Source organism: Erwinia rhapontici, assembly GCF_020683125.1.
Taxonomy (GTDB): Bacteria; Pseudomonadota; Gammaproteobacteria; order Enterobacterales; family Enterobacteriaceae; genus Erwinia; species Erwinia rhapontici.
The window spans coordinates 2,870,414-3,101,099 of record NZ_CP085627.1; the positions used below are offsets into that span (position 1 = coordinate 2,870,414).

A 230,686-nucleotide genomic window follows, 5' to 3' on the forward strand; every position below is an offset into this window, starting at 1 on the left:
AAAAGCCGCACCACCGACTACATCTTCGACTGGGACAACATGCTGGCGTTTGAAGGTAACACCGCACCGTATATGCAGTATGCCTACACGCGTGTGCTGTCCGTCTTCCGCAAAGCAGGCATCGATGAGCACGGCATCAGCGGCGCGACCGCGATCGCTGAAGATCGTGAAGCCGCGCTGGCAGTACGCCTGTTGCAGTTTGAAGAAACCATTACTCAGGTTGCGCGCGACGGGATGCCACACGTGATGTGTGCGTATCTTTACGATCTGGCGGGTCTGTTCTCAGGCTTCTACGAACACTGCCCTATCCTGACCGCCGACGATGACGCAACAAAACAGAGCCGTCTGCGTCTGGCGCTGTTAACGGCGAAAACTCTGAAGCAGGGGCTGGATACGCTGGGGATTGAAACCGTAGAGCGGATGTAAGTCTTTTCGGGCGAGGCGTGCCTCGCCCCTACGTAAATCCTCGTAGGGGTCGGGCATGCCCGACCCTGCATAGACAGGTGAACCTTTCGGGCGAGGCGTGCCACGCCCCTACGGGGATCGGTGGAGCCTGGCCCCGACATAAATCCTCGTAGGGGTCGGGCATGCCCGACCCTTCTCCTCTGATGATTACTGGTAATTCACCATCACTTCATTACTCAGCACATGCAGCACCGGAAACACCCGCCCTTTACCTTCTACCTGATAAATAAAGCGTAATGTCTCTCCGGCTGCCACATTGGTCAGGCCCTGAGTACTGCCGCTGCCCCCTTCCACAGGCACGCAACGACTTTCTGAACACAGACGAACCTGCAGCCCGGCGGGTGCGGGAGCCGTCAGCGTATAGCGCCATATTACCGTACTCATGACGCCGGTCACCGGTTCTGGTGGCGTGAGCGGGCGTGATGACGCCTGCACTCCACGATTAGAGAGTGACGGACCTGTGGCGCTGGCATGCCAGCCGCCCTCAGCCGCCATCGACAGGCCGGGCAACGTCAGCAGCAACCACAGCATCACTTTCATCAATGGCCACCAATCGTTGACGTCATACGAATATTGCGGTTGTCCGTCAGTTCCATATTGGAAATCACCATCAGCTGCGGCAGCGAACGACGCAGGAAGCGCGCCAGCAGTGCACGCAGCGGATGGTTCACCAGCAGCACCGGCGGTGCACCCAACCCTTCCTGATGCTGCAATGCCGTCTGCGCCTGCGCCAGCAGACGGTCAGCCAGACCCGGCTCCAGACCGCCACCGCCCTGCAAGGCCTGCAACAGCAGACGTTCCAGCGTGGTATCCAGCCCGATAACCTGCACTTCGCCATTGCCCGGGAACCATTGCTGCGTAATGGCACGGCCTAACGCCACACGGACCACTGAGGTCAGCTCCTGCGGATCGGTCTGCACCGCCGCATGCTCCGCCAGCGTCTCAATAATCGTCCGCATATCGCGGATAGAGACACGTTCAGCCAGCAGGTTCTGCAACACTTTATGCAGGGTGGTCAAGGTAATCACGCCAGGGATCAGATCTTCAGTGAGCTTCGGCATCTCCTGGGTCACGCGATCCAGCAACTGCTGCGCTTCCTGGCGACCGAACAACTCACTGGCGTACTGACCAATCAGATGGTTAAGGTGGGTGGCCACCACGGTACTGGCTTCCACCACGGTGAAGCCCTGAATCTGCGCCTGCTCTTTCAGCGCACTGTCAATCCAGATCGCTTCCAGCCCGAAGGCCGGGTCAACGGTCACTTCACCCGGCAGCGAACCCGCTGCCGTCCCCGGGTTGATCGCCATCCAGCGGCCCGGATAAGCATCACCACTGCCGATCTCTACCCCTTTCATCAGAATACGGTAGCGTGCCGGGGTCAGATCCATGTTGTCACGAATATGAACCACCGGTGGCAGGAAGCCCATTTCCTGGGCGAATTTCTTACGGATACTGCGGATGCGGCCGAGCAACTCGCCATCCTGTGCACTGTCCACCATTGGGATCAGGCGATAGCCCACTTCCATCCCCAGCGAATCTTCCAGCTGCACATCACCCCAGGTGGCTTCGACGCTGGCCGCACTTTCCGGCTGTTTGGTCATGGACATCTGCGGCGCCGCAGCGCTTTTCGGCTTCATCTCTTTACCGCGTATCCACCAGGCCAGGCCCAGCAGCGCAGCAGTAAACAGCAGGAACACCAGATTGGGCATGCCCGGTACCAGTCCCAGCAGGCCGAGAACACCGGCACTCAGCATCATCACGCGCGGGTTATTAAACAGCTGGCTGACCATCTGCTCGCCGACGTCCTGATCGGTGCCGACGCGGGTGACGATAACACCCGCCGCGGTGGAGATCACCAACGCGGGGATCTGAGCAACCAGACCGTCACCGATGGTCAGCAGCGTATAGGTTTCGGCTGCATGACCGGCGTCCATACCATGCTGGAGCATCCCCACCAACAGGCCGCCGATCACGTTGATAATCATGATCATGATACCGGCGACGGCATCACCACGAACAAACTTACTGGCACCGTCCATCGACCCGTAGAAGTCGGCTTCCTGGGTCACATCAGAACGGCGTTTTTTCGCTTCCTCTTCACCAATCAGCCCGGCATTCAGGTCAGCATCGATCGCCATCTGTTTACCCGGCATCCCGTCGAGGACAAAGCGCGCCCCCACTTCCGCAATACGCCCGGCACCCTTGGTGATAACCATAAAGTTGATAATCACGAGGATGACAAACACCACGATACCGATGGCGAAGTTACCGCCGACGAGGAAGTGGCCAAAGGCTTCAACAACCTGACCCGCAGCAGCCGCACCGGTATGGCCGTCCATCAAAATAACACGCGTCGAGGCCACGTTCAGGGCCAGGCGTAGTAACGTGGAGAACAGCAGAATAGTCGGGAAGGCGGCGAAATCCAGCGTGCGCTGGGTAAACATCGCCACCAACAGCACCATAATCGACAGGGCAATGTTAAAGGTAAACAACAGATCGAGGATAAACGGTGGTAACGGCAGCACCATCATCGACAGGATCAGCAAGATCAGTATCGGTCCGGCAAGGACTTTCCACTGTGTATCTTTCATGTTGCCCGGTAAGCGCAGTTTAGCGGCCAGATTAGCCATCAGATTTTTGTTCTCCAGCAAAGTCCAGCGCGTCCGGCACTGGCAATTTAACAGGTCTCTTCGGGATCAGCCCCCCTTCCACTTTCCAGCGGCGGAGTTGCCAGACCCAGGCCAGCACTTCAGCAACCGCTGCGTACAATGTCCCGGGAATATGCTGACCAATTTCACTGTGGCGATAGAGCGCACGTGCCAGCGGTGGCGCTTCTAAAATCGGGATACGGTGCTCTTTCCCCATTTCACGAATACGCAGGGCAATCTCTCCTGCGCCTTTTGCCAGCACTTTCGGTGCACTCATTTTTTTCTCGTCGTACTGCAACGCGACCGCATAGTGGGTCGGGTTGGTCACAATCACGTCAGCCTTCGGAACATCAGACATCATGCGGCGGCGTGCGGCGGCGCGCATTTGCTGGCGGATGCGCCCTTTAACATGCGGGTCACCCTCCTGCTGCTTATGTTCGTCGGTAATATCCTGACGCGACATGCGTAAATTTTTAAAATAGCTGAAGAGCTGGAAGAAGACGTCAAAGCCCACCATCGGCGACAACCCCAACACAATGAGGATGCTGCACATGGCAATCATATTCAGCGAGCCCGCCAGGGCTGTCACGGGTGATTCGCTGATCAAATGCAGCATCTCAGCCCAGTGGTTATGGATATATATCCAGGCGACCACGCCAACCAGCACCGCTTTCAGCACGGCTTTCAACAGTTCAGCGGCTGACTGGGCAGAAATCATCTTTCCCAACCCTTTAATCGGGTTCATTTTGCCGACGTCAAACTTGATGGCTTTCCCGCTGATGACCAGGCCACCCAGCAACATCGGTGCCGCAATCGCCATCACCACCAGACCAAACATCATCGGCAGAATAGCCATCACCGCCTGCATCAGCAGATCGCTGATCTGACGCAGCATCTGACTGGTATCACTGACCACGGAATGATTGAAGACCAGCCCATCCGCGACCAGTGCACCCAGCTTGCGTCCCATCCATTCACCACCCGCCCATAAAATACTCAGGCCAGTCACCAGCATCAAAATAGACGTCAGTTCGCGCGAACGCGGGATTTGCCCTTCTTCTCGTGCTTTTTCAAGTCGATGGGCCGTGGGGGACTCTGTTTTTTCCTCATCGCTATCCTGAGACACGGTAGCAAACCTTCAATACGGAATGACTGAGGGTAGAATGCCAAATTCGCGCAGGGGTAATGCCACGAGTAAACGTGTAAATAGGGGGTTATTTACGGAATGGAGAAAAGACAGTGCCCGCACAGGATGGCGGGACACCGTTTTAAAGCAGGGGCAGAAAGGCTCTGCCCCTGTTATCAGAAGCCGAGGCTGTCCAACAGATCGTCAACCTGATCCTGGCTTGCCACCACATTGGGGGCCGCCGTATTAATCTGCGGGCCGTTCAACAGGCTGTCAGCATCTTTCTTCACACGCATGCTCTGGTCTGGAATGTTTTCCATGAGGACCGACAACAGCTGTCGCTCAATTTCCTGGATCACATCCATCATACGTTTAATCACCTGCCCGGTCAGATCCTGGAAATCCTGAGCCATCATGATTTCCATCAGCTGAGCATTGGTGAAGCCTGTATGTTCCGGTACCGCGTCGAGATAACCACGCGTATCCGAAACCAGAGAGCGGGCATCTGACAGTTCGATAGGATTCTCGAACCATTCGTCCCAGCGAACTTTCAACGCCTTCGCCCCATTCTCCATCACTGTCTGACGAGGCTGTGCAGCCTCGACGCAGTTTAAGGCACGTTCTGCCGCCTGGCCGGTCATTTGAATCACATAATCAAGGCGATCGCGGGCATCTGGGATCGCCTCTGCCGCTTCTGCGATGGCCTGATCAAGACCTAACTCACGCAGACTGTCGCGCAGCATGCGCGTCAGTGAACCAATTTTAGAGATAATGTCCTGCGCTGAAGCTGCATCAACATTTGGTTTCGGAATAGCGTTCATCTCAGCTCCTTACATACCCAGTTTTTCGAAGATCTTACCTAACTTCTCTTCCAGGGTAGCCGCTGTGAATGGTTTAACCACATAGCCGCTGGCACCCGCCTGCGCAGCCGCAATAATGTTCTCTTTCTTGGCTTCTGCCGTCACCATCAGTACGGGTAACTTACTCAGCGCACCGTCTGCACGGATGGTTTGCAACAGTTGCAAACCATCCATATTCGGCATGTTCCAGTCAGACACCACGAAGTCGAAACCGCCTGCACGCAGCTTGTTCAGCGCGTCCACACCATCCTCTGCTTCTTCAACGTTGTTGAAACCCAACTCTTTCAGCAGGTTACGGACGATACGACGCATTGTGTTGAAGTCGTCGACCACCAGAAACCGCATATTTTTATCTACCATACCTACTCCCGTAATGTGTAGCCCGCGAGGACCGCGTTAGATACGCAACGCCTGTCCGGCGCTAATTTTTGCCAGCATGTGCTGGCTGATTTGGTGAAGATCCACCACCTCACTGGCTCCCCCGAGGGCAATAGCCTCTCGTGGCATGCCAAATACGACACAGCTCGCTTCGTTCTGGGCAATGGTCCAGGCACCGGCTTTATTCATCGCCAGTAGTCCGGCAGCACCATCGTTACCCATGCCGGTCAGGATAACGCCGACGGCGTTACGACCGGCAAACTGCGCCACTGAGTTAAACAACACATCGACCGACGGTTTGTGACGATTAACCGGCGGTCCATCATTCAGTTTGACCTGATAGTTCGCGCCGCTGCGCGTCAGTTCCATATGCATCGCTCCCGGTGCGATGTAAGCATGTCCGGGCAGGATGCGCTCACCGTCTTCCGCTTCTTTCACCGTAATCTGGCACAGCTTGTTCAGACGTTCGGCAAACGATTTGGTGAATCCCGGTGGCATATGCTGCGTAATCAACAGCGCCGGGCTGGTCGCCGGCAACGGTTGCAGCACATGTCGAATCGCTTCGGTTCCGCCGGTAGAGGCACCAATGGCAATCAGTTTTTCACTGCTCAGCAACGGTCCGGCTTTCAGCATCACCGGGGCCGGCTGTGGCCCACGCGTATGCAGACGAGCACGGGAAGCGGCGCGTACCTTGTCAGCAATCATCTGACTGTAGGCCAGCATCCCTTCGCGAATACCCAACGAGGGTTTAGTCACAAAGTCGACAGCCCCCAGTTCCAGCGCCCGTAGCGTAATTTCAGAGCCTTTCCCGGTCAGTGAGGAAACCATCACCACCGGCATCGGGCGCAGACGCATCAGCTTTTCCAGAAAATCGAGGCCATCCATGCGCGGCATCTCGACATCCAGCGTCAACACATCCGGGTTAAACTGTTTAATTAAATCCCGCGCGACCAATGGGTCCGGCGCCGAGGCCACCATCTCCATATCGGAATGACTGTTGATAATTTCGGTCATCAACTGGCGCATTAACGCTGAATCATCAACGCATAAAACTCTGATTTTACTCATTATCTTTCCTTAGTCAGTCCATAGACCGTCTGGCCACGCAGATAAAATTCTTTGCTAATCTGGCTGAAGTTTTCTGAGTGACCGGCAAACAGTAAGCCGCCAGGTTTCAGTAACGGAACAAAGCGTCGTAAAATCTTCTCCTGCGTTTCTTTATCGAAGTAGATCATCACGTTACGGCAAAAAATCACATCAAACTGTCCCGGTAACGCCCAGTCGTTGGCCAGCAGATTAAGCTGGGCAAAGGTGACCATATTGGCCAGCTCCGGGCGCGCACGCACCATGCCCTCATGAGGACCGGTGCCACGCAGGAAATAGCGTTGCAGCTGCTGAGGCGAAAGCGTACGCAGCTCTTCCTGGCGGTACACACCCGCCAGCGCTTTTTCCAGCACCTGCGTATCAATGTCGCTGGCGTGGATCTGGAATTTACCCGGACCGGTACCCAGCGTTTCGGCCAGCGTCATGGCGATTGAGTAAGGCTCTTCCCCTGTCGAGGCGGCCGCACACCATACGCTGTAATTGCCAGTACGGCGTTTCGCATGCTCTGCCAGGATCGGAAAGTGATGCGCCTCGCGGAAAAAGGCGGTCAGGTTAGTGGTCAGGGCATTCACAAACGCCTGCCATTCAGCGCTGTTAGGATCATTTTCCAGCAACGCCATATAACGACCAAAATCATCGATATTCAGCGTGCGCAGCCTGCGGACCAGGCGGTTATAAACCATTTCCCGCTTATGATCGGCGAGCACTATGCCAGCTCGCTGATAAATCAGCTGACTGATACGCTTAAAATGCGTATCGGATAACGGCAAGCGCTGTACCATCTGCGACAGCAGCGTTGCGTTTTCCGGTGGAGCTAACAACGTCGATTTCTTCATGTAGCCATCCTGCAAAGCGCGGATAAAGATATTAATAGGGTGTCTCGTTCCCGCCAGCCTGAAGGCCTGAGGATCGCTCTTTACTCTGTACGCTCATCCAGCGCGAAACGGCTGACTGCCGCCGTCAGATATTCTGCCTGTGATTCCAGTGCGCCTGTTGCCGCTGCGCCCTCTTCGACCAGCGCGGCGTTCTGCTAGGTCACCTGGTCCATCTGGCTGACAGCCAGTGCAACCTGTTCAATACCGCGTCGCTGCTCATCGCTGGCGGCGGCGATTTCGCCCATAATCCCGTTGACCCGGTTCACCGACTGGACAATCTCATCCATCGTTTCCCCGGCGGAGGCCACCTGCTTCGCCCCCTGATCGACCCGGCTTACCGACTCTTCAATCAAGGACTTAATCTCTTTTGCAGCCTGTGCACTGCGTTGAGCCAGGTTACGCACTTCCCCCGCTACCACGGCAAAACCACGTCCCTGTTCCCCGGCTCGGGCGGCTTCTACCGCGGCGTTCAGGGCCAGGATGTTGGTCTGGAAAGCGATGCCATCAATCACGCTGGTGATATCAGCGATTTTCTTCGAACTGCCCGCAATCGCGTTCATCGTCGTGACTACATTGCCCGTCAGCGAACCGCCTTTATGGGCGGTGCCTGAGGCTTCACGGGCAAGATCTGACGCCTGACGCGCGTTATCGGCGTTAGCCGAGACCGTCGCCGTCAGCTGTTCCATACTGGCCGCCGTCTGCGCCAGCGATGCCGCCTGCTGTTCAGTGCGGGCTGACAGGTCATCGTTTCCGGCCGAAATTTCTTGAATGCCGGCCTGCATGGCACGACTACCATCGCGTACATCACGCACGGTGGACGCCAGCGCCTGCTGCATATGCTGGAGGCTGGTAAAGAGCTGGCCCAGCTCATTGCTACCGCCGGTCTCCACTTTTCCGTTCAGATCGCCTGAAGCGATACGTTCAAAATGGCTACGCATGCGGGCCAGGGGGGCAATCAGCCCCTGCTTCGCCCACCACAGTCCGGCCAGCGTCACCAGCAGTGACAGCGCGACCGCGACCACGAAAATCACCTTCGACTGTGAGTAGAAGCCTTTACTGGCGTCCCCTGCATGGTCACGCAACGCATCAATATGTTTCATCCAGAGGCTGTACTGCACCTGGAATTTATCCTGTTTACCCTGAGTGGGTGAATCGAGAAACGCCTGCAATTGATTGTTTTGCAGGTAAGCGATCAACTGCGCCAGCTCGCTGTAATAAACGTCATAGGTGGCAACGATCTCTTTTTCTAACGCCTGCCCTTCCGGTGTCACGGCGGGGATGGCTTTGAATGTTTTAAACGCTTTGTCGGCCAGATCGAGGTCGCTTTGCGCTTTGGTCATCAGGCTGACGACCTGTTCGCGGGGCAGATTAAGTGCTGCACGCGTTCCTGCACGGCTTAATGTCACCCGGGCACTGAGCAGTGCCGCCCAGCTTTCACCCAGCGCATCACGCTGGTCACCGCTAATCTCGACCTGATGAATGTTGTTTGCATCCAGACGAAACGAGTTGAAGGACAACCCACTGGCAATAATTTGCATCAGGCAAAAAAGTCCGAGCAGAGCGATAATCGTGCCAGAAATACGTAAACGACTTAACATTGCACACTCCCCGGGAAGGTCACCTGATACAGGCAACAAAAAAATCTTTTTATCGGGCCGCCCGTTTAACGGGCTGGCCCTTTATCACATCACTTCATGTAAACGGCTTAAAAGGTTTCCCAGTTATCGTCTGAGTTGCCCGGCGGCAGCGCTTTACGCGCGGCTGGCGGCGGTGTCAGCAGAGGAGAAACCTTGCCCCTGTTGTTATTAACGGCCGCGATGACATTTTCTTTACGGATTCGGAACACAGCAACGGCCTGAGTCAGACGACTTGCCTGATCTTCGAGCGATGCAGCGGCAGAAGCAGACTGTTCTACCAGTGCAGCATTCTGCTGGGTGACACGGTCCATTTCGTTCACGGCGGTGCCCACCTGGTCAATACCACGGCTCTGCTCGTCGCTCGCGGAGGCGATCTCCCCCATGATATCGGTCACGCGGGTCACCGCGCTGACGATATCATTCATGGTTTCCCCGGCGCTTTCTACCAGCACAGAGCCGGTATCCACACGGGCGACAGAGTCCTCAATCAACCCTTTAATTTCTTTCGCTGCCTGCGCACTGCGCTGGGCCAGGTTACGCACTTCACCCGCTACCACGGCAAAACCACGCCCCTGTTCACCGGCGCGTGCGGCTTCCACTGCGGCGTTCAGTGCCAGGATATTGGTCTGGAAGGCAATACCGTCAATCACGCTGATAATGTCGGCAATCTTCTTCGAACTGCCGGCGATGTCGTTCATGGTTTTCACCACACCATCCACCACCTTGCCGCCCTTCTGCGCGGTTTCTGACGCGCTGAGCGCCAGTTGCGATGCCTGACGGGCATTCTCGGCGTTCTGTTTCACCGTTGACGTTAACTGCTCCATACTGGCCGCGGTTTCCTGCAACGCGGAGGCCTGCTCTTCGGTACGCGAGGAGAGGTCATTATTCCCCGCCGCGATTTCGCTGGCCCCGGTGTAGATAGCATCTGAGCCATCACGCACAACGCTCACGGTCTTGATCAGTTCCTGCTGCATATGCTGGAGGCTGATCGCCAGTTGTGCCATTTCATTACGCCCTTCCACATCGATTTGCTGCGTCAGATCGCCGCTGGCAATATGACGAATATGGTCGATGCTGGATTTCAGCGGACGTAACAGGATCTGATGAATACCTGTCCAGACGGTCGCGATGATCACCACAGAGATGAGCAAAATCGCCAGCAACACCCAGATAGCGCGCTGATAGGCACTCTCATTCTGTGCCGAACCCGCTGCGAGCATTGAGTCGGTATGGGCTAACCAGACGTCATAGGCTTTTTCGAAACCGTTCTGGAAACCGGTGGTGGGCTGGTCAACGAAACCTTTAAAGTCTCCGCTGGTCAGCATCTGGATCAGCTCGACTAACGCGCCGTGCAGGATCTTGTAGTTCTCGTTCACACCTTGCACATGCGGCAGGTTGAGCACATCCGGTGGCAGCTCTTTGTTATATTCACTGAACTGCTGTTCTGCGGTTGCCAGCTGCGTTTTTGCCAGCGCGACGAGGTCAGTGACGGTGGAACCGCTGCCCTGCCCTTTATCGTCCAGCAAATAGCGCGTTGCTGCGCGATTGAGTGTATTACGTGTTTGTACCAGCGCTATCCATGCAGAGGTGAGATTGGCCTGTTCCCGGCGAATCTGTTGTGTCAGGCTGAAGTTTTCTTTATCCCCTTTCAGAGACTGGAAAAATAAGCCACCAGAAATCAACTGCAATGAACCAAAAATGACCAGGACCAACACCAGGCTGGTCACGACTTTCATACGCTTAAACATACCTTTCCCCAATTGGATAGCTACTGCTGAGAGATTTATCGGCAATTACACGGGGATCTTTATCAGCGAATGCAGATAAACGGGGAAAGAAGCGGGCGGGTCATGACCCGCCCCTACAAAATGTACGGGTCGGGCATGCCCGACCCGTATTAACAACGGTCATCAATCGGGTATGCCCGACCTGCTGTTCAGGTTGATCAGATTATCAGAAGGTTTCCCAGTGACTGTCGCCGGAAGAAGGCGCGGTCAGCTTAGGCTGTTTTGCTGTAGCGGTCAGCGCTGGCCGTTTCAGCACCACGGAGGGTGCACTGCTCTGACGGCTGATGCGGAACACCGCCACCGCCTGCGTCAGACGGCTTGCCTGATCCTCCAGTGACGCAGCCGCCGATGCAGACTGCTCCACCAGCGCCGCGTTCTGCTGGGTAACGCGGTCCATTTCGTTCACGGCGGTGCCGACCTGGTCAATGCCCCGGCTCTGCTCGTCGCTCGCGGAGGCGATTTCACCCATGATATCGGTCACGCGGGTCACCGCGCTGACGATGTCATTCATGGTTTCCCCGGCGCTTTCTACCAGCACAGAGCCGGTATCCACACGGGACACCGAATCCTCAATCAGCCCTTTAATTTCTTTCGCTGCCTGCGCACTGCGCTGCGCCAGGTTACGCACTTCCCCGGCCACCACGGCAAAACCACGCCCCTGTTCACCAGCACGCGCCGCTTCCACTGCCGCATTCAGTGCCAGAATATTGGTCTGGAAGGCAATACCGTCAATCACGCTGATAATGTCGGCAATCTTCTTCGAACTGCCGGCGATGTCATTCATGGTTTTCACCACGCCATCCACCACTTTGCCACCCTTCTGCGCGGTTTCTGACGCGCTGAGTGCCAGCTGAGAGGCCTGACGGGCGTTTTCGGCGTTCTGTTTCACCGTTGACGTTAACTGCTCCATACTGGCCGCGGTTTCCTGCAATGCCGAAGCCTGCTGCTCAGTACGGGATGAGAGGTCGTTGTTACCGGCAGCGATTTCGCTGGCCCCGGTGTAGATGGCATCCGATCCGTCGCGCACCACGCTGACGGTTTTGACCAGCTCGTCCTGCATATGTTGCAGGCTGGAAGCCAGCTGCGCCATTTCGTTACGCCCTTCCACCGCGATCGGACGTGTCAAATCACCACTGGCGATACGACGAATATGGTCAATGCTGGTCTGTAGCGGACGCAACAAAATATGGCGGATACCGGTCCAGACGCTGAAAATGATCAGCAGGGAGAGGATCAGCACACTGCCGAGGACCCACACCGCCTGACCGTATGCGCGCAGATTTTCATCTGCCCCGGCTGCCGCCTGTGCATCATTTTTCGTCAGCCACGTGTTATAGGCATGAGCGAATCCGTCCTGATAACCCTGGGTTGGCTGGTCGAAGAATTCGTTAATTTTTCCGGCATTCATCAACTGGATGAGTTCGCTCAGTGCGTCATGCAAAATCTGATAATTCTGCTGAATGGCCTGCACGTTCTCGGCGGTTTTCCCTTCTTCTGACAGGCGGGAGTTCCACAGCGCATAGTTCTGTTCAGCAAGGGTTAACTGCCCCTGCGCATCGGCCAGCAGCTGTTTAACGCCATCGCTGATGCCTTCACGGTTAGCATCCAGCGTGTAACGGATACCCGAACGATTGAGGGTGTTACGCGCCTGAATCAGCGCGATCCAGGACTGGTTGAGGGCAGACTGTTGCAGACGAAGCTGTTGGGAGACGGCGAAGTTATCCTTATCGCCTTTGAGAGCCTGGAAGAACAAACCGCCAGTGATTAACTGCAATGAACCAAAAAACACCAGAACCAGAATCAGGCTGGTGACGACCTTCATACGCTTAAACATAATGTTCCTTATTAGCCAGTTGACGCTGCTGTTATCGGCAGGGGCATTCAGATCTTTATGTTGCAAAGACATCAGAAAACCAGTCAGTCATATGGCTGTCGAGTTAATCATCACGATGAAACGTTTTATTATCGTTGCGGAGATAAACTATTAACATGTTTGGCGATTTGCATGACGGGCGCTGCAAAAAGAGGATCGCCCCCTGGGGAGGCTGAAATGGGTAAGGTCAGGAGGTATTGTCATGAGGGGGAGTGGCCGACCCTCTGTTTCGGTCGGCCAGCACGGGGCAATCGAAAAATCACCCCGGTAAAATCAGAACGTTTCCCAGTTTGAATCAGACACAGGTGCGGCTACGGCAGGTGCCTTGCGCGCTGGAGTGCCCTTCAATGCCGGTCGCTTCAACGGTGCCGGTGCCACACTGCCCTGACGGGCAATACGGAACACGGCAACAGCCTGCGTCAGACGGCTGGCCTGATCTTCCAGTGAGGCCGCCGCCGAAGCAGACTCTTCCACCAGTGCGGCGTTCTGCTGCGTCACACGATCCATCTCTGTCACTGCCGTGCCGACCTGATCAATACCGCGACTCTGTTCATCACTGGCTGAGGCAATCTCACCCATAATGTCAGTCACACGGCTCACTGCATTGACGATATCCGTCATGGTTTCCCCGGCGGTACCCACCAGCGCAGAGCCGCTGTCCACCCGAGAAACAGAATCTTCAATCAGCCCTTTAATTTCTTTCGCTGCCTGCGCACTGCGCTGGGCCAGATTACGCACTTCTCCTGCCACCACGGCAAAACCACGGCCCTGTTCACCGGCACGTGCCGCTTCCACTGCCGCGTTCAGTGCAAGGATATTGGTCTGGAAGGCAATACCGTCAATCACGCTGATAATGTCGGCAATCTTCTTCGAACTGCCGGCGATGTCATTCATGGTTTTCACCACGCCGTCCACCACTTTACCGCCCTTCTGCGCGGTTTCTGATGCGCTGAGCGCCAGCTGAGAGGCCTGACGGGCGTTCTCGGCATTCTGTTTCACGGTCGCCGTCAACTGCTCCATGCTGGCCGCCGTTTCCTGCAACGCGGAGGCCTGCTGCTCAGTGCGCGATGACAGGTCATTGTTTCCGGCAGCGATTTCGCTGGCACCGGTGTAAATAGCATCAGAACCGTCACGCACCACGCTGACCGTTTTCACCAGCGACTGCTGCATATCATGCAGACTGGACGCCAGCTGGGCCATCTCATTGCGCCCTTCTGACACAATTTTCTGCGTCAGATCGCCCGATGCGATACTGCGGATGTGGGCAATCGTCGCCTGCAACGGACGAATCAAAATATTACGCAGACCAAACCAGCACAGCACAATCAGTGCGATCACCAGCGCCATCACGGCGGCGATGGTCCACAGCATATGCTCATAGGCTTCCTGGTTCTGCACGGCACCCTGTGCGCTCAGCTGGTTCTGCACCTTACGCCATTCGGTATATACCGCCTGCATGGCAATCTGCTTCTTTTCAATGTTCTGTTTGAACATCGCATCCAGCTGTTTGTTTTCCATCTGCTGCGTCATCGCGACAAGCGCAGTGACGTAATCGCTGTAGCGCTGCTTAAGACGTTCGGTCAGATCAACATCCACACCTGGTGTTGCGGGCGTCGCCAGGAAGGCATCATAAGATTGTTGTGCGGTAACCAGCTGCTGTTTTGCCTGCGCACTGAGCGTAGACAGAGAGGCGCTGCTGCCGCTGTTCGCCGCTTCACTCTGAATGCGCAACATCCCGCGGTTCAGGGTGATACGTGTCTGGTTTAGCGTGACCCACGCATCGGTAAATAATGAGACGTTATCATTCGCCGTTTGAGAAACCGCAAAACTATTTTTGTCGTGTGTGAGCGCGTTGATAAACAAGCCGCCCGCCGCCAGTTGTAAAAAACCGAAGATAAATAGCACCAGAATCAGGCTGGTGACGACTTTAATACGCGTGAACATAAGTGAACCCTTGGTGAAATAAATGGAATAACAGTGGATGTATCGGTTACCAGGCGGGGATCTTTATGTTGCTGGGAGTTTAGTAACTAAAAGAGGCGAATCACCGATTCGCCTCTTTTTATAACACGCGGAAAAACACGCTATTACGCGCTACGCAGCGTATCCATCAGCGCCATCTCTTCACTGCTTAACAGCTTCTCGATGTCGACCAGAATCAGCATACGCTCACCCAGTGCACCCAGACCTGTCAGATACTCTGTCGACATGGTGACCGCGAATTCCGGGGAAGGACGAATTTGGTCCTGCGTCAGAGACAGCACGTCAGACACGCCGTCAACGACGATACCCACCACGCGCTGTTCCAGATTCAGAACGATCACCACGGTATTGTCGTTGTACTCGACATCGGGCTGCGCGAACTTGATGCGCAGATCGATAATCGGAACAATAACGCCACGCAGGTTAGTCACACCTTTAATAAACGCCGGGGTGTTGGCGATACGCGTCACCTGGTCGTACCCACGGATTTCCTGAACTTTCAGGATATCAATTCCGTACTCTTCGTCACCCAGCGTAAACACCAGGAACTCCTGACCCACGGTTTCGCCGGCGAGTTTAGTGACAGTGGCCATTCCAGTCATAATTCTACCCTTAATCAGTTATTGTCAGGCTGCGGCTCCCGCCACACGCTTTTCACGGTTCAGAGACTGCAGTGCTGAGACATCGACGATCAGCGCTACACTGCCATCGCCAAGGATGGTGGCAGCAGAGATGCCCGGCACTTTGCGATAGTTGCTTTCCAGGTTTTTCACTACCACCTGGTGCTGACCAATCAGTTGATCAACCAGCAGCGCGTAACGTTTTCCGGCGCTTTGCAGGATGACAACAATCCCCTGCGTGGCTTCGGTTTTGGCCCCCTGGACCTCAAAGACGTTCCACAGCTCAACCAGTGGCAGATACTCGCCACGCACTTCCAGCACGCGTTCGCCGCCTGCCAGTGCTTTCAGGTCGTCTGCCAGCGGTTGCAGTGATTCCATGACCGCATTCAGCGGCAGGATAAACACTTCGTTCGCCACGCGCACTGACATCCCATCGAGGATAGCCAGCGTCAGTGGCAGCAGGATACGGATTGTGGTGCCCTTGCCCTGTTTAGACGAAATTTCAACGTGTCCACCCATTTCCTGGATATTACGTTTCACCACGTCCATACCAACGCCACGGCCGGAAACATCCGTCACCTGCTCAGCGGTTGAGAAGCCTGGGGCGAAGATCAGCATGCCGACTTCTTCGTCGCTCATGGATTCGCTGACCGGCAGGCCAGAAGACAAGGCTTTCGCCAGAATACGTTCACGGTTGAGACCGGCACCATCATCGGTGACTTCGATGCAGATGTTGCCGCCCTGATGTTCCGCAGACAGCGTCAGGTTACCGATCGCATGTTTGCCTACCGCCTGGCGTTTGTCAGGGGTTTCGATACCGTGGTCAAGGCTGTTACGCACCAGGTGCGTTAACGGGTCAATGATACGTTCGATCAGGCTCTTATCCAGTTCGGTCGAGCTGCCCATCAGGGTCAGTTCAACTTCTTTACCCAGCTTACTGGCCAGGTCACGCACCAGGCGTGGGAAGCGGCTGAAGACGTATTCCATCGGCATCATACGAATCGACATCACCGACTCTTGCAAGTCACGGGCGTTACGTTCCAACTGCCCCATGCTGTTGAGCAGGTCGCCGTGGTTAACCGGGTCAAGTTCACCGGAGCGCTGGGCCAGCATTGACTGGGTAATCACCAGTTCGCCAACCAGGTTGATCAACTGATCGACCTTCTCTACCGCTACACGGATACTGGTGGATTCGTTAACTTTTGGATTAGCGACTTTTTTCGCCGGCTCACGCTTCAACTGCACAATGTCGCTGACACTGGCCAGTTCAGGCTCTGCAGCGACGTCAGCTTCAGCATCCGCCACGGCCTCAACCACAGGCGCTTCCGTCATGGCGCTGGCAATATCCACCACATCAGCCTGTGGGAAGTGGATCTGCGACTCGTCGATAACGAAGCACAACACGGCAACGATATCGTCTTTACCAACAGAGGAGTCGAGTGTGGCTTCCAGTGAATCATCACCTTTTACCGCATCGGAAACCGTGCCCAGGTTACCCAGCTCTTCCAGCATCAGATCGGCTTCGTTGGTTTTCAACCCGGTCAGTTTAATGCGCAGACCGCTGGCCACTACGGAAGGCGTACCGCCCGCTGCAACAGGTGCGATGTCGGTGACCGGTGCTTCGCCTTTGGCTTCCAGCGCGAGCTGACGTAAGGCCTGACAAATGTATGCAAACGTCGCGGCGTCGGGTTCCGAGGCGGTTTTATACGCATCTAGCTGTTCCTGCATAATATCTTTGGTTTCCAAAAACAGGTTGATGATATCGGTACTGAGCTGCATTTCGCCGCGGCGCGCACCGTCGAGAATATTTTCCAGAATATGCGTGGTTTCCTGTAAAACAGTGAAACCAAAAGTACCCGCCCCGCCTTTAATCGAATGGGCAGCCCGGAAGATAGCATTAAGCTGTTCCGAATCTGGTTCCTGCGGGTCAAGACCCAACAGGTGTTGTTCCATGTCCGCCAACAATTCGTCGGCTTCATCAAAGAACGTCTGGTAAAAGTCGCTGATATCCATGCTCACGGTATCACCTCGGCTGTGAGTCGCGATCGGTCTGGGTCGTCGGTGCCGGAGCAGCAGGTAACGAAGTTACCGGCGCCTGGGTACTGACAGACTCAGCCTGTGGGTGTTGAGGGTCTTGGTTTTTGGTGGCTGTGGAAGGAACTTCCGGCGCCGCTATCTCTTTAAGGCTACTTGCATCGTTAATCTGCACCGCATCACTTTCGGCGTTTTCACGCTCGATCTGCGTTTCGGTGTCATGATTTAACACCAGCAGACTGATACGTCGATTCACCGAATCGTTTCCGCCGCGATTCTTTAGTTTCATGGTGTCAGACATGCCCACCACGCGCAGCATCTTGCCACCGTCCAGTCCTCCCAGTACCAGCTCACGCCGTGATGCATTGGCGCGGTCGGCAGAGAGTTCCCAGTTACTGTAGCCACGGTCGCCCCCGGCATACTGGAAATCATCGGTATGGCCCGCCAGGCTGATCCGGTTCGGAATATCATTCAGAATCGGGGCAATAGCGCGCAAAATATCGCGCATATAAGGTTCAACCTCAGCGCTACCGGTTTTAAACATGGGTCGATTCTGGCTGTCGATGATCTGAATACGCAGCCCCTCTTCCACCATGTTAATAATCAGGTGCGGACGCAGAGCACGCAGTCGCGGGTCAGCTTCAATCAGCTGGTCCAGCTTCTCCCGCAGGCGGTTCAGACGAATCTCTTCCAGCTTGCGTTTCTGCGCATCCATATCCACCACTTTATGGACTTCACCGATTTTTTCCGTCGGGTCCTGGCCACCGCCAGGAATCGGGCTTGAGCTATCGCTGCTGCGCTGCCCGCCGGTTAACGCCACTTTCAGCGGCGTTTTAAAGTAATCGGCAATCTGAATCAATTGTTGAGGACTCGAGATTGAAATCAGCCACATCACCATAAAAAAGGCCATCATTGCCGTCATAAAGTCGGCGTAGGCGATTTTCCATGAACCGTGCGAGCCGGCATGCTTATTCGACTTTTTCCGCTTTACCAGCACAATGGGGTGATTGTTATGCTTCATGCGTCTTGGTCCGAAGTCTGCTTATTGGATTTAGCATTACGCACATGCTCTTCCAGCTCGGTAAACGACGGTCGGTCGGTTGAGTACAACGTCTTACGACCAAACTCCACCGCAATCTGCGGGGCATAACCGTTGAGGCTGGAAAGCAGCGTGACTTTAATGCACTGCATCATCTTGGTGTTCTCTGCACACTTCTGGCGTAATACACCCGCCAGTGGAGAGATAAAACCGTACGCTAACAAAATACCGAGGAAGGTTCCCACCATCGCGTTGGCGATCAGCGCACCCAGTTCCGCCGCAGGTCGGTCTGCAGAAGCCAGGGTATGAATAACCCCCATTACCGCTGCAACGATACCGAATGCCGGAAGTGAGTCACCCATCGTCGCCAGTGCCGTTGCCGGGACATCACACTCGTGTTCGTAGGTTTCAATCTCTTCGTCCATCAACGCTTCGATCTCAAAGGCATTCATATTGCCGCTGACCATCAGGCGTAAATAGTCGGTAATAAAATCCACTAATCTTTTATCGGCAAGAATGCGCGGGTAATTAGCAAAAATCTCACTTTCCTGCGGATTTTCGATATCGCGCTCCAGCGACAGCATCCCCTGCTGGCGCGATTTAGCCATCAGGCGATACAGCAGCGCCATCAAATCCATATAAACGGCTTTATTGTATTTCGCGCCACGCATCAGCAACGGTAGCGATTTCAATGTCGCTTTAATCGCCTTACCGTTGTTACCAACGATAAACGCACCGACACCGGAACCGACAATAATCAGCACTTCTGAGGGTTGGTATAATGCGCCAAGATGGCCGCCAACCATTGCGAAGCCGCCTAACACCGACCCGAGGACAAGGATGTAACCCAATATAATCAGCACAAATAATCCTTACGCTGCAAACGTGTGGGTGGAAGGGAGCCAGAATAAACAGGGGGAACACCAGACGTGGGGCAAAAAAAAAGCAGCGGTCAAAGACCGCTGCTGGATTCACTCCACGTGGCGAACACTATTAAACGGCTTGTTTAACCTGTTCATCCAGCAGTTGTGAATTGTTATCGGCAACTTCTGCGATAAGTTTACGTCTTTTTACCGCTCGAGATGGCGGTTGGCACAGGCTGCAAGTGAAGCTACCCACGGGCTGATGCGCATGGTTAATAAAGCTTCCGCCGCAGCATTTGCAACCGGTTAATTCCAGCATGCCACTTTCAACAAACCGGACCAGGGTCCAGGCGCGTGTCAGCGCCAACAGCGGGCCCTCGTCCTGTTGCGGGCACTGTTCGAGATAGAGACGGTAAGCTTTGATCACCGCTTCCACACCCGTACACAACCCGCTTTTCACCATAAACTGCCAGGCATTACAAAACATGGAAGCATGGATATTCTGCTCCCAGGTCATGAACCAATCGGTAGAAAACGGCAGCATGCCTTTTGGCGGTGGGCTACCGCGCAACTCTTTATACAACTTAATTAAGCGACCGCGACTCAGCTGCGTTTCGCTTTCTAACATTTGTAAGCGTGCACCCAGAGTGATGAGTTCCATCGCCAGCTGAATATCGCGCGCTTCCTGAACAATACTTTTCTCAGCCATTAGCTCGCCACTCTCTTTTTCGGTGTCTCATCATCTTTCGAGACATCACGTAATAAACGACTAGATAACAAGATGCCTGTATGGATCTGTTGTAAGTCGTCCACGCGAGATTCCTGAGTGAGACGGCTGATTGACTTGTGATCGTTGAAACGGAACTGACACACCAATTGATTGGTTTCGGCCAGCTTAACCATTTCGGGCAATGTTAATCCTGCAAGCGCATCGGCCATTGGCTCATCGATGCCCAGACGGAACATTGCTGAAGCTTTTTCCTGGTTAATTAAACGTTGTGCGAGCAATAAATATGACAAGTTGATGTCGTAAATATGTTTGAGTAATTCTGATGTACCCATTTTTTTTCCATCCTGACTGACACTACTTTTAACGTGTGCGGCTGAGGCCGCTACCATGGTTGCTGGTTGGTAAATCTAAAGATGGCAAAAAATTTAGTGGCAAACGCCAAACGTATAAATAAGCTGTCTTGTTTTTCGGCAAACCAAGCCAGGAAATAATCATGAATTCATTTTGCCAGTGGCCTTTCCTGAGCCCTCTCTTCCCTGACCCCGTCCGTGACTTCTTGTTACATTCTTTTAAGACTATTCCGAAAACAAGGCAACTCTATCCCCTCTATTCGTGGGATACAACGAGAAGCCAGCCGAATTTTAGATAAAGTGTGACGTAGATCACATTTTTAAGGCAAATACTTCCCAAAAACCCATCAGCAATACTGTTGATTAGCTCACTAACTAACCATTTCGGTCATTTTTTGTAAATTTCACACCGTGAGTAACCATCACCAGTCCAAAAGCGGACTAATTGGTATATTAAAGCGAACCGGCTGAGACGAAGCGGCAAACACCGAGCGTTAATCTCGCAATAAATAAAATAAACAGGATTTAATGCCAGAAAAGACAGTGAGACAGCCGAGTATGGTTAGTTACTCACGGTGAATATCTGACCGCTACATGAAGTCAAAAATGTGACATAGCGCAGGTTTTTTACAGGAAGTGATAATGCTTTGTAAGCAGTCAACCCCTTACGTTCAGCCTGTGACAGCAGATGTAAACAAGCGTTACATAAGTGATATGAATGTTTTGGCGGGAGTTTTAGGAATTACCTTATGAGTATCGACAAAACAGCAACTTTCTTTAGTGAAAAGTGGATTTTTTTTAGTTTCTATGGGCCGGATGGGTGTTTTTTCCACAATTAACCGCATAAATAGCGATGTGGTGATCGGGAATGGTTAAGCGGGAGGCCATAAAATAAGGGGGCATCGCCCCCTGTTACGAACCGTTCTTATTTAGGCTGGACCGTCTTATCAGGCGAGTTTGGGAAAGGCGGCCACATTATTCTCCTTTTCCTGCACCCGCCCTTCCTGCGGCAACGCCCGCAGATCTTTCAGGTAACCCTCACGCCAGTGGGTGATGTCGTTTTGGCGCAGTACGGTCATCATATCGTTGTAGCGCGATATTCGCTCCGTCCGCGACATGGTCATCGCCTGGTTCAGTGCGGCAGCAACCTCGTCCCGATCGTAAGGATTGACGATCAGGGCTGAGGTGAGTTCATTGGCCGCCCCGGCGAAGCGTGACAGCACCAGCACACCGGGATCATCCGGGTCCTGTGCTGCCACATACTCTTTCGCCACCAGATTCATGCCGTCACGCAACGGCGTCACCAGGCCGATATCCGTCAGACGGAATATCTTCATCAGCAGGCGGCGGTCAAAATGCTGGTTCAGGTAGTAGAGTGGCGTCCAGCCCAGCGTGCCGTATTTCCCATTGATACGCCCTGCTTCCGTTTCCAGCTGATGCCGAATGTCCTGATAGGCCTGCACGTCACCACGCGAAGTCGGCGCAATCTGTGAGTAGCGGATTTTCCCATGATGCTCTGGGTAGTTTTCCAGCAGCGCCTCATAGGCCAGAAAACGCTCCGGCAATCCTTTCGAGTAGTCGAGCCGCTCACAGGCAATGATGTTCTGCGCATCGCCTAAATCTTTTTTCATTGCCACCATTTTCGGTGGCAGCGGGCCTTCAGCCATCTCTTTGATACTGTCTGGCTCAATCCCTATCGGATAGACCTCGGTGGAGAACCGGTTACCAAATGCACGATGCGATTTCCCCTGGGTGGACAGCGGAGTCAGCAGTGACACACACTCGAGAAACGCGATGCGATCGCTTTCTGTCTGGAAGCCCAGCAGATCGTAATCGCACATCATCTCCAGCAAATCGGCATGAGGGGGCAGCGCGTTGAAGATTTCCGGCGTTGGGAACGGGATATGCAGGAAGAAACCAATGCGGTTATTAATGCCCAGCTTACGCAGCTCAGCGGCAAACGGCAGCAGATGGTAATCATGGATCCACAGCACATCGTCTTCTTTTAATAGTGGCTTTAAACGTTCAGCCAGTTGGGTATTCACGCGACGATAACCCTCCCACGCTTCGCGCTGGAAATTCACCAGGTCGAGGCGGTAATGAAAGGCAGGCCACAGTACAGCATTCGAGAACTGGAGGTAATAAAGGTCATAATCGTTCTGGTTCAGGCCAAAGGAGGCATAAGTGATGCCATCCTGCTCAAGCATATTGAGCTCGTCATCATCCTCACCGATTTCATTAATCTCTCCATTCCAGCCGTACCAGACGCCTCCTGTGGTTTTCAGCGCATCGACAATCCCGACGGTGAGCCCCCCTGCACTGGCCTTACTACCATCGGGGATGGCAATTCGGTTAGATACAACAACTAAGCGACTCATAACCTTAACTCCTTTCTGACGTTAAAACGTCTTCATCTAATTTTAATCGTGCCTGTTCCAGCCAGACATAAACGGCAGCAACATCACTGAGATGTCCCCGCGCGTTGCTGGGGCCGGCACCGACTTTAATGGAAATGCCGTCCAGGGCATTGACCGTGGTAAACCCTGCCTCATCGGTCAAATCATCTCCGATAAACACCGGGACACGCCCGGCAAACGGAGGCTGCTGCATAAAATCATCAATGGCGGCGCCTTTATTGACGCCCCGGGGTTTCAGCTCCACCACACACTTGCCGGGTTGCTGCACCAGTTCCGGGAAACGCGCAACACAGGCTTGCGCCAGCTGTTCCACCGCCTGCTGATGCTCTGGTGCCTGACGATAGTGCAGGGCAAACGCCATGCCTTTACTTTCCAGTGTAGTGCCTGGCAGGGCGGCGAGCGCCGAGGTCAGTTCACGATTGAGCGTTCTGACGGTGTCGGGGTCAAGAGCGATGCGCGTAATATGCCCTTCGCCGTCACGTCGTTCCGCACCATGTACGCCAGCCATCGGCAACACGAGCGGAGACGCCAGCGCATCCAGTTGATCAATTGGCCGACCGGAGATCAGTGCCACGGCCCCCTCGCAGCGATGTGCCAGCCGTTTGAGGTCATCCAGCGCCTGCGCCGGAATAGAGACCTCATCGGGCCGCGGCTTAATCGCTGCCAGGGTGCCGTCCACATCAAAGAAAAAGGCGTAGCGGGTATCTGCCTGTAGTGGGGGAACGAAATCTGTTTGCGTTGTCACACATTCCTCCTGAGTTAGGGTTTCAGAAGATGCTGCTGACAATGAGGGGGACAGCGTAGCCTGACGAACGGGGTAAAAGGAACCTGTCGTCAGACGTGGTCGAGGGCAGGAAATCTCATGCGTCGGCCCTCAATGCAGACAACATCAAACTAAAGTATAGCGGGGTTTCCAGATCCCGCCAGAAATCAGGCGCTAACAGGCTGCTGCCACAGAGAATTCACATCTAACTCCGGCCAGCGGTTCACCTCTTCGGGCCCCACGATGTTATCTTCACAGTGCAGACTGGCCAGATCAATGACGTGCGGCGTCAGCCGCTTTCCGCTGTTCAGTGAGAAGAAAACGCAGACTTTGGGTTGCAGCAGCGAATGCTCTCCGGGTTCAATCACCACCCCCAGACGCCCGGACGACAGGCGCACCAGTGAGCCAACGGGATAGATGCCCACCGCTTTGACAAAGGCGTACAGCAGTTTGCGGTCGAAGTGCCCAGGCCAGTTCGCCATCTGGTGCATCGCACTGGCCGGGTTCCAGCCTGCTTTATAAGGACGTTCGGAAGTGACGGCATCGTAGACATCGCAGATGGCCGCCATACGCGATAACAACGAGATGCCATTGGCGCGCAGCCCGTGCGGATAACCGCTGCCATTCACTTTCTCATGATGATGTAATGCCACATCCTGCAAATCGTCATCGGCTCCGCTCAGACGCAGGATCTCCGCACCCGCCACCGGATGGTATTTCATGATATCGAACTCTTCATCCGTCAGCTTGCCAGGCTTATTGAGGATCGCCAGCGGTATTGCCGCTTTGCCCACATCATGCAGCAGCCCTGCCATCCCGGCGCGTTTTGCCTGCGCCTCGTTCAGTTCCAGCTGTGAGGACAGCGACAGCATCAGTGCACAGACGGCCACGGAGTGAAGATACGTGTAATCATCATGGGATTTCAGACGTACCACGCTGAGCAATGCCGCCGGATGGCGATTGAGCGATCCGGCGATATCATTCACCAGCGGTACGGTACTGTCAGCATCAATGGTTTTACCCAGCCGTGCATCGCTGAACATCGCCATCACCGGGCCTTTTGCCGCCAGACAGATTTTATTTGCCTGTGCCATTTCACTCTGCATGGTCACGACGGCATCTTCAGCAACCGGCTGCGGTTCGTAAACAGCGGGAACCTCTGCGATCGGTTGCGGCAACGGTGCCTCGTCGGCGTTTTTCACCTCAGGGCCACGACCACGGGACAGATCGATCCACACCTCACGAACATCGCTTTGCTGGATGGCATGGATGTGCACGGCGTCAGACAGCAGCATCTCATTGTGTACCAACGGGTGCTTAAGCCAGAACACATCCAGCTTGTATAAATACATCCCCGTTTGCAGTTCATTCACCGCAATACTTATGATCATCCGGCCTCCCCCTGACAATGTGAATTCCATTCCTCCATTAGTATCGGCACATGAACAAAAAAACTGCAGGGCTGGCGGACAAATCAGCGGGAAATTTACCGGATTTTTATTGACAGAAATTGAACTAAATAAAGGTAACCACAGAATCAGCATCGGACCTGTCTGGAATATCAGGCAGTGAGTTCATCCTGCCAACACATTCGACGCCAATGCGCTACATTGCGTAAAACATTTCGGTAAACATAAGGCCATCAGTCCGACTGAAGCGCCAGCAGGCAACATAAGGGGCGATAATGTTAAACATGATGATCAAAAGAAAGCGTGAACGCCGGCATACGGAAGACCGCTATCTGGCCCTGGTGCTGGCCACCAGCGCCGGGCTACTGAATGCCATGGCACTTGGCGCGTTCGGTGTTTTCCCTTCACATATGTCCGGTAACACCTCCCAGCTCTCCACAGAAATCTCCCGCGTTGATATCCGCGACCTGACCTTTCTCCTCGCCATCATTACTGCTTTTGTGACCGGCTGCGTCATCGCTCGTATGATGGTAATCGTCGGTATCAGAAACAATATCCGTACCGTCTTCAGCCTTATCCTGCTGACTGAAGGGGTATTGTTGATGATGATGTCGGCGTTTGAACTGTTGTTCTACTCTTCCGGCAATAACCGTGAAGTGCTGGTGTTTCTCGGCTTTTTAATGGGGATCCATAACGCCACCTCCACGCAGCTTTCAAACGGCCGCGTGCGCTCAACGCATATTACCGGCACGCTGACGGATGCCGGCATTGCGCTGGGGTCTTTGCTGGCAACCCTGTTTCGCCGCGACCCGTCAAAAGAGGTGAACGTTCAGCGTAAACAGTTTATTACCCATCTCATCACCATTCTCTCATTCCTGACGGGCGGTATCGCCGGGCTGCTGCTATTTAATCAGTTTGGCTTCAGTTCAATGATTGCGGTGGGGGGATTTCTGGTGGCGATCGCCCTCAGTTCGATTGCCATCACCGTGCAGATGGCCCGACGCTAACGCCTTTTCTTTTCCCGGCATCCCCCTTTTCCCCCCTGCCCGACGCCGCTCTTTTCAGAGCTGCGTCATAAAATAACAATTTGATCTGACCCGGTGTGACATTTTCGTTGCGGAAATAAACACACTACATAACTATAGGTAGAACGTTCTACTAAAACGTTCTACTGATTTTAATTACGCACACTCATACTTAAAACTCTGTCCCAGCAGGAGACACCATGCGTTTTTTTACCGGGTTCGTTAAATCGCTTTCAAAACTGTCGATGATAGGCCGCGCGCTGATGCTGCCCATTTCACTGCTGCCCGCAGCAGGGTTGTTACTGGCCTTCGGGGATAAATTCCATCTGCCGCTGATGATGAATGCCGGTGGGGTCATCTTCGATAACTTACCGCTACTGTTTGCGGTCGGTTCGGCTGTCGGTCTGGCTTCTGAATCCGGTATCGCGGCGCTGGCCGCCACCGTTTCCGTGCTGATTACCAATATGACGATTGGTACCGTGATGCACATTACACCGGAAATGGCCGCCAGTGGCGGTAAGTACGCGATGGTGATCGGCATCCCGACATTACAGATGGGGGTGTTCGGCGGCCTGATATGCGGCGTCCTCGCAGCATGGTGCTTCAACCGTTTTCACACCTTACAACTGCCTGAATTTCTCGGTTTCTTCTCCGGCAAGCGTTTTGTCGCTATCGCCACCGCGTTCCTCTCTTTCCTGCTCGGGCTGGTCTTGCCGTATATCTGGCAACATATCCAGGCGGGCATTGATGCCCTGTCGATTGTGGTCAATGGGGATAATCAGGCGCTGTCGACCTTTATCTTTGGTCTGGTTGAGCGTGCGCTGATCCCACTGGGACTGCATCATATCTGGTATCCGTCTTTCTGGTACTCCTTTGGGGACTACACCACCCAGGCCGGGCAGCTTATCCACGGCGATCAGACCATCTGGTTCAAGATGCTGGAAGAAGGCACCAAGTCCTTTAGCAGCGACAGCTATCAGAACGCCGGTAAGTTTATGCAGGGGGAATTCCCGCTGATGCTGTTCGCTCTGCCCGCCGCCTGTCTGGCGATGTACCATGAAGCGAATACCAAAAACAAAAAAATTGCCGCCGGTATTCTGTTCTCTGCCGCCCTGACCTGCTTCCTGACCGGCATTACCGAACCGGTAGAATTTACCTTTATCTTCGTCGCCCCGATCCTCTATGTGTTTAACGCCGTTATGGCGGGCCTTTCTTATATGTGTATGTACCTGCTGCACGCACATATCGCCAAATCGTTCTCGGCCGGGCTGATTGACTATATCTCATTCGGTATTCTGCCTTCCTTTAATGGCTTCCAGACCAACTTCCTCAGCGCCGTGATCGTCGGTGTGCCGATGGCAGTGATCTACTACGTGGTGTTCCGTTTTGTTATCCGCCGTCTGGACGTTAAAACACCGGGCCGCGCCGATATCACCGCTAACGCCGGAGATAAAAGCGATATCGAGCTGGCGACAGAGATCGTCGGTCTGCTGGGAGGCAACAAAAATATTGGCAGCGTGGGTGCCTGTATCACACGACTGCGACTGGAAGTTGAAGACAGCGAACTGGTTGATAAAGACGGGCTGTATCATCTGGGCGCACGCGGCGTGGTGTTCGTCGGGGATAACGGCATTCAGGTTATCTTTGGTGCCCGGGCGCAGTTTATCGCTCAGCAAATGACGCAGCTGACCGGGCGGTAACTGGCACAAATCGTCGTCTCCTGTATGCTACGGGAGACGCGTTTTTTACAAGGATTGCAATGAAGAAGGTCAGCATCATTGATGTGGCAAAACTGGCGGGCGTCTCCGTCTCCACGGTGTCGCTGGTACTCCGTCAAAAAGGGAAGATTTCAGCGCAAACCATTGAAAAGGTAAAAGAGGCCATCACTGAACTGGGCTACGTACATAACGTTGCCGCCGCTAACCTGCGCTCTAATACCTCAAATCTGATTGGTCTGATCGTGCGTGACTTTAGTGATACCTTTAACCTTAAGGTGATCACCAGCATTGTACAGGCGCTGGAGCAGCAGGGTTATATGGTGTTTCTTGCTCATCCTCAGGATGATGAAGATCGCCTGGTCCAGTGTCTGTTGTCCTTCAGCCGCCAGGGGGTGGCAGGTGTTATTTATCTCACGAATGATGCCACGCGGCTCACCTTACCGGGTCCCATTCGCCACTGCTCACTGCCGCTGGTCACCGTTTCTCAGGCAATGATCGAAGGTCAGTACGATCTGGTGATGCGGGACAACCGCCAGGCCGCGGCCCAGGCCACACGCTATCTGATTGAGCGTGGGCATCGTAATATTGCGTATATTGGCGGGGAAGAGCGCTGTCAGATCCGCGCTCAGCGTCTGGCCGGTTACCGCATGGCGTTGCAGCATTACGGCTTACCTTATAAAGAAGAATTGACGCCTTCCTGCCTGGAAGAGACGAATGCGGCCCGCCTGGCCACCCGGCGCTTGCTGGAAAGCAATAATAAGATCACCGCCCTGCTGTGCCACTCATCACATGCCATTATTGGCTGCCTGAACGGCATCCATCAGGTGGGTCGTACCGTCGGGAAAGATGTATTTCTGACTCAGCAGGTGTCGCTGCTAGGCTTTGAAGATATGTTGCAGATTAACCTCAGCTCCCCCTCCTTTACCTACGTCTCTTCTGCCAGTGATGAAACAGGCCGACAGGCCGCTGCGCTGATCCTGCGTAAAATCCAGCAAAGCGACCTGCCGCCTCAGCGTATTGTCGTTTCGGGCGAACTGGTGCTCAGAGAATCCGGCTGATCGCGCCTACCCCTGTCCTGTATTCACCCGCTTGCCGATATTTTTCCATGGTCATTGAGAGCACACTAACCGCCCTCGGGATCCATACCGGCTTAGATCAAAAATTAGAATGTAAATTCCATGCAGTACGAAAAAAACCCTTATTTGAAAAATTCAATCCGTTAAATGGGCCGTTTTGATCGTATTTCCACTGAAAAAAAACGGTTTACTCCCTCCCCAACGCGCCGATTTTGTCATAATACCCATCCAACGCCATTTTTCATATCACTGATTAAATTCAGTTTTTACTTTTCACCCGCCACCATTTCATAACCAGGGGTAATGAAACCTGTTTATCTCACACCAAAATCACCGCTCAGTGCAACAATCGCTTAAATAGTTTTAACCCGCTCACAGATTTCGAAATATTCAATTCAATACGTACCGAATAGAACATACATTCCACTGAGTTAACAAATAAAACGAGATGGGAATCGCAGTCCCATCGTGACAGGCCGCTCTGTGGCCAGCTTTGAAAAGGGTTAAAAAATGGATACCAGGCAAACGCGTTATAATATGAAGTACGTAATGCTCTGTTGCACGGTGGCGGCATTTGGTGGGCTGCTTTTGGGGTATGACTCCTCGGTGATCTCCGGTGCTATCGAACCACTGAGTGACTATTTCCAACTCTCCCCCAGCGAAACCGGCTGGGCGGTGTCAAACATTCTGCTCGGCAGCCTGATCGGTTGTTTCATCGCCCCTAAACTCAGCGATAAGCTGGGCCGCAAAAACTCACTGGCGATCACCGCCTTAATCTTCACCGTGTCGGTGGCAGGCACCGTGGTGGCGCACAACTTCACTACCTTCGTGATTATGCGCATGCTGGGCGGGCTGGCGATTGGGCTGGCATCGGTGATCTCCCCTATCTATCTGGCCGAGCTGTCACCGTCAAAGTTTCGCGGACGCACCTCAGCGCTCTACGCTGTCTGCTGTGTTGGCGGCCAGTCCGTCGTGCTGTTAACCAACTTCTTTATTAATAAATCCATGGCGCCGGAAGCGATGATCGATATGGGCTGGCGCTACATCCTCGCCACGGCGCTGATCCCCTGCGCGCTGTTCCTGTTCTGCATTCTGTTTATTCCTGAGTCACCGCGCTGGAACGTGCTGAAAGGACGCGATAAAGCCGCCCTGGACACACTGACTAAAATCTCGAATAAAGAACATGCTGAAACCGTGTTTAGTGAGATCAAACGCTCCTTCAGCCACCAGGCGGCGAATCAGCATAAAACCAAATTCCGTCTTGATAAAACCACGGTGCCTTTACTGGTGATCGGTATCGGCCTGGCCATTGGTAATCAGATTAGCGGTATTAACGTGATCCAGTACTTTGGCCCGTCCCTGCTGAAAAACGTCTCGTCCAGCACCGACAGTGCGCTGCTGGTGACCTTCTGGCTGTCCGTTTGTCAACTGGTCGGGGTGTTGATCGGGATGTCATTGATTGACCGGGTGGGACGCCGCAAGCTGCTGCTGATGGGTGCCATCGCCTCCAGCGTGTTTCTGACCTACTCGTTTGTCGCCTTCTATTATCAGTTGCCTGGCCTGCTGGCCGTGGTCGGTCTGTTCGCTTACATGGTGTTCTTCGGTATTTCATGGGGCCAGATCGTCTGGACCGTGCTGGGTGAGATTTTCCCGACGGAAATCCGTTCGGTGTGCGTCGGTATCTCCATCTGCATGATGTCGATGGCTAACTTTATCATCAGCACCACCTTCCCGATTTTAAACAGCAACGCCTTCTTGCTGGACGTGTTCCACGGTGGCTTCCCGCTGCTGCTGTTCGCGATTTTCTCGCTGGGTATGTACTTCTTTACCTTCCGCTATCTGCCAGAGACGGCTGGCGTGTCGCTGGAGAAAATTCACGGTCTGGTCCTGAAACAGTTCAATGTCAACGTAGATGAATCAGAACTGCTGGGCACTAAGGCAGGTGATAAAAACACCGAGTCGTTTAATGTCCCGATGGGGCACTGATTACCCTGGCGGTCCGCATTCTGCGGACCGCCAGCCTCACTCAGAACCAGATTTCACTCTGCACGCCAAAACTCCAGTTCCCTCCTGCACTAAATCCGGCGCTGCCAAAATCATCATTCACTGCATACCGATCCAGATCCTTCGACCAGTTCATATACGTCACGAAGAAACGGATTTCCGGCCGCGCCTTAATATCAAACACCTCCCCCACCTTAAAGGTCGGGGCAAACGTCAGCTTGTAAAAGTCCCCTTTCACAGCCTGGTATTGATTCAGCGCGCCATCACTGCGATAGCTTCTGCCATTAGGGTCGAGATCCATATACTGCCAGGACGCTTCATACAGCAGCGCAACGTTGCGGCTGATAGCCTGTGAAGCACGCAGATTGAACGTTGCCCAGTCATAGCGATCCCCCTCGCGATAACGGTCTTCACTGTGCTGGGCAATCACTGACGGTGCCAGTTCCCAGCGTTCACTCAGCGGCACAATACCGTAAGAGGCGAAGCGCAGAGATTGTGCATTACGCGTCAAATCTCCATCACTTCCCGGTTGCCGTGCTTCAGCCCCCAGGCCGCGACCATATTGCAACGCACTCTCTGATGTGCCGGGCAGCAGACCATAAAAACGCTGTTTATCATGCCAGGCCAGCATGGTATAGGCACCATTTTTGGCCGTGTTATCGCTGCGGGTGGCATAGCTGCCGGTGGTCGAGGTGTTGTCTTGCAGGTCATCGTTGCCTTGCGCACTCATTCCCGTCAGCATCCATTGCAGATTGCCCCAGTAGTTGTTGGCCGTCAGCATCACGTTCTGCACATCGTTGTCGTTGTAACGGTCGCTGCCGAGATCGCCAAAATTACGCGCATACAGTGAGAAATTACTGTGGAAGCCCGGCGTCCACTGCACGTCATTTATCCCACCGCCCGTGCCCCCCAGAAAGACAATATCGCTGTCGGTAAAGTGGATATCGAAATTATCGCGATCGAAGCGTTTACCGGCCCACAGCGTGGCATTTTTTAGCGGGCCACCGAAATCGGCAAGGCTACCCATTTCCACATACAGCTGACGAATATTCAGATGGTGGCTGTCATTATCCTGTACCCACGGATCGGGATTATTCGCGCCGTCGGCCAGCATGGTTTTAAATCTGGCCCAGGAGCCATCGTTAAACGTCAGGTTCTTAATGAAACTCAGCTCAACATAGTTGTCTTTCTCGTTGCCCAGACGGCCAATATGCGCGTCGCCGCCGATAGAACTGGCGGGAGAAACTCCCGGCCCACCGTGAGCACCGCGTCCGCTGCCGCTCAGCAATGCGCCGGAACGGGCATAGCCGGAAAACTCAAACCCATTGTCTTTCTCAGTGGCCGCTACCGCTGGGGCAGCAGGCGATGCTGCCAGCTGACGCTCTGCACGCACGGCGCGCGCCTCAGCCTGGGCCATTTTTTCACTCGCCTGCTGCGCGCTGAGGCGTGCACTGCTGGCCTCTGCTTCCGTTTTTTCCAGCCGCTGCTCCAGCAGTGCCAGGCGTTGTTCTATGGTCAATCCTGTGGCGCCTTGGGCCATCGGGCAGCTCAATAGCGCGCAGCAGAGCGCCACGTAAAGAGGACTTTTACGCATTATCCGTTCCTGTTTGAAGGTGATCAGTGCTGCGGGGTTGGCAGCGAATCCGGGTCTGAAGGTGAGGTCTCAGTGGCAGACGAGGCTTTACGGCGCGCTAATTCCGCGCGGATATTCTCGTAGTCGTTGTCCAGTCGGTAATATTTCCCCATCCAGATCATCGACAGAATAATCAGCACCAGCGGGATATACAGATAGCAGGTTTTAATCGCCAGCAGCGCCTCTGTGCTCTGCGCATGGTTGGCATGGTAGCCGCCCAGTGACAACAGGATACCCGTTATCGCTCCGGCGCCCGCCATCGCCACTTTGCCGAGGAAGCCGTTCACGGAGGTGAGTATCCCGGCGGTATTAATCCCGGTTTTCCATTCACCGTAATCCACCGGATCGGCCTGCATAGAGAAGTAGATAGCGGTTCGCTGCCCGGCGCCAATGGAGAGGATGGTGGCCCCCACCAGCAGACCCGTGACATGCGTATCTGCCACGATCATCACCAGCATTCCCAGTACATTGATGGCACTGGACAGCAGATAGACGTGACATTTTTTCATCCGCGCAGCGAGTAACGGCACGGTCAACGTCCCCAGCAACGGTACAAACGTGGAGATCCCGGCAGCCACTGCTGTGATATTGACGTCCCCCACGTAGTAGTTAAAGAAATAGACCAGCGCCCCGGTCTGGAAGAAGAAAGCCCCCCACATCAGGAAGATATTCACGGCAAATACCGCCCACGGTCGGTTACTTTTCAGCCCCTGCCAGGCACGCGGTAGCGTCATACGCTCCTGTTGAACCTGAATTCGCTCCTCCACGCTGCGAAAACTGAGAAGCAGGAAAAAGGCCGCAATGCCGCCAAAAATCATCGCCGTATACAGAAAACCCTGCGCCTGATCCCCCTGCCCGAGGCTTTTCACCAGCGGCAACGTCAGCACCGCGACCAGCGTGGATCCCAGCGATCCCATCACAATGCGCACCGCCGACAGCGTGGTGCGCTCCCGGGAATCACTGGTGATAAACGGCAGCATTGCGCTGTAGGGAATATTCACGAACGTATAAAGGAATGACAGACACAGATAGGTGACGAAGGCATAGAATAAACGCCCGGTCGTGGAGAGCTCCGGCGAATAAAAGGCCAGCATACACAGCAGCCCGAACGGGATCGCCCCCAGTAATAAATAGGGGCGACAACGTCCCCAGCGGGTTGTCGTGTTATCAATCACCAGCCCCATCAGCACATCGGCGACGCCATCCACCAGCCGCGTCACCAGGAACATCAGCCCGGCATAATAAGCAGGCAACCCCATAATATCGGTATAGAAAAACATCAGGTACAACGAAATTAACTGCCAGACCAGGTTACAGGATAGATCGGCTACCCCGTAGCCCAGCCGCTGACGCCATAGAGCAAAAAGTGAAGTTGGCATAATCATCTCTCAGAATTTATAGGTTATTTGTTGTTCAGAGTTCAAAGTGACGAATCAGCCATGCCGGGGTACAACTCCAGGCATGGCAGTAGCTGTTAATTAATTTGCTGCCGTAGGGTGAATAGTCGGGATTATCCGGGTCATATAACTCCCAGAAGGTCTCCGCCCCGGCCTGCACCATGCCGCCCCAATAGCGTTTAATTTCAACAACAGCCTGCTCACGTTCACCGTGAGTGAGCAGCGCTTCAATAAAGTGGTGCATCATATAAGGCGTGTGCATTTTTATCACCGGGGGATGGCGCTGTAAGCGGGCTAACAGCTGCCGACGAAATGCCACGTCACCCACTTCGCCGAGGATCAACCAGACTTGCGCAGCCCAGGAAACCTGCCGCGCTTCCCCGCTGACAAAAAAGCCCTGCTCGTCATCCCACAGATGGGTCAGTGCCGCCTGGCTGACGCGTTCAAGCGCGCTTTCCAGCCAGGCGATGTTGGCGTTATCACAGCGCCGGGCCAGCTGTATCCCTTTACGCAGGGCATAGATCAGCACGCCCTGCGCGGCGGCCTGTTTGTTGAGCTGTTCATGCCAGTCGATAAACGCCCACCAGTCTTCGCTGTCACGCAGAATATGGCGATCGTCCAGACGTTGCAGCGACAGCTCAATCTGGCGCCGCGCCGTCGGCCACAGATCGTCCAGCGTTGCCCGGTCACCCGTTGCAGCCACGTAGTCTTCCAGCGTGGCGACAAACAGCAGCGCATAATCGAACAGGAAAGTATCGTCGGCGATCACCTGCGGCTGCATAAACAGATTGGAGGAGACCATACCGTCTTCGCGCGTTACCCCGGCGAACAGGTAGAGGCAGCGTTTAACCAGGTCGTTGTGCGCATAGGTGGGATAGTTGACCAGCGCCTGTAAGCGCAGGTCGCCCAGCCACAGCCGTCGATCGCGCTTCGGGCCATCTTCGAAGACATCCTGCATACAGTTTTTGAGCGTACGCACGCTGATCTCATCGATCTCCCGCAATAAGGGATCGGCAATCTGTACCTGTTGCAGGGTACTGTCACTGGCGGAGCTGACGGTGTCGAGATGGAAAGTGGGGAAACGCAGACCGTATTTCGGTGACGTCGAAACCACCCGCACTTTGACATAGCGACAGCAGTAGCGGCGCGGCAGGGTCATCTCCACGGGCAGAACATCCAGATAACTGTCCTCCTGTTGCAGCCAGCTGCGACTGAGCCAGCCATCGTATTGGGAGAACGGCTCTGCGACCTCCGCACTGATTTCGCCGAAGATAAATTGCAGGTGCGCGGGGGCATCCGGCGGACTGCCTGCCGACTCACAGCGCAGCGAGAGATACCCCACGCAATGCTGACCAAAATCCACAATAAATTCATCACCGCTGGCAAACGTTTGTTGGCTCAGTTGCTCTGGTGTAAAGCGCGCTTCACTGCGCCAGCCGTGAATAGTCAGCGCATCGGGTATCATGGTGACGACAGAAATCGGCATGACCCGCTGACGATAAAGCGCCGGCCGCATGGCATCGGCCTGGGTAAGAAACGCCGCATGAGTGCGGGTGCGTAATTCGCTATGTTTTTGCATGGCAGCGACCACAAAAGACTCCTTTAACCGGTTCAAGAGTCAGCGAGTGTAGAGCCACGGTTGGCGGGCGATCTATTCTGAAACCGCCAGGTAAAACGCGGGACTGGCGCTGCGGGAAAGGTGTCCCCGATAGCGATCACAAAATGATAAACCCGACTCGCCCACCGTTGAGAAATCCCTTAAGTTGAACGGATATCAGTGAGTGAGATGTGTGAAAGATGAATAACCTGCGGCTTGACCAGTATTTCAGCTCGGCGCGTGACCAGTTTTCCCTCTATACCAGTGACCCGGAAGATAACAATTGTGAGCACCGCCATGAGTTTAATGAGCTGGTGATCGTTGAGAGCGGGCATGGTCTGCATGTGATTAACGGCAAACCTCATTTTATCCAGGAGGGCGACGTTTTCTTTGTTAAGGATGGTGACTGCCATTTCTATGATGAGCTGGGCACACTGCGCCTGATCAATGTGCTGATCAACCGCCAGCAGCCGTTTCAGTGGCTGAACAATGTCGGGGCGTTACTGGCGCGTTTTGATGCAACCCAGCCGGGCAGTTATCACTGGCTGCTGCCGCAAACCAAAGCGCAGTGTAAACAGATGATCGGACAGCTTTTTAGCGGTCAACAAACCCGCCACGAGGAGACGAACAGCGGCTGGCGGGAAGCCTGCTTCTTTCAGTTGCTGATGAATATGGCCTGCCAGCAGGATGAACACACCAAAAGCCAGACCAAATACAAGTTGCACAAACTGCTGGGTTTCCTGCAACAACACTGTTTTGAAGAGATTGACTGGGAGGCATTAAGCGATCGGTTCTATCTGAGTAAGCGCACACTGCAACGCCAGATTAAAGAGACCACCGGGCTCACGCCTGACAATTACATTAAACGTTTGCGGCTGGTTTCGGCGCGTGAAAAGATCATCAATACGGAGGAGAGCATTACCTATATTGCCTATCTGTGTGGCTTTGCCAACAGCAATCACTTCTCCACCTGCTATAAGCAGGTGTTTGGGCAAACACCCAGCCAGCAGCGCTCAATGCGCTAACCCGCTTCGCCCATCACTGGTTATAATCTTTTTCTTAGCATCCTATGTGGCTGCTTAACCAGAGGAGAAACCTGTGATCAAATTCAGCGTACTTTATCCACGTCAGGCCGATGCCCATTTCGACCATGATTATTACCGCGATGTGCACCTGCCGCTGATCAAATCACGGATGGGTGAACGTTGTCTGAGCTATGAAATTGATACGCCGCTGGATAACAACGCGCCGTTTATTGCGGCCTGCCATATTTACTGTGCGGATATCGAGACGTTTGAACAGGTGATTGCTGAACATGGCGAGGAGTTTGTCGCTGATGTGGCGAATTTTTCTAACATTGAGTCAGTGAAGCTGGTTTCCGACGTTTTGCGCGTCGAATAAGCGATAATAAGGGGGCCAGCAGATCGCTGGCCCCCGTTAAATCAGGAGAGGATTTTCTTCTCGGCCAGATCCAGCGCGAAGTAGCTGAAGATAATATCGGCACCGGCGCGTTTGATGGCACCCAGGCTTTCGAGCGTCACGTCAAGCTCATTGATCGCCCCCGCCTGCGCACCAAATTTAATCATCGCGTACTCACCGCTGACCTGATAAGCCGCCAGCGGCAATTGCGTACGCTCACGCACGTCGCGCAGGATATCCAGATAGGCGCCTGCCGGTTTCACCATCAGCGCATCAGCACCTTCACTTTCGTCAAGCAGTGACTCACGAATCGCTTCACGGCGATTCATCGGGTTCATCTGGTAGGTTTTACGATCGCCTTTCAGCGATGTACCTGCCGCTTCACGGAACGGGCCGTAGAAAGAAGAAGCAAACTTGGTGGAGTAAGACATGATGGCAGTGTCAGTAAAGCCTGCAGCATCCAGCGCGTGGCGAATCGCTGCCACCTGCCCGTCCATTGCCGCCGAAGGCGCGATAAAATCCGCACCCGCCGCCGCGGCAACCACGGCCTGCTTGCCGAGGTTAATCAGCGTGGCATCATTATCCACGCCGTGGTCGTGCAGCACGCCGCAGTGGCCGTGGCTGGTATATTCACAGAAGCAGGTATCGGACATCACGATCATTTCCGGCACGGTCTGCTTGCAGATACGTGACATACGCGCCACCAGTCCGTTCTCATTCCAGGTATCACTGCCGTCCGCATCCGTATGATGCGAAATCCCAAAGGTCATGATCGACCGCACTCCCGCTTTCGCAATGCGTTCAATTTCATACGCCAGACGTTTTTCAGGAATACGCATCACGCCTGGCATGGCGGCAATGGGTTTGTAGTCATCAAGACCTTCCTCAACGAAGATCGGCAGAGCCAGATCATTCAGACTGAGGGTATTTTCCTGGAACAAAGTGCGAAGAGAAGCAGACTGACGCAAGCGTCTTGGGCGCTGGACTGGAGAATAGCTGGACAAAACAACCTCGGTTTAGCGGGTCACGCAACGGTAATATTCACCGATGGTGATAAACATGAATAGTGTGCTAACACTATACCTCCGGGCGCGTGATGACAATCCTTGCGCCGTTACCCGGCACAGAATGATTCATTTTATTGACCCCGCATCGCCGTAAACCCGAAAAGATCGGGCACGATGGCGCTGTGTGATTCACGGTTCTTACACTGACTAAAGGAAAATATGATGTCTGAAGACGCCAAACTGACGTTTGTCACCCTGCTGGGCAGCCTGCGTAAAGCCTCACTGAATGCCGTTGTGGCACGCAACCTGCCTGCGCTGGCTCCGGTTGGGGTTGAGATTCACGCACTCGGTTCGATTGCCGACTTACCGCACTATGACGCCGATATTCAGGATGAAGGCATCCCGGCAGCAGTACTGGAAATGGGTAAAGCGATTGCCGCCGCCGATGGCGTGGTGATCGTGACGCCGGAATATAACTATTCGGTGCCGGGCGCGCTAAAAAACGCCATCGACTGGCTGTCCCGCCTTCCGGAGAATCCGTTTGCCAACAAACCGGTGGCGATCCAGAGTGCCTCGCCGGGGATGATTGGCGGCGCACGTGCGCAGTATCATCTGCGTCAGAGCATGGTCTTTCTTAACGCCCAGGTGCTGAATAAACCGGAAATTATGATCGGCCAGGCCACCAGCCGTATTGATGCCGCGAGCGATACCATCACCGATGAAAGCACCCGCCAGCATCTGACCGCACAGCTGGCAGCGCTGGCGCAGGCAGCACGTCGCTAATCGCTGTCCCCTCTTTCCGTTACGCACACGCTTTTCCTAGCAAAACCAGGAAAAGCTCTATCCTGTATAGAGCACATTGGCACAATGAAGTATCGCAAGCGGAGAAAAGATGGGATTTATTGGATGGACCGCGGCCACAGGCGGGTTGTTATTATTGATGTCGCTCGCCTCTGGCTGGATAAGCCGGGGCCCGGTGACGGCTTTTGCTCTCTATTTAATCGCCGGGGTCCTGTGTGGCCCCTGGGTACTGAATCTGCTACAGATTGATATTGCTGCCCACGCCCACCTCGCAAAAAATCTGACTGAAATCGCGATGGCCGCCTCACTGTTTATCACCGGACTGAAACTGCGTCTGCCGCTGAACAGTCCCGGATGGCGGATGGGGCTGCGACTGGCTTTCCCCGGGATGTTACTCACGGTGGCAGGCGTCACGCTGGCAGCACACTGGCTGGCCGGATTCTCATGGCCGCTGGCGCTGGCGTTTGGTGCTATCGTGGCCCCCACCGATCCGGTGCTCGCCAGCCTGATCTCCGTGAATGATGCGCGCGATGACGATAATCTGCGCGTCTCGCTCTCCAGTGAAGCCGGGCTGAATGATGGCACAGCCCTGCCATTGCTGATGCTGGCAGTATTGCTGCTCACCGGCAGCGGCGAGCTATCCTGGACGTTATTCAGCCACTGGGCGCTGGTGGATGTTCTCTGGGCGGTGGTGGGGGGAAGCCTGATCGGCTTTGTGCTCGGTCGGCTGATTGGGCAGTATGCCTCGCACCTGCGCCATACCCATCAGGATGTCGCCCCCAATGATTTTCTCGCGCTGGCGCTGATTGCGCTCAGCTATGCGATTGCACAGTCGCTGGATGCCTCCGGCTTTCTGTCAGCCTTTGCTGCCGGGGTCGGTTTACGCCGCGCCGAGATGCGCGTGGTGCGGCACTTTCCAACGGAAGCGTTTCAGGAGAGTGATTACCATCCGCCTGCGGAGGAGCTGGTCAATCCTAATGCTCGCCACCAGGGGGAACAGACCAACCCGGTCGGTTCAGCCGGACTGGTGGTCAGCGATGCGCTGTCGTTTGGCGATACGATTGAACGCCTGTTTGCCGCAGCCATTATTATTGTTCTGGGTGTCACACTGGCGCAGCACTGGAACGTCACCGGCATCCTGCTGGCCGCCCTGCTGTTTTTCGCCATCCGCCCGCTCTCGGTCTGGATTGCCACGCTGGGTGTTGATACTCCGCCGTTACAACGCGCCACCATCGGCTGGCTGGGCATACGCGGCATTGGCAGTATCAACTATATTGCCTGGGCCTATACGCATGGGCTTGATGGCCCGGAGGCCGCACGCATGGCGGATATGGCATTCACGCTTATCGTTGCCAGCGTGGTGGTGCATGGCATTTCCGTCACACCGTTACTGAACTGGCGTCAGTCACGCCTTCGCCGCGACTAACGCCTGATTCAGGCCTGTTCATTGCCTGGCTGCTTAAATGCCGCTGGCCGGGCAAGATAGACCTTCAGAATATCGTGCTTGACCATAATGCGCAGGATACCAACAAACACCAGGAACTCTGAGAGCACCAGTGAACTGGCCGCGCCGATGGCACCATATTGCCATGCCAGCAGGCAGCAGATCGGGATGTTAATCAGCCCGACAATAAACATCACATGCATACGCTGTTTCGCCAGGCCGTACGGGATAAGGATTTGCAGTCCGGCCGGGTAACTGATATTGCCAAAAATAAAGCCGCACACCACCACGCGCAGCACATTGGCTGAGTCATGAAACGCCGCCCCCAACAGGATCCGCACCACATAATCCGCAAAAAAGAAGGTGAACACCACGATAAACAGACTGATCAGAAACGACAGAGTGATGCTTTTCCGCGTTGCGGCAATCGCGGCAGCACGATCTTTATGAAACAGGTGACTGACGCGCGGAAAAAACGCATTGCCTATCTGTTCCGGCACTGAGTTAGCGGCTTTCTTCAGGCGGTCGGCACCGTTATACAGCCCCACCATATAGGTGCTGGTCATACTGGCGAGGATCAGCACGTTAATGTTATTGAATAAATTGGCACCAAAGATCGCCAAAAACACATGCAGGCTGTCTTTGATGCGTTGCATTATTTCGCGTGGTTCAAAGCGGTAGAAACCAATAACCCGCATCTGCACTACCAGACTCAGGGTGATGATGGCAGTAATAAAGGCCACTACACCCGGGATCAACGCCGCCAGCCAGGTGTCTTCTGGCGTCTTCACCAGCAGAAACGTCAGGGGGATGGAACAGAACTGCCCGACGGTGGAAATAATCGAGGTTTTACCCAGTTTTTCAAACCCCTGCATCAGCCAGCCAAAAGAGAGCAACTGGCCAAACAACACCGTAGAGTTCGCCAGCACGATATAGAACAGCGCGTGCCACGCCGGGTTAAACCAGGTCAGCAGCAGCAGGATCGCCAGCGTTGAGCAGCCCAGGATCAACTTAGCATTAAACGTCGACCAGAATAGCTGCGTCACTCGCTGCTTATCGTCGCGATGTTGAGCAATGTCCTTGGTGGTGTAGACATTGAACCCCCAGTCGGAAATCGTGCTGCAGTACATCACGCACGCCAGACCCAGCGCCAGCAGCCCCATATGCTCAACGCCAAGAATGCGCGCCAGATACGGCAGGGTAACCAGCGGGAAGATAAAGGACGTCCCGCGATAGGCCAGCAATGACAGCACGTTAATTAACAGACTTTTATCGATTACTTTAGCCATCAGTCTCTGACCTTATGTGAGATTCCATTCATGCTTTACGCAGACTCCGCTTTATCCTGATCAGATGAGAATATAATTCGGGTTGTCTTAACAGCAGCCAGTTGACCGCACCTTCCGGCTTTAGTGTTTTCCCGAAATAATAAATCGCATTCATGACATAATCGGGCACCCGCTGTCCACTGGCCAGGGAGAGATGGATCATTAATCTGAAGGAGTGAATAAGATAAAGACGACGAAGCTCGGCCTTTTCACTGACACCATCGGTCAGTTTAACTAATTTTTCATACGAGCCGAGAAAGGCGTCATAACGTTGGCGAAAAAAACTGTCACTTTTATGACTGTTGGTCAGTGAGCCACTGCGAATACGTTGCCGATAGTAAAGGTGCCGACTCACCCAGGCAATACGACAGCGCATAAATGCCTCTACGGTAAAACTATGATCTTCATGCAGCCGGGTAATGTATTTCAAATGAAACCGGTCTATGATCTCTTTTTTAAGAACGTAATTCCAGGTAGCCGATGTATACGCGCCACTATTAAGCAGACCCTGGAAAATATCCTGCGCACGCAACAAGCCAAATTGGTGGTGCTGTACTTTGGGGTAGATACGTTCCGGATCATTGTCTTCAAACATGAGTGAATTAAAACAGAAGAGTTCCAGCTCTGGATAAAGCGTAGTAATCTGGCTTAATTCCTCATAAAACCCCTCACAAACGACATCATCAGGATCACAGCAGAAGATGTATTTACCCTGTGCCAGCGCAATGCCGTAGTCGCGCGCCTGACCCAATCCGCCATTAGGGATGGTGAAGATACGGACCTGCTCTTCGCGGGCATAGTGTTGTTCTATTCGTTCCAGGGTGTCATCCGTCGAACCGTCATTAATGATAATTAATTCATTCGGCGCAGGGATTTGCGCCAGTAAAGAATCAATGCACTCGACAATATAATTCGCCACGTTATACGCAGGGATAATCACCGACAGATTTTTTTGTGTCATCACATTTGTCTCACCGTTTTGGGAACCTGTTTAATTAACACCAGAAAACGATAAAGATCAACGCACCTTCAGGGCGGGACAAGGGTTTAGGAAAATACCTGGAACATTATTAGAATCACATAAGAAAAACCCAAACAAAACGTAAACAAGATACGGGCAATCATTAATTAATCTATTTATAAACGATTCATAAACAGCTAATCAATTAAGTCACATATTAAAAGATTCATTAATAAATAATTAATGAATTACTCATGGGTCCATTCCGTAAAAAAATGCCATTGCAACAGTATCAACCTCCTGTAAACCTTGATGCTCTTCAGGATAAATCTCAGGCACTCACTGTTTCATGGAGTAACGCTGAAATGAGGATTATCTTAGCAACGAATCAATACACCGTGTTTTTCTTACCCTGTTTCCTATTAAAATCGTCATGTTAGCCCTATAAAGGCCATGACGTCGTCGGGCACCAGACCAAACTGATGAAAGGGTTGTTTACACTTTCTACCGTCAGGGGACGTCAAAAACGCTCAGGCAGAAAGATAACAAAACCGATCGCAACACTACGCAAAGCAGACAAATCTGATTGAAACACCCTTAAACCCCATTAACTAAACCCTCCATAGCGAGGAGGCGGATTTGTGTTAAGGCTCATACTGACATTATTATCGGTAAAGAGACGCTTCCGGATAAGCTTTTCGCCACACCTCTCATCCTTCAAATGCCCTGTCAGTGAGGCATCAGCCTCGCGCCAACGCCCGCATTAACGCAAAACTGATAAATTTGTTTTATTACTTAACACAAACTGAACAAATAATCGTTTGAAAAATCAATCTCGCGTCAAATCCCCGAGGCACTGAAGCCGCGCACGTTGTCATTTATGCTAGCCTCAATTAAGCGCTTTCGGCCACACCCAAGAGCAACCTGGATGGTTAAAATCATGAAGATCTCTGACAATTTTCGTCAGCATTTCATTAAAGATGTGCTGATCCCTTTGATTGTCGTTTTACTTATCACCTTTAGTGCTGGCATTTTTACCTTGAACTGGGCGAGCACACGCACCAATAACGACGCAGCCATTCAGCAGCAGCAAATTATTCAGACCACGATGTCGCAAAGCCTGAGCGATATGCTCAAACAACAACGCAGTCTGACGCAGTGGCAGCCGTTGGCCGATCGCCTGGCGCAGGGTACGCACAACCTGCAATGGCTCAATGAGAATGTCGGTGCCTGGCTCTCCACCATGTTTGATCATCAAGTCATCTCCCTGCTGGATGCTTCGGGCAATCCGGTTTATCTGTGGGAGAATGGACGTAATGCGCCGGTGGAGCAGTTCGGCCATATTGCCTGGCCCGTGCGTCCGTTTCAGCAAAGTCTGCTGCATGCGAACAGCCCAAACAGCGGACGCCGTGATCGGGTGGGCTTCGCGCTGATCGATAATGCCCCGGCGATTGTCGCTATCGGGCAGATCAGCGGAGATGCCGCCGACAGCGGTCAATATTCCATGCTGAGTATTCGCCGTCTCGACAGCGCCTGGCTGGAGACACTGGCCCAGCGGAGCCTGTTGCACGGCCTGCATTTTACCGACGGTCTTACGCCCGTCACCGAGAGCGGCCATTATGCGCTGACCTCTCTCGACGGGGTCCCGATTGGCAACCTGCAATGGCAGGCTGACCGCCCCGGATCACGTATGCTGAAGGTGATTACACCGCTGGTGCTGCTGGTGTCGCTGGTGATCACCCTGATTTGTATTCTGATGATACGTCGGCTGTGGGTGTCATCGATGCGCCTCTCAGATTCCCTCCTCCAGCTGGGTGCCAGCGAAGCGCAGGCACAGCATCTGGCATTTCATGATGTGCTGACCGGTCTGCCTAATCGGGCACTGGTGGAAGAACGCATGACCCAGGCTCTGGTGCGCGTCTCCCGGCAGAAGGATAAGGTGGCGGTGCTGCTGCTCGATCTCGATCGTTTTAAAATCATCAATGACACCTATGGGCATCAGGCCGGTGATGAACTGATTATTGAGGTCGCCCATCGTCTGAACGGACTGGTGCGTCATATCGACACCGTGGGTCGCCTGGGGGGTGATGAATTTGTCATTATTCAAAAAGACATCATCTCAACGCAGGAGGCCACTGCGCTATGCCAGCGAATTCTCGACGTGATGAGACATCCCATTACTCTACTGGGAAATGAAACCTGGGTGGGTATCAGCATTGGCGTGGTACTGGCGCCTGACGATGCTACGGAACGGATGGAGATAATGCGCAAAGCGGATATCGCGCTGTATGAAGCGAAAAATCAGGGACGCGGACAGTACCGCCTGTTTGAAAGGTCGATGGATGAGTCCCTCAAAACTCGCCAACAGATCGGCGCTGACCTGCGGCATGCGTTGAAGACCAGGCAGGATCTTAACGTCTATTACCAGCCTTTGATGGATATCAGCGGGCAAAAAGTCGTGGGACTGGAAGCGCTGATGCGCTGGCAACATCCGGTTCACGGCATGATCTCGCCGACGGAGTTTATCCCGATAGCGGAAGATATTGGGCTGATCACCCAGCTCGGAGAGTGGGTGCTGCGTGAAGCCTGCCGCGTTGCCCGCCTGTGGCCGGATTTAACCCTTGCTGTCAATGTGTCCCCGTTGCAGTTTCGATCGCTGGGCTTTGTCGACCGCATCAAGGCTATCGTCAGGAAAGAGCAGATTTCCCCGTCAAACATCGAGCTGGAGATCACCGAAGGCGTGCTGATTGACGATGAAAAAATGGCGAAGGCGATTATCGATGAGCTGCGCGAAGCCGGGTTCCGCATTGCCCTTGATGACTTCGGCACGGGTTATTCCAGCCTCAACTACCTCAGTCATTTTGCCGTGGATAAAATCAAAATTGACCGCTCGTTCACCCAGTCGCTCGGCGTGACCAGTAATTCCAGCGCCATCATCGAATCCGTGGTGAAGTTGGGCCATGCAATGGGATTGATCGTAACCGCTGAAGGCGTGGAAACATCCGGGCAGATGAATGCGCTGGCCCGCGCGGGCTGTAACCAGCTGCAGGGTTTTCTGTTCTCTGAAGCAGTGCCTAAAGAGCAGATCCCACAGTTAATTAATCAGCGTCACGCCAGCTAGTGGTTGATGAAGGAAGGAAGCAAACGGAGATGGCCGGGGGGGCCCCGGCCAGGACACTCAGAAGAAACCCAGCGGTTGAATGCTGTAACTGATCAGCAGGTTTTTGGTCTGCTGGTAGTGATCGAGCATCATTTTATGCGTCTCGCGGCCAATACCCGATTTCTTATACCCACCAAACGCAGCATGTGCCGGATAGAGGTGGTAACAGTTGGTCCACACGCGCCCGGCCTTAATCGCCCGCCCTACGCGGTAAGCACGGTTGATATCACGCGTCCAGACCCCCGCGCCAAGGCCGTAAATAGAATCATTGGCAATCGCAATCGCCTCAGCCTCATCTTTAAAGGTGGTAATCCCGACCACCGGTCCGAAGATCTCCTCCTGGAAGACACGCATGCTGTTGTCCCCCTTGAGTAAGGTTGGCTGAATGTAGTAACCGGTGGCAAGATCGCCCTCCAGTTTTTCCACCCCGCCGCCCGCCAAAATTTCAGCGCCCTCTTTCTGAGCAATCTCCAGGTAAGAGAGGATTTTATCGAACTGCTGCTGTGAAGCCTGCGCACCAACCATGGTATCGGTATCCATCGGGTCACCGCGTTTGATGGTTTTCACCCGTTTCATCACCGCGGCCATAAAGGGTTCGTAAATCGACTCCTGTACCAGAGCACGTGACGGACAGGTACAGACCTCGCCCTGGTTGAGGAAGCCCAGCACCACCCCTTCTGCGGCTTTCTCAATAAAGGACGGTTCGGCCTGCATAATGTCTTCAAAGAAGATGTTCGGCGATTTACCGCCCAACTCCACGGTGGACGGGATCAGGTTTTTCGCCGCCAGTTCAAGAATATGTCCGCCTGTGGCGGTTGAGCCGGTAAAAGCGACTTTGGCGATACGCGGGTTGGACGCCAGCGCTTCACCCGCTTCGCGGCCAAATCCGTGGATCACATTCAGCACGCCTTTGGGCAGCAGGTCGCCTATCAGTTCAACAAACAAGGTGATCGACAATGGCGTCTGCTCAGCCGGTTTCAGCACCACGCAGTTGCCCGCCGCCAGCGCGGGTGCCAGTTTCCACGCCGCCATCAGCAAGGGGAAATTCCACGGGATGATTTGCGCCACCACGCCCAGCGGTTCATGGAAATGGTAGGCCGCAGTAAATTCATCAATCTCTGCCGCTGTGCCCTCCTGAGCGCGCAGGCATCCGGCGAAATAGCGGAAATGATCCACCGCCAGCGGCAGGTCAGCGGCCAGCGTCTCACGGACTGGTTTGCCGTTATCCCAGGTTTCATTAACCGCCAGGGTTTCCAGATGCTGTTCCAGACGATCGGCAATTTTCAACAACGTCAGAGAGCGCGACTGCACCGATGTTTTTCCCCAGGCATCGGCAGCGGCGTGCGCCGCATCCAGAGCTTTTTCAACGTCGTCTTTGTCAGACCGGGGAAATTCGCCAATCACCGATCCATTGACCGGGGAGGTATTCGTGAAGTAAGCACCGTTCACGGGCGCGGAGAATTCCCCGTTGATGTAATTGCCATACTGCGGCTTCAGGGTAATCAGTGACTCTTTACTGCCCGGATATGCATAGCGCATCATCGCTCTCCTGTAGAAAGATATCGCCGTAGCGACCTCGCCGTTAACAATAAAATAACTCATTATTAACATTATCGACAAAAGTGAGCTTGTCAGATTGCCCGGCAATAAACTGTGACGGCATCGAAAGGAAATCAGGATTTTAGCAAGGCGGTGTGAGGTAGCGCACAGGGTGTTCATCATGGCCGAAAGCGCACGAACTTCCGCCGGGTAGAGGCTATCCCGGCGGCTTTAGCGGGTCAGGCGCGTTTTGCCACCGGCAGACCCTGCTGCCAAAAATCGCGCAGTAACTGACGCGGCCACTCCGGCTCCGCTCGCGCAGGCACCAGGTGGTCGATCTCGGCATCTTTCAGGCTGTTTTTCAGGCAGGCCGTCATGATCTCGGCGGTGAATTCCGGGTGAAACTGCACCGATAATGCCTGCGCCGAGTAACGAATAATCTGGCAACCGTCCTGCGCGGATGCCGCCAGCACCTGGGCACCCGGCGGCGGCGTCAGCACCGACTGACGGTGCGACAGCCAGGCCGAGAACTGCGTTGGCAACGATGCCAGAAGCGGATCGTGATGGCTCTCGGCGCGCGCTTCCAGTGCCGTCAGGCCGCGTTCCCAACCATTAGGGTTATCGCCGACTTCACCGCCCAGCGCATAAGACATCAGCTGATGTCCGTAACAGACACCCAGCAGCGGTAACTGTTCTGCCACTGCATGACGAACCCAGGCGGCGGTACGCTCACTCCACTCAGCATGATCGGTGACCATCGCCCAGGAGCCACTGAGAATGGCCGCAGAAATCGTCTCCAGCGCCGGTAACGGTTCCCCAAGATCAGGGCGCACCACGATATAGTCCTCCACGGACAGATCCAGCGCGTCAATGAACCATTGCTTCTGCTCCCCGACAAGGGTGCTGACCGCTTGCGGCGGTGTTTCAAGCTGGATAATGGCTAACGGAAGTCTCACTGTCATCTTGCTCAATCCTCGAATCCTGGCGGAGTCGCTCACCCCGGTGATTATCATGGCAGCTTGTCACGAACCTGTCTCATAACATTTTCTGGCATTCTTTAAACAAAGCATCGGGTTAAGCCCTTCGATTTTCGCCTGGTTTGCGCCACAGGCTGCTAAAAAAACTACGGAGTTCAGCGCCTCATTTGGTGCATTTCATGCCATGATTATCGGGACTACTTCGTTTGCTAAGGACTGTGCAGTGGCTCTGCGTCATTTTTTGCTGATTTTGCTGGTGGTGTCCATTTGGGCATTTAATAACATCGCCATTAAATGGGGGCTGCTCGACCTGCCGCCTCTGTTGATGATTACCATGCGCTTTGTGGTGGTGGCATTAATCCTGGTACCTTTTACCCGCGTGACCCGCCAGCAGCTCCTCTATCTTGTGCCGCTCGGCTTTACGTTCGGCTTTATGCATTTCGCCCTGCTGTTTGTCAGCCTGAGCTATACCGATGCCGGAACGGCGGCGGTGATCGTGCAATTGGGTACGCCGATCGCCATGTTGCTGGCGATGGTGTTGCTGAAAGAAAAACTGCGGCTGGTGCAGCTGCTGGGCATTGCTCTGTCACTCAGCGGCGTTGTGGTGCTGGCCGGCAGCCCGACCATCCCCAACGGGTGGGTGCTGCTGCTGCTGTTACTTAGCGCCTTCGGCTGGGCCATCAGCAATATGATCGTGAAAAAATCCCCGGCCATCAGCCCGCTGACGCTGACCGGCTGGCTCTCCTTTTTTGCCATCCCGCTGGTGGGATGTGCCTCCTGGGTGGTCGAATCTGACCAACTCAATCTGCTGCTACACTCTTCATGGCGGGGTTGGTTTGGCATTCTTTTCAGTGCGATTGGCTCCTCCATTGTGGCCTACTCGCTGTGGTACAGCCTGCTGAAGCATTACAACGTCAACCTGATTATGCCGTACTCACTGCTGACGCCGGTGCTGGCGGTGATTATGGGCGTGGTGGTACTGGGCGACAGCATGAACAGTTTTAAGGCGATGGGTGGCGTGCTGGTGATTGTCGGCACGGCGATTGCGGTGATTAACCTGCGTAACCTGAAAATGCATGCACGCTTGCCGCGCTTTCGTTATGACCGCCACAGGAAAAACCGTACCCGGCCCTGAAACCCTGTAAGGAGAGTCAGATGGATAACCGCCTGAGCGATGCGCTATGGCAACAGCTGTGGCACGGACTGCGTAACAACAGTTCACCGCTGCCCTCACTCACGATCCGCGGCGATCGGGCACTGGTATCGGCTTATCCGGTCAGCGAGCTCGCCGCCACCAGTATCGGGCTGGCCGCTCAGGCCGCAGCAAGCCTGACGGGAAACCCGTCTTCGCTGGAGGTGGACGGGATGCTGGCTTCACGCTGGTTCCAGCATGCCCTTCGCCCGGTCAATCGTCAGATGCCGCCACTGTGGGATCCCTTCGCCGGGGATTACGCCACAGAGAACGGCTGGATCCGCCTGCACACCAACGCCCCGCATCACCGGGCCGCGATGGAAAAGGTGCTGGGGAAACACGCCGAACGTCAGACGCTGGCGGCAGCCGTCGCGCAATGGACAGGCAGCGATCTTGAGCAGGCCGTGGTGGATGCCGGAGGCTGCGCCGCTGCCCTGCGCAGTTTCAGCGAATGGCAGCAGCATGCTCAGGGCCAGAGCGTCAGCCGGGAAGCGCTTATCGAACAAACCCTTCAGGCCTGTGGCCCGGCACCAACCTGGCGTCTGCTTCCCGCCCGTCCGCTGCTCGGCGTACGCGTACTCGACCTGACGCGCATCATTGCCGGGCCGGTGGCCACTCGCTTTCTCGCCGGGCTGGGCGCAGAGGTCCTGCGCATTGACCCACCCGGCTGGCAGGAGCCGTCGCTGGAAGAAGAGATCAGCCTGGGAAAACGCTGCGCACGGCTTGACCTGAAATCCAGCGAAGAGCGACAGCAGTTTGAAAAATTGCTCAGCCAGAGCGATGTACTGGTGCACGGTTACCGCGCCGATGCGCTCAGCAATCTGGGCTATGACACGGAAACGCTGCAACGTATCAGGCCGGGGCTGGTCGATGTCAGCCTGAATGCCTGGGGCTGGACCGGGCCGTGGCGCAATCGCCGTGGATTTGACAGTCTGGTACAGATGGCCTGCGGCATCGCCGAGCGCGGCCGCCTGTGGCAGGGCAGCGATGCGCCGGTGCCGTTACCCGTGCAGGCACTGGACCACGCCACCGGCTATATGATGGCAGCCGCCGTACTGGAAGGATTACGCCAGCGCCTGCTGCATAACACCGGGTTTACTGCCCGTCTGTCACTGGCGCGCACCGCCTGCCTGCTGACGGATGCGCCCTATCCACAGGATGCGCAGCCCGCAGGGCTTGGACCGCGACAGGTTCAGGACGACGATGCCGAAGCCGTTATTTCTCAATGGGGGGTAGCTTACCGTCTGCGTTCACCCTTCTGGCTGCCGGGGATGCCGCTGAACTGGTCAAAAGCCCCTTCACCGTTCGGTTCGGCAGCGGCGGAGTGGACGCGCACGGGTCAGGCATGCCTGACCCCTACAGGATTATCACCCTCGCCGTAGGGTCGGGGCATGCCTGACCCCTACATGATTATTACCCTCGCCGTAGGGTCGGGGCATGCCTGACCCCTACATGGTTATCACCCTCACCGTAGGGTCGGGGCATGAATGCCTGACCCCTGCATGGTTATTACCCTCGCCGTAGGGTCGGGGCATGAATGCCTGACCCCTGCATGGTTATTACCCTCGCCGTAGGGTCGGGGCATGAATGCCTGACCCCTGCATGGTTATCACCCTCTCCGTAGGGTCGAGGCACGCCTCGACCGGGATCACGATGCCCGACGCTTACGCCTGCTCGTCTTCCAGTTCATCACGCATCGCCTGCAACGCTTCGCGGCTGATGGCCGCCAGCGTGCGGTAAAATGCGCTGCCCGCATGTGCCTCCACTTTTCCGAGGAAAGCACCGACCCACGGCATCAGGAACTCATCAAACAGCTGGATCTGCGCCTGGTACTCATCGACCTCAGACTGATCTTCCAGCCAGGACGATGCCAGCAGCAAGGCACCAATATGATCGACAGGCGCATCAGTTAGCGGCATCCCACGCTGGCTGAGAAACGCCCGCACTTCGGCTTCCTGCGGGCCATTTTCCCACTGAGAACCGTACGGTGACACCTTGCATTCCGGGCCTACAAACAGCGCATTATAGTCAGATGCCAGCAGCGCGGGATCGCAGTTCTGCTGTAAGCGGGTTAACAGTTCGTCCTGCTCCAGCGGCCAGTGCTGTTGCAGTTTGCCTTCGCGCAGCAGGGTAAACAGAGGGACCAGCAGCGGGTCCTGAGGCTGACGATTATACAGCGAGCCCAGGATGCGGCAGATGATGGAAAACTCATTCATGTGTTTCAGTTCCGTTAAAGGTAATATGTGACACCGTCACAAATCAGCGAATTCAGCAATTTCCCTGCCGGTGCGCTGTTGTAAAAAGTCCAGCAGGCGGCGTGGCGTGACATTTAACACGCGATCCTCTGGAAAATCCACCTCGCGCATAATGCGCAGGCAGTGGTCGAAGTGACCAAGGGTAAACGCGGTATGCGAATCCGACCCCAGCGCCAGACGGCCACCGGCATCACGCACAGCGGCGGCTACGGCACGACAGTTAGGTTCACTGCCCACGCGGGAGGTGGTAAACGAGGAGTTATTCAGCTCCAGTGCAACATCATACTTCGCTGCCGCTTCGGCAACGGCCCGAATATCGATGGGATATTTCGGGTTGCCCGGATGACTGATGATATGCACCAGTCCGTTCGCCATCGTGGCGATCATCGCGTCGGTATTGCTCGCTTTATCCTGCGGGGCCAGCACCGGTTCGTGAAAACCGGCTACGATAATATCAATCGAGTCGAGCATCGGCCCGCTGCAATCAATCTCACCCTGATTATTTTTGATGTTCGCTTCTATCCCGCGCAGTATGCCCACGCCATCAATCACCCGTGGCCAGACCTTCATATTTACGAAGTGCCAGTAGTGCGGCGCATCGGCCATATCCGGACCGTGGTCGGTGATCGCCAGCAGTTTGACGCCACAGGTTTGTGCCTGTAACACGTAGTCACGCAGCGTACTGTAGGCATGAGTGCTGGCCACAGTGTGCATATGCAGGTCAACTGGATACATCGGTTTTCTCCTTTATATTAATAGCCGCGGCTGATATCAACGCGCCCTTCTGGCATCTCGCCATTCTCACGTCGCAGTATAGCCTGTGCAATGTAGTCCATAGCTTCGTCTGGTAAGGTTACAGCCGCATTATGGGGCGTAATCGCAATATCAGGATGCGACCAGAAAGCATGTTCGGCCGGCAGCGGTTCGTGATTAAACACGTCCAGTGCGGCAGCGCTCACCTCGCCCGCTTCCATTGCGGCGAGCAGATCGGCTTCCACCAGATGCGCACCGCGTGCAAGGTTCAGCAAAAACGCGCCGGGTTTGAGCTGGCTGAGCAACTGGCGATTGAGGATCCCTTCGGTCTGTGGCGTATTGGGCAGCAGATTGATCAGTACCTGCGTAGAAGAGAGGAAGTCGCCTAACTGCTGCTCGCCATGGAAACTGCTAACCCCGTCGATCTGTTTCGGTGAGCGGCTCCAGCAACTGACCGGAAAATCCCATGCCAGCAGGCTTTTCGCGACGCTGCGGCCCAATACGCCAGCACCGAGGATGCCGACAGAGAACTCATCGCGCTTACGGTTATGCAGGTGATGCCAGAGCGTTTCGGTTTTCTGTTTCTGATATTCAGGAAAGCGGCGGAACCAGCCGAGCACGTGATACACCGCGTACTCCTGCATCTGACGCCCCATTCCGGTATCTTCCAGGCGGAACAGCGGCACGCCCGGGGCCAGCATCTCAGGGTGCTCACGCAGCTGCCCCAGGATATCGTCAACGCCCGCGCCCAGCGCAAACGCCCCCTTCAGCTCGCGCCCCTGAAGCATTTCAACGGGTGGCTGGCGCACCAGCGCATAGTCGGCCGGGCCGTTGTCTCCCACCTGCCATTGACGAATGCGGGCATGAGGCAGACGTTGCTGCAAACCGTTGATCCAGGTCTCTGCCTTGAAAAAGGGGTGATAAAAAATGATATCCACGTTTTTTCTCCTGTTTTTTGCTTAAGCTCGTGGAAAATGCGACGGCTGGCAAGTGAAACTTTAGCCGGGCGTCCGTCCGGTGGCCTGCACAGTGTGAAATTATCAGGCCATGATCCGCGCGTAACCCGCTTAACAGCGGATGAAGTCTTCCCACTGCCGTTTTAAGCAGCAAAGTGATTTAAAACTGACTAAACGCACGCATATTTCGGGAATCAGTGTTGACCGCAACCGCAGTTTTCCCTACATTAGCGCCCGTCAGCAACCCGGTTGTGACAACAATATGGTGAGGTGTCCGAGTGGCTGAAGGAGCACGCCTGGAAAGTGTGTATACGGCAACGTATCGAGGGTTCGAACCCCTCTCTCACCACCATATTCTAAGAGAATGCCTGAGCGAAAGTTCAGGCATTTTTTTTGCCTGTCATTCCGTGGAGAGAGGGAGTGAAGAACCCTCGCCAGGGTTCGACAAAACGGCAGGATAGCCGTTTTGCACAGCCGCAGGCTGCCCGCAGGGCGAGCGCCAGGGATGGCGCGAGTGATCCCCCTCTCTCACCACCATATTCTAAGAGAATGCCTGAGCGAAAGTTCAGGCATTTTTTTGCCTGTCCGACCCGGGCGAGGCATGCCTCGCCCCTACATCAGGGAGGATACGAGTCTCACCCTATTCAAGAATAATGCCTGTACGTAGGGGTCGGGCATGCCCGACCCGCAACAAGGCATCAGGAATGATCCCGTCAAAACAATAAATGTGCTCTTCCATGCAAACGAGCGACATGATTTGCAGACCACGCCCATGCCACTAACCCGACCGTCGTGAAACGCTCTCCCATCCGGCGACCACGATCATAATCACCGTGGTGAGACCATTCACCATCAACCTGTCGGTGATAAACACCACAGGAATTAATCCGGCCAGCGCCACCAGCCCGACAATATGCGACAGCGGAAACCGGCCGTAGACCATCAGTTTATAAATCGCATTGGCCAGCAGATAGACCGCCGGGCCGAGCAGCAAAACGGCGGCGGCGGCCATGTCGATATGTCCATCAGGATGGGCGATCACCAGCTCATTGGCTACGGCGCAGACAATAATCGCGCCGACCAGCACCACATGAACATAATGGAAGCAGGCACCCATCTGTCCCGGATTATCCGCATGTTGTATAGCATGACTGCCTGCCTTGCTGCTGGTATCGAAATAGACCCACCACATTGCCAGGCTGCCGATAAAAGCCACCAGCGAGGCAATAATAATCGGCGCATCCCACACGTCGGTTTCACTCAGCGTTGCACCGGTAATCAGAATGGTTTCACCCAGTGCGACAATAACAAACAGCTGGCAACGCTCCGCCAGATGGTGCCCTTCTATGGTCCATTCACTGCTGCTGTCTGAACGGCCCAGGCCCGGCAGCGGGAAACCGAACATCGGTGAGAAGTAGGTGCAGGCCACCGCTATCCCCCACAGGATCAGGCGCTCCGGCCCTTCGGCGATGCCACCCCACAGCCAGAACACCCCAGAAATACACATCCAGCCGAGGATGCGCTGGAAATTACGCCGCAGCAAATGCCCCGCGGGCAGTAACCATAATGTGACAGCGCTGCGCCCAACCTGCATCGCAACGTAAAACAGTGCAAATATCCAGCCGCGTTCACCGAATGCCTGCGGCAGTGCTGAAGAGGCAAACAGGCCCAACAGCATCACACCAAACAGCAGCAGGCGAATTTGTCGGGTTTCAGGATCGAACCAGTTGGTGACCCACGCGGTATACTGCCAGGCGAGCCAGACGGCAAACCACAGCAGCAGGGTTTCCAGTGCGCCAGTGAGCGTCAAATGATGCAGAAGATAATGGGAAAGTTGAGTGACCGCGAAAACGTAAATCAGGTCGAAAAGAAGTTCAGAAAATGACACCGTTGCGCCGTGGCCATCACGTACGCGAAGCAGAGTTAGCGCCATGGAAATGTTCCTGAAAAGGGGGCATTACATTGATAATAGCGAGACGCCCGAAACAGGAACATGTTTTATTGATGTCGGGCAGCGCCTTATTGGCATGATAAAGAGGGAATACGATGTTTTTAACATCTTCAGATTATCAACAGGCGGTTACATCGCTGGCAGCAGACGAAGAAGAACTGCTTGCGGCAGTGGCATTTTGGGGAAAAGGGGCAGACACGATGATCTGCCCACGCGTCGGTCAGCGCGCCAGGCTGATTTGTAATGTAGACAGCGGCGCCACCAATCCCCAGGTGATCAAAGCGCTGCGTGATAAGCCGGGCGTGACAATACGCCAGTCGGACAAACTGCATGCCAAAGTCATCGCCGGGGCGAAACAGGCGCTGGTCGGTTCGGCCAATTTTTCCGCTAACGGATTAAATCTTGAAGGCAGCGAGCAGTCCTGGTGGGATGAAGCCGGACTGTTAACCGAGGACCCCGGGCAGATCGCAGCTATCCATCAATGGTTTGCCGCGCAGTGGGAAGCATCACGCGACATTAGCGATAAAGACCTGCAACTGGCCCAGCTGCGATGGTCACAGCGGCGAGCCAGCCGAACCGCATCGGCACCGATTCACGCATTTGAACGCCTGCGCCCCACCGATGCTGAAGACAGGGAAATCTACCTGGTGATTTATAATGAGGCGATGTCGCAGGACGGTGAAAAGGCCTTCCAGGAAGAGCAGAAAAAACGGACCTGTCAGCCACAAACGGATATCACTGTGTTACCGCCCCTGTATGAAGGCTGGCCAGATTTGCCAACGAACGCCTTGCTGATAGACCTGTATTACGAGGAAGGGAGGAAGATGGAGTGCGCGGGCATTTTTACGCGTACCCTGCAGGATATCAATTTCACCTATTCCGATGGCAGTGCGGGCCATCTGGCGTTGTGCGTTCAGGAAGACAAGGTCATGGGTTATCTGTTTGATGATAAAGAGGCCAGATTGTTCGTGAAGCAAATCCGGCCTTTTATAAAGAAAATCCTGCAACACGCTACAGGTTCAGAGAAGAGTCGCTCTGTGTGCATCCCTTTTTCAGAGGTACTCCACATCTGCCAGCAGTCACGTTAACCAGCATCAGGATGGGGACGACGCACAGTTCGTCGCCCCACCTTATCGTTACTTGATCGCCAGAGCAGCCTTGATGGTATAGAACAGATCGGTTTGATCGGTCAGACCGACCACATTCGCCGCATGAGGACCATATGCCGCAATGCGCAGTTGCGTGCCGGTGTGGCCCTGAGAATCTTCTTCCGAATTGCCGTAGCTGATGGTCATCGGGCTGCCATCTTTAGTGATCAGCGTCTGCGTCAGGCCCGGTGCCTTGCTGTCATTGGCAATGATCTGGCTGGAGTGCGCATGGTCAGCGGTGACAATCACCAGTGTGTTGCCGTCCTTACGCGCAAATTCCAGCGCCTTTTGTACCGCTTCATCCAGATCGACCGTTTCACCAATCTGGCCGCACGGATTAGCGGCATGATCCTGCTTATCAATAGATGCCCCTTCCACCTGAAGGAAGAAGCCCTGCGGCTTGCTGCTTAGCAGTGAGATGGCTTTATCGGTCATCTGGGCCAGGGTTGGCGTTGATGCCGGACGTTCCGCATTCACTTCGCAGGTGATCGGTTTCCCGTCGAGATTGCCGTGATAAGTGGCTTTCGGCCCTTTCCAGCGCACCGGCATATTGCCGTCAGCAAACAGCCCCAGTACCGGCTTATCGTCGCCCGCTTCGCTCAGGCCGTTCATCCCCGCGAGATCGCTCACCAGCTGATAGCCGCGCAGCTTCGCCTGCTCTTGCAGAGTTTTGCCCTGCCATTCGCCCGCTTTCGCCGTCTCACTGAAGGTTTTCCCACCGCCGCCGAAAGTGACGTCCGCGCGGGCATTCAGCAATTGCTCAGCGATGGAACCTTTACCGCCCTTTTCCAGCGCGTTGGTGGCACAGAGTTCGCTGGTTTTCACCGGGCCATAGCATTTACGTGAGGTAACATGGGCAATCTGCGCGGCCGGGGTGGCATCTTCCAGTTCGGCGGTAGATACGTTACCCGTGGCTTTACCGGCGGCTTTAGCCAGTTCCAGCAGTGAAGGATAATCTTTACCGTTCACATCCACGCCGATGGCGCCATTATAGGATTTTACCCCGGTGGCCCAGGCGGTGGCAGAAGCCGCAGAATCGGTGACGTAGTCGGGTTTATGGCTTTTTTTATCCAGCGAGTAATGGGTGTACTGACCGGTCAGCGGCAGTGCATCAATACCTTTAAAGAAACCGCCCGCACCTTCTGCATAGTTACGCGCTGCCGTGATTTCAGAGTCACCCATGCCATCGCCGATCAGCAAAATGACATTTTTCGCCGTGGTATTACTTAACGAGGCTTTAATTGCCTCGGTCTGATCACCGGTCAGGCGGCGTGCACCACCGGGCTGGGTGATATCCCCCTGTGCGGCACGATTCCAGGTGGCAATATCCGCCACGGCAGAGGAGCAAATCAGCGAGGTCAGCAGGGAAAGAGCAAAGGCTTTGTGTTTCATTGTTGGCGATCTCCATGAATAAATTTAACTTAATGTTTCTGCGCCACAGTCTGCGATACAACTATTTCATTTTCGTGTCAGCCACGTGACAGGGAGATTTCATCGCCGGGTATGCTGATGATGGAATTTTGCGACTGCTCATGAGTTAAGCGAATAGAACCATAGGGAAAAATACTACTTGACCCATTAACGGCGACTGCCTATAGTACCGCCCCGTTACCCCCTGTGGGTGACGGCAGTAAAATATGGTGAGGTGTCCGAGTGGCTGAAGGAGCACGCCTGGAAAGTGTGTATACGGCAACGTATCGAGGGTTCGAACCCCTCTCTCACCACCATATTCTAAGAAAATGCCTGAGCGAAAGTTCAGGCATTTTTTTTGCCTGTCATTTCGTGGAGAGAGGGAGTGATGAACCCTCGCCAGGGTTCGACAAAACGGCAGGATAGCCGTTTTGCACAGCCGCAGGCTGCCCGTAGGGCGAGCGCCAGGGATGGCGCGAGTGATCCCCCTCTCTCACCACCATATTCTAAGAGAATGCCTGAACGAAAGTTCAGGCATTTTTTTTGCCTGTACGTAGGGGTCGGGCATGCCCGACCTGGACGAGGCATGCCTCGCCCCTACATCAGGGAAGGTACGAGTCTCGCCCTATTCAAGAATAATGCCTGTACGTAGGGGTCGGGCATGCCCGACCCGGGACGAGGTATCAGGGATGACCCCGTCAAAACAATAAATGTGATCTGCCGCACAAACGGACTACTCGAATATCCTCCACATTTATTATCTTGACCCCCTTTATTCTCACCTCTTATAACAGCCAGGTATCCCATGAATGATATTACCCAACTGCTGAAAAGCCATCGCAGCGATCGTAGCTACCTTGATAAACCTGTCGCCGACAGCATTATTGATGACATTGTTGAAGCAGCGTGGCTTGCACCGACCTCCGTCAACTCGCAGCAGGTATCACTGGTTGTTGTACGCGATGCCGCTACCCGCGCCCGCATTGCCGAAATCGCCGGTGGCCAACCGTGGATCGCAAAAGCACCGGTATTTATCACCTTCGTGCTGGATATGTACAAAAGCCAGCAGGGTATTGCCGCAGAAGGTAAAACGCAGATTGCGCATGAAAGCCTGGAAAGCCTGATCTCTGGATCGACTGATATTGGTATCGCGCTGGGTGCGGTGATGACGGCGGCCCGTTCACACGGGCTGGGCGTCGTGCCGATTGGCGGGATCCGCCGTGAACCAGAAGCCATGATTGAGCTGCTGAATCTGCCTGAACTGACCTTCCCGGTGGCGGGCGTGGTACTGGGCTATGTCGATGAACCCGCCGTGCAGAAGCCCCGCATGTCGCTGGCAGGCTTCCGTCACGAAGAACGTTATGACAGCACCTCATTGCCAGACGTGATTAAAGCTTACAACGAAGTTCTGGTGGCACACTGGAACAGTACCGGGCGTACCGATGGTGATAACTGGGGCAACAACACCGCCAGCTATTATCAGAATATCTATTTCCCGAACGTTCAGCCGGCTATCCTGAAACAGGGTTTCGGCATCAATAAATAAACAAAAAAAGCCCGGCACTGCCGGGCTTTGATTCGTACAGGGCGATCGCAGACCGCCCCGCTTTCATCTCTGATTAACTGTAAGCAAGCAGTGCTCGTTGGCAAAGCTCTGAACGCACACAGTCCTCTTTATCAAAACGTACCACGCCAATCATCTCGTCTTCCTCGAAGCGCGCCATCGCGTCGCTGAGGCCAGACTTCACATGAGCCGGCAAGTCACACTGGGTGATATCACCGTTAACGATGACCGTGACGTTTTCTCCAAGGCGAGTTAAGAACATTTTCATTTGGGCTGCGGTGACATTCTGCGCCTCATCCAAAATAACCACCGCGTTCTCGAAGGTACGACCGCGCATATAGGCAAAAGGCGCAATTTCCACTTTGCCTATTTCGGGGCGCAGGCAGTACTGCATAAAGGACGATCCCAGACGTTTAACCAGAACGTCATATACTGGCCGGAAGTACGGGGCAAATTTCTCGGAGATATCTCCGGGCAGGAATCCCAAATCCTCATCTGCCTGAAGGACCGGACGAGTCACTATGATCCTGTCGACATCCTTATGTATCAGGGCCTCGGCTGCTTTCGCAGCGCTGATCCAGGTTTTACCGCATCCGGCTTCACCGGTGGCAAAGATCAGCTTTTTGTTTTCTATGGCGTGGAGATAGTGCGCCTGAGCTTCATTTCTGGCTTCAATCGGTGAATGGTCGCGGGTATCGCGAGCCATACCAATGGAATCCAGCCCACCCATCTGCACCAGCGAGGTGACCGATTCTTCTTCACGCTGACGATGACTGCGTGAATCGCTACGAAGCACACGTTTTGCTTCACGACGCGCTTTGATCACTGCTTTCTGTCTTCCCATAGTGGCACCTTACAGTTGGTTTCATTTCCCGCATCGGTATATCGATGCGATTACGTGAACGCTTTAGAGGTCGTGGCTTCCTTTTAAGCCTTGTCTGGCCGTTGAAACAAATGCACAGCAGAAATCATGCCCGCCATGCACCGGTAAGGGTTAAAGGAATTGAGTAGCCGTTGAGTTGTGAAAGAAGAGAAAGCTGAAGTGGAAATGTTTTCCTCGCAAATATTCGCGATATGAGACTTTTTGACGACTGGCCCGGTAAAGGACTTCTGCATTCGCTATCTCCAGAGTGGAAAACTATATGCGAAAATCAACAGCAATTTCATATTCTTCATATTAGCGAAGAAATGCAACACTTTTTTTAACGTTATTATGACATTCAGATGAATGCATTTAAAATCATGAAGTTATAATTATATTTTTATTAACAATGGCGAGGTGGCGAAGATGGGTTGTGTGATTTTTAATCAGTTTGATTTTATTGATGCTAAGAATCATCCCAGCATAACGAGCTTAGAATTAGCGGATTAAGATTAATCCGCTAATTAAGATTAAGCCTCCAGCAATCCCTGTGCCAGATAGTGTTGGGCATCAGCAACGCCGGGGAGAACGAAGAAATACCCCCCGCCGATCGGTTTTATATATTCTTCCAGCGCTTCGCCATTAAGTCGTTTTTGCACGGCCAGAAAACCTTTTTCTAAATCGTGCTGATAACAAACAAATAACAGCCCCATTTCCAACTGTCCGGCGTTAGAGACACCCAGAGAATAGCTGTAACCACGGCGCAGCATCAGGCTGCTTTGCGTTTCCGGCGTACGCGGGTTCGCCAGACGGATATGGGCATCCATTGGGATAACATCTCCGTTAGGATCGCTGACGTAGTCCGGCACATCGTGCTCTTTGTGCATCCCCAGTGGCGCACCGCTGTGCTTCTCGCGACCAAAGATGGTTTGCTGTTCACGTAACGGCGTACGGTCCCAGAACTCCACATGGAACTGAATAATACGTGCCGCCTGATAGCTGCCGCCCAGCGTCCACGCCGGTTCGCCCTGCGCTTTGCTGACCCACAGAATATTATCCATCAGGCTGTTATCGGTGCTGTCCGGATTCGCCGTACCGTCTTTGAAGCCCAGCAGATTAATCGGCGTCTCTTTGCCTTTGCTGCGCGCTGCGTGGTCGGAGATAAACCCTTCACGTCGCCAGCGTACGCTCAGCAGATCCGGCGAATGCTTGATGATATCGCGCAGCGCATGGATGACCGTATCATTGGTATTGGCGCAAATCTGCAACAGCACATCGCCGTGGCACAGGCTGGCATCAAGCGAATCGTTAGGGAAGCGCGTCATCCGCTGTAATTTCAGCGGCTTCAACGCTTGCAGGCCAAAGCGCTCGTCGAACAAAGAGGTACCAACAGAAACGGTAATGGTGAGGTTATCCGGGTAGATGTCCTCCCCCAGAATGCCAGAGTCCATCGGTGGCAGCTGCGGGTTGGTCACCAGCGGTGCTTTACCTCCGGTGGTCAGAAACGCAATGCGGTCGGTTAACAGCCTGAACAGACGCACCAGATCGGCTTTGTCCGTGGCCAGCACATCAAACGCCACCAGCATCATGGCCGCCTGCTGCGGCGTGGTGATCCCCGCCTGATGCGCACCATAGAACGGTTGACGTTCCTGGCGGGCGCCAGGTGACAGCGTTCCGGGTGATGAGGTTTTCTCGTCAGTGGCCGCATGAACCGGGCAACCGCCCGCCACTACCAGGGCACCACTGAGGATGCCCATTCCTTTCAGTAAACGACGACGTGACGCTAACGCCACACCGTCAACAGGTTTTGCCATTTCTGATTAATCCAGACCGAGCGTACCACGCAGCAGGGAAAGGTCTTCGGCCAGCGCCGTAATAGGACCTTTCAGTGCCGTGCGATCGGCATCAGTCAATTTCTCGTAAGATTCATAGCCGTCTTTGGTACGGTACTTCGCCAGAATGGCATCGACTTTTTTGAAGTTACCGTCCACTTTCGCCAGCAGTTCAGGGTTAGATTTTTGCACCAGCGGACGCAGCAGGTTCACGATCTTCTGTGCGCCATCAACGTTGGCCTGGAAATCCCACAGGTCAGTGCGGCTGTAGCGGTCTTCTTCACCCGAAATTTTGCTGGAAGCGACTTCCTCAATCAGACCAGCAGCACCGCCAACCACTTTGCCCGGAGGGAAAGCCAGTTCACTGATACGGGTCTGCAGATCCAGCACATCTTTGTACAGCTGGTCGGCGAATTTATCCATACCTTTGGTGGTGTTATCGGCAAATAACACTTTTTCCAGACGGTGGAAGCCGGTGAAGTTAGGATCCTCTGCTTTCTTCTCGAAATCATCTTCACGGGCATCAATCTGACCATCGAGATCGGAGAACAGCTCAGCAATCGGCTCAATACGCTCGTAGTGCTGACGGGTTGGCGCAAACAGGGCTTTCGCTTTCGCCAGATCGCCCGCTTTCACGGCATCTGTGAAGGCTTTGGTGCCGGTGACCAACTGGGCCACTTCCTGAGTGACATACAGCTTATAATCAGCAATCGGCCCAACCAGTTGCAGTACATCCGGCTTGCCGTCGTTCACTTTACTGCCATTCGCTTTCACGATCAGCTTGCCTTTCGGGTTGCTCAGCAGGCCGCAGGTAATATCGTACTCACCCGCTTCCAGATTCGCGGTCAGCTTCTGGGTGAAGGATGGCGCGATATTTTCACGCTCTTCCACCACCATTACGCCTTTCAGAATCTCCCACTCCAGCGCTTTCTGGCTGTTGTTCTTAATGATGAACTGCGTTTTGCCTGCATCCACGGTCAGTGTCATCGGTTCACACTGTTTATCGGTCACGCTGACGTTAACCTGTGGGATATCGGCAGCCAGCGCTGCGCCGGATGAAGTCAGGGCGGCCAGCAGGGCAGCATTCAGTGCGTGGCGGCGAAAGTGTGTGGTCATTGAGTCATCCCAGTCAAAGTGTTGTTAACGGCAGACCATCAGCCTGCCAGACAGATTCAGCGCGTGGTACGCGCAGAGGTCGATACAGAGCGCGCAGGCAGTGCAAACAGCAGCAACGCAGGAATCAGATAGATAAACCACACCGCGACTTCACTGACGCTTGGCGCTTCCTGATAGCCCAGCAGGCCCTCCAGTAAGGTGCCAACAACGCTGTGGGTGGTCAGGGTGTTACTCAAATCAAACGCCACGTCCTGGAAGTGATTCCATAACCCGGCTTCATGAAAGGCGCGGATCGCCCCTGCGGCCAGTCCGGCAGCGACGAAAATAATGAACAGGCTGGTCCATTTAAAGAAGCTGGCCAGGTTAAGGCGCACCCCACCCCAGTAAATCAGCATACCCAGCACCACCGCAGTGCCAAGGCCGAGCATCGCACCCAGCGGTGGCGCATAACCCACATCCTGCTGGAACGCGGCCAGCAGGAAAAAGACGGATTCCAGCCCTTCACGCGCCACGGCAAGGAACACCATCATGATCAGCGCCCAGCCGCTGCTGTTGCCCTTCTGTAACGCGCTATCAACAGCCTCTTCCAGCTGTGCCTTTACGTTACGTGAGACTTTACGCATCCAGAACACCATCCAGGTGAGGATCACCACGGCAACGGCGGCAACCAGGCCTTCAAACAGCTCCTGCTCTTTCTGCGGGAACTCGCCCGTGGTTTCATTGATAAACCAGCCGAGTGCAAGGCACAGCGCGGCAGCAACAAACACCCCAATCCACATGGCACCAAACCACTGACTGCGCTGGGTGCGTTTCAGGTAACTGGCGATCAGGCTGACAATCAGCGCCGCTTCCAATCCTTCGCGTAACATAATAAGAAACGGGACAAACATGCCATACACCTCAAAGCGTGAAATTAGGTCAAAACCAGTAAAGATAAGTAAAATAAAAACGATATTGATTATCATTATCGGGCGACTAATTACAAGATGGCGGAACGATATTTTCGTGTTTTGCGAGATGGGAAAAATTAAGCAAATGTAACGATGACGACAGGGCTTTCTCCCGCTCGTTCCCGACGGACAGGCAGGAGCGAGGGCATAAAACGGGAAAGCGGGCTGAATTGCAGAGGGGGAAGATTCGCTGGTACCGGGCGGCACCAGCGAAGAGGAGAGCTTAGTCGGCCTGATATTCGGCTTCAGCGGCATCAAAACGCTGCTCAGCAGCGGCAGATGGCCCTTTGCCCAGCAGGCTGAAGACCACAATGGCGATACTGCCGAACAGGAAGCCTGGAATAATCTCGTAGAGGTCAAACCATTCGTATTGTTTCCATACCAGCACGGTCGCCGCACCGACGATCATCCCGGCCAGTGCACCGTTACGCGTCATACGTCTCCAGACAAGAGAGAGCAGAACCACCGGACCAAATGCCGCACCGAAGCCAGCCCAGGCATAGCTCACCAGACCCAGTACACGGTTGTCCGGATTCGCGGCCAGCGCAATAGCAATGGCCGCCACCAGCAGCACCATCAAGCGCCCCACCCACACCAGCTCACGCTGGCTGGCCCCTTTACGCAGGAAGTTCTTATACAGATCTTCCGTCAGTGCGCTGGAGCACACCAGCAGCTGGCAACTGAGCGTTGACATCACCGCCGCCAGAATCGCGGACAGCAGGATCCCGGCAATCCATGGGTTAAACAAAATGCGCGCCAGTTCAATAAAGATACGCTCACTATTCTGCGAAACCTCGCCCGCCAGTGCAGGGTTGTTCTGGAAGTAGGCGATACCAAAGAAGCCCACGGCGACAGCACCCGCCAGGCACAGAATCATCCAGATCATCCCGATACGACGTGCGGTACGAATAGAACGGTGAGAATCCGCCGCCATAAAACGCGCCAGAATATGCGGCTGGCCGAAGTAGCCCAGCCCCCAGCCCAGCAGGGAGATAATCGCCACAAAGTTGAGATTTTTCAGCATATCGACATTGGCAAGGCTCTTGGCTTTGATCACGACCATCGCATCGTCCAGACCACCGACCGCAAGAATGACCATCACCGGCGTCAGGATCAGGGCAAAAATCATCAGGCTGGCCTGCACCGTGTCGGTCCAGCTGACCGCGAGGAAACCGCCAACGAAGGTGTAAGCAATAGTGGCAGCGGCACCGGCCCACAGGGCTGTCTGGTAACTCATGCCGAAGGTGCTTTCGAACAGTCGCGCACCCGCCACCACGCCAGAAGCGCAGTAGATGGTGAAGAAGATCAGGATGACCACGGCGGAGATCACGCGCAACAGCTTGCTGGTGTCTTCAAAACGGCTGGAGAAGTAGTCCGGCAGCGTCAGGGCATTGCCATGATGCTCAGTCTGCACGCGCAAACGGCCCGCGACAATTTTCCAGTTCAGATACGCCCCCAGGGTCAGGCCAATGGCGATCCAGCTTTTTGAAATCCCGGCAAGGAAGATAGCGCCCGGCAGGCCCATCAGCAGCCAGCCGCTCATATCGGACGCACCGGCAGAGAGTGCCGTCACAACAGCACCTAAACTACGACCACCGAGAATATAGTCATCAAAGTTTTTCGTTGAACGGTATGCGATGAAACCAATCAGCACCATGCCAAGAATATAAACACAAAATGTCACCATCATGGGTGTACTTACAGTCATTTAAGTTCTCCACTTATTATTCGTTTCCACAGCGGGAGGCTGCATATGCGTCATCTGCCGGAACGAAGCAGACCGGCGCACGGGGGGGCATCCAGCCGGGGGGCGGTATCCTGCCGTAAACGGCTGTGTGGCACAAACGATTTAACACAGCTCGTACATCCATTTCACCAGGTTGTTACTATTAAATGCCAGCAGGTTGCACTCCATCACACTTCACCGGGTTGCACCCGCACAGCAACCCCATAAAAACCAGGCTTAACGGCGCTTTCACGAATCTGGCGAGTTTCTTGCAGCAATATCCATGCCGCTTTTTGTACGTTAACAAAAAGCCCATTTTTAAGTTTGAGGAGAGGGTCACATTTAACGAGGTTGCACAAAGTTGCAACATCAGTGATATTGCACCCTATCATTTGTTATCTACTGATTCAGGAGCTGTAAGGCATGGGCACAACTACCATGGGTGTGAAACTGGACGATGCAACACGCGACCGGATTAAACAGGCCGCGCTGCAGATTGACCGTACGCCGCACTGGCTGATCAAGCAGGCCATTTTCAACTATCTGCAACAGATCGAACAAGGCACCACGCTGGCCGAGCTCCCCACCAGCACCCTCGCTGTAGAGAGTGATGTACGCCCGTCGGAAGAAACGCACCAGCCCTTCCTGGATTTTGCCGAGCAGATCCTGCCGCAGTCGGTCGCCCGTGCCGCCATCACATCCGCCTGGCGCCGCCCGGAAACCGAAGCGGTGCCCATGCTGCTGGAGCAGGCGCGTTTACCGCAGCCTCTGGCAGAGTCTACCCATCGCCTGGCTTATCAGCTGGCGGACAAGCTCCGGCACCAAAAAGGGGCGGGCGGGCGCGCCGGAATGGTGCAAAGTCTGCTCCAGGAGTTCTCACTCTCCTCCCAGGAAGGCGTGGCGTTGATGTGCCTGGCCGAAGCCTTACTGCGTATTCCTGACAAACCGACCCGTGATGCCCTCATCCGCGATAAAATCAGCAACGGTAACTGGCATTCTCACCTGGGGCGCAGCCCGTCGATGTTCGTCAATGCCGCCACCTGGGGGCTACTGTTTACGGGCCGCCTGGTCTCGACCCATAACGAAGCCAATCTGTCACGCTCGCTCAACCGGATTATCGGCAAAAGCGGTGAGCCCTTGATCCGTAAAGGGGTCGATATGGCGATGCGCCTGATGGGCGAGCAGTTCGTCACCGGGGAAACCATCGCCGAAGCACTGGCCAATGCCCGCAAGCTGGAAGAGACCGGTTTCCGCTACTCCTACGATATGCTGGGTGAAGCGGCGCTGACGGCGCAGGATGCCAGGGCTTATCTGCTCTCCTATCAGCAGGCGATCCATGCCATCGGCAAAGCGTCTAACGGTCGTGGCATTTATGAAGGCCCGGGGATCTCCATCAAGCTTTCTGCCCTGCACCCGCGCTACAGCCGTGCGCAATATGAACGCGTAATGGAAGAGCTATACCCGATCCTGAAATCACTGACGCTGCTGGCACGCAGCTACGATATCGGTATCAATATCGATGCTGAAGAAGCCGATCGCCTTGAGCTGTCGCTCGACCTGTTGGAAAAACTCTGCTTTGAACCGGAGCTGGAAGGCTGGAACGGCATTGGTTTTGTGATCCAGGCCTATATGAAACGCTGCCCGATGGTGATCGACTATCTGACCGACCTGGCACAACGCAGCCGTCGCCGTCTGATGATCCGTCTGGTAAAAGGGGCCTACTGGGACAGCGAAATCAAACGCGCCCAGACGGACGGACTGGAAGGCTACCCGGTCTACACGCGCAAGGTGTATACCGATATCTCCTACCTTGCCTGTGCCCGCAAACTGCTGGCGGTGCCAAACCTGATTTACCCGCAGTTCGCCACCCACAACGCCCATACGCTGGCGGCAATCTATCAGCTGGCAGGCAACAACTACTATCCCGGCCAGTATGAATTCCAGTGTCTGCATGGCATGGGGGAACCGCTGTACGAGCAGGTCGTGGGGAAAGTTGCCGATGGCAAACTCAACCGCCCTTGCCGCATTTATGCCCCGGTCGGGACACACGAAACGCTGCTCGCCTACCTGGTGCGCCGCCTGCTGGAAAACGGCGCGAATACCTCCTTCGTTAACCGCATTGCCGATGCCACCCTGCCGCTGGACGAACTGGTGGCCGACCCGGTGTCTGCCGTGGAAGCCCTGGCACGCAGCGAAGGTGCGGTCGGTCTGCCGCACCCGAAAATCCCGTTACCGCGCGAGCTGTATGGCGAACACCGTCAAAACTCATCCGGGCTGGATCTCGCTAACGAACATCGCCTGGCGTCACTGTCGAGTGCACTGCTGAACAGCGCCAGCCAGACCTGGCAGGTGCAACCGCTGATTGATGGCCCGCTGGCCGCTGGCGACAGTATTCCGGTGATCAACCCGGCAGAACCGCTGGATGTGGTGGGCTATGTGCGCAGTGCGACCCCGGAAGACGTTTCCGCCGCGCTGGATGCCGCCACCCGCGTTGGGCCTATCTGGTTCGCCACCCCGCCGCAGGAACGCGCCGCCATTCTGGAGCGCGCCGCCGTCATGATGGAGGGCCAGATACAGCGCCTGATCGGCATTCTGGTGCGTGAAGCGGGTAAAACCTTCAATAATGCCATTGCCGAAGTGCGTGAAGCCGTGGACTTCCTGCACTATTACGCAGGTCAGGTGCGCGACGATTTCGATAATGAAACCCACCGCCCGCTTGGCCCGGTGGTCTGCATCAGCCCGTGGAACTTCCCGCTGGCGATCTTCAGCGGCCAGATTGCCGCCGCACTGGCCGCCGGTAACAGCGTGCTGGCCAAACCGGCAGAGCAGACGCCCCTGATTGCGGCTCAGGCCGTTGCCATTCTGCATGAAGCGGGCGTACCGCCAGGGGCACTGCAACTGCTGCCCGGCAGTGGTGAGACAGTGGGGGCCCAGCTGGTGCAGGACGACCGCGTACGCGGCGTGATGTTTACCGGCTCAACCGCCGTTGCCACCCTGCTTCAGCGTCATCTGGCCGGTCGTCTGGATCCGCAGGGCCGCCCGACGCCGCTGGTGGCGGAAACCGGTGGGATGAATGCGATGATCGTCGACTCCTCAGCCCTGACCGAGCAAGTGGTGACCGATATTGTCGCTTCTGCCTTCGACAGCGCAGGACAACGTTGCTCCGCCCTGCGCCTGCTGTGCGTGCAGGACGATGTAGCAGAACATACGTTAACCATGCTACGGGGCGCGATGGCTGAATGCCGTATGGGCAACCCGGAACGTTTCTCCACCGACATTGGTCCGGTGATTGATGCCGATGCCAAAGCGGGCATTGAGCAACATATTGAGGCGATGCGCAGCAAAGGCTTTACCGTGTTCCAGGCGGCACAACCGCAGGCACCGGGCCGCCGCGAGTGGCAGACCGGCACCTTCGTGATGCCTACGCTGATTGAATTAAACAAGGTAGAAGACCTGGCCCGCGAGATCTTCGGTCCGGTACTGCACGTGGTGCGTTATGCGCGCAGCACCCTGCCGCAGGTGATTGAGCAGATCAATGCCTCGGGTTACGGGCTGACGCTGGGTGTGCATACGCGCATCGATGAGACGATCCATCAGGTGGTGCAGAAGGCGCATGTGGGCAACCTCTATGTCAACCGTAATATGGTCGGTGCGGTGGTGGGTGTGCAACCCTTTGGTGGCGAGGGCCTGTCCGGCACCGGGCCGAAAGCCGGTGGTCCGCTCTACCTTTATCGTCTGCTCTCCTCGCGCCCGGATGATGCGCTGTCCGTCACCCTCAATCGCCAGGACAAAGAGCGCCCGGTGGATGCCGCACTGCGTCCGGCACTGCTGGCGGCACATGACGCACTGAGTGAATGGGCAGCCGACCGCCCCCCTCTGGCGGCCTGCTGCGCACGCTTTGCCGAGCTGGGCCAGGGCGGAACGATCCGCCTGCTGCCAGGACCTACGGGTGAACGCAATACCTTTGCGTTACTGCCGCGTGAACAGGTGCTGTGTCTGGCAGACAACGAGCAAGATGCGCTGGTGCAACTGGCGGCCGTGACAGCCGTGGGCAGCCGTGCGCTGTGGACGGAAGATGACCTCCATCGTAGCCTGTGGCAGCAGCTGCCACCCACGGTACAGCAACGCATTGATTTTGCGGCACAGCCACTGGAGAGCAAAACCATTGATGCGGTGATTTACCACGGTGATGCCGACCAGTTACGTGACCTGTGCCAGGCCGTGGCAGCCCGCGACGGTGCGATTATTACCGTACAGGGCTTTGCCCGTGGGGAAACCAATCTGCTGCTGGAGCGCCTGCTGCTGGAGCGTTCGCTGAGTGTGAATACGGCAGCGGCCGGGGGGAATGCCAGCCTGATGACCATCGGTTAACGCCTCATCTCATGACACGGGGCGACCGGAAAAAATGGCCGCCCCTCTCTTCTCACCCCTCAAACTTCATCCGCAGTAGCTTCGGGTAGATAAACAGCGACTGGCCCCAGCCGCGATTCAGCAGCGTCCACACGCCGACCGAACACCCTACGCACAGCAACACCATCAGCGGCGGGAAACCCACGGCCCACAGCAGCGAAAATGCCTGGCTGGCAAACAGCTGGTGACCCACGGCATACAGGATCGCAGACAGACCGAAGAACTCAATAAAGATGCGGTGCAGCACGTAGATCTGCAATGTGTTCTTCCCCACCCAGTTGAGCCAGTACATCGAAAACATTCGGTTCAGTGCGCGGCAGAACGCAATACTGCCGAGGATGGCCATCACGCACAGGAACAGGCTCTGTTCCTGGCCAAGCAGGCTGTGCGCGATTGTCAGCAGCAACAGCAGCGTCCAGGGCAGCAGGTTATCGCGTCGCCATTCGCTCCAGCGGATCAGTATCTCGCTGTAAAATGCACCAAACAGGAAGAAGACAAAGTATTGCGACAGGCTTTCCGGCCCCCAGCCGGGGATGATGCCGGTCACCGCCGCATAGTTCAGCCCCACCGCCAGCAGCATGATCAGCGGTTTCTGTTGACGAAACAGCCGGGCAAACACGAAGAACAGCGCCAGTGCGTAGAGATACCAGGAGGAACTCATCGCCAGCAACATCAGCTTGAGAAACTGCCACGGCGAGTCGGCCCAGGCGGCATTAATATTACCGGAGAGATGCTCACCCATCATGCCGACCGACACGCCATTAATCATCAGCCACTGTATCAACCCCCAGAGAAAATAGAGGTAGAACAGGTTCGTTACGCGACTGGTGAATACCTGTTTCCAGGGACGATTCAGAATAGCATTGGCCGCCAGCAGGCCTGAAACAAAGAAAAATGCCGGCATACGTAATGGGGAAAGCTGGTTATTAAACGCCAGCCAGAGTTTGGCCGGTAACTGCCCGGCGGTCAGTAAAGGGGCAATATCGGCATAACCAGGAAGAACCACGTGATAAAGCACCACAAGTAAAATACAGCCGCCTTTCAGGGTATTAACCCAGGCGATATCTTTTTTGGTCGTCATATTCATGACAATACTCCTGCTGTGAGCATCTGATGTTGATAAAAGGGAAAGTTATCCTCCGTCACGGTCTTTTTATATTTTTTATGGGTATCGATAAAAATATACCCGTCATACTGATCTGTATGGCGGGTATAAAAATGGCCGAGTTTATCGGCCAGGTATGAAAAAATTAGCCGTTGTTAGCGACATTCTCCACAGGCCGCGGTTTACGCAGCAGCCTTGGGTACATAAAGAGTGCTTTGCCCGGCCCGCGATTCAGCAGATTCCAGGCGATCAACGAGATACAGGTGGTGATGCTTACCGCGAAAATCGGCAGCAGCAGCGCCCAGGCCAGCGAGAATCCCTGATTGTCGAACAGGCTGTATTTCACCGCCAGCGTCAGCATGGTCAGGCCCAGCAGTTCGATAAAGATGCGGTGCAGCACGTAGATTTGCAGCGTGTTGCGGCCAATCCAGTTCAGCCATCCCATATTGAAGCGGTTATTCAGCGCCCGGCACAGCACAATACCCGCGACAATCGCGACGATGCAGTAAAACGGGTTTTTCATCATCCCCGCGGCATGATGCGCCACGCCAACCAGCACCATCGCCCCTAACAGAGCCAGATGACGGCGCGACAGCTGGCTGATCTCCACCAGCGTGTGGCTGAAGAAGGCCCCCAGGACAAAGTAGACAAAGTTCTGCACCACGCCATTCGGGCCCCAGCCAGGCACCAGATGAAACTGCGTGGCATAGTTCAGCAGCACCGCGCCCACCAGCAGCGCAACTTTTTGACGATGGAACAATTTCGCCGCGATAAAATAGCCCGCCAGCGCATACAAATACCACAGGCTGGTCATCGACAGCGTTAGCAGCTTAACGAACTCCAGCGGCGAACTGGCATAAGCGGCATTGACGGCGGTGGAGAGTTTCTGTCCAATCAAATTGGCGGAAATATTGTAGATACTTGCCCACTGAATCACACCCCAGAGAATATAGAGGTAGAGAATATTGCTGAATTTCTTAGTAAATACCTCGCTCCAGCTCTTTTTACTGATGGCACTGGCTGCCAGCAGACCTGAGACGAAAAAGAAGGCCGGCATACGCAGCGGCGAGAGGTATTTATTAAACACAACCCACATGTCAGCCGGTATCATTCCGGCCGTGAGATACTGCAAAGAGGGAATGAAGGTGGTAATAATGGTGTGATGCAGAACCACCAGTAATATGCACCCGCCCTTGAGGGTATTAATCCACAGGACTTCTTGCTTGCCAGCGACAGACATAATAATAAAACCCAATCTCATCATAATATCCCGAAAGTATCCCTTGATACTCTACGGATCACTATGAGGATCGTCTGAAAGCGTTCCGAATGCTTTCAAATCATTAATGTTTTTCCTGCCCTCATCCGCAATATGCTCTGATTTCAGGCAGGTAACATTTTACTTTAAGAATAACCTTATTAAAGTTTAGGGGTGATAGGCAAACAGCGCGGGTGAACCCCCGGTGTGAATAAACACAATCGGCCCTTCACGACGAAAACGCTGCCGGGTAATCCCGTCGATCAGCCCCGCCATCGCCTTGCCGGTATACACCGGATCGAGGAAGATCCCTTCCAGTCGTGCCAGCAGTTTAACCGCTTCCATGCCCTCTTCATTCGGCTCGCCGTAGCGCGGCGCAAAGTAGTCATCCCATAACGTGATGGGGGCTGTACTCACCATCTCCAGCGACCGGGCCAGTTCCTGACGGATTTTCTCGACCTTGGGTAATTGATCGGCCACCTTACGTGAAACGGTGACCCCCACCAGCTCCGTCTCCGGCAGCAGATGTTCCAGGCCCACTGCCAGCCCGGCATGTGTACCCGCACTGCCCGAAGCCACCACCACCGCAGCAAAGTCGACCACGCCTTCACTCTGGTGGGCAATTTCCTGCGCGCAGTCAACGTAGCCCAGCGCACCCAGCGCATTGGAGCCGCCCACCGGGACGATATAAGGGCGAAAACCCTGCGCCTCCAGCAGCGTGGCCTGCTCTTCAAGCTGTGCATCCGGGGCGTGCAGCGCATCGACCATCACAATCTCGGTGCTCATCAACTCCAGCAGCAGGCGGTTACCGTTGCTCAGGTAGTTTTCAGCGGTGGTGCCAATTGGATTTTCCAGCAGTGCCACACACTTCAGGCCCAGCTTCGCGGCGACTGCCGCCGTCTGGCGTACATGATTGGACTGAATCGCCCCCGCTGTCAGCAGAACGTCAGCCCCGGCACGCAGCGCATCAGCGGCGAGAAACTCCAGCTTTCTGAGTTTGTTACCCCCCAGGGCCACCGGCGTGACATCGTCACGTTTGATAAAAATATCGCGGCCGAGATAATCAGACAGACGGGGAAGATGCTCTAAAGGCGTGGGCGAACCCAGCAGTTCAAGACGGGGAAAATTAGCAATATTGTGTAAGGACAACGCGGCCTCCATAGCAGGCGTTCAGGTTATCCTTACAGTGTTGCAGAAGATGACCTGATGGTCATCTTCTTATCATCGGTGCGATTAGTTACGTTGCCAGCCGAGGAACTGATCATACTTACGCAACGCAATGCGGTAATTGTTATTTCCCGCATCCGGTAAATCATTTTCGAGGCATTCATGCCAGCTTGGGCCACTCAGGCGCTCTGCCGGGAAGCCTCGTGCTGAGAGCATATCGTCAAGACGACGCAGGCGAACAACATATTCGCGAATGGTACTGTGGCTCATTTCAGTCTGCTCGAACAGGTACTGTTTGAACGCCATGATGTCAAAGTAAGTCGGATGTGTGTTGCAATAAATGTCGCTACAAAAACGGCACAACGCCGTAAGCTCATTCTGTAATTTTAACCAGACCTGATCGTCGATCAGCTGATCCATCCGGGCGATGGCCTCTTTGTTAATGATCTGACCACGAAAAACCAGTGCCATGCGGTCTAATACTTTTCCGCAATGTGAGCAGTTGCTCTGGCTGTGTTTGTAGTCTTTCAAATAACGGCTCAACGGCCTCATTTTAGTTTTGGATCCCATTCGAGATTCCCCGGTTGGTGTTGAGAGTGCAAAACTGACTTCGTCAGCGCGCCCCCGTTAACCGGGCGCGCAGGCGTTTTATCGCCTGACTGTGCAGTTGGCTGACACGGGACTCGCCCACCTCAAGCACTGCGCCAATCTCTTTCAAATTCAGCTCTTCCTGGTAATACAATGTCAGCACCATTTTTTCGCGATCGGGCAAAGCCTCAATTGCTTCAATGACACGCTCGCGCAGACTGCCTTCCATTAACTGGTGCAGCGGATTGGCTTCTTCATGGCCGTCCGTCACCAACTCTGCGCTGTCACCGTGTTCTTCACGATATTCGTCGTAGGAGAACAACTGGCTGTTATTGGTATCCAGCAGGATCTGCCGGTACTCCTCCAGCGAGACATCCAACTGCGAAGCCACTTCCTGCTCGGTGGCTGAGCGCCCCAACGCCTGCTCCACCTGATGCATGGCCCCCGCTACTTCGCGCGCATTGCGGCGCACGCTGCGTGGTGCCCAGTCGCGGCTGCGAAGTTCATCGAGCATCGCCCCACGGATACGCTGTACGGCGTATGTCGTGAACGCAGTGCCTTGTAGCGCGTCGTAACGCTCTACGGCATTCAGTAGCCCGATGCCTCCCGCCTGTAACAGGTCATCCAGTTCAACGCTGGCGGGCAGACGTACCTGCAAGCGCAACGCTTCATGGCGAACCAGCGGTATGTATCGCTGCCACAGAGAATGTTTGTCCATCACGCCATCGGCGGTATATAGATCGTTCACTCTGACCTACCCTGCTGTAATTAAGTTATCGGCACGATTATCTGTTTCTGTAGGGCAGATTGATTGGGGGAATAGCGGTTAAAAAGGCGGGTTATTTCATTTTTGTGGACCTGAACGATCCCGGCGACGCGATTTTTCGACGCGGGGATCCCTCAGCATAGAACGGGTCAAACTTTGCGCAGCAAACGCTGCCGCGTGTTCTCCGGCACCTGCTGCCACAGCGCACACACTTTTCCCTCCAGCTCCTGATAAAACGGCAACAGGGTCTGATCTTCCTGTAACGTGCGGCGAAAATGCACCGTGCCGTTTAACGGGTCGATAGTCATTCTGCGGCTGGTAAACAGACGTTGCAGATCGCTACGCAGGAACAGGCCGTTATCCGCGCTGTTATCCAGCAGGAAGCCCTGTTCGTTCTCACGTATATCGATGTGGCAGGCCTCCACCCACGGCCAGGCATGTTCGTCGGTAAGCAGCGTACCGGTGATGACACAGGCACCATAGCGCTCGCGTACCGCATGGCTGAACTCATGATGGCTGGCCCGATGCCACAGCCGGGCTTTAACGCGTCGCCCGACCTGCGTACCCTGGATGACACCGGCCGGCGGCGGCAACAGCGGTGAGGTCAGCACCACGATAAACTGCAGCTGACGCGAATACTCAAAGCATGGCTGCGACTGGCGGTCATACAGCTGCCAGTATTCGTCATCTTCGTCGCTGCGTAACAGCGTCAGGGTGTAACCCCGCTGCTGTAACAGGCTTTGCGCCATGATTGATGCCGGATCCAGCATCGCCAGCACTTTGCTCTCCCCCATCACCTTCCAGGTATTCCACGGTGTGGGTTCCAGCGGGCGACGGAAATAGAGAAAACTCTCCTGGCGCTGCAGATAATGCTCGAAGCGCTGCAGGTAGTTTTTACGTTCGTTGTCGTTGGTAATAAACAGCAGATCTTCCAGCGGAATATGGCTGTCTTTGCTGGCAAAGATGGCGCGAATAGTCCAGTTTTTGCTGGAGGTTGACGGGCTCAGCAACCCTCTGGTCGTCAACGATTTATCGTCGGGGTACTTTCTGCTGTAGCGGTCGTTTATCTCCTCAAACGGCAGCAGTTCCCCAGGTAACAAGTCATAATTGAAGCGCATAGCACACTCCAGAGAAAAAACCCCGCAGGGGCGGGATTTAATACAAGTAAAAGGATTTAAGTATAAAAACGTTATTTTAAAAGATAAATTAATGACAGATCGTCGTTGACTTTGACCTTGTCAATTTCGGCACAGAATGCCGCCGAACTGCTGGATGTGTGGGTCGTGAGAGAATGGAAACTGTAGATAATATTAATTACATCATTTTCTTCTACGTAACCAACAAGTTCCACGCATGCAGCAATAAGTGACTTAATAAAGAACCACTCAGCACTTAAAAGATATAAACAAGCAAGTGGATTACTCCCCCCTCTACCTGGGAAGTTATCGTGATAAATACGATACTGCAGGTAGTTGCTCATCAAGTGTGGGCGTTCAGCTAACCAGGGTATGACTTTCTCGTTCCAGGCGTTGTTCAGTCGCGCCATAGATGAAGCGACATCCCCCTCTTTCGCACCTTCAGTCTGAATATAAACTAATTTGTTAATGTAATATCTCAGCGTCTTAACAGATCGCGCTGAAACCTTAGTTGAAAAATAAGTTTGCAAACGCAGTAACAGCGCCCACTGTAGCTCATAATTATTTTTCAACCCAGAAATACTTCTTGCAACACTACCACTTGCAATACTATCAACGATGCTTAAATAATAGCTCTCAAGGCGTTCAATGCTGCCACCACCTTCATGATTTATCTTTTCCATATGCATGAAAAGCATTGCAATACTATAAAGACCCACAGCGCCACTGCCCTGACTGAATTTTATTAAGTTAGCACTCATCAGATTAATTAATTTGTGTTCCTGATTAACCTTGGGTTTGTTTTCCTTTGTGGCATGCAAAACCGAGGTTTGCTGAAACAGCATCGAATCTGGCCTGGTTAATAACTGCTTTGCAGCCTCCGGGCATGAAATCATTACGCTATGGTCAGCTGAATGACTGAATTTTCTAACTTTCCGCGGATAGGTGGAGCAGGTGCTGCTTAAGCCTTTTTCCCCAAGAGTTTTATGAACTTTGCATAATTTATCATCATCCATAAATGCGCAATTTCCATTCGCAGCGAATTTCATTGCTCCCCATTCATTAGGGCTTTTCTTCGTTATGGTGATATTTTCAGAGGCAATATTTCTGATTTCAATCTTTGCGCTGTTCAGATAACGACTCACCGTTTTTTTATCCAGTGAAATGTTCCATTCTTTACAGCAATGGTCAGGACACTCGCTGCCAACACATTTGAAATCAGCGACAAATACTGGTTTTACAACTGTGATCTCTTCCATAACAACTCTCGCTTTAAATCGAAATATGTCCTCAATAAAAAGGCGACCAGAGGTCGCCTTCATAAGGATTACCGGAGAACCGATTAGCCCTGCAGCAGAGACAGAACCTGCTGTGGAACCTGGTTAGCTTTCGCCAACACTGAGTTACCCGCCTGCTGTACGATCTGTGCTTTAGACAGGTTAGACACTTCCACCGCGTAGTCAGCATCCTGGATACGGGACTGAGCTGAAGACAGGTTAGTAGTGGTGTTGTTCAGGTTAGTAACGGCTGAGTTCAGACGGTTTTGAATCGCACCCAAACTTGAACGGAACTGGTCAACCTGAGCGATAGCTGCATCCAGTTTTTCCAGTGGATTAGTCGTTGCCAGAGATTTCAGGCTTGATGCTGCCAGTTCAGTGGTACCGATGGTTGCAGTAGCTGTAGCTGTACCTGCACCTGTAACAGTAGCATCGTAGACTTTATCACCAACACGCGCGATAGTTTTTGCGTTGCCGGTGTTGTCAACCGCGTACTCAACGTTTTTACCGTTAGTATCGGTGATTACTGAGGTGTTGCCAGTCGCAGTATCAACGTTGACAGCGAGGTAAGTACCATCTGCATTTTTCGCTGCATACTGACCAGCCACTGCGTTGCCATCTTTGTCCAGAACCTGTTTCACTTCCAGGTTTTTGCCATCGCTGTAAACAGACATTGGGGCATCGTTGTAAGCCAGGTTTTTACCAACAGTACCCGTTTTCAGGTCTACTGCCTGAGCATTAGCACCGTTAGCAACGAAGGCGGTAACACGTCCAGCAAAGTTAGCCAGTTGAACATCTTTACCATCAACCTGCACTTTTTCATAACCGGTTGCAGTTTGTTTCAGCAGGCTGAATGCTGCACCTGCAGTATCGTTATCCTGAGCAACGAAATAGGTTTCACCTTCAACTTTAACTTCATAAACAGAAGAATCTGCAGTACCAGTCGCATCGGTTTTATCATTGGTGTTAGTTGCACCACTGAAGTAAGCGGACAGAGCATCTGTGTCGTAAGTTGCACCGAATGCTTTTTCACCAGCCGCGGTTTCACCGGTGGCGATATTAACCTGAGTCAGTGTAGGAGCCACTTCGCTTTTCAGAGCTACAGATGCTGAGGTTGGAACTGTTGCTGGAGCTACGCTGAAAGTATTCAGTTTCAGCGTGCTTGAGTCGATTTTTTTCAGGTCAATAGAGATGGTTTCACCATCGTTTGCACCAACCTGAATTTTCATGGTGCCGTCTTTTGCCAGCACGTTCACGCCGTTGAACTGAGTCTGTGCAGATACACGGTCAATTTCGTCCAGACGGGATTTGATTTCGTCCTGGATTGAAGACAGGTCAGAATCAGAGTTGGTACCGGTAGAAGCCTGAACGGTCAGCTCACGAACACGCTGTAAGTTGTTGTTGATTTCTGACAGTGCGCCTTCAGTCGTCTGTGCAACAGAGATACCGTCGTTGGCGTTACGGGCAGCCTGAGTCAGGCCCTTGATGTTAGAGGTGAAGCGGTTGGCAATTGCCTGACCAGCAGCATCGTCTTTCGCGCTGTTGATACGCAGACCGGAAGACAGACGCTCCATTGAGTTAGACAGGGCAGACTGGTTCTTGTTGATGTTGTTCTGGGTGATCAGCGAGAGGCTGTTGGTATTGATTACTTGTGCCATGATAAAGTTTCCTGTTAAATCATTTCGGGTTAAGTGGTTGGGCTTGTTTGCCCCCCGGCTTCATCGCCGTCAAAGTTGTTATCGTCTGTCCCCCAATAACCTTTAGTTTTTTTTACCCTCCCCCGCATTTTTTTTCATTCTGCCCTACTGGCCGAAATACCCCTCTTTATTACCGCTATTCGTTTTATTGCCGTTGCGCAAATAATCGTAAACTTTATGCATCAGTCGCCGATAACCTCGGTATTCATACTCCGTCCTGATTAAATAAAGGAAACATCATGGCAAGTGTATCTACTTTAGGTATCGGCTCCGGCCTCAAGTTAGCGGACATTCTTGACAGTATGCAGACCGCAGAGAAAGCTGCACTGACCCCGATTACCAAGCAGCAAACGGCATTTACAGCCAAGCTGAGTGCCTACAGCACCATGAAAAGTGCGTTGGAAACGTTCCAAACGGCTAACAACAAACTGAATAAAGCCGATCTGTTTAGCGCTTACAAAAGTGTCAGCAGCAGCACAGCGTTAACGGCTACAGCAGCTTCTGGTGCAACTGCCGGTAAATACAGCATTAGCGTTACCGCCCTGGCAAAAGCGCAGACGCTGACATCGCCAGTACAACCCAGCAATTCCACTGCGTTGGCTACTTCAGACAGTACAATTTCGATTAAACTCTCTGGCAGCGATAAAACTGTCAATGTTGCAGTTACCGCCGCTAACTCATCACTAACCGGTATTAGGGATGCTATCAATAAAGCCAATACCGGCATGACCGCTAGCGTGATTAAAACGGGTGACGGCAGCTATCGTCTGTCGTTAACGTCAAACAGCACCGGTACGGACAATTCGGCTACGATTAGCGTAACGGGTGATAGTGCAATCCAGAGTATGTTGAGCTACAGCTCGGACACCCCGGGCAATGTGACACAAAGCGTCGCCGCAAAAAATGCTGAACTAACGGTCAATAATGTCCCCATCGTTAACAGCAGTAATACCATTACTGATGCGCTGGAAGGGATCACACTTAACCTGAGCGACGTTACAGCAGGTGAACAAACGCTGACGATCACCAAAGATACCAGCAGCGCCTCTACTGCCATTACTGAATGGGTAACGGCATACAACTCGCTGCAAGATTCTTTTGATAGTTTGACCAAATACACTGCAGTTGATACAGGTACAGACGCTCAGGACACCAGCAACGGTGCGCTGGTCGGTGACAGTACCTTGCGGTCCATTCAGCAGCAGATAAAAGGTATGCTGACCAATACCGCCAGCACTTCAACCTTTAAAACGCTGTCACAAATTGGCATCACAACCGATCCAACCACCGGACAACTCAACACAGACCAGACAAAACTGGATGCTTCGTTGGCGAAAGATCCCGATGGAATCAAAGCTATGATTATCGGTGACGGTAAAACTACCGGGATTACAACTAAGATGGCAAGCAATCTGACCCGTTGGTTATCCAGCACTGGCACTATCCAGGCGGCAAAAGATGGGGTCAGTAAAACCCTGAATGGCCTGACACAACAATATAACAAGGCAAATGATCGTATTAACGACACCATTGCGCGCTTAAAAACGCAGTTCACCGCACTGGACTTAATGGTCAGCAAACTGAACAGCACCAGTGATTACCTCACTGCGCAGTTCGAGACGACCAAAACCACTAATTCATAATTCAGGAGCCAGAATGTATAGCGCAAACGGTACCCAAGCCTATGCAAAAGTCGGCGTGGAGAGTGCAGTGATGAGTGCCAGCAATGACCAGCTGATCACGCTGCTGTTCGACGGGGCGATCAGCTCCCTCGTCCGCGCACGCCTCTTTTTGCTGGAGGGCAATATCGTCAAAAAAGGCGAATCGCTCTCCAAGGCCATTAACATTATCGAAAACGGGCTGAAGCTCGGTCTGGATGAGACCAGTGAAGATGAGTTAACGCGCAATCTGGCGTCTCTGTATCGTTATATGGTGCACCGTCTGTTGCGCGCCAATATCGATAACGATGCCGACGGCATTGAAGAAGTTGAGAAGTTACTGCGCAATATCGCCGACGCCTGGAAAGAGGTTTCAGGCACAACCGCTCTGGTTTAGGACTCTGTAGACATGAACATTGCCCCACATCTGCTCGCGATTTATCAGGAAATTTTGACTCACAGTCAGTCTATGCTGCGTCTGGCTGGCGAAGGACAGTGGGATGCACTGATTGATATGGAAGTTAACTATCTTAGCGCCGTGGAAAAACTGGCGAAAGCAACCCAGAACGAGCCGGTTCCAAGCCATACCCAGGAACAGCTGCGTCCGGTACTGCGTCATATCCTCGATAATGAATCGGAACTTAAAGTCCTGTTGAAGAACCGTCAGGATGAGATCTCCGGTCTGATACAGCAGGCCGGGCGTCAGAAATCGGTCAATAATGCCTACACGAAAATGTCCGGTGTGGTGTTGTTTCCCACTGGAGCCAATGGATAAACCAGACCTTTAAATTTTTATGCTTTTACTCAGCACCTTCTGTGGGCCAGAGTGGAATAAATAATTCCCTTCTGGCCCGCACTTTTTCTCCCCGCCTCGCTCATACTTCATTTTCCCGTCTGGCGAAAATGGACCCACTACATGCGCAATCCCACACTGTTGCAGTTTTTTCACTGGTATTACCCCACAGGCGGCAAACTCTGGCCGGAAGCGGCAGAACGCGCGCAGTGGCTGGCAGAGGCGGGCATCACTGACGTCTGGCTGCCCCCGGTTTATAAAGGGGAATCCGGCGGCTATTCGGTTGGCTACGACAGCTACGATCTGTTTGACCTCGGTGAATTTGACCAGAAAGGCTCACGTGCCACTAAATACGGTGACAAAGAGCAGCTGCTGGCCGCCGTTGAAGCCTTAAAATCGCACGGCGTGGGGGTGATCCTCGACGTGGTGCTCAACCATAAAATGGGCGCCGACGAAAAAGAACAGGTGCAGGTCAACCGCGTTAATCCGGACAACCGCGATGAGATCGACCCGGAAGTGCTCACCGCAGAAGCCTGGACGCGCTTTACCTTCCCGGTGCGTGCCGGGCAGTACTCGCAGTTCGTCTGGGACTACAAATGCTTCAGCGGCGTCGACCATATCGAAAATCCCGATGAAAACGGCGTATTCAAAATCGTTAACGACTACACCGGGGAGGGCTGGAACGACCAGGTGGATGACGAGCTGGGCAATTTTGACTATCTGATGGGTGCCAATATCGATTTCCGTAACCACGCGGTGACCGAAGAGCTGAAATACTGGGCGCGCTGGGTCATGGATGAAGTGCATTGCCGCGGTTTTCGTCTGGATGCGGTGAAGCATATTCCCGCCTGGTTCTATAAAGAGTGGATTGAACACGTACAGGAAGTGGCACCCGAACCCCTGTTTATTGTGGCGGAATACTGGTCGCACGAAGTGGATAAGCTGCAACAGTACATCCACCAGGTCGATGGCAAAAGCCTGCTGTTTGACGCCCCGCTGCAAATGAACTTCCACAATGCGTCCAAACAGGGTGCGGGGTACGACCTCAGCCAGATCTTCACCGGTACCCTGGTGGCTGCCGATCCCTGGCATGCGGTCACCCTTGTGGCTAACCATGACACACAGCCGCTACAAGCGCTGGAAGCCCCGGTGGAACCCTGGTTCAAACCGCTGGCCTACGCGCTGATCCTGCTGCGTGAAAACGGCGTGCCGGTGCTGTTCTACCCGGACCTGTTCGGCGCGCGCTATCAAGATGAAGGCGGTGACGGCGAACAGTATGACATTGAGATCCCGGTCATCGCCGAGCTGGAAACCCTGGTACGTGCCCGCCAGCAATACGCCCACGGAGAACAACGTGAGTGGTTTGATCACCCTAACTGCATTGCCTTTGCGCGCAGTGGGACGGAAGAGATGCCAGGCTGCGTGGTGATCATGTCAAACGGTGAAGCCGGTGAGAAAACGCTGGATTTAGGGGAGAACTACGCCGGGAAGCGCTGGCACGATCTGCTGGGGCACATCAGTGAAGAGGTCGGGAGCGACGAACAGGGCAACGCGGTGTTTCGTTGTCCGGCGGGCAGCGTCAGCGTCTGGGTGCTGAACTAAGGAGGATCGTGGCCACGATGGCCACGACAACCTGATTACTTCTCGGTGTAGATCATCTTATTGTGTTTTTTGGGCTGCTCTGTGGCGGCGCTGGCAGGCTGTTCACCCTTCGTTTCCTGGGGTTTCGCCCGATCGGCCAGCGCCTTCTGGCACTCCACGGTGGGTTGCGACACTTTCTGCAGCGTCAGTTTATCGTAGTGCAGCTCGGTGCCTTCCAGCTCCAGCGGCATCACGCGCACCTCGTTGTTTACATTCACCCACTCGCCGTCAAAATGCGTCACTTTACCCGGCTTGGCAATCACGCGCTGCCACTGACGGCAGTCCAGCGTATCGCCTTCGGCGGTGATTATCAGGCTGGCTTTAGCCTCCTTACTAATCAGGCCTTTCTGCGGGCCGAAGGTTTGCCAGTTTCCTACCAGCGCGGCCGGTGGCGGCGTTTTCACCGCACTGGCGTAATCGGTTAACTGCGCACAACCACTTAAGGTCACCACCGCTGCGGCGGCAACAATCCACTTTTTCATTTTTCTCATCCTGATGTTCTCAATTAGGCGATACGTTATAATTTTTCCCTGCCCCGCCGCAAGCCCGGCGCGCCCTGCCGCTGTGCTTTCTGATTTTTCATGTCTTTTCTGATAGTTACTTTGCAGCATAATTAAGCAAATCGTTAAAGTTTGCCTTATGTGCTGCCGATAGCAGTTTAATGAGGGAACCCGCCGCACAGAGAACAACCACCCTCCCGGACTATTGAATTGTCAATTCAGGGGAAACAACTGCTATGCGATTAACCATTCGCGCCCGCTTAATCGGGATCGTGGGCCTGCTGTGCATACTGCTGATTATCGCCGCAGTATGGGGAATTATCGGGCTTCGTGCTGCTGACCAGCGCGCCGCCGCCACCTACCAAACCGAATTGCTCCCGTTACAAAGTTCTTCCCGCCTTTATCGCCTGGCCCAGCTGCAATCCGCCACGCTGTTTGAAGCGCTGCGTTACTGGACCGACGCCGGAGAAGTGGATAAACGTCTTGCCATTATCCAACAGTATGCCAGCCAGATTGAACAGGTTCGCGGACAGTACCAGAGCCTGGCACAGATCCCCGGAACCGAAAACCTCAGTAAACAATTTGTCGCAGACCTCACTCAGTGGCAGCAAGCGTTGAAAGACGCGGGTGCGCTGCTGAAAACCGGCAATCCTTCTGCGGCGTTGGTGATCATCGAAACCCGCCTGCGCACCGGCAGCCTCGCACTGCAACAGGGCATTGACCAGCTTGATCGCCTGATGCGCGAACATGCAGAACGTAACTACCAGCAGAGTGCGCAATCTTACCAGCTGGCACGTAACAGCCTGATCGGCATTCTGACGGTTGGCCTGCTGCTGGCACTGGTGGCGGGGATAATGCTGGTGCGCTCCATCAGCCATTCGGTGGGTAAAGCCCGTCGGCTGGCTGAAGCGATCGCCAACGGCAAGCTCGATCACCATATCGAACGTTTCGCCCCTGATGAACTGGGCGAACTGATGCGTGCGCTGGCCAGTATGGACCATCGCCTCTCCGGCATCGTGCGTGAAGTGGGCGACAGCGCCGTGGCATTGAATGATGCCGCCCACCAGATGGCAGAAGGCAATCAGGATCTCTCCGGTCGCACCCATGCCCAGGCCAGCTCGCTGGAGCAAACGGCCGCCAGCATGGAACAGATGACCGCCACCGTAAAACACAACGCGGATAACGCCGCACAGGCGAACGAACTGGCGATGACGGTGCGTGAACAGGCGCTGCGCGGCAGCAAGGTGCTGGAGGATGCCGTCGGTGCGATGCGGGAAATCGAAAGTTCCAGCAAGCAGATTGGCGATATTAACCGGGTGATCGATGAGATTGCTTTCCAGACCAACCTGCTGGCCCTGAATGCGGCAGTGGAAGCCGCGCGTGCGGGCGAAATGGGCCGTGGCTTTGCGGTGGTGGCGTCAGAAGTTCGTCAGTTGGCCCAGCGTTCGGCGCAGGCAGCCCAGCAGATTAAAACCCTGATCCAGGCCAGCGTCAGTAAAGTCGATACCGGCAGCTCGCTGGTGATGCGCTCTGGCGAGATGCTGCAGGAGATCAACGGTGGCGTGGCGCGAGTGGTGGCTATCGTCGGTGAAATCGCCGTGGCCAGCCGTCAGCAATCCAGCGGCATTGAGCAGGTCAACCTGGCGGTGATCCAGATGGACAGCGCCACCCAACAAAATGCCGCACTGGTCCAGCAGGCGAGTAGCGCCAGCCAGACGGTGAATCAGCATGCCGGGTTGCTGGTTGAAAAAATGGCCTTCTTCCGTTTTCGCGGTGACCGCCCCCGTTCCCCTTCGCTGTAATATCAGGAGCGACTATGCGTAGCAAACTGACCGCCGCCCTGCTGCTGATGCTGGCTGCGGGCGCTGCCCGGGCTGACACCACACTCACCATTGCCACCATCGCCAACGGTGACATGACCATTATGCAGCAGCTTTCCGGCACCTTTGAGCAGGCGCACCCTGGCATTCACCTGCGCTGGCAGGTGATGGATGATGCAGAACTGCGTAAACAGGTGCTGGCGGCGATGAACAGCGGCCAGCCGACCTTTGATGTGATTACCGTCGGCACCTATGAAGCACCGCTGTGGGGCAAGCGCGGCTGGTTAACCCCGCTGGATACCCTGCCCGCTGACTATCAGGTAGACGACCTGCTGAAGCCCGTACGTAAAGCCCTCTCCTGGCAGGATAAGCTCTATGCCCTACCGTTTTACGGCGAAAGCAGTATGACCTATTACCGTAAGGATCTGTTTGCTGCCCGTGGCCTGACGATGCCTGAAGAGGTCAACTGGAGTGATATTAAACGCCTGGCGGCGAAGCTAACGGACAAAGCGAACGGCGTTTATGGCCTGTGCCTGCGCGGCCGACCAGGCTGGGGCGATAATGTAGCCTTTGTCACCACCATGGCCAACGGCTACGGCGCACAGTGGTTCGATCTCGACTGGAAACCCACGCTGGACAGCCCGGAGTGGCGGGAAGTGCTCAGCGACTATGTGCAGATGGTGCACGACTACGGCCCGCCGGACAGCGCTGAGAACAGTTTTGGTCAAATCCTTAAGCTGTTTGCCGAAGGCAAGTGCGCTATGTGGGTCGACAGCACCGTGGCTGCCGGTCTGCTGATTAACCCGCAGATCTCCCGTGTGGCCGACAAAATTGATTTTGCCCCGGCCCCCGGTGAACTGACGCGCAATGGCTCTAACTGGCTGTGGTCCTGGGCACTGGCCGTCCCCACCAGTGCGGCGAACAAAGCGGCCGCACAGGAATTTATCAGCTGGGCAACCTCACCCGCCTACATTCAGCAGGTGGCGCAAACGGTCGGCTGGGGGGCCGTGCCGCCAGGCAGCCGCTACTCAACCTACCAGCAGGCGAGCTATCAGCGCCTGGCACCCTATGCAAAACGGGTACAGGCCGCCATGGAAAGCGCCACGGTGGAACAGCCGACCCTCGGCCCGGTGCCGTATCAGGGCGTGCAGTACGTCAGCATTCCCGGCTTCGACCAGATGGGCAATGCCGTGGGTGAGAATATCGCCGCGCTGTTACAGGGCAAACTGACGCTGGACGAAACCCTGACGCGAAACCAGCAGGTCGTGACCGAGATTTACACAAAGACCCATCCATAAACGGGTGGCGGGCAGCGCTGCTGCCCGGCTGCCCGGCTTTCCCCGACCAATCCAGCCGTGTACACTAGCGCCAGTCAATTTTCCTGCATGAATCCGGGCATTATCGTTATGAAAACCGTTGAAGAATATTACGCCATCGCCAAAGATCTGTTTCTTGAGGCCCACCCGACGCTGAAAGCCGGTATTGAAAATCTGACGGCAGACCAGGCCGCCACGCTCGGAATGACGGTGGAGCAGCTGCAATCCATGCAGAAAGATCGCGCCTATGCCGCGTATGTACGTGAAAAGAAACTGGACGGCATGCTGTTTGCCATTCAACTGGCTGAGCCGGATAAAGCGGTGATGGTGAATGCGATTGAAGCGTATCTGCACACCCATGCCGAAGCGCTGGGGATGAGCTGGGAAGAGTTTTGTATTAAAAACGAGTTGTAATCGTATTCACGGGCCGATCGGGAAAAATGATCGGCCCATGGGCACAGGGCAAACCTCTTTATCGGCCCACCCCGTCACATAAAACAGTGGAACTACCCCGCTAATCGCGCTGCGGACGATAATGATGACAGCTCTTCTTCGCGGAACGCCTCGCGCTTCACACTGAAACCATCGTACCAACGACACTCGACCATACCGCTGGCCACTCCCGTCACAATCATTGCGGGGCCACCATCCTTATGTTGCACTTCATCACTGACAATAAAGCTCATACAAAGTACCTCCCTATCTGGTTATCACTGGTTATGAAACGTCAAATAGTTATAGCATCTGAATATAAACCGTGCTGTTAACGCCAGGTAAAGTATTTGTTAAATTCAAATAAGCAGTTAAAAACACTAAATATAAAAAAAGCGTGTAGTTTTACTACACGCTTTTTATGTGAAACTCGTCGCATTTTGCGATTAGATTTTGCAGCCTTCGCAGTCGGCTTCATCGCCTAAGTCAGCCGGTACTTCGGCTGCTTTCTTCTGGGCATTGGCTTCTGCCTGCTCAAGTTGAGCATCAATATCAAATTCAAACATATCGTCGTTCATCATTAACCCCTGGATATTTACTGATTTCAGCCCGTCTTTATACTGATGACGGGCGCATTTTGGCAATCAAATTTACCGCGCACAGCACAATCGACCCCACAATAAAGCCGATGATGAGGTTAGCAACATTGCTCAACAGCATCGCCAGCAGACCATGCAGGCCTGCGCTAACGCCTTCAATAAGATGGTGCAGTAATGGCACGCCGTGCACGATAATCCCACCGCCGACCAGGAACATCGCCAGGGTGCCCACCACCGTCAGGATTTTCATCAGCCACGGTGCGGCCACCAGCAGCACGCCGCCCACCGCTTTCGCTGCCGCCGAAGATTTCTGCTGCAGCCACAGGCCGAGATCGTCAATCTTCACGATACCCGCAACAATCCCGTACACACCAACGGTGACCGCAATCGCCACGCCAGCCAGAACGATCACCTGATTCAGCAGCGGTGCTTCAGACACGATACCCAGGGTAATCGCCACAATCTCCGCCGAGAGAATAAAGTCCGTGCGTACCGCCCCTTTTACTTTTTTCTGCTCAAACTCCGCCGGGTTCTGCTCGGCCGCTTTCAGCAAACGCGCTTCACGAGCCTGCGGCGTTTCCTGGCTTTTATCTTTATGCAGACTGTGCAGTACTTTCTCCACGCCCTCAAAGCACAGGTATGCGCCACCCACCATCAGCAGCGGGGTGATCGCCCAGGGGGCAAACGCGCTGATCAGCAGCGCCAGCGGCACCAGAATCAGTTTGTTAAGGAACGACCCTTTCGCCACGCTCCACACCACCGGCAGTTCACGGTTGGCTTTTACCCCGCTGACCTGCTGCGCATTCAGCGACAAATCGTCGCCCAATACACCGGCGGTTTTCTTTGCCGCCACTTTGCCCATCACGGCGACGTCATCCAGCAGTGTGGCAATATCGTCCAGTAAGGTCAGTAAACTACTTCCGGCCAAAATCAGATTCCTTATTCATGTCCATCATGTTGACAACAGGGGCACAGCTCCATTTCGGTCACCGCCATATCGGCAATGCCATCACAGTCCCACTCAACGCGCACTGGCTGCCCCTGCGTTTCCGCATGGTGCAGATACTTACTCACCGGGCTTTCAGTCATCCCGCTGATCTCTTCCGTGGCAATCAGGCGATCGCCCACGAAAATACGCGCCGTCGCCTGAGTATTGACCATGCGCTCGCCGCTGAGTTTATACAGACGTCTTACCGTCAGTTTGACACTGGCCATGGCTCACCCCTGGCTGGCTGTATTAAAGAGGGAACAGATCTAAGCAATTATGGGCATGGAGTGCAAATTTTGTAAAAAAATAACGCCCGCCGGGGATAATTAGTGGCAGAATCGGGTCCTTATAACATTTTCACAACCTGATATCACTTTAGGAAGAGTCTCTGACATGACGTTACGCCGTGCCCCCGCCCTGCTGCCCCTGCTGGCCGCGCTCTTTTCTCTCTACTTTATCTGGGGTTCCACCTACCTGGTGATCCGTATTGGTGTGGAAAGCTGGCCGCCGATGATGCTGGCCGGGTTGCGCTTCTTACTCGCGGGCGTGGTGCTGCTGGCATTCCTCCTGATGCGAGGGGAAAAATTGCCTTCCTGGCGTGAAGCCGGTAACGCGGCGATCATCGGTGTCCTGCTGCTGGCAATGGGTAATGGTGCAGTCACCGTTGCAGAACATCAGCATGTGCCTTCCGGGCTGGCTGCCGTGATGGTAGCGACCGTCCCCCTGTTTGCCATGTGCTTTAGCCGTATGTTCGGCATTACCACGCGCTGGATTGAGTGGCTGGGCATTGGCGTCGGCCTGGTGGGGATTATTTTACTTAACAGCGGCGGCCATCTGGCAGGGAATCCGTGGGGTGCCCTGATGATTTTGGGCGGATCGCTGACCTGGGCCTTTGGCTCGGTATGGGGGTCACGTATTGCGCTACCGCACGGCATGATGGCCGGAGCTGTCGAGATGCTGGCCGCCGGGGTGGTATTACTGACCGCCAGCCAGTTGACGGGTGAACATCTGGTTCAGAAACCCTCACTGGCGGGCTTCTTCTCGCTGGGTTATCTCAGCCTGTTTGGTTCGGTGATTGCCATCAATGCCTATATGTTCCTGATCCGCAACGTCACACCCGCTATCGCCACCAGCTACGCCTATGTCAATCCGGTGGTTGCCGTGCTGCTGGGCATCGCTTTTGCCGGTGAAAGCCTGTCAGGACGTGAATGGCTGGCGCTGGGCATTATTGTGCTGGCGGTGGTGCTGGTCACGCTGGGTAAATACCTCTTCCCGGCAAAACCGGTGGTGAAACCCTGCTCGCCGACGGATTAAATCCTCAGCGTGTGCAGCATGACCTCTAAGGTATACCCACAAAAATGAATGGCTTCCCGTCTGGCGTCAGGTCCGGGGCCAGTTTGAGCACGCCGGAGCGGCAAAAGACGCATCCCTGCGGGCCTCGGCACGCGCAGCGGGAAAGCGAAACGCCCTTGACGTTGACCTGGCCAGCGTCACTGACAGAGGGTTTACGGTAGTACGCGAATCCCTTGTTCATCGATCTCACCGTTGTTTTCCGCGGCGCAAATCCACTCCTCCAGCCGCGTGCGCAATGCCTCTTCCTCCAGTCGCGTTTTCCCGCGTAGCGCACATTCCCACACCAGCAACACGCGCCAGCCGCTGGCCGTCAGCTCCTCGACATAACGTTTATCACGCGCCACATTACTGTCTATTTTGCCCTGCCAGAACGCCGTGCGTGTTGCCGGCATCTTGAACAGATGACAGTGATGACGATGCCAGAAACAGCCGTGAACAAAGATAATGGCCTGATAGTCTGCCAGAACAAAGTCGGGACGACCGGGCAACGATTTATCCTGCACCCGGTAACTCAGGCCCAGTTCAACCAGCAGTTCTGCCAGCCGCTTTTCAATTGCCGTATCGCGGGTACGAATAGCGCGCATATTCTTACTGCGCACGTCGGAAGAGTGAACGTCGGCCATCTTGATATTCCTTTAACGAAGACCTTAAGTGTAGCTAAAAGCGGCCCTGCCGTGGGGGCACCGGGCCACATTTCACTGGCGCTGTTGTACCGCCTGTAGGATCCAGGGGCGCAGGAGTTTGGCAACCGCCGCGAAGGCAGGCACCACCACCGAGTTACCAAACTGGCGATAGGCCTGGGTATCCGATACCGGAATATGGAACGCCTCCTCGCCGGGCTGTTCAAAGCCCATCAGTCGGGCGCACTCGCGCGGTGTCAGACGACGCGGTCGGTTCTGCTGATTGTCCGCGTTATCGAAGTCTTCCTCACCCAGCGCTTTGTCCCAGCCGCGATCGATCAGGATCTCCGAGCCATCTTTGTAATAGCGTGCCGATAACGTCCGAACCACGCCCTGCTCAAGCGCCGGATCAACCAGTCCGTAGCCAAAGCCGTTGCCGCGTGCCTGGTGCTTCTTCGCATAGAGGTAGAGATACTTCCATAGCGTTGGCGTCAAAATATATTTTGCGTCTACGACCGGGTCGAGTAAGGCTTTGAGCGGCGTGCGCTGCGGCGGGTAGAGCGCAGATAACGCACTCAGGCTGAAAGCGGGCAGCGCCAGATCGCGACGGAACCCCACCAGCACAATGCGTTCACGGTGCTGCGGCAGAAAATGCTTGCCGTCGATAATTTTCGGGTCCGGCGAACCGGTGACCGCCGCATCCGCCACGTCATAGCCCAGCTCGTCCAGCGTCGACATAATAATGCGGAAAGTATTGCCCTTATCGTGGCTTTTCAGGTTTTTGACGTTTTCGAGGACAAAGATCGCCGGTTTTTTGGCCGTGATGATGCGTGCCACATCAAAGAACAACGTCCCCTGCGCTTCATCTTCAAAACCATGTTTACGGCCCAGGGCATTTTTCTTCGACACGCCCGCCAGCGAGAATGGCTGGCAAGGGAATCCCGCCAGCAGCACATCATGGTCCGGCACCTGCTGGCGAATATGCTGATACGCCTGCTCTTCGTCCACCAGGGGATCGCCACTCAGCGTGACATCGCGGATATCCTGATTAAAGCGGTGCTGCTGCTCATCACAGTACCAGTTGGCTTTATAGGTGCGCACCGCATGTTTGTTCCACTCACTGGTAAACACGCACTGTCCACCAATCGCTTCGAAGCCGCTGCGGATGCCGCCAATACCCGCAAAGAGGTCAATAAAACGGAAAGCATAATCGGGATGATGTGCCGGAGGCGCAGGCAGCATACTGTGCAGCAAACTGACTTCGGCTTCATTCAGCGTTTTGCGGCTGTTGCCCTTCACCCAGCGATTAACAGACTCCCGCGTCCACTCCTGCTGACTGACCTTTCGCAGGGTCGCCGCGACCGTTTTCTGGTCATAAATCTCCAGCACCCGCAGCAGCAGCTCACGATCCTGCTGTTCTTTATGCCGGGCATCTTCTCGTGCCTGTTCAGCCAGTTCTGCGGCCACGCGGTCAAAATCGCTCATATTTACTCAGTTAACAGGGGATAAACGGGTGTCAGTCTATCACTTAGTTGACCCAGCGCCAGGCGGAAATTGGCCGCAGCGAGGGCAATTAATGACAGCGCGTCATGCTGCCTCTACACTGATGCGGTTTTACTGTTAACAATGGAGCTATTACCGATGAACGCCACCCAACGCGAGCTGCTTAGCCTTCCAGATGGCGCTAAAAAACTGCTGCTGCACTCCTGTTGCGCCCCCTGCTCCGGCGAAGTGATGGAAGCCTTGCAGGCATCAGGCATTGATTACACCATTTTCTTCTACAATCCAAATATTCACCCGCAGAAAGAGTATCTGCTGCGTAAAGAAGAGAATATCCGCTTTGCGGAACAGCACGGCATCCCGTTTGTCGATGCTGACTACGATACCGATAACTGGTTTGCCCGCGCGAAGGGCATGGAGTGGGAGCCAGAGCGTGGCGTGCGCTGCACCATGTGCTTTGATATGCGCTTTGAACGCACCGCACTGTATGCCTATGAAAATGACTTTCCGGTGATTTCCAGCTCTTTGGGTATTTCGCGCTGGAAGAATATGCAGCAGATTAACGACTGTGGCGATCGGGCGGCCGCGCCCTACCCCGGCATCCAGTACTGGGATTATAACTGGCGCAAAAAAGGCGGGTCGGCGCGCATGATTGAGATCAGCAAACGTGAGCGTTTCTATCAGCAGGAATATTGCGGCTGCGTGTATTCGTTGCGCGACAGCAATTTGCATCGCAAAAGTCAGGGCCGGCCATTAATCAAGCTCGGCGTCCTCTATTACGGTGATGAAGAACAATAACGCTGAAAATAGCGGGGTAATTTGCCTTATCAGCGGATAATCCCCTGTTTCCTTTTTCTATTTTATCGCGGTAACACAAGTGACATAAAAGCGGCGAATACTCCCTTTTATTTTAAGGGAAGCTTATGTCACTGCTCACGATTTTACCCTTACGCACTATGCTGCGCCGTCCACGTTTTGCCTCGTTGATGACCGGTTGGGGCTGGCTACGCAGCCTGCGGGGTGGCTTCATCCTGTTTCTGCTGGTCTTCTCGCTGCTGCAGTGTGCCAGCGTGTTGCTACTGACCCGCCTCGTTTCCAGCACGGGTGACAATATTTCCGAGATCCATACCCTGTCTGGCCGCCAGGCGCTGTTGGATAAAGCCCGTATGGAACTGCTCACCGCCAGCGACAACAGCCACCGCGCCGGGATCTACCTGATGCAGGATAACCAGACCGGTTCCGTCGACAGCTGGAAAAGCCTGGCCGAAACGGCTCAGACCTCACTGGATAATGCACGAAAGCTGTTTGATCAATATCCGGTGGCGCAGGACAGTCCGCTGAAACAGAACTTCGATATGCTGGCCGACGGATTGCAGGAGCAGCTAAAAGGGCTGAATGCGAAAGATATTGATGCGTTTTTTATGGTGCCGATGCAGGCTTTTCAGCAGCAGTTTAATGACACCTACTATCAGGTGCTGACGCAGGCCAATCACCAGGCCGACGATCTCAACCTCTCTACGCTCTCATCGCTGACCACCAGCCGCAATCTTTCCCTGGGTATCTCTGCCCTGCTGGGCGGACTGCTGTTACTGAGCGGCGGGTTACTGCTGATGGGGGTGATCCAGCCGATGGAACGCGTGTCGCGCTGGCTGGCACAGATCGCAACGGGCGATATCTCGCAGCAGGCGTATCAGAGCCGTTACCAGTCAACGGAGATCAGCCAGCTGATACAGAATGTGGACGGGATGCAGCAAGGTTTACGGCATATCGTGGGCGAGATTAACGCCATCTCCGGTGCGGTGCGTGGCAGCGCAGACCGCATGGCACAACAAAATGATGAGTTTAGTGCCCACAATCAGCAGCAAAGCAGCGCGTTTGAGCACATCAGCCAGCGTCTGAACCGGGTGGCAGAGGAAGTGGGCCACAGCGTGACGTTTACCCATCATGCGACGCAGCAGGTACAGGCCGCCGATGAACTGACCCGCCGCTGCGGCACCGTGGTGACCGCTGTTGATGCGCAGATGCGCCAGATTGTTGACGCTTCCGGTGAGATTGCCGGGATTGTTACCCTGCTGGAGGGCATTTCGCTGCAAACACGGCTGGTGGCACTGAATGCCGCTATCGAATCAGCCCATGCCGGCGTTTATGGCCGCAGCTTCTCCATTGTGGCAAAAGAGATCGGCCTGCTGTCGGAGAAGAGCAGTGCCTCGACGCGGTTGATTGACGGGCTGATCGGCTCAACTCATCAACATATTGATAGCGGCTTTAGTCAGGTACAGACGCTGGAGGGATTGTATCGGGAAATTACGCATGCCGTATCCGGCGTGGTGACGCTACTGAGCGAGTTGCAACACAATGCGGATGCGCAGAGTAAAAGGGTCAATGCGATAGCGCTGGAGATTACTCGCCTGAATCAGCAGGTCAAAGAGAGCGAGCAACTGACACGTCGCAGCGCAGGGACATCGGAAGCGTTGGTGGATCATGCGCAACGGCTGTCGCACAGCGTGAGTCAGTTTGTTATGTAAGGAGGTTGAAAGCGTCTCTCAGAACGAGAGACGCTGGATAAGACGGGGCTTACTTTTTCTTCTTCGACTTTTTCAGCAGTGCGCGGACTTGTTTCAGTTCTGCCTGGCTCAATTGTTCGGCCGTCTCTTCTTCTGTATGGGTACTATCTACCGCATCAGGTGCCTGAGCAGAAAAACTCTTTACCAGATGCTGGGTAACCAATTCGCTAAGGGAAATCTCACTATCCAGAGCGAGTGTTTTAATCGTTTCTTTTAAGGCGGGATCGATCTTTATTGTTAAGCTAACTTTGTCGGTCATTGCCTGATTCTCCTGAGAATTGTCCCAACAACGTAACCTGTAACGTGCGATTTAACCATACTGTCATAAAAATTTAATATTTGACGCCCCCGGGCTGAATTCTTCCAGTACGGTTTGATCCAACGCGCAAAAATCCCCCTTCAATTCAGCGCACAGTTTTGCCATATAGGTCACGAGGAAACGGGCATTAAATTCAGCCAGGCGTCGCCCTTCTGCCGTTTGCATCGTTTCAGGCAATTTCAGTAACTTTTTCTGGAAATGGTCCAGCGCCCATTCAGCATCATCCAGAGGGCGTTCGCGCCCCAGTGGATCGCGACTGTCAAACAGAGAACGTCCTAATGCGCCAGAGACATAAAACACCCGCGCCAGACCAATAGCGCCCAGTGATTCCAGACGGTCGGCGTCCTGCACGATCTTAGCTTCAAGGGTTTCTGCCGTTACGCCAGCACTGAAGCTGTGCGCGTGAACCGCGTGGGCCACTGCTTCAATTTTATCGCTGGGGAAATCCGTAAAGACCTGTTGTAACGCGCGCCGGGTCTCGTCAGCTGCCTGCGCGGAAGCCAGATGGCGCTCAGGGTGATTTTTAGGCAGGTTGACAATGTCATGGAAGTAGCACCCGGCCAGCACCACCAACTCATCGGCCCCGGTGCCCACCATAATGCGCTGTGCAGACTGCCAGACGCGCGTCAGGTGCGCCACATCATGGGCTTTATCATCATGTTGCCAGGTGTCGTGCAGCCACTTTTCAAAACGTAATTGCCAGTCAGTCAGAGTCATAGACTTCTCCTTAATTGTTTGAACTTTTTGAGATGTCAGTGGTGGTCACCCACTGCAACGGGTTAACCATTTCTGCTTAAAAATGAGATCCACATCAAACTTATAGCGGCTGTTACGCGCTGGTGACAGCATTTTTCCCATTTTCAGTTTTTTCCGGCTCACTTTTAACTGGCTGTTTTTTGATCTAAATGATAAACAATAGTTATGATCAGATGCGGGTAATGGCCCCTCAAACAACAACACAGGTGCTGTACATGGCCGGTCTGTCAGTGATCATGAGGAACAGGCGATCGCCACGGTTAGAGGGCATCGTCGGTAAGCATTCGTCACACTAACACATTGTAATATGGTAAAATGTCAATTTGGTTACGGCATGACGACCCCGTGATGACGACGCGGGACGCACCAGACGATTGCGTCCGGCAGATGTGCAAATTTGCCCCAAGTCATTTTTTTATTGGTTTTTCTGAAGTTTAGTAAAATAAACGTGCTGAAACGTTTTTTTGAGCTAAGGTTAGGAATTATCTGTATTGTGTTTCTACTTTGCTTATGAACCAGGAACTGGTCAAGAAAGTCATACTAGAGGTTAAACCATGAAAGAACGCCCGATTCTATTTAGCGATCAACGGGTGCGCGCCCTGCTCTCAGGCCAACAAAAACAGACACGGCGCATCATGAAATCCCAACTGTTTGGGCCAGGCCAGGACAATCATGAAGGTTGTTACGGCATTGATGTCCTGAGCAACAATTTGCAAGGTAACCGTGTTCTGGGCATGGAAAACCTGAGTTATCACTGCCCTTACGGCCAGCCGGGCGATCGCTTGTGGGTGCGCGAAACCTGGCGCGGCCCTGTGGTGCCCGCAGAAGAGATGACGAAATATCAGACCTCTCCTGCACAGTTTAAAAATATTGACTACTGTCAGTACCGTGCCGACTCCAGCATCTATACCTCTGACGAAGAAGAGACCAACTTTGGCTGGCAGGCCGGTATTCATATGCCGCGCTGGGCCAGCCGTATCGACCTGACCATCACGGCTATCCGGGTCGAGCGCATCCAGGATATCAGTGACGATGACGTGCTGGCTGAAGGCGTGCAGGTAGACTCTCATTTTCTCAATAACTTTTTCACCCTGCATAGCGAAGCCGTTTCCGCTAAAGATGCTTATCGCAAGCAGTGGGCCATTCAATACGGTGGCACCAGCTGGGAAGTGAACCCCTGGGTCTGGGTGATTGAATTCGCGCGTATCTGACCCTCGCAAATCGACGCGGCGCTGACTTTTTTCAGCGCCGTTTGCGTTTCGTCACAGACAATCTGCATTATAACTGATTGAATCTTCCCCTTATTCAGCGGCATTAACGCCATCATCAGGCAGGAGTGACAACAGCATGATCAAATGGCCGTGGAAAGGCGGTGATGACGCAGTGGAAAGTGGGCTGCCATGGCAACAGGCGCTGGAGATCCCGCTGCTGGCAAGCTTAACGGCTGCTGAACAACAGACGATCTGTCAGCTTGCGACCCGTTTTCTGCGCCAGAAACGTCTGGTGCCTTTACAAGGCTTCGAACTGGACGATGTGAAAAGCTGCCGACTGGCTCTGCTGTTTTGCCTGCCGGTTCTCAGCCTCGGCTACGACTGGCTGGACGGTTTTCATGAAGTGCTGATCTACCCTTCCCCGTTTATGGTCGATGATGAATGGCAGGATGAGTTCGGCCTGGTGCATCGTGAACAAATGGTGCACGCCGGGCAAAGCTGGCAGCAGGGTCCGATTGTCCTGAACTGGCTGGATGTGCAGGACTCATTCGATCTCTCCGGTTATAACCTGGTGATCCATGAGGTCGCGCACAAACTTGATGCGCGCGGCAGCGGTGAAGCTAACGGTGTACCGGCCATTCCCCTGCGCGAAGTGGTGGGCTGGGAGCGCGATATGCGTGCGGCAATGAGTGCAATACAGGATGAAATTGACCAGGTGGGTGAAAACGCCACCAGCATTGATGCCTACGCCGCCAGCGAACCCGCGGAATGCTTCGCGGTATTGTCAGAGTATTTTTTCAGTGCGCCTGAGCTGCTGATCGCCCGTTTTCCGGCGCTTTATCAACGGTTCCGCCAGTTTTATCGCCAGGATCCCCATCAGCGCCTGGAGCAGCAGCAGTTACACCATAATGCGGGTGGAATTGTTCACTAATCGGGCGGGTTGATTCAAACGCAGCCAGTTGAAAGCTAAAATGTTTTTTGCTGTTGACAGTCTGAGGGCGTATCGCTACTATTCGCCTCGTTCCACAATTCCTCTGTAGTTCAGTCGGTAGAACGGCGGACTGTTAATCCGTATGTCACTGGTTCGAGTCCAGTCAGAGGAGCCATATTGAGAAAAGCCCGCTTAAGGAAACTTAAGCGGGCTTTTTGCTGTTTGTATGATTTGTGAATCTCTGACAGGCTCAGATTTTATCCATCAAATAACGATGCGCTTTGGATTCCGCGATAGCGGCCTTGAAAATATAGCGTTTGTCGTTGTGCAGTGCTTTTGTAAGCATACCCGTCTTAGTTCCACGCACTTTTTGAGATATCCGGTTTTTCAGCCATCAGCCAGTACTCTTCCGGCTGCTCTTGGGTACGGACTGAAGAGGACCGCATCACAGCGTATTAGCCCTAGGCGTCGCAGACTCCAGAGTTGCTGAAGCAGCATCTTTCTGTTTTTCTTCAGCATAATTTTGCAGAAGAGAAGCATATTCTTTCAGGTCTTTCTCGTGGGCATGTTGCCTCCAGGTCGTGGCAATGATGTTGAACCAGTTATAGAGCATGAACCCTGCGAGTGCCGAGAATACGAACGAAAAAGCTTGCAACCATGTTTCTTTCGCTACGCCGTACTCGATGGCGAATAATGCCAGTCCCGCGAAACAGAGCGCGAAAACGAAATTTGAAATGCTGCCCGTATTGCTAAGGAATCCAGAGATGAAAGACTGGAACCATGTCATATCTTTTATATTTATCTGACCGGTGATGTTTATCTCAAGACGGCCTTCCAGTCTGCCAAAATAACCAATGGGTTTATTTCCCCATGCCATTATATCTAACAAAACATGATGAAATTCATGGTCCTTGATGCCAGTGATGTAGGCATTAATGTCATTGCGGATGATGGTGTAGTACGCGGATGACTGGAAGTCCTCCGGGGAGGATTTTGCAAAATCAATGGCGTCCTTAACTCGGGAGTCTTTGCCCTTGAACAGAGCTGCTGAAAGTGCTGCTGATGCACCAATCAGCGCGATGGTAGATATAGACATGCTTTGGGACCTTTAATTAAGTATTCGGAATCAATGGTATTTAACGGTTTAAGCATTCATTCACTGAGCGCAATGAGTTCAGATGAGAACTGGCTAAGCATGCTGGCAACAAGCAGTTTCTTTTTTTCCTATGATGTTCCTTGAATATGCCAACTGCCCTCAGGACCAGCGCGCCAGTATTGATGTTTTTCATAATCTGAAGCACGGGTGCACCACTCATGCCCAACAGATAGGGCAGGGATTGCCCGACGCTGCGGGGTTCTAACATCGACGAGTGCACCATTTTTTTGGCTGTCGAAATGAAAGTAAAGATCGTCCGTGTCCTTATGGTATTCAAAGTGATTGAAGAGCAGGCAGTATACATGCTGAACAGCGTCAGGTTTATCCGCATGAAAACCGTTTTTGCTGGAAGGGTAGCCAGAGATAATCATTGACGATGTGGGTTCAAGATCATCGCGCCGTTGGTCAGTGAAATAAATGAATGTTTCTTTATGCATAATGGTTTCAAGGGTCGCATAATTTCAGCGCAATCGCGTTTGGAATTCCTTTTTGCCAGGCTTTGGGTGAGTGGAAATCGCACTTTATTAAGGGTGAAATAGCAGTTATTTAACTGCAAATGGTCTAATACATGGTCTGCTGTCAGCATTTTATGGACTCCATCAGTTTTAACCAGAAAACCACTTCCGACTGCATCATGCTCCTTTACGCTGTTTGCTCTGGGGGCGTAAAAGGTGATCAGTGCGCGTTGCCATTTTTCAACCAGTGTCGTAACTAGATTCAATGCCTTCGCATCCGCATATTCATTGATGATGCTGTTAAATGGATACTCTGAATAAGATTTAAACATTCTGTTTTTCCTGATAAATTTCCTTGCTCGCTGCCAGTTTCCGACCGGGCATTGCTAAAGGTGAGAGAAACCAGATTACCTCCCGGTCTCGCCCTTTTGAACCCAAAGTATAGGCTCAAGTAATACGTATTTAGATCATTGGGATAAAATACATCTGCTATGCGGCCCTTACGAGGCACGGGTCATGTCCTTTAACAATGTGTGGCTCCCTTCGGCTCTGCGGCAGGCCGGGTCGTTAGCCCGACGGCGCTAACCGGCAAAGCCTGCAAGCTTCGCCGAACCGTCAGAAGCGGCGTTTCGAACTTGTTGGCTGGGTTATGACGGCAACGACAGGTATAAGCCCCGGTAACAGCCATGCCAGTAAGTCTTATTGCCTCAAGTGAGGGAAAGAAAGGTAAATCAGCTGAAGGCAATGGAAGAAAATACTGTAATCGTAAATCCGGGAAGGACCCGCTTTGAGCGAGGAGCGGAAGTTGCCGTTGCTCTCACATCAGCTCACTGTATGACTCAAATTTTGGTGTATAGATCAACTGGGAGCAGGTTCAGTTCAACTGAGAACCGAAGTTGCATCTATCAGTTGCACCCACTCTAAACAACGAGCCTTTGAGTAAGTTTCTACAGCAAATGTCGGTAAACATTATTTGTACTTCTTGTTTACCTTTATCGGTGACTCATGCGCATCGTATTTTCCGACAATGCCTTCCAGGTTCAGTCGTTCGAGCAATTCCAGATCTGCTGGCGTATTTGGAATACGAGGTTTATCGTAACCGATCACCGTCAGATTCGGATAATCCCCATCCAGTGACCGCAGTACAGAAAAAAGTTGTTGGCGGCTAATAGATCCCAGATGCGGTTTTAAGAGCAGGATAATCAGTTGCGCTACAACACCCTCCTCCACCATCTTCTGCACTACTGCCAGTTCGCAGGCATAGCCGTGTATCGTTGCAAATTTTGCCAGTTCGTTAATACCAGCAGAATTTGCTGATTCTATGTATAAAGCCGCTTGCTCGACTATTTTTGTTTTTACAGAAGTGTGGATAACGTCACTGATTAAGATCTCAGCCAAGTCTGGGCATACCAGATCAGGCGTCATATATTCTGCAAACTCCGTCGACTCACAAATAAATGCCTCTCGGGTTGGCCAGTCAGTCTCAGCAAGATGTTGGTATGATTGTGAATCATCCTCAATAAGCTTGAGCCTGAGCAGTAATGCGAAAAGACATCCAACTTCCGCAGCAACATCACTTATATCAAGATAATCGCCAAGGTTTAAGCTATTCACTAAATCTACACGCAGAGGCACTGATGGAAGATATTCTTTGGCTGCGAGGATAGCTTTCGCGAGGGAAGTCTTCTGTTCATCCTCTGCTGTTTCTGTCTCGATAATCATGCCGGATGAAGAAAGTACTTTTGCCAGCTGTACATCGACTACACCAAAGACTGCAACGTAGCTACTAACATTAGTAAATGTTGCAGGAAACCGGCAATGCTCGGCGAGTGGCTGCCAGGCAGCTTCTGACACCTGCGTAAGATCCTCAACACGACAATCTTTATGAGCATGCTCAATCACTTCATTAAGATTAGATACATCATGTTCAAGCACATCTTCAATTACAGTGATGAAAGATTCGGAAGCCTCGATTGTAGAAGATTTATTGCAGATAGCCTTCAGATACGTGCTCAGATTCGTCAGGACATAGTCATAGACTGTGTTACTCTCAGTTTTGATGGTGTCCAGCGCGACACTGTTTGTGCTATTGATTGCAGTTAACAGGTTCTTATGCGTGATTTCGTAAAGATTACGTGTCAGGAAAGACTGTAGAACCTGTTCCCCTAAAGGCTGCAGACGAGACACAGTAATATGTGCGTCTTTGAATAGCGTTCCAATGAGCTCAGCCTGCGACGGAGTAGTGTCATTAGAGGTGAGTGCCGTAAACTCTGCATAATGAGTTAGGAGGTACACTGACGATACTTTGTCAGCCCGCTGTTTAAGGTGAGGAAGATTAGTCAGGGCAATATTCACAAACTGCAGGCGGGAGATATCATCTAGGGCCGTCTGGTTCACCAGGAAGGGAATGATTTTGGAATAGACTATCGTTAATCGCTCAATGAAACGCGGACATTGTTCCCCTGCAGAAAGGTACGCTTGTATGAACTTTTCTGCATTTTCCCTGAAATCCAATAAAGAATGGATCATGATATCAGCGGCACAGTTATCTGCTACCAGCAAATGATCGAGAATATCCACATTGTATAAGGCAGACTCTTTCAGCGCATCTTTACCTCTCTCACGAACGACAGCATCGACATCTTCTGACGTTAGCTTGAAATAAAAATCCATCAGGTCACGTTCAACATGATGAATAATAAAGTTAGTTGCAGCCGGGCTCACACGCGTGCCATGAAACGTTGACGTGTAAAGAGTGAAGTTACGGTTAATGTATCCGGCACGGACCAGTTGGTAAGCCAGACCAGATTTCAGCATTGCCCGCGCAATTGTCTCAAGGGACTGACAGATATCTCCATACGTCACCAAGAATTCTGGATGATTTATAAGTTCATTGAGGTCTGCGCTTCGCAGGAATTGAATACCAGAATTTTTAGCTTCAGCTTCATCCGTTAGGGACGCACGTTCTGCATCCCCCCACAACTCCGCATCTAAGGGATCCCCAAGGGCATCTGCAAGACTTTCTCGGGTAAAATCCAGAGTATAGTTTTGGCGGCAACGAGTCTGGAGTACAGCATCACCCTCAGCTAGTGCTAACTCTGTCCAAAACGGCTCTCCTTTGAGATCTTCCTGAGAAAGGGATCTTCCTTTGAAGGTGTAAGTCGCGTTTTGAAATTGATAATTAGCGGCCTGTGCCGTTCTCTTGATATGGGCAATCAGTCGGTCACCAAATTGTTCACACTGTAGGGCTACCCCATCAATATGTTCCAGCTTCTGACGAATCCTTGTGCGTTCATCCTCAAGCTTCTTGATGTTACTGGCCACCAACTCACGGCTGATTTTGTATAAAGTATCCAGCTTGCTCTTGCCGAGCCTGATCGTCTCAAAGTCTGTAAGATGGGTGTTTTTATAGAGAACCATCGCGAACAGATCGGTGGTATTAAGATTGAGCTGTTTACCATCACCAGAAAAAATCCTGTCACGGAAAATGATAAACTCGTTACGAATATTCTTAAGCAATCTCATATCCGGGACATACTGAGATGCCAAGTCTATGAGTTCCAGTGCTACCTGTTGCTTCATTTGTCCAAGCTGCTTCAGTGCGAGATTACGCGCACTTCTGTGCGTAATGAAAGGAACGACCGGGATGATCAGGTCAAAGAACTTAGTACGGTTCGCGCGTACTACCTCAGCGAGCGCAGGGTCAGCGGTTTCGATTATGGTTTGCTCAAGCTTACGCCCTTCCTCATTCATGGCAATATAATCGAAAATACTGTCTTTTACGGCATAGATGAAACAGACCGGCCTTTTGATCTGAGGCGACGCATTGAGTAATGTATTCAGCGCGCGTAGTGTCTCGAATATATGCGAATCGTTGAAACGGTCAATATCCTCAAAAATAACGACATTGCGGTCCGACACTTCAAAGAAATAGACTATCTCATCAAGATACTGATCGAAATATGATACCGAATTGTCGTCCAGCGTAACTGTCGCGGCACCAGCCGAAAATTGCTTAATATGAAGCTTGCCGTAGAAACGCCAGCGAATCAGAAATGCAATACCTGTCGCTACGCTAAACATACCTGCATGCACCCAAGCACCAAAGGCATTCAGAAAGGTAATCGCAGATACAATTTGAGCTGTCCATCCTGACAACAGAAAAATGACTGCAACGGCAAACCCCAGTAAGGCTGCCGACACCATTTCCCGTTGCCACTGAAATCGCTCAATTCGTTTGAAGCGTGAGCCAGGCGTTTTACTCGGTTCCTCGCGATAAAGCAGTTGCTTGACAATCTCTTGCTGAATGCGATTCGTTGGTGTCGTCGCCTGTTTTGGCACTGAATCATCCAGCTTTGATACTTCAATTGGTGACAGGGTTGATAAAGAAATTTCAACCACACGATCATCCTGTCGCCGAGCAACCTCCTGCAAAATGCTACTCTTACCCACTCCATAGTTACCCGATAATGCGATGTTGCGGATCTGTTCATCGGCAAGAGCGGCTTCAATTGCCAGAACGTATCCAACATGTTCCTCCTCAATATACTCCGGCGTAAGTGATACAAGTCTCCAGGGTTCATCAACGGCGTTAGGCTGACTTTCGATCATGTGGGTGCATTTGCTCCATGTGAAATTAGTGCTGTATCACTCTCTTGATTTTTTGCTATACCATATCGCATCGTCTGCGAAGAAGCACTGCAGATCAATTCGTTCTGGTGTGAAAAAACCACCTATAATAATACTGATTTTTTATCATTGATTTACTTTGATTTCACGTTAGTTACTTATAATGTGATTCAAAAAACGTTTAAATGCTAACGCTACTTTTGTGGGTAATGCTTACACAATGACTCCACATCTGGCTGCAAAATCGCTTTAACGTGTTTGAACATCTCCGAGCCATTCACACGTTGACGTCGCACTCAGCAAAGTTAGCGAAATTTTGGTTTCGGCTGCCGCCGATCCAGATGGTTTGTGGATAAACCGGCATGTCACAGTTGCTCTGACTGACGTGAAGCAAAAAGGATGCGCGAAGACTACAGATCAGGAACCTACAACTCACGCCGCACTCACTGGATTGATCCAACAGAAAAACCTGAGAGGGAAATGACGGACCAGTTTCGAAGAAAAGCTGAACACGCAGAAAAAGAGGTTTTTTCAGCAATTCACTGTAACCTCAAGAGTTTGAGCGGGTAGCTATGACCGCGAAGTAGAATGGGCAATAAGTGATCAAAAAGTTTGAGATGACCATTGATCCGAACATCTAAATATAAATAAACTGGCTGGCAATTCATGCTCCTTTCACAGACAGCTAAGTTTGAAATTATTTATTGACCCACACTTCGTTGATGAGTACATACTGATTTTATCAATGTCCGCTCCTGGCTATGAGTTCAACGGGTCGATGCAACGCTATCCTTAATCAATGGGGACGTTGCCATGAAACGAAGAACTCGCATTTACTACACACCAGAACAAAAGGCGATTATCTGAGGCAGATGTAAGCAAAGTGATTCCCTGCATGATATCGCCAGATATGTTCGACAGATACCATTCTTCTATCATGCACACTATCCACTAGTCTTGGTGGATACCGTCCACCTGTCCGAAAGCGGCACCGGTTAGCTAATTCGCTTGATGAAAGAGAGGAGATATCCAGAGGAGTGGTAGCAAAACGTAGCATCAGGGACATCGCTGACAAATTATAAAGAGCCCCTTATTAGCCAGTTACTGGCAAAGGCGATCCCAGTCAGAGGAGCCAAATTGAGAAAAGCCCGCTTAAGGAAACTTAAGCGGGCTTTTTGCTTTTCGTGTTTTTTGAGGGACAGGATACCCGGCAGAAAACATGCCCGGGCATCAAAAACCTATCAGAGGGTGTTACTCATTGCCCCATTGATTCAGAAACGTCGCGATATCATCAATACGCAACGCGTGGATACCAGCTTCAGTGGCCATCTCTTTCTGCTGTTCTTCGCTGATTTCTTCGTTGTTGGTTAAATGCGTCATCAGCAACTCGAAATAACGCGCCAGAGGGCTGCGCTCTGATTCGGTTACCGGCTGTGCGGCTTCCGTCGCATACTCATCTACGAAGTCATAATACTTAAGGGGGATGTCATTGCTCATCAGTCGTTTCCTGAAGGTAGTGCCAGTTTTTTCAGCGGGTGCAGGTTAATCAGGCTTAGCGTCTGATATCGGCCTGATATATCCCGCTTGTCAACCAGTGGATAATGCGGGGGATTATACCTGTAATTTGGCAGGCTGTACCCTGTTTAACCGAACAGTTTCCCCAGCCGTTCTTTTGCCTCAGCGGTAGGCAGTAACTGAATATGCAGCCCCTGAGCATCCAGCGTAAAAAAGCCTTTGCACAGATCCGGCATCGCATCATATTGCGCATTGAGCTGTTCTGATGCCTGTATAAAACAGGCATAGCCATAGTGCGCCACTAAATAAGGCAGCCCAAATTGAGATCGTAACATCTCATATTCCTGGTAAGGATAGCGTGTATGCGCGGGGAGCTTTTTGATGATATCGGAAAGTTTAGTCATCAGCGGAATCACCTCTTCTTCAGAGGCATAGTGCGTATAACCGCGCAGGGCGACTAATCGCATATCGACATGACGTTCTTTTTTGAAGGCCGCCAGGAAAAAATCTTTCAGGTCCCTGTCCGGACAAGTTAAGACGAATGCATACAATATCTGATTACGGCTGAAAACATCTTTTGATGTGAGGTAGTGCGCCTCAAAAAAAGCCACATCGTCATCCGTGAAGGTCTCAAAACGCATCTGTATCATGGCCTCACGATACACAGGGTTATCCTTGTACCCTCTTTTGCCCACTACACCCCTGACTGTGTCGATATTCGTCATACTTTATCCAAATATACCCCTTGAGCGATAATTCTAGCACGATGTGAAATTTGACAGGGCAGATCTGCCGTTCTGCCCTCTCCTCTCTGCCAGGCGCCGATAACATGATCCTGTATTATCGCCGGCTATCCCTGCGCGAAAACATACTCGCCATGCCCCACCGACCAGCGCTTGCCGTGTAACGCAGGCTCACCGGCCGTCAACACCAGTTCCACCAGTCGGTTGTCCGCACCGGGGCGGAAAATAAACTGCTGATCACCCAGGTCCAGCCCTTCCTGCGTGGCATCCGCTAATGGGGCAAAGCCAAACAGCGCCTGCCAGTGAGCGCGCACCGCCTGCGGGTCCTGCACGTCAAACACCGCACGCGTCAGCGCCACCTCTCCGGCAGGATGCGGGCTGTCCAGCCCCTGTGCCCGTAACCGCGCCAGGCGGGCATCATCATCTTCCCCCCATTGCAGAACAAAGGGATAAGGCAAACCGTTAACGTCGCCATCAATGGTAAAAATACGCCAGCTGATCACGTTGCCCTGCGGATCGTTGCGCTGGCCGTCCGCAATCGCCGACACCTGTAAGCCTTTGCGGTGCAGGTCCTCGTGCGTCTGCACAATATCGTCGCTGCGCAGGGCCACCCGATACAGTGCCTGGTTTTCCGGCAGTAACTGCGCCGCATCGCGCGACAGCAGGAACCTCTGTGCGGCAGTCTCCAGCTCTGCCTGGTCAGCAATCGCGAGAAACTCGATATAGGTCAGGCCGAAGTAACTCAGCGCATTCCGGGTGCCCCACCCCGGATGGCGCCCGCCCGGTATGGCGTTCAGCAGTTGTGCTGCGAAAATCTGAATCGCCTCTTCGGGATGGTTGACAAACTGAACCGCATGATCCCACTTTAGTGTTGCCATCCTGCCTCCTGAATCTGTTGGTAAAGATGGATGGCATCATTATCTTTTGGCCGAATAATGCCTCTTTTGCCCCTATCGCAGCGCGATAGAGGGTTCTCGTGGCAACTATATTGCTGCGACACGTGCAAAAACAAACAATAAAATCATCTATCCAAAGTCGTAAAAATCGCTTCCCTCATGAATGTTAAAACCAATAATTACTTGTTGTTACTGACGTTATTTTTCGCTGCAAAGCCAGCAGGCATAAAAAAAGCCCGCTCTGGTTTTCCTGAGCGAGCTTTTTTGTTCTTGAGTCGTCGTCAGCGATTAATGCGACGCAACGGGGTCCACTTTGAACACATCCACCATCACCATCAGATCGCGCGCCTGTTCCTGCATCGATGCGGCGGCAGCGGCAGACTGCTCCACTAAGGCGGCATTTTGCTGGGTTGCATCATCAATGTGATTCATGGTGCTGTTAATCTGCGCCAGACCATCGCTCTGCTCATGGCTTGATCCTGCAATATCACTCATCAGGCTCGCCATACTGGTAATGTTCTGCACCATATCCTGCATCGCTACATCGGCTTTCCCCACCAGCTCACGACCTTCATCAATCTGGCCAACAGAACGATCAATCAGCTCACGGATCTCCTTCGCGGCGGTGGCACTGCGCCCTGCCAGCGTGCGCACTTCGCCCGCCACCACCGCAAAACCGCGCCCGGATTCTCCGGCACGGGCTGCTTCGACGGCGGCATTCAGCGCCAGAATGTTGGTCTGAAAAGCGATGCTGTCGATCACCTGAATAATATCGGCCATCCGGGAAGACGAATCATGGATGCCCTGCATACGGTGAGTGACGGAGCGCATCAGCTCCCCGTTATGCCTGACAATCCCGCCCGCTTTGGTCGCCAGCTGATGTGCCTGCCCGGTGTGCCCGGCCGTCTGGCTGAGCGTGCTGGTCAACTGGCTGAGCGTGGCTGCCGTTTGCTCAACGCTGGCCGACTGCTCTTCGGTTCGCGCCGACAGGTTGCTGTTGCCGGAGGAGATTTCATCCGCAGCATTGACGATTTCACTGGTGCGCACCTGGATGCGGTGAACAATCTGGTTAAGCTGCGCTTTCATGCCCGCCATGCTCTGCAATAACTGGCCGATCTCATCCTGACGATCGCTATTCAGCGTGCCTGTGAGGTCACCATGAGTAATACGGTTGGCCTCCTGTAGGGCTTCATTCAGCGGTGGAACGATCTGCCGGTGAATACTGACGGCAACGATCACGCCCACCAGCATCGCGACAATACCGAGAACACCCAGCAGCCAGCGATTCCAGGCCAGCAACTCAGCGGAGTGCGACTCTTCAGCCCCGTAGATTTTATTGATGTCTTCCAGCAGGCCCGAGATCCGCACCTGGGTGGACTTATCATTGCGGGCAGCGGTGCTTTGCAGATCGGTACGGAGGGCGTCGATATCTTGCTGTATGGTGTCGGCTAAGGGCGCGTACTGGGCTGGCCAGTCGCCTTCGCGGATCAGTGAGTGGATTTTGTCGAGTTCGGTGCTGACCGCAGCCAGCTTCGTCATCGCGACGGCAGGGTTCTCCTGCAGCCCATCCTTGACGGCACCGGCATTATCATACAGTGCGCCGACCACCGATAAACGTGCCGATGAATCTTCCGCCGTGCTGAAACCACTAAAGCCGCAGTAACAAATGGCGGCGACAAAAAAAAGTAATACACCGAAACCTGCCGTCAGTTTTCGGCCAACCTTCATGTTCCTGAGCAGTTGCAGCATCAACATCCTCCGTGAGACAGCATGAGTGGGATTTTTATTTAAGATGACCTGATCAGTTACGGCATGTTGGCGCCGATCTTTATAGTGTTTCTATTTTTCAGGCAGTTAAATATAAAAGAAGAGAGGCATTCACCCGGAGTGGCTGACCATCTGTTCCGGTCAGCCAGCAAAGCTGACCTGATCCATAGAGCACACCATCAGCACGGGTCGTTCGGAAAAGATGATCGCCCCCTGAGGGATCCCCACAAAAACTAATGGCTTCCCGTCTGGCGTCAGGTCCGGGGCCAGTTTGAGCACGCCGGAGCGGCAAAATCCGCATCCCTGCGGGCCTCGGCACGCGGCTTCCCTGCCGCGTGACGTCCGGCTTACCTCAATCTGGCCCCATCCCCGCAAGAGAATGCTCGCTGTGGGTTTTAAAACCGCGACGACATGATGATTTATGTGGATTGATTTGAATTTGGGTTTGACCTGGGTTTTGACGTTGAGGCGGCATTCAGCAGCGCTGAGGAAGCACAGTGAACCAGGACGAACCGCCAGGACGGCGGTGAGAGGGAGAGCCGGCACAGGGATGTGCCGTCACGACCACTCCGTCGGTGAACGACGCTTGCGAAGGCATCCACGCAGTGGACGCAGCGCCAGCCGCAAGCCCGGGTCCCCAGGGTGGGGGCGACTGCCCACCCTGGGGCGCTCAGCCCGCGCAGCGGGAAAGCGAAACGCCCTTGACGTTGACCTGGCCCTGGCCCTGGCCCTGAACCATCGTGCAAACCATCCCCAAAGGGTCGACCGGAAAAAGGGTCGCCCCCTTCGGCTCGCCGCCAGTCTCCCCCCTTTAATTGTCAAAGAGTGTAATCCCACACAAAAAACATTCACACGGAGATATAGCCTGTGCTATACCTTATAGCAACTGCTAATTACGTCGTATTTTTAAGCGCTTTCTGGGAGATTTCTATGCGTTTTCAGTTCCGGTTAAAAAGGTGGATCTGCGCCACTCTGCTCGCCACATTGCCGCTGGCACCCGCGCTGGCACAGGAAAAATTCAAGGTCATCACCACCTTCACAGTGATTGCCGATATGGCCAAAAACGTGGCGGGTGACGCCGCGGACGTAGCCTCCATCACCAAAGCCGGGGCAGAAATCCACGAATATCAACCCACGCCGGGGGATATCAAACGCGCCCAGGGCGCACAGCTGATCCTCGCCAATGGTCTGAACCTGGAGCTGTGGTTCCAGCGTTTTTATCAACACCTTTCCGGCGTGCCGGAAGTGGTGGTGTCTGACGGCATTGTGCCTATGGGCATCAGCGAGGGGCCTTACAGCGGTAAACCCAATCCTCATGCCTGGATGTCACCCAAAAATGCCCTGATCTACGTTGATAACATCCGCGATGCGCTGGTGAAACACGATCCGGCCAATGCCGATATCTATCGTAAAAATGCCGCCGCTTATAAAGAAAAAATCAGCGCCACGGTGGCCCCGGTGCAGCAGGCACTGGCGAGTATCCCGGCCGATAAGCGCTGGCTGGTGACCAGTGAAGGCGCCTTCTCCTATCTGACGCGTGATTTCGGGCTGAAAGAGCTGTACCTGTGGCCGATCAACGCCGACCAGCAGGGCACCCCGCAGCAGGTGCGTAAAGTGATCGATAAAGTGAAGCAGGAGAAGATCCCGGCGGTGTTCAGCGAAAGCACGGTTTCCGATAAAGCCGCCCGCCAGGTGGCGCGTGAAACCGGCAGTCATTACGGCGGCGTGCTGTACGTTGACTCCCTCAGCGCCGCCGATGGGCCGGTGCCGACCTATCTCGATTTACTGCGCGTCACCAGCGACACCATCGTTAAAGGCATTCAGCAGGGGCTGGCAAAATGAACACTATCCAGGCGGCACCCGATGGCATTCGGGTTAACGATTTGACGGTCACCTATCGTAACGGGCATACCGCCCTGCGCGATGCCACCTTACAGGTACCCGGCAGCAGCATCGCCGCCCTGGTGGGGATTAACGGTTCGGGTAAGTCCACGCTGTTTAAAGCCATTATGGGCTTTGTGCCGCTCTCGCGTGGATCGATTACCCTGCTGGGCCAGCCCGCACACAAGGCACTGAAGCAGAATATGGTGTCTTATGTGCCGCAGTCTGAAGAGGTTGACTGGTCCTTCCCGGTACTGGTGGAAGATGTGGTGATGATGGGCCGCTACGGCCATATGGGCATGCTGCGCATTGCGCGTGCGGAAGATAAACGCCTGGTGACAGAAGCACTGGAGCGCGTCGGCATGGCGGAATTTCGTCAGCGTCAGATTGGCGAGCTTTCCGGCGGGCAGAAGAAACGCGTATTCCTGGCGCGTGCCATCGCCCAGCGCGGCCAGGTGATCCTGCTGGATGAACCCTTTACCGGCGTCGACGTCAACACCGAACGCCAGATCATCAGCCTGCTGCATGAGCTGCGCGAGGAAGGCCGCACCCTGCTGGTCTCCACCCATAATCTGGCCTCGGTCAGTGAATACTGCGACCACACGGTGATTGTGAAAGGCACCGTGCTGGCCTGCGGCCCGACGGCCACCACCTTTACCCGCGCCAATCTTGAAAACGCCTTTAGCGGTGCACTGCGCGACGTGGTGTTCGGCGACGGCGATGCGCGTCCTGCGCTTTCCATGGTGCAGGGGGATCGCTAATGGCGTGGCTGGCGGAACCGTTCCACTATCAATATATGCTGAATGCCATGTGGGTATCGGCGCTGGTGGGCGGCGTGTGTGCGTTTCTCTCCTGCTATCTGATGCTCAAGGGCTGGTCCCTGATTGGTGATGCGCTGTCACACTCTATCGTGCCGGGCGTGGCCGGGGCGTATATGCTCGGGCTGCCTTTCGCCCTGGGCGCGTTTCTCTCCGGCGGGCTGGCGGCGGGCAGTATGCTGTTTTTAAATCAGCGTACCCGGCTGAAAGAGGACGCGATTATCGGGCTGATCTTCTCCTCCTTCTTTGGCCTTGGGCTGTTTATGGTGTCGCTCAACCCCACGTCGGTAAACATTCAGACCATCGTGCTGGGCAACATCCTGGCGATTGCCCCGGAAGATATCATTCAGCTGGCGCTGATTGGCTTTATCTCGCTGCTGATCCTGCTGATCAAATGGAAGGATCTGATGGTGACCTTCTTTGACGAGAACCATGCGCGCTCCGTCGGGCTCAACCCCACGCGGCTGAAACTGCTGTTTTTCACCCTGCTGGCCGCCTGCACCATTGCCGCGTTGCAGACAGTGGGAGCATTTCTGGTGATCTGCCTGGTGGTCACGCCGGGTGCTACCGCCTATCTGCTCACCGACCGTTTCCCGCGCCTGCTGATGATTGCCGTCGCTATCGGCAGCTCCACCAGCTTCTTCGGTGCGTGGATCAGCTACTACCTGGATGGCGCCACGGGCGGCATTATTGTCGTGGCACAGACGCTGGTGTTTCTCACCGCCTTTGTGTTTGCCCCTAAACACGGACTGCTGGCCCGCCGCCGTCGCGCAGCCGCTCCGCAGCAGGAGGCATCATGAACCTGACAGAACTGCTGTTAAGCCCGTTTGAATTTGATTTTATGAACACGGCGCTGACCATCTCGGTGATTGTCGCCATCCCCTGCGCCCTGCTCTCCAGCTTTATGGTGATCAAGGGCTGGTCGCTGATGGGCGATGCCATGAGCCATGCGGTGTTCCCCGGCGTGGTGATCGCCTGGATTGTCGGCATTCCGCTCGCCATCGGCGCATTTTGCGCCGGACTGTTCTGCGCGCTGGCCACTGGCTACCTGAAAGAGAACAGCCGTATCAAGCAGGATACGGTGATGGGGATTGTCTTCTCCGGGATGTTTGCCACGGGGTTGATCCTCTATATCTCGATTCAGTCCGAGGTGCATCTCGACCATATTCTGTTTGGCGATATGCTGGGGATCTCTACCAGCGATCTGCTGCAAAGCGGCGGCATTGCCTGCGTGATTGCGGTGATTATCGGGGTGAAATGGCGCGACCTGGTGCTGCATGCGTTTGACCCGCATCAGGCGAAAGCCAGCGGGCTTAACACCACCCTGCTGCACTACGGCCTGCTGAGTATGATTGCCCTGACGATTGTGGCGACGTTAAAAGCGGTGGGGATTGTGCTGTCGATTGCCCTGCTGATTGCACCGGGTGCGATTGCCATTCTGCTGATGCGTCGCTTCTCCAGCGTGATGATCTGCGCGGTGCTGTTGTCGGTGGTGGTGTGCTTTAGTGGAACCTATCTTTCTTTCTTCCTCGACAGCGCCCCCGGCCCGACCATTGTTGTGCTGTTCGTCCTGCTGTTTATCGCGGCCTTTATCTGGTCGGTGCGCCGCGAGCGCCGGGTGGTGCTCTCCTGACCGATAAGAAAACGGCGTCTGCACAGGACGCCGTTTCTGTCGGTTTAGCTGATATCCTGGCCGTTGGTGGCGATCACTTTCTGATACCAGTGGAAGGATTTCTTCTTGTAGCGGTTGCCGGTGCCGCTGATCTTGTCGTCCAGATCAACATAGATAAAGCCGTAACGCTTGCTCATCTCCCCCGTCGACATGCTCACCAGATCGATGCACCCCCACGGGGTGTAGCCCATCAGCTCAACGCCATCGTCAATCGCTTCCGCCATCGCATCAATGTGCTTACGCAGGTAGTTAATGCGGTAGTCATCGGCGATGTTGAAGCTTTCATCGGGCTCATCCACCGCGCCCAGACCGTTTTCAACAATAAACAGCGGCTTCTCATAGCGGTCATACAGCTGGTTCAGCGCAATGCGCAGGCCAACCGGATCAATCTCCCAGCCCCAGGCACTGGCTTCGAGGAACGGGTTCCGCGCCCCGCCGAGCAGGTTGCCGCTGGCTGCTGCCGCATCCGGGTCGGTGGCATAAGTGGTTGAGGACATGTAGTAGCTGAAACCGATGTAGTCGACGGTGTGCTGCTTAATCAGTTCCAGATCGCCCGGCTGGATATCCAGCGTCACGCCCAGCGACTGCCACAGTTTTTTGGCGTAGTACGGATATTTCCCGCCCGCCTGCACATCAGCACAGTAGAAGTTAAACGCCTGAGTCTCTTTCAACGAGGCCAGCTGGTTGAGCGGATTACAGTCGTACGCGTAGTTGGTAGCAAACAGGATCATGCAGCCCATCTGGATCTGCGCGTTGGTTTCGTGGGCAATTTTCACCGCCAGACTGCTGGCGACAAACTGGTTATGCCAGCCCTGGAATTTCGCCTGCGCTTCCAGCGCGCCGGTTTTCACCGTCAGCCCCTGGCTCATCATCGGGAAATGCGCGGCGCTGTTGATCTCGTTAAAGGTCATCCAGTATTTTACTTTGTCGCCGAATCGCTCCAGCACCGTGCGGGCAAAGCGCTCAAAGTGGCCGATCACCTCACGGTTTTTCCAGCCACCGAACACGGTCGCCAGATGCAGCGGCATTTCGTAGTGGGAAATGGTGATCACGGGTTCAATGCCGTGCGCAATACAGGCATCAATCACCTGGTCGTAATGGCTGAGGCCCGCCTCATTGGGCTGCTGTTCAATGCCGTTCGGGTAGATGCGCGTCCAGGCAATCGAGAAGCGATAGCATTTGAAACCCATCTCAGCAAACAGCGCGATATCTTCGCGGAAGCGATGATAGTGGTCGATGCCTTTGTGGTTGGGATAGGTGTAGCGGGTTTCATCCAGCGTAAAGTCGAACTCTGGTGCGGCCACAATGCTCAGGCGCTGTTTGCCGCCCGGGATGGCATCGACAATCGACAGACCTTTGCCGTCGACGTCGTATGCTCCTTCAACCTGATTAGCAGCCGTTGCGCCGCCCCACATAAAGCCCTGCGGAAACCTGTCTTTCATGCCACTTTTCCTTAAATGATACGGAGAGTTAGCGGCGCCGCAGCGCGAACGCACTGCCCTGACCCGACGTCAGCACCGCCTGAACGGCAGAAATAGTAGAGCAAAATCGGTGGAGAGAACAGCACCATGAAACCGATTGCAGAAATGAACCATACGATAAAACTTACCCTCTCCCGCCCACTGCGCTTTGGCACGAATAACTTTCGCAGCATGCCCTGTGGCTGAGGTGACTGACGATAAAACACGATAAATGTTGAGTAAATCATCAGGTTGCTGCAAACATCAGCAGTTGGTTGCCCATCGTAACTTTTGCCGTTGACACCCAGGGTCGGGATCATTAATATGCTCCTCGTTCACACGATTCCTCTGTAGTTCAGTCGGTAGAACGGCGGACTGTTAATCCGTATGTCACTGGTTCGAGTCCAGTCAGAGGAGCCAAATTCTTGTTTTCATGCCTCTTTGCGAATCTTTATGTGATTTAGATTCAATAAGTTAGCGTGAAAAATCTTCCCGATGCATTTTTAGTTTTCTCTCCGCATCGGGAGAATTTGGTGGTCAGATTTGGGGTCATGTTGGTTCGATGACGGAGTGACCCCCAAATGTCTCTTAACGACACAAAAATTCGCAGCTTAAAACCATCCGCTAAACCCTTCAAAATTTCCGATTCCTATGGTCTGTACCTGTTGGTTAATCCAGGCGGTTCACGTCTCTGGTATCTCAAATATCGTTTCAATAGAAAAGAATCCCGCCTTGGCTTAGGCGCCTACCCCGACGTATCTTTGGCTGATGCTCGTCAACAGCGTGATGGTATCCGTAAATTGCTGGCGCATAATATCAATCCAGCACAACAGCGCTCTGCTGAAAGAGCCACTTCCTCGCCAGAAAAAACTTTCAAGTATGTGGCACTAGAGTGGCATAAAAGCAACCGTACATGGTCAGAGAACCATGCAACCCGTCTGCTTGCCAGCATGAACAATCATATATTTCCTGTGATTGGACACTTGCCGGTAACTGAACTGAAACCTCGCCATTTTATCGACCTGCTGAAAGGCATTGAGCAAAAAGGTCTCCTGGAAGTCGCAGCACGTACCCGGCAGCATATGTGCAACATCATGCGTCATGCCGTACATCAGGAGTTGATAGAGAACAATCCGGCGGCAAATCTGGAGGGTATCATCGCTCCTCCCGTTAAACGCCACTACCCCGCCCTTCCGCTGGAGCGACTGCCGGAACTGTTGATTCGCATTAAGGACTACCAGCAAGGACGAGAGTTAACCCGCCTGGCCGTATCACTCACCCTGCACCTGTTCATCCGCTCCAGCGAGCTGCGCTTCGCCCGTTGGTCTGAGATCGATTTCAAAAATAGAATCTGGACCATTCCTGCCACTCGCGAGTCCATCCCCGGTGTCCGCTACTCCAGGCGTGGTGCAAAAATGCGCACTCCACATATCGTTCCACTCTCACGTCAGTCCATCGCTATTCTGAAACAGATACGGGAAATATCCGGTCATCAGGTGTTGGTATTCCCCGGCGATCACAATCCGTATAAGCCGATGTGTGAAAACACGGTCAACAAGGCGCTACGCCTGATGGGCTATGACACAAAAGATGAAATCTGCGGCCACGGGTTTCGGGCAATGGCCTGTAGTGCCCTGATGGAATCTGGCCTATGGGCACAGGATGCGGTTGAACGGCAGATGAGTCACCAGGAACGCAATAGCGTTCGAGCAGCCTACATCCATAAAGCAGAATATCTCGATGCCCGTAAAGCGATGATGCAATGGTGGTCGGATTATCTGGATATTTGCCGGAAAGTGTATGTGCCACCTTATATTTGTGGAAAGGAAATCAGTTGCACAATGGGATAACTGGCCTGGCAAAATAAAACCCAAAAAATAGCCGTATCAGTCTGTACTGATACGGCTATTTTTCTAGTTTCAGTGCGGATAAATTGTTAAGCCGTTTATGAGCATCGTCAGCCAGACTGTCCTGCGTGAATCGAAAGTGTGAAGTCCGCTTCTCATACAGAACTATCCACGGAAACGTATTAGGCCTGTTATGAGCGAGCAACGGACGTTCAAAACTTATGGGTACGCCTGTTCTGACGCACCCAGTCAAATTCAGGGCTTCCAGCGGCGCAGAGATGTGTGATCTTCATATGGCATTCTTGAGGGCAGAGAGATCAGCTCAATGACGCTGCCCCAGGGCGTGCGGCCGTAACAGAAGAAGTTATTGTCTCCGACCTCAGTTGGAAACATCAGCGGCTGAGGAGAGGTAAACATTTTCCCCCCGGCACGTTCAAACAGGCTGATGGCCTCATTAATATCATCAACGTATACGGCGAAATGCTGTAACCCGTAGTCGCTTGGACGCACAGGTTGATTCTGCTCTGGCCCCTTCATCTCAAAAAGCTCAAGCCCCGGCCCGTGCTTCAGCGTCATCATCCTGACCGTGGTGATACGTGTTCCCGGAAACAGATTAAGGATGTTTTCCGTCTCTTCCCCTTTCACGTCGTCATCCGATCGTGAAACGGAGTCATAGATAACTTCTGCACCAAAGGCTTCTTCAAAGAAGCGGGTCGCCTCATCAATATCAGAAACGGTGATGCCAACGTGGTCCATACCGCGAATAGTTTCAGTAGACATAATTTTCTCCCAGTGGGTTTACGGATAAGAGTGATGGGATGTTCAGCCCAGACTGACCGTCATTTTTGCCAGTGCAGCGAGCTGAGCTGATATCAGGCTGCGGGTGTCAGCATCCGTGATGCTGTCATTTTCCGGATCCAGTCTGGATGATGTATGCCCGATCATGACTTCAGGCTTGTTAAGAACCCGCCCGTCCAGAAAGACCAGAATCTGACGCAGGTGATACTGGGCACGTGCACCGCCGATCGCCCCGGGTGAGGCCGTCAGTATGGCAACAGGCTTGCCGGCAACTGGCGTGTCCGGCAGGCGGGAAAGCCAGTCCAGCGCATTTTTCAGGGCACCCGGGACGGAATAGTTATATTCAGGCGTGACGATAATCAGCGCATCCGCTGCCGATATTGCTTTTCCCATTGCCACCACCGCCTCGGGGAAGCCCTGCGCCTGAAGGTCTGCATCATAGTGCGGTACCTCTCCTGCAGAGCCCAGTGCACTAATCTCCACATGCTCGGGTGCCAGTGAGGCAAGATTGCGCGACACAATGGCGTTTAAAGACCCTTCGCGAAGGCTTCCCAGAAGAGTCACAAATTTGAGTGGTTTTTCATATGACATGGCTGTCCCCTGTAATTAAAAAATGGATTATCCGGCGGTTGCCGGTGCTTTGTTTACTGATAGCGATAAGCCTGGTATAGAATTACACATCGATAAACGCACCATGAGTCGTCACAGAGTCAACTTTATGTCTACCGGACTGTCAGCAGAATCCCTGCGGGGGATTACTAACTTTGTCATTACCGCGAAATCGAGCAGCTTCACTGAGGCCGCGGAGCAATTGGGCATTACCAAATCGGCCGTAGGTAAAAGTGTGGCACGGCTTGAGGAGAGACTGGGAACGCGTCTTTTTCACCGATCAACGCGTAAACTGAGCCTGACGAGTGATGGAGAGGCTTACCTGACCAGCTGTCTCTCGGCGCTTGAAATTCTCGACTCTGCCGAGAATACGCTCAGCAGACGCCAGGAAAATCCCGCCGGGACGGTCCGTATTGATATGCCTGCGTCTTTCGGAAGGAATCTGATGATGCCGGTATTAATCGAGATGATGACCCGCTACCCGGCCCTGCGGCTGGCGCTCACGTTCAATGACCGTCTTATTGACCCGGTGGAGGAAGGCGTTGACCTGGTACTGCGGCTGGGCGAGCTGCAGAGCACCGATGAGCTGATCGCCCGCCGCCTGAGCCGCCAGCGGCTGATTCTGTGCGCCTGTCCCGCCTATCTTGAACGGCACGGCTTGCCTGCCGATATGGAGGATTTGAAAAGCCACTACTGCATTATGGGCTACCGTCGGGGCGCCCCCCTTGCCTGGCGGCTGCGAAAGGTCGGGGAGCGTGAAGTGAAATTTATATCCCCCACAGCACATCAGATAAGCGACGGAGATGCCATGATTCAGGCCTGTCTGGCTGGCGTGGGGATAGCGCAGTTTCCTGAGTCTATGGTTAACAGCCATATCGCCGCAGGCAACCTGATCTCCGTGATGGCAGACCATGCCCCCATCCCGGTTGAGTTGAACGTCATCTGGCCCCGAACAAGGCACCTCATACCGAGAGTTCGCCTCATCGTTGACGAACTGCTGAAAAAGGCCGGAGAAGGCTATTTCGGCACACTGAGGTAGAAATTTTGTCGTCAGTGAGGCGATATCAGGGCTGTTTATCGCCTTTTAGCAAACTTATATCCTTATCGTCCCGCTGCTTTTGTTGCCTTACGGGCTGAAACCTTTCCCGTATGCCGGAGCAGTTCAAACGTAAAACATAATGTTACTTACAGGATATTTGTTATGCCATTAGCTCTCTGGGCGCTGGCGATAGGTGCATTCGGTATCGGAACCACTGAATTCATCATTGCCGGGCTGCTCCCCGTCATTGCCATTGATTTTAACGTCACCATTCCCGTTGCCGGCTATCTGGCAACCTCTTATGCGCTGGGCGTCTTCGTCGGCGCACCGGCCCTGATTATTCTGGGTTCAAAAGTCCCGCGTAAAGCCATGCTGGTTTTCCTGATGCTGCTCTTCGTGGCCGGGAACCTGGTGACGGCGTTTGCCCCAACACTTGGCATAGCCATACTGGGCAGAATTATTACCTCGATGACGCACGGTGCTTTCTTTGGCCTTGGTTCGATTATTGCAGCAGATATGGTTGCACCGTCTAAGCGCGTGAGGGCCATTGCGTTCATGTTTATGGGGCTGACCGTCGCAAACCTTATAGGCGTACCCGCAGGTACCTGGATTGGTCAACACCTCTCCTGGCGTGATGCCTTTATGGCCATAGCGGTGATTGGGGTCATTACGGTTATCAGCATCGGTATGCTCATCCCGCACCAGCCAAAGCCCCGGAACCAGAGATTTGCGCATGAGTTTAACGCCTTCAAAAACGTCAACGTGCTGCTGGCAATGGGCATTACTGTTTTCGGGCCGGGGGCATTCTTTACGTCAATTACCTACATCGCGCCAATGATGACGGAGCTGGCAGGATACAGTGAAAGCAGCCTCGCGTGGCTGATGCTGCTGTTCGGACTGGGATTGTTTACGGGAAACCAGCTTGGTGGCCGGTATGCCGACCGCGCCCTGATGCCGATGCTCTATATCACCCTGGCTGCTCAGGCCGTCGTGTTACTGGTATTCAACTTTAGCGCGCACAGCCAGGTTATGTCAGCTCTCTGCATTTTCCTGATGGCTGCGTTTGGATTTGCGACCGTTTCCCCTATTCAGAAACTGGTGATGGATAAAGCACGGGCAGCAGGTGCCCCCACGCTGGCCGCTGCGGTTAATATCGGTCTTTTCAACCTCGGTAATGCCGTGGGAGCCTGGCTGGGTGGCGCGGTGATTGCTGCGGGATTCGGTCTGCAAGCGCCCAATTGGGCAGGCGCTATATTGTCTGTCATTGCACTGATACTTGCGGTGTTGTCCGGTCTTACGGATAAAACCGGGCATGCTGCAGAGTTGAATTAGAAGGTATCACGACTGGCCAGTGAGAACGTCATCTGAATCATTCACTGGCCATAACAGATATAGCAAAATTTATTCGCGTTTCACTTAACCGGTTAACTAACTTCCGCTTCTGGCACCGAGCTGCCTGTAAGATGTAATGGTCTAATCAAGCCGTATACTTTGTTAGAGATATGATGGGCAACGCTAACGAGTAAAGAATGCGAAGAAAAACGTTCACCCATGAGTTCAAGCAGGAATGTGTCAATTTGGTTCTGCAGCACAACTGCCCGGAGATCCAGGCAACTGAAACCTATTTTCAATAATTTCAGAAACTTAATTTTTTTTCATTTTTACCAGATCTATTAATCCATTCTTTAGTTAATACTTGGTTTTGTTTGACGCCACACCCTTCGGCATACATAACACCGAGGACTCTGCCTGGGAGAACGCATAATCTTGCTGTCCAGCCAACGCAGTCCAATTATAGGCTTGAGTTAAATCCATCTTCGCACCGAGACCAATCCCATACATCTGGCCTTGACGGGCTTGTTTTCAAGGAGGAGAGCACTCCGTTATTTCCCGTGCTTCATTCAGTGTTCTGAACAGAAAAAAATCCAGTAATTCATTGCGGTAGGTTTGAGAGATAAGCTCTGGCCCATTATCCAGGCGGATCATGGCTGGGTAGCCACGACTTATTCCTACCCTCTCCAAGACTCTGACTATGCGTTGCGCTGACAGATTAAAATCGATCTCTATGTCCAATATTTCCCAATTAAAGTCATCGACCACATTGAAGTTAGATTTATGAGGAATTTTACAAATCTTATAGCTCGTCGCTGGCTAATGATGCTGTTCTCTGAAACTAAAAGTGAGAGCTGCGTAACGTTCTCTTAACACGACAATTGACGAATGTTTTGCCGTGGGTATTGTCTATATCTTACAAACGAGCAAACAAAACTGATCATATGAGCAAAAAGCTGAGTATCTAAAACCATAACCCAGTTTGCTTGTCATTCAGTTATCGCTTTCAGCTCTGTCATTTCTTAACGATAGTTCAGAGGTAGTTCAATGAAACAGGACCTTGTAGCGGGTATAGATTCCTCCACCCAGTCTTGTACCGTCATGCTGCGTAGTCTTGAAAATGGCAAGGTGATCGCACAGGCTCGTAAGTTGCATCCACCGACCACGCCGCCGTGTAGCGAGCAGGATCCGCAAGCCTGGTGGGATGCTTTAGTCTCCGCGCTCACTGAATTAAAACAGTGGTGGCCACGTATTGCAGGTCTGGCTGTCGGTGGCCAAGGGCACGGCCTCGTCATGCTTGATAATCACGATCGCCCGCTGCGTCCTGCGAAGCTGTGGAATGACACGGAGTCTGCGCCGCAGGCGCGTGAATTGTGCGAGAAGATTGCTCCGGAAGAATGGGCACGCCTGACGGGCTCTGTTCCGGGGCCGGCAATGACCATTTCTAAACTGGCCTGGACAGAACAAAATTATCCGGGGCTGCTGGAAAAAGCCCACCGCATCATGCTGCCGTTTGATTATCTGGTTTACCGTCTGAGCGGTAGCTTTGTGTGCGAGCGCGGCGGGGCATCCGGTACGGGTTACTTCAACCCCTTCACCAATAGCTGGGAACCACAACTGGCAGCGGTGGTTAACAGTCAAATTGACTGGATTTCCCGCTGGCCCACTATCATCCCGTCGCATCAACCGGCTGGCGTTGTGAAGTTAATGCCCGAACTGGCGGGACTGGCGGGGGCAATCGTGGGTGTCGGGACCGGCGATAACATGTCCGCCGCGTTAGGGATGAACCTGAAAACCGGTGATACCGGTATCTCTATCGGGACCAGCGGTACGTTATATGGCATCACCAACAAGGGTATTACCGACAGCACCGGCACCATCAACGGTTATGCCGATGCGGCCGATCGCTTTATCCCCATGATTACTACACTGAACTCCGCCAAAGTCACCGATACGTTTCGCAAAATACTGCGCGTTACCCCTGACGAATTCGACGAGCTCGCGCTGAGTTCGCCACCCGGCGCCAACGGTCTTCAGCTTGTTCCGTGGCTGGACGGCGAGCGCACCCCCAACCTTCCTGACGCCACGGGACACATGCGCGGATTACGTACCACCACAACGATGCAGGATATGGCTCGCGCCACCGTGGAAGGCGTACTGTGCGGCCTGCTGGCGGGCGGTCTGGTACTGAAACAACATGGCTTCACTGACGACGGTCGCATTATTGTCACCGGCGGCGGCGCAAAGTCGCGCGCCTATCGTCAGATTCTGGCTGACCTGACGGGCAAGCCCGTTTGGATTTCTCCAGTGGGTGAAACGGCAGCCGCGGGTGCAGCCATTCAGGCTGCCGCTGCCGTGCTGGGATGCACAAATATTGAAATGGCCGATCGCTGGAGTGTGCCGCTTGAGAAAGTGGCCGGGCCACAACAAGATGCGCGCCATGTCCTGGACGCTTACGTTACCTATGCCAATGCATTATCAGGAGAGCTGCAATGAGTTCAATAACTACCCCTACAAAAATCAAACCGCCTAAGCAGCCGCTCAAAGTCCCTGCAGAAGCGGGTATCGCCGTTGTTTTCTTACTGGTCATGCTGGGCGGGTTTATCGCCACGCCTAACTTCCTGACTGTTTCGAACATGATGGTGTTGCTTCTGAACGGCGCGGTCATCGGCTTCCTTTGCCTGGGACAATCCTTTGTACTGCTGACCGGGGGTATCGACCTCTCCTGCGGCTCCATCGTGGCGATGACCTGCGTGGTTGCGGCTTTGCTGATGGAGAAATTTGGCATTCCGTGGCAGCTTGCCGTACCCATCGTGTTGGCGGTGGGTGCGCTGAGTGGGCTGGTAAATGGTCTGATAATCGAACGCACCGGCGTGCCGCCATTCATTGTCACCTTTGCGATGATGGGGGTTGCGGCATCCATACCACAAATTATCACCGGCGCCGAATCGATACGCGTGACGCAAATTGGTTACAGCCTCATCGGTCAGTCAAAACCGCTGGGTATTCCGTTCCCTGTCATAGCGCTGCTGCTGGCCATTGTTATTGGTGTCATCTTCCTGCGCCGCACCATCACCGGGACTCACATCTATGCGGTAGGCGGTAACGCAGATGCTGCACGCTTATCGGGGATCAGCATTCCACGCATCACCCTGTTGGTGTATGCAATTTCCGGGCTTTGTGCGGCATGTGGCGGCCTGATTTATGGATCGCGTCTGATGACAGGCTATCCGACGGCGGGCCGTGGTGACGAACTGTTCTTCTCAATCGCGGGTGCGGTGGTCGGTGGCGTCAGTCTGTTTGGCGGCACTGGCAGCCTTATCGGCGCGATGATTGGCGCCATGCTTATTGCCTCAATATCGAATCTGATGAACGTGCTGAACGTCAGTGCCTACTGGCAGCCGCTGGTCATCGGCCTGATCATCCTGTTCGGCGTCACCTTCGATACCTTACGTACCTCGAAAAAAATCGTGATCCCCTGGCTCAAAGTCAGGAAGTCACGCAAAACACAACAATAACGCTTCTTAAACCCTGACCTACGTATATCCAGGAGATAAACATGAAACTCCGTACCACAATCACCGCAGGTGCAGCGATAGTCGCACTGTCCTGCATGCTCGCCGGCTGTAACCGTGAGGATACTGAAAGCACCGTGGGTGCCGGCAAAAAAACATTGGGCGTTACGCTGCCGAACCTCACCAACCCTTATTACGTTGCCATGAAAAAAAGCTTTGAAGACAATGCAGCGGCACAGGGCTTGAACGTAAAAATTTCGATTGCTGATAATGACGACGCCAAGCAACTTTCGCAGGTGCAGAACTTCATTGAACAGAAGGTGGATGCGGTCGCAGTGAACTGCGTCTCCTCAGGCCCGTGCGTGTCGATCATAAACCAGCTTAATCAGGCAAAAATTCCGGCGTTTGCCATCAACATCCTTCCGGATACCGAGGGGATGAAGCAGCAAAACGTCACGCTGGTTCAAGGTGTTCAGACCGATCAGCGTGAAGGCGGCAAGCTCATTGGCCAGCAGCTGTTGAAAGACATTGGTGAAAATGGCACGGCGACAGTGGGTATCGTGGGAGAACCAACATCCATTGCAGCAAACGCACGTGATGAAGGCTTCAGGGAAGCCGTGGCATCCAACAAAAACATTAAGTTCGTCGCGCTGGTCAATGGCAAAGTAGAAGAAACAACCTCCCTGAAAGTCACCACTGAAATGCTGCAGGGCAGGCCAGAAATTAACGTCGTGTACTCAGACACCGAACCTTCCGCGCTCGGGTCACTGGCGGCAATCCAGCAACTGGGGGTCAGTGACAAAGTGAAGCTGTATGCGTTTGTGGATAAAGAAGGCGTCAAAGCCGTTCAGAACAACAGCATATTGAAAGCCGGTGCGATTCAGGAGCCGGTTAAACTGGCTCAGTTGCTGGTTGAAAATGCCAGGAAGAGTCTGAACGGTGAACAGGTTCCAGCCATGATCAACAACCCACCGCTGCTGGTCACCAAAGACAACGCAGCATCGGTAATGGGTTCAGCATACTGACTTAAGTGAAAGGCGAAGAATGATGAATTATGTGGCGAAGCAGGTCAAAATCGGTTTTTCGGGTGTGCAGGTTCTCCACGGTGTGGATTTCAGCGTAAAGCCTGGCGAGATCCACGGCCTCTTTGGCCATAATGGGGCGGGTAAATCAACGCTACTGAAAATCCTGGCGGGCGTTAACACGCAGGATAGTGGAGAGCTGATGATCGGCGAAACGCCGGTGCACCTTGCTTCGCCACGGGATGCACTCAACAAAGGTATTGCTTGTGTGTATCAGGAACTCCGTCTCATTCCCGGCATGAGCGTCTGGCAAAACCTTTTTCTCGGACGTGAATGTCGTAAAGGCAGTGGCTTTATAGATGATGCAAGTATGATCGCGCATACCGAGAAAGTACTAAATGATTACCATCTGAGTTTCAGCGCTACCGCGCTGGTCAAAAATCTGTCACATCCTGAAAAGCAGATGCTGGAAGTGGTTTCTAACCTTGATCGCGACGCCCGTTTTCTTTTCCTCGATGAACCGACGACCGCGCTGGAAGGTGCGCAGGCAGAAGAACTGCTGCAGGCAGTACAACGTATAGCACGCGAAAAGCAGATTGGCGTAGTGCTGGTCTCTCATAAATTAGACGAAGTGTTGGGTGTTTGTGATGAAGCAACCGTCATGTGCGGCGGCCGAGTGATTTATAACGAAGGCAAAAAGACGCTGAGCAAAAGCGCCATCATTGACGCTATTGTGGGCGATGCAAATGCTTATCAGGCGCCGTCTAACAGCCGTAGTCTGATCCGCGGCGCGATGGGCAAACCCTGGCTCTCGGTCACAAACCTGCAGACTGATCGCCTGAAAGGCATCAACCTTGAGGCATATCGCGGGGAAATTTTGGGTATATACGGGCTGGCCGGCGCAGGCCGAACGCGCTTGTGCCAGACGCTGTTTGGGTTGGAAACCGTTACCGGTGGTGACATCCGGCTGGGTCACAAAGAATACCATCCTTCTTCACCGGCAAAAGCCATTGATAAGGGGATTGCTTACCTGACAGAAGAACGTAAAAAAGATGGCTTCATTCCTCAGATGTCGAGCTATGCCAACGCCATGCTGCCGGTTCTGAAAAAATTCCGTTCTGGCGGATTTGTCAGTCACAGCGCTGCGCGGCAGGCCGCCGCTGAGTTGCTGAGCAAGATGAATACGCTGGGAACGCTGAGCGGACCGATTAAATCGCTTTCCGGCGGCAATCAGCAAAAAGTTCTGCTCGCCAGGGTCATTGCACAAAACGCCAATCTGGTATTGCTGGATGAGCCGACCAAAGGCGTCGACATTGGGGCAAAAGCGGATATTTATCGCATCATCCATCAGCTGGCGGATAAAGGCTGCTGCGTCATCGTGGTATCGAGTGAGGAAGAGGAGTTGCTGGACGTGGCAGATACCATTACGGTGTTCCGGCAGGGTAAATGCGATGGTGTGATCATTCCTGCACGCGACCTTAAACCCGCAGATCTTCGCAAAGCCGCATGGGAGCATGCTGAAGCCCAGGCTTAGGGCACTCGTTCCCCGGAACAGAACGCATCCAACGGCCAGCTAAGCTGGCCGTTTTTGTTTCAGCGTTTAATTAACGTGCCAGCGGCGAGAGGGCAAAAAAATGGCAGACTTTTACATCTCGGGTATGCGCAGAGACAATGCAGGGCAACACATTCAGCACGTTAATTTTAATGATGCGATGTTATAAGCGAATGAGCGCTTCCGGCGAAGCGCTCAGTGTCATTACTCAAAATCAGCGTGTCGTTTGAACATGGTTTCACTGGTTTCACGCAGTTGTTCCATGAGTTCCAGCACGATGGCATCGTAGGTGATAAAGCAGAGTTGCTCGAAAGAGGAACCCATTGGCTGCGAAAACTGGCCCGGAGTGCGATCGTTTTCAGTTTTGACCGTTCCCGGTAATACCAGCACGCAGTTGGCCAACTGGCCAATCGCAGAGTCTTTCTTCATGGTGACCAGCGCCACGTCGACGCCACACTCAACGGCTTTCTGCGCCAGGCTCTTGAGACAGCCTGTTTCGCCACTGCCTGAACCAATAATTAACAAATCACCCGCTTTCGTATGAGGTGATGAAATTTCCCCGACTACGCTGACCGAGAAGCCTAAATGCAATAAACGGTTAGCGAACGCGCGGATGGCAATACCGCTGCGCCCCGCCCCTTGCAGGAAAATATGCTTCGCATTTCTAATCTGCCCGATAAAATGCTGCGCCTGATCATTGTCGATATTGAGCGCGTTTTGTTCTAGTTCCCTGAGAATACTAACAGTATTTTCTTGAACACCCATTTTCTTTTCCTCCGGTCAGGCAATTGTACGGCCACCATCCATGAGGATCGTCTGTCCCTGGATGTAAGAATTTGACTTATCAGCAAGGAAGATGGCCAGGTTTGCGACATCATCGATTGTACCCAGACGACGGACCGGAATTTTCTCCAGTACTGCATCTAAATCTGCCTGCGTCGGGTAATTAACACGCATCATTTCGCCGGTGTCGATAAGACGCGGCGCGATAGCGTTGACGTTAACACCTTTTGGACCCAACTCCTTTGCCAGACCACGAATAAGGCCTTCCCCCCCCGCTTTACTGGCTGGATAGCTCACCCCCCCGCCGGTACCTGACAGCGCAGAACCGGAGGAGATGTAAACGATTGAACCCTGGTTAGTTAAGAAGTCATCGTAGAAGGCTTTGACCGTATTGAATAAACCCGTCAGGTTGATTGAGAGTGTTTTGTTCCACTCTTCGAAAGTAATGTCTTTGACTTTATTAGCAAAAGCGACACCTGCGTTCAAAACCAGAATGTCGATACGGCCATAAGCCTCGATAACTTTTCTGCGCACTTCAGCCAGTGCCTGCGGATCAGAGACGTCCGTTTTGACAAAGAGCGATTTAACATTGCCAAAGGTCAGTTCTTGCGCAGTTTTGATGCCATTAGCCTCGTTATAATCGACAATGACGGTATGCGCACCGCGTTCGGCGAATTGTTTTGCAATTCCTTTACCAATCCCATGCGCACCACCGGTAATTAGCACAACTTTACCTTCAAAATGACTCATCGGTTGTTCTCCTGAATCTTTGTACTTAACGTGAGAGAAATCCCCCACGTCTGCGGTCTACATAATGATTACGCGCTCAATTAAGAGCGCGTGAATGTATGTTGGATACTTAATGCATGACAGACTTTAATGCCTGATAGCTTGCTTTAGGGTTGTCATTAAATAATGCGCCACCGACAACAATTAAATCAGCACCCGCCTCCTGTACTTTTTCCGCTATTTCCAGATTAACACCACCGTCGACTTCAATTTGAATGTGTCGGCCAGCAATCATTTCTCTGGTTTTCCTGATTTTCTCGAGGCTTTTCTCGATGAAAGTCTGCCCGGGTTGCCCCGGGTTAATGGTCATAATCAGGATGTAATCAATATCGTCCAACAAATATTCCAGAACACTTTCAGGCGTACCCGGATTGATGACCACACCGGCTTTTCGCCCGGCCTTTTTTATTTTCTGTAAAATAAAATGCACATGCGGCGTTGATTCATAATGCACTGAGATCATTTCTGCGCCGGTATTAATAACATCATCAATATGTCTTTCAGGATTAGCCAGCATCATATGTACGTCGAAAGTCATTTTGCTGGCTTTTTTCATTGCAGAAATTTGATTCGGCCCAAAGGCAATATTATTTACGAAGGTTCCATCCATTAAATCAACATGCAATATTTCAGTATTCTCTTCTTCTAAAAAACGGAGCTCATCTTGCAGACTTAAGATATTCGCGCCAAAAATTGATGGTAAAATCTGTGCCATGGTAAGCAAACCTCATTTTTAAAATCAATGGAATACAGTGCTCAACCAATACGTCAATACTTCCCACGGGCCAGTCAGTACAAAGTCAGTACCCTGCCCCTGCAAGCCGACTCCTGCGCCATGCAGGAATTGGGTTGCACCCGGAGCCACATACCCGCCTAAATACATCACGACAATACTGAACAGTAAGGTTGAAATAATTGAGCGGATGACGTTTCCGTTGCTGGCCATTACGGTCATGGTTGTCATATAGATGATTGACATCAGAACACCGATGGGGAAAATCATGATCCCCGGTAAAATCAGTGCGCAAAGCATGGTCAACGGAATGGTGATAACGGTGACGGTGATGGTCGCCGGGTCGCCCAGTGCCAGTGCACAGTCCATACCGATGTTCAGTTCGGCGTCTTTACCCATCTGTTTTTGCATAATCTCTTTGGCACTTTTCCCAATGGGAGACAGTCCTTCCATCAGGACACCCACCACTTTAGGCAGGAGCACCATTACCGCAGCTACCCCCATTGCCATCGGGACAATAGTGGTCACAGGCTGTTTCGTCAGCAGTCCAAGCAGACAGCCTACAATGACACCGATGATAGCGGGTTCACCAAACACACCCAGACGTTTCTGTACGCTCTCCAAATCAACGTCGAGCTTGTTCAGGCCGGGGATCAGGTCGATAATTTTATTGATCAGCAGTGCAAAAGGTAATGTCCAGCCTATATGGATCATGGTGGTACAGGTCGTCCCTTCCAGGCCATAATATTTCTGCCAACGGGGAGCAATTAAATCACCAATAAACAGAGCGATAACGCTAAGTGCGACTGCCACGCCAAAACCGATAAAGAAGCTGTCAAACACGAAATAGGCCAGCGCGCCGGGAACCAGGAAGTGCATATAATTCCAGATATCAACGTTCAGCGTTTTGGTTAATTTAAGACGAACAAGTAGCAAATTAAGAATAATACCCACTGGAACAACTAAAGCGGCAAAGGGTGCCACCCATGCCGCTGCGCCCACCGCAGGCCATCCGATATCAGCCACAGTGAATCCGCTTCCCAGTTTTGAATAGTAGGCAATTGCCGGTTGCAGGGATGTACTCAACAGATTAACAACCAAACCTAAACCAATAAAACCGATACCCACGGTGATACCAGACTTAATGGCAGCACCGACTTTCATGCGGAAAACCAAACCCAAAATGAAGATGACAAGTGGTAGGATTGCCGTTGCCCCCATGCTTGTTATCGTTAGCATTATGTTTTTTAACATGTCCATCTTGTCATCCCCTGTGTTTTCTTATTAGTTTTTAGCCAGCTTTGTTAATAAATCCCCTAGTTTTTTTCGTAACACAGCTTCATTAATCCCGGTGATAAACCCGGCCACACTCATATGCGGTTTTCCGATATCACCTTTGTAGTTATTCGTGGTTAAAATCACATCAGCATTCTGTAATTCAGAAGGAAGTTCTGACATGCTGCATTTATTTATTTTGAACTGAGTAATGCCATATTCTGTACACACGGATTTCACTTCATCAGCAGCGATAGTTGACGTTGCGACACCGCTCCCGCAGGCTACGAGGATATTAATCATCATTATGCTCCTGAACTCTTATTGCATGACGGTGGAAATAAAAAGTGCCTGCGCTTTCTCGGAAGGAAGCTCAAGTAAATTTTGATAAAAGTCTTCCATTTGAAGATTACTAAAAAGGGCCTTCAGCAGTTGCAACTGATTAGCCGGATCGGTAACGACCAAATTGATAATGAGTTTGACCCACAATTTATCGTCGCCATCAGCCTGATCAACCTGAACAGGTTCAGGTAAACGAATAATATAAATCGACGGGCTATTGGCCTGGTTGCTGTCGCAATGTGGGATCGCCACAGAATAACCATCAAGCAAAATACCGGTTGGATACATGGCTTCGCGTTCGCGCAGTGCTGCCAGATAGGTCTTTTTCACTATCCCTTCTGAATACAGCTTTTCATGGATGTGCTGCAGCACCTCATCGTAATTTTTGAATGCTGCACCATCTGCAACATTAATAGCGACTGTACTCACCTTTTCACCTCGCTTTTTTGCTCATTAGAGCAAGCATAATCGATCAGATGAGCAGTTATAGCATGCCAATTTTCCGCGCAAACAGAAAACATGCAAAAGTTATAAGCTGATCACAAAATAAATGCATAAGTGCACGCAAATAATTGCTCATATGAGCAAGATCGAGTAATTCATCTTTTAGATCAATCAAGTCAACCGGAGAGGGGAAGTAAAATTTTTATTATAAATCAGACGGATAATAGATTTTTTGAAGGTTTATATATGCGAACTGACCTATGTCAGAGGATTTGACCATGCTTTGATCTAAGTCATGAGGGTTTACTGAATGACTGATAGCAGTGCCTAATGCATGCCTGAGAGGAAGGTGATCAAGGGCGCGGGCTACGCCCCTGTTGCTGATGTTCCGGGATCTATTTCAATCAGGAATTGACAAGCTTCACCGCAGTATCGAAGTCAGTGATTAACACATCTAAAAGGCCTGACTTCAGGGAAGCGACGATGCCTTCATACTTCTGTTCTCCCCCCGCCACACCAATCACGGTTTTCGTGTTACGCAATTGTTCGGTTGAAATACCAAACCCAAGACGGCTCATCGGGCTATCAAGGATCTCGCCTTTACTGTTAACGAGAGTAATGCAGACATCCGCAGCGATATCTTTCTCAAACAGATTTTTTTGCCACGACTCGGGAAAAATATCACACAAACTGGATGAGCCCGTTTTCCAGGCGCCAATACCGGTGATGACAACATCCAGCTGAGAATAATATTGTTGGGTATCCACCACAGCCGGATCACTGGCCAGTTTTTGGGCCAGGCTTTCATCATCCACCCACATCGGCACATACATAGGATGAGCCTTGCCCTGAGAGATAGTCGACAGTCTGTGGATAAGGTCGATCGGGCCCTGGCTAAATTCAATGCCGGGATGAACGCCAGATAGCTGAACAACATCTAATGCCGGCAAGCTGGTGAGTTGACTCACTGTGCTGGATAAAACGCGTCCCCAGGCAATACCAACCTTCATTCCCTCAGCGAGATTATTGTTGAGATAACTTGCAGTGATACCACCCAGCTTCTCATTCAGTTCTTCCTGATTGGACCAGGATTCTGACACGGAAAGCACGATTGCCTTCTGCAGACCATACTTTCCGCAGAGATTAAGTGCGATCTCTTCGTCAAGCAGTTGCTGCTTTGGAAAGAGAAACTTCACATACTCTTCCTTTATTGCCTCATCGATAAGACGCGCCGCTTTAAATCTCGAAATCTCGAGTTCTTCAGCAATCTCAGTTTTGGTCTTCATCTCAACAAAGTAACGTCGGACGACGAGAGAATAGATATAGCGGGGATCGTAACCTGACCAGCGGCTGTTTTTTATACGTTTAGGCATAGAGCATTCCATCTTCATCCAAAGACAATATCAGCTGAGTTAAACTGTTACCCCTGCAATTTACTCATAAGAGTACACTTTTACCTGCTCTTTTGACATGAGCAAATGAGTCTTATCTTTTGGCGGTGTGATAGCTGACACATCTGATGATAATGGGTGAAGAGACCAGAGTTTTTTAGACGGTGGCAAGGCTTTACATTATGTGCTCTCAATCAGTGACGCTGTGGCCTGTGATTTCTGTTTTTTGGCGTGAAACGGGTTACATTGCTCATGTGTTCCTCGCAGATAAAAATGCCCATCGGGTGCGGCCTGAGTTCCACCGGGACAACCATTCATCCCAGATTTTCCGTTTTTTCCATTAAGACCAGCCCCACCGTTTTGATTAACGATTACCACGGATCCCCCTTTTCCTCCAGTTCCGCCTTTCCCGCCTTCACCTCCCTGACAGGCAAACGCTATAACGGAAAATCCCGTTAAAAAAAGATAAGAAAACAATTGAGCTCTGTTCATGTCTTTTCTCCAGGTTGCATCGGGTTTCGTTAGTTAGGGTAGCTGATTTACATTTTAATCCGTTCACTTTGCGCTGCGCCATTCTAAAGCAGTACAAAACACATAGCGAAAAGATCTGATAGCCACATAAGCACAAGATAAAAATAGGATTTTAAGGGGTGTACTCATAAAATCCCCACATCCATGTGTGAATTTACCCATTTCGCAGCCAGTGACTCAGAAACTATTTACACGCTATAAGATTGGCCATCTGTTCCTGGTCCGGCAGACCGACGATCTGTTGAAGCATGTTGGCGTGGTTAAGATAATAAATTGCTGGCGTACCGTTTGCCCCCACATCTTCCATCAATTTCTGGTTGTATTGGATCTGCGAGAAAATCGGCTGCGGCGTTTTCTCCAAAAGTGCAGGCTTGTTTTTGCCACCCGACAACTCGAAATCCTGCCAGACCTTCGCGGGGTTTTCAGAAGACAATATCGCAGCCGCGTAACGGCCACTGTCGGGCTGCATGACACCCACTAACTGCGTTTTCAAAGCGATTTTATTGTCCTTAATATAGGGCTGCACGTCCTGTCTGAATTTTGTACAGTAAGGACAGAAGGGATCGGCAAACACGACAATCTGGCAATTTGCATTATTACTGCCTTCCGTGATATCGGCAGCTTTGGACAGTGTTTTCCACATCTCGCGGCCAGCAGGGATGTAAATCTCCTCTTTTATGACCTGTTCGCTGAGGTTACTTCCATTCTCATCGTACATATAACCTGATATGGCATGTTTTTTATCGGGGGTCAGATAAATTGTCACCCCCGTTCCCTGATATTTTCCCAACCAGCCCTGGACCCCGCCTGGAGCCGTGAAGGGTTTGATTATTTCTATACCTTGTTTTTCCAACTGCTTGACCGGTGCGGGAAGCGCTGCGGGCGTTGCTGCCTGAACCTGCGAGCCGATAAGTGCAGCAGATAACGCGAGGATGTATTTGTTCATTCTTATCTCAATATAATACGTACTCATTACGGGCCGTTGTTTAACAAACCTCCGGCCCTCCCGTCACGTGCTAAATGGCACTACTCACCCTTATCTCATCGTGACAAATTCTTCTGCCGCAGTTGGGTGAATTGCCACGGTATTGTCGAAGTCTCTCTTCGTTGCTCCCATTTTCAGCGCAACAGCAAAGCCTTGCAGTATTTCATCCATGCCTAAACCGATACCGTGGATACCGACGATTTTCTCTTCCAACCCCACACATACCAGCTTCATGCGGGATGGCTGGCGATGACGCGTCACGCCGGTGTACATGGCGGTAAAAGATGACTGATAAACTTTCACCTGATCATCACCATATTCCTCACGCGCCTGGGGTTCAGTCAGGCCAACGGTACCTATTGTTGGGTGGCTAAAGACGACTGTGGGGATATTGTTGTAATCCAGATACTCATCCGGCTTGTTGTTAAACAAGCGTTCTGAAAGGCGACGGCCCGCAGCAACAGCTGCCGGTGTTAACTCAACCGCACCGGTATTATCACCCACCGCGTAAACACCCGGCACGTTGGTATTCTGATATTTATCAACTTTGACGTACCCTTTTTCATCGAGTTCAACACCCGCCATCTCAACGTTCAACTTGTCATTGGCTGGCTCACGGCCAATCGCCCAGATCAAACAGTCAACCGTTTGTTCACGACCATCTTCCAGCTTCAGTGTCAGGCTGCCGTCCTGGTTTTTGACCACTGCAGTGGGGATCGCTTGGGTGTGCAACGTTGGGCCTTCGACGTTCATGACTTCAACCAGTGTTTCTGTGAGCAACGGGTCAAAACTGCGCAAAGGCGCATGCTTACGTACGAACAAATGGGTTTTTGACCCCAATGCATTGAGAACACCTGCCAGTTCAACAGCAATGTAGCCTGCACCAACAACTGCAGTGCGCTCCGGTAGCGCCTCAAGCGCAAAAAAACCATCTGAATCAATTCCGTATTCCGCCCCCGGAATAGAGGGATGGCTAGGGCGACCACCGGTGGCTATCAATATATGGTCAGCGGTAATCGTTTCCCCGTTGACCTCCACCGTATGCCCGTCCACAAACCGGGCAAAACCTTTGATGACATCTACCTTGTTTTTACCTAACACATTTTCGTATGAAGTATGAATACGATCGATATAGGCACTGCGGTTTTTTAGCAAGTTAGTCCAGTCGAGGCGGTTTAATGTGGTATCGAAGCCATAGTCTGGGCCATAAAGATGAATGGCCTCTGCGATTTGCGCAGCGTGCCACATTATTTTTTTCGGTACACACCCCACATTGACGCAAGTCCCGCCCAACTCCCGCGCTTCTATCAAAGCGCATTTCTGCCCATACATCGCCGCACGGTTGATTGAGGCGATACCACCGCTACCACCACCAATCGCGATATAGTCATAGTGTTTCGTCATTTTGTTCTCCAGGCAGCATCGCTGCGGTCATCGTTCAGGTAGCATCGCCAGAACTCGCACTCAATGCCTTGCTTATACGGTTGAGCCCCTCAGCAAGCATAGCGCGTGGACAAGCCAGATTAAGGCGGATGTGCCCGTCGCCGTTACTGACAAACATTTGCCCCCCTTCAAGCAATACACCCGCATGTCTGGCAAAAAAGAGGGTTACTTCTTCCTGATTACTGTCATCTACCAGACGAGAGATATCAATCCAGGCAAGATAAGTCCCTTCCGGAATGATAAAACGGGCCAGCGGATGATATGTCCCTAGGTAGTCCTGCAGAAAACGGAAGTTCTCGTCAATGTAGTGCCTGACCTGAGTCAACCACTCATCGCACTCGGACCAGGCGGCCTTGTTAGCCACCAGGCTCAGCGGAGAGATAAAATCATCATGCAGGCGAAGCCATTCGGCTCTCACTGAGGCATCAGGGATCATGATGTTTGCAAGCAGGTTACCCGCCAGGTTGAACGTTTTGCTGGTCGACATGCAGGTGATAATTTTATGATTTTCAGGAAAAATTGACGCGGCGGGGATATGCGTGACGCCAGAGCGGGATAAATCACAGTGGATTTCATCAGAAATAACCCACACATCATGTTTAAGGCATAACGCTATCATTTTCTGCAACTCATCACGTCGCCAAACTCGCCCGGTGGGATTATGCGGGTTACAGAGAAAGAAGGCTTTAATTCGCTGCTGGTCATCGCTCAGGGCTTGTTCCATTGCCTCAAAATCTACCGCCCAGTGGCCTTCGTTATTTCTAAGCGGGCAATCGACGACGCGACGACCGCTATAGTCCCCGGCTTTTTTAAACGGTGCGTAAGAAGGGGTCAGGATGAGGATGCTATCTTCTTCGTGGGTGAGTAACGGCACCAATCGGTTAAGCGCAGGGATAATACCGGGGGAGAAAACAATGCTTTCTTCCTGAAACCGGTATCCGTAATGCCTTTCACACCAGGCCCCAAAAATCTCATAGTAGTCCCTGTCATAAACGCGGGTGTAGCCAAGAATTTTTTTATCTAACCGGGAACGTATGGCTTCAAGCACCGGCTCGGGTGTGGAAAAAGCCATATCTGCTACCCAGAGGTTTATAAAACCATTTGCCGGTACTTCCGGCGCGGGGCCTTCATGGGCACCAAACATATATTCACGCCAGCCGTCGACGGTTAAGCTGTCTGTCCCTGCTCTGTCCACTGCTTCATCAAAATCGTATTTCATAGAGGTTACCCGATTAGTTTATCCAAAGAGGTCACAGCGTCACTGATTTTGCTAACGATTAGATATTCCTTTGCTTTAAAACCTAAAAAACCATTTGCAGAGTGATCAAGTCATCACTGGCACGTTGATATCAGTGTCGTATTTTCTGACCCGGTGCCTTGATCACCAACAGAATGCCCGCAAGGACTGCCAGCGTTGAAAATGCCATTCTGAGGCTCAGTGACTCGCCCAAAAATGTTACGCCTCCCAGCATCGCCAGACAGGGCACACTCAACTGAACCGTACTGGCTGCAACAGACTCAAGACGAGGTAAAAGTGAATACCAGAGTACATAGGCTCCGGCAGAAGCACCGGCACCAGAGAGTATTGCCAGGACAATTCCGATACCGTCGAAGTGCGCTCCCTGGCTAATGAACGGCGACAACACCAGGGCAAAAGGTACAGCAAGGATGAAATTTGCCGCAGTGGCCTGCGCTGCGCTGGGAGAGCGCTTTCCGCAAAGGGTATAAGCCGCCCAGGCAAGGCCTGAAAGCGCCATCAGAACAGCGCTGCCCAAGGGGGGCGCTTTGGCACCAGGTAAGAGAAGAGCAGCCATGCCGGCTACAGCCAGCCCAAGCCCCGTTGCTCTGGAAAAAGACAGCCTTTCCCCATGGAAAAGGCCATGAGCCACCATCGCCAGTTGCACAACGCCAAACAAGAGCAAAGCACCTGTTCCTGTATCCAAATGGATATAGGCAAGGGAGAAACACAGGGCGTAGGCCATAAGAAAGAACCCGCTTTTCAAGCTCCAGACGCCCTGCTTTTTCCCCTCACGTCTCAACAACAGTGGTAACAAGACCACCGCCCCGCTCATCAGGCGAAGGTCACTGAACGTCACCGGGTCAATATGTTCGCCTTTCAACGCAATCCGACAGAGCACAGAATTGGCTGCGAATGCCATCATTGCTATCACTATCTTGAATCCAACAGACCGCCCCATCAGCGTGACGCCTCAAAATTAATAAATTACGTGATAATCTATCAATTAGTAGGTAGGATGGCAATGTCTACTTATGGTAGCCAGACACTAAAATGGTACCCCTTTTCAGGTCATGCCTGGAGCATTGACCTTTATCATTGCCAGATTTATGTGAAGCCGTAGACCCGCTACTAACAAAGGAGAACATATGCAAGATTTCAACGTACTGCTCGAAGCAGCATCAGATTATAACGAATTTGTTGGCAGCGGAGCAGAAGAAGACCGCAACGCATTGCGGCATTTTGAGGGGCTTGCCAACGAGGCATTACCTGACGATGTCATTAGTAAGCTCTCGCAACTTCCGGGTTCGTACAGCATTCTGGTAGCTGCTGAAATGTGGTGCCCCGACTGCCATAAAAACTTGCCTGTAATCCATGCCATTGCCGCGTCAGCGCCAGCAATACGTCTGGGTATTATCACCCGCGACAAGGCTGAAGCCGTCTTTAAGGCACACTTTGGTGTCGATAAAGTCAAAATTCCGTTTGCCGTGGTACTGGATGAGAACGCGACTCCGCTGGGGCAGTTTATTGAACGACCTGAAAATGCTACCGGCAAGAATGGAGAAGTGAGCGAGAGGTACAAAAACGGTGAGCTTCTGGTCGATACCGCCCGCGAAGTGACTTCAATTTTTCCAGGAAAATAAGAGAGCGTTAAAGTTAAATTAATTGAATCTCAACTTGAAGGTAATAAACCTGGAAGTTGAGCAATGCCAGGGAAATAATAAAAATAAACCATAGCAACAATGCCCTTAGCCCTGCATCTAAGCAGGGCTTTTTTCGCGTAAAGAAAGCATGCTACGCAGTCTTGTATGTGCAACCAAAATGCTACGCCCGTTTATTCAGTGGCCAACGATAGCACCTGCAGCTTCACGAAGCTTTACACGCCCTTTAAATGTAAGCAGAACTCCAGGCAACGATAATCCCGGCAACATATTCCGCATCCTGAGGATGCGTCAGAAGATGATCTGCTTCACCCAGTGAGATAAAGCTTTTGGGGTGTCTGGCGGCTTTAAAAATTTTCTCTGCCTGTTCAATCAGCACGGTATCATCATTGGGAGCATGAAAAATCAGCAGCGGCTTATTCATGGTAAATACCTTCTCCGCTATTTTATGCTCCTGAATGTTATCCAGCATTTGCTTTTTGAGCGTGAATACCCGGCCTGCAAGCTCTACCGGGAAAGCGCCATGGTTCCTGATATCTTCGATATTGTCTTTGAACAACCGCTGTACATGCGTCAATTCGCCTGGCGAACCGATGGTTACGACCGCTCTGGCTTCAGGCACTTTGGCTGCAATAGAGAGGATTGCCGAACCGCCAAGGCTGTGACCAATCAGCAGCGAAGGAGCCTCGTATTCCCGACGAAGATAATCGACCGCGCACAGCAGGTCAGAAATATTCGAGGAAAAATTGGTATTGGAAAAATCGCCTTCGCTGTTGCCTAACCCGGTGAAATCAAAGCGAAGCACCGCAATTGAATTTTCTGTCAGTTTCCTGGCAATGCGTGCAGCACCTTTCAGATCCTTCCCGCAGGTAAAGCAGTGCGCCAACAGGGCAAAGGCTTTTGGATTTTCTGGCAATTCAAGCAACCCGGCAAGTTCCTCACCTTCTGCATTTTTGAAGGTAAATTTCAATTTTTTCATTATGTTAACTTTCAGAATGGTTGAATTACAAGCAAGATACCTATCAGCCGCCCCATCATGGGGCGGCTGATAGGTTACGACGAGCTTATCTGCGAACGGCCATGATACCGGCATCGACATCCCAGATGGCGCCAGTCACCCAAGAGGCTTTGTCGGACAACAGGAAGAAGATGGTATTGGCCACATCTTCCGGCGTGCCGACACGCCCCAGCGGATGGAAAGCGTTCAGCGATTGCATTGCGCCGGCAATGTCTTCTTTCGCCATGAAGCCTTCATAAATCGGGGTATGCACGATCCCTGGCGAGACCGCGTTCACGCGGATACCCGCACTGGCCAGCTCAATGGCCAGGTTGCGTGTCAAGGCGTGGAGACCGGCTTTGGCCATGGAGTACGCGGAAGCCGGTGAGTCGCCGAGTGCGGCTTGCGCGCCAATGGAGCCCACGTTCACAATCGCCCCTTCACGGCCGTCGGCCAGCATGTTCTTCACCACGTCCTGCGTGATGAAGAAGGTTGCCCGGTTCAACATCAGGTACATGTCGTAATCGGCTTCCAAATGCTCGGTAAAGCCTTTCGGCATGAAGATCCCGGCCGCATTGACCATCAGGCTAATATCGCGATGATTAGCATTAATCTCCTGACGAATGGCGTTCATGCCCTCTTCGGTCATCAGGTTTGCCGCAATCACGGACACGGAACCCAGTGGGCTCAGCTCTTTCTGAACCGCTTCTGCCTTGTCTTTTTTATTGCCCGTCAGTACCACGCTGCCACCGGCTTTCAGCACCATACGCGCCGTTTCCAGACCCATGCCGCTGGTGCCACCCACGACAAGCAGTTTTTTGCCTTTAAAGTAATCGCTCATTTTGAACTCCGTTATTTGCAGGGTAGATTTGCCGGCAGTCAAGCAGCCGGCTCGTTCAGATTTCAGATGCTGCAACCGTCAGCGCCGCAGGTCTGGCCGTCGGTTTTTACCAGTTCAGCCGCTTTTTCTTCCCAGACTTGCTTCAACGCGTTCAGGAAGTTGTCCGCAGATTGCGCGCCGCTGATGGCATATTTTTCATTGAGCAGGAACAGCGGGACACCGCTGACCCCGATCGACCGGGCATGGGCTTCATCTTCGGCCACCGATGCACGGAAGGCCTCATTGGCAAGGGCACTTTCAGCGTCGGCTCTGGACATGCCCACTTCGGTAGCTAACGCAATGAGCTCCTGCGGATCGAAAATGGAACGCCCCTCAGTCACACTGGCCCGATAAAACCGTTCTGCCATGGCGTCGCCCATATTGGCGTGACGTGCAGCCGCGAGCAGCGTATGGGCATCTTCTGTATCGCCAAAGAGCATGGTGTCAAAGTTATACTGGAGCCCTTCTGCCTTCCCGGCCGTGCCCACCTGATTCATCATCAGTTCCGCCCCATGTTCCCCGCCAAACTTCTTGTAAAGGGCTTTGCGGAACGGCACGGCAGGCCGGTCGCCGGAAATACGGAAACTGTGGTGGCGGACCACGACCTGTTCCTTGTGTTCAAAGGCGGCAAGGCCCTGTTCGAAACGCTTTTTGGCAATCCAACACCAGGGGCAGACCAGATCTGACCAGATATCTATCGTAATAATCGGCTTAAGGGTTTGCATATTGGCTCCTGAATACCCCATTAATGTCGTCTGGCGGTGCCTCTTTATGTGGGCACCGCAAATACCACCAGCTACGTGGCGTTAGTTGGCTTCCCAGGCGGGATAATCGGTGTAGCCTTTTTCCGGCGACCCCGTCACGCCGTAATACGTCGTGCGATCGCTTTCAGCCAGCGGCCAGCCGTTCTGCATTCTTTCGACCAGATCAGGGTTGGCGATGTACGGCACGCCAAACGCAACAAGATCCAGTTCGTCTGCCTCAAGTGCGGTTTCGGCAATCTCGCGGGTGAAGCCGCCGGCGGCAATAACGGTGCCCCCCAGAGTTTTACGGAACGCGGCTTTGAAACCGGCAGGTACCGGTGCCTGGGTATAAACAGGTTGATAATAGAGGTGCACATAAGCCAGCTCACGTTGGCCGAGGGCCGCAGCGATACTGGCCCAAATCTCTTCTTCACCTTCATAAGGCGCCAGGTCGTAAATCCGCCCGAACGGTGAAATGCGCAAGCCCACCTTATTGCTACCAATAGCCGCAGAGATGGCATCCACCGTTTCCAGCAGGAACCGCTGACGGTTTTCCACAGAGCCACCGTATTCATCAGTGCGAGGGTTCAGTTCACTGCTGAGGAACTGGTCGAAAATGAAGCCGTTAGCCGCCATGATTTCCACGCCGTCAAACCCGGCCTCCATTGCCAGACCCGCTGAATGGACAAAGTCAGCGGTAACGCGTCGAACTTCTGCGGTTTCCAGCGCACGCGGCTGGCTTGGAACGACAGGCCCCGGTTCGCCAGACTCGGTCAGTGCAAAGACGGTGGTGTTAACCGCCTGTACGGTACCGGCGGAAACTGGCGCGATGTTGCCCGGCTGAATTGAGATATGAGACATCCGGCCCACATGCCACAACTGAGCAAAAATACGACCGCCCTTCGCATGTACCGCATCGGTCACTTTGCGCCAGCCCTGAACGTGTGCAGCGTTGTAGATCCCCGGGGTATACAGATAGCCGCGCCCTTCTTCAGAAACAGGCATGCCTTCGGTGATAAGCAGCCCCGCAGAGGCGCGCTGGGCGTAGTAAAGTGCAACGACGTCATCCGGCACGTCGTTCATTGTGCGGGTGCGGGTCATCGGGGCCATGACCACGCGGTTTTTTAACTGCATGCCTGACAGATTGTAGGGGGTGAACAACTTACTCATCGTATACCTCGCAAGGCGAAAGAGAGAAAAGCCCCGCTGGGGCCGGAGTTAATACTTAGCGGGCCGGGGAGCTGACGATCGCTTCCTGATGCCGGTTAAGCGTATGGCTGCACTATACCTACCTACTAGTTGATTGGTCAATAGGTAAAAGAACAAATCATGCTGTCCTTTTGTCACCGGAGACAGGCACACGGAATGCTGTGTAAGGTGAGCTCCCGTCGGTGAGATGGTCGTCATCCTGTGAAATCAGGGAATTACAAATATCATTATTGGGCGTTATGGAGCTAAGACTGGCCGGTTCAGGGCGGCGAGGAGTCTTTCTCTCCCCTTATCATTGGGATATTAATCACCCCGATGGAGAAGAGTAAATGTCCAAACTTCACCTTACTGTTATCAGTACATTATGCCTGGCGTTGTCGAGCCAGGTCGCTTTTTCAGCCAGTTTTACGCTGACAAGTCATGAGCTTGAAAAAAACCGTTTCCCCGCAGCTCAGACCCTGAGTTCACCTTATGGATTTGGGTGCAGCGGTGGAAACCTTGCCCCCTCTTTTAACTGGAGTGGCGCGCCGGCAGGAACTCAAAGCTTCGCTCTCAAAATTTATGATAGGGATGCGCCGACAGGCCTCGGTTGGATCCACTGGCAGGTGGTGAATATTCCCTCATCTCTTCACTCGTTACCGGCTGGGATAACGGCGGATAACAAAAATCTCCCGCAAGGGGCTCTTCAGACCCGGACTGATTTCGGTATCCCGGGTTATGGCGGCCCTTGCCCGCCGAAGGGTGAAACGCACCGTTATGAGATCACGCTGACGGCACTTCGTGTCGACAAACTTCCGGGAATAACGGCGGACTCGACGCCCGCCCTGGTCGGCTTTATGGCAAAAGCGAACTCACTGGGCGAAGCGCATCTTCAGATTACGCAGGGCCGCTAACCGCAGCCAGGTTGCCGATAGCCTGGCCGGAAACCCGGACCAGGCTGGGGCTGAATCCGAAGCGAGTTCGAAATCTGGCGGCGAACTTAGACGGATTTTCATAGCCGACTTCCAGGGATATGCGGGTGACTGAAAGATCGGTCACCTGCAAAAGTGTCAGGGCGCGGCACATGCGAATGTCAGTCACCAGATGGGTGAATGACGTATTTTCGGCATGCAGATGGCGTCTCAGGGTGGTGGCCGACATACCCAATTCAGCCGCCACCTGCGCAGTATTCCAGTCTTGTGATATGTCTGCTGCAACGAGTTTGCGGATTTTTATCGCCAGTCCGGTATGTTGTTTCAGCGCGAAGAAAATTCGGTATTCATCCAGCCAACTCAGCATCTCTTCCATACGCCTGGCCACGATACTTTCAGGTATGTTTTCAGTATCTGTAATGGCCTCCGCAGTGTGATAAAAGGCCTGGCGAAAACTGTTGCCTGGCTCTGCCATTTTATTTGCTTCGTTCATGCTCATACGTGGGGCATGCATGAAGCAGTAGTTTTGGACGAAATCGGCACAAAAACTCAGCCATGATGCTTCGTACGTACCCGTTAAAGGTGATGGTGTATTGATGATATCAAAAGAGTGCCCCTCCCCGATGACCACCGCGTCCCCTGCTTCCAGCGTTATCTCCTCTTGCGCCCAGCGGATTATTTTCCTGCCATGGCGGACCAGGATGATTGTGGGTTCATCTATAGTGATATGGCGCATCATCAGGGGCTGCGTATGCAGCACATGCGCTGTACTCCCCACATTAATACGACTGGATAATGTTCTTTCCATCATCGCCTTACGAAAAGGAATAGGCCTGCCCTGTAGGCCGACACTTTATGGATGGGCTTGCTTTTTTATAAAGTAATCCCGATTTTACAATACGTCAGTTTTCTCATTCAGATGGAGTGAAATATCATAATCCTCAGCACGCCGTCCACATAAGATGACGCTTATCCATTGATAAAACATGGCATTATCTTCGCTTAAGCACCTTTCTATCGATGATAGCTTTTTATGTTAATTAAACAAACCAACTAGTAGGTAGAATTACTATCAAGTTACATCCTGCAGGAGTGAATGATGCGTGAATTAACCCTTTACAATGAAGATAATTTTAGAGAAATCGAGAGGCATGAAGGAGTTGCTGTGGTGCGCTTCTCTGCCCCCTGGTGCCCACCTTGCCAGATGAGCGAAGACATTTTTAACCATTTTGCCGAGCAGATTGAAAGCGACGTCAAAGTCGGCAAAGTGAATGTGGATCTGGCACCGGTGCTGACCACCAAATATGAAATTTGGGGCCTGCCGTCCGTACTGATGTTCAAGGATGGGCAGTTGGTCCAGCGTATACCGGGTGTTAAATCGGCAGGGTTTTATCAGCAAGCATTGTCAGAGCTGAAAAAAGGGCAGTAATGCCATTTTATCTATGTTTAAAAAAGTCTCTTAGCGGTCTGATGCATCATCGGCAAGCGGTTACCCCTCGTTCAGAGTGATAACCGCTTTGTTATAAAATAACCGACCAGTCTGCTTAGCGTTATTTATTGCGTTGGAAGGCCGGCATCAACGCTTTGTTATGTTCGATCACTTCATCCAATGCATTTTCAAGCAGTTGACCGCTTTTGACTAGGGGATTAATAACCAAGGCACGCCATGCCGTATACCGATTACCACTGATGGCTGCCTCAATGGTCAATTGCTCAAAGCTTTTCATCAGTTGAATCAGACGAAGTACATCTTCCGGGAAAGGTTCGACATTCAGTGGTATCGGTCCAGAACGGGTGATCATTGAACTGACCTCAACCGCACAGTCATCCGGCAGGCCCGCAATCGCACCATCGTTTCGCGTATTGACATGCATGATGATGCGTTTGTCGTTATATATTGCGCTCATCAATTCACATGCCGCATCCGAATAGTACTGCCCTCCCCGACCTTCCAGCGCTTTCGGTTTCTCGGCGAGTTCCGGGTTTCGATAAATTTCGAATAGTTCTCTTTCGAGCTCCTTTACGATCTCACCACGAGTCCCTTCCCCTTGTGCTTCGCCAAGCTCCTGACGGTACATGTCGTCGCTCATGTAGTAATAACGCAGGTAGGGGCAAGGTATCATTCCCATATTCGCCAACAACCGATCCGGCCATTTGAAAGGAGGAATATTTTTAGGCACCAACGGATCATTCCCCTCTGAAATCAGCTCAATGACCTGAGGAAGCTTATCCTTACCCTCATGATAAATATGGCGCGCAAAAATGAAGTGATTAAGTCCCGCGACCTGCATGATAAATTCATTGATATCGCTGACACCTAAAGCACTGGCAATACCCTTTTGCATAATAACAGGCACGTTGCACAGCCCTACGGTTTTGACTGTGCTGTGTTTCAGTATCGCTTCAGTGACCATTCCCGACGGGTTGGTGAAGTTCAGCAACCAGGCATCCGGGCACAGTTGTTCCATTTCTTTCGCTATAGCCAATGCAATCGGGATAGTGCGGCATGCATTGGCAAATCCACCCAGACCATTGGTCTCCTGACCGATCATGTCGTATTTCAGCGATATCCTTTCGTCGCTGATCCGTGCGTCCAGGCAGCCGGCCCTGAACTGAGAACAAACAAAATCGGCACCGAGCAGTGCTTCTGTGCGGTCAAGGGTTTCATAAACCGGTATATCCAGCCCATTTTTTTCCAGCATCCGTCGGGTGAGGCCCGCGATAATCGCCATTTTTTCACGGCCATCCTCAATATCAACCAGCCATAACTCGCGGATCGGAAATTCATTTTGACGCTTGATAATGCCTTCCATCAGTTCAGGTGTGTAGCTTGAACCCGCTCCAATAACCACTAACTTAAGACCCTTCATTAGATATTCCCCTCATCGTTGTTGTCAGGACGTCTGTTGGGCCAATTAAAGAGGACAAGGGGCTTAGTGGACAAACGATCAATTCCGGGGTATGCATTACTGTAAATAATGCATAAGAGAAAATTAAGAAGGAAAATGATGAATGCTCGCTCAACAGAACATACTGGCACTATTGCATACGTTTGAAACGGCAGCACTGCATATGAGCTTTACTAAGGCGGCGACTACTCTCAATCTGACGCAAGGGGCCGTTAGCCAACGCATTCGTTCTCTTGAATCCATGCTCGGATTCAGACTGTTTATTAGAATGACCAGAAAGCTTCAGTTGACCGATGAAGGGGAGCGTTTACTTGGCGTACTCGCGTTTTCACTTAAACGCATCAGTGATGAAATAGAAGATATTCGCGTGCAGGGGCTGAGAGGAACCTTGTCTGTCGGCCTTCCACCTACCTTCGCTTTTCTCTGGCTGATGCCGCGCTTACCGGTATTTACCGAACGGTGGCCGGGGCTGAATATCAATTTCAGAGTGAGAGCCGGTCTGGTAGATTTTAATCTCGAACGAGTAGATGTCGCTATATACTACAGTAATCTGAAATACCCCGATCTCTACTGCGAACGGTTATCTGAAGAGACGCTGGTTCCCGTCTGTATTCCATCTCTTGCAAAAAAAATCAGGCAAGCAAACCATTGGTTAGCTGAAGTCCCATTCATTCATACGTCTGAATCCGTTGACTCCCAGAATGTTTTTTCCGAATGGCGAGAATGGTGCAGGGAATCTGGCAAAAACCTGCCTGTTGAAGATAATTTTTTGAGCTTCAACAATTGTCAGATGTCTATTGAAGCGGCACTCAATGGCGGCGGTATCATCATGGGCAGAAAACGACTCATTCGACATTACCTCGATGAGGGCCGACTGATTGCCCCTTTTGAAATAGAAATACCCGCCGGGCGAGGATATGACCTCATTATGCCACGAGAAAACCTTAACCGACCGGGCGTTCAGGCTTTGGCCGAATGGGTAAGAAATGTGTTTAACGAGGAATAAAGTCTGTTTTCGTTCTGATAAAGGGCAATGTAAGCCATATCAGACCTAATGCCAGAGAGCATGATGAAAATGTATGTCAGAAGTGAAAAAAGGGCAGTCATGCCCTTTTATATTTTCAACGCGATAACTATTGCGCTTTCAGTTGCTTAATCGCATCCAGCGTACGTGCGGAATAGACAACGGCAGCGCCTGCATTTAGGTTGATTGCCACACCCAGGGCTTCAGCAATTTCTTCTTCTGTGGCGCCAGCTTTAACGGCAGCTTCGGCATGGACGGCGATGCAACCATCACAGCGAGTCGTCACCGCACAAGCCAGTGCAATCAGTTCACGCACTTTCGCGCCCAGGAGGTTGGTCTTATTGCCGGCGTTGCCCAAAGCCATGACGCCTTTTAGTGTTTCCGGGGTCAACTTACCCAGATCACCAACACGTTGCATCACTTCTGAGCGGTATTCATTCCAATCTAACATGGGGTCATCTCCAGAATTATTTTCTTTTAACAATCATTAGGATCTGTTCAAGCGTATCGTTGAAAAGCTCAGGCTTATTAATCGCCCGAGAAACAACGCTGGCGCCCTCGCATAAATTCAAAATAAGCAGAGCCATTTTTGATGGCAGCAGGTCAGCAGTCAGCTCCCCTGCATCAACGCCACGGCTGACAATCCTGGTCAGCCAGGCAATCTGCATATCGAAATATTCGGTCGCCCGAACTCTGATATTCGGTGGCAGATTGGCCATTTCCGAAGACAAAGCACAGCACAGCGGCATACGCGACGTGCGATAGCTTTCGATGAAAAGCTCCACGTAGGCGGTAAGCATCTGCGCAACCGTATTCTCCGTCGCTTCAATCTGTTCAAATCGGTTTTTGGTATCGGTATGGGCCTGAATCACCACTTGTTCGCCCAAAACATCTTTGGTTGGGAAGTGGTGATGAATACTGGCCTTAGTGATACCAATGCTCTTTGACAAATCAGCATAGCTGAATGCAGAGTAACCCCGTTCGCGCATCAGATGGTCCGCTTCATTCAGAAGCCTTTCTCGTGTCATGACTGACATATAATCCTCACAATTATAATCTACTAGTTGGTAGATATTATCTGCGCCTGTTGTTCCCTGCAAGGGGACATCAGTTCACAACAGTAATTTAACCTTCTCTGATAACGCGTTTTGGTCGGAGTTAATAGCCATCAGGCAGTAGGGAAATGACAGTGTTCAGTCATTTCCCTCTCTGAGCTTTACCTACACCAACCGAGTATCAATATTGACCGGGTTCGCCAACGTATCGTGGATCGGCGAGCTTTCTGGCAGTGCACGAACCATTTCTTCAAGCTGTTCACGGCTGGCGGTCGGACTGGAGAGCTTAACGCCAACACGGATCGCTTTCGCCCCGTTGCGAACTTTTTCGTCAAGACCCAGGAAACCGTTCAGATTAATGTCGAAGTTCAGGTCAAGTTCAATACCATCAAGCTCAATGCCCTTTTCTGCCGCCATCACAGTCAGAGTCGCGGTATAACAGCCGGCAAGTGCCTGCAAAATGTACTCAGCTGGGCCCATACCGCTATCAGTACCCGATAAATCAGCAGGTTCATCGCCAACATTAGCAAATTTTCCGGCGCGACTGGTATCAACCTGGCCGTTCTGGATAGTCGCATGAGTTTCCACACGGACGGATACCCCACCGTTGGATTTACTCTTCATGTTAAAGGTGAGATTGCCCAGCTCTGGCTGCTGGCGAATAGCTTCTCGTGTACCGCGAATAACATTAGCGTCAGCAAAAGGTTTTTTTGAATTAGTCATGACAACTCCTGAAGTGTCGAGTGATCTCAAAGATAAGGTTGGTGCCAAACGCAATCAACCTACTAGATGGTAGATTACTTTAAGATTGAGGTGTTGTCTACCACTATGGGGGCACCTTCTTAAGATAGAGCTACAAACAGGGACGTAAACGCTGCGATATCTACATTATGCGATGTATCGTGCTGACGTCCGAGTTCGGCATCTTGCTAAGCATCTTAATCGCTTGTGAGCTATGACCTCCTGACGGCATAGAATCTATGCATCTTTAACAGTACCCAAGTATAGAAGCATAGTTTTCAGTAATTATTGAGTATGAAGGACTGATCAAAAGAAACAATATAGGCAATCATCATAAAAGTTATTTCTCTCGTACTAAATAACCGTTATAGACTGAAATCACAGAACGATTGACCGAAGTGAAATCAACATTCAGCAATTCAATTAGCGGGGGAGCGACCATATGGAAATCCACAACCGGACTCCAAATGTATATGACTTGCTTGAAATAAACAAAATCCTACTTTCAACTTCAAATAATGGTGAGTCATTTGAGAAAGACTTACATCTCAATGGATTCATAGAAAAACCATGGGGATATGAGTATAGAGTTTATTGTGATTCTATTTTTGATGTATGGCGCCTTCATATATCAAAGAATCAATCCACTTCAATGCATTGTCATATACTCAAAGACACCGTCCTTATATGCCTACATGGTGATGGCGAGACCAGATTTCTTGATGGTACACATCAGGCGTTAAAATCTGGGGACAGCATATATATTGCAAAAGGTGTATTCCATCAGACTATTTCGGGAAAATCAGGCATCGAATTAATCGAAGTTGAAAATCCAAGAAACAAATTCGACTTACTCAGACTTAAAGATAATTATGGCCGGCAAAATATGGCATATGAAAAGAAATCACAGGAACATGATCTTTTACCTCCTTTGCAACAGATAGCTGCAGGCACATTGATCAGAGAACATGACCTACACAAATTAGCATACTTTTCCGTCAAAAATCTTGATAGAAAAATGTTGAATGACGAGGATGATTTTATTTTTATTTCATTAGATGTAAAAAGCCATCTAATGGGAAAGATTCATATCCTACGAGCTAAAGATGCCATCTCAGAAATGTACTGTGGTCAGAATGTATTTTTAATTAACGTCCCGTAACGCAATAAGAAGGAAAATAACATGTCTAATCCGACACGAGTAGTGATAATCACTGGTCCAGGTTTTCAGGATCACGATGTAGTTTATACTTACTATCGTTCTAAAGAGGAAGGATACGATATATCTATTGCAACAAAGGATGGAAGTGCAGTGACAGGGAAATATGGCATCACTGTTCCTATGGATAAAAGATCCAAAGACAATATTAATTTTGATCAACTCAACGCCACTGATTTTGATGCTGTTATTCTCACTGGCGGTCATGAAGCGCCTGATAGAGTTCGCCAAGATCAGAGAGTTAAAGATTTTCTAAAGCAGATGGTAATACAGGGGAAAGTTGTGGCTGGGCTCTGCCATGGTCCCTGGATTATGATTTCTGCCGGTATTCTAAGAGACAAACTCACCTGCGCTTATGTTGGTCTGAAAGACGATATGGTTAATTCCGGCGCCAATGTAATTGAAGCAGATGTAGTTGTCGACGGGAATATCATAACTTGCTCCTATTATGCTGAATGTGGAAAATTTATGCGTCAGACATTCGATGCAATAGATAGATGGAAGCGCGGCGAAACTCTTAAAGAACCGCTGGTGGTATAATTCGATGTTAATAGCAATGGATTTCGACGGGGTCGTGGTTGATGGAGTAGACGAATGCATGCTAATTACATGGAATGTATTACATGACAGACCTCTCAGTGATTTTAACCAAGATGTACTTCAAAACATCCCACGCCTGATGGCTAAACGATTCAGGAAATTAAGGAATTTTGTACGCCATGACGGTCACTTTATTGCCTCATTCACTGAATTTGGTAATGAAGCTATAGATAATGACAGATTCACTGCTATATATGAATCAATTCCAACTGAAGATAAGAAAATATTCAGGGATAAGTTCATCCATTATAGGAAGCTGGCAAGAAGTCTCTACCCTGATTTTTGGGCTGAACTACACCGTCCGCTATTGGATGTTTCAAATTTATTTGAAACAGCTAATGATATCTATATTGTATCAGGAAAGGATGAAGAGTCTATATTATACATTCTAAGTAAATATGGTTTAAACATACCCGCGAATAAAATATATGGAAGGATGACTGACAAAAACAAGACTCTCACCTTGCTAAAATCAATAGCCTTCGATAAAAACGAGGATATTCTATTTATTGATGACAACATCCAAAATGTTATTGATGCATTAGATCATGGCATTCAATCATTTTGGGCTAATTGGGGATACAACATCCCTGAGCATAAATTAATGGCACTTCAAAAAGGAATTAATGAATTAGATACCGAGGATCTCTTGAAATTAGTCAAGAAACCCTCTTAACGCAATATTATTTCAATTTTTTCTGTATGAGGAGTAATAACTCATGGCGAAAGAAATACTATGTGGTTTTGGAGTGGGTGTAGATGCCGTTGCAGGCTGGCTATCTTCTTATGGGGGAGAAGATTCTCCAAGCGATATATCTCGCGGTATGTTCGCTGGCGAAGTAGGTACTCCACGTCTTCTGAATCTATTTGACCAGTTTAATATCCCCACCACCTGGTTTATGCCTGGTCATTCCATCGAAACCTTTCCTCGGCAAATGGAAGCAGTTGTCAATGCTGGACATGAGGTAGGGGTTCATAATTACAGTCATGAAAACCCAATATCTATGTCGCCTGACCAAGAAAGAGAAGTCCTTCTAAAAGGCATTGACATGGTCACAAAATTAACAGGGAAGAGACCTACTGGGTATGTCGCTCCATGGTGGGAATTTTCTCCTGTAACCACAGATCTTCTATTAGAAAATGGCATCAAATATGACCATTCACTAATGCATCATGATCATCAGCCTTATTATGTCAGGAAAGGTGATTCCTGGACCAAGATAGATTATTCCAAGACACCGACCGAATGGATGAAACCGCTGGTACGCGGAGAAGAGACGGACCTTATTGAATTACCCGCCAGTTGGACAATCGACGATATTCCTCCTTTCATGTTCATGAAAACAAAACCCAACAGCCAAGGTTTCATGAATCCCAGGGACATCGAACAGTTGTGGAGAGATCAATTCGATTGGGTCTACCGTGAGCATGAATATGCGATCTTTACTTTTACGATTCACCCGGACGTATCTGGACGCCCGCACGTATTAATGATGCTCGAACGCCTCTTAACTCATATGCTTGGTCATCCAGGGGTGAAATTCCTAAAATTGAATGACATTGCAGATGACTTTGCCAAGCGATCTCCACGGATAAAATAATGACACGGCAGCCGATGAGGCTGCCTGTTTTATGTATCTCAAACCATAAATCCGCTATTTTTTGATAGTTCGAGAATTCTGTCTCTTATTCCTGAAACGAGTGGGTTACGTAATGAGCTATCAATCCATACCAAATAGATTGAATTTATAGGGAGTCTCTCATGGACATTTACTTCAACGATCTGACCTCCTGCTATGCTTTGGGCGCATAAATACTCAGGCATCACAGTCCAACCAATATTTTCTCGGATCATTCTTTCTAAAATCCGCAAATCCGGTACAGTAATAGACGGACGAAGCAGTGCAAAAAATCGCGAAGAATCCTGGAAAACTTCCCTTATCAAGGGTAACTGTTCATCGTAAGCTATTAGAGGAAGCTTCGACAGCGTATCAATCACGTCCTCGTTTTCTTTGAAGTTGTCTGCTATGAGTGACGCTACCACAACTATTAACTTTTCCATTCCAATTTCAGCATATCCAAATTTTTGTTTATCCGGCATAGAAGTTGTGAAACCTAGTTGACAACTTCCGTCCAGAAGACAGCTGTATATGCGCTTCCTATTTCCTGTCAAAACTTTAAATTTAATACCTTCATTGAATAATATTTTCACCAAGTACGGTAATTTTGACCACATTAATTCTGCTGGCCCGATGAAAGATACTGTCCCCGAGGACTTTCTTGTACGTGATCTAAGCATCGACAACTTCAGTTCAATCGTTTCTAAATCTGAAGCCACCAATCTCGCCAATTCCTCCCCATCCACTGTAGCCACCACACCATGTGAACGACGAGTAAAGAGAACACACCCGGTAAAAGCCTCAAGTGAATGAATGTGGGCAGACATTGCAGGCTGGCTTATGCCCAACCGCATTGCCGCTTTTGAAATCGAACCAGCTTTGTATACTTCAACAAAACTTCGTAACTGAACCAGATAGCTCATACTGCGCACCCTTAAGAGCCTGAAGCTCTCCGATTACGACATAAAATCGAAAGCCTGCACAGTATTATGTTATAAACATGTTTAGTTAATGCTTCTACACATATTAACTTATTTTAACAATTAAACGATCTTATAGGGTAAGGATAGCATATAGCAATATAACACATTGATATTATTATATTTTATGTGTGTTATATCTGGTTAACATTAAGGCTTCACGCATGCCATAAGGTTCGGATTGGCGTGTTATTTTCTATAATTTACTCTAGGGATTGATAGTCGCTAAACCTTTAAATTGGCTAAACAATCATTGTATTTTTATCTATTAACGTTGACAACCTCAACTCAAATCGAGTTATCACAACTTTCGTTGGTCAACGAAGCGGTTAGCTTCTGTTAGACCGGTTCGGACTACCTTTCGGAACATTAATCATCATCCCATGGTGCCCGTTTCCATTTTTCAGTCATGAAATCGATAAATACACTTAGCCTACGGGGTATAGGATCTCGCCGCGCCCGGACAACACTGATCTGAGATGTGTTTGCTTCCCAATCAGGCAGAACTCGGCAAAGTTTCCCAGCCCTCAATTCATCATGAATATCCCAAGTTTCTCGAAGAGATATGCCAAGCCCCGCCAGACTCCAGGCATGCAATACGTCTCCGTTGTCACTGATAAGGTTGCCAGTAACGCTGATGCTTCTTTCATGACCGTCTTTACGTAACGTCCATGAATTGTGTAAAAAACCCGGGTAAGCGAATACTAAGCAGTTGTGATTTAAAAGATCTTCTGGTCGCTCAATGGGTGGATGATTCTTCAGGTATTCGGACGATGCGATGAGAATACGTCTATTATTTGCTATTTTTCTGGCCAGAAGGCGAGAATCAGCCAGATCCCCCATACGAATAGCCAGATCGAAATCACCACTGTAAAGATCCTGGATTTGGTCAGATAACCTTAAATCAAAGCCCACCCTTGGATGTACTTGGCAGAATGCAGCGATCGCAGGAGCAACATATTTTCGGCCAAACGGTGCGGGCGCAGTCAAACGAATATTTCCGCTTAACTCCTCACTATCCCCTCGGGAAAGTTCCTTCATCTCATCCAGAACGGCCAACGCTACGCGAGCCCTCTCAGCTATAGCTCTGCCCTCGTCTGTAATACGTAGATTACGGGTGTTTCTTTCAAAAAGTGTAGTGCCAAGTGCAGTTTCCAGCCTGGCTATCTGCTTGCTCACCATCTTGGGGAGTATCTGTAGGTCTCGTGCTGCGGCAGAGAAATTGTTTCTGTCGACGACGTGTAAAAACACTTCAAGGTCGTCATTTCTCAAGTTTATTTTGTTCATTTTGGGGTAAGTGTTTGTCCGTTTAGGTCTATTTAAAGGATAAATAGATTGTTCCACAATAAGACTCAATATGACAAGTCTGTTATGTCGCATGCAGTCAGAAGAATTTTGCTTTAAGTCCCCCCATATAGAGGAAGTTAAAATGCCTAAACGTATCCTGTTTGTATTGACCAGCCATGACCGTAAAGGTCAAGCCGAGAGTAAAGATGCCGCACCCAGTGGTTTCTATCTTTCTGAGGTGTCTCACCCCTACGATGTACTCACAAAAGAAGGATATGAAATTGATTTCGTGAGTCCCAAGGGGGGCAAGACACATGTTGACGGTTTAGACCTCAGCGATCCGGTTAACGCCTCCTTTTGGAATAATGATTCCTTACGCGAGGCAACTAAAACCACATTAAAACCCTCGCAGATTGATCCTGACGTCTATGACGCCGTCTTCTATGCAGGAGGGCATGCGACGATGTGGGATCTCCCTGACAATATAGAGTTGGCGGGTGTTTCATCACGAATTTATGAAAAGGGTGGCGTTGTCGCTGCGGTTTGTCATGGCCCCGCCGGATTGGTGAATATTCGGCTTTCCGATAATGAATATCTGGTTGCAGGCAAAAAGGTGTCAGCTTTTACCAACGATGAAGAACGTGCCGTAGGGTTGTACGACATTGTACCATTCTTACTTGAAGACACGCTGAAGCAAAGAGGTGCTGAGCATCTTGCAGCCGCAAATTTTCAGCCACAGGTGATTGTCAGCGAGAGATTAGTGACCGGACAGAATCCCGCTTCCGCAAAAGGAGTCGCTGAGGCAATGCTGCCTTTGTTGGCTTCTATTGAAAATAGAAGAGCCTGAGTTATGAAAGAACGCATGCCTTTTGTTATATATGTCTTTGCACTCTGCGCTTTTGCTTTGGGATTCACTGAATTTGTCACGATCGGCTTGGTTTCCAGGATATCAGTTGATTTAAACGTCAGTGTCAGTCATGTAGGTACAGCGGTGACAGCCTACGCCCTCGGTGCCGTAATTGGTGCTCCGGGATTAACTGCGTTGGCAACACGATGGCCTCGTAAAAGATTATTACTTGTTGCTATGGGCCTGTTTACAGTTGGCAATGGTATCGTCAGTGCGTCTGAGTCCCTAACGCCTATGTTGATTGCACGATTTGCTTCCGGTTTAGGGCACGGAGTGTTTCTTGCTGTTGCTTCAAGTGTGGCAACCCAACTGGCCGGGCGACATCGTGCCGGCGCCGCTGTTTCGGTCGTTTTTGGCGGTCTTACAATTGCGTTGGCATTAGGCGTACCACTTGGTACCTACATCGGTAGTCTGTTGAGTTGGCAGTCTATATTCATGGCAGTAACGGCAAGTGGAGCGATCGGTTTCATTGGATTGGCAATGCTGATGCCCACGGATCAAAATGATCCATCCTTGCAAGCAAATGCCATGGACGGTTTAAAAGCCATGTTCAATCCACTACTGCTTGCGGGAGCAGGAATTACAGTTTTGGCTTATGCAGGATCTTTTGCCCTGTATACGTATATTTCCCCGATTCTACTTCAGGTAACGCATGTAGACGAGCGTACGAGTAGTTTGCTTATGTTGGTATACGGCGTGATGGCCGCTATCGGGAATGTCTGGGGTGGCCGCCTGACTGACAAGCAAGGTGCAGACCGTGCAGTGATGACAGTTCTTATTGGTCTGGCGATCGTCCTCTTTGCTATGTGGTTCTCTGTCTCATCCTTAATGTTAATGGCATTGTTTATTGGCTTGCTTGGAGCATTGACATACGCAGCGGTTCCTTCAATGCAAGCAAGAGTGATCGGACTATCTCACATACATGCACCTGAAGCTCCAGCGGTGGCAGCAGGACTGAATATTGCCGGTTTTAACGGAGGTATTGCATTAGGGTCTCTATTGGGAGGTGTAGCACTGGATGTTACTGGTCTTACAAGCCCTACTTGGGTTGGAGGCGGAGTTGTAATAGTTGGTATTTTGTGGATGTTATTACAAATAAATTCAAATAAAAGACGCACCACCTCCGATTACTCCTGATAGTACACATAGCATTTAAAATGGCTCAGTGAACACCAAATCACTGAGCCATTTTATTTTACCTCTTTGAAAAATATCACAACCAGATACAAGTAGTGTTTATTTTACAAATTCAGCCTCTATTATTCTGGCCTGTTTAGTATCAATCGTAATTTTAAACACCTTTCAAAAACACAGCGACATTCATCAGCAATATCATTGTGTGAAAGGAGATGTACTATGTCAGAAAAGCCCACTTACCCAAACATTAGAGATGGAATTCCAGATTGGATAACTATCAGGGAGGCTGTTAGACTCTTCAACGGATTGAATGGGTGTAAAATAAAAAAAAGTGATTTTTATCGATTCGCGCTACAAGGTAAAATTCGTCTTTCAATATATTTTCAATCCCCAGTAATATTGAGGAAAATTAAATCACGAAATCATAAATTAAAGCTAAGACCAATAAAAAGTTCGTCAATGATGAAATCATTCATGCTTGCCGAAAGTTCCTTTGTCAGCGAAAACAATTTAACTTTCAGTACTGAAGGAAGATATATCCACCCTGTACAGAGAGTCATCGACACAACATTGCTCGGCTATGAATATGTCCTTATACAGCGTTTACTTGCACAATCATTAAAGATTCCACCACCTGTAACTGGAGCAAGGTCGAATAATTATGGCATTACCGTTTCTTTATTGGGGGAAGCGTTTCAAGTTTTCGAAAAGATGACATGGCATGAAAGAATCGAACGACAAGTAAAAAGGCTACCTAAAGATATTTCATCGGATGGTTACGAAAAAATAGCACTAAACGACCTAAAAAAAGATTTTAATAAATGTTATTTTCCTATGCATGAATTACCGAGTGATGCCTGCTTTGTCCTCAGAAAAAGTGAACTTGATAAGTTGATCAACAAACCGATCGAAAAAGAAATACTTCCACCCTCTCCAACTCGGATATCCACCCCTCTATCACGCCTCTTCTGGCTTGCCTGCAAAAATAATGAAACTATCAGTCCGCTAATCATGCAACCGTATAAACTATTGTCCATTTTTGAACAATGGGCATCAGAGGAAGGCATTACCGATCGATTCAGTGGCGACACGCTCAAGGCTGCGCTTGAGCGCGGCTCGCCCCCTTCCCTGCCAACACAAAAGTAAGATGATGCCCTTCGCTATGAAAACCCGTATTAAGGATTGTATTTTCCGTAATACGGGCTCATCAGCTTTCTCCACACCACGACTTTGTGTTGTCGTGTTATCTCCCGGCTAGCGCTATATCTGCCACAGGAGAATACCGTGACATCTCATCAGTTATTACGTCTGAAACAGGTTGAAGAAAAAACGGGTCTGAAGCGCTCTCAAATCTATCTGTATATGAAAGACGGTACCTTCCCCCGCTCAATCAAGATTGGCCCGGCCAGTGTCGCCTGGCTCGAATCGGAAATTGACGAATGGATCAATATTAAATTAGTCCGCCGCTCAATAGGCTGAAGGGAGAAAATACCATGATTATCCCATCACTTAATTACGCCGTATTAACCGATGCCCTGCATGCATTGAAGGATGGCAACATTCGTTACTGTGAATCGCTAGGATTCACTTTCGAGGAAATGAATGCCCTCAACCAATTATCACTAGACGAGCTGTTTATCATCAGTCGGGAGTCTGCGCAGTTTTTGGCTGTGACGGTTCATCACGACGCATTACACCTGCTTCTGGCTAAATCCCGTGAGGAGGTTCTGCAGCAGCAACGTATTGATCATGCCATCCGGCTCGGGGGGTCAATTGCGCTACTCAACAAGTATTTTGGCCTCACCTCCAACGAAGTTTGCCTTCGCCGCCGGTTACTGGGCGTCCGTGTGCCTTATGGCCGGACGCCAGAGCCGGACGAAGAGACGGATGCGGACATCTGGCGGCAATGGCAACAATGCCGGGTGGCCAACCTGGAATCGACCGATGCGCTGGCCGCCATGATGCAGGTAACGCAAACCCTGCTGCCGAAAGTCGAAGGGCTGTCACTGACCATCGTCTGGAAGCGTATCGCACTTTGCGAACAGGAGGCGTCAGACCGGAGGGCCGCCCATGCCAGATGAGATTGACCGCGATCAGGAATTTAATGAGCAACGACTGGAGGATATGATTGAACAGAGTCGTTTTAAGCCAGGGTCTACGCCATCATTATTCCATTGTCGTGTATGCGGTAAGCCCATTCCTGAAAAGCGACGGCAGGCACTTCCGGGCATAACCACCTGCACGGAATGTCAGGAAAAACTTGAACGCCGAAGACGTTAATAATGGTCACAGAGACATGCAGGAATATTTCTCCTGCATGTCTCTATCATTAACTATAAATCCACAGTCGTCTTTATTATATATTCCACTTCCTTTTATTTACCCCAAAGCTTATCCCCTTCCACCGCTCATTTATCTCTCTCATTTTAACTTTGAATTTATCGTTTATATACCGCCCCGGATATCTGATCATGAAAACGTCATTACATAATAGTTACCCGTATTGACGTTAATTCGCCTGGTTCAGGTGCTGCTCTTTAAAAATAAGGTTCGGGCTGTCACATAACCACAATTCAGGGTGCCGCTGAATGTTCTCGCTGGCCCGTTTAAACCGGAATGCAGAATTGGGATGTGACATTTATTTAACTCATCGTTGTTTCTAGTAGAGGAGGCCTCATGCGAAAACCCATTTATCACGTATTTGTCACCCAGGAAAGTCAACCCGATGCACAGGGCGAAATAAACACGTATTGGACCAGGGTTGGCGTGGCGTTCGCTCATAACGGTAAGTCTGGCCTGAATATCATGCTGACACCCGGTATTGCTGTCTCCGGCAAGCTGGTGCTGCTTGAACCCAGAGAAGATAGCGGCATTTCGCAGGATACCGCCTCTGCTTAATCCGCTTTTGACCTTCCTCCGGCAGGGGCTTGGTATACACCCGCCGGGCTGACTGTTAAGAGACCACCATGCTATCCACCACAGCCTTTCTTACGCTGTCGATGCAGTGCGCCGCCAGCGTTCACCCGTCTACGGCACTCGATGTGGCGCGGGTCGAATCCGGTTTGAATCCGTATGCCATCGCTGAAATTCTGCCCGGAGGCAAAGGCGTGATTTCACATTTCCCCGCCAGTAAGGATGAGGCCGTCAGCCTCACCGGACGGCTGGCGGCACAGGGCCGACGTTATTCAGTCGGGCTGATGCAAATCACCAGCACCAATTTCCGTCATTACGGCGTGAGCGCCCGTGACCTTCTTGCCCCCTGTACCAACCTGTCCGTGTTTGAGCACATCTTCACCGACTGCTACCGCCGCGGCGGCTCCCTGAAACGTGCGCTCAGTTGCTACTACTCGGGAAATTTCACGACCGGCCAACAGCCGGAATCCGCGTTTAACCAGACCAGCTACATCCAGCGCATCGGCTACCCCGTACCGTCAACGCAGGAAGACCGGCAGCGACCTCCCACCGAAAAGCTCGTGCAGGAAATCCATTACCCCGCCGCCGTCTTGCGTGGTGAGCTTACCGATAACGCCACGCCAGTTCTGACATCCCTGCGCTACCCCAACGCCGTGATACGCGGCACGTTACCCATTCCCGGCCCCCAGGAGGAACAATGATGAAACGAAGACAGACTGACTGGCGCGTCCTCTCTTGCTTGTTAATGACAAGCCCGGCGCTGGCAGCAGACAGCGGATTTAATAAAGCCAATGAGACGCTGAGTAACACCTCCACCGGCCTGCTCGGGCTGGCCGCAGTCACCATCACGCTGGCCACCATGTGGGTGGGATACAAAGTCTTGTTTGACGGCAAGAGCCTGCATGACATGCGCAACGTCATCATTGGCGCCATCCTTATCGTCGGTGCGTCAGGTTTCGGTGCCTACTGGGCGTCATAAGGGAGGTAACGATGGCTACGCTGAACAAAGCGCTGACGCGGCCTGCCGCCATAGCCGGCATTCCCCTCGTGCCGTTCGTGATGGTCAGCGGGGCCATCGTCCTGCTGGCGGTCTATGTCAGCTATTACCTGATATTACTGCTTATTCCCGCCTGGCTGGAGATGAAGGCAAAGGCCAGAACCGATATTCACTATTTCGGCATGCTCTGGCTGGCCTTTAAAACCCGTGGCCGGTTTGGCACCAATAAACATTTTGGTGCCAATGCCCTGCTGGCAAACCGCTATGACGCCGTCGACGTCTCGGAGTTTATTGAAAAGATGAAGTTAAACGAGCGCGTTACGCTGGAGAAATACATTCCGTATTCCTCCCATATTCATCCGCACGTCATCAGAAACCGCCAGGGTGATTTGGTTGCCAGCTGGGAGCTGGAGGGCACCGTTTTTGAATGCGAGGACGAACACCACCTGACGTTAATGGCGACGCATCTCAATAACGTTATTCGGGCTTATGAAGGCCTGCCGGTCACTTTCTATCTTCACCGTATCCGGGAAAAATACCACGATGCCTTTGACGCAAATTCAGGTATTCCCTTTTCTGATGAAGTGACCCGGCTGTATTACCAGCCGATCAACGAAAAACCGTTCTGGCGACACCGGCTGTTTTTCACCGTCTGCTATGCGCCCTTCTCTCCGCTGGAGAAAAAGGCCATGAAGGCGCAGCCGTCCGGTAAACGCAAAGCGGCGCTGGATGATGCCCTGAAAGTGATGCTGGAACACCGGGATGCGCTGGCATCGGCGCTGTCCCGCTATACGGCGACGCCGCTGGGGATGTATGAAGACAACGGGCGGGTGTATTCCGCCCAGTTGTCCTTTTATCACCGTCTGCTCACCGGCCAGTGGCAAAAGGTGGCGGTCACGCCTGCGCCGTTTTATGAAACATTAAGCACGCCGGATGTCTTTTTTACCACCGACACCGCCGAGTGCCAGACCGTCGGCGGCTCCCGTTTTTTCCGCAGTCTGGAAATCAAAGATTATTCGCCTGAAACCGCGACCGGCCTGCTGGACGCGCTGCTGTATGCTGAAAGCGAGTATGTGCTGACGCAGTCCTTCACCTGCATGGCCCGCGATGAGGCGCAGAAGCATATTCGCCTGGCGGAAAAGCGCCTGACTTCGGCGGATGACGACGCCATTTCGCAGCGTGAAGAGCTGATTGTCCTGCGTGACCTGCTCCAGTCCGGGCATGTGTCCTGTGGTAAATACCACTTCTCCCTGCTGGTATCTTCAGACAACACCGACCAGGTGGTGAAGGATACCAACGCGCTGGCGCAGCCTTTCGCCGACCTCGGCATCATGACAACGCTGTCCACGCTGTCGCTGCCCGCCGCGTACCTGGCGCAACTGCCGGGGGTGTATACGTTGCGCCCCCGTCTGGTGGCCGTCAGCAGCCAGAACTTTGCCGACCTGGCGAGCCTGCACAATTTTCATCCTCACAAACGAAACGGCAATCCCTGGGGCGATGCCATCGCCATCCTCAAATCCCCTGGCGGTGGCGGGTATTACCTGAACCTGCACGACAGCCAGAGCGGACGGGATGACTTCAACGAAAAAACGCCGGGTAATACGGCGATTATCGGGAAAACCGGCTCCGGGAAAACGATGCTGATGACCATGATGCAGCAACTGATGCAGAAGTACCGCAATCCGGCGACGTTCTCTGAATCAGCCCCTCTTAAGCAACTGACTACCGTGTATTTCGACAAGGACCGGGCGGCGGAGATGGCGATACGCCAGATGGGCGGACGCTACTTCCGTATCCGTACCGGCACGCCCACCGGGTTTAACCCGTTTTCGCTTGCCCCAACCCGGCGGAATATCAGCTTTATCAAACGACTGGTGCGCATGCTGTGCGGCCGCAACGGCAAACCGCTCGATCCGCGCGATGAGGAGCGGATCAGTGCCGCCGTAGATACCATTATGCTCGACTACCCGCCCGAATACCGCAAGTTCGGTATCACCCGGCTGCTGGAAGTCCTGCCGGAGCCGCCAACCCCCGACGCCCGCATAAACGGGCTGCGCATCCGCCTTAAACAGTGGGCGCAGGGCGGCGAGTTCGGCTGGGTATTCGACAATGAGGAGGACACCTTCAACATCAGCGACGTCGAAAATTTTGGTATCGACGGTACGGAATTTCTCGATGATGACGATATTCGCGGCCCCATCACGTTTTATCTGCTGTACCGCGTCACCAGCCTGCTGGATGGTCGCCGGCTGGTGATGTTCATGGACGAGTTCTGGAAATGGCTGGCCGATATCGAATTCTCCCGCTTCTCGCTCAATATGCTGAAAGTGATCCGCAAGCTGAACGGCATCTTCGTCCCCGCCACGCAGTCGCCTGACGAAATCGTCAAACATCCAATTGCCCCGGCGATTATCGAGCAGTGCAGCACGCAGATATTTCTTGCCAACCCGAAGGCCAGCCGGGCGGATTACGTGGAAAAGATGAAAGTGCCGGAAAGCGTGTACGACATCGTCAGAAACCTCGATCCGGGTGAGCGCTCTATGGTGGTCCTGAAAACGCCGTTACGCGCGGGTGAAACCCGGCCTTTTGTGGCGATGGCGAAAATGGATTTATCGGGCCTCGGGAAACTCACCAAAATGTTGAGCGGCAGCGAAGACAACCTGAAACTGTTCGACACCCTGTATCAGGAAGGAATGCAGCCTGATGACTGGAAAGCCGCCTTCCTTGAACAAGCCCTGTAATATTCACGACGGAGGTAATGAAAATGCGGTTCAGAAAACTCATACTGGCATTATCGTTGTTGATTTCCACCCAGGCGATGAGCGCCGGAATACCGGTATTCGACGCCGTACAGAATACCGAATCCATGAATCAGTGGATCCAGAAACTCCAGCAGTGGCAGGAAACCGTTACCCACTATAGAAGTGAACTTGATGCCTACAAGCAGCAATTAGCCACGGCAACGGGCGTGCGTGACGTTCAGGCATTTCTCCGCGAGGCCAAAAGTCTGAAAACCGATATTGATAATCTTCGTCAAAACGGTATTTCACTGGATGACCTGCTGAGCAACCAAAGCGGGTCATATTCTTCTGAACTGAATAGCTTGTATTACAAATATAAAACGTTCGATACCTGTAACCCGTCCAGCACTTCACAACGCTATCTGGACAGCTGCAAACAGATGATCCTGAATCAGGCTGTAGCAATAGAAAATACGTCCGAGGTTGAAAACAAGATCACGGGCACGCTCGACGATATATCAGATTTATCAGACCGTATTGCTAATGCGCAGGATTCGAAAGAGTCACAGGACCTGGCTAACGCCATCGCGGCCAAAAGCGTACAATTGAATGCGCTGACCAGCCAGTGGGAGATGTCAGTCAAACAGACTGAACAGCGCGCAACGCTGCTGGAGCAGCAAAAACAGAAAGCCTTTGAGCAACAGCAATTAACTGCGCCCGTTGCCGATCTGAACTCTCTATAGGGAGGTTAACATGTTGAAACCCGTATTAACCTTGTGCGTCATGTCAGGCATTCTCGTCTTATCCGGTTGTAAAGAGACGAAATCAGAAGCCTGGTACAAAGAACATCCCGATGAAACCTATAAGGTCTATACGCAATGCCTCACGGATGGTGAAGCAAGCGACAACTGCGAGTTTGCGCACCGGGCCGCATTAATGTTTGCCCAGACAGGGAAACCCGGCATTCGGGAAAAATTCGAGACGCTGTTTCAGCAGGAAGCCCAAAAAAGAAAATCCGTCACTCAGTAAGATCCCCGCCAACAAAAACAGGGATCCCTCCCTGTTTTTATCCCCTGTCTGTTCCTGACTAATGAGAGGCACCATGTCCGGTGGTATTTTTGTTGGTATGGACAAAAACATCATGGATGGACTCAATGCCGTGTTAGAAGGTCAGTCTTCTACCTACGGCACCCTAATCAGTGTGATTATCGTCAGTTCCTTCACCCTGTTTATTACGTATCGCGGGTATCAGACGCTTGGCGGCAAACTCCAGACACCGGTTGAAGATGTTGTCTGGGATGTGGGGCGCATGTTGCTTATCACTACCTTTGTTTTAAACCGCGATGGCTGGCTGAATGCCATCATTGCCGCCATTGAAGGGCTTAAGGACGGCATCAGTGGCGATGATAATGTCTGGGCGCTGCTCGATACGGTGTGGGAAAAGGCACAAACGCTGGGGCAAACGCTGTTTAATCTCGATACCGCCACCTACGTTAGAGTGAATGGCGGTTTTGCCGAGGTGCTGGTCTGGGGCGGAGCAATCGTTCTGTTACTGGCTGCAACGTTTGTCAACCTGCTCGCCGAAATCACCATTCTGTTAATGACCACCACCGCCCCACTCTTTATTTTCTGCCTGCTGTACGGTTTTCTTAAACCCATGTTTGATAACTGGCTGAAAACAATATTTACCGCAATCTTGACGGTCATGTTCTCTGCCCTGTCTGTCCGGATCGCCATCAACTACCTGAATAAAATACTGGATGCCGCCACAGCAACGTCTGCTGAAAGCAATATGGTGACCCTGGCGGCGCAATGTTTGCTGGCCGGGATTGCAGCAGGCGTCGTGGTGTATTTTTCAGCGAAAATAGCCACTGCGCTGAGCGGTGCCGCCGTGCAGGCCGTGTTACAGGGTGCAGTCATGAGCGGACTGAGCGGTCTGGCGAGCAAATCTGCCGACGTCGCCAGACCCGGCATAAAGGCCGGGGGCCGACTGACCGCCAAAGGTGGCATGGCCGCAGCAGCGACAACAGGCAGGTTCATTGCCGCAGGGGCGGGCAAAGCCGTGAACGCCTGGCAGAAACGTGCCACCGCCATTGAGAGCATGAAACGCCAGAATCAGCAGCGTCACCGTTAATCCTCCAGACCGCTAATTTCTTTTCTCCGTCACGCCGTGGCCTCTGCCAGCGGTGCGGCCTTCCTGCATTTATCCGATAAGAGGCTTCCATGAAATTCAGCATCTTGCTTCTGGTGCTGTGCGCGCTTACGGGCTGCGCGCAGCATCAGGGCGACCTCCCGCTGGTGTCCGGCGATCCCCAGCCGGTGAATTCCCCCCCCATGATCCAGGAGCTGACTCACCATGTCTGATATTCAGCGCATCATTAATGTCTCGCGTTCTTTTGAATCCATCCTGCTGGAAAAGGAAGAGCATTCCCGCAAAACTGCCTGGCGTGTGGCCGCTGCCGGGCTGATTCTGGCTGCACTGGCAATTACGGCCATTCTTATTCTGCTGCCGCTGAAAACCACTGACATTGAATTGTGGTCGGTGGATAAACAAACCGGTCGTTATGAGTATATGACCCGCATTAAAGAGCGGGATATTGCGTCTGAAAAAGCGCTGGCCCATTCACTGGCGGCACACTATGTCAGACTCCGCGAAGGGTATAATTATTTCGCCCTCCAGCGTGATTACGACGACGTACAGTTATTTAACAGCGACAGCGAGAACCGGGATTATCTGGACGGGTTTAACGGCGACCAGGCGCCGGACGTTATTTTTAATAAAGCCGAATATGTCGTCTATATCGACATTATTTCTAATGTGCATGCGCCTGCCACCGGGCCGGATAACCTGGCAACCCTGCGTATCAAGCGCACCCTCCGCCGTATTTCTGATAATTCAGTGAAAACGGACTTCTGGAATATCCGACTCACTTATCGTTATGTCCCGCATCAGCAACTGACGGACAGTCAGCGTGAAGTGAACCCGCTGGGCTTTATCGTCACCAGCTACCAGCGCGATAAAGAACTGAGGAGCGAATGATGCTGAAAAACATCCTGCTCCTGACAGGCTTACTCGCTTCATGCGCGACATGGAGCGCCGCCACCCCACGCGGCAGCACGTATGACAGCCGGATGCAGAACGTATCGTATAACAGCCAGAACGCCACGGTCGTCAATACCCGCCCCGGCTACGTCACCACGCTGCTGTTTGACGACGATGAAGCTGTGATTGATGCGCAAGCGGGTTTTCCCAAAGGCTGGACGGTGACGAAGAGTGATAACCGGGTAGGCGTCAGCCCGAACCCCATCACCCAGCCGGTGACGGACGCCAGCGGCAACAACGTCAGTCAGGTATTTTTGCCCACGGCGAAGGACTGGAAGACCAACCTTTTCGTGGTGACCTCAAAGCGTGATTACAGTCTGGAGCTGAATGTGCTGGACCACGATTCACCCGCGCAGGCGTTCGTTATCCGTTACCACTATCCGGCCGAGGCTCGCCAGCAATCCGCCGCCGCCAGCGCCGCACGTCAGACGCAGCAGCGTGAAAGACAGGAGAAGCAGCAGATAGCAGCGGCATTCGGACAGGCCAGCACGCCACGCAACTGGCGCTACACCAAACGGGTCGCCGCCGGTTCGGCCTCCATCGCACCGGATTTTGTCTGGGACGATGGCCGCTTCACCTGGCTCGGATTCTCGCATCTCAAAACCCTGCCTTCCGTTTTCCGGGTGGTTAACGGACGGGAGCAGGCGGTCACGCCCAGGACGGTTAAACAGGGTAACTACATCGTGATGGTGGTTCCGGCAGCGCCACAACTGGTGCTGCGTTACGGCACCTCAGTGGTGGGGATCGAAAATGACGGATTCGGGCGCATCCCGATACCCCGCAGCGACACCGTTTCACCGTCCGTTACGCTGGAGGCCAAATGACCGATAAACCTGTCCCGGACGAACCGGAAAAAACCACCGCAGAGCGGGAAGCGGAGGCCCGCGAACGCGCCCGTGCGGCAATGGCGTATCAGGAGCCGGAGCAGAAAACACCGCCCGGCCAGCCGGAAGTGACCCGTTTTAGTAAGGCATCCGGTCGCCGCACGCTGATCGTCAGCCTGCTGAGTCTGGCGCTGGTGATCGCCCTGGCATCCGGCGGCGATCGTCTTTTCAGTGCATTCAAAGGGCATAATGAGAAAGAACCCGACACTGCGCCGCCGCCCTCCGCCGGGAAGACGCTGCATGAGCGTCAAAATCTGGGCATGGACAGTAATCCGTTTGGCCTGTTCGGGCCGCACACACAGGACGGAACAGACCCTATCAGCCAGACCGTTACTCCCGCACCAACGCAGCCACCGGCCCCACCCGCCCTGAACAAGGCAGCCGCGCTGGCTGACGGGGTGAACAACGCCCGAACAATGCCGGGCGATAATGCACGCACGTCCCCGGGTGAAACGCGCAGCCACGCAGAAACATCCGACAGTGGGTCATCATCCACGACGTACACATCCTGCCCGTCAGTACTGACCAAGGGAAAGGATGGCAGCCTTCGCTGCACGGATACTGCCGCGCCGGAAACGGCTAACAACGACAATCCGGGCGTCGCCCAAGTAACCGGCGTCAGACGGTTGGGCCTCGATCCTGATCTCTATATCCCGGTGGACCGCTATATCCCGTGTTCGATGATGTGGCGCTTCGTGTCCGATGTCGGGGGGCATATTTCCTGCCTGATCAGTGAAGATGTTTACAGCGCCAGCAACCATGTGACGCTGATCCCGGCGGGAACGGTCGCCCGTGGCATCTACCGCACCGGGGCGCTGCAACACGGACGCAGCCGGGTGTTTGTGCTGTGGACGGAGCTGCGAACGCCTGAGCCCGGCAGCCTGCAAATCCCGCTAACTGATACGCAGGCCAGCGGACCGCTCGGCGAGGCGGGGATCTCAGGCTGGATCGACAATCACTTCTGGGAGCGCTTCGGCAATGCCCTGATGCTCAGTACGGTGCAGGACGTGGCAGCGGCGGCGTCAGATGCTGCCCCGGGGAAAGACCGCAATACCGACTACACCGAAAACACCCGCGCCGCCACGGCGGAAATGGCGAAAACGACGCTGGACAACAGCATCAATATCCCGCCCACCCTGTACCTGAATCAGGGTGATGTCATCGGCATCATGACCGGTACCGATATTGATTTCTCATCCGTCTGGCAGCTGCGACTGAAAAAGAGGTGGTATGAACGCTGAAAACCTGTCGCTGGATTTTATGAAAAACCAGCTGTTTGGTGAGTTTATTGCGCAGGACGGCCTGACGGAAATTGCTGTTAACCGGCCGGGTGAACTGCATACCAAAATCCGGGGGAAATGGCGAAAACATGATTCCCCGATTACGCTGCGTCAGTGTTACGCCTTTGCCAGAGCGCTGGCGTCGTGGCAGGACGATAATATCGACGACACCTCGCCGATACTTTCCGCCACGCTTGAGACAGGCGAGCGCATTCAGGCCATTATTCCCCCCGCATGTGAGCGTAATACCGTGTCTATTACGCTGCGCAAGCCCTCATTCGGGCAGAAAACGCATCAGTCATGGATTGATGCGGGATTTTATAACCGGGTGACCGGTAAGGAGCGGACGGAAGGCAAAGATGTTGAACTGACCCGCTACTATCAGAGTGAGGATATTCCCCGCTTTATGGAAAAAGCGGTGGAATACGGCAAGACAATTTTTATCGTCGGTGAAACCGGATCCGGTAAAACCACCTATATGAAAACGCTGCTGCACCATATTCCCCGGCACCTCAGGCTGACCACCATCGAGGATAATCCCGAAATCCGTTTTTATCACCACACCAATTATGTCCATCTCTTTTATCCGGCGGATGCCGGGGATAATGCCATTGTCACGCCCGGCAGACTGATACGCGCCAATTATCGTATGAACCCTGACCGGATATTACTGGCAGAAATTCGCGGACAAGAGGCCTGGGAGGCGCTGAAAATCGTCGGTTCCGGGCATGAGGGATTAATAACCTCCCTGCATGCGGGCAGCCCGGAAGAATGCATTGAAGGGTTAATTGACCGCTGCTATGAAAACCCCAACTGCCGGAACATGCCTTTCGACGTGCTGTTACGCAAGGTGCTTAAGAGCATTGATGTGATAGTCAGCATTGATATTCACGGCGACATACGCCGGATGAGTGATGTTTATTTTAAACCACTTCATCTCAATGACATGAGAGGTGTATTCAGTAAAGGTCTTCAATAAATAAATTATCGAATTACGCAACCCTCGTTTAAATATGAAGGTGACCGAAATGAAAAAATTAATACCCTCCGCATTATTACTCTGCATTATGGCGTCATGTTCAACTTCCGTCATGGCCGCTGACGCCTGTGAAGTGGTGATATGCATGTACGGTAAAGCCACCGGGAACGGCGGCGGCAATGAATGCCATTCGGCCGAACGTGAATTCTTTAATATCGTGAAAAAGAACAAGCACGGTTTTCTGCCGGACCATACTGCCGATGCCAGAAAATCGTTCTTACTTGAATGTGACTCGGCAGACCCGGCAATAATCAGCCAGATTATCAATAAATTTGGCCGCATGCGTGGTTAATTAACGGAGGTAGTCATCATGAAAAAACCGGGTTTTATTCAGCATCCCTGGACACGTCAGCGCGGATATTCCATGAGCGCAGCCTGTGTTATTGAGCACATTGAAAATGAGGCGATACGTGGATGCGGCCTTTATTATGAAATTTATCACTACCGGGTTGCCTGCCGGTTATTGCAGTTGCTGCAAACGTTAAACGCCACCGACAAAATAACGCTGACAGAAGAAGCTAACCGGCGTGGATTTACACTGGATGAAACCAGCATTAAAGAAAGTCGTCAGTGTTATTCCGACATCATCAGGGAAATCCGCGAGAGCCACTATTAATCCCTGCATTAATTTTATTCTCAGGTCCCCTATAGCGCCAAAATATTTCAGCCGAATCAAGCTTAAGGCGTGCCGGTTTTCAGGTTTTTACGGCCCAGCACATTTTTCGCGAATTAAGGAGTGAAGAAATGCGGGCCGTAAAAATGAGGCAGCGGACAGAATTATTTTCGCGGGTTAAGGAGTGAAAATAGTTCAGGCGCCGCGCCTCACCGGCAAACAGCCGCGCCCACGCGGATTTTGCCGGCCGGGGGGAGCCGAATAAATTTCGCCGCCCCAGCGAGCGAAAAGCTGTCGCCCACGACAGCGATTTATTTGGGGGGCATAGCCCCGCACACCGTCGCGGCTGAGTCTCCGGCCAAAAGCCGGTAGCGTGGCGCGACCACCCTCTTTAAAGGTCAGCTTCCCTTTTATTCACGCTGCGAGGAACGAGCAAAGGGAATAAAAAGGCGAAAGCGACCGTCTTAAAGGGGGTGGTCGCGCGTAGCGGGCGACGGTGTGCCGCCGTTGACGTTGGGGGTTTTGGCGCAGCGTCCAGCCGCGTCATTACCCCCATGCGACAGGCAATAAGGGCGTCCAGCCCGCATGTACTGGCGCACGCCGTTTCGTGCAGGGAAGCATGCTTTCCTGCACATGGCCGCGACGCGACCACTTTCTTCGTCCCATACGCTCGCCCCGCCTTTTCGCCCGACACCGTGGGGCGAATTGATGGGGCGATGTCATGGGGCGAACCGCTGACGAAGGAGGCATCGTGATTTTGAATAAGCTGGCCGTTTCACTGTCGCCGATAGTGAATGGCGCGCTGAGCTTCATGGCTTTTATGCAACAGCATCAGCTGATGCTGGCGCTGTTATCGGGGCTGACGATGCCGTTTTTCGCGTCGATGAAAAGCGATGAACGGCAAAAAGCCCCGTTGTGGCAAAAGCTGATTATTGCTTTTTCCCTGCTGTGTTTCCTTTCCGGTACGATGGCCCCGGTTGTTATCTGGATTTTCCAATGGCTTTATAAAGGCCGTGTAGTTGCCAGCATTCCCGTTCTGGCATGGCCGGTGCTGATTGCCTTTACCGTAACGGGTTTTATTTTGCATATTCTGCTGCGCAGGGTATTAACCCCTGAATTAGACAACATAAAGAAACGCCTCGTCAGAAAAACCACGCTTGAACGGGAATTGCGCACCGATGTCCGCACGGTTAAATCACTGCTGCCGGAAACGCTGCATTATGACCCGCTGGATTATATCGACCTGAACAAAGGGTTATTTATCGGCGTGGACCGAGATATTCAGCCGATGTATTTGCCGTTAAAAGACTGGCAAAAACAACACGCGGATATTATCGGCACTACCGGCGCCGGTAAGGGCGTTGCCACCGGGATATTACTTTATCAAAGTATTCTGGCCGGTGAAGGCGTATTTGTGATGGACCCCAAGGATGATGAATGGGCACCGCACCTTTACCGCAAAGCCTGCGAGGATGCAGGGAAACCCTTTGCCCTGATTGACCTGCGAAAACCCCAGTACCAGTTAAACCTGATTGAAGAGATCACCGCCGATGAGCTGGAAGAGCTTTTCGTTGCCGGTTTCAGTCTGGCAGAGAAAGGTCAGGAGTCAGACTTTTATCGGATTGACGACCGGAAAGCGGCCCGGATAGCCGCACAATTTGTCACCCGTAATCCCACTGCAACCATTCGGGATGTGTATAAAGGCGACTACGTTCAGGGTATTGCCGATAAGATAAAAGCCTTTTTCGGGAAAATTGAAGAGCTGGCTTTACTCGATGCCATTAATGCCCCCACCGGGTTTTCGCTTAATACGGTATTTGAGGAAGGCGGTTGCTGTTATGTGATTGGTTCAATGCGCAACAGCAAAATCATTACCGCTCAACGCATGCTGCTGGTTCGCCTGTACCAGCTGGCAGAAAGGCGCGAGCGAGTGAAAAACGTGCCCCGCCCCATTGCTATTTATCTTTCCGAACTGAAATACCATTTATCCAGACCCGCGCTGGAAGGCTTAGGCGCGGCACGCGATAAAGGTGTACATATTATTATGGACCATCAGTCGATTGCCGATTTAAAAGACTGCCCGGCAGATTTGAAAGGCGACGCCGTTGTCGGCGCGGTCGTTGAGAACGCCAAATTCAAACTGGTTTATCGTGTCATGGATCCGGACACTGCTGAATGGGTGGCAAGGATGTCAGGCACTATATTAGTCGATGATGAGGTCCGCAAAGCGAAAACCGATGCCGTGCTGACAGAGACTATCGACAGTGAACGCACCATCAGGCAGGCCGAGCGTTTCTTTACCGACAGCAATATGATCCTGAACCTACCCGATTTCGTCAGCTTCATCTTCACGACAAAAACACTCCCGGCTGCTTCGCTGATTTCGCCCATCAGGGTGAAAAAACGCGAACTGGAGATCTGTGCCGTGTCGCCCGCGATTGCCGCCACCGCCGCAACGGTAAACATATCCTTGGATTTTAGCGAGGAGGAAACCTCCCCCGACCCCGCATCAACGCCGAATATCACCACAACGCGGCCCGATCTTTTTTTTGATGAGACGGGCGAAAAAGACACGACAATACCGAATGCCGATCAAGAGGAAAACCCGTCATTGCTGGATTTTTAAAGGGGGGAATGATGCTTATCACCGCATACCGCGAACGCCAGACGCGACACCACGAAAAAATACAACGACTGCTGAATTTTCTGAAGGAAGAAACCTACAGTGACTTTAAAACGCTGATGCTGCTGTTCGGATTTCGAGATCATAAATCACTGTATTCCCTGCTTTCAAAAGTCGAGGGCATGGGCTTAATTCACAAGCACGTATTGATATCGCGGACGATGAAAATTTCATTGTGGGGCATTACCAGTGACGGACTGGCCGTTGTATTAACCACCGACGATGCGCTTTTCCCGGCACGGTTTGAGCCTTCAAAAATCACCGGCTGGACGTTGGAACATCACCTTGATAATCAGGCAGCCCGAATCATCCTTGAGCAAAAAGGCGCATCCGGATGGGTAAACGGCGATCGCACGACGTTCCTTAGCAGTTATCAGGTTAGTCACCGCCCGGACGGGTTGATTACCCTCCCCGACGGTAACGTGATCGCCATTGAGACCGAGCGTCGTCTGAAAACCAAAGCCCGTTACCAGTCAATCATCGCCAGCCATTTACTGGCCCGGACCCGGAAAGACTGGATTTACGTTTTTTATATCGTGCCGGACCTGCAGAAAAAGCGCGGTCTTGAACGGCTGTTTGACAGCATCCGGCACGTCATCGTTAACCATCAGCACATCCCGCTTGAAACCCGCCACCGGAATGTCTTTCGCATCTACACGCTCGACGAGCTGCAACGGCTCGATGTAGACCACGGCATATAGTTCTTCTCTATCACTTACAGTTCCAACCCACCCAACCAGCAGCGCAACGACCTGAAATAATACCTCTCGAAATACTCACACAACATCAGAACAGACAGGACTCCAGAATGAACAGAGAAACTGACCGACTTGCTGACGTACTGACTGAAATGAGCGCCAAAGCGCTGGTCACGTGGATGACGCATTCCGCATTGCACGACTTACCGCGCGAAGCATTACTGGTTCGCGGCCACGATTTTGTGTATGCCTTACAAGCAAATTTTGTGCTGCTACGTGATCTTCTGTCAGAAACGCTGGAAGATATTGAGCAGCAAAGTCATGGCCTCGAAGAAAGACTGGATAGCCTGGAACAGCGGCTGCAGATGCTTCAGAAAGATACTGATAATTTGCCTTAGCTCAGACTTGACCTGGCACAACTACGACACAGGGCCAAACCTAATCTGACAGGCAGTTCTGTGCCAAGAGCGGGCATTGCTAACATACTGCCCTAAAGCTTTAAGGGGTGTAAGTCAAGTCAAAAAGTGCGGTTAAAGTTATGCTAATCTATCCATTGAATGAGTGGATTTGGTATTAGAATTTCATCCCCATAGCTACTTAAGCGGATTATTTAAAATTTTAATTAAGAGGTTCTAATTATGGATGAATTTGAAATAAAACTTAATGAAATCAATGAAGTTCTTTCAAAGAATCAATTGGGGCTTATCTACGATTTTATAAATGATAGAGATAATGGTCTCGTACTACCGTTTTTTAGTAAATACATGGATTCTGTTAAAAAATTAGATCTGGATTTTTGCATTACAACCAACTCTAATTTTCAATGCGGAATTATTTATGATGAAAAATTGATATTTATGTCTTATGGCACATTTGATAGACTATGTAAGTTATCTGACTTGATTTTTCGGTCAGGGATGATTACCGGAAAAAGTACGAATTTAAACTTTTATGACTTGCATCTCGTTACTAATCCATTTATAGGGTTTAACAATGAGATAAGAGAGGAAAGTGAGTCCGAATCACACTTATTTATGTTTATTCTTGATTGTCTAATGCTATTTATAGTTAGTCACGAAGTAGGCCATTTCATTAATAAACATGGCGACCGAGCGAAAAAGCAATCTATTGACACTATCTTTGATGATGTTTTAGGACATAAAAAAATAAATAGCGCAGAGTTAATATCAAGCCACGCAAGAGAATTAGTTGCAGATGGTTTTGCGCTTAATATTGTTAAAAAACATGTGCAATCTGTATTTGATCAGCAGGTATCTTATCTTGATAACTTACTTGATTTTTATAGCAGCAAGGAAGGCGGGATTGCATTTTCATTGCTATTAATACTGTGCTACTTCAAACTTTCTGATGGCTTATCACCCCATGAACATTTTCAATCGACACATCCCTCAACGGCGGCACGAGTTCGATATATTCTTAGTTGTCATATTGAATCATTAGTCAATGAGGATGAAGAAAAAACTTTTGGATTTTACTATGGTTTAATCATAACTCAATTGAAATCAATATTTTCATCTATGGGAGATGACTTTGAGTTAACTTGGATAAAGGATACGAACTCACCTGAAATGACCGAGTGGTTTAATGATGTTTATAAAGAGCATCCAAAATGGTTAGCATAACACCTCTTATATAATGCCGATAGTATATTAATAATTAATATTGAATTGATAAGCCTGAATGTCGCTGACTTTAATAAAGTATCGGAATTAGAAAAAGTGAAATTTTATAACGCTCTTTGATAATTCATGGCACTCAACAGCGAAAAGCGTGAAGGTCCGCTCCTCGCTCATAGCAGCCTGCTGATGTTGCAGTAGACTGCTTCTGTCAGAAATGGACGCTGCTGGCAGCATAATGTATTAATCAACGAGAGGGCTGTCATAGTTTGTTTTTTTTCAAAATGCTTTGAGGGATACAACACCATATGAAGAAGGGTTTAACAAACCTAGCCTGCTAATACCCCTCGTTTGAGGGGTATTTTCGGTTTATAACTTTATTCGATTTTGTCGACGCATGTTTTCTACTGCCAATGTAAAGTCTGCATTGGTAACGTTCTCTTGCCAACGAGACCAAAAATCTATTGTTGCACTTAACGGTTTTTCAGTTGGAGGGTCAATTTTAATTCTGCTTGGCAGGAGCACCGAATCACCCACAACCATGGCTTCTCCAACATCCATGATTGGGAGTGCCTCTAAGAGGCTCTCCAAACTTTCGGGTAGCAACTTGCGCACGGTCGCTTGATCATCCGCGTTCGTTAAACGCAGAGAAATGATGTTGTTACACTGGCTGAGAATGGTGGCACTTACATCTGAAGGTCTCTGGCTTACAATCATCAACGCAACGCCATATTTACGTCCTTCTTTAGCGATTTTTTCAAATGCTTCAACCGCTCTTCGTTCAACTGGGTTACCTTCTTTTCTTGGTAGGTATAGATGCGCCTCATCACAGACAAAGGCAACTGGTCTGCGACTTTTCGGATCAGTCCAGAATTGAACCTGATAGATGATACGGGCAACCAACCCAATGATTACTGGCAGGATATCGGCCGGAACTTCTGAAAAGTCGATTACTTTTATGCTTTGTTTTTGCTCGCCAAACTCCATCAGTTTTTCAGCAATCATGCTCAACGAATCGTATTGGTTGTATTTATCAGGACTATTAAAGAGGAAACCATAACGTCGGTCGTTTAAACGGCTTGCCATGCGAACTAGCAGCCTGGAGAATTCGCCGTTGAAAGGGCCGTTTTTAGGTCCTCTTGAGCCATCGACCTTCTCTTCATTTAAATATTTTAGTTTTCCAATGACATCATTCAGAGAATATGGAATTGGACTGTCGAGTGTAAAAGACTGTAACAGGTCGGCTCTACCATTCGCTTGCAGGAAAGTTTTCTTTTGCTCTGTAATTGCATCTTGAACAACCACAACTTGGTTATGCGCGCTGAATTCACTTCGGTCAACGAATAATGACTGAATCTCTTCTGAATTGAGCAACCAATAAGGTAGGAAGAGTAGTGAATCATCATCTATATCAACCTCATCCGGCCCTGGTATTCTCAATTGTTTAGCATAGGAAAGTTCTTTGTATTCACCGTGTAAATCGAATACCACAAGGTTTGAAGATGGTAGTCGCGAGCTTCTTTCAAGAATCGAAGCAACCGTCCACGATTTACCAGAACCCGTGCTACCAAGTAGAGCAGCATGTCGCTGAAATAACTTATTGCCATCAACATAAGCGCGTGCATTCTCATTGAGCTTATAAGAACCCAATTCAAGCGACTCCTCTCCATTGCCACATTCAGAAATCACACGCATAAATTCTTCTAGGTGAGCGTCTTTAAGTATGTAACAGGTCGAGTCGATTTCAGGAACGTGATCTAGCGATCTTGAAAACTTATACTTTTGATCAATTGCATCCCATCGGGCCCCACCCATTAACGTAATCTTGACTGTGTTGACTACGCTATCTTCAAAAGCGTCTATCTCGTCAGCATCATCTTCTTGCACTTCTAGGGTGAGGGGCTGGGCGACTACTGCTTTGATTACTTTATCAATCATGCCAATGAGCCAACATTCTGTTGCTCCGCTGAGTTGCACTGTTACGAGCTGTCCAACTCTGGCCTTGCGCAGATCCTTGTCACTATTTACCAGAATGGTTACTTTTCTGGTGTCAACTTCACGAATATTGCCAAGTATGTAGCTGTCATCATTAAAAGTAAAAAGAGCCATGTTACCCCCCTAAGAACTCGTTAGTGAAAGCGTCAAAACGCCATAATTCCTTGTCATCTACATGCAGCCAGTTTTCAAACTTTGAATTGTAGATTCTGCTTTTATCTGAATTTGTCTGTTTGCAGATAAGCCACATATTTGGGCATTTATCTAACCATTCCTCGATTCTTGGATTTGAATCCCGAGTGATCACCAACGCACGGCACTGATCTTGTTCAAGTTTTTGCCTAAATACGTTATTTACAAGTTGGGAATCGTTAAAGCCAAATCCTAAAAATAGAAAACAGGTATGATTTCCGACAGCGTTATCATATTCAGCCAACTGGGCCCTATCTTTGTGTAATCGCTGATATTTTGCTGTGCCAGGAGTGATCATCGCTCGCACAACGTTTTCAGGTTTATTGAGGATCCAGCTATTACACTCAATAAGGTGAGCTTCCCATTCAAACGTATTTAACGAGCCATGCGGTTTGTGTAGTCGAACATGTTTGCATTCAACGATTCTTAGTGGTTGCCTCGGCCTGCCTAAACCTTTATGGATAGATTGAACTGACTTTCTCGCTTCAGTCCAGTCATAACGTTGAAGAAAGCCCCCGTAAAATCCCGTAATATATGGAATCTTGTGTCGAACAAAGGCGTACTCAGCTAATAAATCGTAATTGGGCGTTGCGACGTGAAGTTGTTTATCGGCCTGTGGTAGAGTCTCAACGAGCTTTTTCAGTAGTGAACCAGCGGGCCAATCACGTAACCCTGAAATGATTTGATGGGCGTGAACGTTATCGTGATACGCAACAAAGCTTGCGGTTAGTTCGACTATTCGAGTGGTCAGAGCCTCATCCTTGATGAAGTCCATAGCGGATTCAAAATCATGGCTACCCGCATCGAGTGCAGAGACAACTTGCTGCCATTGTTGTGCCTGAGTATCTGTTATACCACTGGTCAGATTGGCTCGAAGGTGACGCTCTAGAGCTGGCATCCCAAAATTCAGATCAAGTGCACATGAAGTTCCTGTGCCAAACAAAACAAACGGCTTCTCAGTAAAAAACTCTGCAATCGCTTGATATGCAAATTCCTTTGTCAACTCCATGCCTTTCCCCACTTAAATCATGAAATTTCAGTGCTTACCACCTAAAATCTGTAGCATTAGTACTTTATTCTCTTGCTTTAAGGCTTCAAGTTTTTATTGCAGAGCAATTATCCAAAACACTCATTTGTAGAGCTATATCAAGTTTCTGCCAATTGGAAGTTTTTCCTCTGCGTAAAGCAGCTTTTAGATCGTCATCGAAGCAAATGGATGTTATCGCAGCAAGCAAGAATGTCCCTTGCATTCATTTTTGAGCAGCTTCCTGCTATCTGACACATCAGTGTCTGAAAGGTCCGCTCCTCGCTCAGGCTGTGTGAAAACGTTTTTGGCCGCAGAGAGTGCCAAAAACAGAGCTGAAAACCACGCCCATACGTAAAATTTGGCTCTACTAATCATTCTATCAATTTCAGATTAACGTAGATGCACGCATTTCAGTTTTCGGTCAGGGTTTTCACACAGCCTGCGCTCTTAACTGACTGTCATATTTGGCTGTGTACTGTACGAGAAAGCTGTACAGCGATATGAGCCAATGCAATTAATCACATGGAGTAACTACACATCAATCCCTCCTTGAGGTTGTTTTAATACCACTGCAGGAACATGACTGTTCGGTGCTCGCCCTGTCTGCGCTCCGCCTCACTCATGTCCCTACAGCGTTACTGTTTTAAAAGCCCCCTACACGCAAAGCCCCATTCCTTTGCAGTGCATTCCCACTCAAAGCTTATCCATCAAATAACGATGCGCTTTGGATGCCACGCTTGCGGCCTTGAAAATATAGCGCTTGTCGTTCTTCAGTGCTTTCAGCCAAGAAGCGATATAGCTTTCATGCTGCACCTCTCCAACGATCCCCAGATCCGCCATCAGGAACGCGCTTCCCAGTTCGGCGATCAACTCCTCAAACGCATATCCCTCACTGCCAAACTTCCCTTTCATTTCACGGTTCAGTCGACTTTTTGCCCCGCTCCAGTGAATCAGCTCATGTAGGCCGGTGGCGTAGAAATTGGCAGCATCGGTAAAAAGACAACGTTCCGGTAAACGGATTTCATCGGTTGACGGTGCAAAAAAGGCGTTTTGTCCCTTCTCAATGATGGTTGCACCACTGTTACGGAAAAGCGCTTCCGCACGCGGTAACGGCTCAAAGGTCTCTGCCGGACAAACGGCTTCGTCGCTCAGAGGCAAACCATCAATTTGCTCAACATTAAATACGGTGAACGTCTTCAGCATCGGGATATAGTTAGTTTTTCCGTCATCATTTTCCTTTTCCAACGTGGTATAGAAAATGGCGGTAGTGCCATGTTCTCCCTTACGTACCTGACCGCCTTCCGCTTTTGCCTGTTTGTAGGTCATCCACCGCGAATCAATGAATCCCTGTTCTGACGCACTGCTCCACAACAACATGATATTCATCCCACTGTATGCCATGCCAGTTGCGTAATTGGACGGTAAACCAGACATACCGGGGGTACGCTGCCACGGACACGCCCAGGGTTTAACACCAGCTTCCAATGCCGCAATGATGCTGTCAGTGACGGTCTGATAAATATCAGTTTTGATTTTGGAAAATTTCGTTTTTGAGGAGCCTGATGGGTCCAGCGGGGATACGCTGGTCGCCGCTGCGGTGTTAGGGGCGCTAGCCTGGGTATGCAGGGAAATAGTCATGATTTTTTCTCCGTCAGTGGTGTGATTTTCGTCTTCGTATCGCCTGACGGTTCGCTTTCCCGGCATCGTTCCTGCACGCAAGGGCGCAGAATGCGTGCCATTTACCCTTGCGGGACGGGTTGTGTTGGGAAACGATTAGCCGGAAGCTGATACGGGGAACGGAAAACACGCGGGAGAAAAAACTGACCTGCACATGCGGGCGTAGCGCCCCTTACTTCGCAGTGGTGAAAAGGGTTGAGTTCTGGCGTTTAAAACTTGAATTTAGCTGTGTCAGTTAAGACATGAGTTGGCAGTATTTGAGGTAAGACACGCTCAAGTCTGACATTCTTATTTACCGAAAGCGGATGTCAGAGATTACAGGCTAGGCATAAAGCTCCCCCAAAGGCTATGACTCTTGTAGAATGGTGAGTTCTGCTCAAAAAACAGGTAGGTTTATCCGTCAGTGCAAAGGTCCTGTCCGCCTGCAACTATTTAGCTAATGGTTTTATCGATGAAAACCAATGAGCTAAATTTGGTCATGTTTTAGTTTTAACCCTCGCAATATAGAAGTATTATTTTAAGATTAATCTACTTCCCTCCTTTCCCTCGCCATTCTTTCGGCGTATGCGAAAATCATGTTTAAGGTTATTGCCCATGGAGTTATGGATATTAATAGCGGCGATTTACGTAATTTACTTATTGTTTTTCAAGAAGAAAAAGAATAATCCCGCAGAATCTTATGCCTCCAAAACCGTGAAAGCGCCACCTAAAGAATGGCTTGCTGACATCAAGAAAAAAGAGTCTGTTGTGAAAAAAGATGACAGTGAAGATGATGATCTGGCGACCTTTACGTTGAGCAGCGGTCGTAATGTCGAATACAGAGCAGCAACGATTCAAAGTCAGCCCCCCCCCAAAACGACGGGTACTTTGGCTCGATGGGTGCAGCCTTGTGAGGTGACCACTGTAGGTGGTGTGGAGATCACCGGTGGTTACTTCTATTTAGGTCAGCGGATGAAGCCTGTCGGGCAGAGTTTAAGCGACTATTATGATGATGGCACCGAAGCATCATTAATTGACGACATGCTTAACATTTACCCCGAACATTATCTTTACGAAGATAATTCATTAGGATACTGGCCCAGTTACTCCTCCCTTTCACCTGATGCGCGCGGCGCGTATCTCGCTTGGCTGGCCAGTGACAGGCATGACGCATCATGCCCAGTAGGTTACATTTTTATCTATCTGTATGGACTGGAAAGAAAGGCACTGGTTGACAGCGGAGATGGTAATACACCTGACGCTGAGTTCCGCACTCTTTTTAATGAAGTCTGCCGGTTAAGATCGGTATTCATTGAGAACCGCTCCTTCCGGAATTACTCGTCCCAGTTACTTGAAGCAATGTCTATTCTGCGCCCGCACGTTGATCTGGTACCAAACCCTGGCAGTGATTCAGTTTACAGCAATGGCGGCATGCAATTTAAGCTAGCTTTGGCAAAGGCTGTGGACGCTGGAGTTCCTGTATCAGCCGATCTGGCGCTGAGGTGGATAATAAATCATACAGAGTATGCGTTACGAACTCCCGCCCGCCGCTGCGCGAATGAATTTGCTGCGCTTTTCAAACGGCGCTATACCCTCAAATACGGTGAGGGGATGGTTGTCAAACCTAATAAAACACGACTACGACTGGATTACACACCAGCAAGCCCCAGTCTGCGCGGCTTTCGTCTTCCTGTTCCAGACTTGCCTGACCCTAGTGCATTGAAGGGCCCAGTCCAGAAAATCATGACACTTGCAGAGATCTGTACAGATGAACTGGATGCTTACAGCCGCTACCTTGGCAGAAAAGGTACGTCAGAAAATGACACTGCGGCAATCATGTTGCTGCCTGTGGAAATCATTAACGAAAGCGCTGGAAAAGTTTTAAATACATTCAAACGCTGGGCTGATGAAGTGATCGCGAGTCGCAAGGGGTTAACCACCGCTGCTGACTTCTGGGTACACATGGGAGCCAATTGCCCGGCAAAAATTAATAAAAAAGAGGCCGACCTGATGCAAGCCTTTGCCCTGAAAATGGGCTATTGCCTGGCACCGGATCCGTTTTACCACCATGTGAAAGCAGAAGCTGACGGCGCGCTGGTTTTATTTGCCGCTAGTGAGGGTGCGCGCTTCTCACCATCTCCGGCATTTCTCTCAGCGGTAATGACACTAAGACTTGGGTCAATGGTAGCCTTAACCGACAATAGCCTTGATCAGGCCGAGCAGAAAGTGCTGGAAAATGCGATCGACCATAATTCTGGCTTTAGCGAAAATGAAAAACGCTCCTTACATGCGTATTTGACGTGGCAGCTTCATACCCCGGCCAATATGACGGGAATGAAAAATAGAATAGCGCCGCTGAGTACGATGGAAAAATTAGCAGTAGGTAAGGTTATCGTCGGAGTAGCCTGCTCTGATGGGAGAATTGAGCCTGCCGAAATTAAACAGTTGGAAAAGATTTATTTGAGCCTGGGACTGGATCCATCAACTATTTCCGGCAACATCCATCAGCATTCGACGACAGAGGTAATCCCGCAATCGTCCGCATCAGCAAGTCTTGGGGCCACTGAATTCACGCTGGACGCCAACGTACTGGCCCACCATGAGTCGGCTACAAACGATGTTCGTAAATTACTTAGCGCAATTTTTACCGAGGACGAGCCGGAATTTCGTGAGAGCGTTCCCGTAACCGGGGCGCAAGAGGGTGGCCTTGACAGTGCACATAAACAACTCTACCACAGCCTTCTGGAGAAGAAGCAATGGCCCCGGAAAGAGGCGACAGAACTTTGCGAAAATCTTAATTTGATGCTCAGCGGTGCGCTTGAGGTTATCAATGACTGGTCCTATGCAGTGGTTGATGCACCAGTAATGGACGATGCCGATGATGAGATCTGGGTAGACCTGGAAATTGCCAAAGAACTAGAGGGATAGTTGATGTCTGTGACACGCATAAGAGTTAAAGAACGGGATGCTATTATCCAATCACTGAAGTCTGGTGTAACGCCAAGAATAGGCATTCAGCACATCCAGGTGGGCCGGATGAATGAGATAACGGCCCTTCACAAGGATATTGAGCGGATAGCGGACGGCGGCGCAAGCTTCAGACTTATCATCGGTGAATACGGATCGGGCAAAACGTTCTTTCTGAGCGTGGTACGTTCTATTGCACTTGAAAAAAGGCTGGTAACAGTCAGTGCAGACCTTTCCCCCGACAGGCGCATTCACTCATCGGGAGGTCAGGCGCGCAATCTCTACTCAGAGCTTATGAAAAACATGTCCACCCGCAACAAACCTGATGGTAATGCGTTACTCAGTGTTGTGGAGCGGTTCGTCACGGAGGCGAGGAAGGAGGCTGATGCGGATGGCGCTCCAGTCTCGTCGGTTATTCACCAACGCCTGGCTGCTCTGTCAGACATGGTGGGGGGATATGACTTTGCTAAAGTCATCGATGCCTTCTGGCGCGGACATGAACAGGATAACGAGACGTTAAAATCCAATGCCATTCGCTGGCTGCGGGGCGAATACACAACAAAAACCGATGCCCGCAACGATCTCGACGTCCGGACGATTATTTCAGACGCCTCGTTTTACGATTCATTGAAGCTGGTAAGCCTGTTTGTCCGTCAGGCAGGCTATGCCGGGTTACTGGTCAGCCTAGACGAGATGGTAAACCTTTATAAGCTTAACAACACTCAGGCGAGGACGGCGAACTATGAACAGATCCTGCGGATCCTGAATGACTGCCTGCAGGGTTCTGCCGAGAATATTGGTTTTATTCTTGGAGGCACGCCTGAATTCCTGTTTGATCCGCGTAAAGGACTTTACAGTTATGAGGCACTGCAATCGCGTCTGGCGGAAAATCGGTTCGCTCAGAAAGCAGGAGTGATTGACTACTCGTCACCCACGCTACATCTTGCCAGCCTCACCCCAGAGGAATTGTATATTTTACTGAAAAATCTTCGCCATGTTTATGCAGGCGGAGAGCCCGAGAAGTATCTGGTATCGGATGATGCACTTACCGGTTTTCTGCACCACTGCAGTAAAACCATAGGGGATGCTTACTTCCGTACCCCCCGAAATACCATCAAAGGTTTTCTGGACATGCTGGCCGTGCTTGAACAAAACAGCTCGATAAACTGGCAGACGCTAATCTCGGGTGTGGCAATTGAAGATGACAGGCCCAGCGATATGGATGACAACATTGCACAGGATGAAGATGATGATGACAGCCTGGCCAACTTCAAATTATGAGCAGCGCTTACGATAGTCTCGATCCCCGCGTTCGTAAGTGGGTTTATAAGCAGGGCTGGTCTGCATTAAGGCCCCTGCAAGAGAGCGCTATCCCGGCCGTTTTAGCCCGTGACCGGGACGTGCTAATTAGTGCAAGCACTGCAGCGGGTAAAACAGAGGCTTTCTTTCTGCCTGCCTGTTCAGCAATTGCAGGTATCACTAACGGGTTTGGTATTGTTTATATCAGCCCACTTAAGGCGCTGATTAATGACCAGTACCGTCGTCTTGAGAGCCTGGGCGAGGCGTTGGATATGCCGGTGACTCCATGGCACGGTGATGTACCACAAAGCAAAAAGAAGAAAATCCGCACTAACCCGTCTGGCATCTTGCTTATTACACCGGAATCACTTGAGTCTTTGCTCATAAACTCATCGGGCTGGCTCAAACAGGCGTTCTCGCCATTGGCCTACATTGTTATTGATGAGTTTCACGCTTTTATTGGTTCTGAGCGCGGCATGCAACTACTCTCGCTGCTCAACAGAATTGATCATGTGCTGGGACGTCATGCGAATCCGGTTCCCCGCGTTGCATTGAGTGCTACGTTAGGAGAACTGGATAAGGTGCCTGAACTGTTGCGTCCGGATAAGCGATTGTCCTGCGAAACTGTGACAGACAATAATAGCTCGTCCACACTGCAGGTGCAGGTCAAAGGCTATCTCGAGCCAGTGACTAAAAAGGGAGAAGAACCTCAACGCTCAGCAGAAGAACAGGTCTGCGCTGACATCTTCAGACTCTGCCGTGGCGACTCCCATTTAGTCTTTGCAAACAGTCGAAAGCGCACTGAAAGCATTGCGGCGACGCTGAGCGACATGTGTGAGGAAAATGTTGTTCCGAATGAATTCTTTCCCCATCACGGATCCTTGTCCAGGGAATTACGCGAAACGCTTGAAGCCCGCCTACAGCAGGGGAATTTGCCCACAACAGCAATCTGTACCATGACGCTTGAGCTGGGTATTGATATAGGTAAGGTGCAGTCAGTTATACAGGTCACTCCTCCGCATTCTGTCTCCAGCTTGCGTCAGCGTATGGGCCGGTCAGGGCGACGCGATTCTCCATCGGTTTTGAGAATGCTGATCTCTGAACAAGAACTTACCGCAACCAGCAGCATCGTTGACCACTTGCGGCTACAACTGGTCCAGTCGATGGCGATGATCAGATTGATGATTACTAAGCGATGGTTCGAACCGGCGGATACTCGCCAGATGCACTACTCCACACTGCTGCACCAGATACTTGCGATCACTGCGCAATGGGGCGGAGTTCGAGCCGATCAACTTTGGACGCAATTATGTCATACAGGTCCGTTCCGAAACATTGACGGAAATGATTTCAAAAATCTGCTCAAGCATATGGGGGCAAACAGCCTCCTCACACAACTTGCTAGCGGAGAAATGGTTATCGGGGCTGAGGGGGAAAAACTGACTAACCATTATACGTTTTACGCTGTTTTCAATACTCCAGAAGAATTCCGCATTGTCACAGGAAACCGAACCCTTGGCACAGTACCAGTGGACTCTCCCCTTCTGCCTGACCAGCACATAATCTTCGGTGGACGCCGCTGGAAAGTGACAGAGATAGAGGTGGAAAAAAAAGTTATCTATGTCGAGGCGACCAAAGGCGGCCAGCCGCCACAGTTTAGTGGTGGGGGTATGTCTGTTCATGATGTTGTTCGCCAAGAGATGCTCGCCATATACAGGGAGAATGATTATCGCATCGCGACGGGAGGTAAGAGAGCCGATTATGCAGATGCCACCGCCAGAAGCCTCTTTGCAGAAGGCTGTGACAGTTTCAAGCGTTTCAATCTACAAAACTCCCATTTTATTTCCGACGGCCAGCATAGTTACGTTCTCCCCTGGATGGGGGATAAAGTCGTTAATACAATAACGGCCTTGCTCATGAGTAGCGGCTTTAAAGCCAGTTCATTTGCAGGTGTTATAGAGACGCCGGGCGCAAGCGTATCCTCTGTCCAACGTGCACTAAAAGAAATACTGCTGTCGGGCTTGCCTTCAGAATCAGAGCTCGCTGCAGATGTTCCAGAAAAATATCTGGATAAATATGACGATTATCTGCCCGAGTCCCTGCTTGCGAAAGGATATGGAGCAAAAGCGTATGACATAGAAGGCACGCAGATCTGGCTACAGAAAAATATTCTGTAGTGTATTTCCGTAATAGGGTATAAAAAATAATTCACACCATAAATTATTCGCAGGCTTATTTTTTTATTTGCCTGTGGATTTGCTAGGTTTTAGCTCCGAGGTATTACCGGGAGCACTCAACGGGTAGAAGGTCAAAACCTGTCTTTGGTATGCGTGAACTACATAATTTTGCGTCATTAGCACTTTTTTAAGAAGAGGTATCGCTCAAAGACATTGTTGTGATGACAATGATAAATAAATTAGCCAATGGCAGGTTGAAAGGTTAATATTGCTAATAACGTATCTTTTGGCTAACTACAAACTTAATGATTTTATAGCAGGTGCATAGTCAAATTTAAATTATTTCAAGCTGTTATGTATAACTGATATAACTGATACAAAAGGAGAATAAAGTTGCTAGAGTTTATCGTATTAAATAAAAAATTAATCAGCTCAATGAAAAGTAAAAATACTGTTTACTTAACATTTTCTACTTGGAATGATTATTCTTATCGAACTCTATTTAATATGGACTACATGGATTCCAATGGTAAACTGCATGAGATTGGTCAGATTAAAATAGGATTCCGAAAACAAATTGTAGATATTCCAACTTTAGATAAAATACAGAAAAGATTTGTAAAACTTGAACAAGAATTTTTTAGTCTTGCGGAAAGCCCTGAGTTTTATGAGAAACTTTACTCCATTGATAAAGAATTGTGCAAGGTAATATTAAAAAAATTAAACTGCGTCGTCCTAAGTAAAAAGGCCATGCAGATTGCAAAGAATGAGGATGTATTTAAAACATCCTTACTAAGGGATGTTAATATAAATACCATTCATGGCCAGTTTTCAAGGATTATAAATGGAGAGAGTCTGCTTACCGAATTTGATTTTCAATTCGTCAGGAAAAATCATTTTTTCTCAGATTTGAATATTGAGTTTAATGTCGAGCCTTATTCCTTGCCACCTAGTAATATACACGCAATTATCGGTAGAAATGGTCTTGGTAAGACTACTCTACTAAATGAAATGGTTGATTCTATTGTAGGAAAGGAAAAACCAAAAAATGCTTATTTCGAAGAGGCTTATGCGGGAAGGATAACAGATGGCTATTTTAGCACTGTTATTTCTGTATCTTTCAGTGCGTTTGATCCCTTTACGCCATTCAGTGAGCAAAGTGACCCCCTCATTGGTACATGTTATTATTATATTGGCCTAAAAAAAAGTGATAGTTCTAAAGATGAGATTGGCAATCTTGAGGACATACGTAACCTCAGAAAGAAGTGTGCTACATCAGTTTACAACTGCTGTTCTGATGATTCAAAAAGGGAAGCGTGGATAACTGCCATAAACAACTTAGAGTCCGATACAAATTTTCGAGATCTAAATTTAAAGGACATAGCCAATTTATCCGGTAATATATTAGTAGATGACTGCATAAATCGGATGGAAAAAATGAGTTCCGGTCATGCTATTGTTTTCATGATAATCAGTAGCCTTGTCGAAAAAGTGCAAGATAAGACATTGGTTTTATTCGATGAACCGGAAAGTCATTTGCACCCGCCGCTTCTGTCAGCTTTTATACGCGCATTAAGTAATCTACTATCCAGAAGAAATGGAATCGCAATCATAGCAACTCATTCACCGGTTGTGGTACAAGAAGTTCCCAAAAACTGCTGTTGGGTCTTGACGCGTTTTGGGGACGAAATGATATATGATAGACCTTCAATAGAAACATTTGCTGAAAACGTTGGCACTTTAACTAAAGAGGTATTTAAGTTAGAGATGGAGCAATCCGGCTTTCACAAACTTCTCAAAGAGCAAGTTGATGATGGGCTTTCTTTCGAAGATGTTATAAGAAAATTCAAAAGAAAGATTGGCTTTGAAGGGCAGGCAATATTGATGAGCATGATTATGCTCAGGGACAAAACAGTCAACATCAAAAATTCTGATGGAGACGAAGATGAATAGAATTGCATACCCAAATATAAAATGTGCTGATGTTTTTAGTACATGCTTGCTGTCGGTAAGTATTAATAATCAAGATTATATAAACAGATTGCAACGTATTGCGAACAATGTATCTAGAGAATGGGTACTGTTTGATACTCGCTGCGCTCCTAAAAACTTTCATTTACTTACGCCTTGTTCTGCCAGAAGACCTGAACAAATAATTGCAGAAAATGTCACAAAAAAAGATCTAAAGGATCTTTATACTCTTCACATGTTGAAGACAGATAGTGAGTCGAGGAAAGTTTACGATAAATTAAGAGCATGTTCGAAGGGACTTTGTCCATTGTGCGGAATACACGGTGTAGACTCACTAGATCATTATTTACCTAAAGCGCGCTATCCACTTTTATCTGTTAATCCAAAAAATCTTATACCCGCTTGTATGCACTGTAATGGGTCTAAGTCAGAAAGTATATGTGAAGTTGCCTCAGACCAAACACTTTATCCTTACAATGATGACCAAAAATTTTATCAAACAGATTGGATCTCTGCTAGTATAACAGCAAATTATGGTATTCTAACTTTCGATTTTCATGCAGATCCTCCTCAAGGATGGATGAAAGTTGAACGTGATCGTGTAACAAATCATTTTATAAAATTTGAACTGCGCCAGAAATACGTACTTAATGCAGCACAGTTCGTGTCAACAATAACTTCAGATATTAGAAGGCTACTGTTAAATGGTAATTATTTAACGGTGCAAGACCACTACGCAGATTTAGCCAGAAAACAAAAAAATAATTCCACCTTAAGAGTTGTTTATAATTCCATTGCTAAAGATGCAAATATTTGCGGCGGAAGATTTTAGTTCTTAAGTGCATTTTTAATTATGAAAACCATCAGCATGGTGGCTGGTGGTTTTTCAATTTCAATATGGTGATATTTTTGCCAACCGTTATTCATTCCTCATAGCTCTGATATTTATTGCCATCACTATGTGGCTGTAATACATGAATAATGCTTCCATATTCCAGACCCAATTCGCTTTCAAGACTTTTCTTTATTCTCTTTACCCCTGTCTTAATCTGGTAAAGCATAACCTTATCTTGATATACTCCCCATAACCAACATGGTACGATGTTAACAACTTCCGCTTCTGGTACAAAGCCGGCTGCTGCAGCTGCGCTGGTAGGCTATGAGCCAAGAACGGACGCTTATGACATCCGTTAATGTTCGCGTTCAGAATAATGAGGGACCAGTCCAGTAAAAAAGAAAAACTGCCTAGATATATAAGGGAAATTCATAACGAAAATTTGGAAAGTCATGTTCAAAAGAATTGATCTCTCGTTTATGAAACTGCTGGAGATTAGCTGGTAGTTGGAATCAGTGCAGAACGCTCGTCAACCTCTGCATACTCGCCCGCAAACCATTCGTAATGCACTTTTGTAATAATTGAAGTTGGAGGTTCTTTGTTTTCAATAATAATAACTTGTATAGTTTCCGGTAATTGGGCCAATGAATTCCAGAATCCAGTTTCGACACCCGCAGATATTGGTTCGTCTGAGCCTGATACTTTTGCTGCCCCTTTCTTCTTATAGCTGGTTAACGGTGAATCTATTACGACCACCCCGGGGTGCGGCCGTCCATTGTTAACACAGTACTTTAATAATCCAATGATAAAGGCCGAATAGAGAATCGCGCGGACCCCCTTGCCGTGTGACTGACGAGGCTGACCGTCAACGATGATGTCGTACTCTTTCTCATCGAAGGCAACTCGAGGTTTAGAGCCCCATTTCCAGTCGGTTAAAACTGCTTCAACTTCAGTGCAAAGGCCAGTTAGCGATAGAGAAGAAAGCCCTTCCCATTCCAATTTTGGTTGGTTGTCTTGGGTAAGCGATTTTTGGATACTTAATTTTAGCTTATGTAATTCTCCCCATCTTTGAAAATCAATAATCTCGGCGTCTCTTTCGGATCTATAATCAAGCAGTTTTTCGAGGCTCTCGAGTCTGCGAGCAAGCAGAGGTGTTAAGTTAAGAGTGAGCTCTCTCCGTAGATCCGTGAGCAAGTTATGAGCATTCTCCTTCTCTTGCTCTAGTTCTTCTTTTCTTTGAACGAGATTAACAATTGCTTTTTGGAGATCCGCCAAGTACGCATGGATCTTTGCAGCTTCTGCTATTGCAGAACGCCGAATTTCACCGCTATTCAATAGCGTCTGCGTTTTTTCACTGTGATAATGATCGAAAGTCATATTCTGCCCACAGAAAGAGCAAGGAACCTCTTGGAGAGATTTAAAGTAATGAGCTCCTTCCGCAAGAAAGTCTAACCGCTTCAGATCGGAGTTGTATCGCTCTCCGAGCAAGCTATATCTTATTTGGATTTCAGCCACACCCAGTAACTGAGATTCAGCTTTTAGACTCAGTGCAGTTGTTTCCTGTATTTCCTCATGTAAGCGGGAAATATCGGTTGTTGCTTTTTTTACCTCTTCAGACAAATTTGCGATCACATCATCAAGCTCATTATCATATTCATGATCGAGCGGAGGAGTATCCGACCTGATACCAAAGCGTTCTTCAAGCGGTTGAATCATCTCTTGCACAATCTCAAACTTGGCTTGCAGTCGCGCCCTTACAATTTCAGTTTTTTCTTCAACAACAATTCCATCATCATCTATGCCAGTTAGAATATATGAGAACATACGTTTTCGGGCTGTATCATCGTATCCGGAGCGACCAGTTACTGGCGAGAATTCGTCGATGATGGATACTTCATCAATCAGAAATAGCGGGGCAAGCGTACGGATGGAAAGGCGTTGAGTTGCGCCACGTGCATTCTTACGTAGCTTAGCCTCCTTAATTCCTGCGAACGGGAAAAGTATAGATGTAACATCAGGCCCTGTACTCTTGCCTTTGCGGCCAGGTGCTATCGACTCTCCTTTTCCATCAATGCTGTGAATTGGAACATAATGAGCAGCTAGTTTTCCGCCATCCAGTGCACGAGTTAGCGTTAGCACTTTATTTTTGGAATTTTCGAACTCAACGAAAAGATGAGTATAAGCAGCGGCCTCTTTAGGCTTTTTTTTAAGTTTTTCTGCACCAAGAATATAATCTAAACAGCTGATAAGGTAACTCTTTCCGGTATCGGACTCCCCCGCCAGAATGTTCGCACCCTTATCGAAGTCCACATAAGCATCTTGAACACCATTTCCACGTAAAAGTATTTTTCTTATCCGAAACATTTTCACAAATCCAATAAGTCTATTGCTGTCAATCGATCGAATTCAGAGCCCCATCGACCTACATTTTGTGTCATAAATGAAGCAAGTTCTTCATTTGAAAAGTGACAAAACTTTTTCGTCACCCACAATGCACGTTCTGCAAGTTCACTTGCATAAGGAGACTCTAGGAGCTGGACAAATCTTCCAGTCAGCTCAGAAGCCTGATATAGAATCCCATCAGGGGAAAAAAACACCTCGATCAATTCCCTCGATAGCATGAGATTAAGCCCTGCTTGAATTGAACCACGTTTCACAAGTAGCTCAGCTCCCCTGTGAGGAACCGCCGGATGAAGACTCTTAGGCCCATTTTGCACATCGCTGGTATGTACAAGAAGGTAGTCATAAGAAACTATTCTTTGTAGGTCCATAGCCATGTTACCAGCTGCGTTTAATATGAATAACGCACGGAACCCATACTCTAGAGGGGAATTGAAAGGTCTATCTTCGAAGTGTCTCTTTATTTCTAATGTTTCAATCATGGGTTGCACCAATCAATTACCCTATTATTGGCTAATTGATGGCACATACCTTCACGGTCCTTACTTGTGACGTGAGCAGCAAGCGGATGAGCACCAAGCTGTAAAGTTTGAGCTGCCTTTACGGTACTTTTCAAACGGACCAACGGTGTCCCTTCCTGATCTGTGTATGTGTAATACAACCCATCATTGAACTCCTCCAGTAAGGTATTGAAGAATGTTTGATTGGCCATCTGATCTCTAGCAAGTTCCTTCAATCCCTCCGCACAATAAAAGGTAATGCGAGAACGTTCGAAAAGTTTTATGTGACTGATACTATTTTCAAAATCAGCGAAGGTCCGAACTAGGTTTGCTATATCATGGCTAATGACGGCGTACAGTTGCTCAATATATGCGGTCTCTATAGGGTCAACTGCTGATGGAGGAGCCTCGGGCGGGTCACGTTCAATTAGAGGTGCTCCAAAGACCGTAAGATGAAATGAAGTCTTTCTATGTTCTTCGAGTAATTCATGTGGTTGCTTTGCACGGAAAATACTGAAATCAAATTTTTTAATATAACTTTGAAGTTCTATTGTCAGGGGAATTTCATATTTTGTTGTAATCGTTTTGGCATAAGACGTCCATCCTGAAAGAATCGCCTGCTTGAGTTTTTCTGGGTCGTCGAGAAGGTCTTGAAATGGTGACGTTACACCTTTGTGTGTAACAAAGTAGTATTCTTCAGGTGCTGTGTAGTCACTAATAAAAGTATAATAAATGACTTTTGCAATTTCGATACCAGCCTTTGGAAGACCTAAATTAGTATCATAATGTTTACATTGGTACAGGTGCCATCGCCGCGGTGAAACATTTGTTGGGTCAAGCCAAACAACTATGTCCCGTCCCTTATCCCCTGCACCACCACGCTGCTGAACTTCATTTACATATTGCTGCCTTGCAAGGTAATCAGAAGCCCATTCGAGAGTGAAACGTTCAAATTCAGCGGCACTAAATTGAGACAGACGAACAAGAGGCGCGATAGGTAGTCCTACACCTAATCCAAGCAACCGAGCATTAGCGCCCGGCCATGGTGTAGGTGCAGACAATCCGCTAAATGTAGTGCTAAGACCCTGTTTTATTTCCTCTGTCACTACACTCTCCATGCCATGCCGAAGTGATACATCAAGGTTTTTTTCGGTCAATTTCATTTCAAAAAATTACCACACTAGCAAATGAATAGTAAGTATCTATCTGTCTCCTATTTTAGTAATGTCCACTTCACGCCCTGAGCAGACAGTCAGACTTCTTTGGACACAGTTCCCTAGGATAGGATCTTGAATGCTCACTCTAGCTACGCTCCCCTTACAGAAAACACAATAGTAACCATCGCCACATGTAGCGCAACGCTCAAACCAGCTTTTTTAACCCGCACTAATGGTGGTCATTTTGGTGGTCTTGACAGTACGGGGACTGAGAGTTAACTTAATTATTAGCCAGTTACTGGCAAAGGAGATCCCAGTCAGAGGAGCCAAATTTAGAGAAGCCCGCTCAGGGAAACCTGAGCGGGCTTTTTGTTTTTTGCTGGATGAAACTGGGCGGCAGGTTTGGCCTAGGGGCTGACCATTTTTTCCGGTCAGCCCGCAGGCACAGGTGCTAACTTTTCACTCGAAGCGGCTGAAAGGTTGGTGACAGGCCCGGGGCCAGTTCGGGCACACCGGATCGGCAAAATCCGCTTCCCTGCGGGCCTCGGCACGCGACGTCCTGTCGCGTGACGTCCGGCTTACCCCGAACTGGCCCCCTGCCCGCAAGAATAGTGCTCGCTGTCGGTTCTAACACCCGCAACAGCATCACGATCTGGCATGGGGGTTTACCTGACGTTTTAACCATTCTGCTTTTGTTTCAAATATCCTAACAACCATTGCAAAAATTCAATCGCTGATGGATGGAGAAAAGACAGATCGCCAACTTCCATCCTGGTTATGTCATTCAGAGAGCAAGCCGCAGATTCATTGTCTGGATACTCTTCAATGAATATAGAAAGTTCATCAACAAGGTCATCCACCAAACCAGAAAGAAGCGTTGTTGCTGTATCGACAATTTCACTATAGCTGTCGCTGTAAGTATCCATCACTAACAGACTCGACCAACCAACTCGAGAGCGCTGTTTTTGTGCAGCAGGCTACGAATCCTTACACCTGTTGCAGGATTGATTGATGAATAATCACGCAAAGTATACACTCCGGGTATATACACAAGAGGAGCACGACCATGAAACACAGAGTCAGCGTGACTGTAGACAAAGAAAACTATCTGGTTCTGAATGCTGCGGGCGTCAATATTTCTGGTCTGGTGAATGATGTCATCGGCAGGGAAGCACGTCGTATAAAGGCAGAAGAGTGGAAAGAACAGAACCGTGAAGGGATGGAGGAAGTCGCCAGCTTTATCGCAAAGAATGGCTCTTTCGCCGATGAAAACAGGAACTGGTGATTATGCAATTCATTGTTTATCAATATAAACGCACCAGCCATTACAAAATTTTTGTCGATGTGCAAAGTGATATTGTCGATACCCCTGGGCGACGCATGGTTATCCCGCTCATTGAATCGCACCATCTTTCTGAGAAAGTGAATAAAACCTTGTTCCCGCTGATCCTCATCGAGGGAAAAAATCACCGATTGATGACCACGGAACTTTCTAGTGTCCCTGTCGAGGTTATCGGTGATGCAGTAGTGGATATCACCCGGTGTCAGGATGATATCAAAAATGCCATCAACCTCATGTTTTGGGGTATTTGAAAAAGCATTCACGGTGCGTGCCGTAGGGCTTACCCCAAACTGGCCCCTCCCCACAACACTGTGCTGGCTGTCGGTTCTAACACCCGCAGCAGCATCACGATGCTGGCATGGGGATTATCTAATCCTGGGGGCACGTCAGTATGGCTAAGTGCCACACTAGCAGGCTCTATCGCCGTCAGTCCATCGCTTGATATCACTTATATTTGGCGACCTGATGCTCGTACTCAAGATATTCTTGGTTGTGTACAGGCTGATCTTAGCTTTGTCACCATCATGACTTTCTATCTCAATGAGTGTGTTGTTGATCAACAGTCCCTCTGAAACCAGCTTTTGAGTGATCTCACCTTCTTTACGCTCACCGTCAAACTCGCTAAATACGATGACCGGATTTCCTGAATATGACTCATATTCCAGACACTGCCTTGCAATGTGCCTTAGGGTTCGATAAGTATCGGAGGACCCCGTCTTGCTAATGAAACTGCCGTCTAAGGATGATTCGCTGTTTTTTAAATCGCTGACGGTTATGGCACATCCGCTCAGTGATATAGAAAATAATAGTGTAGCCAGGGCCAAATATTTCAATTTATGCTCCATTATTCTGGTAAATGTCCTGGGCAGGATGGGGACTAAAATTGCGTTCTCTTTCAGACGGAGTTGTGATTTGGGATATCAACAATAACCATAAGCCCGCCTTCTGCAGACGTACTTAGCAAAACACTGCTGTTATGTTGCTGCGCAACCGCTTTGACTATTGCCAGCCCCAATCCACTGCCGCTTTGTATCTGATTGGGATCACGAAAAAATCTGTCGAATACCCGCTCCCTCAATTCAACCATGATCCCGGGCCCTGCATCTGAGATACGCAATTGAGTGGATTTATCTAACAATCGTACTTCTACCTCAACCCGCCCGCCCTCAGGACTGTACTTCACAGCATTTTCAATTAAGTTGTCGATTAGCGACATCAGGCGTTCCCTGACCCCGGTAATCCAGACTTCATCATGAAAGTAGAATTCAAGCTCAATCTGGCTCTCAGCAGCTAGCGGTGATAACTCAGCCATTCGCTCTTGTATGAGCGTCGTCAGCGGCACAGGCTCCATAACAGTGTCAATGCGCGCTTCACTGTGCATCAGCAGCAGCAACTGATTGACGAGTCGAGCAGCACGGCTATTGCTACGAATAATCCCTGCAAGCAATTCCTGTTGACGAACGTTGCTGACATCGGACTGCAAAGCCTCAACATTGACTCGCATTGCAGCCAGCGGAGTACGCAACTCGTGAGCGGCATCTGCAATGAACGTCCGCTCCCTTTCAGTGCTCTCTCGTACCCTGGCAAGGAATATATTGATCGCGTCCACTATCTGGCGCAGCTCCTTGTGCTTTGGAACTGCTTTTAAGGGAGAAAGATCTTCTGATGTTCGTAAGGAAACTTCATTTGCCACCTTGTTCCAGGGACGCATGGCAATGCGGATTGACAACCACGCGGGAAACAAAAGAAAAGGAATGCATACCAGCAGGGGTAATATGTAGTATCCGCGCGAGTTCAGGTATATGAAGAAGTTCCAACCGCCAGCAGGAGTGAGCAGTGTTACCTCTGTGTCGGAGTTCCCGGACTTCAGAGTACGGCTCGTCCAGGTGCGACCGTTACTCTGAATACTCTGAATCATCCCATAACCGGTGTTTGTCACTCCTGCCGGAGCGCCATCAGATGAGTAAATTATCTCTTTATTCTTCCGAACGATTAGGCTGATTGACATTTTGGGGTCTTCACCTCCGCCATAGCCTTCCCGCAATGCCTTGCTGAATTTTTCCAGCACATCGGTGAGATCGTGCGGACGATCCGCCATACGATCCACCAATGTCAGAATGGTTTCATAGGTTTTGCTGCCTGATAGCATTGGAGGGTTACGTAAGTTATCCCATAAAATGTAGGTCAGAAAAATACACCAAAGCAGCGTCAGTAATAGCATCTGGGCGATCATCATTCGCCGTACGAGCGTTGGGATTCTCAGATAGCGCCAAAAATTACGCATCAACCTGCCCCCTTCTGAATGGGGACGGTATCAATGACAAACCCCACTCCTCTCACCGTTCGCACATAGCCGTCACCGATTTTGCGACGTAAATTTCCCATATGTACATCGAGTGCGTTACTCATATTTTCTTTTGCACCGAAGATCTTTTCTTCCAGAAAACTACGTGTCATAACACGATCAGCACGCAACATTAATGTTTCAAGCAGCGCGTATTCACTTGCCGTCAAATCAACATGCCTTTCGCTCACGGTCACGCGACGAGTCGGCACATGGAGCGATAGCCCTCGAATCTCTATCACCTCATTCTGAAAACCGTAACTGCGCCGCACAAGTGCCCTCACCCTGGCCAACAACTCGGCGAGAACAAAAGGTTTGACGAGATAGTCGTCTGCACCGGCATCCAGCCCCGTCAAGCGATCTTGCAGAGTGCCCCGGGCAGTCAGGATGATGACGGGGATCCCCTTGAACTGCTGACGCAGACGCGCCATCAGGCTCATGCCATCACCGTCAGGCAGGCCGAGGTCGAGCAAGACAAGTTCTGGCACGCATACGTCAAGTTGATGCAGAGCATCCACTTTTCGGCGAACCCATATGACATCTAATCCCTGGTCTGTAAGGGCAATACGTACGCCGTTGCCGAGATCGATGTCGTCTTCAATTAGGAGAATTTTCACAATAGTGACTTTATCAACAGTGAATGAAGAACGTCTGAAGAAAAAACGGTATCCGTAGATCTATCAGGTTTGCAGAACGGGTACTTACTTCAGTATTTCTTCATTTTGGGCTCATGAGAACTTCAGGGTCAGCATTCAAACTGAGCGTTCTGGCGTTTAAAACCGCTTGCATCGTAGTCAGTTGAACCCACAAGGACTTCCTTAATGAGAAACATCGAACTGAGTCATAAGTTCCTCCCTTCACTCCCGGGGCATACCATGGGAAAATTGTTGTCAGGATTTGTCCTCGCGTTACTGGCAACCCCAATACTGGCAGCAGAACAGACACAGGGCAACGAGTTGACCCTGGGAGGAGGCGTGGATGTTGCGCCACGTTATTCTGGTTCGGATGAAAGCCGGGTCACGACGGCCCTGGTGATTGATTACTCTATGGTAAATGGTTTCTTCGTCAGCTCCACGCGTGGTATCGGTTACGGCAACAACATCGGTAAATTTGATTACAGCGCTGCGCTGAGTTATCGCGCAGGCAGAAAGGATCGTGACGCGGACAGCGACTCGCTCAGCTACGGTAGCGACGACTTGCGAGGTATGGGTGACGTTAAAGGCTCAGCTATCGTGGTGCCTGGCCTGGGATACGAGGTGACCGACTGGCTTAATTTGCAATTGCAGGCTGAGGTACCGGTTTCTCAGCGAAGCAATGGTGAGGCCCTGCATTTCAGCATTGTCAGCCCGCTCTATACGTCATCGAAAAACGCTGTGACGCTGGCGCTGACCAGTAGCTGGGGGACCAGCAAGTACATGCAGACTTACTACGGGGTAAGTGCATCACAGTCGGCAGCATCGGGGTTTACTCGATATGATGCCAGATCGGGAATTTATGCCTATTCACTGAATATGGACTGGACGCACAAGCTTAATCAAGACTGGAGCGTAGTTGCCGCAGCAGGTTTTACGCAGTTGGCTGGTGATGCAAGCAACAGCCCAATTGTTCAACGAAAAACATCGCCCACTGGCAGCATGAAGGTGACATATAGCTTCTGATCGTTGTTCGACGTGTGCTTCCCGGTAGCCTGTGGCTATGCACTGTCAATAAATACACATTCGCCCCACCCTATTTCAGATGATGGGGCGCTTGTAAATATCCCGCTTAAGTGCCCGTTATGTGAGACGGGCATTTCGTATCAGGTTGCGTTGTTATATTCGGATGTCGAGAGCAGTGTTTTACTTCCTTTCAAGGTAAACAGTGAAATAAGGGTAAAGCTCAGTGTGATACAGCCTAAAACAAGATAAGCCTGATGGAAGCCTACGGTGTCATACATCCGGCCTACCCATGTCGACAGTACGACGCCAGAAAGTTGCTTTGATAAATTAAAACCAATCAGGAACAAGGTTGCCGAAAGTTTTGGGTTAAATGCGGAGGAGATATATTTAAAGGTGCCAACCAGAAGGAACGGCAGTTCAAACATATGGAGCATTTTTAAGATAACCACTTCTGTGGCTGAAGAGGCAAAAGAAGAACCCAAAATACGCGCCGACATAATGACGCCTGCGGCCAGGAGGGCGTTCTTCGCACCAATGCGGTTAACGATGGCAGGGGCAAAAAACATAATCGTTGCATTGAGTATTTCCCCACCGGTAGTGACAAAACCAAACACTTCGGTCCCGCGTTGTGGGCTGGAGAAAAAACCTTTGAAGAAGTTAGCAAACTGCTGGTCGAATACGTCATAGACACTGGCGACGCCTACAACGTAAATAATAAATCCCCAGAAGCGTGGCATCCGCAATAGCTCGGCGGCGGTGCGCATAGAAAAAGCCTGGCGGTTGGCACCAAGCGCGTCGATAACCCGCTCGCTGTTGCTCCCTTCCGGGCGTGACATCCATAACAGTACGGCAAGCGCCAGGGCAAAACCGGAGGCAATCCAGAATGTAATATTAGGGTCGATGCTAAATAAAATACCGGTGATTGATGCACATAACGCCCAGCCAATACAGCCGGAAACACGAACCTTGCCGTACTCAAAACGGTTAGCCCGACTTACGCGTTCAATATAGGCTTCTACCGCTCCGGATCCACTGGAGAAGACGACGCCCAGATAGATCCCGCCAGCCAGTGCACCAGCAAAAATATTCATCTGCAGTAGAGGCGACAGAACAAAAATAAAGAATGGCGCAAATAAAATCAGTAAGACCGTGATAATCCAGAGCAGGTGTTTGCGTAATCCCAGTTTATCGGAGAGCAGACCAAACACCGGCTGGAAAATAATTGCAAACAGCGAGATAGATGAAAACACAATCCCTGTTTCTGTTTTGGTTAAGTGGTTAACTTCTGCCAGCCAGACCGGGAAGAAAGGAAAGTAGGCCGACATAATGAAATAATAGAAGAAAAAGAACAACATAAAGTAAATGAAGTTATGTCGTTCTCTTGGTGCGAGTTCAGAGAGTTTCATTTTGACTGTTCCATCTGGTTATGCCGGTAAGCCCGGGGCTCACGCTTCGATTATTATTGGAAATGAATCGTTAACTGATATTTCCATTGTGTTTCAAGCAATAGCCATTGCTGCAGTACGCTGGGCGTCCAGGAGTCATCACCGCCGACGCCCATGTGCTGCCCATCAAGGGTTATCCAGACGCCACTTTCCGGCTGCATCCAGTGCCAGTGGTCAGTCTTCATTAATTGCTCGGTGCCGTAAGGCTGTAGGGAAAAGTGGAAATCGCCCGCCACGTGCCAGCGCCCCCAGTCCAGTGCTTTGTTATCACAACGCAGGCCATTCTCGGTGGGGAATATGTACGGTGTCGTCATCTGGTCCAGCGGCCGTTCCCAGCGGGAGAAACAGGCGCTGGTGCGACGATCCGGGTAGTTCTCATGCGGGCCGAATCCCAGCCATGAGACCGGTTTGTTCTGATCCAGTACCTGGAAATTCAGCCCGATGCGTGGCAGCGGCGGCAGGGTGCCAGCACGTTCGCCGTCAATGGCCAGGTGCAGCTTGCCCTGCGCGTCAAAGGTCATCTGCCAGTGGCTGACGATCATAACCTCGTCCCCGTTCAGGTAATGCCAGCGGCTATCTACCACAACGCTGCTGTTCAGACGCTGCGCGTCACACTGCACGCAGCGGGTAGTGAGGTTGTACAGGCCAGCACTTTTCCAGCGTTCAACCCAGGCGTTGGGATCGATGCGCTCCACTTCACTCACGCCAATATCATTATCCAGTGGTGCGCGTACAAACTGGTCGCGCAACGGGGTCAGCAGTTGCTCCACGCCGTCCACCTGCCAGTGTGTCAACAGTCCGCTTTGACGGTCGATCACCCACTGCTGGGAGCCGCTGCGCACCGCCCATGCACTGTCACTGACCTCAAGCTCAGGGGCATTTCCTGCTGACAAAGGCGCCCGAAGCACCAGCGGTGCTGCGAGGGCAAACTGCTGCCAGGCGACGCGATGTCCGGCATCGGACCATTTCGTGGCCTGCGGCTGGATAACCTCCAGCGTGAGCCATACCTCTTTGGCCCCGGCAGGCAGTGTTAATGTCCCCGACAGCGTCAGCTCGCGCTGTCCTTCAGGGCGAAGCTCAAGTGTTAAGCTGCCGCTGGCAACCGTTTCTCCCGCAGCCTGGACCTGCCAGTGCAACTCCTCGTTATCCGTTGTGCGAAACAGGTACTCACTGGTGATGCTAATGCAAAGCGGAGTTTGCGACAGCAGGGTAAACTGGAAGTATTGCTGTGCATGTTTGGCTTCAATTAATGACGGATGAGGGCTACGGTCGGGGAAGACAAGACCGTTCATACAGAACTGGCGATCGTTGGGTTTATCGCCAAAATCACCGCCATATGCCCAGCCGACGCTGCCATCATCGAACGTTTTAGTGATGGCCTGATCGGCCCAGTCCCAGATAAAGCCCCCCTGCAGGCGCGGATAATCACGGAATGCCTGCCAGTAATCGGCAAAATTTCCCAGGCTGTTGCCCATGGCGTGAGCGTATTCGCAAAGGATTAACGGGCGCTGCTCGCCAGGCAGGCTGATCCACTTTTTAATCCCCCATTTCGGTACCGCAGGGATAAGCTGATCGCTGTCTACGCGGGCATACATCGGGCAGAGAATATCGGTGGTCGTGCTGTTAGCGCCGCCGCCTTCATACTGCACCGGGCGTGACGGGTCGTTACGCTTGAGCCAGTGGTACATAGCTTCGTGATTGCCCCCCACGCCGGACTCATTGCCCAGCGACCAGATAATAATCGACGGGTGGTTGCGATTGTTTTGCACCATCCGTGTGACGCGGGCGCTCCAGGCCGCTAACCAGGACGGATCGTCGGAAAGACGGCTCATTGGCACCATGCCGTGGGTCTCGATATTAGCCTCATCGACCACGTACAGGCCATAGTGGTTACAGAGTTCGTACCAGCGCGGCGCGTTAGGATAGTGAGAGCAGCGAGCAGCGTTAAAGTTATTCTGCTTCATCAGCAGGATGTCCTGCACCATATCGTCTTCGGTAACAACCTGACCGCGCTGATGGTGGTGCTCATGACGGTTTACCCCCCGGATCAACAGCGGTTTACCATTCAACTTCAACAGGCCATTATCGATTTCAACCCGGCGAAACCCGATATCCCAGGCTTCGGCTTCAATCAGTTCATCGCCGCGCCACAGTGAGACGACTGCCCGGTAGCAGTTCGGTGTTTCCGCGCTCCACAGTGCCGGACGTTCCACAGGGAAACGTATCACCGTGCGTTCAGCATAATTGCCGCGTTCATCCGTGACGGGTGACCCGAGCGACTGCTGATGTCTGGCGACCCGTTGCGTGTCATTCCACAGCTCAACGGCCACCGTCAGTTTTTCCAGCAACGGTGTCGGGGCGGCGACGGTGGCATTGACCTCCAGTTCGGCATCGCGATAAAGCGCATCAAGTTGCGGAGTGAGGTGGACATCGCTCAGGTGCAGCGTCGGTTTATTCAGCAGCCAGACGGAACGGAAGATCCCGCTCATACGCCACATATCCTGATCTTCAAGCCAGGTGCCTGCGCTCCAGCGCATCACCATGACGCAGAGGCGGTTCTCGCCCGCCTGTAGGAACGCACTGAGATCGAAGGCCGCGGGCAGGCGACTGTCCTGCGAGTAACCGACCCATTCGCCGTTGCACCACAAGTGGAATGCGGAGTTCACGCCATCGAAGATAATCTGCGTCTGGCCCTCAGCCAGCCAGTCTTTCTCCACGCTAAACGAGAGTGAATAGCAGCCGGTCGGGTTTTCGTCTGGTACGCGTGGCGGCGTCGTATCGATGGGGTAACGCACGTTGGTATAGATTGGCGCGTCATACCCCTCCATTTGCCAGTTCGAGGGGACCGGTGTACTGCGGCTGCCCGCCAAATCGTTTTCCAGCCAGCTGGCGTCCACCTCAAACGGGCTGCGGGCATAAGAAAATTGCCACTGACCATCCAGCAGGCGGCGGTGTGCAGAGAGCTGATTCTCCCTTGCCGAGCGAAGATCGCGCCAGCTGGCAAAGGTCGGATGGGCCGGTAAACGGTTCAGGTGCGTAATGGTCTGGTTTTGCCAGTCTTCATGGGCCAGTACGTCATGAAACAGAGGACCACCGGAGAGGTGACAATCGTGATGTCGCATAGGTATACCTGTAGGATTAATGTAAAATGTCATTCGCCAGACAAGATAGAATGAGTTATCAGATATTTTGTTCAAAGCGGCAACAATGTTGAATTTGAAACTCACGGACGATCACGAAACAAGGCTAAAGCGACAATGTATTGTCGTCTTTCTGACATAAAATGTTAGCGAACGACATTATTGTTAACGGGTAAAAGGAGAAGACGATGGTGCGCCGTACGGCAACCTTAGAAGATGTGGCTCGCGAGGCCGGGGTATCCCAGCAGACGGTCTCACGCGTGCTGAATAAACCTGATGTGGTGGCTGAGCGTACCCGCGATAACGTCATTCGTGCAATGCAGGCACTGCACTATGTACCGAACCGCTCAGCACAATTGCTGGCGGGGAAGTCGGCACCGTCTATAGGGTTGATTACCGCGTCGTTGACCCTGCACGCACCCTCGCAAATCGCTGCTGCGATAAAAAGTCACGCAGGTACACATCAACTGGAGGTCGCTATCGCGATGCCGGTGATGGCTGACTACGCCTCACTTCAGGCGAGGCTGAATGAATTTCGCGCACAAAATATCCGGGGCGCGGTGATTAATCTGCCCCTTGAGGATCACATTGCGGAAAAAATGGTGAGTGAGAACCCGGATATTTGCTGTTTGTTTTTAGATGTTTCGCCGGAAACGGATGTCTGCTGCGTACGGTTTGATCACCTTAATGGCTGCGGAGCATGCATCCGTCATCTCTGGGAATTGGGGCACCGGGAGTTCGGCCTGCTTGCAGGGCCAGAGAGTTCCGTTTCGGCGCGTATGCGATTGAGTAGCTGGCGTGAGACCTTGCACCGACTTGGAGTGAGTAATGCGGTTACGGTCTTTGGTGACTGGAGTGCCGCCAGTGGCCGGAATAAGGCCCTTGAGCTGTTACATCAGTATCCGCGGATTAGCGCGATCGTCGTCGCGAACGATCAAATGGCGCTAGGGGTTTTGAGCGCCCTCACGCAACTGAATCGCACCGGCAGCAGGATGGTTTCCGTCACCGGTTATGATGATACGGCGGACAGCCTCTATTTCCAGCCACCGCTCACCACCGTTGCGCAGGATTTCAACAAGCTGGGTAAACGGGCCGTCGAGTTGTTAATCCAGCAGATGGCCGCCCCTCAGATTCGCATCCGTGAATTGCTGCCGACACATTTGATTATCCGCCAGTCAACCTGTCCTTACAGTGGAGAAGAAGAGGATGAGAAAAAATCTGTCATTGCACAATTAAAATCACTGATAGAAAAACTGTGAAAATTATCAAATCCTCCCCGACAGGCCGAGATGTTACCGCTGATAAATCTGTGCCTCATAAGCCCGTAAGCTTTGCCGTTTTCCCTGCTCCTGATAGTTGCTCAGCAACGGTTGCCAGCCGTCCAGTAACAGCTGTTGCGGATCTATCGCCTGCTGATGGGCACTGAAATTGACGATCACCAACACCTGCTGCTCATTCAGACTACGGGTATAAGCATAGATCTGCGGATGTGTCGGCAGCAGGAGTTGATAAGCCCCTTCGATCAATACCGGCATCTGCCGGCGCAGGCGAATGAGCGCACGATAGAAGTTCAGCACGGAACCGCTGTCTGCGCGTTGGTCCGCCACGTTGATCTCAGGGTAATTACTGTTCGCAGGGAACCAGGGGGTGGCATTGCTGAAACCGCCGTGGGTACTCTGATCCCACTGCATCGGGGTGCGCGAGTTATCGCGCCCGGTGCGGCTGAGGAAGGCGAGGATCTCGGGCTCTTCCCTGCCCTGTCGGCGCATTTCAACGGCGAGTTTCTTCGCGGCAACGTCGTCAAAATCCTCCAGGCTGGCGAAATGCGTATTGGTCATGCCAAGTTCCTGCCCCTGATAAATAAACGGCGTACCTTTCATCAGGAAGAACATCGCCGCAATGGCGGTCGCGCTTTCACGTTGATAATTTTTATCGTCGCCCCAGCCCGATACCACACGGGGAAGATCATGATTTTCTACGTATAACGCGTTCCAGCCTTTGTTTTCCAGCAGTGTCTGCCAGCGCGTGAAAATCTCTTTTAAGCCGGGTAAATCGAGACTGGCTTCCAGGGTGTCCTTTTGCCCATCCTGCCACAGCTTCACGTGCTCAAACTGAAAGATCATATTCAGCCTGTCCCGCTGCTCGCCGACCCACTCTTCACCCTGCTCAGCGGAGGCACCGTTCATTTCGCCGATGGTCACAATGTCATAGTGACTGAACACCTGTTCACACATGTCATCGACGTAATCAAGCAGCCCGTCATAGTTGAGGTGGCGCTCGAACGACGGCACGTAAGGCAGCGCCAGGGGATTAGGCATATCGCTGAAAGTCGGCTCTTTTTTCATATGGCAGATGGCATCAATGCGAAAACCATCCACCCCTTTGTCAAGCCACCAACGCATCATGGCGTACACCGCCGAACGCACCTCGGGGTTTTCCCAGTTCAAATCTGGCTGCTTTTCGGAGAACAAATGCAGGAAATACTGCCCGGTCGCCGCGCTGTATTTCCAGGCAGAACCGTTGAAGATGCTTTCCCAGTTGTTCGGCTCAGCGCCCGCTTTACCGTCGCGCCAGATGTACCAGTCGCGTTTCGGGTTATCCCGTGAGGCGCTGGACGCTAAAAACCACGGATGCTCATCAGAAGTATGGTTCACCACTAAATCAATAATCAGGCGCATACCGCGCGCATGCACCTGTTCAAGCAGACGGTCAAAATCGTCCATCGTGCCAAACTCAGCCATGATTTTCTGGTAATCGCTGATGTCATAGCCGTTGTCATCATTGGGGGACTGATACATGGGGCAGATCCAAATCAGATCGATGCCTAAATCTTCCAGGTAATCGAGTTTTTCCGTGATGCCATTCAGGTCACCTATGCCATCGTTATTGCTGTCGTTGAAGCTGCGCGGGTATATCTGATACGCCACGGCCTCTTTCCACCAGTTTGCCATCACAGCCTCTCAATAAGTAATGCAAAGGATTCATAAGGTTGCAGTTCCATAATCGGCTCCAACTGCTCCCGTGGCGCGTAATTGTTGATGAGACAACGGCCCTGCTGGCTCTGCAGGTTGTCGGGGATCGCCAGCATCACAGCGTCTCGCGTGAAATTATTGATCACCACCAGCGTCTGCTCCCCCAGCGTGCGCAGCCAGGCAAACACCTGCGGATGGTCGACAACGATCTGCCTGAAGTCACCGTGTACCAGCAGCGGCAGCTGCTTACGCAATGCCACCAGCTTCTGGTAGTGGTAAAAAACAGAGTCAGGATCGTCAAGCGCAGCCGCAACATTCACTGTCCTGAAGTTGGGATGAGCCTCAATCCAGGGCTGACCGGTGGTGAACCCCGCATGTGGACTGCTGTCCCACTGCATTGGCGTTCGCGCATTATCGCGCCCGTTGGCGTGGATACCGTGCATCATCGCTTCATGACTCATCCCTCCGCCGATCCGTTCCTGATAAAGATTCAGGCTTTCAATATCCCGATAGTCGTCAATATCAGCAAAACTCACGTTGGTCATGCCAATCTCTTCACCCTGATAAATGTAGGGTGTGCCTTTAAGGCAGTGAAGCGCGGTGGCAAGCATTTTTGCTGACACCACGCGATACTCACCATCATCACCAAATTTGGAGACCGCGCGAGGCAAATCATGGTTGCTCCAGAACAACGAGTTCCAGCCATGGTCAGCCAGTGCCGTCTGCCACTTGTCAATCACGGCCTTAAAGCGCAACAGATCAAACGGCTGGTTGCACCACTTCCCGTACTGTTCATCCCAGAAAAGTTTGATGTGCTCAAACTGAAAGACCATCGTCAGCTCTTGCCGCTCTTCGGCACTGTAGAGCAGGGCGTCTTCCGGCGTTGCGCTCCACGTCTCCCCCACCGTCACGCTGCCGCGCGGACCAAAGGTCGCCCGGTTCATCTGCTGAAGATACAGGTGAAGATGACGGCCATTCGCCATGATCTGTTGATCCACTTCTTTCCCGATCAGGTCGATAACGTCCATTCGGAATCCCCCGATGCCCTTATCCAACCAGCGGTTCATCATGGCGTGGATGGCTTCACGAACGCGCGGGTTTTCCCAGTTGAGATCGGGCTGGCGCGTGGAAAACTGATGCAGGTAATATTCACCGCTGGCCTCATCAAGCGTCCAGGCACTGCCACCAAAGTTCGAACGAGAATCATCAGGCGGCCCGCCGTCTGCCGCCGGTGCTCGCCAGATATAAAAGTCACGGTAAGCACTGTTTTTTGAGGTCCGTGCGTCGATAAACCAGGGATGTTCGTCAGAGGTATGGTTGACCACCAGATCCATCAGGATGTCGATATCACGCGCTTTAGCTTCTGCAATCAGGCGCTCCATGTCGCTCATCGAACCAAAAATGTCGGCAATCTCTTCGTAATCAGAGATGTCATAGCCGTTATCGTCCATCGGCGAACGGTAAACGGGCGACAGCCACAACAGCGTGATGCCAAGCTGTTGCAGGTAATCGAGCTTGCTGATAATACCGTTGAGATCGCCGGTACCGTCGCCGTTACTGTCCATAAAGCTGCGCGGATAGACCTGATAAACCACGGCCTCTTTCCAGTGCGGTGTGCTGTGCATAGCATTGATCACGTGATTTTCCCCCAGACGAATTAGTGTACTTTTGCCAGATGACGTTGAAACGCCTGGCCGTGACTGTCGAACAGGTAACAGCATTCCACCGGAAGCCGTACGCCAACGGTTTGGCCAACATGGATGGCGGAACGCTCGGCATGCCGCACGACCCAGGGTTCGCCCGCATTGCCGTTGTCCAGATACAGCAGGGTTTCATTGCCCATCTGTTCCACAAACATCACCTCGCCCTGGTATTCGCACTGTTCCACATTGCCACTGCGAATATGTTCTGGACGAATACCGATGTTGACGCTGCGGCCCTCCGCCTCGGCCGGGGTGGCGATGGATAACACCAGCGTTTTGCCATTGTCCAGTTCCACCACGCTTTGCTGTTCGCCCGACCGGCGCAGCGTCGCCGGGATCAGATTCATCTTCGGTGAACCGATAAACTGGGCGACAAATTCATTGGCGGGCTGGTCGTACAGCTCAAGCGGCGTTCCCACCTGTTCGATATTGCCCTGATTGAGCACCACGATCCGGTCAGCCAGCGTCATCGCCTCGACCTGATCGTGCGTCACATAAATAATGGTGACACCCAGACGTTTATGCAGGGCAGAGACTTCCATACGCATCTGCACCCGCAGCGAGGCATCAAGGTTGGATAGCGGCTCATCGAACAGGAACAAGCGCGGTTCGCGCACAATGGCACGCCCGATCGCCACGCGCTGACGCTGGCCACCCGACAAATCTTTTGGCCGTCGCTCCAGCAAAGGCTCCAGCTGTAAAATGCGTGCACACTCCCTCACTCGTTGATCAATTTCCGCCTTTGAACAGTGCGCAAGCTCCAGCGCGAATGCCATATTCTGATAAACACTCATATGCGGATACAGTGCATATGACTGGAAGACCATGCCGATACCGCGTTCGGCCGGGCTGTCGTCATTGGCGTAGTGACCATCGATGTACATGCCCCCACCGCTGATCTCCTCCAGCCCGGCAATCATTCGCAGCAGCGTTGACTTGCCGCAGCCAGAAGGCCCGACGATCACCACAAACTCTCCGCTTTTAATCTGCAAATTCAGCGAACGGATGACCTCCGCCTTCGCGCCATAGCGTTTTTGAATCTTATCCAGCGTTAACTGCGCCATATTCCCCTCCCGGTTCTCGATAAAATGATGCCGGCCAGCCACCGGCATGAATGAAATGACGCTATTTCAGATAGTTGAGCCAGGGCTGTTGACGAGAGATCATCACATCGACCAGCTCGGGGATCGCACGGCATTGGTTATTCACAGAGTCCACAAGCAGCGCCTGAATCACCAGATCGCGCGAGCCGGCAATAATGGCCTCGGCCGTAAGATCGTGAATGGCAATCTGATTACTGAGCAGCCCACCAATACCCGGTGGGATGTCTACCTGAATACCGTGCACGCCTTTACGGTCAATGATTGCCGGCACTTCTACAGCGATAAATTCGGGCAACTGTTTAATAAAACCACGATTAGGAATGTTGACGGCGGCCTCCTCATAGCCGGAGTCGGTCAGGATGCCCTCCATAATCGACACCACTCTTTCCTTTAATTTAAGCTCGATCTTCGGCTGCACCCCGCCAAGGTAGTTACGGTAGAAGGTGTAAAAGTCGAGAATGCCACGATGGTCACTCACCTCACCCGCCCAACTGATGTATTCGCCAAAGTGGCTATCCACGGTGATAGGCATGCAGTGGAACTTCTCCAGGATCTCTTTGAACAGGGTGCGGTCTGCCCACGGATACGAACTGTCTTTGCCGCCCAGCGCATGACGCTCAGTACTGCCCTCGGTATCCACCAGTTTGCCGTGCTGACGGGTATACGCCAGGATGTCGCTGTAACCCGGCAGGCTGGCGAAATAGTCAGGCGCTTTGGCGCGGACATCGGCATAGGCATCTTTGCCACTGTCTTTGTAACGCGCTTCCAGCAGCACGCTGAAGTGGTTAAGGCCGCCCGCCCGCAGGCTCAGGTTATCGAACGAGGTGTTGAGCATTTCAGGCAGATAGCGCTCCAGTGAGGCAATTTCATGGCACATGCCAACAAAATTGAGTTCCGGGAAGCGGCGATGAACCGTGGTGCAAATGCGGCTCATGGGATTTGAATAGTTAAAAATCCAGGCATCAGGACAGATGTCAGCCACATCGGCACAAATATCGAGGATCGGAGGAATAATACGCAGCGAATGGAATAACCCCCCCGGCCCCCCATTCTCACCATAAACCTGCTGAATGCCGTACTGCTGCGGGATCTGCCAGTCAAGGTCCCACAGGGCAAAACGGTCGCCCACCTCAATCGAAATGATGACAAATTCGGCCCCGCGCAGTGCCGTGCGACGGTCGGTGGTGGCACTGACGATGAACGGTAAATCTTCTTTTGCCAGAAAGTCTTTCGCAGTCTTTTCGGTCACCGCCAGTGCAACAGGATTAATGTCATGCAGGATGATTTCACTGCCGTACAGCGCACGGCTCTGAAAGATGTCACCCAGGGTGCCGTAGCCAAACTGTGCACTGCCTGCACCCACTAAAACGATTTTTGTAGCCATGTTTACGTCTCCTGACGAGGATATTGTGGGCGTTAGCCCTTAACTGCACCGTTGGTTAATCCACTGACGATGCGTCGCTGGAAGATCAGCACCAGCGCCACAATGGGAAGCGTCACGATCACCGAGGAGGCCATGATGGCTCCCCAGGGAAGTTCAAATTGAGAAGATCCCTGCATCATGCCGATCGCGACAGGCACGGTGCGTTTATCACCGGAAATGACAAACGTCAGGGCGAACATGAATTCATTCCACGCGCCGATAAATGCCAGCAGTCCTGTTGTCACCAGCGACGGCCCCATGATCGGCACGAAAATGCGACGGATGATGGTCCAGGTACTGGCACCGTCGACGATGGCCGCCTCTTCCAGCTCCGTTGGGATAGCCTTCATAAAGGTGGTCAGCACCCAGATGGTGAACGGCAATGAAAAGGTGGTGTAAGAGAGCACCAGCGCGCCAAGCGAGTCATACAACCCCATAAAACGCACCAGCTCAAACATGCCGGAGAGCACTGCCACCTGTGGGAACATCGACACGCAGAGAATGGTGAACAGCAAATACTTGCGGCCTGTAAACTGAATGCGCGACAAAGCAAAAGCGGCGGTAATCGACACCAGAAGGCACAGCCCCACAGTCAGCGTTGCCACCACTGCCGAGTTGAAAAGGCTGCGGGCGATGCCGTTATCCATCAGCGCCGTGACATAATTTCCCCAGTTCATTTCATTGGGTAGCCACTCCACGTTGAAGAGATTCTGCCCTGAACGCAGGGACGTGATAATGGCGTAATAAAACGGGAACAGGCAGATCAGACAGGCGAGTGTCGCTGCGGTCAGAATCATTAAACGTCGGGCAAGCTGTTGTTGTTGACGGTTCAGCCTCATGATTTTGCCTCTCCATTGCTGCGGCGGCCCAGCATCACAAAGCAGGCTGCAATCCCGGCCACCATCATGAATACCAGTACCGACGCAGCGGAACCGGACCCCATTTCCTGATAACTCACTAACTGATCGCGTGCGTAACCTGACACCGACACCGTCGCCTCACTGTTGGAGGTCAGGATATAAATCAGATCAAAGACGCGCAGCGCATCCATGACGCGGAAAATCAGCGCCACGATCATCGCCGGCATAATTAAGGGCAGCGTGATGCGACGAAAACGCTGCCACGCGTTGGCACCATCAATACGTGCCGCTTCGTACAAGTCGCGGGGGATCAGCTGTAGCGCGGCCAACAGCATCAGTGCCATAAACGGCGTGGTTTTCCACACGTCGACGATCACTACCGCCCACATTGAGAGCACCGGGTCCGCCACCCACGCCAGCGGTGTGTTGATCACGCCCATTTTGAGCAGCAGGTCGTTCACCACGCCGTACTGATCGTGAAACATCCAGCTCCACATTCTGGCTGACACAATCGTCGGGATCGCCCAGGGCACGAGGATTGCGGTGCGCACCAGCCCCTGCCCGCGAAACTTCTCGTTCATCAGCAGCGCCAGCAGCATGCCGAAGACCAGCTCAAGCGATACCGACATCATGCTGAAACGCAGCGTGTTACCGACGGCCATCCACCACAGCGGGTCCGCCAGCACGCCGTAATGATGGCCACCCGCAGCAACGTCAAAATAATTGGAAAAGCCGACAAAATGGTAATCGTCAGGCGCATCCAGCATGGCGTCTGTGAAGCTGTAAAACAGCGTACGAAAGAGAGGCCAGCCAGCGACGGCGGCCAGTAACAGTAGCGCAGGCGCCACCAGCAGCCAGGCAATACGGCTGCGGCGCAATTGATAGCTGCGCTTCGCCACCGGTGCGCTGGCGGTGTTGTCAGGAAGGGACAGGGAAGGCGTTTCTTGCTTCATACATCGTACTCCGGACCGTTAATGGGGCATTGGGTTCAACGCCATCCTCTGGCTTTAATTCTCTCCAGCCGCTGCTGTAATCCGGCCACCGCGGTTGCCCCATCAATGTCACCGCGCAACACGTTGTAGGTGGCGTTATAGATCGCTTTAGAGACCTGCGCGTACTGCCGCCGGGTCTGCGTGGCGGGGCGCGGTTTGGCCAGCAAGAAGATGTTTTTGAAGTCAGACAGATAAGGTGCCTGCGCCAGGACCTCAGGATCGTCATACAGCGCGGTGCGTGACGGAGTCCACCCCATCAGCGCCAGGGTTTTCTTCTGTGATTCGGCACTGCTGACGATCTTGAGCAGGGCAATTGCTGCCTGTGGATTTTTGGTATACGCACTGATCGCCCAGTGCCAGCCGCCCATGGCGCTGACCGATGTGCCATCGTCGCTGGCGGGTAACGGCATAACGCCGACCTTGCCACGAATGGCGCTGCTGCGGTCTTCTGCCAGCGTATAGGCGTAAGGCCAGTTGCGCATAAACAGGGCATCACCGTTTTGGAATACCGAACGCGACTCCTCTTCCATATAGCCCAGCGCCCCGGGCGGGACGATTTTACCGATCCACCCTGCGGCCATATCCAATGCCTGCGCAGCGCGCGCGTTGTTGATGGTAATATTGCCTTGAGAATCAATCACACTGCCGCCGTTCTGTGACTCCACCCACTCCAGCGCGTTACAGGTCAGCCCTTCATAGGCTTTGCCCTGAAACACCATTCCCCAGAAATTTTTATGCCCTGATTCGCGTTCACTCTGCTGAATACGCGTGGCAATGCGGGTCAGTTCTGTCCAGGTCACCGGGGGCTTTTCGCCGTATTTAGCCAGTAAGTCTTTGCGGTAAAACAACGCTCCCGCATCCATATAGGCGGGAATCGCTTTCACGCGTCCATTGACCACATCGTTTTGCATCGCGGTGGGGAAAAAGTCATGGCGGATATCGCTAACGCTGTCCGTCAAATCGAGAAGATGTTTGTCCAGCACGCCAATCCATACGGTATCCGCCTGAAACAGATCAATGGCATCGGAATCTTTCGCGGCAAACAGCTGCTGAAACAACGACAGTTTTTCATTAGAGGCAGGAGGAAGATCGATAAATTTCAGGGTATGGCCCGTTTGAGCCTCAAACTTCTGCTTAATATAGTGACAAAATTGACGCCCTTCCTTGCTTGGCGGGCACTCCATGCGCAGGGTATCTGCAGCAGCCAGACCCGATGTCAGGGTCAGTACGGCAAGTACCAGTTCCGGGATCACTCTTCTCATAGCTTGTTCTCAGGTGGGGGCGAGAATATCGTCATAGGAAAAAAAATAGCGAAACCATGACATTGACGGAAATTGATTTTCACCGCTAAGCTATAGAAAAAATCTATAGCATAAAGGGAATATGTGATCGTGGATAAAATTCTTCGTCAGTTTATTGAAGTCGCGATGTTCAAAAATGTGAGTCATGCTGCAAACAAACTTTGCCTTAGCCAGCCCACCGTTACTCATAATATGAAGAAGTTAGAAGAGAGTCTGGGCGTGCAGCTGCTGGAGCGCACGTCAACGGGCGTGAAGACCACCGAATATGGCGACCTTTTGCTGGAGCAGGCGCAAATGATGCAGCGGATTTATGAAAATACGCTGACAAAACTGGCGTTTATCAAAGCACGTCAGGTGCAAAGCCTGCGAATGGGCACGGGGCATGCCTGGTGGCATCTGTTTATCCGCGACAGCTTCACCGCTTACCGAACGCTGCACCCTACCGTCAATATTCACATCGACCAGGGAAACCATCTCAGGTTGATGGATCTGTTACTGGGGGGGGATATCGATCTGTTTGTCGGGCATGAAATTCAGGGTCTGAATTCGAAGGCGGGGATGAGCTTTGTGCCGCTGTTTAGCGTCACTGACAGCCTGTTTGTCCGGCAGGGTCATCCGCTGAGCAACAGAGTTATCGAACCGGTTGAACTGCAGGACTATCCTTGTGTGGAGCTGACGCCGGATGAGGGTCGCTTTCAGCATATGATGGAAGATATGCAACCGAAAAGGCAGGCAAGAAACCGCATGCATTTAGAAGAGAGGGTGATCTGGTCAACTAACTCAATGATGGCGGCAGTCGATATGATCAACGAGTCGGACGCCGTGATGTTGAGCTATCCGTTATGCATGGCTGACTACTTTTCTCGCCATAAGATTGTTCCCTTGCAAACCACGCAACCCAGCCCACGCTATAACGTCGGCTTTTATTTGATGCGTGAGAAGAGGGACACGGCTCACGTGGTGCAAATGCAGGAACTGATGCAACAGCATCTTGAGCCGATCCGCCACCTGCTGGTTTAACGACGGTGATCGGTTAACCCCGTCAGCGCCTCATACAACGAACGGGAGTTACCCGGGCCGACAACCAGGTGATACTTAGTGCTGTGCTGAGCCGTGTCGACTTCCAGCACGGATTTAATCGCGTCTAACGCTTCCAGCGCGTGCCTGTCGAAGCACGCGTTGTCACGAATGGTCACCCTGATGCGACTGGCGCAGTAACTCAGCTTAATGAGATTATCCGCCCCCCCTAATGCCTTCAGCACACCCGCCGCGAGCTTTTGTTTTTCCACATTTCCTCCTGAGAGCCTTTCATATTTTCCGCTGTAGCATAGGGTTGGCATCAGGCGAAGTGAAATTGATTTATTGCCGAGAGATATAGAGTCCATCTATAACTCGCTTCAACAGCATAGCGCGGTGGATATTTTTCAATGAAAAAAAACAGAACTATCCCCCAGAGAGCAAAAGAAACTAAATCGATTCAGCTTAATATCACTCATTCTGAATAAAAATAGAGAATATGATTCCTTTTAGCGACGTAAATTTTATTTCACATTTACTTGATCACTCAAGAGTCGCATAATTAAAAAAAACAAAAACACTCGCAATAATTAATAAAAAATCAGTCAAAAAGTCTATTTTTTACATTACCATCTCAATACTTTACCCCACACATATTAAAGTGATAACTCATCACCTCTCTATATTTTAGGATTAATCATAGGAGAATTATGTTATGTCCTCTCAAGGATTGAAAACGGCTGTCGCTATTTTTCTTGCAACCACTTTTTCTGCCACATCCTATCAGGCCTGCAGTGCCGGGCCAGATACCGCCCCCACGCTCAACGTTCAGCAATCAAATGCTCTGCCCACATGGTGGAAGCAGGCTGTTTTTTATCAGGTATATCCACGCTCATTTAAAGATACAAATGGGGATGGCATTGGGGATTTAAACGGTATTATTGAGAATTTAGACTATCTGAAGAAACTGGGTATTGATGCAATTTGGATCAATCCACATTACGATTCGCCCAATACGGATAATGGTTATGACATCCGGGATTACCGTAAGATAATGAAAGAATACGGTACGATGGAAGACTTTGACCGTCTTATTTCAGAAATGAAGAAACGCAATATGCGTTTGATGATTGATATTGTTATCAACCACACCAGCGATCAGCATGCCTGGTTTGTTCAGAGCAAATCGGGTAAGAACAACCCCTACAGGGACTATTATTTCTGGCGTGACGGTAAGGATGGCCATGCCCCCAATAACTATCCCTCCTTCTTCGGTGGCTCAGCCTGGGAAAAAGACGATAAATCAGGCCAGTACTACCTCCATTACTTTGCCAAACAGCAACCCGACCTCAACTGGGACAATCCCAAAGTCCGTCAAGACCTGTATGACATGCTCCGCTTCTGGTTAGATAAAGGCGTTTCTGGTTTACGCTTTGATACCGTTGCCACCTACTCGAAAATCCCGAACTTCCCTGACCTTAGCCAACAGCAGTTAAAAAATTTCGCCGAGGAATATACTAAAGGTCCTAAAATTCACGACTACGTGAATGAAATGAACAGAGAAGTATTATCCCACTATGATATCGCCACTGCGGGGGAAATATTTGGGGTTCCTCTGGATAAATCGATTAAGTTTTTCGATCGCCGTAGAAATGAATTAAATATAGCGTTTACGTTTGATCTGATCAGGCTCGATCGTGATGCTGATGAAAGATGGCGGCGAAAAGACTGGACCCTTTCGCAGTTCCGAAAAATTGTCGATAAGGTTGACCAAACGGCAGGAGAGTATGGGTGGAATGCCTTTTTCTTAGACAATCACGACAATCCCCGCGCGGTTTCTCACTTTGGTGATGATCGACCACAATGGCGCGACCCTGCGGCGAAAGCACTGGCAACATTGACGCTGACCCAGCGTGCAACGCCGTTTATCTACCAGGGTTCAGAACTCGGTATGACCAATTATCCCTTTAAAAAAATCGATGATTTCGATGATGTAGAGGTGAAAGGTTTTTGGCGAGACTACGTTGAAACAGGCAAAGTGAAAGCTGAGGAATTCCTTCAAAACGTACGCCAAACCAGCCGTGATAACAGCAGAACCCCCTTCCAGTGGGATGCAAGCAAAAACGCAGGCTTTACCAGCGGAACCCCCTGGTTAAAAATCAATCCCAATTATAAAGAAATCAACAGCGCAGATCAGATTAACAATCCAAATTCCGTATTTAACTATTATAGAAAGCTGATTAACATTCGCCACGACATCCCTGCCTTAACCTACGGCAGTTATATTGATTTAGATCCTGACAACAATTCAGTCTATGCTTACACCCGAACGCTCGGCGCTGAAAAATATCTTGTGGTCATTAATTTTAAAGAAGAAGTGATGCACTACACCCTGCCTGGGGATTTATCCATCAATAAGGTGATTACTGAAAACAACAATCACACTATTGTGAATAAAAATGACAGGCAACTCCGTCTTGAACCCTGGCAGTCGGGCATTTATAAACTTAATCCGTAGAAGATCCTCGTGGGGCTACAAGCGTTTGTAGCCCCTTCCAGGCTCAAAAAAGGCCTGGCGACCCGGTTTACTCTGCTGCCCATTCGATTCGGTTCTTGCCCCGGTCTTTCGCTTCATACAGGGCGACATCCACGCGTTTAAGTAAATTCTCGACCGTTTCGTCTTCTTTTTTGTGACCGGCGCCGATACTGACAGTAAAGCGTATTTCATCCCGGATGATTAAGTCTCGGGTTCGGGATAGTATTTTTTCCGCCACAACGCTGGCGTCCTGTTGTGATGGCAATGTCACTATAACGGCAAATTCTTCACCGCCGATTCTTGACGCGGTAACATTACCGTCATGCAGGCTACTCAACAGATTACCGAACTCCCTAAGGACTTCATCACCCATATCGTGTCCATATTTATCATTGATGTTTTTAAAAAAGTCGATATCAATGATAAAAACATAATTATCTGTGTTTTTTAACTCCAGAAAAATGTTTCTGAAATACCGTCTGTTTGGCAAGCTCGTCAATTCGTCACGATAAGAATTAATGCTGATATCGGCATATTTGCCATTGACATATCTCACAATAAAATAGATACCAATCGAAACACAGAGCATCCCTGCCAGCTTGAAGACATCTTCAATATAATACCCCACCCACCGTGGCTGCTGGATAAATTCATCCATCACATCAAACGCAGCAGAGATGATCCAGATATGCAGGCCCAGGTTAATGCCTCTGCGCAGGCTGGCGTTAACCGTTAAACGGTTAAAACTCCATAAGATAAAGTTAAGTATTAGCCACTGAATGATGTCCACTATCCAGCCGGAATTTTCCATCCATGAATGTCCAATTTTCTTTTCCGGAAAGCTGGCCAGATTAATAATCACCACAAAAAAACATAACACCAGAGAGGATAGCATTGGTATGTAAAGATTTTTTAGTGATTCATTTTTTGTAAAAAGTCCGTCTTCATATTTCACAAATGGCATACTAACCCCTGATAAATATTGAAATGAAAATCATTCTCATATAAATTTTATGCCTGAATATTTCATTATTTACCTATCCCTGGCGGTTATAACAACATGTCATCTCCTTGTTTTGGTTTGCGTGAAAACATTGTGCTGATCTTCTCGGAACATAACAACTGGCTACCTGAATTTTACCCTGTACCAAAATCCTGCCGCACTCAGCAACAGAATTCCGGCATGATAAACACGCTCCTGAACGGAGGAAGAATGAGAAAAGCCCGCTCAGGAAATCCTGAGCGGGCTTTTTGTTTTTCATAACTTTGCACGAACCTTTGTATGATTTTAATGCATCAGGGTGAGCGGGAAAAACATCCCTACGCTGGCCTTACCGGTAAAAAGGTCAGAATAGCCCGTTGAGAAAATTTCATTTTTATTCTTTCGCATCGAGCTGAAGATTTTTGCGCACGACCTTATCCAACAATGACGCAGGCGCGAATCTGAGAATAAAATTCAACTGTCCTGCCAGCGCGCCCGCCGTGTAACGCACCTTCGGGCGTAACGCCTGAACCGCTTTCACCACCACGTCAGCCACAATCTCCGGGCCTTCCGCTGCGTCCATTGCTTTGCTCACCACTTTCGCAAGTTTAGCCCGGATCAGGTCATACTCTTCACGCTTCGCATCCGGCTCAATGTTATTGGCTTCAAACTGCGTTTTCGTATAGGCCGGTTCGATGACGGACACTCTGATACCCTGCGTGCGCAGTTCATGATCCAGTGCTCCCGTATACCCTTCGACCGCATGCTTACTGGCCGCATACAGAGCCACGTAGGGCAACGGAACGATCCCCAGTATTGAACCGATGTTAATGATCCGCCCACTGCCCTGACGGCGCATGTGAGGGATCACTGCCCGCGTCACCCTGACGATGCCCAGAAAGTTAGTGTCGAAAATGCGCCTGGCCTGTTCGACAGAACTTTCTTCCGCCGCCGCCGGGGCAATTCCGAAGCCCGCATTGTTCACCAGAATATCGATTCGCCCCTCCAGACGCAGCAATTCCTCAATGGCAGCCTCGACAGAAGCGTCGTCCGTCACATCCAGCGTTAATAACGGAAACGGATGCGTTCCCGCCTGGGAGCCACGCCGACTCGTGCCATAGACCGTATAACCCGCGGCTAACAGTTTATGAGCCGACGCTTCGCCGATACCTGAGGAAGCGCCGGTCACCAGTGCTACACGTTTTTTTGTCATGCTGAACAGGACCTTATTCACTAAAGCGTTTTATATCGCTCTGCGGCTTCATCTTGTTTGATGTCCGAAAGCAGAGCCTGACGCGAGGCATCGAGGGTGTCCCAGCGTGCAGCATGATGCAGTGGTGGGATGGTGACGAGTTCACGGCGATCAAAGCCCACCAGTGCGGCATCCACTAACTCGCCCACTTCCATGAATTTTGACGCATTAGTGATGTCGATCCCCGCACGATCCCAGATTTCCGTGTAAGTGCCGGCAGGGAGCACCGCCTGGACATAAATGCCCTGAGATGACAGCTCGACATTCATTCCCTGAGACAGGAAAAGAACAAAAGCTTTGGTTGCGCCGTAAACCGACATAGAAAATTCAGGGGCCAGGCCTACGATAGAACTGATGTTGACAATCGATCCCTCACCCGCTTGCACAAACCGTGGTGTCACGGCACTGGCCAGTCTCGTCAGGGCGGTAACGTTAAGCGCGATAAGGCGTTCTATCGAATCAGGCGTCTGCTCTGTAAAACTGCCGGACTGCGCGATACCCGCGTTATTGATCAGAATGCCAATCTGCGTGTCTTCACGCAGGCGGGCTTCGACCACGGCTAAATCACGCGTTTGCGTGAGGTCCGCAGGTAACACATCGACAGAAATGCCATTTTCCTGTCGCAGGCGATCGGCAAGTGTCTCTAACCTTGCTTTGTCGCGTGCAACCAGAACAAGGTTGTGTCCCCGGCGGGCGAACCGCTCAGCATAAACAGCACCAATACCCGTCGAAGCGCCTGTAATAAGAACTGAATTTTTAGTCATAAGGTGATCTTCTTTATTAATGTGTAATCAGAATCCGCAATGTGCGGTCCGGGTAGAACCTGGACATCGGCGCTTTACTTGCTGGTTTCAGCAAGCGACGGGTAATCGGTATATCCCGCTGCGCCACCGCCATACAGCGTGTCAGGGTTAAGTGAGGCTAGAGGTGCGCCCGTTTTCAGCCTGTCGACCAGATCCGGGTTAGAAATGAATGGGCGGCCAAACGCGAACAGATCGGCTTTGCCTTGCGTAAGTTGAGCGGACGCCAGCGCCAGGTCGTAGCCGTTGTTGCCGATCCAGGTGTTTTTAAAGCGGCGGCGCAGGGAGCCGTAATCGAACGGCGATACATCACGCGGGCCACCCGTCGCGCCTTCAACCACATGGAGATACACGATGCCTAATGCATTGAGTTGATCGGCAACGTAGTCATATTGCGGCTGCGGATCGCTGCATGAAATCGCATTCGCAGGTGAAACCGGTGAAATGCGTACGCCGGTGCGATCAGCGCCGATCTCCTCTTTCACGGCCGCCGTCACTTCTAACAGCAGACGCGCACGATTCTCGACAGAGCCGCCGTACTCATCGGTACGCTGATTAGCGCCGTCTTTCAGGAACTGTTCCAGCAGATAACCATTTGCGCCATGGATCTCTACGCCATCAAACCCGGCGGCAATGGCATTGGCCGATGCTTTTCTGAAATCGTCGATAATCCCCTGTATTTCTGGTAACTCGAGCGCACGTGGCTCAGAGACATCAGCAAAACCGTTGTTCACAAAGGTCTTCGTCTCAGCACGAAGAGCAGACGGTGCGACCGGCGCAGCGCCACCCGGCTGTAAATCGACATGCGAGATGCGTCCTACGTGCCATAGCTGTACAAAAATTCGCCCACCTTTGGCATGAACCGCGTCAGTCACTTTGCGCCAGCCTTCGATTTGCGCTTGCGTATAGATCCCCGGCGTATCCTGATAGCCCTGTGCCTGTGCTGAGATCTGCGTGGCTTCGGTAATCAGTAATCCTGCGGTGGCACGCTGGGCGTAGTAAGTCGCTGCCAGTTCGCTGGGTACCAATCCTGCTCCTGCCCGGTTACGCGTCAGGGGTGCCATCACGAGATGGTTGGCCAGGGTGATGGTCCCCAGCTCGTAGGGTTGAAATAATGTCTGGTTTGTCATGTTTAATCGCCTGCTCAGTGGATGGTCAACGTGTCGATGTAATGATGATGATCGTAATCTATAAAGTCAACTGGTTTGATTATGGTCATCATCAATGTATACTTACCTCCTATTTTTGAAACGGGCAGAAAGCATGAAAGTGTCGAAAGAGCAGGTTCGGGAAAACCGAATACGCATTGTTGAAACGGCCTCAGAACTTTTTCGTGAGCGCGGTTACGATGGCGTGGGCGTCGCGGAACTGATGTCAGCGGCAGGCTTAACCCACGGAGGCTTCTACAAGCACTTTGGTTCCAAGGCTGATCTGATGGCGGAGGCAATGAGCTGCGGTTTCACGCGATCGGCAGAAAGCACGGCAGGTGTGAACCGGGAAAAATTTATTGAATACTACCTCTCCCGACAACATCGCGATGACATGGGAAAGGGATGTGTGATGTCGGCGCTGGGCACCGATACGGCCCGTCAGTCTGAATCCATCAAGGCGACATTTGCGGCCGGGATTGAACGTCAGCTGGCCGTTTTAGGCAATGAAAATGGATCGCGCGCTGAGCTGATAGACACCATTGCGCATCTTGTCGGCGCCCTGGTGCTGTCCCGTGCCTGCCCGGATGATTCCGCTCTGGCTGATGAAATTCTGGATGTATGCCGCACTCGCCTTCTCATTCCCAGGGTAAACCTGGCTCCCAGCGTTCCACAAGCAGGTCAATAAAGGCTCTGATTCGCGGTGATAAATGATGACAACGTGTCTGGCTTTACGCCATGCTTACGTCAATGTTCATCAGGATGAAATCAGACATGCTCATCAGGCCCGCTCCACTCTCTGTGGATTTGCCCGACTGTGGTTACAATAACGTCAGTCCCCCCAGCCAGGCACAATTCTGGCGTGATTCGACTACGGGTTATGTGGAAAGTCGTCGCGCCTGTAACAGCCGTGCATGTTATAAGCCACACAGTCACCCCACCTTTTCAATAGGGGCAGTGGATGCAGGCTGTAGCACATTTACAGGAGCGTCCGGGGGCCCTTGCGCTCTTCGGCCAGGAATGATGGTTTTCATTCCCGCTAACTGCGTTCATGCCTGTAATCCATTACCCGATCAGTCCTGGAGCTATCAGATGCTGTATCTGGATGCTGCATGGTTAAATGAAGTCATGGCTGAAATAAGCCCTATTTCAGGGGGATTCATCAGTAAAAAAGACATTCGAATCATTGATAATGAAGCGGTCTATGGCCGCTTTTGTGAAATGAATGCCACCCTGTTTTCAGACGCCAGTGCAGAAGACAAAAATACGGCGTTAATAGAGTTTATTGGCGACTGTGACTGTGGCATCAATCTGGTAGACACATTTCCTGGGTTATCAGCGGGTGTCAGGCTGGCGCTGAAAAACGTTATCGATGTGTTGCAGCAAACTGACCGGCAGCCGTGGGCATTAGCCGCGTTGGCAAATATTGCAGGCATGAGTCGCTATCAACTCATCAGGGAGTTTCGCGCGGCCACCGGAATGACACCACATGCTTACCAACTCAATGTGCGTATTAATCAGGCACGCCGCTGGCTACAGTCAGGCCATGAAATAACAGAAATTGCTTATCGACTGGGTTTTGCCGATCAAAGCCATTTTCAGCGCGTATTCAAGGCTTATGCTGGCGTAACGCCGGGTTGCTATCGAGCCTGAGTAAAATGCAATTTTATTCAATACAATCCTGCCTCAAGGCTGCACCCTATTAAAAAATATTTTCTAAAAGGGTGATACCGTGATGCAACAATTTCTTATCGTGGCCGCAGCGCATTTTTTGGCGTTGCTGTCGCCAGGCCCGGATTTTTTTCTGGTTGCCCGAACCTCAATTAAAGCTGGCTGGCGTCACGCAGCGAAGGCTTGTCTGGGAATCGCGATCGCTAACGGTGTTTTTATCTTCGCGGCTTTCAGTGGTCTTACGCTTCTTCGCCCTGGCAGCATGAGCTTTATTGCCATTCAGCTTGCAGGCTGTGCCTACTTACTGTACATCGGTATGCTTTTCATCCGTTTTGCAGGCACGAGCACTATCGCCGAGCATCATGTCAAAGCACCCGGGCGTGTCACCGCATCTGCCGATGTATTGAGTCACTGGCGTGTATTCGGCATGGGCTTTTTATCGGGTATTCTCAATCCAAAAAATGCGCTGTTTTACGTCAGCCTGGCCACGCTGATTGAGGGATCTCATACCGAGACAAATTTGAAGTTCTTCTATGGTGTGTGGATGTTTAGTATTGTGCTGCTGTGGGATTTACTGATAGCCATCTTCATTGGTAATCGTCTGGTATTACAATCCTTTTCGCAGTTATTACCCTGGCTGGAACGTATCTCCGGAGTCATGCTGATTGGGCTGGCGCTAAGTGTCCCCGTGGTCAATGTCATGGCACTGGCTTGAAAAGCAGCGTACTCCCCGCTTCCGACATCCGTATTATTTCGCAGCATCCACGTCTGCTGTTGGCACGGCGCAGATCGAGGCCGGTAGCAGGTCTGCGATAAGCGGACTAAGGTCTATCCTATCCGTTCGGAGCTGTAACCGGCACATTCCAAAGCCTTTGTATCCATTCCTTAATGATTTTATCATCTATGATAAACCCTTCTGTCAGCTTGACCTGGTTTATCAGGGATAACATAACAAGGACTAAACGCATGCTTACCGTAAATATTCGAGCCACGATCGGAGGGGCTCTTTTATTGATGTCAGTCGTGGTCTCAGCGTCCGCAACTCAGTCTTTGTCCGTACCTTCTGAACATCCGAACTCGCAGCGTATCTCTGTACAGACGGAAGGTTCAGGAACGGATGTCATATTGATTCCGGGGCTGGCGTCGTCTCGCGAAGTTTGGGCCGAATTAGCATCAACTTTACGCAGGAGCCACCGTATTCATCTTGTTGAACTTGCGGGCTTTGCAAGTACGCCTGCCATTTCCAATCCTGAGGGAAAGGTCATCGCTCCGGCAGTTGACGCCATTGCTGATTACATTCACACCCAGCACATAAAAGCACCGGTGATCATTGGCCATTCTCTTGGAGGGGAGATTGCATTGATGCTGGGGGCCCGTCATCCCGACCTGGTCGGTCGTTTGATGATCGTCGATGCCTTGCCGTTCTATACGTTGATGATTGACCCTGCGGCGACCACCAAAACCGCTGCCCGGCATGCCACAGCCACGCGGGATTGGCTACTGGGGCAGTCGCCGGAACAAATCAAAGAGTCTCAGAATACATCTATCGCCCGTTTAGCTAAGACCGAGGCTGTGAGGCCTGCTCTGGTGGCTGCGGGGATCCATTCTGATCGCAAAACTGTTGCGGATACCGTGTATGAATTGATGATTACCGATTTGCGCCCCGAGCTTGGACGCATTAGAGCGCCGATTGAGGTCGTGTACGCGTATGACGCCTTATTCGGGGTTCCTGCAGCCAGCGTGGATGCGATGTACCGTAAAGCCTATGCATCTGCATCTGATATCCATTTCACGCGTATCGATGACAGTTTTCACTTTGTCATGCTTGATCAGCCAGAACGTTTTTCCAGCGCGGTTGAGTCATTCTTAAATCAATAAAGGATGCTGCTACACATCAAGTTGACGTTGGAGCTGCAGCTAAGTCCGGCCAGCAGATATAGCTGCCAAAAACAGCGATCCGGTGAACCCACTTGCCGCTCCGCTTAAGTGAAAGGCATCGCGGCATGAGGTTTTTTTGATGGTAAACCGGTCACAATCGCTGACCGGATCCCTGCTTAGCATCGTGATTAAAGCATCATGGTGTCATGCCCGTCTGCTGGCATCATGTCAGGCTTTGTTTTCGGTAAACTCCCCCTTATCGGGCCGTATCCTGAACCAGATGGCATACATGGCAGGCAGGAAGACCAGCGTGATGATGGTGCCGCCAAAGGTTCCGCCAATCAGGGTATAAGCCAGCGTGCCCCAGAACACCGAGTGCGTCAGTGGGATAAACGCCAGAATGGCGGCCATTGCCGTGAGCAGCACCGGCCGGGCTCGCTGCACCGTTGCCTCCACCACCGCATGGAAGGGTGCCAGCCCTTCCTGTTCGTTGTGATGGATCTGCCCTATCAGGATCAGGGTGTTACGCATCAGGATGCCCGATAGCGCAATGAGTCCGACCAGCGCATTGATGCCAAACGGCTGATTGAACAGCAGCAGCGTGGGCACCACGCCAATCAGCCCCAGTGGCGCGGTGAGGAAGACCATCACCATCGCCGACATCGACCGCACCTGCAGGATAATAATCAACAGCGTCATGGCGATCATGATCGGGAACAGCGGTGCCATCGCCTGGGTGGCTTTCCCGGATTCTTCAATAGAACCCGCCTGCTCGATGCGGTATCCAGCCGGAAGTGTATCGATGATCGGCTGCAACGCTGTCATCATTGCCGTTGAAACATCCGGCGGCTGCAGGTTTTCGGCAATGTCCCCCCGCACAGTCATAGTTGGCGTACGATCGCGACGGCGCAGAACAGGATCTTCCATTTGCACCTCAACCTCCCCGATCTGCGACAGCGGAATGCGCTGGCCGGCAGAGCCCACTAAGGTAAAGCCCGCTATTTTGGCCGGGTCGAGCCGGATATCTCCTGCCGCCCGCCCCATGACCTGCACCGAACGAATATCTTCACGCACAGCGGTAACAGGCACCCCAGAAAGCAGGAACTGAAGCTGCTGCGCGACCGCATTCGATGTCAGCCCCACCGCCTGCAGGCGGTCCTGATTGAGGGTGAAATGCAGCGCCGGTACACGCGGACCCCAGTCGGTGTTGACGGTCCTCATCATCGGGCTGGCCTGCATCACCTTTTCGACTTTGCCTGCAATTTCGCGCAGTTGAGTCGGATCCGGCCCCATAACACGGTAAGCCACCGGATACGGTGAATACGGACCAAACACCAACTGCGTCACGCGCACGTGCGCCTCAGGCGCCAGGCCGCTGGCCGCTGCCTCACGCAGTCTGAACTTGAGCGCTTCGCGCGCTTCCTGGCTGTCCGTCAGCACGACAATTTTCGCGAACGACGGATCGGGCAGCTCGGGTGCCATCGCCAGATAAAAACGTGGCGATCCCTGGCCGATGTAAGATGTGACGATTTTTGCCTCTTTTTGCTTTTCCAGCCAGGCTTCGATTTTCACCGTCGTGGCGCTGGTCTGTTCAATCGCGGTGCCATAAGGCATCTGCACTTCGACCAGCACCTCCGGACGATCGGAGGTAGGGAAAAACTGTTTTTTCACCAGTCCCATACCGAGAATCGCTACCGTAAAGACGGCAATAACGGTGCCAGCCACTATCCACTTGCGCGCGATCACGCGGGTCAGTACACGGCGAAAACGGTTGTAATGGCGGGTGTTGTAGATAGCAGCGTGTCCCCCTTCAACCTTTTTGATGTCGGGCAGCATTTTCACGCCCAGATAAGGCGTAAACACGACCGCCACAACCCAGGAGGCAATCAGGGCGATACCGACAATCCAGAACATGTTGCTGGTGTATTCGCCGGCGGTGGACTGGGCAAAACCATTGGGCATGAAACCGACGGCAGTGACCAGCGTGCCCGCCAGCATCGGGGCCGCCGTGTGGCTCCAGGCATAGGCCGACGCTTTGACGCGGTCGTAGCCCTCTTCCATTTTCACCACCATCATCTCGATGGCGATAATGGCATCATCGACCAGTAACCCGAGAGCCAGGATCAACGAGCCCAGGGTAATGCGGTCAAAGTTTTTGCCGGAAGCCTCCATCACCACGAAGACGATCGCCAGCGTTAACGGCACCGCTGCGGCCACCACCACGCCCACGCGCCATCCCATACTGACGAAGCACACCACCATCACCACCAGCAGCGCGACAAAGAATTTAATCATAAACTCGTCAACGGCGGAGCTGATGTTGACTGACTGATCCGTGACCTTGGTCAGGGTCATGCCCAGCGGCATGCCCTCATTGATGTTGACCATTTCCGTATCCAGCGCCTTACCCAACTCCAGACCGTTCCAGCCGTCGCGCATGATGACGCCCAGCAGCAGCGCCGGTTCACCCTGATTGCGGATCTTAAAGGTTGCAGGGTCTTCATAGCCACGCTCAACGGTGGCTACGTCAGAAAGCTGCAGGGTCCTGCCCTGCACAACGATGGGCGTTTTGCGGATTTTTTCCAGTGTGTCGAAGGCACCGTCCAGGCGGATAAAGACCTGCGGCCCCTGGGTATCAATCGAACCCGCGGGCGTCAGGACGTTCTGGCTGTTAAGGGCGGAGAAAATATCCTGAGGCGAAATACCCAGCGTGGCCAGCCGGTCATGCGAGAACGAAACAAAGATGCGTTCGGCCTGTTCGCCAATGATATTGACCTTCTTGACCCCCGGCACATGCAGAATTTGCTGGCGCAACGCTTCCGCATCGCGCACCAGCAGCCGCTGTGGCTCGCCTTTGGCCTTCAGCGCAAAGAGCGCAAAGGTCACGTCGGAGAATTCATCATTGACCATCGGCCCGATGACGCCTGCCGGCAGGTTTTTGGTCTCATCCCCCAGCTTCTTACGTGCCTGATAAAACGCTTCCTGCACCTGTGAAGGCGGTGTGCTGTCCTTCAGCGAAAGCAGGGTAAAAGCCAGACCGGGACGCGTATACGTTTCGCTGCGGTCATACCACTTCAGCTCCTGCATCCGCTTTTCCAGCGGTTCAGCCACCTGATCCTGCATCTCCTGCGCAGTGGCGCCCGGCCAGGCAGAAATAATGGTCATCTGCTTGACCGTAAACGGCGGGTCTTCAGCCCGTCCCAGTTCAAAAAATGAAAGAATACCGGCCACAGTAATCAGGATAATCAGGAACAGCGTGATTGAGCGCTCACGCACGGCGAGCGCTGAAAGATTGAATCGCCCCCCGCTCATGGCTGGCTCCCGGCGACGCGGGCATCGCTTTGTTCGGCCATGCGTACGGCCTCACCGTCATGCAGCAGATGCGCTCCCAGGGCGACCACCTGCTCTCCCGGCTTAAGGGAACCGGTCACCCTCGCCGCATCGTCACCCAATCCCTGAACCTGTACAGGCCGCCATGACACTTTGGCGGGCTTACCCGAAATCTCCCAGACCCCCGGCCCTTTGCCCGGATCATAGATGGCCGCTAAAGGCACCTGCATCACCTGGCCCGGTAATTTATCGTCTGCAATATGAAGGGTAACGGTGGATCCCAGAGGCGCGCTCGCCAGTGCCCCCTCAAGCACATATCTTGCCTCGAAGGTACGTGTGAGTGGATCTGCCGCATCGGAAAGGAGCCGCAGTTTCGCAGGGACGGACTGTTTACCGGTACCGTACAACGTTGCCCCTGCCTCGCTTCCGGCAGCCGGGCGTAGCGTCTCGGGCAACTGCACGATGGCCTCGCGCTGCCCTGCTCTGGCCAGACGAACCACCGGCTGACCGGCACTGACAACCTGACCGGGTTCAGCCAGCGTATCCATGACCACGCCGTCGGCATCCGCCAGCAGCACGGCGTAGCCCGTCGCGTTTTGCGCCACATTCGCCTGTGCCTGGGCCGCACTGAGTTCGGCTTTCGCCGTATCGGCAACGGCCTTGATCTGATCGTAGGCCGATGCCGATACGGCACCGCCCGCAACCAGCCCGCGGTAACGCGCCTCGTCAGCAGACGTTTGTTTTGCACGAGCCCGTGCCGCCGCGACGGCCTGTTGCTGAGCCTGCGCCTGCAGGCTCAGGTCAACCGGATCCAGACGCATCAATGGCTGGCCGCGTTTAACGGTCTGGCCGGTATCGACCAGACGTTCAAGGATTTTGCCTTGCACTCTGAAACCGAGATCGCTTTGAATCCGGGCGACAACAACGCCGGTAAATGATCGGGAGACATCGGCAGCACTCACCACGGTCGCAGACCTGACCAGAGGAGGCTGAGTACGAGGGTCGTCGGTGACGGAAGTGTCACCGCAGGCCACAAGGGCAAGTGGCAACAGGCAAACGGCAAAGGTGGCAGGATTAAGCCTGAGCATGGGTTCCCTTCATTACGTTAACAGGAGAGTAACCGCATTCTCAGACCAGTGACCAATAATGTCAATAGTCACCTTTTCAGGGTGACAAACTTCTCAGGATCAGTGAGGACAGGAGCGTAGCCGCAGCCGGTGCTGTTTCCAGATTGTATTGTAACTGGACAGGACTGATGTAAGGCCGCATGACCAGATATATCGCATGAGCCGCCTCGTCCAGCGGGGTTTTACGTTCAAATTCTCCCGCCTGCCGCCCTTCAACAATGATTTGCTCAATCAGTTTTCGCAACCGTTCTTCATGAGCCTCTGCTGACGGCCACTTGTCCCGCGCCGCGACGGCAGCAATGTCGTAAAGCTTGCGATCGTGAAAAAACAGATCACTGCCGGCTTCAGTCAGTGCTCTGAATAAACGCCGCAATTTTTCGGAAGCTGACGGCGCATCAGCAATCGCTGAATTGACAATCGCCATGATCATCGCCAGCCGGTTGGTGCAGATCACCTCGCCGATCGCCTGCTTGGAATCAAAAAATTTATAGATATAAGCTTTTGAAAAACCTATCGCTTTTGCCAAATCGGAGACGGTGGTTTTTTCATAGCCAAAATGCCCGAAATGCTCTGTGGCCGCGTCCACAACCTGATCGCGAACACCGTGATCCGATGGCCCCCTTGGGGCATGTACATTTATATGTTTAGTCATTTTTCCAGCTTAGCTCAATGAGCCCTGATTGACAACGAGTGACCATTTGGTAATGTAGTCACTCCTCAAAATTGACTCAAGGAATATCAATGTTCCCCCTCCGTACTCTTGCACTGGTGGTGAGCGCCGGCTTACTGGCGGGTTGCGCCGTCGGGCCGGATTATCATCGCCCGGATGCGCCACTTGCGGAACGCTATCAGGCGCAGTCGGCCGTCCAGCAGAGAAGCGCATCCCGGCCCGCCACTTTTGCTGAGTGGTGGGACGGCTTCGACGATCCCCTGTTAAGTCAGTTCGTTGCGGATGCCCTCGCGCAAAATCTCGACCTCGCCCAGGCCACTGCCCGCATGGCCCAGGCCCGTGCCGGACTGGGCGCGGCCACAGCAGCGCTGTTGCCCTCTGGTAACATCAGCGGGCAAGCGGCACGCGCGTATCAGTCGGCCGAAACCCCGCTGGGGCAGGTTCTTAGCGCAACGCCGGATTATAATCGCTACGGCAGTAGCGATGAAACCAATCTCAACGCAAGCTGGGAGATTGACGTATT

At 51.8% G+C, this 230,686-nt stretch carries 202 protein-coding genes, 4 tRNA genes and 4 pseudogenes (2 of these 210 cut by a window edge); 92 read left to right on the forward strand and 118 right to left on the reverse strand.

Annotated elements, in window-relative coordinates; all coding sequences use genetic code 11:
• Positions 1–426, forward strand: partial view of an arginine--tRNA ligase gene (gene argS, locus LJN55_RS13445; RefSeq protein WP_133841769.1) — the 3' portion only. 1,305 nt of this gene lie to the left of the window's left edge; the window shows 426 of its 1,731 coding nt (coding positions 1,306–1,731); the start codon falls outside the window, past its left edge; the stop codon is at positions 424–426.
• Between the two features lie 186 nt (positions 427–612).
• Here argS and flhE read toward each other — a convergent pair whose 3' ends face one another.
• The 20 genes and pseudogenes from flhE to LJN55_RS13545 all read right to left on the reverse strand — a co-directional run bounded on the left by flhE (position 613) and on the right by LJN55_RS13545 (position 24,943).
• Entirely contained in the window at positions 613–1,005 is a 393-nt protein-coding gene (flhE, locus tag LJN55_RS13450) for a flagellar protein FlhE (RefSeq protein ID WP_159336488.1), read from the reverse strand.
• Positions 1,005–3,095 (reverse strand): flagellar biosynthesis protein FlhA, encoded by a 2,091-nt coding sequence (flhA, locus tag LJN55_RS13455; RefSeq protein WP_227534621.1) that lies wholly within the window; start codon positions 3,093–3,095, stop codon positions 1,005–1,007. Before flhA ends, flhE begins: the two co-directional genes overlap by 1 nt.
• Entirely contained in the window at positions 3,088–4,239 is a 1,152-nt protein-coding gene (gene flhB / locus LJN55_RS13460; protein WP_133841766.1) for a flagellar biosynthesis protein FlhB, read from the reverse strand. The genes flhA and flhB overlap by 8 nt, the downstream gene beginning before the upstream one ends.
• A 176-nt stretch (positions 4,240–4,415) precedes the next feature.
• Positions 4,416–5,060, reverse strand: a complete 645-nt coding sequence (gene cheZ / locus LJN55_RS13465) for a protein phosphatase CheZ (RefSeq protein ID WP_227534622.1) — start codon at positions 5,058–5,060, stop codon at positions 4,416–4,418.
• 9 nt (positions 5,061–5,069) lie between these two features.
• On the reverse strand, positions 5,070–5,459 hold the full coding sequence (gene cheY, locus LJN55_RS13470; protein WP_133841764.1) for a chemotaxis response regulator CheY: 390 nt from the start codon (positions 5,457–5,459) through the stop codon (positions 5,070–5,072).
• A gap of 36 nt (positions 5,460–5,495) precedes the next feature.
• Complete coding sequence (locus LJN55_RS13475; protein ID WP_062746328.1) at positions 5,496–6,545, reverse strand: protein-glutamate methylesterase/protein-glutamine glutaminase; 1,050 nt, start codon at positions 6,543–6,545, stop codon at positions 5,496–5,498.
• Positions 6,545–7,417 (reverse strand): protein-glutamate O-methyltransferase CheR, encoded by an 873-nt coding sequence (gene cheR, locus LJN55_RS13480; protein ID WP_133841763.1) that lies wholly within the window; start codon positions 7,415–7,417, stop codon positions 6,545–6,547. The genes LJN55_RS13475 and cheR overlap by 1 nt, the downstream gene beginning before the upstream one ends.
• Positions 7,418–7,497: 80 nt before the next feature.
• A pseudogene (locus tag LJN55_RS13485) lies at positions 7,498–9,054 on the reverse strand (methyl-accepting chemotaxis protein).
• Positions 9,055–9,161: 107 nt separating this feature from the next.
• Positions 9,162–10,841 (reverse strand): methyl-accepting chemotaxis protein, encoded by a 1,680-nt coding sequence (locus tag LJN55_RS13490; RefSeq protein WP_133841761.1) that lies wholly within the window; start codon positions 10,839–10,841, stop codon positions 9,162–9,164.
• A gap of 205 nt (positions 10,842–11,046) precedes the next feature.
• Complete coding sequence (locus tag LJN55_RS13495; RefSeq protein ID WP_133842138.1) at positions 11,047–12,714, reverse strand: methyl-accepting chemotaxis protein; 1,668 nt, start codon at positions 12,712–12,714, stop codon at positions 11,047–11,049.
• Between the two features lie 312 nt (positions 12,715–13,026).
• Positions 13,027–14,697, reverse strand: a complete 1,671-nt coding sequence (locus LJN55_RS13500) for a methyl-accepting chemotaxis protein (protein ID WP_133841760.1) — start codon at positions 14,695–14,697, stop codon at positions 13,027–13,029.
• Between the two features lie 143 nt (positions 14,698–14,840).
• Positions 14,841–15,338, reverse strand: coding sequence for a chemotaxis protein CheW (gene cheW / locus LJN55_RS13505; RefSeq protein WP_133841759.1), 498 nt, complete (start codon positions 15,336–15,338; stop codon positions 14,841–14,843).
• A 24-nt stretch (positions 15,339–15,362) separates the two neighbouring features.
• Entirely contained in the window at positions 15,363–17,369 is a 2,007-nt protein-coding gene (cheA, locus tag LJN55_RS13510) for a chemotaxis protein CheA (RefSeq protein ID WP_133842137.1), read from the reverse strand.
• A gap of 10 nt (positions 17,370–17,379) precedes the next feature.
• Positions 17,380–18,411 (reverse strand): flagellar motor protein MotB, encoded by a 1,032-nt coding sequence (gene motB / locus LJN55_RS13515; protein WP_133841758.1) that lies wholly within the window; start codon positions 18,409–18,411, stop codon positions 17,380–17,382.
• Complete coding sequence (motA, locus tag LJN55_RS13520; RefSeq protein ID WP_133841757.1) at positions 18,408–19,292, reverse strand: flagellar motor stator protein MotA; 885 nt, start codon at positions 19,290–19,292, stop codon at positions 18,408–18,410. The genes motB and motA overlap by 4 nt, the downstream gene beginning before the upstream one ends.
• Before the next feature lie 130 nt (positions 19,293–19,422).
• Positions 19,423–20,001: a flagellar transcriptional regulator FlhC gene (gene flhC, locus LJN55_RS13525; protein WP_133841756.1), complete on the reverse strand. Its 579-nt coding sequence runs from the start codon at positions 19,999–20,001 to the stop codon at positions 19,423–19,425.
• Entirely contained in the window at positions 20,001–20,354 is a 354-nt protein-coding gene (flhD, locus tag LJN55_RS13530; protein WP_133841755.1) for a flagellar transcriptional regulator FlhD, read from the reverse strand. Before flhD ends, flhC begins: the two co-directional genes overlap by 1 nt.
• Positions 20,355–21,319: 965 nt before the next feature.
• Entirely contained in the window at positions 21,320–22,750 is a 1,431-nt protein-coding gene (gene otsA / locus LJN55_RS13535; protein WP_227534623.1) for an alpha,alpha-trehalose-phosphate synthase, read from the reverse strand.
• Positions 22,751–22,754: 4 nt separating this feature from the next.
• Positions 22,755–23,534, reverse strand: a complete 780-nt coding sequence (gene otsB / locus LJN55_RS13540) for a trehalose-phosphatase (RefSeq protein WP_227534624.1) — start codon at positions 23,532–23,534, stop codon at positions 22,755–22,757.
• 185 nt (positions 23,535–23,719) lie between these two features.
• Positions 23,720–24,943, reverse strand: coding sequence for an HD-GYP domain-containing protein (locus LJN55_RS13545; protein WP_227534625.1), 1,224 nt, complete (start codon positions 24,941–24,943; stop codon positions 23,720–23,722).
• Positions 24,944–25,236: 293 nt separating this feature from the next.
• On the opposite strand from LJN55_RS13545, the gene LJN55_RS13550 reads away from it, so the two are divergent.
• The 4 genes from LJN55_RS13550 (at position 25,237) to LJN55_RS13565 (ending at position 30,766) form a co-directional block, all read left to right on the forward strand.
• Positions 25,237–25,968 (forward strand): YoaK family protein, encoded by a 732-nt coding sequence (locus LJN55_RS13550; RefSeq protein WP_227534626.1) that lies wholly within the window; start codon positions 25,237–25,239, stop codon positions 25,966–25,968.
• Positions 25,969–26,186: 218 nt separating this feature from the next.
• The gene (locus tag LJN55_RS13555; protein ID WP_133841750.1) at positions 26,187–27,686 is read left to right on the forward strand and encodes a PTS transporter subunit EIIC; all 1,500 of its coding nucleotides are present in this window, start codon (positions 26,187–26,189) and stop codon (positions 27,684–27,686) included.
• A gap of 59 nt (positions 27,687–27,745) precedes the next feature.
• Entirely contained in the window at positions 27,746–28,762 is a 1,017-nt protein-coding gene (malI, locus tag LJN55_RS13560; protein WP_133841749.1) for a Mal regulon transcriptional regulator MalI, read from the forward strand.
• A 528-nt stretch (positions 28,763–29,290) separates the two neighbouring features.
• On the forward strand, positions 29,291–30,766 hold the full coding sequence (locus LJN55_RS13565) for a sugar porter family MFS transporter (protein ID WP_227534627.1): 1,476 nt from the start codon (positions 29,291–29,293) through the stop codon (positions 30,764–30,766).
• A gap of 40 nt (positions 30,767–30,806) precedes the next feature.
• On the opposite strand, the gene LJN55_RS13570 is transcribed toward LJN55_RS13565, so the two are convergent.
• From LJN55_RS13570 to LJN55_RS13580, 3 genes are read right to left on the reverse strand one after another with little or no spacing between them, the layout of a single operon-like run.
• Positions 30,807–32,378: a carbohydrate porin gene (locus LJN55_RS13570; RefSeq protein WP_227534628.1), complete on the reverse strand. Its 1,572-nt coding sequence runs from the start codon at positions 32,376–32,378 to the stop codon at positions 30,807–30,809.
• Between the two features lie 23 nt (positions 32,379–32,401).
• Positions 32,402–33,796: an MFS transporter gene (locus tag LJN55_RS13575; RefSeq protein ID WP_171148382.1), complete on the reverse strand. Its 1,395-nt coding sequence runs from the start codon at positions 33,794–33,796 to the stop codon at positions 32,402–32,404.
• 34 nt (positions 33,797–33,830) lie between these two features.
• On the reverse strand, positions 33,831–35,405 hold the full coding sequence (locus tag LJN55_RS13580) for an alpha-L-rhamnosidase-related protein (RefSeq protein WP_407647755.1): 1,575 nt from the start codon (positions 35,403–35,405) through the stop codon (positions 33,831–33,833).
• A 206-nt stretch (positions 35,406–35,611) separates the two neighbouring features.
• Here LJN55_RS13580 and LJN55_RS13585 point away from each other — a divergent pair, with 206 nt between their 5' ends.
• A complete protein-coding gene (locus LJN55_RS13585) occupies positions 35,612–36,436 on the forward strand; it encodes a helix-turn-helix domain-containing protein (RefSeq protein ID WP_133841745.1) in 825 nt (274 codons plus the stop codon).
• Positions 36,437–36,509: 73 nt separating this feature from the next.
• On the forward strand, positions 36,510–36,812 hold the full coding sequence (locus tag LJN55_RS13590; protein ID WP_133841744.1) for an EthD family reductase: 303 nt from the start codon (positions 36,510–36,512) through the stop codon (positions 36,810–36,812).
• 41 nt (positions 36,813–36,853) lie between these two features.
• On the opposite strand, the gene hemB is transcribed toward LJN55_RS13590, so the two are convergent.
• Positions 36,854–37,834: a porphobilinogen synthase gene (gene hemB, locus LJN55_RS13595; protein ID WP_159336470.1), complete on the reverse strand. Its 981-nt coding sequence runs from the start codon at positions 37,832–37,834 to the stop codon at positions 36,854–36,856.
• Between the two features lie 225 nt (positions 37,835–38,059).
• On the opposite strand from hemB, the gene LJN55_RS13600 reads away from it, so the two are divergent.
• Together LJN55_RS13600 and LJN55_RS13605 are read left to right on the forward strand one after the other, a co-directional pair.
• Complete coding sequence (locus tag LJN55_RS13600) at positions 38,060–38,620, forward strand: NADPH-dependent FMN reductase (RefSeq protein WP_133842135.1); 561 nt, start codon at positions 38,060–38,062, stop codon at positions 38,618–38,620.
• A 109-nt stretch (positions 38,621–38,729) separates the two neighbouring features.
• Positions 38,730–40,064 (forward strand): cation:proton antiporter, encoded by a 1,335-nt coding sequence (locus LJN55_RS13605; RefSeq protein ID WP_133841742.1) that lies wholly within the window; start codon positions 38,730–38,732, stop codon positions 40,062–40,064.
• A gap of 8 nt (positions 40,065–40,072) precedes the next feature.
• Here the strand turns inward: LJN55_RS13605 and LJN55_RS13610 are convergent, their stop codons facing one another.
• Both LJN55_RS13610 and LJN55_RS13615 read right to left on the reverse strand, forming a co-directional pair.
• Positions 40,073–41,371: a flippase gene (locus LJN55_RS13610; RefSeq protein ID WP_133841741.1), complete on the reverse strand. Its 1,299-nt coding sequence runs from the start codon at positions 41,369–41,371 to the stop codon at positions 40,073–40,075.
• A 28-nt stretch (positions 41,372–41,399) separates the two neighbouring features.
• The gene (locus LJN55_RS13615) at positions 41,400–42,371 is read right to left on the reverse strand and encodes a glycosyltransferase family 2 protein (RefSeq protein WP_159336709.1); all 972 of its coding nucleotides are present in this window, start codon (positions 42,369–42,371) and stop codon (positions 41,400–41,402) included.
• 940 nt (positions 42,372–43,311) lie between these two features.
• On the opposite strand from LJN55_RS13615, the gene LJN55_RS13620 reads away from it, so the two are divergent.
• A complete protein-coding gene (locus LJN55_RS13620) occupies positions 43,312–45,492 on the forward strand; it encodes a putative bifunctional diguanylate cyclase/phosphodiesterase (protein WP_227534629.1) in 2,181 nt (726 codons plus the stop codon).
• A 57-nt stretch (positions 45,493–45,549) separates the two neighbouring features.
• Here the strand turns inward: LJN55_RS13620 and exaC are convergent, their stop codons facing one another.
• Together exaC and LJN55_RS13630 are read right to left on the reverse strand one after the other, a co-directional pair.
• On the reverse strand, positions 45,550–47,070 hold the full coding sequence (gene exaC / locus LJN55_RS13625) for an acetaldehyde dehydrogenase ExaC (RefSeq protein ID WP_167863853.1): 1,521 nt from the start codon (positions 47,068–47,070) through the stop codon (positions 45,550–45,552).
• Positions 47,071–47,309: 239 nt separating this feature from the next.
• Positions 47,310–48,032 (reverse strand): glutamine amidotransferase, encoded by a 723-nt coding sequence (locus tag LJN55_RS13630; RefSeq protein ID WP_227534630.1) that lies wholly within the window; start codon positions 48,030–48,032, stop codon positions 47,310–47,312.
• Positions 48,033–48,270: 238 nt separating this feature from the next.
• On the opposite strand from LJN55_RS13630, the gene LJN55_RS13635 reads away from it, so the two are divergent.
• Positions 48,271–49,182, forward strand: a complete 912-nt coding sequence (locus LJN55_RS13635; RefSeq protein WP_133841738.1) for a DMT family transporter — start codon at positions 48,271–48,273, stop codon at positions 49,180–49,182.
• A 20-nt stretch (positions 49,183–49,202) separates the two neighbouring features.
• Entirely contained in the window at positions 49,203–50,621 is a 1,419-nt protein-coding gene (locus LJN55_RS13640) for a CoA transferase (RefSeq protein ID WP_227534631.1), read from the forward strand.
• A gap of 282 nt (positions 50,622–50,903) precedes the next feature.
• On the opposite strand, the gene LJN55_RS13645 is transcribed toward LJN55_RS13640, so the two are convergent.
• From LJN55_RS13645 to ghrA, 3 genes are read right to left on the reverse strand one after another with little or no spacing between them, the layout of a single operon-like run.
• Positions 50,904–51,455, reverse strand: coding sequence for a TorD/DmsD family molecular chaperone (locus LJN55_RS13645; protein ID WP_227534632.1), 552 nt, complete (start codon positions 51,453–51,455; stop codon positions 50,904–50,906).
• A gap of 36 nt (positions 51,456–51,491) precedes the next feature.
• A complete protein-coding gene (locus LJN55_RS13650; protein ID WP_227534633.1) occupies positions 51,492–52,229 on the reverse strand; it encodes a phosphatase in 738 nt (245 codons plus the stop codon).
• A gap of 17 nt (positions 52,230–52,246) precedes the next feature.
• Positions 52,247–53,185: a glyoxylate/hydroxypyruvate reductase GhrA gene (gene ghrA, locus LJN55_RS13655; RefSeq protein WP_227534634.1), complete on the reverse strand. Its 939-nt coding sequence runs from the start codon at positions 53,183–53,185 to the stop codon at positions 52,247–52,249.
• A 282-nt stretch (positions 53,186–53,467) separates the two neighbouring features.
• On the opposite strand from ghrA, the gene LJN55_RS13660 reads away from it, so the two are divergent.
• Positions 53,468–53,555: transfer RNA gene (locus tag LJN55_RS13660), tRNA-Ser, on the forward strand.
• Positions 53,556–53,981: 426 nt separating this feature from the next.
• On the opposite strand, the gene LJN55_RS13665 is transcribed toward LJN55_RS13660, so the two are convergent.
• Positions 53,982–55,136 (reverse strand): low temperature requirement protein A, encoded by a 1,155-nt coding sequence (locus LJN55_RS13665; protein ID WP_167863753.1) that lies wholly within the window; start codon positions 55,134–55,136, stop codon positions 53,982–53,984.
• A 113-nt stretch (positions 55,137–55,249) separates the two neighbouring features.
• Here LJN55_RS13665 and LJN55_RS13670 point away from each other — a divergent pair, with 113 nt between their 5' ends.
• Positions 55,250–56,242: a phospholipase D-like domain-containing protein gene (locus LJN55_RS13670; protein WP_159336464.1), complete on the forward strand. Its 993-nt coding sequence runs from the start codon at positions 55,250–55,252 to the stop codon at positions 56,240–56,242.
• Between the two features lie 48 nt (positions 56,243–56,290).
• Here the strand turns inward: LJN55_RS13670 and phoA are convergent, their stop codons facing one another.
• Positions 56,291–57,694, reverse strand: a complete 1,404-nt coding sequence (phoA, locus tag LJN55_RS13675) for an alkaline phosphatase (RefSeq protein WP_227534635.1) — start codon at positions 57,692–57,694, stop codon at positions 56,291–56,293.
• 247 nt (positions 57,695–57,941) lie between these two features.
• On the opposite strand from phoA, the gene LJN55_RS13680 reads away from it, so the two are divergent.
• Positions 57,942–58,029 (forward strand) — tRNA-Ser (locus tag LJN55_RS13680).
• A gap of 488 nt (positions 58,030–58,517) precedes the next feature.
• Positions 58,518–59,258 carry an NADPH-dependent oxidoreductase gene (locus tag LJN55_RS13685; protein ID WP_133841730.1) on the forward strand — a complete coding sequence of 247 codons (741 nt, stop codon included), beginning with the start codon at positions 58,518–58,520 and terminating at the stop codon, positions 59,256–59,258.
• Positions 59,259–59,331: 73 nt separating this feature from the next.
• On the opposite strand, the gene phoH is transcribed toward LJN55_RS13685, so the two are convergent.
• From phoH to putP, 5 genes are all read right to left on the reverse strand, one after another.
• Positions 59,332–60,120, reverse strand: coding sequence for a phosphate starvation-inducible protein PhoH (gene phoH / locus LJN55_RS13690; RefSeq protein ID WP_133841729.1), 789 nt, complete (start codon positions 60,118–60,120; stop codon positions 59,332–59,334).
• Positions 60,121–60,668: 548 nt separating this feature from the next.
• A complete protein-coding gene (gene efeB / locus LJN55_RS13695; protein WP_227534636.1) occupies positions 60,669–61,952 on the reverse strand; it encodes an iron uptake transporter deferrochelatase/peroxidase subunit in 1,284 nt (427 codons plus the stop codon).
• Positions 61,953–61,958: 6 nt separating this feature from the next.
• The gene (efeO, locus tag LJN55_RS13700; RefSeq protein ID WP_212812906.1) at positions 61,959–63,086 is read right to left on the reverse strand and encodes an iron uptake system protein EfeO; all 1,128 of its coding nucleotides are present in this window, start codon (positions 63,084–63,086) and stop codon (positions 61,959–61,961) included.
• 56 nt (positions 63,087–63,142) lie between these two features.
• The gene (gene efeU, locus LJN55_RS13705; RefSeq protein ID WP_133841726.1) at positions 63,143–63,976 is read right to left on the reverse strand and encodes an iron uptake transporter permease EfeU; all 834 of its coding nucleotides are present in this window, start codon (positions 63,974–63,976) and stop codon (positions 63,143–63,145) included.
• Between the two features lie 283 nt (positions 63,977–64,259).
• Positions 64,260–65,744, reverse strand: coding sequence for a sodium/proline symporter PutP (gene putP, locus LJN55_RS13710; protein ID WP_227534637.1), 1,485 nt, complete (start codon positions 65,742–65,744; stop codon positions 64,260–64,262).
• A 441-nt stretch (positions 65,745–66,185) separates the two neighbouring features.
• On the opposite strand from putP, the gene putA reads away from it, so the two are divergent.
• Positions 66,186–70,133, forward strand: a complete 3,948-nt coding sequence (gene putA / locus LJN55_RS13715; RefSeq protein WP_227534638.1) for a trifunctional transcriptional regulator/proline dehydrogenase/L-glutamate gamma-semialdehyde dehydrogenase — start codon at positions 66,186–66,188, stop codon at positions 70,131–70,133.
• A gap of 52 nt (positions 70,134–70,185) precedes the next feature.
• Here the strand turns inward: putA and LJN55_RS13720 are convergent, their stop codons facing one another.
• The 8 genes from LJN55_RS13720 to LJN55_RS13755 all read right to left on the reverse strand — a co-directional run bounded on the left by LJN55_RS13720 (position 70,186) and on the right by LJN55_RS13755 (position 79,127).
• Positions 70,186–71,259, reverse strand: a complete 1,074-nt coding sequence (locus LJN55_RS13720) for an acyltransferase family protein (RefSeq protein ID WP_227534639.1) — start codon at positions 71,257–71,259, stop codon at positions 70,186–70,188.
• Positions 71,260–71,422: 163 nt separating this feature from the next.
• The gene (locus LJN55_RS13725) at positions 71,423–72,517 is read right to left on the reverse strand and encodes an acyltransferase family protein (RefSeq protein WP_227536394.1); all 1,095 of its coding nucleotides are present in this window, start codon (positions 72,515–72,517) and stop codon (positions 71,423–71,425) included.
• A 186-nt stretch (positions 72,518–72,703) separates the two neighbouring features.
• The gene (locus tag LJN55_RS13730) at positions 72,704–73,684 is read right to left on the reverse strand and encodes a D-cysteine desulfhydrase (protein ID WP_167863748.1); all 981 of its coding nucleotides are present in this window, start codon (positions 73,682–73,684) and stop codon (positions 72,704–72,706) included.
• 84 nt (positions 73,685–73,768) lie between these two features.
• A complete protein-coding gene (gene fliZ / locus LJN55_RS13735; protein ID WP_062742545.1) occupies positions 73,769–74,272 on the reverse strand; it encodes a flagella biosynthesis regulatory protein FliZ in 504 nt (167 codons plus the stop codon).
• 43 nt (positions 74,273–74,315) lie between these two features.
• The gene (locus LJN55_RS13740) at positions 74,316–75,038 is read right to left on the reverse strand and encodes an RNA polymerase sigma factor FliA (protein ID WP_062742546.1); all 723 of its coding nucleotides are present in this window, start codon (positions 75,036–75,038) and stop codon (positions 74,316–74,318) included.
• Between the two features lie 167 nt (positions 75,039–75,205).
• On the reverse strand, positions 75,206–76,174 hold the full coding sequence (locus LJN55_RS13745; RefSeq protein ID WP_159336459.1) for an HNH endonuclease signature motif containing protein: 969 nt from the start codon (positions 76,172–76,174) through the stop codon (positions 75,206–75,208).
• A 71-nt stretch (positions 76,175–76,245) separates the two neighbouring features.
• Positions 76,246–77,514: a flagellin lysine-N-methylase gene (fliB, locus tag LJN55_RS13750; RefSeq protein WP_227534640.1), complete on the reverse strand. Its 1,269-nt coding sequence runs from the start codon at positions 77,512–77,514 to the stop codon at positions 76,246–76,248.
• 20 nt (positions 77,515–77,534) lie between these two features.
• The gene (locus tag LJN55_RS13755) at positions 77,535–79,127 is read right to left on the reverse strand and encodes a FliC/FljB family flagellin (RefSeq protein WP_227534641.1); all 1,593 of its coding nucleotides are present in this window, start codon (positions 79,125–79,127) and stop codon (positions 77,535–77,537) included.
• A gap of 278 nt (positions 79,128–79,405) precedes the next feature.
• On the opposite strand from LJN55_RS13755, the gene fliD reads away from it, so the two are divergent.
• From fliD to amyA, 4 genes are all read left to right on the forward strand, one after another.
• Entirely contained in the window at positions 79,406–80,809 is a 1,404-nt protein-coding gene (gene fliD / locus LJN55_RS13760) for a flagellar filament capping protein FliD (protein ID WP_227534642.1), read from the forward strand.
• A 13-nt stretch (positions 80,810–80,822) separates the two neighbouring features.
• Complete coding sequence (gene fliS, locus LJN55_RS13765) at positions 80,823–81,221, forward strand: flagellar export chaperone FliS (RefSeq protein ID WP_227534643.1); 399 nt, start codon at positions 80,823–80,825, stop codon at positions 81,219–81,221.
• A gap of 12 nt (positions 81,222–81,233) precedes the next feature.
• Positions 81,234–81,599 (forward strand): flagella biosynthesis regulatory protein FliT, encoded by a 366-nt coding sequence (gene fliT, locus LJN55_RS13770; protein ID WP_167863744.1) that lies wholly within the window; start codon positions 81,234–81,236, stop codon positions 81,597–81,599.
• A 141-nt stretch (positions 81,600–81,740) separates the two neighbouring features.
• Entirely contained in the window at positions 81,741–83,219 is a 1,479-nt protein-coding gene (amyA, locus tag LJN55_RS13775; protein WP_133841715.1) for an alpha-amylase, read from the forward strand.
• 35 nt (positions 83,220–83,254) lie between these two features.
• Here the strand turns inward: amyA and yedD are convergent, their stop codons facing one another.
• Positions 83,255–83,740, reverse strand: coding sequence for a lipoprotein YedD (gene yedD, locus LJN55_RS13780; RefSeq protein ID WP_227534644.1), 486 nt, complete (start codon positions 83,738–83,740; stop codon positions 83,255–83,257).
• A 254-nt stretch (positions 83,741–83,994) separates the two neighbouring features.
• Between yedD and LJN55_RS13785 the strand changes: the two genes are divergently transcribed.
• The 3 genes from LJN55_RS13785 (at position 83,995) to LJN55_RS13795 (ending at position 87,308) form a co-directional block, all read left to right on the forward strand.
• Positions 83,995–85,560, forward strand: coding sequence for a methyl-accepting chemotaxis protein (locus LJN55_RS13785; protein ID WP_227534645.1), 1,566 nt, complete (start codon positions 83,995–83,997; stop codon positions 85,558–85,560).
• 14 nt (positions 85,561–85,574) lie between these two features.
• Positions 85,575–86,876, forward strand: coding sequence for an ABC transporter substrate-binding protein (locus tag LJN55_RS13790; protein ID WP_227534646.1), 1,302 nt, complete (start codon positions 85,575–85,577; stop codon positions 86,874–86,876).
• Positions 86,877–86,984: 108 nt separating this feature from the next.
• Positions 86,985–87,308, forward strand: coding sequence for a DUF6388 family protein (locus LJN55_RS13795; RefSeq protein ID WP_133841712.1), 324 nt, complete (start codon positions 86,985–86,987; stop codon positions 87,306–87,308).
• 92 nt (positions 87,309–87,400) lie between these two features.
• Here the strand turns inward: LJN55_RS13795 and LJN55_RS13800 are convergent, their stop codons facing one another.
• The 4 genes from LJN55_RS13800 to LJN55_RS13810 all read right to left on the reverse strand — a co-directional run bounded on the left by LJN55_RS13800 (position 87,401) and on the right by LJN55_RS13810 (position 89,140).
• The gene (locus LJN55_RS13800; RefSeq protein WP_133841711.1) at positions 87,401–87,580 is read right to left on the reverse strand and encodes a YodC family protein; all 180 of its coding nucleotides are present in this window, start codon (positions 87,578–87,580) and stop codon (positions 87,401–87,403) included.
• Between the two features lie 192 nt (positions 87,581–87,772).
• Positions 87,773–87,907 carry a hypothetical protein gene (locus tag LJN55_RS23920; RefSeq protein WP_259151748.1) on the reverse strand — a complete coding sequence of 45 codons (135 nt, stop codon included), beginning with the start codon at positions 87,905–87,907 and terminating at the stop codon, positions 87,773–87,775.
• A 34-nt stretch (positions 87,908–87,941) separates the two neighbouring features.
• Positions 87,942–88,853: a DUF808 family protein gene (locus LJN55_RS13805; RefSeq protein WP_133841710.1), complete on the reverse strand. Its 912-nt coding sequence runs from the start codon at positions 88,851–88,853 to the stop codon at positions 87,942–87,944.
• Positions 88,854–88,864: 11 nt separating this feature from the next.
• Positions 88,865–89,140 (reverse strand): hypothetical protein, encoded by a 276-nt coding sequence (locus LJN55_RS13810; RefSeq protein ID WP_133841709.1) that lies wholly within the window; start codon positions 89,138–89,140, stop codon positions 88,865–88,867.
• Between the two features lie 166 nt (positions 89,141–89,306).
• Here LJN55_RS13810 and yedA point away from each other — a divergent pair, with 166 nt between their 5' ends.
• Complete coding sequence (gene yedA, locus LJN55_RS13815; protein WP_133841708.1) at positions 89,307–90,227, forward strand: drug/metabolite exporter YedA; 921 nt, start codon at positions 89,307–89,309, stop codon at positions 90,225–90,227.
• Between the two features lie 191 nt (positions 90,228–90,418).
• On the opposite strand, the gene LJN55_RS13820 is transcribed toward yedA, so the two are convergent.
• Both LJN55_RS13820 and LJN55_RS13825 read right to left on the reverse strand, forming a co-directional pair.
• The gene (locus LJN55_RS13820) at positions 90,419–90,889 is read right to left on the reverse strand and encodes a very short patch repair endonuclease (RefSeq protein ID WP_159336456.1); all 471 of its coding nucleotides are present in this window, start codon (positions 90,887–90,889) and stop codon (positions 90,419–90,421) included.
• A gap of 72 nt (positions 90,890–90,961) precedes the next feature.
• Positions 90,962–92,371 carry a DNA cytosine methyltransferase gene (locus tag LJN55_RS13825; protein ID WP_227534647.1) on the reverse strand — a complete coding sequence of 470 codons (1,410 nt, stop codon included), beginning with the start codon at positions 92,369–92,371 and terminating at the stop codon, positions 90,962–90,964.
• A 156-nt stretch (positions 92,372–92,527) separates the two neighbouring features.
• Between LJN55_RS13825 and LJN55_RS13830 the strand changes: the two genes are divergently transcribed.
• Together LJN55_RS13830 and LJN55_RS13835 are read left to right on the forward strand one after the other, a co-directional pair.
• On the forward strand, positions 92,528–93,184 hold the full coding sequence (locus tag LJN55_RS13830; protein WP_159336454.1) for an epoxyqueuosine reductase QueH: 657 nt from the start codon (positions 92,528–92,530) through the stop codon (positions 93,182–93,184).
• Positions 93,185–93,309: 125 nt separating this feature from the next.
• A complete protein-coding gene (locus LJN55_RS13835) occupies positions 93,310–94,911 on the forward strand; it encodes a methyl-accepting chemotaxis protein (protein ID WP_133841704.1) in 1,602 nt (533 codons plus the stop codon).
• 49 nt (positions 94,912–94,960) lie between these two features.
• Here the strand turns inward: LJN55_RS13835 and LJN55_RS13840 are convergent, their stop codons facing one another.
• A complete protein-coding gene (locus LJN55_RS13840; RefSeq protein WP_133841703.1) occupies positions 94,961–95,209 on the reverse strand; it encodes a hypothetical protein in 249 nt (82 codons plus the stop codon).
• 63 nt (positions 95,210–95,272) lie between these two features.
• Positions 95,273–95,986 (reverse strand): phosphohydrolase, encoded by a 714-nt coding sequence (locus LJN55_RS13845; protein ID WP_227534648.1) that lies wholly within the window; start codon positions 95,984–95,986, stop codon positions 95,273–95,275.
• A gap of 593 nt (positions 95,987–96,579) precedes the next feature.
• Between LJN55_RS13845 and LJN55_RS13850 the strand changes: the two genes are divergently transcribed.
• The 3 genes from LJN55_RS13850 to LJN55_RS13860 all read left to right on the forward strand — a co-directional run bounded on the left by LJN55_RS13850 (position 96,580) and on the right by LJN55_RS13860 (position 98,342).
• Positions 96,580–97,236, forward strand: a complete 657-nt coding sequence (locus tag LJN55_RS13850; RefSeq protein ID WP_133841701.1) for a hypothetical protein — start codon at positions 96,580–96,582, stop codon at positions 97,234–97,236.
• 136 nt (positions 97,237–97,372) lie between these two features.
• Positions 97,373–98,167: a DgsA anti-repressor MtfA gene (gene mtfA / locus LJN55_RS13855; protein WP_227534649.1), complete on the forward strand. Its 795-nt coding sequence runs from the start codon at positions 97,373–97,375 to the stop codon at positions 98,165–98,167.
• Between the two features lie 99 nt (positions 98,168–98,266).
• Positions 98,267–98,342: transfer RNA gene (locus tag LJN55_RS13860), tRNA-Asn, on the forward strand.
• A gap of 75 nt (positions 98,343–98,417) precedes the next feature.
• Here LJN55_RS13860 and LJN55_RS24050 read toward each other — a convergent pair.
• The 4 genes and pseudogenes from LJN55_RS24050 to LJN55_RS13875 all read right to left on the reverse strand — a co-directional run.
• Positions 98,418–98,504, reverse strand: a pseudogene (locus LJN55_RS24050) (hypothetical protein); the annotation flags it as partial.
• A gap of 108 nt (positions 98,505–98,612) precedes the next feature.
• Entirely contained in the window at positions 98,613–99,263 is a 651-nt protein-coding gene (locus LJN55_RS13865) for a hypothetical protein (RefSeq protein WP_227534650.1), read from the reverse strand.
• 427 nt (positions 99,264–99,690) lie between these two features.
• On the reverse strand, positions 99,691–100,110 hold the full coding sequence (locus LJN55_RS13870) for a hypothetical protein (RefSeq protein WP_227534651.1): 420 nt from the start codon (positions 100,108–100,110) through the stop codon (positions 99,691–99,693).
• Positions 100,111–100,747: 637 nt separating this feature from the next.
• A complete protein-coding gene (locus LJN55_RS13875; RefSeq protein WP_227534652.1) occupies positions 100,748–104,389 on the reverse strand; it encodes a YobI family P-loop NTPase in 3,642 nt (1,213 codons plus the stop codon).
• An 831-nt stretch (positions 104,390–105,220) separates the two neighbouring features.
• Here LJN55_RS13875 and LJN55_RS13880 point away from each other — a divergent pair.
• Positions 105,221–105,486: pseudogene (locus LJN55_RS13880) on the forward strand (IS30 family transposase); the annotation flags it as partial.
• Positions 105,487–105,658: 172 nt separating this feature from the next.
• Here the strand turns inward: LJN55_RS13880 and LJN55_RS13885 are convergent.
• The 4 genes from LJN55_RS13885 to LJN55_RS13900 all read right to left on the reverse strand — a co-directional run bounded on the left by LJN55_RS13885 (position 105,659) and on the right by LJN55_RS13900 (position 109,310).
• A complete protein-coding gene (locus tag LJN55_RS13885; protein ID WP_133841689.1) occupies positions 105,659–105,904 on the reverse strand; it encodes a YmjA family protein in 246 nt (81 codons plus the stop codon).
• Between the two features lie 146 nt (positions 105,905–106,050).
• Positions 106,051–106,647, reverse strand: coding sequence for a hypothetical protein (locus LJN55_RS13890; protein WP_227534653.1), 597 nt, complete (start codon positions 106,645–106,647; stop codon positions 106,051–106,053).
• A gap of 125 nt (positions 106,648–106,772) precedes the next feature.
• Positions 106,773–107,543: a VOC family protein gene (locus LJN55_RS13895; RefSeq protein WP_159336433.1), complete on the reverse strand. Its 771-nt coding sequence runs from the start codon at positions 107,541–107,543 to the stop codon at positions 106,773–106,775.
• A gap of 306 nt (positions 107,544–107,849) precedes the next feature.
• Positions 107,850–109,310 (reverse strand): methyl-accepting chemotaxis protein, encoded by a 1,461-nt coding sequence (locus tag LJN55_RS13900; RefSeq protein ID WP_227534654.1) that lies wholly within the window; start codon positions 109,308–109,310, stop codon positions 107,850–107,852.
• 948 nt (positions 109,311–110,258) lie between these two features.
• Here LJN55_RS13900 and LJN55_RS13905 point away from each other — a divergent pair.
• Genes LJN55_RS13905 through LJN55_RS13920 form a run of 4 tightly spaced genes read left to right on the forward strand, consistent with a single transcriptional unit; the run spans position 110,259 to position 113,660 of the window.
• Positions 110,259–111,170, forward strand: a complete 912-nt coding sequence (locus LJN55_RS13905) for a metal ABC transporter substrate-binding protein (RefSeq protein ID WP_200643305.1) — start codon at positions 110,259–110,261, stop codon at positions 111,168–111,170.
• On the forward strand, positions 111,167–111,970 hold the full coding sequence (locus tag LJN55_RS13910; protein WP_167863736.1) for a manganese/iron ABC transporter ATP-binding protein: 804 nt from the start codon (positions 111,167–111,169) through the stop codon (positions 111,968–111,970). The genes LJN55_RS13905 and LJN55_RS13910 overlap by 4 nt, the downstream gene beginning before the upstream one ends.
• Complete coding sequence (gene sitC, locus LJN55_RS13915) at positions 111,970–112,827, forward strand: iron/manganese ABC transporter permease subunit SitC (RefSeq protein ID WP_227534655.1); 858 nt, start codon at positions 111,970–111,972, stop codon at positions 112,825–112,827. The genes LJN55_RS13910 and sitC overlap by 1 nt, the downstream gene beginning before the upstream one ends.
• Positions 112,824–113,660, forward strand: coding sequence for a metal ABC transporter permease (locus tag LJN55_RS13920; protein ID WP_227534656.1), 837 nt, complete (start codon positions 112,824–112,826; stop codon positions 113,658–113,660). The genes sitC and LJN55_RS13920 overlap by 4 nt, the downstream gene beginning before the upstream one ends.
• Positions 113,661–113,704: 44 nt before the next feature.
• On the opposite strand, the gene LJN55_RS13925 is transcribed toward LJN55_RS13920, so the two are convergent.
• On the reverse strand, positions 113,705–115,141 hold the full coding sequence (locus LJN55_RS13925; RefSeq protein ID WP_200643307.1) for a glycoside hydrolase family 1 protein: 1,437 nt from the start codon (positions 115,139–115,141) through the stop codon (positions 113,705–113,707).
• Between the two features lie 11 nt (positions 115,142–115,152).
• Positions 115,153–115,479, reverse strand: coding sequence for a hypothetical protein (locus tag LJN55_RS13930; protein WP_227534657.1), 327 nt, complete (start codon positions 115,477–115,479; stop codon positions 115,153–115,155).
• Between the two features lie 24 nt (positions 115,480–115,503).
• Between LJN55_RS13930 and LJN55_RS13935 the strand changes: the two genes are divergently transcribed.
• Both LJN55_RS13935 and LJN55_RS13940 read left to right on the forward strand, forming a co-directional pair.
• A tRNA-Asn gene (locus LJN55_RS13935) sits at positions 115,504–115,579 on the forward strand.
• Between the two features lie 161 nt (positions 115,580–115,740).
• On the forward strand, positions 115,741–117,009 hold the full coding sequence (locus tag LJN55_RS13940) for a tyrosine-type recombinase/integrase (protein ID WP_115657501.1): 1,269 nt from the start codon (positions 115,741–115,743) through the stop codon (positions 117,007–117,009).
• A 252-nt stretch (positions 117,010–117,261) separates the two neighbouring features.
• Here the strand turns inward: LJN55_RS13940 and LJN55_RS13945 are convergent, their stop codons facing one another.
• Complete coding sequence (locus tag LJN55_RS13945; protein ID WP_049089393.1) at positions 117,262–117,786, reverse strand: VOC family protein; 525 nt, start codon at positions 117,784–117,786, stop codon at positions 117,262–117,264.
• 42 nt (positions 117,787–117,828) lie between these two features.
• Complete coding sequence (locus LJN55_RS13950; protein WP_115657500.1) at positions 117,829–118,395, reverse strand: NADPH-dependent FMN reductase; 567 nt, start codon at positions 118,393–118,395, stop codon at positions 117,829–117,831.
• A 127-nt stretch (positions 118,396–118,522) separates the two neighbouring features.
• On the opposite strand from LJN55_RS13950, the gene LJN55_RS13955 reads away from it, so the two are divergent.
• Both LJN55_RS13955 and LJN55_RS13960 read left to right on the forward strand, forming a co-directional pair.
• Positions 118,523–119,452, forward strand: a complete 930-nt coding sequence (locus LJN55_RS13955; protein WP_115657556.1) for a LysR family transcriptional regulator — start codon at positions 118,523–118,525, stop codon at positions 119,450–119,452.
• 162 nt (positions 119,453–119,614) lie between these two features.
• Positions 119,615–120,784, forward strand: coding sequence for an MFS transporter (locus LJN55_RS13960; RefSeq protein ID WP_115657499.1), 1,170 nt, complete (start codon positions 119,615–119,617; stop codon positions 120,782–120,784).
• 546 nt (positions 120,785–121,330) lie between these two features.
• Here LJN55_RS13960 and LJN55_RS13965 read toward each other — a convergent pair.
• Positions 121,331–121,558, reverse strand: a pseudogene (locus tag LJN55_RS13965) (integrase catalytic domain-containing protein); the annotation flags it as partial.
• A 273-nt stretch (positions 121,559–121,831) separates the two neighbouring features.
• Here LJN55_RS13965 and xylB point away from each other — a divergent pair.
• The 4 genes from xylB to LJN55_RS13990 are packed head-to-tail and all read left to right on the forward strand — an operon-like array spanning position 121,832 to position 126,855.
• On the forward strand, positions 121,832–123,280 hold the full coding sequence (gene xylB, locus LJN55_RS13970; protein ID WP_115657498.1) for a xylulokinase: 1,449 nt from the start codon (positions 121,832–121,834) through the stop codon (positions 123,278–123,280).
• A complete protein-coding gene (locus tag LJN55_RS13975; RefSeq protein WP_115657497.1) occupies positions 123,277–124,302 on the forward strand; it encodes an ABC transporter permease in 1,026 nt (341 codons plus the stop codon). Before xylB ends, LJN55_RS13975 begins: the two co-directional genes overlap by 4 nt.
• A 41-nt stretch (positions 124,303–124,343) precedes the next feature.
• Positions 124,344–125,324 carry a substrate-binding domain-containing protein gene (locus tag LJN55_RS13985; RefSeq protein ID WP_047607858.1) on the forward strand — a complete coding sequence of 327 codons (981 nt, stop codon included), beginning with the start codon at positions 124,344–124,346 and terminating at the stop codon, positions 125,322–125,324.
• 22 nt (positions 125,325–125,346) lie between these two features.
• Positions 125,347–126,855 (forward strand): sugar ABC transporter ATP-binding protein, encoded by a 1,509-nt coding sequence (locus tag LJN55_RS13990; protein WP_020439335.1) that lies wholly within the window; start codon positions 125,347–125,349, stop codon positions 126,853–126,855.
• A 222-nt stretch (positions 126,856–127,077) separates the two neighbouring features.
• On the opposite strand, the gene hxlB is transcribed toward LJN55_RS13990, so the two are convergent.
• The 12 genes from hxlB to LJN55_RS14050 all read right to left on the reverse strand — a co-directional run bounded on the left by hxlB (position 127,078) and on the right by LJN55_RS14050 (position 137,787).
• A complete protein-coding gene (gene hxlB / locus LJN55_RS13995) occupies positions 127,078–127,638 on the reverse strand; it encodes a 6-phospho-3-hexuloisomerase (RefSeq protein WP_227534658.1) in 561 nt (186 codons plus the stop codon).
• A 15-nt stretch (positions 127,639–127,653) separates the two neighbouring features.
• A complete protein-coding gene (locus LJN55_RS14000; protein WP_098363203.1) occupies positions 127,654–128,406 on the reverse strand; it encodes an SDR family NAD(P)-dependent oxidoreductase in 753 nt (250 codons plus the stop codon).
• 109 nt (positions 128,407–128,515) lie between these two features.
• A complete protein-coding gene (gene rpe, locus LJN55_RS14005) occupies positions 128,516–129,160 on the reverse strand; it encodes a ribulose-phosphate 3-epimerase (protein WP_049089944.1) in 645 nt (214 codons plus the stop codon).
• 24 nt (positions 129,161–129,184) lie between these two features.
• Positions 129,185–130,438, reverse strand: a complete 1,254-nt coding sequence (locus LJN55_RS14010) for a PTS transporter subunit IIC (protein WP_115657494.1) — start codon at positions 130,436–130,438, stop codon at positions 129,185–129,187.
• A 24-nt stretch (positions 130,439–130,462) separates the two neighbouring features.
• A complete protein-coding gene (locus tag LJN55_RS14015) occupies positions 130,463–130,756 on the reverse strand; it encodes a PTS sugar transporter subunit IIB (RefSeq protein ID WP_115657493.1) in 294 nt (97 codons plus the stop codon).
• An 18-nt stretch (positions 130,757–130,774) separates the two neighbouring features.
• A complete protein-coding gene (gatA, locus tag LJN55_RS14020) occupies positions 130,775–131,224 on the reverse strand; it encodes a PTS galactitol transporter subunit IIA (protein WP_047611334.1) in 450 nt (149 codons plus the stop codon).
• Positions 131,225–131,643: 419 nt separating this feature from the next.
• A complete protein-coding gene (locus LJN55_RS14025; RefSeq protein ID WP_015697025.1) occupies positions 131,644–132,612 on the reverse strand; it encodes a sugar-binding transcriptional regulator in 969 nt (322 codons plus the stop codon).
• A gap of 198 nt (positions 132,613–132,810) precedes the next feature.
• Positions 132,811–133,122, reverse strand: coding sequence for a hypothetical protein (locus tag LJN55_RS14030; RefSeq protein ID WP_046373124.1), 312 nt, complete (start codon positions 133,120–133,122; stop codon positions 132,811–132,813).
• A 223-nt stretch (positions 133,123–133,345) separates the two neighbouring features.
• Complete coding sequence (gene dsbG, locus LJN55_RS14035; RefSeq protein ID WP_227534659.1) at positions 133,346–134,107, reverse strand: thiol:disulfide interchange protein DsbG; 762 nt, start codon at positions 134,105–134,107, stop codon at positions 133,346–133,348.
• Between the two features lie 90 nt (positions 134,108–134,197).
• A complete protein-coding gene (gene gorA / locus LJN55_RS14040; RefSeq protein WP_032693568.1) occupies positions 134,198–135,550 on the reverse strand; it encodes a glutathione-disulfide reductase in 1,353 nt (450 codons plus the stop codon).
• A 34-nt stretch (positions 135,551–135,584) separates the two neighbouring features.
• A complete protein-coding gene (locus LJN55_RS14045) occupies positions 135,585–136,808 on the reverse strand; it encodes a MalY/PatB family protein (protein WP_064367713.1) in 1,224 nt (407 codons plus the stop codon).
• Positions 136,809–136,938: 130 nt separating this feature from the next.
• The gene (locus LJN55_RS14050; RefSeq protein WP_048284448.1) at positions 136,939–137,787 is read right to left on the reverse strand and encodes a DMT family transporter; all 849 of its coding nucleotides are present in this window, start codon (positions 137,785–137,787) and stop codon (positions 136,939–136,941) included.
• A 187-nt stretch (positions 137,788–137,974) separates the two neighbouring features.
• On the opposite strand from LJN55_RS14050, the gene LJN55_RS14055 reads away from it, so the two are divergent.
• Positions 137,975–138,469, forward strand: a complete 495-nt coding sequence (locus tag LJN55_RS14055; protein ID WP_015697020.1) for a thioredoxin family protein — start codon at positions 137,975–137,977, stop codon at positions 138,467–138,469.
• A 244-nt stretch (positions 138,470–138,713) separates the two neighbouring features.
• Here LJN55_RS14055 and LJN55_RS14060 read toward each other — a convergent pair whose 3' ends face one another.
• The 4 genes from LJN55_RS14060 to LJN55_RS14075 all read right to left on the reverse strand — a co-directional run bounded on the left by LJN55_RS14060 (position 138,714) and on the right by LJN55_RS14075 (position 142,277).
• The gene (locus LJN55_RS14060) at positions 138,714–139,466 is read right to left on the reverse strand and encodes an alpha/beta hydrolase family protein (RefSeq protein WP_007374395.1); all 753 of its coding nucleotides are present in this window, start codon (positions 139,464–139,466) and stop codon (positions 138,714–138,716) included.
• Positions 139,467–139,551: 85 nt separating this feature from the next.
• Positions 139,552–140,325, reverse strand: coding sequence for an SDR family NAD(P)-dependent oxidoreductase (locus tag LJN55_RS14065; protein WP_044265962.1), 774 nt, complete (start codon positions 140,323–140,325; stop codon positions 139,552–139,554).
• Positions 140,326–140,387: 62 nt separating this feature from the next.
• Complete coding sequence (locus tag LJN55_RS14070) at positions 140,388–141,089, reverse strand: DsbA family oxidoreductase (protein ID WP_115657492.1); 702 nt, start codon at positions 141,087–141,089, stop codon at positions 140,388–140,390.
• Between the two features lie 81 nt (positions 141,090–141,170).
• Complete coding sequence (locus LJN55_RS14075; RefSeq protein ID WP_098363208.1) at positions 141,171–142,277, reverse strand: alkene reductase; 1,107 nt, start codon at positions 142,275–142,277, stop codon at positions 141,171–141,173.
• 368 nt (positions 142,278–142,645) lie between these two features.
• On the opposite strand from LJN55_RS14075, the gene LJN55_RS14080 reads away from it, so the two are divergent.
• On the forward strand, positions 142,646–143,209 hold the full coding sequence (locus LJN55_RS14080; RefSeq protein ID WP_032693561.1) for a YbhB/YbcL family Raf kinase inhibitor-like protein: 564 nt from the start codon (positions 142,646–142,648) through the stop codon (positions 143,207–143,209).
• Here the strand turns inward: LJN55_RS14080 and LJN55_RS14085 are convergent.
• Positions 143,193–144,038, reverse strand: a complete 846-nt coding sequence (locus LJN55_RS14085; protein ID WP_049089937.1) for a helix-turn-helix transcriptional regulator — start codon at positions 144,036–144,038, stop codon at positions 143,193–143,195. The genes LJN55_RS14080 and LJN55_RS14085 overlap by 17 nt on opposite strands.
• Before the next feature lie 288 nt (positions 144,039–144,326).
• Here LJN55_RS14085 and LJN55_RS14090 point away from each other — a divergent pair, with 288 nt between their 5' ends.
• The gene (locus LJN55_RS14090; protein WP_015697014.1) at positions 144,327–144,656 is read left to right on the forward strand and encodes a thioredoxin family protein; all 330 of its coding nucleotides are present in this window, start codon (positions 144,327–144,329) and stop codon (positions 144,654–144,656) included.
• Between the two features lie 121 nt (positions 144,657–144,777).
• Here the strand turns inward: LJN55_RS14090 and LJN55_RS14095 are convergent, their stop codons facing one another.
• Positions 144,778–146,097: a 6-phospho-beta-glucosidase gene (locus LJN55_RS14095; RefSeq protein WP_048284451.1), complete on the reverse strand. Its 1,320-nt coding sequence runs from the start codon at positions 146,095–146,097 to the stop codon at positions 144,778–144,780.
• Positions 146,098–146,239: 142 nt separating this feature from the next.
• Here LJN55_RS14095 and LJN55_RS14100 point away from each other — a divergent pair, with 142 nt between their 5' ends.
• The gene (locus LJN55_RS14100) at positions 146,240–147,142 is read left to right on the forward strand and encodes a LysR substrate-binding domain-containing protein (RefSeq protein WP_032693559.1); all 903 of its coding nucleotides are present in this window, start codon (positions 146,240–146,242) and stop codon (positions 147,140–147,142) included.
• 127 nt (positions 147,143–147,269) lie between these two features.
• Here the strand turns inward: LJN55_RS14100 and LJN55_RS14105 are convergent, their stop codons facing one another.
• The 3 genes from LJN55_RS14105 to LJN55_RS14115 form a co-directional block, all read right to left on the reverse strand.
• The gene (locus LJN55_RS14105) at positions 147,270–147,611 is read right to left on the reverse strand and encodes a carboxymuconolactone decarboxylase family protein (protein ID WP_032693558.1); all 342 of its coding nucleotides are present in this window, start codon (positions 147,609–147,611) and stop codon (positions 147,270–147,272) included.
• A 16-nt stretch (positions 147,612–147,627) separates the two neighbouring features.
• A complete protein-coding gene (locus LJN55_RS14110; protein ID WP_094898027.1) occupies positions 147,628–148,197 on the reverse strand; it encodes a TetR/AcrR family transcriptional regulator in 570 nt (189 codons plus the stop codon).
• A 183-nt stretch (positions 148,198–148,380) separates the two neighbouring features.
• A complete protein-coding gene (locus LJN55_RS14115; RefSeq protein ID WP_048284453.1) occupies positions 148,381–148,938 on the reverse strand; it encodes an OsmC family protein in 558 nt (185 codons plus the stop codon).
• 460 nt (positions 148,939–149,398) lie between these two features.
• On the opposite strand from LJN55_RS14115, the gene LJN55_RS14120 reads away from it, so the two are divergent.
• Genes LJN55_RS14120 through LJN55_RS14135 form a run of 4 tightly spaced genes read left to right on the forward strand, consistent with a single transcriptional unit; the run spans position 149,399 to position 152,376 of the window.
• Positions 149,399–150,118, forward strand: a complete 720-nt coding sequence (locus LJN55_RS14120; RefSeq protein WP_024359926.1) for a cupin domain-containing protein — start codon at positions 149,399–149,401, stop codon at positions 150,116–150,118.
• Between the two features lie 21 nt (positions 150,119–150,139).
• Positions 150,140–150,715, forward strand: coding sequence for a DJ-1/PfpI family protein (locus tag LJN55_RS14125; protein ID WP_024359927.1), 576 nt, complete (start codon positions 150,140–150,142; stop codon positions 150,713–150,715).
• A 4-nt stretch (positions 150,716–150,719) separates the two neighbouring features.
• Complete coding sequence (locus tag LJN55_RS14130) at positions 150,720–151,451, forward strand: HAD family hydrolase (RefSeq protein ID WP_024359928.1); 732 nt, start codon at positions 150,720–150,722, stop codon at positions 151,449–151,451.
• Positions 151,452–151,494: 43 nt separating this feature from the next.
• On the forward strand, positions 151,495–152,376 hold the full coding sequence (locus tag LJN55_RS14135) for a polysaccharide deacetylase family protein (protein ID WP_015689823.1): 882 nt from the start codon (positions 151,495–151,497) through the stop codon (positions 152,374–152,376).
• A gap of 38 nt (positions 152,377–152,414) precedes the next feature.
• On the opposite strand, the gene LJN55_RS14140 is transcribed toward LJN55_RS14135, so the two are convergent.
• The gene (locus LJN55_RS14140; RefSeq protein WP_015689822.1) at positions 152,415–153,317 is read right to left on the reverse strand and encodes a LysR family transcriptional regulator; all 903 of its coding nucleotides are present in this window, start codon (positions 153,315–153,317) and stop codon (positions 152,415–152,417) included.
• 426 nt (positions 153,318–153,743) lie between these two features.
• Complete coding sequence (locus LJN55_RS14145) at positions 153,744–154,661, reverse strand: LysR family transcriptional regulator (protein ID WP_098363211.1); 918 nt, start codon at positions 154,659–154,661, stop codon at positions 153,744–153,746.
• Between the two features lie 142 nt (positions 154,662–154,803).
• Here LJN55_RS14145 and LJN55_RS14150 point away from each other — a divergent pair, with 142 nt between their 5' ends.
• The 24 genes from LJN55_RS14150 (at position 154,804) to LJN55_RS14265 (ending at position 175,299) form a co-directional block, all read left to right on the forward strand.
• Positions 154,804–155,508: a type 1 glutamine amidotransferase domain-containing protein gene (locus LJN55_RS14150; protein ID WP_048284456.1), complete on the forward strand. Its 705-nt coding sequence runs from the start codon at positions 154,804–154,806 to the stop codon at positions 155,506–155,508.
• Between the two features lie 3 nt (positions 155,509–155,511).
• Positions 155,512–156,705, forward strand: a complete 1,194-nt coding sequence (locus tag LJN55_RS14155) for an MFS transporter (protein ID WP_064367710.1) — start codon at positions 155,512–155,514, stop codon at positions 156,703–156,705.
• Positions 156,706–156,924: 219 nt separating this feature from the next.
• Entirely contained in the window at positions 156,925–157,851 is a 927-nt protein-coding gene (locus tag LJN55_RS14160) for a hypothetical protein (protein ID WP_227534661.1), read from the forward strand.
• 138 nt (positions 157,852–157,989) lie between these two features.
• Complete coding sequence (locus tag LJN55_RS14165; protein ID WP_009635172.1) at positions 157,990–158,184, forward strand: AlpA family transcriptional regulator; 195 nt, start codon at positions 157,990–157,992, stop codon at positions 158,182–158,184.
• A 14-nt stretch (positions 158,185–158,198) separates the two neighbouring features.
• Positions 158,199–158,786 (forward strand): DUF2857 domain-containing protein, encoded by a 588-nt coding sequence (locus tag LJN55_RS14170; RefSeq protein WP_049089936.1) that lies wholly within the window; start codon positions 158,199–158,201, stop codon positions 158,784–158,786.
• Complete coding sequence (locus tag LJN55_RS14175) at positions 158,776–158,985, forward strand: TraR/DksA family transcriptional regulator (RefSeq protein ID WP_009635174.1); 210 nt, start codon at positions 158,776–158,778, stop codon at positions 158,983–158,985. The genes LJN55_RS14170 and LJN55_RS14175 overlap by 11 nt, the downstream gene beginning before the upstream one ends.
• A gap of 396 nt (positions 158,986–159,381) precedes the next feature.
• Positions 159,382–159,603: a hypothetical protein gene (locus LJN55_RS14180; RefSeq protein WP_024359933.1), complete on the forward strand. Its 222-nt coding sequence runs from the start codon at positions 159,382–159,384 to the stop codon at positions 159,601–159,603.
• Between the two features lie 68 nt (positions 159,604–159,671).
• Entirely contained in the window at positions 159,672–160,319 is a 648-nt protein-coding gene (locus LJN55_RS14185; RefSeq protein ID WP_115657487.1) for a lytic transglycosylase domain-containing protein, read from the forward strand.
• Entirely contained in the window at positions 160,319–160,597 is a 279-nt protein-coding gene (locus LJN55_RS14190; protein ID WP_115657554.1) for a TrbC/VirB2 family protein, read from the forward strand. The genes LJN55_RS14185 and LJN55_RS14190 overlap by 1 nt, the downstream gene beginning before the upstream one ends.
• Positions 160,598–160,608: 11 nt before the next feature.
• Complete coding sequence (locus LJN55_RS14195) at positions 160,609–163,356, forward strand: VirB4 family type IV secretion/conjugal transfer ATPase (protein WP_227534662.1); 2,748 nt, start codon at positions 160,609–160,611, stop codon at positions 163,354–163,356.
• A gap of 23 nt (positions 163,357–163,379) precedes the next feature.
• The gene (locus tag LJN55_RS14200) at positions 163,380–164,099 is read left to right on the forward strand and encodes a type IV secretion system protein (protein WP_227534663.1); all 720 of its coding nucleotides are present in this window, start codon (positions 163,380–163,382) and stop codon (positions 164,097–164,099) included.
• Positions 164,100–164,109: 10 nt separating this feature from the next.
• Positions 164,110–164,385 (forward strand): EexN family lipoprotein, encoded by a 276-nt coding sequence (locus tag LJN55_RS14205; protein WP_064375571.1) that lies wholly within the window; start codon positions 164,110–164,112, stop codon positions 164,383–164,385.
• Positions 164,386–164,458: 73 nt separating this feature from the next.
• Positions 164,459–165,490, forward strand: a complete 1,032-nt coding sequence (locus LJN55_RS14210) for a type IV secretion system protein (protein WP_227534664.1) — start codon at positions 164,459–164,461, stop codon at positions 165,488–165,490.
• 89 nt (positions 165,491–165,579) lie between these two features.
• Positions 165,580–165,720, forward strand: coding sequence for a hypothetical protein (locus LJN55_RS14215; protein ID WP_227534665.1), 141 nt, complete (start codon positions 165,580–165,582; stop codon positions 165,718–165,720).
• Positions 165,713–166,396, forward strand: a complete 684-nt coding sequence (locus tag LJN55_RS14220; protein ID WP_227534666.1) for a virB8 family protein — start codon at positions 165,713–165,715, stop codon at positions 166,394–166,396. Before LJN55_RS14215 ends, LJN55_RS14220 begins: the two co-directional genes overlap by 8 nt.
• The gene (gene virB9 / locus LJN55_RS14225) at positions 166,396–167,283 is read left to right on the forward strand and encodes a P-type conjugative transfer protein VirB9 (protein ID WP_227536395.1); all 888 of its coding nucleotides are present in this window, start codon (positions 166,396–166,398) and stop codon (positions 167,281–167,283) included. The genes LJN55_RS14220 and virB9 overlap by 1 nt, the downstream gene beginning before the upstream one ends.
• Entirely contained in the window at positions 167,280–168,584 is a 1,305-nt protein-coding gene (gene virB10, locus LJN55_RS14230) for a VirB10/TraB/TrbI family type IV secretion system protein (RefSeq protein ID WP_227534667.1), read from the forward strand. The genes virB9 and virB10 overlap by 4 nt, the downstream gene beginning before the upstream one ends.
• Positions 168,574–169,602, forward strand: a complete 1,029-nt coding sequence (gene virB11 / locus LJN55_RS14235; protein ID WP_227534668.1) for a P-type DNA transfer ATPase VirB11 — start codon at positions 168,574–168,576, stop codon at positions 169,600–169,602. Before virB10 ends, virB11 begins: the two co-directional genes overlap by 11 nt.
• Before the next feature lie 49 nt (positions 169,603–169,651).
• Entirely contained in the window at positions 169,652–169,954 is a 303-nt protein-coding gene (locus LJN55_RS14240) for a TrbM/KikA/MpfK family conjugal transfer protein (RefSeq protein ID WP_227534669.1), read from the forward strand.
• Positions 169,955–169,972: 18 nt separating this feature from the next.
• Complete coding sequence (locus tag LJN55_RS14245) at positions 169,973–170,278, forward strand: hypothetical protein (protein WP_227534670.1); 306 nt, start codon at positions 169,973–169,975, stop codon at positions 170,276–170,278.
• 748 nt (positions 170,279–171,026) lie between these two features.
• Complete coding sequence (locus tag LJN55_RS14250) at positions 171,027–172,901, forward strand: type IV secretory system conjugative DNA transfer family protein (RefSeq protein WP_227534671.1); 1,875 nt, start codon at positions 171,027–171,029, stop codon at positions 172,899–172,901.
• 11 nt (positions 172,902–172,912) lie between these two features.
• Entirely contained in the window at positions 172,913–173,659 is a 747-nt protein-coding gene (gene mobC / locus LJN55_RS14255; RefSeq protein ID WP_227536396.1) for a MobC family replication-relaxation protein, read from the forward strand.
• Positions 173,660–173,766: 107 nt separating this feature from the next.
• Positions 173,767–174,054 carry a hypothetical protein gene (locus LJN55_RS14260; protein WP_227534672.1) on the forward strand — a complete coding sequence of 96 codons (288 nt, stop codon included), beginning with the start codon at positions 173,767–173,769 and terminating at the stop codon, positions 174,052–174,054.
• Between the two features lie 240 nt (positions 174,055–174,294).
• Entirely contained in the window at positions 174,295–175,299 is a 1,005-nt protein-coding gene (locus LJN55_RS14265; RefSeq protein WP_227534673.1) for a hypothetical protein, read from the forward strand.
• Positions 175,300–175,662: 363 nt separating this feature from the next.
• On the opposite strand, the gene LJN55_RS14270 is transcribed toward LJN55_RS14265, so the two are convergent.
• From LJN55_RS14270 to LJN55_RS14280, 3 genes are all read right to left on the reverse strand, one after another.
• A complete protein-coding gene (locus LJN55_RS14270; protein WP_227534674.1) occupies positions 175,663–177,402 on the reverse strand; it encodes an ATP-binding protein in 1,740 nt (579 codons plus the stop codon).
• Position 177,403: 1 nt separating this feature from the next.
• Positions 177,404–178,489 carry an SIR2 family protein gene (locus tag LJN55_RS14275; protein ID WP_227534675.1) on the reverse strand — a complete coding sequence of 362 codons (1,086 nt, stop codon included), beginning with the start codon at positions 178,487–178,489 and terminating at the stop codon, positions 177,404–177,406.
• Positions 178,490–179,200: 711 nt separating this feature from the next.
• Positions 179,201–180,145 (reverse strand): ArdC family protein, encoded by a 945-nt coding sequence (locus LJN55_RS14280; protein ID WP_227534676.1) that lies wholly within the window; start codon positions 180,143–180,145, stop codon positions 179,201–179,203.
• A 633-nt stretch (positions 180,146–180,778) separates the two neighbouring features.
• On the opposite strand from LJN55_RS14280, the gene LJN55_RS14285 reads away from it, so the two are divergent.
• The 5 genes from LJN55_RS14285 (at position 180,779) to LJN55_RS14305 (ending at position 189,409) form a co-directional block, all read left to right on the forward strand.
• Entirely contained in the window at positions 180,779–183,091 is a 2,313-nt protein-coding gene (locus LJN55_RS14285) for a tellurite resistance TerB family protein (RefSeq protein WP_227534677.1), read from the forward strand.
• Positions 183,092–183,094: 3 nt separating this feature from the next.
• Complete coding sequence (locus LJN55_RS14290) at positions 183,095–184,411, forward strand: ATP-binding protein (RefSeq protein WP_227534678.1); 1,317 nt, start codon at positions 183,095–183,097, stop codon at positions 184,409–184,411.
• Positions 184,408–186,606 carry a DEAD/DEAH box helicase gene (locus LJN55_RS14295; RefSeq protein WP_227534679.1) on the forward strand — a complete coding sequence of 733 codons (2,199 nt, stop codon included), beginning with the start codon at positions 184,408–184,410 and terminating at the stop codon, positions 186,604–186,606. Before LJN55_RS14290 ends, LJN55_RS14295 begins: the two co-directional genes overlap by 4 nt.
• Before the next feature lie 393 nt (positions 186,607–186,999).
• Positions 187,000–188,559 carry an AAA family ATPase gene (locus LJN55_RS14300; RefSeq protein ID WP_227534680.1) on the forward strand — a complete coding sequence of 520 codons (1,560 nt, stop codon included), beginning with the start codon at positions 187,000–187,002 and terminating at the stop codon, positions 188,557–188,559.
• On the forward strand, positions 188,552–189,409 hold the full coding sequence (locus LJN55_RS14305; RefSeq protein WP_227534681.1) for an HNH endonuclease: 858 nt from the start codon (positions 188,552–188,554) through the stop codon (positions 189,407–189,409). Before LJN55_RS14300 ends, LJN55_RS14305 begins: the two co-directional genes overlap by 8 nt.
• A 498-nt stretch (positions 189,410–189,907) precedes the next feature.
• Here the strand turns inward: LJN55_RS14305 and LJN55_RS14310 are convergent, their stop codons facing one another.
• Genes LJN55_RS14310 through LJN55_RS14320 form a run of 3 tightly spaced genes read right to left on the reverse strand, consistent with a single transcriptional unit; the run spans position 189,908 to position 193,475 of the window.
• Positions 189,908–191,722 carry a coiled-coil domain-containing protein gene (locus tag LJN55_RS14310; protein ID WP_227534682.1) on the reverse strand — a complete coding sequence of 605 codons (1,815 nt, stop codon included), beginning with the start codon at positions 191,720–191,722 and terminating at the stop codon, positions 189,908–189,910.
• A gap of 56 nt (positions 191,723–191,778) precedes the next feature.
• Positions 191,779–192,294: an ABC-three component system middle component 2 gene (locus LJN55_RS14315; protein ID WP_085396429.1), complete on the reverse strand. Its 516-nt coding sequence runs from the start codon at positions 192,292–192,294 to the stop codon at positions 191,779–191,781.
• On the reverse strand, positions 192,291–193,475 hold the full coding sequence (locus LJN55_RS14320; protein WP_227534683.1) for an ABC-three component system protein: 1,185 nt from the start codon (positions 193,473–193,475) through the stop codon (positions 192,291–192,293). The genes LJN55_RS14315 and LJN55_RS14320 overlap by 4 nt, the downstream gene beginning before the upstream one ends.
• A gap of 226 nt (positions 193,476–193,701) precedes the next feature.
• On the opposite strand from LJN55_RS14320, the gene LJN55_RS23980 reads away from it, so the two are divergent.
• Positions 193,702–193,887, forward strand: a complete 186-nt coding sequence (locus LJN55_RS23980) for a hypothetical protein (protein WP_320443505.1) — start codon at positions 193,702–193,704, stop codon at positions 193,885–193,887.
• Positions 193,888–194,146: 259 nt separating this feature from the next.
• Here the strand turns inward: LJN55_RS23980 and LJN55_RS14325 are convergent, their stop codons facing one another.
• A complete protein-coding gene (locus LJN55_RS14325) occupies positions 194,147–194,398 on the reverse strand; it encodes a hypothetical protein (protein WP_159336428.1) in 252 nt (83 codons plus the stop codon).
• 137 nt (positions 194,399–194,535) lie between these two features.
• On the opposite strand from LJN55_RS14325, the gene ccdA reads away from it, so the two are divergent.
• Positions 194,536–194,754 carry a type II toxin-antitoxin system antitoxin CcdA gene (gene ccdA, locus LJN55_RS14330; protein ID WP_227534684.1) on the forward strand — a complete coding sequence of 73 codons (219 nt, stop codon included), beginning with the start codon at positions 194,536–194,538 and terminating at the stop codon, positions 194,752–194,754.
• A gap of 2 nt (positions 194,755–194,756) precedes the next feature.
• Positions 194,757–195,062, forward strand: coding sequence for a type II toxin-antitoxin system toxin CcdB (ccdB, locus tag LJN55_RS14335; protein ID WP_133841673.1), 306 nt, complete (start codon positions 194,757–194,759; stop codon positions 195,060–195,062).
• A 156-nt stretch (positions 195,063–195,218) separates the two neighbouring features.
• Here ccdB and LJN55_RS23985 read toward each other — a convergent pair whose 3' ends face one another.
• From LJN55_RS23985 to LJN55_RS14345, 3 genes are read right to left on the reverse strand one after another with little or no spacing between them, the layout of a single operon-like run.
• Positions 195,219–195,656 (reverse strand): hypothetical protein, encoded by a 438-nt coding sequence (locus tag LJN55_RS23985; RefSeq protein ID WP_320443506.1) that lies wholly within the window; start codon positions 195,654–195,656, stop codon positions 195,219–195,221.
• A gap of 50 nt (positions 195,657–195,706) precedes the next feature.
• Complete coding sequence (locus LJN55_RS14340; RefSeq protein ID WP_227534685.1) at positions 195,707–197,095, reverse strand: sensor histidine kinase; 1,389 nt, start codon at positions 197,093–197,095, stop codon at positions 195,707–195,709.
• Positions 197,095–197,772 (reverse strand): response regulator, encoded by a 678-nt coding sequence (locus tag LJN55_RS14345; protein ID WP_227534686.1) that lies wholly within the window; start codon positions 197,770–197,772, stop codon positions 197,095–197,097. The genes LJN55_RS14340 and LJN55_RS14345 overlap by 1 nt, the downstream gene beginning before the upstream one ends.
• 204 nt (positions 197,773–197,976) lie before the next feature.
• On the opposite strand from LJN55_RS14345, the gene LJN55_RS14350 reads away from it, so the two are divergent.
• On the forward strand, positions 197,977–198,813 hold the full coding sequence (locus tag LJN55_RS14350) for a MipA/OmpV family protein (RefSeq protein ID WP_227534687.1): 837 nt from the start codon (positions 197,977–197,979) through the stop codon (positions 198,811–198,813).
• A gap of 140 nt (positions 198,814–198,953) precedes the next feature.
• On the opposite strand, the gene LJN55_RS14355 is transcribed toward LJN55_RS14350, so the two are convergent.
• A complete protein-coding gene (locus tag LJN55_RS14355) occupies positions 198,954–200,219 on the reverse strand; it encodes an MFS transporter (RefSeq protein ID WP_213202071.1) in 1,266 nt (421 codons plus the stop codon).
• Between the two features lie 53 nt (positions 200,220–200,272).
• Entirely contained in the window at positions 200,273–203,380 is a 3,108-nt protein-coding gene (locus LJN55_RS14360; RefSeq protein WP_227534688.1) for a beta-galactosidase, read from the reverse strand.
• Positions 203,381–203,586: 206 nt separating this feature from the next.
• On the opposite strand from LJN55_RS14360, the gene LJN55_RS14365 reads away from it, so the two are divergent.
• Complete coding sequence (locus tag LJN55_RS14365) at positions 203,587–204,657, forward strand: LacI family DNA-binding transcriptional regulator (RefSeq protein ID WP_227534689.1); 1,071 nt, start codon at positions 203,587–203,589, stop codon at positions 204,655–204,657.
• A gap of 33 nt (positions 204,658–204,690) precedes the next feature.
• Here LJN55_RS14365 and LJN55_RS14370 read toward each other — a convergent pair whose 3' ends face one another.
• The 7 genes from LJN55_RS14370 to LJN55_RS14400 form a co-directional block, all read right to left on the reverse strand.
• On the reverse strand, positions 204,691–206,349 hold the full coding sequence (locus LJN55_RS14370) for a glycoside hydrolase family 13 protein (RefSeq protein WP_227534690.1): 1,659 nt from the start codon (positions 206,347–206,349) through the stop codon (positions 204,691–204,693).
• Entirely contained in the window at positions 206,349–207,995 is a 1,647-nt protein-coding gene (locus LJN55_RS14375) for a glycoside hydrolase family 13 protein (protein WP_320443529.1), read from the reverse strand. The genes LJN55_RS14370 and LJN55_RS14375 overlap by 1 nt, the downstream gene beginning before the upstream one ends.
• A gap of 32 nt (positions 207,996–208,027) precedes the next feature.
• Positions 208,028–209,137 (reverse strand): ABC transporter ATP-binding protein, encoded by a 1,110-nt coding sequence (locus tag LJN55_RS14380; RefSeq protein ID WP_133841663.1) that lies wholly within the window; start codon positions 209,135–209,137, stop codon positions 208,028–208,030.
• Between the two features lie 61 nt (positions 209,138–209,198).
• Positions 209,199–210,560: a family 4 glycosyl hydrolase gene (locus tag LJN55_RS14385; protein ID WP_213202073.1), complete on the reverse strand. Its 1,362-nt coding sequence runs from the start codon at positions 210,558–210,560 to the stop codon at positions 209,199–209,201.
• A 32-nt stretch (positions 210,561–210,592) separates the two neighbouring features.
• Positions 210,593–211,438, reverse strand: coding sequence for a carbohydrate ABC transporter permease (locus LJN55_RS14390; RefSeq protein ID WP_133841661.1), 846 nt, complete (start codon positions 211,436–211,438; stop codon positions 210,593–210,595).
• A complete protein-coding gene (locus LJN55_RS14395) occupies positions 211,435–212,412 on the reverse strand; it encodes a carbohydrate ABC transporter permease (RefSeq protein WP_133841660.1) in 978 nt (325 codons plus the stop codon). Before LJN55_RS14395 ends, LJN55_RS14390 begins: the two co-directional genes overlap by 4 nt.
• Positions 212,413–212,447: 35 nt before the next feature.
• Positions 212,448–213,713: an ABC transporter substrate-binding protein gene (locus LJN55_RS14400; RefSeq protein ID WP_200643319.1), complete on the reverse strand. Its 1,266-nt coding sequence runs from the start codon at positions 213,711–213,713 to the stop codon at positions 212,448–212,450.
• Positions 213,714–213,836: 123 nt separating this feature from the next.
• Here LJN55_RS14400 and LJN55_RS14405 point away from each other — a divergent pair, with 123 nt between their 5' ends.
• Positions 213,837–214,772: a LysR family transcriptional regulator gene (locus tag LJN55_RS14405; protein ID WP_320443507.1), complete on the forward strand. Its 936-nt coding sequence runs from the start codon at positions 213,837–213,839 to the stop codon at positions 214,770–214,772.
• Here LJN55_RS14405 and LJN55_RS14410 read toward each other — a convergent pair.
• Positions 214,769–215,041 carry a PTS transporter subunit EIIB gene (locus LJN55_RS14410; RefSeq protein WP_227534693.1) on the reverse strand — a complete coding sequence of 91 codons (273 nt, stop codon included), beginning with the start codon at positions 215,039–215,041 and terminating at the stop codon, positions 214,769–214,771. The two genes, LJN55_RS14405 and LJN55_RS14410, sit on opposite strands and share 4 nt — an antisense overlap.
• A 443-nt stretch (positions 215,042–215,484) precedes the next feature.
• Between LJN55_RS14410 and LJN55_RS14415 the strand changes: the two genes are divergently transcribed.
• Entirely contained in the window at positions 215,485–217,287 is a 1,803-nt protein-coding gene (locus LJN55_RS14415) for a glycoside hydrolase family 13 protein (RefSeq protein ID WP_227534694.1), read from the forward strand.
• A gap of 67 nt (positions 217,288–217,354) precedes the next feature.
• Here LJN55_RS14415 and LJN55_RS14420 read toward each other — a convergent pair whose 3' ends face one another.
• The 4 genes from LJN55_RS14420 to LJN55_RS14435 form a co-directional block, all read right to left on the reverse strand.
• On the reverse strand, positions 217,355–218,269 hold the full coding sequence (locus tag LJN55_RS14420) for a GGDEF domain-containing protein (RefSeq protein WP_227534695.1): 915 nt from the start codon (positions 218,267–218,269) through the stop codon (positions 217,355–217,357).
• A gap of 412 nt (positions 218,270–218,681) precedes the next feature.
• Positions 218,682–219,500: an oxidoreductase gene (locus LJN55_RS14425; RefSeq protein ID WP_227534696.1), complete on the reverse strand. Its 819-nt coding sequence runs from the start codon at positions 219,498–219,500 to the stop codon at positions 218,682–218,684.
• A gap of 20 nt (positions 219,501–219,520) precedes the next feature.
• The gene (locus tag LJN55_RS14430; RefSeq protein ID WP_133841653.1) at positions 219,521–220,303 is read right to left on the reverse strand and encodes an SDR family NAD(P)-dependent oxidoreductase; all 783 of its coding nucleotides are present in this window, start codon (positions 220,301–220,303) and stop codon (positions 219,521–219,523) included.
• A 74-nt stretch (positions 220,304–220,377) separates the two neighbouring features.
• A complete protein-coding gene (locus LJN55_RS14435) occupies positions 220,378–221,469 on the reverse strand; it encodes an alkene reductase (RefSeq protein WP_227534697.1) in 1,092 nt (363 codons plus the stop codon).
• Positions 221,470–221,602: 133 nt separating this feature from the next.
• Between LJN55_RS14435 and LJN55_RS14440 the strand changes: the two genes are divergently transcribed.
• From LJN55_RS14440 to LJN55_RS14455, 4 genes are all read left to right on the forward strand, one after another.
• Positions 221,603–222,175, forward strand: coding sequence for a TetR/AcrR family transcriptional regulator (locus tag LJN55_RS14440; RefSeq protein ID WP_227534698.1), 573 nt, complete (start codon positions 221,603–221,605; stop codon positions 222,173–222,175).
• A gap of 86 nt (positions 222,176–222,261) precedes the next feature.
• On the forward strand, positions 222,262–223,140 hold the full coding sequence (locus LJN55_RS14445; RefSeq protein WP_227536397.1) for an AraC family transcriptional regulator: 879 nt from the start codon (positions 222,262–222,264) through the stop codon (positions 223,138–223,140).
• 82 nt (positions 223,141–223,222) lie between these two features.
• Complete coding sequence (locus tag LJN55_RS14450; protein WP_227536398.1) at positions 223,223–223,873, forward strand: LysE family translocator; 651 nt, start codon at positions 223,223–223,225, stop codon at positions 223,871–223,873.
• 251 nt (positions 223,874–224,124) lie between these two features.
• A complete protein-coding gene (locus tag LJN55_RS14455; protein ID WP_133841646.1) occupies positions 224,125–225,036 on the forward strand; it encodes an alpha/beta fold hydrolase in 912 nt (303 codons plus the stop codon).
• A gap of 228 nt (positions 225,037–225,264) precedes the next feature.
• Here LJN55_RS14455 and LJN55_RS14460 read toward each other — a convergent pair whose 3' ends face one another.
• The 3 genes from LJN55_RS14460 to LJN55_RS14470 all read right to left on the reverse strand — a co-directional run bounded on the left by LJN55_RS14460 (position 225,265) and on the right by LJN55_RS14470 (position 230,145).
• Complete coding sequence (locus tag LJN55_RS14460) at positions 225,265–228,348, reverse strand: efflux RND transporter permease subunit (protein WP_227534699.1); 3,084 nt, start codon at positions 228,346–228,348, stop codon at positions 225,265–225,267.
• Positions 228,345–229,454 carry an efflux RND transporter periplasmic adaptor subunit gene (locus tag LJN55_RS14465; RefSeq protein WP_200643330.1) on the reverse strand — a complete coding sequence of 370 codons (1,110 nt, stop codon included), beginning with the start codon at positions 229,452–229,454 and terminating at the stop codon, positions 228,345–228,347. Before LJN55_RS14465 ends, LJN55_RS14460 begins: the two co-directional genes overlap by 4 nt.
• Before the next feature lie 76 nt (positions 229,455–229,530).
• Positions 229,531–230,145, reverse strand: coding sequence for a TetR/AcrR family transcriptional regulator (locus LJN55_RS14470; protein WP_133841643.1), 615 nt, complete (start codon positions 230,143–230,145; stop codon positions 229,531–229,533).
• Positions 230,146–230,234: 89 nt separating this feature from the next.
• On the opposite strand from LJN55_RS14470, the gene LJN55_RS14475 reads away from it, so the two are divergent.
• On the forward strand, positions 230,235–230,686 hold the 5' end (the start) of the coding sequence (locus LJN55_RS14475; protein ID WP_227534700.1) for an efflux transporter outer membrane subunit. It continues 1,006 nt past the right edge of the window; the window shows 452 of its 1,458 coding nt (coding positions 1–452); its start codon is at positions 230,235–230,237; its stop codon lies beyond the right edge, outside the window.

Coding starts and splice junctions, on each gene's coding strand:
- flhE (WP_159336488.1), bottom strand. CDS start 1,005: ATGAAAGTGATGCTGTGGTTGCTGCTGACGTTGCCCGGCCTGTCGATG.
- flhA (WP_227534621.1), bottom strand. CDS start 3,095: ATGGCTAATCTGGCCGCTAAACTGCGCTTACCGGGCAACATGAAAGAT.
- cheZ (WP_227534622.1), bottom strand. CDS start 5,060: ATGAACGCTATTCCGAAACCAAATGTTGATGCAGCTTCAGCGCAGGAC.
- cheY (WP_133841764.1), bottom strand. CDS start 5,459: ATGGTAGATAAAAATATGCGGTTTCTGGTGGTCGACGACTTCAACACA.
- LJN55_RS13475 (WP_062746328.1), bottom strand. CDS start 6,545: ATGAGTAAAATCAGAGTTTTATGCGTTGATGATTCAGCGTTAATGCGC.
- cheR (WP_133841763.1), bottom strand. CDS start 7,417: ATGAAGAAATCGACGTTGTTAGCTCCACCGGAAAACGCAACGCTGCTG.
- LJN55_RS13490 (WP_133841761.1), bottom strand. CDS start 10,841: ATGTTTAAGCGTATGAAAGTCGTGACCAGCCTGGTGTTGGTCCTGGTC.
- LJN55_RS13495 (WP_133842138.1), bottom strand. CDS start 12,714: ATGTTTAAGCGTATGAAGGTCGTCACCAGCCTGATTCTGGTTCTGGTG.
- LJN55_RS13500 (WP_133841760.1), bottom strand. CDS start 14,697: ATGTTCACGCGTATTAAAGTCGTCACCAGCCTGATTCTGGTGCTATTT.
- cheW (WP_133841759.1), bottom strand. CDS start 15,338: ATGACTGGAATGGCCACTGTCACTAAACTCGCCGGCGAAACCGTGGGT.
- cheA (WP_133842137.1), bottom strand. CDS start 17,369: ATGGATATCAGCGACTTTTACCAGACGTTCTTTGATGAAGCCGACGAA.
- motB (WP_133841758.1), bottom strand. CDS start 18,411: ATGAAGCATAACAATCACCCCATTGTGCTGGTAAAGCGGAAAAAGTCG.
- flhC (WP_133841756.1), bottom strand. CDS start 20,001: ATGGCTGAGAAAAGTATTGTTCAGGAAGCGCGCGATATTCAGCTGGCG.
- flhD (WP_133841755.1), bottom strand. CDS start 20,354: ATGGGTACATCAGAATTACTCAAACATATTTACGACATCAACTTGTCA.
- otsA (WP_227534623.1), bottom strand. CDS start 22,750: ATGAGTCGCTTAGTTGTTGTATCTAACCGAATTGCCATCCCCGATGGT.
- LJN55_RS13545 (WP_227534625.1), bottom strand. CDS start 24,943: ATGATCATAAGTATTGCGGTGAATGAACTGCAAACGGGGATGTATTTA.
- LJN55_RS13550 (WP_227534626.1), top strand. CDS start 25,237: ATGTTAAACATGATGATCAAAAGAAAGCGTGAACGCCGGCATACGGAA.
- LJN55_RS13555 (WP_133841750.1), top strand. CDS start 26,187: ATGCGTTTTTTTACCGGGTTCGTTAAATCGCTTTCAAAACTGTCGATG.
- malI (WP_133841749.1), top strand. CDS start 27,746: ATGAAGAAGGTCAGCATCATTGATGTGGCAAAACTGGCGGGCGTCTCC.
- LJN55_RS13565 (WP_227534627.1), top strand. CDS start 29,291: ATGGATACCAGGCAAACGCGTTATAATATGAAGTACGTAATGCTCTGT.
- LJN55_RS13570 (WP_227534628.1), bottom strand. CDS start 32,378: ATGCGTAAAAGTCCTCTTTACGTGGCGCTCTGCTGCGCGCTATTGAGC.
- LJN55_RS13575 (WP_171148382.1), bottom strand. CDS start 33,796: ATGCCAACTTCACTTTTTGCTCTATGGCGTCAGCGGCTGGGCTACGGG.
- LJN55_RS13585 (WP_133841745.1), top strand. CDS start 35,612: ATGAATAACCTGCGGCTTGACCAGTATTTCAGCTCGGCGCGTGACCAG.
- LJN55_RS13600 (WP_133842135.1), top strand. CDS start 38,060: ATGTCTGAAGACGCCAAACTGACGTTTGTCACCCTGCTGGGCAGCCTG.
- LJN55_RS13605 (WP_133841742.1), top strand. CDS start 38,730: ATGGGATTTATTGGATGGACCGCGGCCACAGGCGGGTTGTTATTATTG.
- LJN55_RS13610 (WP_133841741.1), bottom strand. CDS start 41,371: ATGGCTAAAGTAATCGATAAAAGTCTGTTAATTAACGTGCTGTCATTG.
- LJN55_RS13615 (WP_159336709.1), bottom strand. CDS start 42,371: ATGACACAAAAAAATCTGTCGGTGATTATCCCTGCGTATAACGTGGCG.
- LJN55_RS13620 (WP_227534629.1), top strand. CDS start 43,312: ATGAAGATCTCTGACAATTTTCGTCAGCATTTCATTAAAGATGTGCTG.
- exaC (WP_167863853.1), bottom strand. CDS start 47,070: ATGCGCTATGCATATCCGGGCAGTAAAGAGTCACTGATTACCCTGAAG.
- LJN55_RS13630 (WP_227534630.1), bottom strand. CDS start 48,032: ATGACAGTGAGACTTCCGTTAGCCATTATCCAGCTTGAAACACCGCCG.
- LJN55_RS13640 (WP_227534631.1), top strand. CDS start 49,203: ATGGATAACCGCCTGAGCGATGCGCTATGGCAACAGCTGTGGCACGGA.
- LJN55_RS13645 (WP_227534632.1), bottom strand. CDS start 51,455: ATGAATGAGTTTTCCATCATCTGCCGCATCCTGGGCTCGCTGTATAAT.
- LJN55_RS13650 (WP_227534633.1), bottom strand. CDS start 52,229: ATGTATCCAGTTGACCTGCATATGCACACTGTGGCCAGCACTCATGCC.
- LJN55_RS13665 (WP_167863753.1), bottom strand. CDS start 55,136: ATGGCGCTAACTCTGCTTCGCGTACGTGATGGCCACGGCGCAACGGTG.
- LJN55_RS13670 (WP_159336464.1), top strand. CDS start 55,250: ATGTTTTTAACATCTTCAGATTATCAACAGGCGGTTACATCGCTGGCA.
- phoA (WP_227534635.1), bottom strand. CDS start 57,694: ATGAAACACAAAGCCTTTGCTCTTTCCCTGCTGACCTCGCTGATTTGC.
- LJN55_RS13685 (WP_133841730.1), top strand. CDS start 58,518: ATGAATGATATTACCCAACTGCTGAAAAGCCATCGCAGCGATCGTAGC.
- phoH (WP_133841729.1), bottom strand. CDS start 60,120: ATGGGAAGACAGAAAGCAGTGATCAAAGCGCGTCGTGAAGCAAAACGT.
- efeB (WP_227534636.1), bottom strand. CDS start 61,952: ATGGCAAAACCTGTTGACGGTGTGGCGTTAGCGTCACGTCGTCGTTTA.
- efeO (WP_212812906.1), bottom strand. CDS start 63,086: ATGACCACACACTTTCGCCGCCACGCACTGAATGCTGCCCTGCTGGCC.
- efeU (WP_133841726.1), bottom strand. CDS start 63,976: ATGTTTGTCCCGTTTCTTATTATGTTACGCGAAGGATTGGAAGCGGCG.
- putP (WP_227534637.1), bottom strand. CDS start 65,744: ATGACTGTAAGTACACCCATGATGGTGACATTTTGTGTTTATATTCTT.
- putA (WP_227534638.1), top strand. CDS start 66,186: ATGGGCACAACTACCATGGGTGTGAAACTGGACGATGCAACACGCGAC.
- LJN55_RS13720 (WP_227534639.1), bottom strand. CDS start 71,259: ATGAATATGACGACCAAAAAAGATATCGCCTGGGTTAATACCCTGAAA.
- LJN55_RS13725 (WP_227536394.1), bottom strand. CDS start 72,517: ATGTCTGTCGCTGGCAAGCAAGAAGTCCTGTGGATTAATACCCTCAAG.
- fliZ (WP_062742545.1), bottom strand. CDS start 74,272: ATGGGATCCAAAACTAAAATGAGGCCGTTGAGCCGTTATTTGAAAGAC.
- LJN55_RS13745 (WP_159336459.1), bottom strand. CDS start 76,174: ATGCGCTTCAATTATGACTTGTTACCTGGGGAACTGCTGCCGTTTGAG.
- fliB (WP_227534640.1), bottom strand. CDS start 77,514: ATGAAGGCGACCTCTGGTCGCCTTTTTATTGAGGACATATTTCGATTT.
- LJN55_RS13755 (WP_227534641.1), bottom strand. CDS start 79,127: ATGGCACAAGTAATCAATACCAACAGCCTCTCGCTGATCACCCAGAAC.
- fliD (WP_227534642.1), top strand. CDS start 79,406: ATGGCAAGTGTATCTACTTTAGGTATCGGCTCCGGCCTCAAGTTAGCG.
- fliS (WP_227534643.1), top strand. CDS start 80,823: ATGTATAGCGCAAACGGTACCCAAGCCTATGCAAAAGTCGGCGTGGAG.
- fliT (WP_167863744.1), top strand. CDS start 81,234: ATGAACATTGCCCCACATCTGCTCGCGATTTATCAGGAAATTTTGACT.
- amyA (WP_133841715.1), top strand. CDS start 81,741: ATGCGCAATCCCACACTGTTGCAGTTTTTTCACTGGTATTACCCCACA.
- yedD (WP_227534644.1), bottom strand. CDS start 83,740: ATGAAAAAGTGGATTGTTGCCGCCGCAGCGGTGGTGACCTTAAGTGGT.
- LJN55_RS13785 (WP_227534645.1), top strand. CDS start 83,995: ATGCGATTAACCATTCGCGCCCGCTTAATCGGGATCGTGGGCCTGCTG.
- LJN55_RS13790 (WP_227534646.1), top strand. CDS start 85,575: ATGCGTAGCAAACTGACCGCCGCCCTGCTGCTGATGCTGGCTGCGGGC.
- LJN55_RS13795 (WP_133841712.1), top strand. CDS start 86,985: ATGAAAACCGTTGAAGAATATTACGCCATCGCCAAAGATCTGTTTCTT.
- LJN55_RS13800 (WP_133841711.1), bottom strand. CDS start 87,580: ATGAGCTTTATTGTCAGTGATGAAGTGCAACATAAGGATGGTGGCCCC.
- LJN55_RS23920 (WP_259151748.1), bottom strand. CDS start 87,907: ATGATGAACGACGATATGTTTGAATTTGATATTGATGCTCAACTTGAG.
- LJN55_RS13810 (WP_133841709.1), bottom strand. CDS start 89,140: ATGGCCAGTGTCAAACTGACGGTAAGACGTCTGTATAAACTCAGCGGC.
- yedA (WP_133841708.1), top strand. CDS start 89,307: ATGACGTTACGCCGTGCCCCCGCCCTGCTGCCCCTGCTGGCCGCGCTC.
- LJN55_RS13820 (WP_159336456.1), bottom strand. CDS start 90,889: ATGGCCGACGTTCACTCTTCCGACGTGCGCAGTAAGAATATGCGCGCT.
- LJN55_RS13825 (WP_227534647.1), bottom strand. CDS start 92,371: ATGAGCGATTTTGACCGCGTGGCCGCAGAACTGGCTGAACAGGCACGA.
- LJN55_RS13830 (WP_159336454.1), top strand. CDS start 92,528: ATGAACGCCACCCAACGCGAGCTGCTTAGCCTTCCAGATGGCGCTAAA.
- LJN55_RS13835 (WP_133841704.1), top strand. CDS start 93,310: ATGTCACTGCTCACGATTTTACCCTTACGCACTATGCTGCGCCGTCCA.
- LJN55_RS13840 (WP_133841703.1), bottom strand. CDS start 95,209: ATGACCGACAAAGTTAGCTTAACAATAAAGATCGATCCCGCCTTAAAA.
- LJN55_RS13845 (WP_227534648.1), bottom strand. CDS start 95,986: ATGACTCTGACTGACTGGCAATTACGTTTTGAAAAGTGGCTGCACGAC.
- LJN55_RS13850 (WP_133841701.1), top strand. CDS start 96,580: ATGAAAGAACGCCCGATTCTATTTAGCGATCAACGGGTGCGCGCCCTG.
- mtfA (WP_227534649.1), top strand. CDS start 97,373: ATGATCAAATGGCCGTGGAAAGGCGGTGATGACGCAGTGGAAAGTGGG.
- LJN55_RS13865 (WP_227534650.1), bottom strand. CDS start 99,263: ATGTCTATATCTACCATCGCGCTGATTGGTGCATCAGCAGCACTTTCA.
- LJN55_RS13870 (WP_227534651.1), bottom strand. CDS start 100,110: ATGTTTAAATCTTATTCAGAGTATCCATTTAACAGCATCATCAATGAA.
- LJN55_RS13875 (WP_227534652.1), bottom strand. CDS start 104,389: ATGATCGAAAGTCAGCCTAACGCCGTTGATGAACCCTGGAGACTTGTA.
- LJN55_RS13885 (WP_133841689.1), bottom strand. CDS start 105,904: ATGAGCAATGACATCCCCCTTAAGTATTATGACTTCGTAGATGAGTAT.
- LJN55_RS13890 (WP_227534653.1), bottom strand. CDS start 106,647: ATGACGAATATCGACACAGTCAGGGGTGTAGTGGGCAAAAGAGGGTAC.
- LJN55_RS13895 (WP_159336433.1), bottom strand. CDS start 107,543: ATGGCAACACTAAAGTGGGATCATGCGGTTCAGTTTGTCAACCATCCC.
- LJN55_RS13900 (WP_227534654.1), bottom strand. CDS start 109,310: ATGCTGCAACTGCTCAGGAACATGAAGGTTGGCCGAAAACTGACGGCA.
- LJN55_RS13905 (WP_200643305.1), top strand. CDS start 110,259: ATGCGTTTTCAGTTCCGGTTAAAAAGGTGGATCTGCGCCACTCTGCTC.
- LJN55_RS13910 (WP_167863736.1), top strand. CDS start 111,167: ATGAACACTATCCAGGCGGCACCCGATGGCATTCGGGTTAACGATTTG.
- sitC (WP_227534655.1), top strand. CDS start 111,970: ATGGCGTGGCTGGCGGAACCGTTCCACTATCAATATATGCTGAATGCC.
- LJN55_RS13920 (WP_227534656.1), top strand. CDS start 112,824: ATGAACCTGACAGAACTGCTGTTAAGCCCGTTTGAATTTGATTTTATG.
- LJN55_RS13925 (WP_200643307.1), bottom strand. CDS start 115,141: ATGAAAGACAGGTTTCCGCAGGGCTTTATGTGGGGCGGCGCAACGGCT.
- LJN55_RS13930 (WP_227534657.1), bottom strand. CDS start 115,479: ATGATCCCGACCCTGGGTGTCAACGGCAAAAGTTACGATGGGCAACCA.
- LJN55_RS13940 (WP_115657501.1), top strand. CDS start 115,741: ATGTCTCTTAACGACACAAAAATTCGCAGCTTAAAACCATCCGCTAAA.
- LJN55_RS13945 (WP_049089393.1), bottom strand. CDS start 117,786: ATGTCTACTGAAACTATTCGCGGTATGGACCACGTTGGCATCACCGTT.
- LJN55_RS13950 (WP_115657500.1), bottom strand. CDS start 118,395: ATGTCATATGAAAAACCACTCAAATTTGTGACTCTTCTGGGAAGCCTT.
- LJN55_RS13955 (WP_115657556.1), top strand. CDS start 118,523: ATGTCTACCGGACTGTCAGCAGAATCCCTGCGGGGGATTACTAACTTT.
- LJN55_RS13960 (WP_115657499.1), top strand. CDS start 119,615: ATGCCATTAGCTCTCTGGGCGCTGGCGATAGGTGCATTCGGTATCGGA.
- xylB (WP_115657498.1), top strand. CDS start 121,832: ATGAAACAGGACCTTGTAGCGGGTATAGATTCCTCCACCCAGTCTTGT.
- LJN55_RS13975 (WP_115657497.1), top strand. CDS start 123,277: ATGAGTTCAATAACTACCCCTACAAAAATCAAACCGCCTAAGCAGCCG.
- LJN55_RS13985 (WP_047607858.1), top strand. CDS start 124,344: ATGAAACTCCGTACCACAATCACCGCAGGTGCAGCGATAGTCGCACTG.
- LJN55_RS13990 (WP_020439335.1), top strand. CDS start 125,347: ATGAATTATGTGGCGAAGCAGGTCAAAATCGGTTTTTCGGGTGTGCAG.
- hxlB (WP_227534658.1), bottom strand. CDS start 127,638: ATGGGTGTTCAAGAAAATACTGTTAGTATTCTCAGGGAACTAGAACAA.
- LJN55_RS14000 (WP_098363203.1), bottom strand. CDS start 128,406: ATGAGTCATTTTGAAGGTAAAGTTGTGCTAATTACCGGTGGTGCGCAT.
- rpe (WP_049089944.1), bottom strand. CDS start 129,160: ATGGCACAGATTTTACCATCAATTTTTGGCGCGAATATCTTAAGTCTG.
- LJN55_RS14010 (WP_115657494.1), bottom strand. CDS start 130,438: ATGGACATGTTAAAAAACATAATGCTAACGATAACAAGCATGGGGGCA.
- LJN55_RS14015 (WP_115657493.1), bottom strand. CDS start 130,756: ATGATTAATATCCTCGTAGCCTGCGGGAGCGGTGTCGCAACGTCAACT.
- LJN55_RS14025 (WP_015697025.1), bottom strand. CDS start 132,612: ATGCCTAAACGTATAAAAAACAGCCGCTGGTCAGGTTACGATCCCCGC.
- LJN55_RS14030 (WP_046373124.1), bottom strand. CDS start 133,122: ATGAACAGAGCTCAATTGTTTTCTTATCTTTTTTTAACGGGATTTTCC.
- dsbG (WP_227534659.1), bottom strand. CDS start 134,107: ATGAACAAATACATCCTCGCGTTATCTGCTGCACTTATCGGCTCGCAG.
- gorA (WP_032693568.1), bottom strand. CDS start 135,550: ATGACGAAACACTATGACTATATCGCGATTGGTGGTGGTAGCGGTGGT.
- LJN55_RS14045 (WP_064367713.1), bottom strand. CDS start 136,808: ATGAAATACGATTTTGATGAAGCAGTGGACAGAGCAGGGACAGACAGC.
- LJN55_RS14050 (WP_048284448.1), bottom strand. CDS start 137,787: ATGGGGCGGTCTGTTGGATTCAAGATAGTGATAGCAATGATGGCATTC.
- LJN55_RS14055 (WP_015697020.1), top strand. CDS start 137,975: ATGCAAGATTTCAACGTACTGCTCGAAGCAGCATCAGATTATAACGAA.
- LJN55_RS14060 (WP_007374395.1), bottom strand. CDS start 139,466: ATGAAAAAATTGAAATTTACCTTCAAAAATGCAGAAGGTGAGGAACTT.
- LJN55_RS14065 (WP_044265962.1), bottom strand. CDS start 140,325: ATGAGCGATTACTTTAAAGGCAAAAAACTGCTTGTCGTGGGTGGCACC.
- LJN55_RS14070 (WP_115657492.1), bottom strand. CDS start 141,089: ATGCAAACCCTTAAGCCGATTATTACGATAGATATCTGGTCAGATCTG.
- LJN55_RS14075 (WP_098363208.1), bottom strand. CDS start 142,277: ATGAGTAAGTTGTTCACCCCCTACAATCTGTCAGGCATGCAGTTAAAA.
- LJN55_RS14080 (WP_032693561.1), top strand. CDS start 142,646: ATGTCCAAACTTCACCTTACTGTTATCAGTACATTATGCCTGGCGTTG.
- LJN55_RS14085 (WP_049089937.1), bottom strand. CDS start 144,038: ATGATGGAAAGAACATTATCCAGTCGTATTAATGTGGGGAGTACAGCG.
- LJN55_RS14090 (WP_015697014.1), top strand. CDS start 144,327: ATGCGTGAATTAACCCTTTACAATGAAGATAATTTTAGAGAAATCGAG.
- LJN55_RS14095 (WP_048284451.1), bottom strand. CDS start 146,097: ATGAAGGGTCTTAAGTTAGTGGTTATTGGAGCGGGTTCAAGCTACACA.
- LJN55_RS14100 (WP_032693559.1), top strand. CDS start 146,240: ATGCTCGCTCAACAGAACATACTGGCACTATTGCATACGTTTGAAACG.
- LJN55_RS14105 (WP_032693558.1), bottom strand. CDS start 147,611: ATGTTAGATTGGAATGAATACCGCTCAGAAGTGATGCAACGTGTTGGT.
- LJN55_RS14110 (WP_094898027.1), bottom strand. CDS start 148,197: ATGTCAGTCATGACACGAGAAAGGCTTCTGAATGAAGCGGACCATCTG.
- LJN55_RS14115 (WP_048284453.1), bottom strand. CDS start 148,938: ATGACTAATTCAAAAAAACCTTTTGCTGACGCTAATGTTATTCGCGGT.
- LJN55_RS14120 (WP_024359926.1), top strand. CDS start 149,399: ATGGAAATCCACAACCGGACTCCAAATGTATATGACTTGCTTGAAATA.
- LJN55_RS14125 (WP_024359927.1), top strand. CDS start 150,140: ATGTCTAATCCGACACGAGTAGTGATAATCACTGGTCCAGGTTTTCAG.
- LJN55_RS14130 (WP_024359928.1), top strand. CDS start 150,720: ATGTTAATAGCAATGGATTTCGACGGGGTCGTGGTTGATGGAGTAGAC.
- LJN55_RS14135 (WP_015689823.1), top strand. CDS start 151,495: ATGGCGAAAGAAATACTATGTGGTTTTGGAGTGGGTGTAGATGCCGTT.
- LJN55_RS14140 (WP_015689822.1), bottom strand. CDS start 153,317: ATGAGCTATCTGGTTCAGTTACGAAGTTTTGTTGAAGTATACAAAGCT.
- LJN55_RS14145 (WP_098363211.1), bottom strand. CDS start 154,661: ATGAACAAAATAAACTTGAGAAATGACGACCTTGAAGTGTTTTTACAC.
- LJN55_RS14150 (WP_048284456.1), top strand. CDS start 154,804: ATGCCTAAACGTATCCTGTTTGTATTGACCAGCCATGACCGTAAAGGT.
- LJN55_RS14155 (WP_064367710.1), top strand. CDS start 155,512: ATGAAAGAACGCATGCCTTTTGTTATATATGTCTTTGCACTCTGCGCT.
- LJN55_RS14160 (WP_227534661.1), top strand. CDS start 156,925: ATGTCAGAAAAGCCCACTTACCCAAACATTAGAGATGGAATTCCAGAT.
- LJN55_RS14170 (WP_049089936.1), top strand. CDS start 158,199: ATGATTATCCCATCACTTAATTACGCCGTATTAACCGATGCCCTGCAT.
- LJN55_RS14175 (WP_009635174.1), top strand. CDS start 158,776: ATGCCAGATGAGATTGACCGCGATCAGGAATTTAATGAGCAACGACTG.
- LJN55_RS14180 (WP_024359933.1), top strand. CDS start 159,382: ATGCGAAAACCCATTTATCACGTATTTGTCACCCAGGAAAGTCAACCC.
- LJN55_RS14185 (WP_115657487.1), top strand. CDS start 159,672: ATGCTATCCACCACAGCCTTTCTTACGCTGTCGATGCAGTGCGCCGCC.
- LJN55_RS14190 (WP_115657554.1), top strand. CDS start 160,319: ATGAAACGAAGACAGACTGACTGGCGCGTCCTCTCTTGCTTGTTAATG.
- LJN55_RS14195 (WP_227534662.1), top strand. CDS start 160,609: ATGGCTACGCTGAACAAAGCGCTGACGCGGCCTGCCGCCATAGCCGGC.
- LJN55_RS14200 (WP_227534663.1), top strand. CDS start 163,380: ATGCGGTTCAGAAAACTCATACTGGCATTATCGTTGTTGATTTCCACC.
- LJN55_RS14205 (WP_064375571.1), top strand. CDS start 164,110: ATGTTGAAACCCGTATTAACCTTGTGCGTCATGTCAGGCATTCTCGTC.
- LJN55_RS14210 (WP_227534664.1), top strand. CDS start 164,459: ATGTCCGGTGGTATTTTTGTTGGTATGGACAAAAACATCATGGATGGA.
- LJN55_RS14215 (WP_227534665.1), top strand. CDS start 165,580: ATGAAATTCAGCATCTTGCTTCTGGTGCTGTGCGCGCTTACGGGCTGC.
- LJN55_RS14220 (WP_227534666.1), top strand. CDS start 165,713: ATGTCTGATATTCAGCGCATCATTAATGTCTCGCGTTCTTTTGAATCC.
- virB9 (WP_227536395.1), top strand. CDS start 166,396: ATGCTGAAAAACATCCTGCTCCTGACAGGCTTACTCGCTTCATGCGCG.
- virB10 (WP_227534667.1), top strand. CDS start 167,280: ATGACCGATAAACCTGTCCCGGACGAACCGGAAAAAACCACCGCAGAG.
- virB11 (WP_227534668.1), top strand. CDS start 168,574: ATGAACGCTGAAAACCTGTCGCTGGATTTTATGAAAAACCAGCTGTTT.
- LJN55_RS14240 (WP_227534669.1), top strand. CDS start 169,652: ATGAAAAAATTAATACCCTCCGCATTATTACTCTGCATTATGGCGTCA.
- LJN55_RS14245 (WP_227534670.1), top strand. CDS start 169,973: ATGAAAAAACCGGGTTTTATTCAGCATCCCTGGACACGTCAGCGCGGA.
- mobC (WP_227536396.1), top strand. CDS start 172,913: ATGCTTATCACCGCATACCGCGAACGCCAGACGCGACACCACGAAAAA.
- LJN55_RS14260 (WP_227534672.1), top strand. CDS start 173,767: ATGAACAGAGAAACTGACCGACTTGCTGACGTACTGACTGAAATGAGC.
- LJN55_RS14265 (WP_227534673.1), top strand. CDS start 174,295: ATGGATGAATTTGAAATAAAACTTAATGAAATCAATGAAGTTCTTTCA.
- LJN55_RS14270 (WP_227534674.1), bottom strand. CDS start 177,402: ATGGCTCTTTTTACTTTTAATGATGACAGCTACATACTTGGCAATATT.
- LJN55_RS14275 (WP_227534675.1), bottom strand. CDS start 178,489: ATGGAGTTGACAAAGGAATTTGCATATCAAGCGATTGCAGAGTTTTTT.
- LJN55_RS14280 (WP_227534676.1), bottom strand. CDS start 180,145: ATGACTATTTCCCTGCATACCCAGGCTAGCGCCCCTAACACCGCAGCG.
- LJN55_RS14285 (WP_227534677.1), top strand. CDS start 180,779: ATGGAGTTATGGATATTAATAGCGGCGATTTACGTAATTTACTTATTG.
- LJN55_RS14290 (WP_227534678.1), top strand. CDS start 183,095: ATGTCTGTGACACGCATAAGAGTTAAAGAACGGGATGCTATTATCCAA.
- LJN55_RS14295 (WP_227534679.1), top strand. CDS start 184,408: ATGAGCAGCGCTTACGATAGTCTCGATCCCCGCGTTCGTAAGTGGGTT.
- LJN55_RS14305 (WP_227534681.1), top strand. CDS start 188,552: ATGAATAGAATTGCATACCCAAATATAAAATGTGCTGATGTTTTTAGT.
- LJN55_RS14315 (WP_085396429.1), bottom strand. CDS start 192,294: ATGATTGAAACATTAGAAATAAAGAGACACTTCGAAGATAGACCTTTC.
- LJN55_RS14320 (WP_227534683.1), bottom strand. CDS start 193,475: ATGAAATTGACCGAAAAAAACCTTGATGTATCACTTCGGCATGGCATG.
- LJN55_RS23980 (WP_320443505.1), top strand. CDS start 193,702: ATGGTGGTCATTTTGGTGGTCTTGACAGTACGGGGACTGAGAGTTAAC.
- ccdA (WP_227534684.1), top strand. CDS start 194,536: ATGAAACACAGAGTCAGCGTGACTGTAGACAAAGAAAACTATCTGGTT.
- ccdB (WP_133841673.1), top strand. CDS start 194,757: ATGCAATTCATTGTTTATCAATATAAACGCACCAGCCATTACAAAATT.
- LJN55_RS23985 (WP_320443506.1), bottom strand. CDS start 195,656: ATGGAGCATAAATTGAAATATTTGGCCCTGGCTACACTATTATTTTCT.
- LJN55_RS14340 (WP_227534685.1), bottom strand. CDS start 197,095: ATGCGTAATTTTTGGCGCTATCTGAGAATCCCAACGCTCGTACGGCGA.
- LJN55_RS14350 (WP_227534687.1), top strand. CDS start 197,977: ATGAGAAACATCGAACTGAGTCATAAGTTCCTCCCTTCACTCCCGGGG.
- LJN55_RS14355 (WP_213202071.1), bottom strand. CDS start 200,219: ATGAAACTCTCTGAACTCGCACCAAGAGAACGACATAACTTCATTTAC.
- LJN55_RS14360 (WP_227534688.1), bottom strand. CDS start 203,380: ATGCGACATCACGATTGTCACCTCTCCGGTGGTCCTCTGTTTCATGAC.
- LJN55_RS14365 (WP_227534689.1), top strand. CDS start 203,587: ATGGTGCGCCGTACGGCAACCTTAGAAGATGTGGCTCGCGAGGCCGGG.
- LJN55_RS14370 (WP_227534690.1), bottom strand. CDS start 206,349: ATGGCAAACTGGTGGAAAGAGGCCGTGGCGTATCAGATATACCCGCGC.
- LJN55_RS14375 (WP_320443529.1), bottom strand. CDS start 207,995: ATGCACAGCACACCGCACTGGAAAGAGGCCGTGGTTTATCAGGTCTAT.
- LJN55_RS14380 (WP_133841663.1), bottom strand. CDS start 209,137: ATGGCGCAGTTAACGCTGGATAAGATTCAAAAACGCTATGGCGCGAAG.
- LJN55_RS14385 (WP_213202073.1), bottom strand. CDS start 210,560: ATGGCTACAAAAATCGTTTTAGTGGGTGCAGGCAGTGCACAGTTTGGC.
- LJN55_RS14390 (WP_133841661.1), bottom strand. CDS start 211,438: ATGAGGCTGAACCGTCAACAACAACAGCTTGCCCGACGTTTAATGATT.
- LJN55_RS14395 (WP_133841660.1), bottom strand. CDS start 212,412: ATGAAGCAAGAAACGCCTTCCCTGTCCCTTCCTGACAACACCGCCAGC.
- LJN55_RS14400 (WP_200643319.1), bottom strand. CDS start 213,713: ATGAGAAGAGTGATCCCGGAACTGGTACTTGCCGTACTGACCCTGACA.
- LJN55_RS14415 (WP_227534694.1), top strand. CDS start 215,485: ATGTCCTCTCAAGGATTGAAAACGGCTGTCGCTATTTTTCTTGCAACC.
- LJN55_RS14420 (WP_227534695.1), bottom strand. CDS start 218,269: ATGCCATTTGTGAAATATGAAGACGGACTTTTTACAAAAAATGAATCA.
- LJN55_RS14425 (WP_227534696.1), bottom strand. CDS start 219,500: ATGACAAAAAAACGTGTAGCACTGGTGACCGGCGCTTCCTCAGGTATC.
- LJN55_RS14430 (WP_133841653.1), bottom strand. CDS start 220,303: ATGACTAAAAATTCAGTTCTTATTACAGGCGCTTCGACGGGTATTGGT.
- LJN55_RS14435 (WP_227534697.1), bottom strand. CDS start 221,469: ATGACAAACCAGACATTATTTCAACCCTACGAGCTGGGGACCATCACC.
- LJN55_RS14440 (WP_227534698.1), top strand. CDS start 221,603: ATGAAAGTGTCGAAAGAGCAGGTTCGGGAAAACCGAATACGCATTGTT.
- LJN55_RS14445 (WP_227536397.1), top strand. CDS start 222,262: ATGCTCATCAGGCCCGCTCCACTCTCTGTGGATTTGCCCGACTGTGGT.
- LJN55_RS14450 (WP_227536398.1), top strand. CDS start 223,223: ATGCAACAATTTCTTATCGTGGCCGCAGCGCATTTTTTGGCGTTGCTG.
- LJN55_RS14455 (WP_133841646.1), top strand. CDS start 224,125: ATGCTTACCGTAAATATTCGAGCCACGATCGGAGGGGCTCTTTTATTG.
- LJN55_RS14460 (WP_227534699.1), bottom strand. CDS start 228,348: ATGAGCGGGGGGCGATTCAATCTTTCAGCGCTCGCCGTGCGTGAGCGC.
- LJN55_RS14465 (WP_200643330.1), bottom strand. CDS start 229,454: ATGCTCAGGCTTAATCCTGCCACCTTTGCCGTTTGCCTGTTGCCACTT.
- LJN55_RS14470 (WP_133841643.1), bottom strand. CDS start 230,145: ATGACTAAACATATAAATGTACATGCCCCAAGGGGGCCATCGGATCAC.